At 65.3% G+C, this 222369-nt stretch carries 236 protein-coding genes, 6 tRNA genes and 1 pseudogene (2 of these 243 cut by a window edge); 73 read left to right on the forward strand and 170 right to left on the reverse strand.

Annotated features, from left to right (window positions below; all coding sequences use genetic code 11):
- From mutL to AC06E9_RS00510, 4 genes are all read right to left on the reverse strand, one after another.
- A protein-coding gene (gene mutL, locus AC06E9_RS00495; RefSeq protein WP_478055227.1) for a DNA mismatch repair endonuclease MutL crosses the window boundary here: on the reverse strand, positions 1 to 146 show its 5' end (the start). The gene continues 1726 nt to the left of window position 1, outside the view; 146 of the gene's 1872 nt are visible here — the first part of the coding sequence; the start codon lies at positions 144 to 146; the stop codon falls past the left edge of the window.
- A 107-nt stretch (positions 147 to 253) separates the two neighbouring features.
- Positions 254 to 1846, reverse strand: coding sequence for an N-acetylmuramoyl-L-alanine amidase (locus tag AC06E9_RS00500; RefSeq protein WP_461770331.1), 1593 nt, complete (start codon positions 1844 to 1846; stop codon positions 254 to 256).
- An 88-nt stretch (positions 1847 to 1934) separates the two neighbouring features.
- Complete coding sequence (tsaE, locus tag AC06E9_RS00505) at positions 1935 to 2417, reverse strand: tRNA (adenosine(37)-N6)-threonylcarbamoyltransferase complex ATPase subunit type 1 TsaE (protein ID WP_121038264.1); 483 nt, start codon at positions 2415 to 2417, stop codon at positions 1935 to 1937.
- A 2-nt stretch (positions 2418 to 2419) separates the two neighbouring features.
- Positions 2420 to 3898 (reverse strand): NAD(P)H-hydrate dehydratase, encoded by a 1479-nt coding sequence (locus AC06E9_RS00510; RefSeq protein ID WP_121038267.1) that lies wholly within the window; start codon positions 3896 to 3898, stop codon positions 2420 to 2422.
- A 72-nt stretch (positions 3899 to 3970) separates the two neighbouring features.
- Between AC06E9_RS00510 and queG the strand changes: the two genes are divergently transcribed.
- Both queG and xseA read left to right on the forward strand, forming a co-directional pair.
- Positions 3971 to 5059, forward strand: coding sequence for a tRNA epoxyqueuosine(34) reductase QueG (gene queG / locus AC06E9_RS00515; RefSeq protein WP_478055228.1), 1089 nt, complete (start codon positions 3971 to 3973; stop codon positions 5057 to 5059).
- A gap of 60 nt (positions 5060 to 5119) precedes the next feature.
- Positions 5120 to 6460, forward strand: coding sequence for an exodeoxyribonuclease VII large subunit (gene xseA / locus AC06E9_RS00520; RefSeq protein ID WP_478055229.1), 1341 nt, complete (start codon positions 5120 to 5122; stop codon positions 6458 to 6460).
- 31 nt (positions 6461 to 6491) lie between these two features.
- Here the strand turns inward: xseA and AC06E9_RS00525 are convergent, their stop codons facing one another.
- Together AC06E9_RS00525 and AC06E9_RS00530 are read right to left on the reverse strand one after the other, a co-directional pair.
- Positions 6492 to 7394: a M48 family metallopeptidase gene (locus AC06E9_RS00525; RefSeq protein ID WP_121038276.1), complete on the reverse strand. Its 903-nt coding sequence runs from the start codon at positions 7392 to 7394 to the stop codon at positions 6492 to 6494.
- A 109-nt stretch (positions 7395 to 7503) separates the two neighbouring features.
- Positions 7504 to 9408, reverse strand: coding sequence for a formylglycine-generating enzyme family protein (locus AC06E9_RS00530; RefSeq protein ID WP_461770105.1), 1905 nt, complete (start codon positions 9406 to 9408; stop codon positions 7504 to 7506).
- A gap of 233 nt (positions 9409 to 9641) precedes the next feature.
- Between AC06E9_RS00530 and rnd the strand changes: the two genes are divergently transcribed.
- The gene (gene rnd / locus AC06E9_RS00535) at positions 9642 to 10724 is read left to right on the forward strand and encodes a ribonuclease D (RefSeq protein ID WP_121041154.1); all 1083 of its coding nucleotides are present in this window, start codon (positions 9642 to 9644) and stop codon (positions 10722 to 10724) included.
- 284 nt (positions 10725 to 11008) lie between these two features.
- Positions 11009 to 12181 (forward strand): serine hydrolase domain-containing protein, encoded by a 1173-nt coding sequence (locus AC06E9_RS00540; RefSeq protein ID WP_478055230.1) that lies wholly within the window; start codon positions 11009 to 11011, stop codon positions 12179 to 12181.
- An 88-nt stretch (positions 12182 to 12269) separates the two neighbouring features.
- Here AC06E9_RS00540 and AC06E9_RS00545 read toward each other — a convergent pair whose 3' ends face one another.
- Complete coding sequence (locus AC06E9_RS00545; RefSeq protein ID WP_478055231.1) at positions 12270 to 14615, reverse strand: TonB-dependent receptor; 2346 nt, start codon at positions 14613 to 14615, stop codon at positions 12270 to 12272.
- 331 nt (positions 14616 to 14946) lie between these two features.
- Between AC06E9_RS00545 and AC06E9_RS00550 the strand changes: the two genes are divergently transcribed.
- From AC06E9_RS00550 to AC06E9_RS00565, 4 genes are all read left to right on the forward strand, one after another.
- Entirely contained in the window at positions 14947 to 16272 is a 1326-nt protein-coding gene (locus AC06E9_RS00550; protein ID WP_461770108.1) for an acetamidase/formamidase family protein, read from the forward strand.
- A gap of 104 nt (positions 16273 to 16376) precedes the next feature.
- Positions 16377 to 16452 (forward strand) — tRNA-Ala (locus AC06E9_RS00555).
- Positions 16453 to 16608: 156 nt separating this feature from the next.
- Entirely contained in the window at positions 16609 to 17808 is a 1200-nt protein-coding gene (locus AC06E9_RS00560; protein WP_315985445.1) for a tyrosine-type recombinase/integrase, read from the forward strand.
- Positions 17809 to 17851: 43 nt separating this feature from the next.
- On the forward strand, positions 17852 to 18724 hold the full coding sequence (locus tag AC06E9_RS00565) for a HEPN domain-containing protein (protein ID WP_478055232.1): 873 nt from the start codon (positions 17852 to 17854) through the stop codon (positions 18722 to 18724).
- A gap of 24 nt (positions 18725 to 18748) precedes the next feature.
- Here AC06E9_RS00565 and AC06E9_RS00570 read toward each other — a convergent pair whose 3' ends face one another.
- Both AC06E9_RS00570 and AC06E9_RS00575 read right to left on the reverse strand, forming a co-directional pair.
- The gene (locus AC06E9_RS00570) at positions 18749 to 19507 is read right to left on the reverse strand and encodes a hypothetical protein (RefSeq protein ID WP_478055233.1); all 759 of its coding nucleotides are present in this window, start codon (positions 19505 to 19507) and stop codon (positions 18749 to 18751) included.
- A 166-nt stretch (positions 19508 to 19673) separates the two neighbouring features.
- Entirely contained in the window at positions 19674 to 19886 is a 213-nt protein-coding gene (locus AC06E9_RS00575; RefSeq protein WP_478055234.1) for a hypothetical protein, read from the reverse strand.
- A gap of 628 nt (positions 19887 to 20514) precedes the next feature.
- Between AC06E9_RS00575 and AC06E9_RS00580 the strand changes: the two genes are divergently transcribed.
- On the forward strand, positions 20515 to 21180 hold the full coding sequence (locus AC06E9_RS00580) for an SOS response-associated peptidase (RefSeq protein ID WP_478055235.1): 666 nt from the start codon (positions 20515 to 20517) through the stop codon (positions 21178 to 21180).
- Between the two features lie 37 nt (positions 21181 to 21217).
- Here AC06E9_RS00580 and AC06E9_RS00585 read toward each other — a convergent pair whose 3' ends face one another.
- The 38 genes from AC06E9_RS00585 to AC06E9_RS00770 all read right to left on the reverse strand — a co-directional run bounded on the left by AC06E9_RS00585 (position 21218) and on the right by AC06E9_RS00770 (position 49519).
- On the reverse strand, positions 21218 to 21586 hold the full coding sequence (locus tag AC06E9_RS00585; RefSeq protein WP_478055236.1) for a hypothetical protein: 369 nt from the start codon (positions 21584 to 21586) through the stop codon (positions 21218 to 21220).
- A 5-nt stretch (positions 21587 to 21591) separates the two neighbouring features.
- Positions 21592 to 24042, reverse strand: a complete 2451-nt coding sequence (locus tag AC06E9_RS00590; RefSeq protein WP_478055237.1) for a polysaccharide deacetylase family protein — start codon at positions 24040 to 24042, stop codon at positions 21592 to 21594.
- An 8-nt stretch (positions 24043 to 24050) separates the two neighbouring features.
- A complete protein-coding gene (locus AC06E9_RS00595) occupies positions 24051 to 28487 on the reverse strand; it encodes a phage tail protein (protein WP_478055238.1) in 4437 nt (1478 codons plus the stop codon).
- Between the two features lie 95 nt (positions 28488 to 28582).
- Positions 28583 to 29023, reverse strand: a complete 441-nt coding sequence (locus AC06E9_RS00600; protein WP_478055239.1) for a hypothetical protein — start codon at positions 29021 to 29023, stop codon at positions 28583 to 28585.
- Positions 29004 to 29765 carry a hypothetical protein gene (locus tag AC06E9_RS00605; RefSeq protein WP_478055240.1) on the reverse strand — a complete coding sequence of 254 codons (762 nt, stop codon included), beginning with the start codon at positions 29763 to 29765 and terminating at the stop codon, positions 29004 to 29006. Before AC06E9_RS00605 ends, AC06E9_RS00600 begins: the two co-directional genes overlap by 20 nt.
- A gap of 4 nt (positions 29766 to 29769) precedes the next feature.
- A complete protein-coding gene (locus tag AC06E9_RS00610) occupies positions 29770 to 31737 on the reverse strand; it encodes a hypothetical protein (protein WP_478055241.1) in 1968 nt (655 codons plus the stop codon).
- A 3-nt stretch (positions 31738 to 31740) separates the two neighbouring features.
- On the reverse strand, positions 31741 to 32004 hold the full coding sequence (locus AC06E9_RS00615; RefSeq protein ID WP_461770774.1) for a hypothetical protein: 264 nt from the start codon (positions 32002 to 32004) through the stop codon (positions 31741 to 31743).
- Positions 32005 to 32033: 29 nt separating this feature from the next.
- Positions 32034 to 32411 carry a hypothetical protein gene (locus AC06E9_RS00620; protein ID WP_462082607.1) on the reverse strand — a complete coding sequence of 126 codons (378 nt, stop codon included), beginning with the start codon at positions 32409 to 32411 and terminating at the stop codon, positions 32034 to 32036.
- Between the two features lie 127 nt (positions 32412 to 32538).
- Entirely contained in the window at positions 32539 to 33009 is a 471-nt protein-coding gene (locus tag AC06E9_RS00625) for a phage tail tube protein (protein WP_353086590.1), read from the reverse strand.
- A gap of 84 nt (positions 33010 to 33093) precedes the next feature.
- Positions 33094 to 33453: a tail completion protein gp17 gene (gp17, locus tag AC06E9_RS00630; protein ID WP_478055242.1), complete on the reverse strand. Its 360-nt coding sequence runs from the start codon at positions 33451 to 33453 to the stop codon at positions 33094 to 33096.
- Positions 33453 to 33959 (reverse strand): HK97-gp10 family putative phage morphogenesis protein, encoded by a 507-nt coding sequence (locus tag AC06E9_RS00635; RefSeq protein WP_261997044.1) that lies wholly within the window; start codon positions 33957 to 33959, stop codon positions 33453 to 33455. The genes gp17 and AC06E9_RS00635 overlap by 1 nt, the downstream gene beginning before the upstream one ends.
- Complete coding sequence (locus AC06E9_RS00640; protein ID WP_478055243.1) at positions 33952 to 34284, reverse strand: phage head closure protein; 333 nt, start codon at positions 34282 to 34284, stop codon at positions 33952 to 33954. The genes AC06E9_RS00635 and AC06E9_RS00640 overlap by 8 nt, the downstream gene beginning before the upstream one ends.
- Complete coding sequence (locus tag AC06E9_RS00645) at positions 34281 to 34700, reverse strand: head-tail connector protein (protein WP_478055244.1); 420 nt, start codon at positions 34698 to 34700, stop codon at positions 34281 to 34283. Before AC06E9_RS00645 ends, AC06E9_RS00640 begins: the two co-directional genes overlap by 4 nt.
- Positions 34701 to 34703: 3 nt before the next feature.
- Complete coding sequence (locus tag AC06E9_RS00650; RefSeq protein WP_478055245.1) at positions 34704 to 35129, reverse strand: hypothetical protein; 426 nt, start codon at positions 35127 to 35129, stop codon at positions 34704 to 34706.
- Between the two features lie 62 nt (positions 35130 to 35191).
- A complete protein-coding gene (locus AC06E9_RS00655; RefSeq protein WP_478055246.1) occupies positions 35192 to 36430 on the reverse strand; it encodes a phage major capsid protein in 1239 nt (412 codons plus the stop codon).
- A 67-nt stretch (positions 36431 to 36497) separates the two neighbouring features.
- Positions 36498 to 37244 carry a head maturation protease, ClpP-related gene (locus AC06E9_RS00660; RefSeq protein ID WP_478055247.1) on the reverse strand — a complete coding sequence of 249 codons (747 nt, stop codon included), beginning with the start codon at positions 37242 to 37244 and terminating at the stop codon, positions 36498 to 36500.
- A complete protein-coding gene (locus AC06E9_RS00665; protein ID WP_478055248.1) occupies positions 37204 to 38544 on the reverse strand; it encodes a phage portal protein in 1341 nt (446 codons plus the stop codon). Before AC06E9_RS00665 ends, AC06E9_RS00660 begins: the two co-directional genes overlap by 41 nt.
- Complete coding sequence (locus tag AC06E9_RS00670) at positions 38544 to 40214, reverse strand: terminase large subunit (protein ID WP_478055249.1); 1671 nt, start codon at positions 40212 to 40214, stop codon at positions 38544 to 38546. The genes AC06E9_RS00665 and AC06E9_RS00670 overlap by 1 nt, the downstream gene beginning before the upstream one ends.
- Before the next feature lie 3 nt (positions 40215 to 40217).
- The gene (locus AC06E9_RS00675) at positions 40218 to 40598 is read right to left on the reverse strand and encodes a hypothetical protein (RefSeq protein ID WP_478055250.1); all 381 of its coding nucleotides are present in this window, start codon (positions 40596 to 40598) and stop codon (positions 40218 to 40220) included.
- A 99-nt stretch (positions 40599 to 40697) separates the two neighbouring features.
- Positions 40698 to 41060: an HNH endonuclease signature motif containing protein gene (locus AC06E9_RS00680; protein WP_478055251.1), complete on the reverse strand. Its 363-nt coding sequence runs from the start codon at positions 41058 to 41060 to the stop codon at positions 40698 to 40700.
- The gene (locus tag AC06E9_RS00685) at positions 41060 to 41275 is read right to left on the reverse strand and encodes a hypothetical protein (protein ID WP_478055252.1); all 216 of its coding nucleotides are present in this window, start codon (positions 41273 to 41275) and stop codon (positions 41060 to 41062) included. The genes AC06E9_RS00680 and AC06E9_RS00685 overlap by 1 nt, the downstream gene beginning before the upstream one ends.
- Positions 41275 to 41628, reverse strand: a complete 354-nt coding sequence (locus tag AC06E9_RS00690) for a DUF1064 domain-containing protein (protein ID WP_478055253.1) — start codon at positions 41626 to 41628, stop codon at positions 41275 to 41277. The genes AC06E9_RS00685 and AC06E9_RS00690 overlap by 1 nt, the downstream gene beginning before the upstream one ends.
- The gene (locus AC06E9_RS00695) at positions 41628 to 41918 is read right to left on the reverse strand and encodes a hypothetical protein (protein ID WP_478055254.1); all 291 of its coding nucleotides are present in this window, start codon (positions 41916 to 41918) and stop codon (positions 41628 to 41630) included. Before AC06E9_RS00695 ends, AC06E9_RS00690 begins: the two co-directional genes overlap by 1 nt.
- Positions 41919 to 41933: 15 nt before the next feature.
- Positions 41934 to 42443, reverse strand: a complete 510-nt coding sequence (locus tag AC06E9_RS00700) for a hypothetical protein (protein ID WP_478055255.1) — start codon at positions 42441 to 42443, stop codon at positions 41934 to 41936.
- A complete protein-coding gene (locus AC06E9_RS00705; RefSeq protein WP_478055256.1) occupies positions 42440 to 42979 on the reverse strand; it encodes a lysozyme in 540 nt (179 codons plus the stop codon). The genes AC06E9_RS00700 and AC06E9_RS00705 overlap by 4 nt, the downstream gene beginning before the upstream one ends.
- Positions 42976 to 43182 carry a hypothetical protein gene (locus tag AC06E9_RS00710; protein WP_353086562.1) on the reverse strand — a complete coding sequence of 69 codons (207 nt, stop codon included), beginning with the start codon at positions 43180 to 43182 and terminating at the stop codon, positions 42976 to 42978. The genes AC06E9_RS00705 and AC06E9_RS00710 overlap by 4 nt, the downstream gene beginning before the upstream one ends.
- Positions 43183 to 43378: 196 nt before the next feature.
- Positions 43379 to 44038, reverse strand: coding sequence for a hypothetical protein (locus AC06E9_RS00715; protein WP_462082521.1), 660 nt, complete (start codon positions 44036 to 44038; stop codon positions 43379 to 43381).
- 31 nt (positions 44039 to 44069) lie between these two features.
- Positions 44070 to 44273, reverse strand: a complete 204-nt coding sequence (locus AC06E9_RS00720) for a hypothetical protein (protein ID WP_448129945.1) — start codon at positions 44271 to 44273, stop codon at positions 44070 to 44072.
- A gap of 49 nt (positions 44274 to 44322) precedes the next feature.
- Positions 44323 to 44793 (reverse strand): hypothetical protein, encoded by a 471-nt coding sequence (locus AC06E9_RS00725; RefSeq protein ID WP_478055257.1) that lies wholly within the window; start codon positions 44791 to 44793, stop codon positions 44323 to 44325.
- Positions 44790 to 45158 carry a Ref family recombination enhancement nuclease gene (locus AC06E9_RS00730; protein ID WP_478055258.1) on the reverse strand — a complete coding sequence of 123 codons (369 nt, stop codon included), beginning with the start codon at positions 45156 to 45158 and terminating at the stop codon, positions 44790 to 44792. The genes AC06E9_RS00725 and AC06E9_RS00730 overlap by 4 nt, the downstream gene beginning before the upstream one ends.
- Positions 45158 to 45385, reverse strand: coding sequence for a hypothetical protein (locus tag AC06E9_RS00735; protein ID WP_478055259.1), 228 nt, complete (start codon positions 45383 to 45385; stop codon positions 45158 to 45160). Before AC06E9_RS00735 ends, AC06E9_RS00730 begins: the two co-directional genes overlap by 1 nt.
- Positions 45386 to 45530: 145 nt before the next feature.
- A complete protein-coding gene (locus tag AC06E9_RS00740; protein WP_478055260.1) occupies positions 45531 to 46460 on the reverse strand; it encodes a DHHA1 domain-containing protein in 930 nt (309 codons plus the stop codon).
- On the reverse strand, positions 46457 to 46699 hold the full coding sequence (locus tag AC06E9_RS00745) for a hypothetical protein (RefSeq protein WP_346482994.1): 243 nt from the start codon (positions 46697 to 46699) through the stop codon (positions 46457 to 46459). The genes AC06E9_RS00740 and AC06E9_RS00745 overlap by 4 nt, the downstream gene beginning before the upstream one ends.
- Positions 46699 to 47262, reverse strand: a complete 564-nt coding sequence (locus AC06E9_RS00750) for a hypothetical protein (protein WP_478055261.1) — start codon at positions 47260 to 47262, stop codon at positions 46699 to 46701. The genes AC06E9_RS00745 and AC06E9_RS00750 overlap by 1 nt, the downstream gene beginning before the upstream one ends.
- Positions 47255 to 48217 (reverse strand): helix-turn-helix domain-containing protein, encoded by a 963-nt coding sequence (locus AC06E9_RS00755; protein ID WP_478055262.1) that lies wholly within the window; start codon positions 48215 to 48217, stop codon positions 47255 to 47257. The genes AC06E9_RS00750 and AC06E9_RS00755 overlap by 8 nt, the downstream gene beginning before the upstream one ends.
- The gene (locus AC06E9_RS00760) at positions 48121 to 48432 is read right to left on the reverse strand and encodes a winged helix-turn-helix domain-containing protein (RefSeq protein WP_478055263.1); all 312 of its coding nucleotides are present in this window, start codon (positions 48430 to 48432) and stop codon (positions 48121 to 48123) included. Before AC06E9_RS00760 ends, AC06E9_RS00755 begins: the two co-directional genes overlap by 97 nt.
- Positions 48429 to 49010: a hypothetical protein gene (locus AC06E9_RS00765; protein ID WP_478055264.1), complete on the reverse strand. Its 582-nt coding sequence runs from the start codon at positions 49008 to 49010 to the stop codon at positions 48429 to 48431. The genes AC06E9_RS00760 and AC06E9_RS00765 overlap by 4 nt, the downstream gene beginning before the upstream one ends.
- Positions 49011 to 49069: 59 nt before the next feature.
- Positions 49070 to 49519, reverse strand: coding sequence for a hypothetical protein (locus tag AC06E9_RS00770; RefSeq protein WP_478055265.1), 450 nt, complete (start codon positions 49517 to 49519; stop codon positions 49070 to 49072).
- A 73-nt stretch (positions 49520 to 49592) separates the two neighbouring features.
- Here AC06E9_RS00770 and AC06E9_RS00775 point away from each other — a divergent pair, with 73 nt between their 5' ends.
- Positions 49593 to 50297: a LexA family transcriptional regulator gene (locus AC06E9_RS00775; RefSeq protein ID WP_478055266.1), complete on the forward strand. Its 705-nt coding sequence runs from the start codon at positions 49593 to 49595 to the stop codon at positions 50295 to 50297.
- A gap of 65 nt (positions 50298 to 50362) precedes the next feature.
- On the opposite strand, the gene AC06E9_RS00780 is transcribed toward AC06E9_RS00775, so the two are convergent.
- Both AC06E9_RS00780 and AC06E9_RS00785 read right to left on the reverse strand, forming a co-directional pair.
- On the reverse strand, positions 50363 to 50521 hold the full coding sequence (locus tag AC06E9_RS00780) for a hypothetical protein (RefSeq protein WP_478055267.1): 159 nt from the start codon (positions 50519 to 50521) through the stop codon (positions 50363 to 50365).
- A 56-nt stretch (positions 50522 to 50577) separates the two neighbouring features.
- The gene (locus tag AC06E9_RS00785; protein ID WP_478055268.1) at positions 50578 to 51261 is read right to left on the reverse strand and encodes a hypothetical protein; all 684 of its coding nucleotides are present in this window, start codon (positions 51259 to 51261) and stop codon (positions 50578 to 50580) included.
- Positions 51262 to 51370: 109 nt separating this feature from the next.
- On the opposite strand from AC06E9_RS00785, the gene AC06E9_RS00790 reads away from it, so the two are divergent.
- The 9 genes from AC06E9_RS00790 to AC06E9_RS00830 all read left to right on the forward strand — a co-directional run bounded on the left by AC06E9_RS00790 (position 51371) and on the right by AC06E9_RS00830 (position 54724).
- Positions 51371 to 51610 (forward strand): hypothetical protein, encoded by a 240-nt coding sequence (locus AC06E9_RS00790; protein ID WP_478055269.1) that lies wholly within the window; start codon positions 51371 to 51373, stop codon positions 51608 to 51610.
- Positions 51607 to 51909, forward strand: a complete 303-nt coding sequence (locus tag AC06E9_RS00795; RefSeq protein WP_478055270.1) for a hypothetical protein — start codon at positions 51607 to 51609, stop codon at positions 51907 to 51909. The genes AC06E9_RS00790 and AC06E9_RS00795 overlap by 4 nt, the downstream gene beginning before the upstream one ends.
- Positions 51906 to 52082, forward strand: coding sequence for a hypothetical protein (locus AC06E9_RS00800; RefSeq protein ID WP_478055271.1), 177 nt, complete (start codon positions 51906 to 51908; stop codon positions 52080 to 52082). The genes AC06E9_RS00795 and AC06E9_RS00800 overlap by 4 nt, the downstream gene beginning before the upstream one ends.
- Entirely contained in the window at positions 52079 to 52315 is a 237-nt protein-coding gene (locus AC06E9_RS00805) for a hypothetical protein (RefSeq protein WP_478055272.1), read from the forward strand. Before AC06E9_RS00800 ends, AC06E9_RS00805 begins: the two co-directional genes overlap by 4 nt.
- Positions 52312 to 52446 carry a hypothetical protein gene (locus AC06E9_RS00810; RefSeq protein ID WP_478055273.1) on the forward strand — a complete coding sequence of 45 codons (135 nt, stop codon included), beginning with the start codon at positions 52312 to 52314 and terminating at the stop codon, positions 52444 to 52446. Before AC06E9_RS00805 ends, AC06E9_RS00810 begins: the two co-directional genes overlap by 4 nt.
- Entirely contained in the window at positions 52434 to 52616 is a 183-nt protein-coding gene (locus AC06E9_RS00815) for a hypothetical protein (RefSeq protein WP_478055274.1), read from the forward strand. Before AC06E9_RS00810 ends, AC06E9_RS00815 begins: the two co-directional genes overlap by 13 nt.
- Positions 52609 to 53148: a hypothetical protein gene (locus AC06E9_RS00820; protein WP_478055275.1), complete on the forward strand. Its 540-nt coding sequence runs from the start codon at positions 52609 to 52611 to the stop codon at positions 53146 to 53148. Before AC06E9_RS00815 ends, AC06E9_RS00820 begins: the two co-directional genes overlap by 8 nt.
- On the forward strand, positions 53145 to 53678 hold the full coding sequence (locus AC06E9_RS00825; RefSeq protein WP_478055276.1) for a hypothetical protein: 534 nt from the start codon (positions 53145 to 53147) through the stop codon (positions 53676 to 53678). The genes AC06E9_RS00820 and AC06E9_RS00825 overlap by 4 nt, the downstream gene beginning before the upstream one ends.
- A 128-nt stretch (positions 53679 to 53806) precedes the next feature.
- Positions 53807 to 54724: a hypothetical protein gene (locus tag AC06E9_RS00830; protein ID WP_478055277.1), complete on the forward strand. Its 918-nt coding sequence runs from the start codon at positions 53807 to 53809 to the stop codon at positions 54722 to 54724.
- A gap of 5 nt (positions 54725 to 54729) precedes the next feature.
- Here AC06E9_RS00830 and AC06E9_RS00835 read toward each other — a convergent pair whose 3' ends face one another.
- Positions 54730 to 54960 (reverse strand): hypothetical protein, encoded by a 231-nt coding sequence (locus AC06E9_RS00835; RefSeq protein ID WP_147433881.1) that lies wholly within the window; start codon positions 54958 to 54960, stop codon positions 54730 to 54732.
- Between the two features lie 184 nt (positions 54961 to 55144).
- Here AC06E9_RS00835 and AC06E9_RS00840 point away from each other — a divergent pair, with 184 nt between their 5' ends.
- The 5 genes from AC06E9_RS00840 to AC06E9_RS00860 are packed head-to-tail and all read left to right on the forward strand — an operon-like array spanning position 55145 to position 57236.
- Positions 55145 to 55525, forward strand: a complete 381-nt coding sequence (locus AC06E9_RS00840; protein WP_478055278.1) for a hypothetical protein — start codon at positions 55145 to 55147, stop codon at positions 55523 to 55525.
- A complete protein-coding gene (locus AC06E9_RS00845) occupies positions 55518 to 56486 on the forward strand; it encodes a DNA cytosine methyltransferase (protein ID WP_314402364.1) in 969 nt (322 codons plus the stop codon). The genes AC06E9_RS00840 and AC06E9_RS00845 overlap by 8 nt, the downstream gene beginning before the upstream one ends.
- Positions 56483 to 56671 (forward strand): hypothetical protein, encoded by a 189-nt coding sequence (locus tag AC06E9_RS00850; protein ID WP_478055279.1) that lies wholly within the window; start codon positions 56483 to 56485, stop codon positions 56669 to 56671. The genes AC06E9_RS00845 and AC06E9_RS00850 overlap by 4 nt, the downstream gene beginning before the upstream one ends.
- A complete protein-coding gene (locus tag AC06E9_RS00855) occupies positions 56668 to 56949 on the forward strand; it encodes a hypothetical protein (protein ID WP_478055280.1) in 282 nt (93 codons plus the stop codon). The genes AC06E9_RS00850 and AC06E9_RS00855 overlap by 4 nt, the downstream gene beginning before the upstream one ends.
- Entirely contained in the window at positions 56946 to 57236 is a 291-nt protein-coding gene (locus AC06E9_RS00860) for a helix-turn-helix transcriptional regulator (protein ID WP_478055281.1), read from the forward strand. The genes AC06E9_RS00855 and AC06E9_RS00860 overlap by 4 nt, the downstream gene beginning before the upstream one ends.
- Before the next feature lie 169 nt (positions 57237 to 57405).
- On the opposite strand, the gene AC06E9_RS00865 is transcribed toward AC06E9_RS00860, so the two are convergent.
- Positions 57406 to 57576: a hypothetical protein gene (locus tag AC06E9_RS00865; protein ID WP_183073677.1), complete on the reverse strand. Its 171-nt coding sequence runs from the start codon at positions 57574 to 57576 to the stop codon at positions 57406 to 57408.
- A 124-nt stretch (positions 57577 to 57700) separates the two neighbouring features.
- Positions 57701 to 58723 (reverse strand): NADP-dependent oxidoreductase, encoded by a 1023-nt coding sequence (locus tag AC06E9_RS00870; RefSeq protein ID WP_183073678.1) that lies wholly within the window; start codon positions 58721 to 58723, stop codon positions 57701 to 57703.
- A gap of 225 nt (positions 58724 to 58948) precedes the next feature.
- Between AC06E9_RS00870 and AC06E9_RS00875 the strand changes: the two genes are divergently transcribed.
- Positions 58949 to 59338: a hypothetical protein gene (locus tag AC06E9_RS00875; protein ID WP_121038291.1), complete on the forward strand. Its 390-nt coding sequence runs from the start codon at positions 58949 to 58951 to the stop codon at positions 59336 to 59338.
- Here the strand turns inward: AC06E9_RS00875 and AC06E9_RS00880 are convergent.
- On the reverse strand, positions 59328 to 60134 hold the full coding sequence (locus tag AC06E9_RS00880; RefSeq protein WP_461770110.1) for an AraC family transcriptional regulator: 807 nt from the start codon (positions 60132 to 60134) through the stop codon (positions 59328 to 59330). The genes AC06E9_RS00875 and AC06E9_RS00880 overlap by 11 nt on opposite strands.
- A gap of 93 nt (positions 60135 to 60227) precedes the next feature.
- Between AC06E9_RS00880 and AC06E9_RS00885 the strand changes: the two genes are divergently transcribed.
- From AC06E9_RS00885 to dxs, 9 genes are all read left to right on the forward strand, one after another.
- On the forward strand, positions 60228 to 61409 hold the full coding sequence (locus tag AC06E9_RS00885) for a YbfB/YjiJ family MFS transporter (protein WP_478055282.1): 1182 nt from the start codon (positions 60228 to 60230) through the stop codon (positions 61407 to 61409).
- Positions 61410 to 61612: 203 nt separating this feature from the next.
- Positions 61613 to 61688, forward strand: a tRNA-Phe gene (locus AC06E9_RS00890).
- Positions 61689 to 61795: 107 nt separating this feature from the next.
- On the forward strand, positions 61796 to 62320 hold the full coding sequence (locus tag AC06E9_RS00895) for a hypothetical protein (RefSeq protein ID WP_152153419.1): 525 nt from the start codon (positions 61796 to 61798) through the stop codon (positions 62318 to 62320).
- A gap of 126 nt (positions 62321 to 62446) precedes the next feature.
- The gene (locus AC06E9_RS00900; RefSeq protein WP_478055283.1) at positions 62447 to 63163 is read left to right on the forward strand and encodes a hypothetical protein; all 717 of its coding nucleotides are present in this window, start codon (positions 62447 to 62449) and stop codon (positions 63161 to 63163) included.
- A gap of 123 nt (positions 63164 to 63286) precedes the next feature.
- Complete coding sequence (locus tag AC06E9_RS00905; RefSeq protein WP_152153418.1) at positions 63287 to 63826, forward strand: lipocalin family protein; 540 nt, start codon at positions 63287 to 63289, stop codon at positions 63824 to 63826.
- A gap of 161 nt (positions 63827 to 63987) precedes the next feature.
- Positions 63988 to 64473, forward strand: a complete 486-nt coding sequence (locus AC06E9_RS00910) for an LEA/WHy family protein (RefSeq protein ID WP_152153416.1) — start codon at positions 63988 to 63990, stop codon at positions 64471 to 64473.
- Between the two features lie 46 nt (positions 64474 to 64519).
- Complete coding sequence (locus tag AC06E9_RS00915) at positions 64520 to 66313, forward strand: acyl-CoA dehydrogenase C-terminal domain-containing protein (RefSeq protein ID WP_121038308.1); 1794 nt, start codon at positions 64520 to 64522, stop codon at positions 66311 to 66313.
- A 276-nt stretch (positions 66314 to 66589) separates the two neighbouring features.
- Entirely contained in the window at positions 66590 to 67249 is a 660-nt protein-coding gene (locus AC06E9_RS00920) for an HNH endonuclease (protein WP_088432555.1), read from the forward strand.
- A 116-nt stretch (positions 67250 to 67365) separates the two neighbouring features.
- Positions 67366 to 69276, forward strand: a complete 1911-nt coding sequence (gene dxs, locus AC06E9_RS00925) for a 1-deoxy-D-xylulose-5-phosphate synthase (RefSeq protein WP_152153412.1) — start codon at positions 67366 to 67368, stop codon at positions 69274 to 69276.
- A gap of 117 nt (positions 69277 to 69393) precedes the next feature.
- Here the strand turns inward: dxs and AC06E9_RS00930 are convergent, their stop codons facing one another.
- The 3 genes from AC06E9_RS00930 to AC06E9_RS00940 all read right to left on the reverse strand — a co-directional run bounded on the left by AC06E9_RS00930 (position 69394) and on the right by AC06E9_RS00940 (position 71499).
- Entirely contained in the window at positions 69394 to 69951 is a 558-nt protein-coding gene (locus tag AC06E9_RS00930) for a DUF3011 domain-containing protein (RefSeq protein ID WP_121038314.1), read from the reverse strand.
- A 167-nt stretch (positions 69952 to 70118) separates the two neighbouring features.
- Positions 70119 to 70322, reverse strand: a complete 204-nt coding sequence (locus AC06E9_RS00935; RefSeq protein WP_478055284.1) for a hypothetical protein — start codon at positions 70320 to 70322, stop codon at positions 70119 to 70121.
- A 118-nt stretch (positions 70323 to 70440) separates the two neighbouring features.
- Positions 70441 to 71499: a linear amide C-N hydrolase gene (locus AC06E9_RS00940; protein ID WP_152153411.1), complete on the reverse strand. Its 1059-nt coding sequence runs from the start codon at positions 71497 to 71499 to the stop codon at positions 70441 to 70443.
- Positions 71500 to 71764: 265 nt separating this feature from the next.
- Between AC06E9_RS00940 and AC06E9_RS00945 the strand changes: the two genes are divergently transcribed.
- The gene (locus AC06E9_RS00945; protein WP_478049368.1) at positions 71765 to 72022 is read left to right on the forward strand and encodes a peptidase; all 258 of its coding nucleotides are present in this window, start codon (positions 71765 to 71767) and stop codon (positions 72020 to 72022) included.
- Positions 72023 to 72082: 60 nt separating this feature from the next.
- On the opposite strand, the gene AC06E9_RS00950 is transcribed toward AC06E9_RS00945, so the two are convergent.
- Together AC06E9_RS00950 and AC06E9_RS00955 are read right to left on the reverse strand one after the other, a co-directional pair.
- Positions 72083 to 73447 carry a sensor histidine kinase gene (locus AC06E9_RS00950; RefSeq protein WP_121038326.1) on the reverse strand — a complete coding sequence of 455 codons (1365 nt, stop codon included), beginning with the start codon at positions 73445 to 73447 and terminating at the stop codon, positions 72083 to 72085.
- Positions 73444 to 74118 (reverse strand): response regulator transcription factor, encoded by a 675-nt coding sequence (locus AC06E9_RS00955; RefSeq protein ID WP_121038329.1) that lies wholly within the window; start codon positions 74116 to 74118, stop codon positions 73444 to 73446. The genes AC06E9_RS00950 and AC06E9_RS00955 overlap by 4 nt, the downstream gene beginning before the upstream one ends.
- A gap of 115 nt (positions 74119 to 74233) precedes the next feature.
- Here AC06E9_RS00955 and AC06E9_RS00960 point away from each other — a divergent pair, with 115 nt between their 5' ends.
- The 4 genes from AC06E9_RS00960 (at position 74234) to AC06E9_RS00975 (ending at position 76579) form a co-directional block, all read left to right on the forward strand.
- Positions 74234 to 75022: a MipA/OmpV family protein gene (locus AC06E9_RS00960; protein ID WP_121038332.1), complete on the forward strand. Its 789-nt coding sequence runs from the start codon at positions 74234 to 74236 to the stop codon at positions 75020 to 75022.
- A 2-nt stretch (positions 75023 to 75024) separates the two neighbouring features.
- The gene (locus tag AC06E9_RS00965; protein ID WP_121038335.1) at positions 75025 to 75237 is read left to right on the forward strand and encodes a hypothetical protein; all 213 of its coding nucleotides are present in this window, start codon (positions 75025 to 75027) and stop codon (positions 75235 to 75237) included.
- 38 nt (positions 75238 to 75275) lie between these two features.
- Positions 75276 to 75692: a hypothetical protein gene (locus tag AC06E9_RS00970; RefSeq protein ID WP_478055285.1), complete on the forward strand. Its 417-nt coding sequence runs from the start codon at positions 75276 to 75278 to the stop codon at positions 75690 to 75692.
- A 116-nt stretch (positions 75693 to 75808) separates the two neighbouring features.
- On the forward strand, positions 75809 to 76579 hold the full coding sequence (locus AC06E9_RS00975) for a transporter (RefSeq protein WP_478055286.1): 771 nt from the start codon (positions 75809 to 75811) through the stop codon (positions 76577 to 76579).
- A 94-nt stretch (positions 76580 to 76673) separates the two neighbouring features.
- Here AC06E9_RS00975 and AC06E9_RS00980 read toward each other — a convergent pair whose 3' ends face one another.
- The 8 genes from AC06E9_RS00980 to AC06E9_RS01015 all read right to left on the reverse strand — a co-directional run bounded on the left by AC06E9_RS00980 (position 76674) and on the right by AC06E9_RS01015 (position 85349).
- Entirely contained in the window at positions 76674 to 76847 is a 174-nt protein-coding gene (locus AC06E9_RS00980) for a DUF1328 family protein (protein WP_019182774.1), read from the reverse strand.
- A 96-nt stretch (positions 76848 to 76943) separates the two neighbouring features.
- Positions 76944 to 77399: a GNAT family N-acetyltransferase gene (locus tag AC06E9_RS00985; RefSeq protein WP_121038344.1), complete on the reverse strand. Its 456-nt coding sequence runs from the start codon at positions 77397 to 77399 to the stop codon at positions 76944 to 76946.
- Positions 77400 to 77489: 90 nt separating this feature from the next.
- Entirely contained in the window at positions 77490 to 78872 is a 1383-nt protein-coding gene (locus tag AC06E9_RS00990; protein WP_461770121.1) for a CehA/McbA family metallohydrolase domain-containing protein, read from the reverse strand.
- Positions 78873 to 78945: 73 nt separating this feature from the next.
- On the reverse strand, positions 78946 to 81993 hold the full coding sequence (locus AC06E9_RS00995) for a TonB-dependent receptor (RefSeq protein WP_461770122.1): 3048 nt from the start codon (positions 81991 to 81993) through the stop codon (positions 78946 to 78948).
- A 160-nt stretch (positions 81994 to 82153) separates the two neighbouring features.
- Positions 82154 to 83200 carry a FecR family protein gene (locus AC06E9_RS01000; protein WP_478055287.1) on the reverse strand — a complete coding sequence of 349 codons (1047 nt, stop codon included), beginning with the start codon at positions 83198 to 83200 and terminating at the stop codon, positions 82154 to 82156.
- Between the two features lie 5 nt (positions 83201 to 83205).
- Positions 83206 to 83730 carry an RNA polymerase sigma factor gene (locus AC06E9_RS01005; RefSeq protein ID WP_478055288.1) on the reverse strand — a complete coding sequence of 175 codons (525 nt, stop codon included), beginning with the start codon at positions 83728 to 83730 and terminating at the stop codon, positions 83206 to 83208.
- A 125-nt stretch (positions 83731 to 83855) separates the two neighbouring features.
- Positions 83856 to 84701 carry a 3-methyl-2-oxobutanoate hydroxymethyltransferase gene (panB, locus tag AC06E9_RS01010; RefSeq protein ID WP_152153399.1) on the reverse strand — a complete coding sequence of 282 codons (846 nt, stop codon included), beginning with the start codon at positions 84699 to 84701 and terminating at the stop codon, positions 83856 to 83858.
- A 30-nt stretch (positions 84702 to 84731) separates the two neighbouring features.
- Positions 84732 to 85349, reverse strand: coding sequence for a LysE family translocator (locus AC06E9_RS01015; RefSeq protein WP_478055289.1), 618 nt, complete (start codon positions 85347 to 85349; stop codon positions 84732 to 84734).
- A gap of 119 nt (positions 85350 to 85468) precedes the next feature.
- Here AC06E9_RS01015 and AC06E9_RS01020 point away from each other — a divergent pair, with 119 nt between their 5' ends.
- Entirely contained in the window at positions 85469 to 85930 is a 462-nt protein-coding gene (locus tag AC06E9_RS01020) for an Lrp/AsnC family transcriptional regulator (RefSeq protein WP_478055290.1), read from the forward strand.
- 457 nt (positions 85931 to 86387) lie between these two features.
- On the opposite strand, the gene AC06E9_RS01025 is transcribed toward AC06E9_RS01020, so the two are convergent.
- From AC06E9_RS01025 to AC06E9_RS01175, 31 genes are all read right to left on the reverse strand, one after another.
- On the reverse strand, positions 86388 to 87023 hold the full coding sequence (locus AC06E9_RS01025; RefSeq protein WP_478055291.1) for a DUF6988 family protein: 636 nt from the start codon (positions 87021 to 87023) through the stop codon (positions 86388 to 86390).
- A 283-nt stretch (positions 87024 to 87306) separates the two neighbouring features.
- The gene (locus AC06E9_RS01030) at positions 87307 to 87609 is read right to left on the reverse strand and encodes a hypothetical protein (protein ID WP_478055292.1); all 303 of its coding nucleotides are present in this window, start codon (positions 87607 to 87609) and stop codon (positions 87307 to 87309) included.
- A 408-nt stretch (positions 87610 to 88017) separates the two neighbouring features.
- Complete coding sequence (locus AC06E9_RS01035) at positions 88018 to 88815, reverse strand: KilA-N domain-containing protein (protein ID WP_478055293.1); 798 nt, start codon at positions 88813 to 88815, stop codon at positions 88018 to 88020.
- Positions 88816 to 89277: 462 nt separating this feature from the next.
- On the reverse strand, positions 89278 to 89511 hold the full coding sequence (locus tag AC06E9_RS01040; protein ID WP_478055294.1) for a hypothetical protein: 234 nt from the start codon (positions 89509 to 89511) through the stop codon (positions 89278 to 89280).
- Positions 89501 to 90637: a hypothetical protein gene (locus tag AC06E9_RS01045; protein ID WP_478055295.1), complete on the reverse strand. Its 1137-nt coding sequence runs from the start codon at positions 90635 to 90637 to the stop codon at positions 89501 to 89503. Before AC06E9_RS01045 ends, AC06E9_RS01040 begins: the two co-directional genes overlap by 11 nt.
- A gap of 682 nt (positions 90638 to 91319) precedes the next feature.
- Complete coding sequence (locus AC06E9_RS01050) at positions 91320 to 91622, reverse strand: hypothetical protein (protein ID WP_478055296.1); 303 nt, start codon at positions 91620 to 91622, stop codon at positions 91320 to 91322.
- A 23-nt stretch (positions 91623 to 91645) separates the two neighbouring features.
- Positions 91646 to 92659 (reverse strand): hypothetical protein, encoded by a 1014-nt coding sequence (locus AC06E9_RS01055; RefSeq protein WP_478055297.1) that lies wholly within the window; start codon positions 92657 to 92659, stop codon positions 91646 to 91648.
- Between the two features lie 5 nt (positions 92660 to 92664).
- Complete coding sequence (locus AC06E9_RS01060) at positions 92665 to 96261, reverse strand: hypothetical protein (RefSeq protein ID WP_478055298.1); 3597 nt, start codon at positions 96259 to 96261, stop codon at positions 92665 to 92667.
- Between the two features lie 3 nt (positions 96262 to 96264).
- Positions 96265 to 96681, reverse strand: coding sequence for a hypothetical protein (locus AC06E9_RS01065; RefSeq protein WP_478055299.1), 417 nt, complete (start codon positions 96679 to 96681; stop codon positions 96265 to 96267).
- Positions 96678 to 100790 (reverse strand): Laminin subunit alpha-2, encoded by a 4113-nt coding sequence (locus AC06E9_RS01070; protein ID WP_478055300.1) that lies wholly within the window; start codon positions 100788 to 100790, stop codon positions 96678 to 96680. The genes AC06E9_RS01065 and AC06E9_RS01070 overlap by 4 nt, the downstream gene beginning before the upstream one ends.
- On the reverse strand, positions 100790 to 101413 hold the full coding sequence (locus AC06E9_RS01075) for a hypothetical protein (RefSeq protein ID WP_478055302.1): 624 nt from the start codon (positions 101411 to 101413) through the stop codon (positions 100790 to 100792). Before AC06E9_RS01075 ends, AC06E9_RS01070 begins: the two co-directional genes overlap by 1 nt.
- Before the next feature lie 82 nt (positions 101414 to 101495).
- On the reverse strand, positions 101496 to 102299 hold the full coding sequence (locus AC06E9_RS01080) for a phage tail tube protein (protein ID WP_478055303.1): 804 nt from the start codon (positions 102297 to 102299) through the stop codon (positions 101496 to 101498).
- On the reverse strand, positions 102299 to 102799 hold the full coding sequence (locus tag AC06E9_RS01085) for a hypothetical protein (protein WP_478055305.1): 501 nt from the start codon (positions 102797 to 102799) through the stop codon (positions 102299 to 102301). The genes AC06E9_RS01080 and AC06E9_RS01085 overlap by 1 nt, the downstream gene beginning before the upstream one ends.
- Positions 102792 to 103115 carry a head-tail joining protein gene (locus tag AC06E9_RS01090; RefSeq protein WP_478055307.1) on the reverse strand — a complete coding sequence of 108 codons (324 nt, stop codon included), beginning with the start codon at positions 103113 to 103115 and terminating at the stop codon, positions 102792 to 102794. Before AC06E9_RS01090 ends, AC06E9_RS01085 begins: the two co-directional genes overlap by 8 nt.
- An 82-nt stretch (positions 103116 to 103197) precedes the next feature.
- Positions 103198 to 103494: a hypothetical protein gene (locus AC06E9_RS01095; RefSeq protein ID WP_478055309.1), complete on the reverse strand. Its 297-nt coding sequence runs from the start codon at positions 103492 to 103494 to the stop codon at positions 103198 to 103200.
- Positions 103470 to 103916 carry a hypothetical protein gene (locus AC06E9_RS01100; RefSeq protein ID WP_478055311.1) on the reverse strand — a complete coding sequence of 149 codons (447 nt, stop codon included), beginning with the start codon at positions 103914 to 103916 and terminating at the stop codon, positions 103470 to 103472. The genes AC06E9_RS01095 and AC06E9_RS01100 overlap by 25 nt, the downstream gene beginning before the upstream one ends.
- Positions 103913 to 104782, reverse strand: coding sequence for a lysozyme family protein (locus AC06E9_RS01105; RefSeq protein ID WP_478055312.1), 870 nt, complete (start codon positions 104780 to 104782; stop codon positions 103913 to 103915). Before AC06E9_RS01105 ends, AC06E9_RS01100 begins: the two co-directional genes overlap by 4 nt.
- Entirely contained in the window at positions 104779 to 105141 is a 363-nt protein-coding gene (locus AC06E9_RS01110) for a hypothetical protein (protein WP_353085482.1), read from the reverse strand. Before AC06E9_RS01110 ends, AC06E9_RS01105 begins: the two co-directional genes overlap by 4 nt.
- Positions 105138 to 105395, reverse strand: a complete 258-nt coding sequence (locus AC06E9_RS01115; RefSeq protein WP_478055313.1) for a hypothetical protein — start codon at positions 105393 to 105395, stop codon at positions 105138 to 105140. The genes AC06E9_RS01110 and AC06E9_RS01115 overlap by 4 nt, the downstream gene beginning before the upstream one ends.
- A 115-nt stretch (positions 105396 to 105510) precedes the next feature.
- The gene (locus AC06E9_RS01120) at positions 105511 to 105867 is read right to left on the reverse strand and encodes a DUF2190 family protein (protein WP_478055314.1); all 357 of its coding nucleotides are present in this window, start codon (positions 105865 to 105867) and stop codon (positions 105511 to 105513) included.
- 53 nt (positions 105868 to 105920) lie between these two features.
- Positions 105921 to 108167, reverse strand: coding sequence for a ClpP-like prohead protease/major capsid protein fusion protein (locus tag AC06E9_RS01125; protein WP_478055315.1), 2247 nt, complete (start codon positions 108165 to 108167; stop codon positions 105921 to 105923).
- A complete protein-coding gene (locus AC06E9_RS01130) occupies positions 108167 to 109798 on the reverse strand; it encodes a phage portal protein (protein ID WP_478055316.1) in 1632 nt (543 codons plus the stop codon). The genes AC06E9_RS01125 and AC06E9_RS01130 overlap by 1 nt, the downstream gene beginning before the upstream one ends.
- Positions 109791 to 110012: a hypothetical protein gene (locus tag AC06E9_RS01135; protein WP_478055317.1), complete on the reverse strand. Its 222-nt coding sequence runs from the start codon at positions 110010 to 110012 to the stop codon at positions 109791 to 109793. Before AC06E9_RS01135 ends, AC06E9_RS01130 begins: the two co-directional genes overlap by 8 nt.
- Positions 110013 to 110068: 56 nt before the next feature.
- Positions 110069 to 110389 (reverse strand): hypothetical protein, encoded by a 321-nt coding sequence (locus tag AC06E9_RS01140; RefSeq protein WP_478055318.1) that lies wholly within the window; start codon positions 110387 to 110389, stop codon positions 110069 to 110071.
- A gap of 7 nt (positions 110390 to 110396) precedes the next feature.
- Positions 110397 to 112301 (reverse strand): phage terminase large subunit family protein, encoded by a 1905-nt coding sequence (locus tag AC06E9_RS01145; RefSeq protein WP_478055319.1) that lies wholly within the window; start codon positions 112299 to 112301, stop codon positions 110397 to 110399.
- On the reverse strand, positions 112298 to 112861 hold the full coding sequence (locus AC06E9_RS01150; protein ID WP_478055320.1) for a hypothetical protein: 564 nt from the start codon (positions 112859 to 112861) through the stop codon (positions 112298 to 112300). Before AC06E9_RS01150 ends, AC06E9_RS01145 begins: the two co-directional genes overlap by 4 nt.
- Before the next feature lie 375 nt (positions 112862 to 113236).
- Positions 113237 to 115648, reverse strand: a complete 2412-nt coding sequence (locus AC06E9_RS01155; RefSeq protein ID WP_478055321.1) for a DUF5906 domain-containing protein — start codon at positions 115646 to 115648, stop codon at positions 113237 to 113239.
- A 416-nt stretch (positions 115649 to 116064) separates the two neighbouring features.
- Positions 116065 to 116595, reverse strand: coding sequence for a hypothetical protein (locus AC06E9_RS01160; RefSeq protein WP_478055322.1), 531 nt, complete (start codon positions 116593 to 116595; stop codon positions 116065 to 116067).
- The gene (locus AC06E9_RS01165) at positions 116592 to 116789 is read right to left on the reverse strand and encodes a hypothetical protein (protein WP_478055323.1); all 198 of its coding nucleotides are present in this window, start codon (positions 116787 to 116789) and stop codon (positions 116592 to 116594) included. The genes AC06E9_RS01160 and AC06E9_RS01165 overlap by 4 nt, the downstream gene beginning before the upstream one ends.
- The gene (locus tag AC06E9_RS01170; protein ID WP_421099114.1) at positions 116782 to 116973 is read right to left on the reverse strand and encodes a hypothetical protein; all 192 of its coding nucleotides are present in this window, start codon (positions 116971 to 116973) and stop codon (positions 116782 to 116784) included. The genes AC06E9_RS01165 and AC06E9_RS01170 overlap by 8 nt, the downstream gene beginning before the upstream one ends.
- Positions 116961 to 117176 (reverse strand): helix-turn-helix domain-containing protein, encoded by a 216-nt coding sequence (locus AC06E9_RS01175; RefSeq protein WP_421099113.1) that lies wholly within the window; start codon positions 117174 to 117176, stop codon positions 116961 to 116963. Before AC06E9_RS01175 ends, AC06E9_RS01170 begins: the two co-directional genes overlap by 13 nt.
- An 86-nt stretch (positions 117177 to 117262) precedes the next feature.
- Between AC06E9_RS01175 and AC06E9_RS01180 the strand changes: the two genes are divergently transcribed.
- From AC06E9_RS01180 to AC06E9_RS01220, 9 genes are all read left to right on the forward strand, one after another.
- Positions 117263 to 117988 (forward strand): LexA family transcriptional regulator, encoded by a 726-nt coding sequence (locus AC06E9_RS01180; RefSeq protein ID WP_478055325.1) that lies wholly within the window; start codon positions 117263 to 117265, stop codon positions 117986 to 117988.
- Between the two features lie 58 nt (positions 117989 to 118046).
- On the forward strand, positions 118047 to 118565 hold the full coding sequence (locus AC06E9_RS01185; RefSeq protein ID WP_478055327.1) for a DUF4124 domain-containing protein: 519 nt from the start codon (positions 118047 to 118049) through the stop codon (positions 118563 to 118565).
- 175 nt (positions 118566 to 118740) lie between these two features.
- Positions 118741 to 118971 (forward strand): hypothetical protein, encoded by a 231-nt coding sequence (locus tag AC06E9_RS01190; RefSeq protein ID WP_478055329.1) that lies wholly within the window; start codon positions 118741 to 118743, stop codon positions 118969 to 118971.
- On the forward strand, positions 118968 to 119117 hold the full coding sequence (locus AC06E9_RS01195) for a hypothetical protein (RefSeq protein ID WP_179458376.1): 150 nt from the start codon (positions 118968 to 118970) through the stop codon (positions 119115 to 119117). The genes AC06E9_RS01190 and AC06E9_RS01195 overlap by 4 nt, the downstream gene beginning before the upstream one ends.
- 314 nt (positions 119118 to 119431) lie before the next feature.
- Positions 119432 to 119704 carry a hypothetical protein gene (locus AC06E9_RS01200; RefSeq protein WP_478055330.1) on the forward strand — a complete coding sequence of 91 codons (273 nt, stop codon included), beginning with the start codon at positions 119432 to 119434 and terminating at the stop codon, positions 119702 to 119704.
- Positions 119701 to 119892: a hypothetical protein gene (locus AC06E9_RS01205; RefSeq protein WP_478055331.1), complete on the forward strand. Its 192-nt coding sequence runs from the start codon at positions 119701 to 119703 to the stop codon at positions 119890 to 119892. The genes AC06E9_RS01200 and AC06E9_RS01205 overlap by 4 nt, the downstream gene beginning before the upstream one ends.
- Complete coding sequence (locus AC06E9_RS01210) at positions 119889 to 120185, forward strand: hypothetical protein (RefSeq protein ID WP_478055332.1); 297 nt, start codon at positions 119889 to 119891, stop codon at positions 120183 to 120185. The genes AC06E9_RS01205 and AC06E9_RS01210 overlap by 4 nt, the downstream gene beginning before the upstream one ends.
- Positions 120182 to 120685, forward strand: a complete 504-nt coding sequence (locus AC06E9_RS01215; protein ID WP_478055334.1) for a hypothetical protein — start codon at positions 120182 to 120184, stop codon at positions 120683 to 120685. The genes AC06E9_RS01210 and AC06E9_RS01215 overlap by 4 nt, the downstream gene beginning before the upstream one ends.
- Positions 120682 to 120939: a hypothetical protein gene (locus tag AC06E9_RS01220; protein WP_478055336.1), complete on the forward strand. Its 258-nt coding sequence runs from the start codon at positions 120682 to 120684 to the stop codon at positions 120937 to 120939. Before AC06E9_RS01215 ends, AC06E9_RS01220 begins: the two co-directional genes overlap by 4 nt.
- A 23-nt stretch (positions 120940 to 120962) precedes the next feature.
- Here the strand turns inward: AC06E9_RS01220 and AC06E9_RS01225 are convergent, their stop codons facing one another.
- Complete coding sequence (locus tag AC06E9_RS01225) at positions 120963 to 121583, reverse strand: hypothetical protein (RefSeq protein WP_478055337.1); 621 nt, start codon at positions 121581 to 121583, stop codon at positions 120963 to 120965.
- 133 nt (positions 121584 to 121716) lie between these two features.
- Here AC06E9_RS01225 and AC06E9_RS01230 point away from each other — a divergent pair, with 133 nt between their 5' ends.
- The 3 genes from AC06E9_RS01230 to AC06E9_RS01240 all read left to right on the forward strand — a co-directional run bounded on the left by AC06E9_RS01230 (position 121717) and on the right by AC06E9_RS01240 (position 123726).
- Positions 121717 to 121914, forward strand: a complete 198-nt coding sequence (locus AC06E9_RS01230; protein ID WP_179458371.1) for a helix-turn-helix domain-containing protein — start codon at positions 121717 to 121719, stop codon at positions 121912 to 121914.
- A 5-nt stretch (positions 121915 to 121919) separates the two neighbouring features.
- Positions 121920 to 123017 carry a tyrosine-type recombinase/integrase gene (locus AC06E9_RS01235; protein WP_478055339.1) on the forward strand — a complete coding sequence of 366 codons (1098 nt, stop codon included), beginning with the start codon at positions 121920 to 121922 and terminating at the stop codon, positions 123015 to 123017.
- Positions 123018 to 123111: 94 nt separating this feature from the next.
- The gene (locus AC06E9_RS01240; RefSeq protein ID WP_478055340.1) at positions 123112 to 123726 is read left to right on the forward strand and encodes a sce7726 family protein; all 615 of its coding nucleotides are present in this window, start codon (positions 123112 to 123114) and stop codon (positions 123724 to 123726) included.
- Here AC06E9_RS01240 and AC06E9_RS01245 read toward each other — a convergent pair.
- The 12 genes from AC06E9_RS01245 to thrS all read right to left on the reverse strand — a co-directional run bounded on the left by AC06E9_RS01245 (position 123706) and on the right by thrS (position 134069).
- Positions 123706 to 124767, reverse strand: a complete 1062-nt coding sequence (locus AC06E9_RS01245) for a beta family protein (protein WP_478055341.1) — start codon at positions 124765 to 124767, stop codon at positions 123706 to 123708. The two genes, AC06E9_RS01240 and AC06E9_RS01245, sit on opposite strands and share 21 nt — an antisense overlap.
- A gap of 2 nt (positions 124768 to 124769) precedes the next feature.
- The gene (locus tag AC06E9_RS01250; RefSeq protein ID WP_478055342.1) at positions 124770 to 125285 is read right to left on the reverse strand and encodes an ImmA/IrrE family metallo-endopeptidase; all 516 of its coding nucleotides are present in this window, start codon (positions 125283 to 125285) and stop codon (positions 124770 to 124772) included.
- A 7-nt stretch (positions 125286 to 125292) separates the two neighbouring features.
- On the reverse strand, positions 125293 to 125913 hold the full coding sequence (locus tag AC06E9_RS01255; RefSeq protein ID WP_478055344.1) for a hypothetical protein: 621 nt from the start codon (positions 125911 to 125913) through the stop codon (positions 125293 to 125295).
- A gap of 190 nt (positions 125914 to 126103) precedes the next feature.
- Positions 126104 to 126180, reverse strand: a tRNA-Pro gene (locus tag AC06E9_RS01260).
- Positions 126181 to 126247: 67 nt separating this feature from the next.
- Positions 126248 to 126604, reverse strand: coding sequence for a MerR family transcriptional regulator (locus tag AC06E9_RS01265; protein ID WP_019182707.1), 357 nt, complete (start codon positions 126602 to 126604; stop codon positions 126248 to 126250).
- Entirely contained in the window at positions 126585 to 126884 is a 300-nt protein-coding gene (locus AC06E9_RS01270) for an integration host factor subunit alpha (protein WP_005410432.1), read from the reverse strand. The genes AC06E9_RS01265 and AC06E9_RS01270 overlap by 20 nt, the downstream gene beginning before the upstream one ends.
- 26 nt (positions 126885 to 126910) lie before the next feature.
- Positions 126911 to 129292, reverse strand: coding sequence for a phenylalanine--tRNA ligase subunit beta (gene pheT / locus AC06E9_RS01275; RefSeq protein ID WP_478055345.1), 2382 nt, complete (start codon positions 129290 to 129292; stop codon positions 126911 to 126913).
- 89 nt (positions 129293 to 129381) lie between these two features.
- Positions 129382 to 130377, reverse strand: a complete 996-nt coding sequence (locus AC06E9_RS01280; protein ID WP_478055347.1) for a phenylalanine--tRNA ligase subunit alpha — start codon at positions 130375 to 130377, stop codon at positions 129382 to 129384.
- A 195-nt stretch (positions 130378 to 130572) separates the two neighbouring features.
- Positions 130573 to 130932, reverse strand: coding sequence for a 50S ribosomal protein L20 (gene rplT, locus AC06E9_RS01285; protein ID WP_017355264.1), 360 nt, complete (start codon positions 130930 to 130932; stop codon positions 130573 to 130575).
- Positions 130933 to 130942: 10 nt separating this feature from the next.
- Entirely contained in the window at positions 130943 to 131140 is a 198-nt protein-coding gene (gene rpmI, locus AC06E9_RS01290; protein ID WP_017355265.1) for a 50S ribosomal protein L35, read from the reverse strand.
- Positions 131141 to 131576: 436 nt separating this feature from the next.
- Positions 131577 to 132116: a translation initiation factor IF-3 gene (gene infC / locus AC06E9_RS01295; RefSeq protein WP_172838068.1), complete on the reverse strand. Its 540-nt coding sequence runs from the start codon at positions 132114 to 132116 to the stop codon at positions 131577 to 131579.
- A gap of 48 nt (positions 132117 to 132164) precedes the next feature.
- Complete coding sequence (thrS, locus tag AC06E9_RS01300) at positions 132165 to 134069, reverse strand: threonine--tRNA ligase (protein WP_121038364.1); 1905 nt, start codon at positions 134067 to 134069, stop codon at positions 132165 to 132167.
- Between the two features lie 344 nt (positions 134070 to 134413).
- Between thrS and AC06E9_RS01305 the strand changes: the two genes are divergently transcribed.
- The 4 genes from AC06E9_RS01305 to AC06E9_RS01320 all read left to right on the forward strand — a co-directional run bounded on the left by AC06E9_RS01305 (position 134414) and on the right by AC06E9_RS01320 (position 137734).
- Complete coding sequence (locus AC06E9_RS01305; RefSeq protein WP_478055348.1) at positions 134414 to 134710, forward strand: hypothetical protein; 297 nt, start codon at positions 134414 to 134416, stop codon at positions 134708 to 134710.
- Positions 134710 to 134973: a hypothetical protein gene (locus AC06E9_RS01310; protein WP_121038367.1), complete on the forward strand. Its 264-nt coding sequence runs from the start codon at positions 134710 to 134712 to the stop codon at positions 134971 to 134973. The genes AC06E9_RS01305 and AC06E9_RS01310 overlap by 1 nt, the downstream gene beginning before the upstream one ends.
- Positions 134974 to 134983: 10 nt before the next feature.
- Positions 134984 to 136549, forward strand: coding sequence for a PepSY-associated TM helix domain-containing protein (locus AC06E9_RS01315; protein ID WP_152153395.1), 1566 nt, complete (start codon positions 134984 to 134986; stop codon positions 136547 to 136549).
- A 108-nt stretch (positions 136550 to 136657) separates the two neighbouring features.
- Positions 136658 to 137734 carry a serine hydrolase domain-containing protein gene (locus AC06E9_RS01320; RefSeq protein WP_121038373.1) on the forward strand — a complete coding sequence of 359 codons (1077 nt, stop codon included), beginning with the start codon at positions 136658 to 136660 and terminating at the stop codon, positions 137732 to 137734.
- On the opposite strand, the gene AC06E9_RS01325 is transcribed toward AC06E9_RS01320, so the two are convergent.
- The 29 genes from AC06E9_RS01325 to AC06E9_RS01465 form a co-directional block, all read right to left on the reverse strand.
- Entirely contained in the window at positions 137703 to 139301 is a 1599-nt protein-coding gene (locus AC06E9_RS01325; protein WP_478055349.1) for a winged helix-turn-helix domain-containing protein, read from the reverse strand. The two genes, AC06E9_RS01320 and AC06E9_RS01325, sit on opposite strands and share 32 nt — an antisense overlap.
- Positions 139302 to 139353: 52 nt before the next feature.
- Positions 139354 to 140538 (reverse strand): glycoside hydrolase family 18 protein, encoded by a 1185-nt coding sequence (locus tag AC06E9_RS01330; RefSeq protein ID WP_478055351.1) that lies wholly within the window; start codon positions 140536 to 140538, stop codon positions 139354 to 139356.
- 336 nt (positions 140539 to 140874) lie between these two features.
- A complete protein-coding gene (pnp, locus tag AC06E9_RS01335; RefSeq protein ID WP_121038382.1) occupies positions 140875 to 142986 on the reverse strand; it encodes a polyribonucleotide nucleotidyltransferase in 2112 nt (703 codons plus the stop codon).
- Between the two features lie 147 nt (positions 142987 to 143133).
- Entirely contained in the window at positions 143134 to 143394 is a 261-nt protein-coding gene (rpsO, locus tag AC06E9_RS01340; RefSeq protein ID WP_038687260.1) for a 30S ribosomal protein S15, read from the reverse strand.
- Between the two features lie 172 nt (positions 143395 to 143566).
- Entirely contained in the window at positions 143567 to 144478 is a 912-nt protein-coding gene (gene truB / locus AC06E9_RS01345) for a tRNA pseudouridine(55) synthase TruB (RefSeq protein ID WP_461770129.1), read from the reverse strand.
- Positions 144479 to 144596: 118 nt separating this feature from the next.
- Positions 144597 to 145034 (reverse strand): 30S ribosome-binding factor RbfA, encoded by a 438-nt coding sequence (gene rbfA, locus AC06E9_RS01350; protein ID WP_478055353.1) that lies wholly within the window; start codon positions 145032 to 145034, stop codon positions 144597 to 144599.
- Positions 145035 to 145109: 75 nt separating this feature from the next.
- On the reverse strand, positions 145110 to 147746 hold the full coding sequence (gene infB / locus AC06E9_RS01355; RefSeq protein WP_259261443.1) for a translation initiation factor IF-2: 2637 nt from the start codon (positions 147744 to 147746) through the stop codon (positions 145110 to 145112).
- A 95-nt stretch (positions 147747 to 147841) separates the two neighbouring features.
- Positions 147842 to 149353, reverse strand: coding sequence for a transcription termination factor NusA (gene nusA, locus AC06E9_RS01360; protein ID WP_121038394.1), 1512 nt, complete (start codon positions 149351 to 149353; stop codon positions 147842 to 147844).
- 4 nt (positions 149354 to 149357) lie between these two features.
- Positions 149358 to 149948, reverse strand: a complete 591-nt coding sequence (rimP, locus tag AC06E9_RS01365; RefSeq protein ID WP_123730641.1) for a ribosome maturation factor RimP — start codon at positions 149946 to 149948, stop codon at positions 149358 to 149360.
- A 616-nt stretch (positions 149949 to 150564) separates the two neighbouring features.
- A tRNA-Met gene (locus AC06E9_RS01370) sits at positions 150565 to 150641 on the reverse strand.
- 153 nt (positions 150642 to 150794) lie between these two features.
- Positions 150795 to 150871, reverse strand: a tRNA-Met gene (locus tag AC06E9_RS01375).
- 121 nt (positions 150872 to 150992) lie between these two features.
- The gene (gene nuoN, locus AC06E9_RS01380; RefSeq protein WP_176989302.1) at positions 150993 to 152453 is read right to left on the reverse strand and encodes an NADH-quinone oxidoreductase subunit NuoN; all 1461 of its coding nucleotides are present in this window, start codon (positions 152451 to 152453) and stop codon (positions 150993 to 150995) included.
- A gap of 36 nt (positions 152454 to 152489) precedes the next feature.
- A complete protein-coding gene (locus AC06E9_RS01385; RefSeq protein WP_282260951.1) occupies positions 152490 to 153998 on the reverse strand; it encodes an NADH-quinone oxidoreductase subunit M in 1509 nt (502 codons plus the stop codon).
- A 23-nt stretch (positions 153999 to 154021) separates the two neighbouring features.
- Positions 154022 to 156241: an NADH-quinone oxidoreductase subunit L gene (nuoL, locus tag AC06E9_RS01390; protein ID WP_478055356.1), complete on the reverse strand. Its 2220-nt coding sequence runs from the start codon at positions 156239 to 156241 to the stop codon at positions 154022 to 154024.
- A 7-nt stretch (positions 156242 to 156248) separates the two neighbouring features.
- Positions 156249 to 156554, reverse strand: coding sequence for an NADH-quinone oxidoreductase subunit NuoK (nuoK, locus tag AC06E9_RS01395; RefSeq protein WP_019182685.1), 306 nt, complete (start codon positions 156552 to 156554; stop codon positions 156249 to 156251).
- A complete protein-coding gene (locus AC06E9_RS01400) occupies positions 156551 to 157207 on the reverse strand; it encodes an NADH-quinone oxidoreductase subunit J (protein WP_121041162.1) in 657 nt (218 codons plus the stop codon). Before AC06E9_RS01400 ends, nuoK begins: the two co-directional genes overlap by 4 nt.
- A 9-nt stretch (positions 157208 to 157216) precedes the next feature.
- Positions 157217 to 157705, reverse strand: a complete 489-nt coding sequence (gene nuoI / locus AC06E9_RS01405; protein ID WP_121038409.1) for an NADH-quinone oxidoreductase subunit NuoI — start codon at positions 157703 to 157705, stop codon at positions 157217 to 157219.
- A gap of 3 nt (positions 157706 to 157708) precedes the next feature.
- Positions 157709 to 158815, reverse strand: coding sequence for an NADH-quinone oxidoreductase subunit NuoH (nuoH, locus tag AC06E9_RS01410; protein WP_346463822.1), 1107 nt, complete (start codon positions 158813 to 158815; stop codon positions 157709 to 157711).
- A complete protein-coding gene (nuoG, locus tag AC06E9_RS01415) occupies positions 158812 to 161046 on the reverse strand; it encodes an NADH-quinone oxidoreductase subunit NuoG (protein WP_478055357.1) in 2235 nt (744 codons plus the stop codon). The genes nuoH and nuoG overlap by 4 nt, the downstream gene beginning before the upstream one ends.
- Entirely contained in the window at positions 161043 to 162383 is a 1341-nt protein-coding gene (gene nuoF / locus AC06E9_RS01420; RefSeq protein WP_123730636.1) for an NADH-quinone oxidoreductase subunit NuoF, read from the reverse strand. Before nuoF ends, nuoG begins: the two co-directional genes overlap by 4 nt.
- Positions 162384 to 162386: 3 nt before the next feature.
- Positions 162387 to 162914, reverse strand: a complete 528-nt coding sequence (nuoE, locus tag AC06E9_RS01425; protein WP_121038421.1) for an NADH-quinone oxidoreductase subunit NuoE — start codon at positions 162912 to 162914, stop codon at positions 162387 to 162389.
- Between the two features lie 94 nt (positions 162915 to 163008).
- On the reverse strand, positions 163009 to 164316 hold the full coding sequence (locus AC06E9_RS01430; protein WP_121038424.1) for an NADH-quinone oxidoreductase subunit D: 1308 nt from the start codon (positions 164314 to 164316) through the stop codon (positions 163009 to 163011).
- Positions 164313 to 165065 carry an NADH-quinone oxidoreductase subunit C gene (locus AC06E9_RS01435; RefSeq protein ID WP_121038427.1) on the reverse strand — a complete coding sequence of 251 codons (753 nt, stop codon included), beginning with the start codon at positions 165063 to 165065 and terminating at the stop codon, positions 164313 to 164315. Before AC06E9_RS01435 ends, AC06E9_RS01430 begins: the two co-directional genes overlap by 4 nt.
- 32 nt (positions 165066 to 165097) lie before the next feature.
- Complete coding sequence (locus AC06E9_RS01440; protein WP_019182677.1) at positions 165098 to 165652, reverse strand: NuoB/complex I 20 kDa subunit family protein; 555 nt, start codon at positions 165650 to 165652, stop codon at positions 165098 to 165100.
- Positions 165643 to 165999 (reverse strand): NADH-quinone oxidoreductase subunit A, encoded by a 357-nt coding sequence (locus AC06E9_RS01445; protein ID WP_026069699.1) that lies wholly within the window; start codon positions 165997 to 165999, stop codon positions 165643 to 165645. The genes AC06E9_RS01440 and AC06E9_RS01445 overlap by 10 nt, the downstream gene beginning before the upstream one ends.
- Positions 166000 to 166111: 112 nt before the next feature.
- Positions 166112 to 166196, reverse strand: a tRNA-Leu gene (locus AC06E9_RS01450).
- 49 nt (positions 166197 to 166245) lie between these two features.
- Complete coding sequence (secG, locus tag AC06E9_RS01455; RefSeq protein ID WP_478055360.1) at positions 166246 to 166686, reverse strand: preprotein translocase subunit SecG; 441 nt, start codon at positions 166684 to 166686, stop codon at positions 166246 to 166248.
- Positions 166687 to 166741: 55 nt separating this feature from the next.
- Entirely contained in the window at positions 166742 to 167497 is a 756-nt protein-coding gene (gene tpiA, locus AC06E9_RS01460) for a triose-phosphate isomerase (RefSeq protein WP_121038430.1), read from the reverse strand.
- 673 nt (positions 167498 to 168170) lie between these two features.
- A complete protein-coding gene (locus AC06E9_RS01465) occupies positions 168171 to 169106 on the reverse strand; it encodes an isopenicillin N synthase family dioxygenase (RefSeq protein WP_152154493.1) in 936 nt (311 codons plus the stop codon).
- Positions 169107 to 169502: 396 nt separating this feature from the next.
- On the opposite strand from AC06E9_RS01465, the gene AC06E9_RS01470 reads away from it, so the two are divergent.
- Positions 169503 to 170654, forward strand: coding sequence for a glycosyltransferase family 4 protein (locus AC06E9_RS01470; RefSeq protein ID WP_478055362.1), 1152 nt, complete (start codon positions 169503 to 169505; stop codon positions 170652 to 170654).
- A complete protein-coding gene (locus AC06E9_RS01475; protein WP_121038438.1) occupies positions 170641 to 171495 on the forward strand; it encodes a polysaccharide deacetylase family protein in 855 nt (284 codons plus the stop codon). Before AC06E9_RS01470 ends, AC06E9_RS01475 begins: the two co-directional genes overlap by 14 nt.
- 72 nt (positions 171496 to 171567) lie before the next feature.
- Here AC06E9_RS01475 and glmM read toward each other — a convergent pair whose 3' ends face one another.
- The 5 genes from glmM to trpB all read right to left on the reverse strand — a co-directional run bounded on the left by glmM (position 171568) and on the right by trpB (position 176678).
- Positions 171568 to 172920, reverse strand: a complete 1353-nt coding sequence (glmM, locus tag AC06E9_RS01480) for a phosphoglucosamine mutase (protein WP_152154498.1) — start codon at positions 172918 to 172920, stop codon at positions 171568 to 171570.
- Positions 172920 to 173804: an acetyl-CoA carboxylase, carboxyltransferase subunit beta gene (gene accD / locus AC06E9_RS01485; protein ID WP_019182669.1), complete on the reverse strand. Its 885-nt coding sequence runs from the start codon at positions 173802 to 173804 to the stop codon at positions 172920 to 172922. The genes glmM and accD overlap by 1 nt, the downstream gene beginning before the upstream one ends.
- A 138-nt stretch (positions 173805 to 173942) precedes the next feature.
- A complete protein-coding gene (gene trpA, locus AC06E9_RS01490; RefSeq protein WP_478055364.1) occupies positions 173943 to 174755 on the reverse strand; it encodes a tryptophan synthase subunit alpha in 813 nt (270 codons plus the stop codon).
- A 1-nt stretch (position 174756) separates the two neighbouring features.
- Positions 174757 to 175455 carry a hypothetical protein gene (locus tag AC06E9_RS01495; protein ID WP_478049386.1) on the reverse strand — a complete coding sequence of 233 codons (699 nt, stop codon included), beginning with the start codon at positions 175453 to 175455 and terminating at the stop codon, positions 174757 to 174759.
- Positions 175452 to 176678, reverse strand: coding sequence for a tryptophan synthase subunit beta (trpB, locus tag AC06E9_RS01500; protein WP_121038450.1), 1227 nt, complete (start codon positions 176676 to 176678; stop codon positions 175452 to 175454). Before trpB ends, AC06E9_RS01495 begins: the two co-directional genes overlap by 4 nt.
- 95 nt (positions 176679 to 176773) lie before the next feature.
- Here trpB and AC06E9_RS01505 point away from each other — a divergent pair, with 95 nt between their 5' ends.
- Positions 176774 to 177664, forward strand: coding sequence for a LysR family transcriptional regulator (locus AC06E9_RS01505; RefSeq protein WP_121038453.1), 891 nt, complete (start codon positions 176774 to 176776; stop codon positions 177662 to 177664).
- Positions 177665 to 177739: 75 nt separating this feature from the next.
- Here AC06E9_RS01505 and AC06E9_RS01510 read toward each other — a convergent pair whose 3' ends face one another.
- From AC06E9_RS01510 to prmB, 8 genes are all read right to left on the reverse strand, one after another.
- Positions 177740 to 178396, reverse strand: a complete 657-nt coding sequence (locus AC06E9_RS01510) for a phosphoribosylanthranilate isomerase (protein WP_088433287.1) — start codon at positions 178394 to 178396, stop codon at positions 177740 to 177742.
- Positions 178393 to 179166, reverse strand: a complete 774-nt coding sequence (gene truA, locus AC06E9_RS01515) for a tRNA pseudouridine(38-40) synthase TruA (protein ID WP_121038456.1) — start codon at positions 179164 to 179166, stop codon at positions 178393 to 178395. The genes AC06E9_RS01510 and truA overlap by 4 nt, the downstream gene beginning before the upstream one ends.
- 49 nt (positions 179167 to 179215) lie before the next feature.
- Positions 179216 to 179599, reverse strand: a complete 384-nt coding sequence (locus AC06E9_RS01520) for a VOC family protein (RefSeq protein WP_121038459.1) — start codon at positions 179597 to 179599, stop codon at positions 179216 to 179218.
- Complete coding sequence (locus tag AC06E9_RS01525) at positions 179596 to 181647, reverse strand: motility hub landmark protein FimV (RefSeq protein WP_478055366.1); 2052 nt, start codon at positions 181645 to 181647, stop codon at positions 179596 to 179598. The genes AC06E9_RS01520 and AC06E9_RS01525 overlap by 4 nt, the downstream gene beginning before the upstream one ends.
- A gap of 88 nt (positions 181648 to 181735) precedes the next feature.
- Positions 181736 to 182761, reverse strand: a complete 1026-nt coding sequence (locus tag AC06E9_RS01530) for an aspartate-semialdehyde dehydrogenase (RefSeq protein WP_282264263.1) — start codon at positions 182759 to 182761, stop codon at positions 181736 to 181738.
- Between the two features lie 161 nt (positions 182762 to 182922).
- Positions 182923 to 183978, reverse strand: coding sequence for a 2-hydroxyacid dehydrogenase (locus tag AC06E9_RS01535; protein ID WP_478055368.1), 1056 nt, complete (start codon positions 183976 to 183978; stop codon positions 182923 to 182925).
- Complete coding sequence (gene aroC, locus AC06E9_RS01540; RefSeq protein ID WP_152154511.1) at positions 183971 to 185074, reverse strand: chorismate synthase; 1104 nt, start codon at positions 185072 to 185074, stop codon at positions 183971 to 183973. Before aroC ends, AC06E9_RS01535 begins: the two co-directional genes overlap by 8 nt.
- Positions 185071 to 186000, reverse strand: coding sequence for a 50S ribosomal protein L3 N(5)-glutamine methyltransferase (gene prmB / locus AC06E9_RS01545; protein ID WP_478055369.1), 930 nt, complete (start codon positions 185998 to 186000; stop codon positions 185071 to 185073). The genes aroC and prmB overlap by 4 nt, the downstream gene beginning before the upstream one ends.
- Before the next feature lie 511 nt (positions 186001 to 186511).
- Between prmB and AC06E9_RS01550 the strand changes: the two genes are divergently transcribed.
- Together AC06E9_RS01550 and asd are read left to right on the forward strand one after the other, a co-directional pair.
- Positions 186512 to 187162, forward strand: a complete 651-nt coding sequence (locus AC06E9_RS01550; RefSeq protein ID WP_121038474.1) for an SCO family protein — start codon at positions 186512 to 186514, stop codon at positions 187160 to 187162.
- Positions 187159 to 188001 (forward strand): archaetidylserine decarboxylase, encoded by an 843-nt coding sequence (gene asd / locus AC06E9_RS01555; protein ID WP_152154413.1) that lies wholly within the window; start codon positions 187159 to 187161, stop codon positions 187999 to 188001. Before AC06E9_RS01550 ends, asd begins: the two co-directional genes overlap by 4 nt.
- A 152-nt stretch (positions 188002 to 188153) precedes the next feature.
- Here asd and AC06E9_RS01560 read toward each other — a convergent pair whose 3' ends face one another.
- Positions 188154 to 188495 (reverse strand): ribonuclease E inhibitor RraB, encoded by a 342-nt coding sequence (locus AC06E9_RS01560; RefSeq protein ID WP_121038480.1) that lies wholly within the window; start codon positions 188493 to 188495, stop codon positions 188154 to 188156.
- Between the two features lie 114 nt (positions 188496 to 188609).
- On the reverse strand, positions 188610 to 190214 hold the full coding sequence (locus AC06E9_RS01565) for a transglycosylase SLT domain-containing protein (protein WP_478055371.1): 1605 nt from the start codon (positions 190212 to 190214) through the stop codon (positions 188610 to 188612).
- A gap of 121 nt (positions 190215 to 190335) precedes the next feature.
- On the opposite strand from AC06E9_RS01565, the gene AC06E9_RS01570 reads away from it, so the two are divergent.
- Entirely contained in the window at positions 190336 to 191841 is a 1506-nt protein-coding gene (locus AC06E9_RS01570; protein ID WP_478055373.1) for a helicase HerA-like domain-containing protein, read from the forward strand.
- A gap of 55 nt (positions 191842 to 191896) precedes the next feature.
- Positions 191897 to 192400 (forward strand): transcription elongation factor GreB, encoded by a 504-nt coding sequence (gene greB / locus AC06E9_RS01575; protein WP_121038490.1) that lies wholly within the window; start codon positions 191897 to 191899, stop codon positions 192398 to 192400.
- Between the two features lie 24 nt (positions 192401 to 192424).
- Here greB and AC06E9_RS01580 read toward each other — a convergent pair whose 3' ends face one another.
- Together AC06E9_RS01580 and rimO are read right to left on the reverse strand one after the other, a co-directional pair.
- Positions 192425 to 193258 carry a DUF3025 domain-containing protein gene (locus tag AC06E9_RS01580; protein WP_478055374.1) on the reverse strand — a complete coding sequence of 278 codons (834 nt, stop codon included), beginning with the start codon at positions 193256 to 193258 and terminating at the stop codon, positions 192425 to 192427.
- Positions 193255 to 194619 carry a 30S ribosomal protein S12 methylthiotransferase RimO gene (rimO, locus tag AC06E9_RS01585; protein ID WP_121038495.1) on the reverse strand — a complete coding sequence of 455 codons (1365 nt, stop codon included), beginning with the start codon at positions 194617 to 194619 and terminating at the stop codon, positions 193255 to 193257. Before rimO ends, AC06E9_RS01580 begins: the two co-directional genes overlap by 4 nt.
- A gap of 204 nt (positions 194620 to 194823) precedes the next feature.
- Between rimO and AC06E9_RS01590 the strand changes: the two genes are divergently transcribed.
- From AC06E9_RS01590 to AC06E9_RS01600, 3 genes are read left to right on the forward strand one after another with little or no spacing between them, the layout of a single operon-like run.
- Positions 194824 to 195501, forward strand: coding sequence for a dienelactone hydrolase family protein (locus tag AC06E9_RS01590; RefSeq protein WP_478055375.1), 678 nt, complete (start codon positions 194824 to 194826; stop codon positions 195499 to 195501).
- Complete coding sequence (locus AC06E9_RS01595; protein WP_121038502.1) at positions 195498 to 195920, forward strand: HIT domain-containing protein; 423 nt, start codon at positions 195498 to 195500, stop codon at positions 195918 to 195920. The genes AC06E9_RS01590 and AC06E9_RS01595 overlap by 4 nt, the downstream gene beginning before the upstream one ends.
- Before the next feature lie 15 nt (positions 195921 to 195935).
- Entirely contained in the window at positions 195936 to 196103 is a 168-nt protein-coding gene (locus AC06E9_RS01600; RefSeq protein WP_019182647.1) for a LiaI-LiaF-like domain-containing protein, read from the forward strand.
- Positions 196104 to 196232: 129 nt separating this feature from the next.
- Here AC06E9_RS01600 and dcd read toward each other — a convergent pair whose 3' ends face one another.
- Both dcd and apbC read right to left on the reverse strand, forming a co-directional pair.
- Complete coding sequence (gene dcd / locus AC06E9_RS01605) at positions 196233 to 196805, reverse strand: dCTP deaminase (protein ID WP_088433273.1); 573 nt, start codon at positions 196803 to 196805, stop codon at positions 196233 to 196235.
- Between the two features lie 100 nt (positions 196806 to 196905).
- The gene (apbC, locus tag AC06E9_RS01610) at positions 196906 to 197763 is read right to left on the reverse strand and encodes an iron-sulfur cluster carrier protein ApbC (protein WP_183073681.1); all 858 of its coding nucleotides are present in this window, start codon (positions 197761 to 197763) and stop codon (positions 196906 to 196908) included.
- 204 nt (positions 197764 to 197967) lie between these two features.
- Here apbC and AC06E9_RS01615 point away from each other — a divergent pair, with 204 nt between their 5' ends.
- The 4 genes from AC06E9_RS01615 (at position 197968) to AC06E9_RS01630 (ending at position 208599) form a co-directional block, all read left to right on the forward strand.
- Positions 197968 to 200769 (forward strand): TonB-dependent receptor domain-containing protein, encoded by a 2802-nt coding sequence (locus tag AC06E9_RS01615; protein WP_121038505.1) that lies wholly within the window; start codon positions 197968 to 197970, stop codon positions 200767 to 200769.
- Positions 200770 to 201299: 530 nt separating this feature from the next.
- The gene (locus AC06E9_RS01620) at positions 201300 to 204113 is read left to right on the forward strand and encodes a TonB-dependent receptor plug domain-containing protein (RefSeq protein WP_282262102.1); all 2814 of its coding nucleotides are present in this window, start codon (positions 201300 to 201302) and stop codon (positions 204111 to 204113) included.
- A 220-nt stretch (positions 204114 to 204333) separates the two neighbouring features.
- On the forward strand, positions 204334 to 206442 hold the full coding sequence (locus tag AC06E9_RS01625; RefSeq protein ID WP_478055577.1) for a M13 family metallopeptidase: 2109 nt from the start codon (positions 204334 to 204336) through the stop codon (positions 206440 to 206442).
- Between the two features lie 144 nt (positions 206443 to 206586).
- Positions 206587 to 208599, forward strand: a complete 2013-nt coding sequence (locus AC06E9_RS01630) for a M13 family metallopeptidase (RefSeq protein WP_478055376.1) — start codon at positions 206587 to 206589, stop codon at positions 208597 to 208599.
- A 110-nt stretch (positions 208600 to 208709) separates the two neighbouring features.
- Here the strand turns inward: AC06E9_RS01630 and AC06E9_RS01635 are convergent, their stop codons facing one another.
- The 7 genes and pseudogenes from AC06E9_RS01635 to AC06E9_RS01665 all read right to left on the reverse strand — a co-directional run bounded on the left by AC06E9_RS01635 (position 208710) and on the right by AC06E9_RS01665 (position 214197).
- Positions 208710 to 209384, reverse strand: a complete 675-nt coding sequence (locus tag AC06E9_RS01635; RefSeq protein ID WP_478055377.1) for a rhomboid family intramembrane serine protease — start codon at positions 209382 to 209384, stop codon at positions 208710 to 208712.
- A gap of 89 nt (positions 209385 to 209473) precedes the next feature.
- Positions 209474 to 209926, reverse strand: a complete 453-nt coding sequence (locus tag AC06E9_RS01640) for an MGMT family protein (protein WP_428999850.1) — start codon at positions 209924 to 209926, stop codon at positions 209474 to 209476.
- Positions 209833 to 210753 carry a DMT family transporter gene (locus AC06E9_RS01645; RefSeq protein ID WP_461770141.1) on the reverse strand — a complete coding sequence of 307 codons (921 nt, stop codon included), beginning with the start codon at positions 210751 to 210753 and terminating at the stop codon, positions 209833 to 209835. The genes AC06E9_RS01640 and AC06E9_RS01645 overlap by 94 nt, the downstream gene beginning before the upstream one ends.
- A 122-nt stretch (positions 210754 to 210875) precedes the next feature.
- Positions 210876 to 212231, reverse strand: coding sequence for a glutathione-disulfide reductase (gene gorA / locus AC06E9_RS01650; protein WP_478055378.1), 1356 nt, complete (start codon positions 212229 to 212231; stop codon positions 210876 to 210878).
- Positions 212228 to 212371: pseudogene (locus tag AC06E9_RS01655) on the reverse strand (amino acid dehydrogenase); the annotation flags it as partial. The gene gorA and the pseudogene AC06E9_RS01655, both read right to left, overlap by 4 nt.
- Positions 212372 to 212386: 15 nt before the next feature.
- Positions 212387 to 213634, reverse strand: a complete 1248-nt coding sequence (locus AC06E9_RS01660; protein ID WP_121038520.1) for a DUF418 domain-containing protein — start codon at positions 213632 to 213634, stop codon at positions 212387 to 212389.
- Between the two features lie 83 nt (positions 213635 to 213717).
- Entirely contained in the window at positions 213718 to 214197 is a 480-nt protein-coding gene (locus AC06E9_RS01665; protein WP_088433264.1) for an FKBP-type peptidyl-prolyl cis-trans isomerase, read from the reverse strand.
- Positions 214198 to 214308: 111 nt separating this feature from the next.
- Between AC06E9_RS01665 and AC06E9_RS01670 the strand changes: the two genes are divergently transcribed.
- The 3 genes from AC06E9_RS01670 (at position 214309) to AC06E9_RS01680 (ending at position 217339) form a co-directional block, all read left to right on the forward strand.
- On the forward strand, positions 214309 to 214848 hold the full coding sequence (locus AC06E9_RS01670) for a C40 family peptidase (protein WP_282262091.1): 540 nt from the start codon (positions 214309 to 214311) through the stop codon (positions 214846 to 214848).
- A 131-nt stretch (positions 214849 to 214979) separates the two neighbouring features.
- Positions 214980 to 215756: a C40 family peptidase gene (locus AC06E9_RS01675; RefSeq protein ID WP_121038526.1), complete on the forward strand. Its 777-nt coding sequence runs from the start codon at positions 214980 to 214982 to the stop codon at positions 215754 to 215756.
- Positions 215757 to 216001: 245 nt separating this feature from the next.
- Positions 216002 to 217339, forward strand: coding sequence for a sigma-54 interaction domain-containing protein (locus AC06E9_RS01680; protein WP_478055379.1), 1338 nt, complete (start codon positions 216002 to 216004; stop codon positions 217337 to 217339).
- 36 nt (positions 217340 to 217375) lie between these two features.
- Here the strand turns inward: AC06E9_RS01680 and AC06E9_RS01685 are convergent, their stop codons facing one another.
- The 5 genes from AC06E9_RS01685 to AC06E9_RS01705 form a co-directional block, all read right to left on the reverse strand.
- Positions 217376 to 218692 carry a hypothetical protein gene (locus AC06E9_RS01685; RefSeq protein WP_121038531.1) on the reverse strand — a complete coding sequence of 439 codons (1317 nt, stop codon included), beginning with the start codon at positions 218690 to 218692 and terminating at the stop codon, positions 217376 to 217378.
- A gap of 48 nt (positions 218693 to 218740) precedes the next feature.
- Entirely contained in the window at positions 218741 to 219505 is a 765-nt protein-coding gene (locus tag AC06E9_RS01690) for a hypothetical protein (protein WP_121038534.1), read from the reverse strand.
- Positions 219506 to 219514: 9 nt separating this feature from the next.
- The gene (locus tag AC06E9_RS01695; RefSeq protein ID WP_226956711.1) at positions 219515 to 220174 is read right to left on the reverse strand and encodes a C39 family peptidase; all 660 of its coding nucleotides are present in this window, start codon (positions 220172 to 220174) and stop codon (positions 219515 to 219517) included.
- 183 nt (positions 220175 to 220357) lie between these two features.
- Positions 220358 to 221836: an adhesin gene (locus tag AC06E9_RS01700; RefSeq protein ID WP_152154177.1), complete on the reverse strand. Its 1479-nt coding sequence runs from the start codon at positions 221834 to 221836 to the stop codon at positions 220358 to 220360.
- 44 nt (positions 221837 to 221880) lie between these two features.
- Positions 221881 to 222369: the 3' portion of a hypothetical protein gene (locus tag AC06E9_RS01705; RefSeq protein WP_478055380.1), read on the reverse strand. Its footprint extends 150 nt past the window's final position; 489 of the gene's 639 nt are visible here — the last part of the coding sequence; its start codon lies beyond the right edge, outside the window — the gene reads right to left on this strand; its stop codon occupies positions 221881 to 221883.

The following is a 222369-nucleotide window of genomic DNA, read 5'->3' on the forward strand; positions in this document are numbered from 1 at the left end:
CCCTCTTCCAGGTCGATATCCACGCGGGTCGCACCGGCATCCAACGCGTTCTCGACCAGTTCCTTGACCACGGACGCAGGGCGTTCGACCACTTCGCCGGCGGCGATCTGGTTGATCAGGATCTCAGGGAGTTGGCGGATGCTCATGCGCACCTCCAGGCAGTGGAGGTGGCAAGCATGGCAGCGGTGGGAATTCGGGAAACGGACGTCATCCCGTGATGATAGCGTGCGCCGGGCGGTGCAGCCCGGCGGGGTTACTTGCTGCCGCCCGCCACGGTGCCGGCGGCATCGATGTCAGCCTGCGCGCGCGCGGCGTACAGGGTGCCCGGCGGCGGCTGGCGGCTGAAGAAGGTGTGCACACCATCCAGCACCGCACCGGCGATCTGGCGCTGGTAGGCCGGATCGATCAGGCGGCGCTCTTCATCCGGGTTGGAGATGAAGGCGGTTTCGACCAGCATGGCCGGCATGTCCGAGGTGCGCAGCACCGCGAAGTTCGCACGTTCAATGTTGGGCTTGTGGTTCTTGCCGATCCGCTTCAGGCCGCCCAGCACATGCCCGGCCGCGTCTTCGGAGGCCTTCATGTAACCGCTCTGGGCCAGATCCAGCAGCACGTTGGCCAGGGTGCCTTCGGTCTGCTGCAGGCGCACGCCACCCACCAGATCGGCGGCGTTTTCCTTGTCGGCCAGCCAGCGCGCACGCTGCGAGGAGGCGCCCTTGGTGGAGAGCACGTACACCGACGAGCCGGTCGCGGCCCGGTTCTCGGCGGCATCGGCGTGGATCGAGATGAACATGTCGGCCTTGGCCGCACGCGCTTTCTGCGCGCGCATCGGCAGCGGAATGAACACGTCGCTGTCGCGGGTCAGGTAGGCCTTCAGCCCGGGCGTCGCGTTGACCTGGCGGGCCAGTTCACGTGCCACCGCCAGGGTGATGTCTTTTTCGCGCTTGCCGGTCGGGCCGACGGCGCCGGGATCCTGGCCGCCATGGCCGGGATCGATCGCGATCACCAGTGGACGCATGCCGGCGCGCATCTTCACGCGCGAAGCGTCGCTGGGCATGGCCGGACGCGGGTTGTCCTGCAGCGCCGGGGTCGGCGCGGGCGCCGGAACCGGCGCACTGGCCACGACCGCCGGGGTCGACTGGCCTGCCAGGATCGCGGCCGGCGACGCACTGTTGCTGGCCGCGTTGGCGGTCCCTGCGGCAGCGACGTTGACCGTGGTGGCCGTCGCGGCAGCCGGGCCCGGCGCCGAGGTGGCGACCGTGGCGCTGGCCTGCTGGCGTACCGACGCGGTCAGCAACGCGGTGGCGCGCGCGGCATCGCTGCGTGCCTGTGCCGTCTGGGCGGCGGTCGGTGCAGGGGTCGGTGCCGGCGCGGTGGCCGGCGTCGAAGCCGCTGGCGTGGGCGAAGGTGCTGCGGCCGGGGTGGGCGCGGGCGCACTGGCAACGGTGGCCGCGGCCGGCGCATCGCCCGGCCACTCGATCACCAAGCGCGACTCATTGCCCTGCTTGATCATCTGCGGGCGGAACGGCGCGACCGATTCGGCCAGATCGAACACCACGCGGAACGTGCCTGGCACCGGCTGCCCGGTGCGGACAGCGGTGACCACGCCCTTGGGCGCAGGCAGTGTGAGGTTGCGGATCGCGCTGGAATCCGGGAAATCCACCACCAGCCGGTTCGGACCGGCCAGGGACAGGGTCTTGTAGCCCCCGCTGCCGGCCAGCGAAATCTCCGCACGGGTACCGGTCGCACCGGTCTCCACGGCCACCTGGCGGACTTCGCCCGCCCACGACAGCGCGCTCGCCAGACAGAGTCCGACGGCAGTGCAGAGGGCGGCGAGTGATTTCCCCATTGGCATGGGTCTGGATTCAATCACCGCGCTGAATGAAATGCAACTCCTTTTCCCTTAATAATCCGTAACCTGCCGGTGTTTCCTAGTGTCAGCCGACAGAAAGGGCCTGCAAGTCACCCCCTTGGGGCAGCCGTGCGAGCCATTCACGACCGGCCGGACTGGTGGCGGTGAGCCGGGCGCGACGCCCCTGTCCTTGGATATCCAGGGCCACTTCGAGGTCCGTCGGCGGCAATGCACCGGCACCGCGCTCGGGCCATTCGACCAGCCACAGCGAGGCGCTGCCTTCGTCCAGCCCGAGGAAATCCAGCTCCTGCGCGTTGCCGATCCGGTACAGATCCAGGTGCCAGGCCTCGTGGCCGTCGGCCAGCGGGTAGCGCTCCACCAGGGTGTAGGTCGGGCTGCGGATCGCCCCCTGCACGCCCAGCGCGCGCAGCAGTGCGCGGGCCAGGGTGGATTTACCGGCCCCCAGGTCGCCCTGCAGCTGCATCACCGCCTGCGGCGGCCGGGTCGCGGCCAGCCGTTGCCCGAGCAGGTCGGTGTCTTCGGTCTGCGCGAGGAAAAACTCGATCATGTTCAAACGTCCGGATTGACCAACCGGCGCAGCGGCGCCAGCAGATCGGTGGGAAGCAGGCCCCGCTGGCCGTCACTGGCGGCGGCATCGCCGGCCAGGCTGTGCAGCAATGCGCCGGTGCTGGCGGCATCGAAGGCGCCCAGCCCCTGCGCACGCAGGGCGGCAATGATGCCGGTGAGCAGGTCGCCCATGCCACCTACGGCCATGCCGGGATTGCCGGCGGCCATCACCCGCGGCAGCGCATCGGGCGCGGCGACCACGGTGCCGGCGCCCTTGAGCACCACCACCGCGTGGAAACGCTCGGCAAGCGCTTTGGCAGCCGTGAAGCGGTCGGCCTGCACCTGCGCGGTGCTCAGCCCCAGCAGGCGCGCGGCCTCCCCCGGGTGCGGGGTCAGGATCGCGTCATGGAGTGGCTGCGGCGCCTTGGCCAGCAGGTTCAGGGCGTCGGCATCGATCACCAGCGGCTTGCCGCTGGCCAGCACCTGGCGCCAGAGTTCGTGCGCCCAGTCGTCCTGGCCCAGGCCAGGCCCGATCGCAATCACACCCGCGCGGGGCAGCAGGGCCTGCAGCTCCTGCGCGTCCTGCACGGCATGCACCATCGCTTCGGGCAGGCGCGCCAGCAGCGGTGCGACATGCGGTGACTGGGTCGCCACACTGACCAGCCCTGCGCCGGCGCGCAACGCCGATTCACTGGCCAGCATCACCGCGCCGCCGCTGCCGAGGTTGCCGCCCACGCACAGCACGTGGCCGGATTCGCCCTTGTGGGTGTTGGCGCGCCGCGCCGGCAGCTGCGCGCGCAGGCGCGGTTGCTGCCAGCACTCGGCGCTGTGCTGCACGCCTTGCCCAGCGTCTGCAGGCAGATCCAGCGCGGCCAGGCGGCGACCGCCGACATGCTCCAGCGCTGCGCCGGTATACAGCCCCTGGTGGCGCACGATGAACTGCAGGGTGACCGTGGCACGGATGGCAACGCCCGGCACGTGACCGGTGCGCGCATCCACCCCGCTGGGCACGTCCAGCGACAGCACCGGCACGCCAGCGCCGTTGATGGCCGTGACCAGATCCACCGCGGCACCGGCCGGCGCGCGGTTCAGGCCGATGCCGAACAGCGCGTCCACCAGCAGGTCCATCGGCGGGAGGACGCCATCGAAGCGCCCCACCGCACCGCCGGTGGCGAGGAACGCCTGCTCAGCCCGCTGCGACAACGGGGTAGCCGGCGCATCGGTGTCGAGCCGCAGCACCGTCACCGGGCGGCCGGCTTCACGGGCCAGACGGGCCAGCACGTAGCCATCGCCGCCGTTGTTGCCGGTCCCCACCACCACACCGATGCGCTGCGCCTGCGGCCAGCGCTCCAGCAGGCAGTGCCAGGCGGCCTGGCCGGCCTGTTCCATCAGCGAGGCACCCCCATCGCCCAGCAAGGCACTGGCCTGCGCATCCAGGCGGCGCGCAGCGGCGATATCGAACAGTTCAGCAAGCTGGGGCATGCCGGGATTCTATACTTGTCGCCCAGGCGCAGCCTTGCCGCGCCCTCCCCAGGCTCCGTTTCCGCCCAGGCCATGTCCGCCGTTCCCCTGCCCGCCCCCGTCCATCTGGCCCGTGCCGCCGAACGCATCCGTGCGATCGCGGGCGTGCACGGCTTCCAGCGCTGCGGGGTGTCCGGCATCGATCTGCGCGAAGACGAGGCGCACCTGGCCGATTGGCTGGGCAAGGGCCTGTACGGCACGATGGAGTGGATGGCGCGCCACGGCACGCTGCGTGCGCGGCCGGATGAACTGCTGCCGGGCACGGTGCGGGTGATCTCGGTCGGCATGGATTACGGCCACAAGGACGACGCCGAAGCCTGGGCCACCCTGCACGATGGCGACCGCGCCTACGTGGCGCGCTATGCGCTGGGCCGCGATTACCACAAGCTGATGCGCAACCGGTTGCAGAAGTTCGCCGACAGCATCGCCGCGGAGATCGGGCCGTTCGGCTATCGCGTGTTCGTCGATTCGGCCCCGGTGCTGGAGCGTGCGCTCGCCCGCAATGCCGGGCTGGGCTGGATCGGCAAGCACACCTGCCTGATCGACAAACAGGGCGGCTCGTGGTTCTTCATCGGCGAAATCTACGTCGACCTGCCGCTGCCGGTGGATACACCGGCCAGCGCACACTGCGGCACCTGCACGCGCTGCATCGATGTCTGCCCGACCCAGGCGATCATCGCCCCGCACCGCCTGGATGCACGCCGCTGCATCTCCTACCTCACCATTGAACACGACGGCGCGATTCCCGAGGACATGCGCACGGCGATGGGCAACCGCATTTACGGCTGCGACGACTGCCAGCTGGTCTGCCCCTGGAACAAGTTCGCCAAGCGCACCGACGAGCCGGATTTCCGCGCGCGCAACGATCTGGACACCGCCTCGCTCGCCCAGCTGTTCGCCTGGGAAGAAGATGAGTTCCTGCGCCGCACCGAGGGCAGCCCGATCCGCCGCAGCGGACATGAACGCTGGCTGCGCAACATTGCCGTGGCGCTGGGCAATGCCCCCACCCACGCCGAAACACTGGCCGCGCTGCAGGCACGACGCGAGCATCCTTCGACGATCGTGCGCGAGCACGTGGCGTGGGCGCTGCAGCAGCACGCCAACCGCACCTCCGAGGGATGAAGCATCGCCGCCGACGTGCGACCATGGACCCCCGTTCGTACCGTTTGGCCTGATTCCTCCATGGACCGCAGCGCGCAGATTCTCACGCCCAGCCAGCTCAACATCCTGGCCCGCGACCTGCTGGAAGGCGCGTTTCCCCTGATCTGGGTGGAGGCCGAACTGGGCAGCGTGACGCGCCCTGCCTCGGGCCATCTATATTTCACGCTGAAGGACGCGCGCTCGCAGATCCGCGCCGCGTTGTTCAAGCCCAAGAGCCAGTGGCTGAAGTTCGTGCCGCGCGAAGGCATGCGCGTGCTCGCGCGTGGCCGGCTGACCCTGTACGAAGCCCGCGGCGAGTACCAGATGGTGCTCGACCACATGGAGGAAGCCGGCGAAGGCGCCCTGCGCCGCGCCTTCGAGCAGCTCAAGGCACGCCTGGAGGCCGAGGGCCTGTTCGCGCCGGAGCGTAAACGACCGCTGCCGGCGCATGTGCGTCGCCTGGCGGTGATCACCTCGCCCACCGGCGCGGCGGTGCGCGACGTGCTCAGCGTGCTTGAACGGCGTTTCCCGATGCTCGAGGTCGATCTGCTGCCCAGCCTGGTGCAGGGCGACAGCGCTGCCGCGCAGATCACTTCGCTGCTGCGTGGCGCCGATGCCAGCGGCCGCTATGACGTGATCCTGCTGACCCGCGGTGGCGGCTCGATGGAAGATCTCTGGGCCTTCAACGACGAGCAGCTGACCCGCGCGATCGCGGCCAGCCAGACCCCGGTGGTGTCTGCCGTGGGCCACGAAACCGACTTCAGCCTGGCCGACTTCGCCGCCGACCTGCGCGCGCCGACGCCGTCGGTCGCGGCCGAACTGCTGGTGCCTGATCAGCGTGACCTGCTGCTGCGTGTGCGTCGCCTCGATGCACGTCTGGCGCAGCTGCAACGGCACAGCCTGGGGCAGGCGATGCAGCGCGCGGACCGTGCCCTGCTCCGCCTCAACGCGCAGAGCCCGCAATCACGCCTGCAGCTGTTGCAGCGCCGTCAGCAGGATGTCGCGCGCCGTCTGCACGCAGCGTGGTCCACACAGCATCAAGGCCGTCTGGCCCAGCTGCGCCACGCAGCGGCCGTGCTGCGCAGCGGTCATCCGCAGCGCCGGCTGGATGCCCTGCGTGAGCGCCTGCAACGCCTGCAGCCGCGTGCGGACAGCGCGATCGGTCGCCAGCTGCAGCGCGACGCCCTGCGCCTGCGGGCGCTCGCCCGTTCGATGGAGGCAGTCAGCCCGCTGGCCACCGTCGCGCGTGGCTACGCGATCCTGACCCGCGAGGACGATGGCAGTCTGGTGCGTTCGCCGTTGCAGGTGCGCCCGGGCGACACGCTCAAGGCACGCGTGCAGGACGGCGTGATCGACGTAACGGTCAACGAACCGGCGCGCTGATCCGGCGCGCCCAGGCCGCCGAGGTACGCCTTCAACGTCCCGCGCTTTCGCAGAATTTCTGCCGGTATTCCATCGCCTTGGGCATCAACGCCTGCAGGTTCTGGATGCGCGTGCCCGGGTTGGGATGCGTGGACGCGAATTCCGAGGTCGATTGCCCACCACTGGCCTGTCCCATCCGCTCCCACAGCGGAATCGCTTCCTGCGGATCGAAACACGCTGCCGCGGCCAGCATCAGGCCTACTTCATCGGCCTGGGTTTCATGGCTGCGCGCGTACGGCAGCAGGTAGCCGTAGCCCATCGCCGACATCATCATCTGCTGCTGTTGCGGGTCCATGCCGCTGGCGGCACCGGCCATCTGCCCGATCTGGGTCATCTTCTGCTGGGCCATGCGCTGGGCGCCATGGCGCAGCAAGGCATGTGCGATTTCATGCCCCATCACCACCGCCATCGCATCCACCGTACGCGCGACCGGAATCAACCCGGTGTAGACCGCCATCTTGCCGCCCGGCAGGCAGAAGGCGTTGGCCTGATCGGAGGGGATCACGTTGACTTCCCATTCGAAATCCCGCGCGAAATGGGCTGGCTTCAGGCCATGTTCTTCGGCGAGGGCGGTCTCCACCACGTCCACCTTGGCGATCAGGCGCTGGGCGATCGCCTGGATTTCGCGCGACTGCGGTGCACTGGGATCCAGCGGCCGCTCCTGCGCCAGGATCTCCTGGTAGGCCTGCAGGCCCAGCGCCTTTTCCTGGGTCGCATCGAGCGAGCTGTCGATCAGCACGCTCTCGCCGGTGTACGGATCCACCGCACGGTTGGAGAACCAATAGAACGCGGCATAGCCGGCGAAGGCCAGCAGTACCCACCAGCGGATGTTGCCGAACAGGCCCGGCCGCCGGGCGCGGCCCTGCTGCTGACCGCCGAATGGATCGTTGCGCATGCGCGTGGTTCCTGAGATGGCCGCGGCACCCTGCCCGACACTGTGCCAATCCTAGAACGCGCGCCGGGGGGCCGGGTGAAATCCCGTCACCCCACGACGGGGAGATCCCTCAGATGCCTCGGACCAGGCGGAAGCCGATCCGTGCGCTGGTGGTGTCCGAATCCTGCGATTGCCGCCAGGCCGCGCGGGTCTGTGCCGGCGCATTGGCCCAGTTGCCACCGCGGATCACGCGCTGCCGGCAGCCCGGGTTGAACCAGGCCACGCCATCGGACGGCGCACGCCGGTAGCTGGCATGCCAGCAGTCGGCCACCCATTCGCTGAGGTTGCCGGCAATGTCGTGCAGGCCCCACGGGTTGGGATCGAAGCTGGCCACCGGCGCCGGCCCCCAATACCCATCGCCGTAGCCGACGAAGGCGTTGTACCAGTGCCGCCCGGAGGGCGAGACATCCTCGGCCCCGGTGAAGTTGCCGGCGCGCGCGGGCGGTGTGCCCGCATCGCCCCACGGGTACCGGCCGCTGCTGCCGGCGCGCAGGGCGTATTCGAATTCGGCCTCACTGGGCAGCCGGTAGGAGCGCCCGGTCTGCTCGGACAGCCAGGTCGCGTAATTCTCGGCATCGCGTACGCTGACGTGCATCACCGGCAGGTTGGCGATCGCCTCGGCCCCGTTGTAGTCGGACTGCCAGTCCACCCCGCTGCGCCGGACGAAGTTGCCGCTGCGCTCGTCATACACGATTGAATGACCGCGCCGCGTGGCCCGGGGGCGGGCCTTGGTAGCCTGCACATAGCGGCGGAAATCGGCGACCGTCACTTCGGTGATCGACATCGCGAAACCGCGCTCGAAGCGCACGTAGTGCGCGGGCTTCTCGGCATCGGTCGCGCCGAGCTCGTTCTCGGCCGCACCCATCTGGAAGCCGCCGTGCGGCACCACGATCATCTGCGGCCCGCGGCCGCCATCGCGCAGCGCATCGCTGAACACCTGCCGCGGCCGGAAGCTGCCGTAATGGGTGACCAGTTCGATGCGCTCGCGCAGCTGCCCCACGACAGGATCACCGGGCAGCGCGATGCGCAGGGCATCTTCCAGCTTCTGCCGGGCCGGCTTGAGTCCCTGCGGCGTGGCCAGATCGCGCAGGCCCTCGTTACGCAGCCGCGCCAGGGTGTCGGAGCGGATCGTTTCGATACGTTCGAAGGCATCGGCAATGGTGATGGAGGAGTCCCGGACCTTGGCCGCTTCGGCCAGCCAGGTACCGGCCGTCGCGAAGTCGGCCGCCAGCGCCGCCGTCTCGGCACGCCGGATCAGCGCGCTCTCGGCCGCTGCCAGCCCTTGCCGGGCGCGGGGGTTGTCCGCGTCCAGTGCGAGTGCTTCACGAAAATTGGGAATGGCGCCATCGCCGTCTTCGCCGATGCGGTCCGCGCGCAGATCGTCTTCGCCGGCGCGGTTGTAGGCCACCACGCGCTGGGCAATTTCCACCCGCGACTGCAGCTCGCGCACCTTGGGATCGTCCGGCGCCAGGGTCAGCAGTACCAAGGCCATCTCGCTGGCCTGGGCCAAGGCCTCGCGCTGCTTGAGCGGCCGCTCCAACAAGGCGGACGCCTCCTGCAGCAGGCGTTGCCGCGCGCGTTTCAGCCCGGCCTCGGCCAGGCGGTCTTTGGGATCGTGCTGCAGCAGTGCAAGCCAGATCGGGATCGCGTCCTCGGCGGTGCGGTACAGCCGGTCTTCCTCGAAGGCGCGTGCGGCATCGCGGCGAGCCTGGACAACGTCGTCGTCAACGAGGGTGACGGCAGGTGGCTGCCAGCGCTCCACCGTCTCGGCAGCGTCCTCGCCTCCGATGGTGACCTGCGCCACCGGCGCGCTCGCTTTGGCCGGTGCGGCAGCCGGCTTGGCGGCCGGCGCTGCCGACGGTGCCGGCGCGGGCGCGGGCGCGGGAGAACATGCGGCCAGCATGCCCAACAGAGCAGTGAACAGCAGCGGCAATGGGCCTGACGGTCGCAAATGGGGGTCCTTGGGGCGTGTCATCGTCTTGCTGGTGCCCACGCCACGTCGCAAGCCGCCGCCCGGGGCGCGATGGCGATCCAGGGGGCATGCCGCAGGCGCAGGCAGGGGATCATCATAATCGCCACCGTCGCGGGGGGCGACCGTCCCCGGCCCGGGCGTTCATCACCGCACGGCGGGATGCCGGCCGTGGCGTGGCGTGGCGTTAGGCTATCCTCCCCGACCTGAGCACCCCTTTGCAGTACATGGAATCCCACGTGGCTTACTGGATCAAAACCCCGGCGGAACTGGACGAGCGCTACCGCCAGCGCCCCACCCGCATCGGCCTGGACACCGAGTTCATCCGCGAACGCACCTACTGGCCGCAGCTGGCGCTGGTGCAGATGGCCGTCGGCGATGAAATCCTGCTGATCGACCCGCTGATCCCCGGCATGAACGAGGCCCTGGCCCCGTGGCTGGCCGACACCTCCATCCTCAAGATCATGCACAGCGCCAGCGAAGACCTGGTTACCTTCAAGGTCGCCTGCGGCGTGCTGCCGCGCCCGCTGTTCGATACCCAGATCGGTGCATCGCTGGCCGGCATCGGCGGCGGCATGGGCTACCAGAAACTGGTCACGGCAGTCACCGGCGTCACCTTGGCCAAGGGCGAAACCCGCTCGGACTGGATGCGCCGCCCACTCTCGGAGGCGCAGCTGGAATACGCCGCCGACGACGTGGAATACCTGTTCCAGATCCACGACACCCTCGACGCGCGCCTGCAGGAACTGGGCCGCCGCCAGTGGCTGCAGGACGATGCCGAGCGCCTGCTCGCCAGTGTCGAACACGATGAAGAGCGTTGGCCGCACGTGGCGATGCGCTCGGCACAGTTCATGGATACCCCCGCGCAACTGCGTCTGCTGCGGTTGCTGCGCTGGCGCGACGTCCAGGCCCGCGCCAGCGACAAGCCGCGCAGCTGGGTGCTCGACAACGAACTGGCTGCGGTGCTCGCACGTACCCCGCCGGCCGATGTGGATGCGCTGTCCAAGCTGATGGAGGGCTTCCCGAAGGCCCCCCGCAAACTGGCCGCCCAGGTGTGGCAGGCGCTGATCACCCCGCTCGCCGACGAAGCCGAGGCACCGCTGGCGCTGCCGGCCAACGATGCCAACAAACAAGCCCTCAAGCGGCTGCAGGATGCCGTCAGCGCGCGCAGCGCCGAACTCGGTCTGCCCGATGGCGTGCTCGCCTCGCGCAAGCATCTGGAAAGCTACCTGGAAAGCCGCCAGTGGCCGACGGCGTTGGCCGGCTGGCGCCAGGCGCAGCTCGAACCGATCCTCTCGGCGCTGTTGCCGCCGACTGCATGAGCCTCACGCATCGGTGCGGATCTGACCGCACCGATGCGCCGCTCGCATCACCTTGCGAGTGCACTGACGACGGCCCACTGCCGTCGAATCCTGAACGAAGCGCACACCGTCCCTGACATGTCGTCATCGGCATGACCGCAGACACATACGCACGTTCAAACCGCATGCAAGAGTGAATCGCACGCAACGCTCCGCGCCTGCAACAGGCCCGGTCCGGACACGGCATCCCGCAGGACCGCGCCGTCGGCGCAGGTTCTGCCCACGCGGCTGCGCAAAGGACTCCCATGCATCTGATCGCGACTCGAAGGAACGCCCCCTCCCCTCGCCGCACCCCGCGCCGCCTGCAGCGCTGGCTCGGCGCGACCCTGCTGCTGGCGGCCACTACGGCCAGCGCTGCCGATGATCTGAACGAACGGCTCGCACAGGCCCTGCAGGGCACCGCCACGCCTGCGATGGGCGTGCTGGTCATCCGCGATGGCAAGATCGCCGAACATGCCGTGCATGGCGTCCGTCGCAATGATGCGACGACACCGGTCACCACGGACGATCAATGGATGATCGGCTCCACCGGCAAGCCGATCACGGTGGCGATGATCGCGCGGCTCGTTGAACAGGGTGTGCTGCGCTGGGATGCACCGCTGTCGACCTTGTTGCCCGACCTTACCGCACAGATGCAGCCGGCCTACCGCAGCGTCACCCTGGTGCAGTTGCTCTCGCACCGCGCCGGCCTGCCGGAAAACCTCACCGACGCCGCCGCACTGGATGCGTTCTTCGTTGATACGCGGGCCCTGCCCGTGCAGCGCGAGGCGTACGTCAAGGCAGCCCTGGCCGAAGCGCCGGTGCACCCGCCCGGCACCGAATTCGCCTACAGCAACAGCGGCTTCCTGATCGCGGCGGTGATCGCCGAACATGCCACTGGCAAGGACGTGGAAACGCTGATGCAGCGCGAAGTGTTCCAGCCACTGGGCATGACCGGTGCCGGGTTCGGCCCGACCCCGGCGGGGCAACCGCGGGGCCATCGCGCCGGCAAGCCGGTGACCACCGCGCCGCAGAAGGCCGATGACGGGGTGCCGCCGCTCTACACTGCCGCCGGCAACCTGCATATGCGGCTGCAGGATCTGGCGCTGTTCGCCATCGATCAGCTCGCGGGCAGCCAAGGCAAAGGCACGCTGCTGACACCGGCCTCGTACACGCTGATGCAGACCGCGCAGCCGGGCAGCGGATCCGGGCTGGACTGGGGCGTGCAGCCGTCGATTGCCGGTCGTCAGGGGCCGGTGCTGGTGCACGGCGGCTCGGACGGCAACTGGCTGGCCTGGGTGGTGCTGTTCCCCGGCCAGAACAACGGCGTGATCGCCATCGCCAACGCCGCCGAAGACATGGGCGCCGACCAGGCCACCATGGGCGTGCTGGGTGGATTGTTCGCCGAGCTGGCGCCGGCTGCGGCGCCCGCCAGGTAACAGAAATGGCAACGCCCCGCAGATGCGGGGCGTTGTCGAAACACGCATCATGCTCACCGGTGCCCTGCGGCACCGGCGATCGCGTGACTTACCAGTTCATGTTGAGCGAAACGCCCACGGTGCGCGGTTCGTTGTAGACCGCGGCCATGTAGTTCTCGATCACACCCTTGAGGTTCTTCTCATTGGTGATGTTGCGCGCGAACAGCGCCACTTCCCACGCACCGTAGTTGGCGGAGTAACCCAGCTTCAGGCCGCCTTCGAAGCTGCCCTTGGCGTTGAACTCGGCCGAGTCATACAGCACGAAGCTGGTGTAGCCCTGCTTGTTCCAGTCGGTGGAGATGAAAAACACATCGCTGTCATTGACCGGCATGTCGTAACGCGCGGCCAGGTTGATGTTGTACTTCGGTGCGTTCGGCAGCGGGTTGCCGTTGATCTGCGCGAAGGTGTTGGCACCGACCTTGATGGTCGGGTCATTCACGGTGCAGACCACGGCGCCATTCAGGGCACAGACCTGCGCGTACACGCGGTCGTCCTGGATCTTGCTGTGCAGCAGGCTGACACCGGCGCTCAGGGCCAGGTTCGGGATCGGGCGCAGCTCCATGTCCGCTTCCAGACCGTAGGCCTTGGCCTTGTCGGCGTTGAACAGCACGCCGTTGCCGTCCGAATCATTGCCGTTGAGCTGGATGTCGTTGACCACGTAGGTGAACGCGGCGGCGTTCACGCGCAGGCGGTTGTCCCACAGGCTGCTCTTGATGCCCGCTTCCCAGGACAGGATGGTTTCCGAGTTCGCCGTGGTGAAATCGGCATTGAACACGGCCGAACGGCCCTGGATGGTCGGGCCGCGGAAGCCGCGGGCCACGCGCGCATACACGCTCAGCTGCGGGTTGAACGCGTACATCGCGCTGAGGTCCCAGCTCGGCGTGGTGTCGGACATTTCCACGTAGGTGCGGCCCTTGTAGGTCACGGCACCGGCGGCGGTATCGGCGGTCTTGAGCAGACGGGTCTTCTTCTCGTCCTTGGTCTGGCGCAGGCCGGCGGTCAGGGTGAACTTGTCGGTCACGTCGTAGCTGACCTGGCCGAACCCGGCCCAGGAGGTATTGACGTTGCGCAGGCGCACCCAGTTGTTCGGGTTGCGGGCATTGCCCTGCAGGAACCAGGCGCGCTGGTAGAAATCGGTGGTGTCGCGGCCGTCGAAGTAGAACGCGCCGACCTGCCACTTCAGGCGGTTGTCATCGCCATTGGCCAGACGGAATTCCTGGGTCCACTGGTCCAGATCGCGGATCTGGCCCATCGACTGGCCGTAGCCGTTCGGCACGCCGTTGACCGGGTAGTTGACGGCGGCGCCGCCGTCGGTGTCACCGCGGCTGTAGCCGGAGGTGGTCTCGTAGGCAGTGATCGAGGTCAGCGAGACGTTGCCGAAATCGTAGATCGCCTTCACCGAGCCGCCGTAGGTCTTGTAAGCCTGCGGGTTGTTGTCGGCTTCGTCGTAGGCGACCTTGTCGCGCGGCACGTCGGTCGTGTTGGAACCCTTGGTCAGCGCGCTGCGCAGGAACAGGGTCGAGGTACCGTCGTAATCGCGCGCATGAGCCGAGGCCAGCAGCGAGAAGTTGTCGCTCGGCTGCAGCAGCAGCTGCGCGCGCACGTTGCGGTCGTCGAAGCCGCCCATGGCGTTCTTCTTCGGCGAGACCGTGCCATCGGCGCTCGGGCCGCTGTAGGTGTTGTCGACGTAATCATCGCGGTGCTGGTACAGCGCCGACACGCGGAACGAGGCGATGTCGTTGATCGGGCCGCCGAAGCCGCCATCGATGGCCACGCTGCCGTACGAGCCATAGCTGGCCTGCACGCGGCCGCTGTAATCCTGGCTCGGCTTGATCGTGTCGAACTTGACGATGCCGGCGGTGGTGTTGCGGCCGAACAGCGTGCCCTGCGGGCCGCGCAGCACCTCGATCTGGTCCACGTCGTAGACCGGGTTGGACTTCAGCACCACGTGTTCAAGCACCACGTCGTCCTGGATGATCGACACCGGCTGCGAGGCACCCAGGTAGAAATCGATGTTGCCCAGGCCACGGATGTAGAAGCGCGGGAAGATGCGGCCGGTGGTGGTTTCGGCGTAGAAGCTCGGCACCTTGCCCGACAGGGCCAGCAGGGTGTCATCGCCGCCAGCGGTGTAATCACGGATCTTCTCGCCCTGCACCACGCCGACCGACACCGGCACTTCCTGCAGGTTGCGCTCGCGGTGGTCGGCGGTGACGGTGATGGTGTCCAGCGAGGTCGCGCTGGCGGACTGCGCGTCCTGCGCCGAGGCGGCAGCGGACAGCATCAGCGCAGCGGAGGCGCAGGCCAGCGCCAGCGCGCGGCGGCGCGGCAGCACGGCAGCGGAGAGGGAACGGGAGAGAAGACGCGTCGACACAGGGGCGTGGCGTAGAGCGGGCATGCAGAGGTCTCGGGTAGTACAGATCGGGGCATCCGGCAGATGGCCGGGCACCATAGGAAATCGGCATCGCTGTGGAGACAGCGATGCGGCACGGTATTGGCTGGATGTTGCAGATTGGTGTCAGGGCGTTGTGGGCGACGGCTGTCCGGCCCCCCTGGTCCACTGGCTATGCGGCCGCGTTTTCTGGCGCGGATTATGCCCGGCCAAGGCGCGCGCCGGAAGGGCGGGGTTCGCGTTTGATGCTTTCCGGGCCATCGGTCACGTGTCGCCCGGCACTTGTCGCCCTGGCAGCGGCGGCGAACACTGAACCGGTCATCCACGAGATCCCCGCATGTCCTCTCGCCCGCTGGCCTGCCTGCTCCTGTTGTTGTCCGCCTCGGCCGCCCAGGCCGCCGAACCGCCCGCACAGTGGCTGGTCACCACCGACCTGTGGGGAAACCCGGCCTACCAGCTGCTCACCCTGCCCGACCAGCAGGGTCCGGTGGAGGGGCGTTTCGATGGGGATAGTCTGCAGGGCAGCCGCCAGGGCACCACGCTGGCGTTTGTCGTCACCGGCAGCGATGGCGCGACCTACCGCTTCCGCGGCGAGCAGACCGGCACGACCCTGCGCGGTACGGCCGATTATCCCGACACCAACGCCAGCGAGCGACGCGCGATGCATCCCTTCAGCGCGCGCCGCCTGCCCGAGCGGCCGGCCGGCGGCCCACGCCAGCATGACTTCGTGCCCACCTCCTATTCGAATGAGTTTTCGCCCCACCGCGCGCCCGTGCTGACGGTCTGGCCGGGCGACAGCGTGCGCACCACGACGCTGGATTCCGGCGGCGTGGATGCCAACGGCCAGACCCGGGCGCTGTTCGGCAATCCGCAGACGGGGCCGTTCTACGTGATGGAGGCCGAGCCCGGCGATGTGCTGGCGATCCACATCAAACGCCTGCGCTTGAACCGCGACTACGCCGATAGTCTGGACAGCATCGTGGGACGCGCGCTGACACCGGCCTTGGCAGCAAAGGCCACCGCACTGGACAAACCGGTGCGCTGGACCCTGGACCGCGAACGCGGCCGTGCCCGCCCAGAGGCGGCCACCGGCAAGCTCAAGGACTTCTGGGTGCCGGTCAGGCCGATGCTTGGCGGGCTGGCGGTGGCACCAGGGTTTGGCAACGCGCCGATCTCCACCGGCGACACCGGCCGCTTCGGCGGCAACATGGACTTCAACGAAATCCGCGAGGGCGCCACCGTGTATCTGCCGGTATCCCAGCCCGGCGCCCTGCTCTACCTGGGCGATGCGCACGCGCTGCAGGGCGATGGCGAAACCTCGCAGTACGCGCTGGAGACCTCGATGGACGTGGAGTTCAGCGTGGAGGTGATCAAGTCCCGTGCGCAGTCAGCGCCGCGGGTGGAATCAGCGACGCAGTTGATGGTCCTGGGCCAGGCCGGCTCGCTGGATGATGCCCTGCGCGCGGCCACCGCCGGGATGGCGCAGTGGCTGGAACAGGACTACGGGTTGAGCCTGTCCGAGACGGCGCAGGTGCTGGGCAGTTCGGTCAGTTTCGTGGTGGCCAACCTGGCCGGGCGCAGCGTCGGGGTGGCGGCCAAACTGGACAAAGCCCTGCTGCAGCAGGTGGAACGCGCGCCCGCCACGGCGCGGGCCAGGCACTGAACCCAACGCAGGTCCCACTTGGCAGGCGCCGCCGGTCGGCGCTAGACTAGGCCCATTGCGGGGTACGGCCGAGGCCGGTGACGCCACGCAGCAGCAGCATACGTGGGGCCATAGCTCAGCTGGGAGAGCGCGTCGTTCGCATCGACGAGGTCAGGAGTTCGATCCTCCTTGGCTCCACCACTATTCAGCCCGATAGGGCACTCGAAAGGCCGGAACACCTGAAAAAACAGGGGTTTCGGCCTTTTTCGTTGGACGAGCGAGTACCGCCCCGCACGTTGCAGCTAGTGAGACGGTGGGGGCATATTTTGGGGCACCTGCCCCATGCCCCCAGAACCGATGCCCCCACTCTCCGATCTCTCTATTCGGCGCGCCAAGCCGAGTGGCAAAACACAGAAGCTCTTCGACGGCGGTGGTCTATATATGGAGATCTCGCCGGCAGGCGGCCGCTGGTGGCGACTGAAGTACCGATTCGGCGGCAAGGAGAAGCGCCTGGCGCTCGGGGTGTATCCGGAGGTCACTCTGGCCTTGGCACGCAACCGCCGCGAGGACGCCCGCAGGCTGCTCGCCCAGGGCACAGACCCAAGCCAGCAGAAGAAGGACGCGGCCGCAGCGAAGGCGGGGCTGGACGCATTGACGTTCGAGTCCATCGGGCGGGAGTGGATGAAGGGCCGGATCTGGGCGCCGTCGTATCGCATCAAGGTCGAGGCGTGGATGGAGAACGACGTGTTCCCTTGGATTGGCTCCCGACAGGCTGCCGAACTCGAGGCGCCGGATTTCCTGTCGATCGCGCGACGCATGGAGCGGCGCGGCGCCATCGAGTCCGGCCATCGGGTGATACAGAACTGCGGGCAGATCATGCGCTATGCCATTGCCTCGGGCATGGCCAAACGCAACCCAGTCGCCGACCTACGCGGTGCGCTGCAGCCAAAGCCGAAGCGCCACTACGCAGCCTTGGCCGAGCCGAAGGAGCTGGCACCGCTGTTGCGCGCTATCCACGCCTATCAGGGCAGGCCAGTCACGCGCTGGGCGCTCGCCTTGGCTCCGCTGGTGTTCGTGAGGCCGGGAGAGTTGCGCCAGGCCGAGTGGTCCGAGTTCGATCTGGACGCTGCCGTGTGGCTCATCCCCGCCGACAGGATGAAGATGCGCGCCGAGCACCTGGTGCCGCTGTCGCGGCAGGCTCTGGACATCCTGCGGGAGATTCATCCGCTGACCAACCGGGGCAGGTACGTGTTCTCCGGCCGAAACAGCGTGCAGCGGCCGTTGAGCGAAAACACGGTGAACACCGCGCTGCGGCGGATGGGGTTCGAGAGCGATCAGATGACTGGCCACGGGTTCCGGGCCACCGCGCGCACGATCTTGGACGAGGTGCTCGGATTCCGGCCCGACATCATCGAGCACCAGCTGGCGCACGCCGTGCGCGACCCAAACGGCCGAGCCTACAACCGCACGACCCATATGGCCGAGCGCGTGCGGATGATGCAGGAGTGGGCGGACTATCTGGAACGGCTGCGTTGTCCCGTCGTTGCACAGGGCTGACTAGGCATGCTCAAATCGTGAAAACATGGACGGACCAACCGCGATGGCCAGATTCACCAATGACGACCTGCTAAATCTGGATCGGGAATTCGCGGAGCAGAACATTCCTCTCCATGCACGGCCATTCCAAGCCGCAGTGCGCATCTTAGGGCCTAGCTTCTCGATTGGTCCCTTCCACACCAGTGATGGGCTGGAAGAAATTTCCACAGCCTATCGTGCGCTGTTTCCAGGAAGCGATTTCTGGCCTGGCGCCGGCCAGGGTCTCGCCGCTTCAGTTGATCGAGTTCACCTTATAACGATGCCTGTGGTTTCTGGACCGAGAATTGTCGACCTGCACACCGGACTGGGGTTTGCCGACGCATCGGACTGGCGAGCTTGGTGCCGCAACGATCCAGAAATTGCCTCGAAATCAGCGTACGCGTTCGCCGACTTGCACGACCTCAGTTGCGGCCTCGACACCTTGCCCCAGAACTCGGAGCAGCACATGTATTTTCATCGCGCGATGCAACACTTGGGAGACCTTTCAGCAAGCCTGTCGAATACCGGTAGAACCTCCGAAGCTGCTCTACAGCACATTTTGCTGATAGCAGAACTGGCGTTGAAGGGGTCGCTTCTTCAGCTTGGGGTTCCGGTGAAGGTCCTTAAAGACAAATTTGGACACAGACTCCCTGAGTTAGCTCGCGAGCTTGCGAAAGAGCGCCCGCATCATGAAGACGAAGAGCTGCTACGCGTTTGCGAAAAGATGCCCAACCTCGTCGCTAGCCGCTATGGATCTTCAGGACTGAGCCGTATGCAAATTGTTGAGCTTGCAATTGCGAGCCAGTTCATTGCTGCTTCCGCAATGCGGCGAATCAGCGGGGCCGATTTGGCATTGGAAGTTCGTAGAGACGGACCGCGCCCGAGGTTTCACATCTAGCTTTGGAACTGTCCCCCAGTCGTGCTATCGACCCAGGCCATATGACTCGGTGCGCCGCTCGAAGTGATCGATGATCGACTTCATTCTCTGGAAATGCGCGTCACTCCCAAATCCCTTGGCCGCAACGGCCACAGCGCCGGCTCCACGGAACATGTAGTTCCACAGATCGCGTTCGTGATCGCTGCGGCGAATAGCTGGCCCCGACTCAACCGCGAACGTCTGTGTCTCCTGATCGTATATCTCCATGACATGCGGGGCAGCTGCATGCACAAACCCGGAATAGGTTTTCGACAGTAGCTTCGCAACCCGGTTGCCGGTGCTGGGGTCGTCGGTGATCCGATGAATCGCTGCAACGATCTTCTCACGCGGCACCTGCGGTCGGCTCTGAAAAGAAGTGAGCGGGTCGTCGAAGTTTGCGAAGTCTTCTCGCCAAAAATAATCAAGGAATGCCTCGTGACGGTCTGTCATACCCTCCGTCAGACCTATGACCAGGAACAGCACATCCTCGCCGGCCTCGTCCGCCATCCGCTTCACTGCACCTTGAGGCACCACCACTCCCGCCTCACATAACACCAGTGCGCCACTCAGGAAGTTGAGCATTGCCGCGAGCTTCAGCACGATCGCGTGATTGGCATCTTGGTTCGGGAGCCTGTCTATGTACCCCCGCTTCCCCGCTGGAAATCTCTGCGGTGGCGTCATCCCGCCTTCGAAATCCCGATAGACGGCCACCATGCCCTGAAACAGCTCGCGATATGCCGCTATCAGTTCCGGGTGCTGCACCATTGGTTTCATCCTGGAGCGCAAAATCGGATTGTTGCATGGCCCCCTACCATGTCAAGGTCGCGGAAGATCAACAAAAACAACGACTAAGCCTATCACCCGCGATCATTGGCGACCTACGGAAATCAATGACTTACCCGTGGCCTGGGGTCAGTTTGGGGTCAGTCCATCAGGCGGCTTGGTCGTCGTCCATGGGCTGCAGCCGATTGGCGATGCCGTCGAAGCGCGCGGCCTCGGCGCGGAGGCGGTCGGCGCCGCGCCGGCGAGTCGCCCTCGCCCTCCAATCCCCACGGTGGTTGCTGTCCAGGTCGTCGGCCTGCTGCCATAGCAAAGCCGCCCTCGCGCGCGCCCAGCGCGCCTTGCCCATGCTCTTCTGATCCATGCAGCTACTGTCGCCGCCGGCGGTCGCACGCGCCGATACGGAGGCAACGCTGGCTGACTGTCTACCAGGTCCGGTTGTTCCTCGCGGCCGCTCGGGCCACCTCGCGCTGGTCGATCTCCAGCCGAAGCCGCTGCTGATGCCTGACCGCCCACAGCTCCGACCCGATTACGCCTTGGTCGTAGCTGGTGCACTTCCGGCGCCGATGGTGCCGGTCCTCTAGATGGCGGTCGACCTCTACGAACCAGCTATGGTCATCCACCCGCTGCGATAGCCGCAGCACCTCCGTCATGCCGCAATAAATGGCATCGGGTAGCTGGTCTGGGCGGCTGGCGACCGAGCGCCATCGGAAGTCGGGAGGAAGCATGCGCGCAGCATACGGAGCGGGGTCTCAGATTCCGCGACGGAGCGTCATGGCCATGCAAAGGTGCCGGCGGGCAGCTGCTCAGGCGCCCCATCACCCGGGCTGAGCTGCCTGCGGCTCCCGGATCCGGCATGGACAGAATGCCCGCGCCGGCCGTTCCGCGGTACAGGGCGACAGCCCTTGCTGGTGTGGGGATCACCCGCCCTCTGCCATCGGGGTGCAGGCCGCGCGAAGGTCAGCCCACGAGGTGGGGAGTATGGTTCGGCCATGTGCGGACGATTCGTTCAGACCCCCATCCGGAACGCTGACACCCTGGGCTTCCCCCAGCTGGTCGGCGACCTGATGTCGATCCCCGAAAGCTACAACTTGGCGCCGACACAGCGCGCGTCCGTGATCCTCGATCGTGGCACCGGCCTTCAGGTCACTCGCCTTTCGTGGGGCCTGCTCCCCTTCTGGGCCAAGGCCAAGAAGCTGCAGGGCTCGACGATCAATGCCCGCATCGAGACGGTGGCCACCAAGCCAGCGTTCCGCTCCGCGTTCAAGAAGCGCCGCTGCCTGATCCCCATGGCCGGGTACTACGAGTGGTCGGTCAACCCGGAGGACGGGAAGAAAGATCCGTGGTTCATCCACGCGACCGGGCCGTTGCTGGCGGCCGGCCTGTGGGAAGACACCAGCCCCCTGCTCGACCCGGACAACCTGGGCACCTTCACCGTCATCACCGGTGACAGCAGCGGCGTATCGGCCGATATCCACGACCGCATGCCGGTGTGGCTCACGGCCAGCCAGGCCGATGAGTGGCTGGCGGCCGAGCCCGATGCCGCGATGGCGATGCTGCTGGCCAGCGAGCCGCCAGCGATGGAGGCCTATCGCGTCACCCGGGCAGTAAACACGCCGCGGAACAATACCGAACAGCTGCTGGAGCCCGTGAGCTAGCCCGACTGGCCGATGCGACTATTGCCCATTCTTCCCGCTACAACACGACGGCGAGGGACTCGCCCTCACCGCCGGTTTGCTCGTCAACAGGCGCCGTCTCCGCATCCCACACTCGCTCGGTCGCCGCCTTGATCATCGCCATCAGCTTCCAGCCGGGCTCCACCAGCTCTTCGCCGGTGAATGGGTTGGTGATGGCGTATTGACCACCGATCAGCCCCGCTATGTCGTGCCGGATCGTCCGCTCATACCCGCGCGTGTTGACCATCCCGGTCTCCCTATCCCAGTCCACTCGCTCGAAGTGGAAAAGCACCGGGCCGGTGTTGGTGCGGAAGTCCCACTGCACATCGATGCGGGTGGCGAACATCTCCACCGCGTTGTTGCCGCTTTCCGATTGGACCAGAGACACGTCGGTTACTCCATGGATTCGATGGACTGATACTGAGATTGGAGAGCCAGCGGCGTTGGACCGGGATTGCTGACACTGTGTCCACGTCGGTCGTAGCTCAGCACACGCGTCCGGAAGCTTGTCTGGCGGGCGCTCGCCACGTCGGTGGCGAAGATCTGTCCGCTGATCGTCTGAGTGATGAATGACGCTGCCCCCTGCTCGTTGAACACGTCATCGCTCCCGCCCAACGTCAACCGCGACAGCTCGGTCCAAGTGGGGTCGCCAGCAAAGTTGCGCTCCAGCACCACCACCGCCGAGGTGCTGCCAGGCCCCAAGGTGATCACTGACGACGCGCCGTTGTACTGCTGCTGGTACTGGTACTGGAAGCGGCCACCCACCTGCACCTCCCGGCCCAGCCGGCCGAGGTAGCCAGTTTCCACCGCTACGCCCTGCGCCACAGTCGTGCTGCTCTTGAAGCCGCGCGAGATGCCGCCGGTGTAGAGCGCGCCGGCGATGAAGACGTTGCCGGCCGTATCCAGCGCGAACTTGGCGTTCGCCTTGACCACCGTGGCCGGGTCGCTGCCCTGCCCGTAGTACATGACCAGGTCGCCCAGGTTTCCGAAGGGCTTGCCTTGGGCCAGGATATAGCCGCTGTTGGCCCAGCGCTGGACGGTGCGGCCGCCCTCCCAGGTCATGCTGCCGGTGCCGTTCGGATCGGTGATGTTGAAGATGTCTGCAACGAAGTCGATCTTGCCGATCAGACCGTTGTTGACCGAGGTCATACCGATGACCCGGTTGTTGACGTCCAGCGCCCAGGTGTACTTGGCGTACAGCACCGACTGGCCGTTCTCCAGCTGCGTTGCGCGCGTTTCGAGGATCTGCGTCGCGGTCGCGGCCAGCTGAACCGCCGTGTCGTCGGTCCAGAGCGTTGGGGTCAGTCCAAGCTCCAGCTTCATGCGCCGGATCGAGTTGTTGGCGTTGGTGTTCTCCCAGATGGGGCGGCAAACCAAGTACGTCGTCCCCGCAGGCGCGGCGATGGCGATGTAGACCTGTTGCCACTGTCCGACGATCGATGGATCGCTGAGAGCCGAAACCGCTCCGATGTAGCCATTCGCGCTGTACGCCGCGACTTCGAGCCGAACCGTGCCGGCATTACTGTTGCGGTACACCTCGCCGCTGAACACGTAGACGCCCTGGCCCGTCTGCACCGTCTGCGGGCTGGCCGTACCGCCCGAGATCGGGGGAGCGTACATGTAGTTGCCGTAGCGCGGCTCATTGACGATGCCGAGCCCACCCGGCTGTGCCCAATAAGTGAATCCGCGCGCAAAGGATGAGTCCTTCAGCATGTTCGGCGTGCCACCCAGCTTGGCCGTCACTTGGGTGATTGCACTGCCCTGCGCATCCACCCGGCCGTCAAGCTGCTCGACCTTCGACTGGATGATCGCCACGGTCCCGGCCTCAGCCTTGCCGCCCAGCACAGCGTTGGTCTGGTCGAGGCGCTGACCAAGCACGCTGTCACGGCTGACGCTGGCCGTCTCAACTGCCACCACCTGGGCGGTGCTCGCCTTATCGCCAAGCGCCGCGTTGGTGGTGTCGATTCGCTGCCCCAGCGCCGCAACGTCATCAACTCGGGCCTGGATCTCGCTGGCCACCTGCGCCGACGTGGCCAGCTGCCCGGCCCCCGCTGGCAGCCGCGCCACTACCGCGTCGACGCGAACTGCCTCGGCTGCGATATCGCTGGCGTTCTGGTGGCCCATGCTGATGGACGCAGCCAGAGCATCACCCACCGAGGCGTACTCGCCAATCTCACGCCACGAAGCCGGGTCGTTTCCCGGCACGACACCCGTGCTCGGCGCCGCTGCCTGATACAGCATCCCTCCCCTCCGCGCGAAGGCGCCTGCGGGATACTCGCGGTCAGCCACCCACTCATCCGCGCCGACGATGTCCTCGAGGAAGGCGTTCAGCGCGGCCACCTGCGAGTCGGTGTACTGGCGTGCCGTATCGATGGCTTCATTGGCCGCGGCCAGGTCACCCGCGGCCCGGTCGAGAATCTCTTGAATGATCGCCTGATTGAGCGCCGCCATCTCGGCATAGCTGGGCACCTTGCTCGGCGCGGCCTCCACCGTCGTGCCGTCGCCGGGCTTCCCGCGCACACTGGCCGTGATCTTGAACCACCAGGCCTGCCCGCTCCCGTCGCTGTAGAGGTAACGGGTTTCGATGACCCGCGCGATCTCTTCCCAAGGTCCGTTCTCGGTAGGACCTCGTTCGATGATGTAGATCACGCCCTCCTGATCAACCGCCGTCCATTCGATCAGGACGCCGTCTGCGACAGGGCTCGGCACTACCCCCTCCACCGGCGGCGTGTCCGGAGACACATACACCAGGGGGAACCAAGATGTCTGCTGCGGCTCGACCGGTGTGACGGCAGGCAGCGCGCCCGCCCCGATGTCGATCAGGGTGATTTTCCGTTCTTGCATGGGGATCCTTAGTTCAGCGATTCGCGCAGTGAGACGCTGTTGCTCGTGCGTACGCTGGACGTGGTGACGCGCAGCAGCTCGCGGAGCACTTGGTTCTGTTCTACCAGCAGGGTGTTGCTCTGCTGCACGGCCGCCGTCGTCTCGGCCTGGCCCTTCCCATCGACCACCAGGTCGAACACCGCCCGGCTGAAGTTGTCCGGCAGCGCCTCGATCACGTCAGCCAGCTTGCCCATGCTGGTGCCGTCCTCGAGGTCGAGATCACCCACCTTCATGCTGTCGATCAGCCCGGTGACTTGGCCGTACAGGTTGTTGTAGTCCTTGCCGCTGGCAAACAGGTTGCGCCCGAAGCCCAGGGCGGCCTGTGCGGCCGCCTGTGCCGCGTTGCTGTCGCCGCCGGACACGGCGCGCTCCAGCTCCCGCATCGTCTCCTGCAGCTTCTCCTGGTCGGTCAGCGGCGACAGGTCGCTGATCGACAACCCGTACTTCATAGCCTTCTTGTCGGCGTCGATCTGGGCCTGCAGCTTGCCCATGTTGGTCGCCCGCAGCGCCTCGATCTTGGCCAGGTCTTCCGCCCGGGCGCCGGACAAGCCCAGCGCCTTGGCGTAATCGTTGGCCGCCTTCACCTGCTGGCGGTACGTGCGCTCGATCGTCAGCGCCTGCGACTGGTACTGCGTCAGGTTGCCGGTGAGCAGCTGCGTGGACACGTCGGCCATCAGCGTGGCGTAGTTCCCCAGCAGCCCGGTGACCTTCTCGATCTGGGTGGCCAGATCCGTCCCGGCGACGCCGGCCAGGTCCTGGAAGTAGTCCACCGCCTTGTTGACCTTCTCGATCTCCATGCCGTTGAGCGCCCGTCCCAGCTCGTCGGCGTTGCCCACTGCCAGCGCGATCGATGCGCTCAGCGCGGAGAACACGTCGGCCGACTCGTAGTAGCCGTCGAGCTGGTTGCCGAACCCGGCCACCCGCACCGCCTCGGTGAACAGGCGATCGGTCATGTCACCCAGATAGGCTTCCAGCTGGGCCTTGGCTTCGGCCGAGTCGGCCGATAGCGTCAGCTTGCCCAGGCTCACCCGGACGCCGGCGAGCTGCTGCGTCAGATCGATACCCAGCTGCTTGGCGAGGTCCGTCGTGGCGCCGCGCACTTGGCGCGCGGCCATGTCGAAGGTGCGATCAATGTTGGGGTCGAGGCCGGTGTACTGGGTCCACTTCTTGTCGCTGCGGAACAGGCCGCCCTTGGCCTTTACGTCGGCATAGCTCTGTCCTGCAAAGCCATCGAAACCATAGCTGCCGGTGATGCCCTGCCCCGTAATCTTGGGCGCGCTTCGGCCGAACAGCTTTGCGTGGATGCTGGAGCCGGAGAGGATCGATGCCGTCTTGTCGTTGAAGCCCAGGCCACGGAACCCCTTGTCCGCCAAGCCGACCGCACCTGCCGTGGCGATCTTGCCCGCCCAGCTTTCGCCGTTGGCGATGTCCCATCCCTGATCGAACAGCTCCGCGTTTTTCATCATGCCGGCGATGATCCAGCCGATGATTGGCACCGCCGCTGCGGCAGAGGACCCCGCAGCACCAGCGCCAGCTGCTGCGGACCCACCCGCGGCGCCGCCGCCGGTGAGCGCGGCGACGTTGTTGCCGAATCCCATGAGGCTGCCCGCGCTGGCGCCACTAGACGCGGCAGATCCGGCACTGAACAGGCCCTGCCCTTTGGACAACAGTCCGGCGATCGTCCCAACGTTCTGACCACCGGCTGCGGATCCGTTCCCGCCGAACATGCCCATGATGCTCTGCATGCTGAAGCCGCCGCCCTGGCTTCCCCAGTTGCTGAAGCCTTCCATGATCCGGGTCTGGATCGGGATCACGAGCTTCTGCTGCAGCAGCTGGCGCGCGAGGTCGCGCAGTCCCTGCTTTGCCACGTCCTTCAGGTCATCCCACAGGCCGTTGAAGTCGCGCAGCCCGCCGGCAACGAAGTCCGCCATGGCATCCGCGGCATCGCCGACGCCGTAGATCACCACGTTGGCCCACGCCTCGACATTGGCCGCGGCCTCTTCCACCTGCAGCGACAGCGCCGCGGAAGCATCAGCCGCAGCCAGCATCGACCGCTCGTATTCTTCATAGCTCGCCGCGCCCTTGGCCAACGCCAGCGCTTCCTTGCCACCGGCGGCCTCCACCGCCTTCTGCAGCTCCTGGCGCATGTCGCGCTCATTGAGCAGCTGCCGGCGGTAGAGCTCGCGCGCACGACCGATCTTGCCCAGCATCGCCAGTTCGCCGTCCATAGTCGCAAGCAAGGCCTCCGGACTCGCAATGGCCCGATCTACCTCGGCAGCCAACTTGGCGTATTCCATCGCGCTCTGGGCCATAAGCACGTTTGCATCGGCCTGGGCGATATTGCCCTTCGCCAGCGCGGCGTTGTACTCGGCCATGTTCTGCAGGTGCTTGGCCATCGCCTCGTCGAGCGGGCCGTTCATCGCAGCGGCGGCCAGCTCCGCCTGCTGGCGGTAGCGCTCAAGCGCGTCGGTCGCCGTCTTGTGCTCTTTGATCGCCGCCTTGTCGCCGGCCTTCGCGGCCTGAGCAGCCTTCTGCGCCACCTCCGTCTGGCGGATCAAGTTCAAGCCCAGCGCGATCTGCTTGTTGTACTCAGCGCGCTGTTCCGCGCTCAGCTTGTCCGCGCCGCCGGCGGCGTTGATCTTCTGGCCAACGTCGACCATGAAGGCCGCCTCGGCGCCTTGCTTCAGGCGCACCAGGTTGACGAGCTGGCCATCGATACTGGACTGCAGGGACTTGAGGTGCTGGTCGATCCCATCAGAAGCGGCCTTGGACGCCACTGCCTGGCGATTCAACGCCGCGGTGGTTGCGTCCGTTTGCTTCTCAGCTTCACCGCTAACGCCTGTGAGAGCCTCCATCAACCCGCGCTGCCGCTCAAGCTCCCGGCTACTGGTTGCAGCAGCTGCAGTCTGCTGAGTAAGCGCCTTGGAGATTGCGGCGGCCGCTGGCGACCCATCAGCCATTACCTTCCAAGCGCCCTCAAGTCCTTCGGAGAACTCGTCCGCAGTGATCTTTCCGGCACGCAGAGAGACCTTCAGCCGGTCCGTCTCTTTGATGAATGCGTCCGCCTTCGAAACGTCAGCAAAGGCAGCTGCGGCCGAGGTCATCTGACCAATTGACGCCGCAACGTCCTCATACGACTCGCTGATGCGGGCATCGAGCTTCAACAGCTCACCGGCCTGCTCCTGCTTATTCAGCTCACGATACTTTGCAATCGTTTCGTCGAGCGTGCCGTTGAAGTCAATCAGGGCGCTGTCCGCATCCTTGGTACTGTCGCGAATCACCCACCATCCCGCTGCTGCCGTGGCAAGGGCGGCGGCGATCCCAACTGGGCCTCCCAGAGCCGCGTAGGCAGATGCCAAGCCTTGTGCGGCGACGCGTGCGGCGGTTTGTGCTGCAGTAAGGCGCACGGTCGCCGGAACCATTCCCATCATGCCGACCGAAGCCCGATTGGCCACGACTGCATTGGTCGCCCAGAGCGTGTTGAGGGCTGCAATTCCCTTCGTCAGCTTCCCGCCGGCGGAGAACACGCCCAAGCCGACGCCGAGCGGAACGGCGGCCGCTGCCACGACGTTTAGGTTCTGGGCAAACGAGTTGACCGCTGCCGTGGCCGCGGCGATGCCTCCGCTCTGCGCCTGGCTGCCGAGCAGATCATTAAATGATTCTTTCAAGCCATTGAGGGCACCGCCCAGCGTCTCACGCGCAGCCTTGCCGGCGCCCGCGTAGGACTCTTCCATCACCCCCATTACGATGGCCTGAGCCTCGCCGAGTCGGCCGGCTGCCTCCAGTGACGCCAGCATGTCCTTCTGCTGGGCTGTGAACTTGAAGCCCTGCTTCGTCAGTGCTGAGACACCCTCTGCTGGGTACTCCAGTGCCTTGCCAATGGTCTCTGCAGACTGAGTGATGTTCTCAGCCAATCGCACGGACTGATCAATCGCCAACTGCAGGGCGCGCGGGAAGTTCTCCCCCACGATGCCGGTGTACGACAGCAAGCGCGTCTGTGCATTGACAATCTCGCCCGACGAATGAACCGTCGCCTTCGCCATCTTGTCAGCCATGTCGATCAGCTGCTTGCTGTTGAAGCCAGCAGCCTGCCCGGTGGATTTCAGGGCCGCATTCAACTGGGCCAGCTCGTTCTGGGCGTTCACGGTTTCGGTGATGAACTTACCGAGAAGCGCGCCGCCGCCGATCGCGCCGAATCCCTTTGCCAGCGTGGCCATGCTTACTTCGATGCTGGTGACAGACAACTTGGCGTCGCGTGCAGCCTGGGCGAAGCTATCTGACATCTCGCGCTGCATCTGCCGCATGGCTCGAGCAGAGCGATCCGACGCGCGCGCAGCTTTTCCCAGGTCACGCTCGAAACTGCCAGTTTCGGCGAGCAGGTCAACGGTAAGGGTGTAGAGAGCCATGGTCCGTCCATAAAAAAAGGCCCGCACATGGCGGGCCTTGTTTGATTAATCACCCGGCACAGGCCTGGGCAGCAATCAGATTTCCGGAAGTCGCGTCAGTCTGAGAAGCACGTGCTCTCGTCCTGACCGGCAAATCTTCCGCACTTCAGCATCAGCTTCTGCAGTCCGGTCGAAGTGTTCTGTCGGTACGATGCCAGCTGCGTAGCCACCGCATCGTCACTCATTGGCAGTGCAGATGGAGTCCGATCTTTGGACGACCAAACACCCACAAAGCAGAAGCGCTTCTCCTTACACACATCCGCTACCGCACGACCGATGACATCAGCATTTCCTGCGAAGCGCTCATCGATCTCCACGAAGTGGAAGTCCCCCTGCTTCGCCACTACACGCCAAACCTTTGGCCCCGATCCCCCGCAACCGACCAGCGCTGAGAACAGAGCCAGCACTACCAACTTCCTCATTTGCAACCTCCTTTGTTGAAATGAGAGTTTGGCATCACCGTCGAACGCGGCCAAATTAGGCGGGAATTTCTTCAAACTCCATGTATCCGCTGAAATACTGCCGGCTGATGTTCTCGGCAGAGGGCAGCTGGGTGGCATGGCCATACATGGCAGCGCGCGCGGCCAGAACCGGATCGAACGCCTTGGTCTGAATGTCGCGGTATTGCGGCACCACGCATGCACGCTGGCGCCCAGCCATCGCCATTGCGACCGTCTCCCAGTCTGTACCGGCCAGGCCGCTTTTGCGCACCACCTCAGTCGTGCGGCCCGACAGCGTGGCGGTCAGCCGGCGGTATACCGCACCGGCCACCGTGTTCACCTGCCCGCCCTTGGTCCGCGTGTGGGTGCTGGCGTCAATCGGCGCCACTGCCCATCCATCCGTGATTCCAACGTCCACCGCCCGGAAGATCGCGATCTCCCCGACCTCAACGTTCGCCACAGTCGTATCGATCTCGACCGCCACGCTGCTCACCTCGGCGGTGCCGTCAGGGAACAGCCAAGCACATACGGTCCCGGTGGGCAGCCGTACGGTCTTCCCGGTGGCGCCCGCCGCCCGCACGGTGACACCGGCGGGCACGTTGAGGCCCAGCACGGCCACGATGCCTGGCACGACAGCTTCGGCCAGGGTGATGTTGACGGACAGCGCACCGGTGCGGGCGATGCGCGCCCGGCGCGCGGGCTTGCCGTCGAACAGCGCGGCGCCACCGTCTGCCGTCAGCCAGGTCCCACCTACCAGCGCCACCGATTGAGGGGCTGGCATTCCATATCCGATCAGCATCCGATCAACCCCACATCGTCAGGACCACGTCGCCCGTGGCCGGGTTGCGCTCAACGCGCCGCACCAGTACCGCCTTTCCCCCTTCGAGGCCGTACCGCGGGTACGTCAGACGGCCGACCTGGCCGGGCTGCGGCGCCAGGCTCTGATCGCCGCGCACCGTCACCTGATAGAAGAACCGCTGCTGCCGGTACATGCCCACCACCCGGTCGATCTCCGACTGCGCGTCGGCCGCGCTCCAGAAGAGCGACATCACTGGATCTGCCGCGTCAGCCCGGCGGTAATGCTGGTGCAGCGCCCCACCGCCGTAGACCTGCGCGCGGAACAGGCCGGTCAGCTCGTCGCGCCGTGCCTGCGGCACGTCCACCACGTCCGTGACCAGGTCCGACGCGGCCAACGCCTGAGCGTTCGGCCGGTAGGCCATGCGGCGGGACAGGTTTGGCGCGTCGTCTGGCACCGCCAGCAGATCCTCGGCCAGGTCGTTGGCCGTAAGCTCAAACGCCGGGGCCCCGGCGAACGTTTCGGGGGCCACCACCCGGGTGAAGCGCAGCACCCCGGTTGCGTCCTGGTAGCAGGCCGCCCCATAGCTGGGGAGGATGGCGTTCATGGCGTCCCTCCCGGTGATCGCATTGCCGGCGTAGTAGCCCACGCCCGCATAGCCCGTCGCGGCATCAACCGCGGCGCAGTCGCCGCCTGACCATGAGGTCTTGCCCAGGCGGCCCATGATGTCGGCTATCGCCTGCTGCAGTGTGGCCGGGCGCTGGCCCGGTCCAACGCTGGACAGGTCCGCCACCACCGGCGTGACCGGCGGTGACTTCATGATCAGCTGCTGTCCGTCGGGAGACAGAGTGAACGTGCCCGGCTCCATGAGGTCACCACGGTCCATCACCGCATCGGCGTAGACCAGGCCGTCGGCCACGAACATCGCCGTCGCATCCGAGTTGGCACCCATCGCCGGCACGCTGGCCACCGCCCCGATCACGACCGGCTGCGGCTTCCAAGCCAACGCGGCGATGTTCGGCATGAACACGCCGCGATTGATCGTCTCGTCCAGATCGTCGTGAGCGTCGCGGAAGTGAACCGTTTTGCTGCCGTCGTCGTTGATCTCGATGCGGTCCACGGTGAAGCGGAACACGGCAGAGGTGTCCGCCAGCATGCCGGCGGAGCTGCCTGCCCGGATCTGGACCGGCATCCCCGAGGCGCCGGACAGCGCCAGGCTGTCGAGCAGCCCGTCGGCGTCGAGCACCACGCACTCAGCAGCACTGGTCTGGCTGACCGGATCACCGCCCCAAGGCCAGAAGTTGATCTCGCTGATCAGGTTCACCCCTTCGGCGATCAGCCCCTCGTAGCGTGCGTTGGCTGGCAGGTCGCCCGGTGCAGTCAGCCAGTCCGCGTCGGACAGGCGGGTGACGGGCCCGGAGGAGGTGGCCACCTTCCAGCCGGCGAGCGCGGCAGGTCCCCGCGCATTCCACTGCCCGGCGTTCACCACCATGCACAGACCGCCGGCCTTGCTCGCCGCGAGCGCGGCGGCAAAGTGCAACGGGCCGGCCAGAGTGATATCCCGCTGATGCACCTGCGTGGCGCCCAGGTATAGCTGCAGACGGGTCGGCGTGCCGAACACCAACCGCAGCCCAGCAATATCACCGTGTTTGGCGACGGGCAGACCGCTGGCGACAGCCGCGCCGTTCAACATGACCCGCCCGGTTCCCAGCTCCCAGCCAATCCCGGCAGGCGTGGCCCCCGGGTATGCGTTAAGCGACGCCGCTGCGGTAACGACACCGATTACTGCTTCCATCGGGTCGTCGCCCCAAACGGCGAACTCGACGCCCACCGTACCTATGCTCTGCGCCACGTCCGACTTGGCCGTGCGGTTGATGTTGGCCGCGGCAGTGGTAGCCAGCGTCAGACCGCCGTCTCGCGCCGCCAGCAGTGGGCCGATGGGAACCGCCGCGAAGCGCCCGAAGTTGTCAGCCATTGGTCATCCCAGTGAATCGAACCAGTCCTGCGCCTCGTCGTCGTCCGACCGGGGCACCAGCACGTCCATGAAGTCCTGCATGCCGCGCTTCGTGCCTGCCTGGCTGTGCGCGGCGAAGGTGAAGGCAGCGAATGCGGCCGGCTTGATGTGCAGCCCCACCGGATCGATGGGGTTTCGCTTGTGGAACTCCCACCACCGCAGGAACTCCTTGCGCGACATGGTCCCGCGCAGCTCGGCCACCGTGCGATGCAGGTGGCCGGCCAGCACATGCCAGAACCAGTCCTCGCTCCGCTGCCTTAGGCGTTTCCCGCCTCGGCCTGGGCGTCAGCGGCCTTGTCGCCGAAGCCCGAATGCTTCATGGCCACCTGCTGCAGCTCGGCGGCCACCAGCGGCTTCAGCTGTGCCGCCTGGGCGTCCGTCATCACCGGTTTGCCGTTCTCGTCGCAGATGGTCGCCGCGATCAGCTTGGCGCGATCGCCGTCCTGGAAAAGCTTGCGGAACTCCGCATCCGGCAGCTCGCGCACGTGGAACTGCGCCTTGTCGCCGCTGGGCAGGGTGATGGTGTCCGCATGCACGTCCTTGGAGGCGAACATGCCCAGGCTGGTGAAGGCCTGCAGCACGGATTGTTCGGTGGCGCGCGTATCGGACGCCGGGGTGTCGTTGGTCTTGCTCATGGGCCGTTTCCTGAAATGGTGGCTGGGCACGCAGGCCGCGCACGGCTAACACGCGGGGGTTCCCGCGCACCCGGCCAAAAAGAAAGCCCGCCGAAGCGGGCCGAAAGAGAGAGCGCCGTTGCGCCGATCAGGGCGCCGGACGGTGAGTGGTGACCGCGCCGGAACCACGAATGGTGATGGTCGCCTTCCAGATGTCGTTGTCCGCCACCTGGACGGCGAAGTTCTGGACGAAGCCCTTGAACTGCTTGGAAACCACATCGTCGGGCGGCGTGATGACGCCATTGACTGCGACGGGCTTCTCGACGCCCTCGGTCTCAGACTTCGGTGCGGTGACCAGGAAGTCCACGACAGCGCCGCTCGTGTGCAGGGCCTCGATCTTCTCGTGGTCCACGGCGTCGTAGTTGATCTCGATGGTGGTGCTGCCGGTGGCCTTGCGGCCGGCAACGAACTGATCCCAGTCATCGTCGAAATCTGAGACGTCGATTTCCGATGCCTGGCCATCGGGGAAGCCAACCGAACGCAGACGGGTCACCTTGGTGACCTCGGCGAGCGCGGTGGCGATGAACAGCTGGGTGTGCTTGGACTTCAAAACGCCCATTGCGGTTTACCTCTTGTAGAAGCCCGGTCGCCGGGCACAAAAAAACCGGCTTGCGCCGGCGGTTGGGATTGCGAAGTTGGCCGGCTACCGGATGGCCAGCAGCCGCACGTCGAAGGAAATGCCGAAGGCGCCGGTGTCGTCGTCATCGGGCGTGGGGTTGTAGGACTCGATACTGCCGTGTCGCTCCACCTCGTCGCGGATGGACACGGCAGCGGCGTTCGCTTGGCTCGCGCCGTCGCCCCACACCGTCAGGCGCACGCGCCAACCATCCGCCGGCGGCGGATCGGAAAGCTGCGCCATTGGTGACCCACCCACGACGCCCCACGTCGCGTAGGGCAGCGCCGCACCCTCGGGCGCCACCCCGGGCCACACGCGAATCGGGTCGCCCAACAGCGTGCGCACAGCGCCGCTGGCCTGCAAGATCGATTGGATCAGAGGAACCATCACAGCACCCAGCCTTGTCGTTTCAGCGCGCGAGTGATCGCGATCCACGTCTCATTGATGATTGCCTGGGCAGCTTGGGGCCCGCGAGCCTCAGCCGAAGGCGTCAGGAACGGCTTTGCCGCCATTTTCTTGGTCCCGAACTCAACGTGCCGCCAGTAGTGCGCCCACCCCGTGGTCTCATAGACCTTGCCGACGCGCCGCAGGCGCTGGTTGCGCTTCGTGTTCGAGTACTTGGCCTTTCGGCCCACCCGGACACCGACGGTGAAGTACTCCCCGTCCTTGCCCACCCCTGCGCGGCGCCGGTTTCTCGCGTTGGCCCTGCGGACCACGATCTCGCTGGCAAGGAAACCGGAATGCTTCACGACGCGGTTGCGCGCCTCATCACGGATGATGTTGCCGCCCTTGCGCATGCCGGTGCGCAGTGGCTTGCCGCGGACCTCGTCCGGCAAGCCGCGCAAGGTAGTCAACAGCCCCTTCAGCCCATGAAGCTGTAGTTCCTCAGCCATCCGACACCCCCGCATCCACCATGAGGTTGATGTGGCTGCGGGCAGTGGGATCCGGCAGCACCGCCCGAATTGCGTACACCTGGCCGTCGAACACCACCCGCATGGTGTTGAGGACACCCGGCAGATAGGGGATCTCCATGCGAGCCGTCACCTGACCATGCTCGGCACTTGCCGCGGTGAATTCGCGCCCCGACAGCGGCACCACCTCCGCTGGGACGTCCCTGTGCCAGTCTGCCCAGGCCTTCCGGTCTCCGCCGAGCTGATCGCGCACCGTGGTGAAGTCCTGCAGCGTGATCCGATGGCGATACTTGCCGGCGCGCCTCATGGCATCACCCTCCGATAGGGAAACATAAGGCGGTCTATCGTAGGGTTCTCGATCGTGCCTGCCGCAATGCCCACCTCCCGGTTCGCGTACAGGTCGCCGATCAGCAGGAGCATCGCCGCGCGTAGCGGCGCCGGCACCGGACCAGGAACGGTATCGAACAGAATCGGGTACTCGCCGGGACCACTTGTGACGGTGCCTGGTTCAATCGGTAGCGGCGCGCACCGCTCGCCTACCGGACTCCATTCGTAGCTGGCCACCACCAGCGCGTAGGCGGTCACGCGCTCAACCACCTCACGGGCGGCCACGATCAGGGCACCGATCAGGAGGTCGTCAGCGGCATGGATCACAGCCAGATGCGCTTTCGCTTCCGCCAAGCTCACCGGCTCTTCAGTGGCTGGGGCTCGCGTACGCAGCATGGATCAATCCCCTTCAGCGGAAGCTACGGCATTGGGATGGGTGTCGATGAAGCCGCCCGCCTCGATCGCGGCAGCGTGTGCGGCTTCGAATTCCCGGACCTCGCCGCAACGCCCGAAAGCGTTGTCGCTCAGCACCAAAGCGCGCACCTTCGCGCCCGGCAGGGTCTGCGCCGGTGGGGCCTGTTCATCGTGGGTCTTTTGCTGACCGGGTTCCTCGACCGTCACCGCGTCGGCCGCCCCGGTGGCGGCGCTCTCGGTAGCCGCTTGCTCAGTGACACCGTCGGGCCCTCCGATGGAGTCGCCACCGAGCGTGGTGACGGCAGCAACGCCACCCGCGTTGGGCACTTCAGCGACGGACGCAACTGCGGCTGGATCTTCACCCACCGCAGCTTCACTGGCCGGCGAGGCTTGGGGTTTCTGTTTTGCCATGGTCCTGCTCCTGGTACAGGCCAGGCGGTCAGCAGACCGCCCGGCCATTCAATGGCGCTGGATTACGCCGCGGCGCCGTGCTGGAAGGTCTTGACCGTACCGCCCACGTCGATCAGGTTGCCGCCGGTTCGCATCCAGGCAAGGAAGCCCACCTGCCCCTTCTTGATGTACGCCGAATCGTTGAAGCGGAACAGCGTCACCGCCATCACGTCGCGGATCTTGTAGTAGCTGAAGTCACCGAAGACGATCGACTTGGCGCCAGCGGCCGGACTGGCCATGTGCTGGTTGATCTCGATATCCCGGTTCAGCAGACGATCCGGAGCACCGCCCGGGTTGCCCTGTTCGTAACCCGGCACGAAGATCGGGCGGCCGCTTTCGTCCTTGACCTTGCGGACCATCTTCAGCATGTCGTCGTGGAACATCCACTTACCGTTGGCGCGGTATGCCGGGTCGATGCTGTGCTCGAGGTCGATCAGGTCGTCATACAGGATGAGCGGAACGGCGGACGCCGCGCCGATCTTGCCGTTGCTGGCGGCAGTGATGAGACCCATCGGCTGGCCGACGCCGGTGCCCACGGTGTAGTGACGGTTGGTTACGCGACCCAGCCGGGTCTGCAGGCGGCCGGTAATGAAGCCCTCGATGTCCGAGGTCGTGTCCTGCAACAGCTCCCAGGGCACCGTGACGACCTTGGAGCTGTACTTGTGGACGCCCAGGCCCTTGGTTCCGAACTCGACGTCATCGTCGGTCGCCGACTGGTTCTCCGCCACGACCTCACCCTCTTCCGAGGTGCCGTCGCTGGTCGGGTACTGCATCGGCTCGCCACCGGCAGTGCTGAAGACGTCCGCGACACGGCGCATGCCGCCGAAGTCCTTCAGGGCTTCGAGAATCTGTGCTGCGAGCGTGGTCGGGACGGTGTAGCCGCCCTGTTCCGGGTTGACGTTCGGGTTGCCGCTCATCGCGGCATTGACCTGGGTCCAGTCTTCCGCGCTCAGGGCCTTGTCGCCACCGCGAGCCCACTTGTCGAAGAGCTTGCGGTCCTGCGGGCGCTCGCTGTTGCCGGGCGCCTGGTGCTCGCGCACGCCGGCATCGCGCATGTGGTTGTCCGCGGTCAGGTCCATGACCTTCTGGTGGCGCTCGATGGAAGCGTCGATACGCTCGATCTCGGCGATATTGGTGTCGTACTTGGCCTGGTTCTCGGCAGTCCAGGTGTTGCCGTCACCGGTGCTGGTGTCCAGCAGGTTGCGGGTTTCCTTTGCCAGCGCGGTGCGGCGCTCCCGCTCGGCCTGAATATTAAGGGGCATGTGTCAGTTTCCTTTGGGCGAAAAAAAACCGCCTTGCGGCGGCTGATGAACTGCGGGCGGGAGTCGCTTACGCAGGTGCGCGCTCGAGCAGCGCAAGGCGCCGATCAAGCCCGGTTCGATGGGCGGCGATGGCGGCATCGTCATCGCTCGCAGTGTTATTGGGCTTCCCGAGCGCGGCCGGGGCGTTGTTGTAGGCAGAGAGATCCCAGCTGTTGCTGGCGCTCTTCTTCCCCACCACCTCCACCACCCGATCAGCGAAGCCGTGCTGCACCGCCTCATCAGCGGTGAACCAGGTCTCTTCGTCCATCCACTGCACAACCTGCTCGGAGCTCTGTCCGGAGCGGCGGGTGTAATCGCCGGCGAGCCCGCCATCGATCTTGGTCAGCAGCTCCGCGGTTTTCGACATCTCGGCCTTGTTGCCGATCGCTATCGTCCAGGCGTTGTGAATCATGAACTGAGCGCCTTGGCTGATTTCCACCTCGTCGCAGGCCATGCAAAGGCCGGTCGCGGCAGAGGCTGCGATGCCATCAACATGCGCGATCACCTTCGCCTGGTGCTGGGCAATCGCGGTCATCATCGAGCGCGACGCGAACACGTCACCGCCGGGGGAATCGATCCGAAGATGGATCGTCTCCACATCCAGTGCGGCCAGCTCACGCACAAAGGCGGTTTCGTCGATGTCGCCCCACCACCCGCCGATCACGCCGTGCAGGTAGATGGTGGCCACACCGTCGCCAGCTTCGGCGCGCAGCGGCTTGGAGGCGTTCGCGTTGTTACGCGCGAGCTGCAGTAGCTTCGGGATCGGCATCGTCATCAGTCCTATCGGGATCGTTCTTGTTGCCGGGCGGCTTGGCCGCCTCGGTGGGCAGGTACAGCGTGTCTCCGCCGGGGATCGGCGGCAGGTTCTTCAGGCGGCGAACCTCGTTGACGTACATCCAGCCCTGGGCGCCTGGCCCGCCGAGCGCCTTGCTGAAGTACTCCGCCTGGGCCTTGGAATCACCGGCCATGAAGCCGTCGACGTTGTGTTCAACGTAGAAGCGCTCGGTCCTGAACAGCTTGCGGTTCAACTCGTCCTTGACCCGCTTCAGGTGGGAACCCAAGGTGTACTTCACGAATCCGATGCCCATGGATTCGATGCCAGTGCCGAAGCTGCTGGCCTTCGTGGTTTCACCGATCATGTGCGGCGGGACGCCGAAGGCGCGGGCGATGTCGATCACCTGCCACTGCCGCGATTCCAGCAACTGCTGGTCCACGGCCGACATGGTCAGCTCCTTGACGTCCAGGCCTTCCGTAAGGATCAGGGGGATGCGGCGGTTCCCTTGGATTCCTCCGTACTTTTTCACCCAGGCGTCGCGGAAGCTCTCCTGCATATCCGGGGTCATTTTGTTGGTGGCAGTGATCGCCACCTCCGGTTTGCCGCCCTCGCTGAAGAACTTGCCCGCATGTTCGTCGCCTTGAATGGCGATGCCGATTCCGTTTCGGGCGCCCCACTGGATCACCGACATCGATGACACGCCGTTGAAGCCGAAGCCCGGGATGTGCACCACGTCGTCCTGATCCACTGTGAAGTAGCCGAGAGTGTCGTGGAACGTGTACTGCAGCCGGCGCGGCTCCTTGGGGCTGGATCGCTCCTGCTCCAAGATCGTCACCCGATCGCGCGGCCAGGGAATCAGCCCGGTTGCCGCGCCGCTGCGGTTGCGGGTGGCATAGGCGATCCCGTCTCCGCGCAACAGCATCTGGGAGATCAGGAACTCCCAGGCGGTCGATGCAGACCATGCCGGGCCGAACTGCTCGTTCAGGATCCACCAGTAGTCGTGCTTGGCGCGCCGGCGACCGTCTTCCATCCGCTCGAACACCGGCAACGGCAGCTGTGCGATCGAGCCGGCGATCAGGCTCACGCAACTGTAGACGACTGACAACCGCATCGCGGTCTTGTCGGTTACAACAGCGCCAGATGCCGTCGCGGGGTTGCCGAAGACCTCAAGCATCCGAAGATCGGACGAGGCTACGGTGTCCCCCTCAGTCAACGCATTGACGGTCGGAGCCTTGGCCCGGAGCGCGCGTTCTATACCGAGGGCAACATCCAAGCGGTTGCGTGCAATTTTTGCGCTCATCAGTCCATCACCACGAAGCCCTGTTGAATTTGCCCGGTGTCCTGCGCTTGCATCGCGCGGGCCATGGCCATGATCAGCGCCACCGCGCCGTCGATCTTGTTCTCGTTCGATTCCTTTCGGGGATACACGTGCTCCTTCGCATCTACCCGCGCCACCACGTTGCCCATCATCCAAGTCAGCGCGGCGTTGCCGTCGTGCCACAGCTGGTGGGACAAGATCAGGGCCTCCACTTCCTTCATCGGCTCGGAGAGGTTGCGGACCGACTGGGCCATCTCGACCACCGGCAGGCCTTCTTGGCCAAGCCGGGTCATGACGTAGGTGGCCTGGGTCGGATCGAAGGCGATGTCCTGAATGTCGATTCCGCGTGCCGCCAGCTCTTTCAGCTCTTCTTCGATGAAGGCGTAGTCGGTCATGTTCCCTGGCGTGGCCACCATCAGGCCTTCCAGCACATACAGCTGGTAGCGTTCGTTTTCCTCTACCGCCGCTTCCGGCACGTAGAAGCGCGGAACAACGTAGAAGGAGCCGCCCTTCTCGAACAGCATCACCACCGCCGCTACGTCCAGCTTCGATGCGAGATCGACGCCGACCCAGCAGCGGCAGCCGTCGAAGTCGTCGAGGTCGAACGACCGCTTCTGCCGCTGCCACGCCAGCATGTTCATCCAGGCGAGCTTGGCGCCCACCCAGTCGTTCAGGTGCTTGGTGCGGAAGGCGCTTTGCTTGCTGGCAGACCGTTTGGCTTGCGCCAGCTGCGCCAACAGGAACTCTTCGAAGACCGAAACACCGTAGTTGGGGTTGGCCTTCCTTAGGCTGGCCGGATCATCCCACCGGTCCCCCTCGTCGATACCGAAGATCATCCCGAAGATGGTTTCGTCGGTGACCTCACCTTCCAGGATCCGGATCACATCGCGCCGCTTCTCGTAGCACGGCCCACCCAGGTTCGTCCCGGCGGTTGTAATGATCCCCAGCAAGGGTTGCTCGCGCGCGCCCATGCCGGTCTGCATCGCATCGACCATGTGGTCGGTGTCGTGCTCGTGGTACTCGTCCACCAGCGCCGCGTGTGGACTGGAGCCGTCACCCGGCTTGCCGATCATCGGCTCGAACTTCGACATGTCCTCCATGACGAACATGGAGCCGGGGTTCTTTGGGTTGCCCGACTGCTCAATGCCGAAGCGCGCCCGCAGCGCGGGCATCTTCTGGACCATCTGCCAGGCAGGCCGGTACACCTCGAAGGCCTGCTTTTCGCTGGTCGCACCCGAGTAGACCTCGGCACCCGCCTCGCCGTCGGCGGCGAACAGGTAAAGGCCCCGTGCCGCAAGGCGCAGAGACTTGCCGTTCTTTCGTGGGATCTCTTCGTAGGCCTCGCGGAACCGGCGCATGCCGGTGGACTTGCGGACCCAGCCGAAGAGGTTGCACTCAATGAAGTGCTGCCAAGGCTCATACACCAGGAGCTGCTTCTTTGCCGCCCACTTGCCCTTGGTGTGGGGCATCAGCTCTTGAAACTTGACCGCGCGATCGGCCTTGGACGCGTCGTACTTGTACGGCCAGTCAGGGCCGGTGCGCTTCAGGTCGTCCAGAAACCGCTGGCAAGCCAGGATGATGTACCGTCCGGCCGGAATCTTCCCGGCCACCACGCTGCGTGCGTAGGCCTTGGCAGATTCGCTCGGGGTCATGCATCAGAACTCGTCGAATGGATTGCCCGCCTTGGGCTTCTCGGTCCCGAGCTTCTGGCGATCCGCCGGCGTGAGGCCGAGCCGCGCCAGGCAGCCGATCAGGTGCGAGTACTTGGCCGCCTTGAAGTCGGCGCGGTTCGCGCGGAACTCGGCGAGCAGCGACGCGGCCACCTCCATGACGAACCGGTCGGCGCTGGTCAGCACTCCCGGCAGCGAGCACTTGTCCAGTTCCTTCCAGACTTCAACCACGTCGTCGGGCAGGTGCCCCGGCGGCTTGCCGAGTGCCTTGCCCGTGGTCGGGGCGACCTTCTTGTAGCGCTGGGGGTTCTTTTTCTCGGCCCCTTTGAGCTTGGCCAGCTCGGCCGGCTGCTTGTGCCTCGCCATCGGCGCCAACCTCGAAATTCAAATTCTGTGGAAATGCGACCAAAAGAGGGGGCGCGTATCGCGAGGCATTCAGCCTCAACTTTCACCCTCCCCCCTCCCTTAGCGACCTCCGCCGTGGAACGCGTCACGTCCGTTGGGGTTCCACGCCGGCCGCCCGAACCCGCCGTTCTCCCGCGCGGTCTTCGCGCTGTGGCAGGGCCTGCAGAGGGACTGGTGGTTGCCGGGCTCGTTGTTGGCGTCGTCGCCGTCGATGTGGTCTACATCCGTTGCCGCCTTGACCCTGCCCAATGCGGCGCAGTATCGGCACAGCGGCTCACGCGCCAGGTGGGCGGCCCGCATCTTTCGCCATGCGGTCGAATTGGTCGGCAACGCCCGCCGGGCCTGTCGCCGCCTCACCTGCCGAGCGTCTTCCTTATAGGGCTTCCAGCCGGTCGGCCGGTGCTGGGCGGGCCTGATCGGCATCAGTACGGCTTCCCGTCCATGTCGGTGCGCTGCGGCTCGGGCGTTGCGTCTCCGTCAGGCACCGGCACGCCGACTTCCTCGCCCAGCAACAACACGACCGACTGCGTGAGCAGACCGATATGTTCAGCCTGCTGAGCGATCTGTCGTCCCTGCTCCACGATCGTGGCATGCTGCTGCTCGGCCAACGACAGCAGGCGATCTATGCGCTCGTCCATCAGAACTCCTCGACGGCCCAGCCGCCTCCGTCCCGCTTGGGCTTCACCCGAACTGCAATGAAGCGCATCGGATACAGTGCGGCCGCCATCTTGATCTTGACCCTAGCATCGTCCATCCAGAAGCCCTTGACCTCGTGCAGCTCCATCACACCATCGGCGGCTAGCACCGCAAAGTCAGGCGTGTAGAACATGCTGTCAGCCAGACGCAGCTTGATGCCTTCGAACTTGTGCCACTGGATCTGACCGGCCGCCTCTAGCTGACGCAACCGCTCCGCGTAAGCAGCCTCGGTCTTGTTCATCTGGCCGACCTTGAGCCGGCCAAGCGCCAACATGGCCTTGCCCTGCTTCGCCATCAGCGCGGGCTGCGGCGGCGGACCTGGGCCTTGGCTTTCTTGGTCTTCGGCCGGGGCGGCAAACGGCCCTGAACTTCGATCAAAACCCCGTTGACCGCGGCCACCTGGATTTTGAGCGAGGTGATCTGCGAGACGGCAGCGGAACCGACATTCTCGCTGTGCGATTTGACCGCGGCGAGCTCGCCGCGCAGGGCCTCACCGTTCACCTCGACGGCCCGCAGCCGTTGTGCAAGGCGCTGGGAGAGCGTCGGCCACAAGGTGACGCCAAGTACTTTGATGGTTCGGGACATGGTGATCTCCATGGATCAGAGGCGCTTGGCGCCGTTGATGGCCGTCTCGACGGCTCGGTATCGGTCTACGGTTTCGTCTCGCTCGGACTGGGCGAGCTCGCAGGCCCGTACAATTCCTGCCGCACCGAGCCGGCGTAGTCGGTCTTGTTCTGCAGCCGCTGCGGCAGCGGCGGCACCATCGGCCAGGCGGCTGGTTTCGCAACTGGCCCAGTGGCCGCGCAGCCGGCCAAGCTCACCATCGCGGCCAGCAACAGCAGCCGCGATGCGCTCTTGATAGTCAGCATTGATCTTTTCCTCTCGCTCGTCGGCGGTATCTCCCGCCTGCTGGATGCCTGCTACCTGCTCTTGATCGACAGACCGCGCCACCTGCTCTCCAGCCAAGGCCTCCCGTCCGTCAGCCACCTCGTCCGTGGCGGTACTAAGAGCCGCGCGATCGCCGCGCCAGGACCAGCCTGCGGCGAACGACAGCGCGCAGCACACGCCCCATGCGATCAGCAGCCCAACGACCAAGTAGGCCCGGTTCACGGGGCAAGCTCGGCAACGCACTTGGCATGCCGCTCCAGCTGCCGATCCCACACGCCCCAACACACCTTGTTCGGCTTGCCGTTGATCAGCGTCGAGCAGTCGTAGCCGCCGGCACGCTTCCACAGCAGCAAGGCGTCACAGGCGGCACGGTAGTTGCCCACCAGCAGCTGGCGCCGCATGGACGATGTCTGCCAGTTGCCTGTGCCGTACTGGTACGTGAAGTCAAGATAGAGGTCGTACTCGCCTTGCGTGAGGTAGACGCCAGGAAGCGAGGCGCGGAATCGCTTTTCCTCACCGGCGATGTGCGCCTGAGCGGTGTGCAGGGCGCGATCCGGAGTGATTCGATCACCGAGCCGCACCGGCGTGCCGTCCGGGTAGAAGGTTGAGCCAAACCCGACAGTCGGCCGGTCGTTCTTGGTCGGTATGACCGCCGTCTCGGTGTAACCCTCGCGGGAAACGATCGCGACCAGGCCTGCAGCGCTCAGGACCAACAACGCCACGAGCGACCGGCCTGGCGGGCCACCGGTCCGGCTCATGCCTTGGCCGCCTTTGCGGCCTGCCGCCATTCGCGAACCCAGCGCCATGCCAGATAGGTGATCTGGCCGACCAGGTAAACGACGGTCAGGATCACGACCAGGCGGTCGAGGTTGACGCCGCCGGCGACGGCACCGGCCACCGCAACCGGCGGCGTGACCTTTGCCGCAGCACTTGCCGCGGTACTGATGATTTCGTCCCGCATGGTTGCCCCGTGGATTGTCCGGTTCGGCATTTCGCCCCTCCCGGTTTGTTCAATAGGCGCCCGCCCCGCTGCCGGCTTGGCGCGAGGGTTAATCCGGTCTGGGAAGCGGGCAAAGAAAAAGCCCCGGCTGTGGCCGGGGCTTGCGTCTGGATAGTGGCAAGAATGCCCTTGTTTCCGATGACCCTTCAAGTCATCGCTATGCAGCGCGCGAAAGCGCCTGACCGAACTGCCGCGCAGCTTCGTTCTCTGCGGCTCGCATCTGAATGAGCATCCACTCGTAGACTGGCTGCCAGAACCTGCTGTATGCCGAGCAGTCGGCCCCGATGGCTGTTGCGCGCTTCCGGCCGCTCAGTTGCTCCAGGCCACTCCCGTCGCATGCTTCGCACTCCACGACGCCGGTGCCCTCCGGTGCAGCCTGTGTGCGCAATCCCTCGCATCGCTTGCAGCAGCCGGCAGCGGCCATTTCACCGATCACCGCCACGGCCAGTCCGCCAAGCTGCTCCATGGTGCTGATGGGCCAACACAGCGCGCGCGTGGCCTCCAACTTTGCCTCAGCTCGCGCAAACTCCCGGCGCTGCATGTCCGTAACCGCATTTCCCGCCCAGCCCATACAGGTTTTGGCGATGCCGTATTCCGTCCGCGCCAGGCTCAGCACCTGCTGGTGTCGGTTGTATTCCGGAGCCACCAGCGCGATGACGGCCTTCCGCAGATGGTCGATGCGACGGGCCGCACTCTCTGGCCACCACAGGGCCTCCAGCAGCTCACGACCGAGGCCGGCGGGCACCATTCCCAGCGCCGCGGCAATATCCTGCGTGGTCAGGTCCGGCGTGCCGCCCCGGCCGGTGTCGAACTTCACGGTTGTCGGCCCCATCCTGCTAGACAGCAGCTCACGTACATTCCCCATGGCCTTTCCCCTTGTGCTCTCGTCGATTGATTTCACGGCGCAGCGCGCGTGCCCGGCGCAGTGCCTGCTGTGCCTCGCGGCGTACGGCTGGGGCGGTCCACGCCCTCGTCCATCGCATCGCGGCTATGTCTTGCTGGATGCTGCTGAGCAGCGCCAGCGCCTTGTCGTCGTAGCGGGTCAGGTCCATCCGTCCAGCTTCTTCCCAGTGCGTCGCACCGATCGCGACGCCTGCCCCTCTACCCCGGCCGCTCCCAGGCTGCAGTCAGCCGCTCGACTTTCCCGCCCCTCGCCTGCCACTGCTCGAACGTCTCGAAACCCGGCGTGGCCACTGGAGCCGCCCGGACGGGCTTAGGGATCATTGCGGCCCGCAGCCCAACCGTCGCACCGCGCGCAGCCCTTGCCCTCTCCACGCGACTGCGGTTCTTTGCCTTGGTGCGTTCTGCCCTCTGCGATTCGGTCAGCCGGGGCCGAGTCATCGCCGTGCCACTCCTGCGGAACATCGCCTCTTCACGCTCCCCAGTCCTGAGCAGGTAGCCCCGTGCGACCAGGTAGCGCAGCGTGCTGTTGATCCCGTCCTTGGCTTTGTCCGTGTCCATGCCACCGGCTGCCAACTTCTCGTACAGCCCCGCATAGCTCAGCCCTTCTGTCGGGGTCTGCTCGAACGCCGCGCGAACCTGATCGGCGCATGTCTTCTTGCTCTCACTCACGCAGCTGCCCTCAGCTCGATGATGTAGGTCTGTTGTTCAATCAATTCGTCGTCGCTGCCATACGTCTCGTGGAAGGTGCGCGAGCCGTCCATCAGGCTGGGCCCCCACGTCTCCCGCATCTCGGCGAAGGTCTTGCCCTGCATCGGATGGCGGCGGTGGTGCCACACGCACAGGGCGTACCCGAAGGCATGCCCGCGGCGCTTGTTCCCGCTCTTGGCGTGGTTGTAGTCGCAGCCGTAGAACACCTGGCTTCCCGACAGGAGGCGCATGGCTGCCAACACAAGGCAGGCCATGCACGGGCCCACCTTGGCGGCCTCAATGCGCGCACCCTCTGCGGCGGTCGGCGGCGGCGCCTTGGACCACATCAGCGTGCGCCTCCCTTTTGGTACTTGTCCGCAAGCCGCCAGCCGTGCTGCCAAGCCAGTGCCTTGTCGTCCAGCGGCTGCACCTTGCGCGGCTCCAGCTCGTCCTGGGTGTCCACCCACACCATGTGCGGGTTGGTGCTCAGCCCTTCACCGTTCAATCGGGCCGAGTACCCGGCGTTGATCTGGGCGGCGTACTTGCTGCGTGTGCTGAAGGCGGTGAAGTCCATCACAGGCCCTCCTTCGTGTGGTTTTTTTCTGTCCACAGGAAGTAGACGCCCAGCAGGCCGACCAGCAGATTCGCCCATGCTGGACCATTTCCGCAGTACCCCATCACCGTGCAGGTAAGCCCCAAGAGAAATTGCTTGGTTACCATCACGCCCTCGCCAGTTCGTGGTCGCGCGGGACCGTGAACCCTGCAGCGCGCGCATGCCCGCCGCCCCCGTACAGCTTGGCGACCTCGCTCACGTCCACGCCTTGGTCGGTCGAGCGCAGGCTGAAGACCCGGCCGCCGTCCTTGTCGTAGTAGCAGGCGGCGAACGGCTTGCCCTTCGCCATCAGGTGACCGGCGTCGCTGGCCAGGGTGTACGGCAGGCTGGCCACCGGCACCTCGTAGTGCCCGATCACCATCTGGCGCTTCGCCACCTTCACCAGCTCGGCCACGTCCTTGTGGTGCTTGCGCTCGATCGCCACGCCCTGGGCGCGCAGAGTTTCCGTCGGCGTCTCCATCAGCAGATCCCACACGTCGAACTCGTAGGGGTAGCTGAAGACCGCCGCCTGGATCTCGCGCGTACCCGGCAGCGCGAAGCGCCACAGGTCCCGGTCTTCCACGTGGTCGATCAGCTCAGGCCGCGGCGCGCCCGGATGGAAGAAGTCCCACGCGATGCCCGCCCCGCTCCGCTCCATGTCGAACAACGCGTAGACGTTGGCGTAGGGTGCACCCTCACACTGATCCTGATAGACACAGCTCTGGAAGTAATCCCAGGTCTTCCGCGCTGTCCATTCCGGCGCATCCATGCGGAAGACCGTCAGCGCGTCCAACTGGCCGCTGGCGCAGGCCGGCAGGTCCGCTTCGGCGCTCTTGTGATGGTCCAGCACGAGAACGGACCGCGCCTTCTTGCGCAGCTCGTGCAGCACGGCCGGCGGGTAGCTGAAATCGACCAGGATCACATCGCGGCCGGTCACGTCCGGCGGCGTCTCGCCGTGAACACCCGCGTGGAAGTCGCATTCCATCGCCTGGCGCACGGCCCATGCCGCGGTGAAGCCGTCGGCGCAGTTGGCGTGGTAGATGACCAGTGGTTTCATCGGGCTGTTGCTCCTGTCTGTGTGGCGGTGCGGCGGCGGCGGGCCGGCGCGCGATGGCATTGGCGGGCCAGCGCTTCAAGCCGAAGCGCCTCGCCCAGGTAGTAGTCGTGGCGCTCCTGGCGCTCGGTCTCGGTGAACTGCACGTCGATCAGCGCCGTCTCGGCGGCGACACGGTTGGCCTTGGCCAGACGCGCCGGGTCGTGTTCGAAGATGTCCAGCTGGGTCCGCAGCGCGCGCATCAGGCCGCCTCCGCTGCACCGGCGCCGGCGCCGGCGCCGGCGTCCATAAGCCCGGCCACACCCATTGCCTCGACCTCCGCCTCAGACAGGTGCAGTGCGCGGGCAATCTCCGCCATGTGCTGCTGCACCTGCTCGCGGCTGGCCGGCACCTGCTCGCGGACCTCGTGCTCAATCTCGGCCACCGGTGCCTCCGGCAGCGCCCCGCCGCGCATCACGTGTTCGCGGGCCTGGTCGTACGCTTCGCGCAGTAGGCGGTCGGCCATGTCCGAGCTGGCCATCCGGTAGCGGTGACCGTCGAGGTACTGCCACACCAGCCGGGTGAAGCCGTCCTGCTTGCCGGCGTCAGCGCGCACCGCTGCGAACGCCGGGACGCCCAGGCAGCGCAGGCGAAACTCGGGCAGCGTCGGCGGCCACGGATCCGCGCAGCTGATGCAGGCGCTGATGCCGGCGGCCAACTGCTCACCCGTCAGGCCGGCCAACCCCTTCGCCCAGGTCAGCGCAGCGCCCTCGTTCGGGTTGTCGCCGTAGCTGCCCGTCCAGCGGCCGCCGTAGATCTCAGCCATCCGAACCCACAGGGTGCGCGTCACCGTCGAGGACAGGGCTGCGCGCGGCGTCTGCGTCGGCACGCTCGCCATCGATGGCATGGCGGAGGACACGCTCGGCAGGAGATTCGCGACGGATTGCATGGGTGCCTCCAGTGGGACGGTTGGTGGTGGTCAGCTCGCGTTCGAGCCAGGCAGCCTCGAAGCCCTGCCAGCTGCGGTTGCAGCACTTGCGGAGGCAGTCATCAACGGTGAAGCCCAGGGCGTCGGCCAGATGCAGCTCGCGGCCGAAGCTGGCGAGCACGGTCGGGGTGACCGGGGCGCGGCGCTGGCGGCGAAGCTGCAGCCAGTCGGCCAGGACTTGGGCAGACGGCGGGGTCGGCCAGGTCGAGAAATCCAGGTCCGCCGCGTTGGCGGTCGGCGCGCTTGCGCGCTTCTTTCTGCTCTTAGGTTCTCTTCCTGGTTCTATTCCTGGTTCCTGTGCACGTCGTTCACCACCCCCGTGAACGTCATTCACTACCCCGTGCACCTCGTTCACTACCGGGTGGTGAACGTCATTCACCACCAGATACGGATCGTGCTCGGGAACCTTCGGCTCAGCCTGGATGCCAAAGTGGAAGTTCAGCCGGTACTGATTCGGCAGCCGACGGTTGTCTTTTGCGCGCGGCAGGACGCTGATGTAACCGGCCTCGGCGAGCTTGCTGATCTGGTCGATGACCGAACGGCGGGTCAGGCCGCAATCGTCCGCCAGCGTGTCGTGGCTCGGGCGGCACTGGCCCGTGTCCTTGTTGTGGCGCTCGGCCAGCATCAGCAGCACCAGCTTCTGGGTGCTGGTTACGCGCTGACGGGCCGCCCATGCGAATGCTTCGAAACTCATGGTCAGATCACCAGCGCAAGGTTCTGGCCGGGTGCCACAGGCCACCAGGTGCACGCGCTGCGGCCGCTGACCTCGCAGGGCTTCTTCGGGCCACGCCATGCGCGGCCGTCCTCCAGCAGCTCAGGCAAGCGGCGCGCGAGCATGTAGCGGTCGTGGCCGGTGGCCTTGGCCAGCTCCATGCTGGTCAGCCCGGGGTGCGACCTGAGCGCGCTGGCAGCGCGGTCCTGCTGGACGGTCTGCAGTCCGCTGGAGACCACGTGTGCGGCGGCCTCGTGACTGGTGCTGATATCGGTGGAGCGGGCCAGATGATTCATCGGGGCGCCCTCCCCTTCGCTGCAGCGCGCGCCACATTGCGCTCCAGGCGGTGGGCCATCGTGCGCAGCGAGCGAATCTCGCTGACCATCAACTGGGCCTCGTCACTGTCGATGCACTGGTCGACCATCGCGTCCACCGCGGCGCCGGTCAGGCGACCAACGCGGGTGGTGATATCCAGCAGTTTCAGCTGAATGGCGCCAAGTTCATCGGCCCAGCCGCCCTCGGGCGCCGGCGGCACAGCGTCAACTGACATTCCGAAACGACCGGCCAGTGCCTGCATCCACTCCAGCGCGTATTCGCTGCCACCTGCCCTCTCCTGCATCCATTCGGTCAGCAGCTCAGCGATCTCGATGGTCACCGACTCGCCCTCGAGGCCGCGCAGCTTGGCGCGCAGCGTTTCGGGGTGCATCGTCTTGCCGCGGCGGTTCGCGAGGTACGAGGCCGCATCAGCGACGCCGCCCGGTGTACGACGCACGGAGTTGTAGAGGACGTCGATCCAGTTGAGGGCGGAAGTACGGCAGGTCATGGGTTCACCTTGGGTGGACGGGTGTTTCAAGGTTTCGAGCTGGCCCGTCATGGCGCACGATCTGCGTCATGGACGAATTCAATTCAGGGACGATGGCCAGGGACGGCCAATCAGGCGGCGTGGACGCCGAGGTCGATACGGTCGGCGTCCGGATCCTCCGGCGCCGAGGGGGCCGGCGACGGCTGCTCCTGCACTCCGAGCAGCTGCAGGACCTGCGGCAAGGCCGGGACGCTCAGCTCTTCCGGCCACGCCTCAACCTCAGCCGCTGGCAACCGCAGCACTTTGGCCAGATGCGCGTCGGTCTTGAGGCCCAGCTTCGCCCGAAGCGCGCGCTTGCTCATTCGCGTATCGACGAGGGCCGCGACCGTCTGCCGAACAGACTTGATCGGCATGGCTTCGAAGGCCTCCGGACGCAGCAAGGCCAAGAACTGCCGGCGCGCCGACGGGATGCCGCTGGAGCGCCATTCGCTAACGGACGGCGGCTTGATCTGGCAGATGCGCGCAACTTCTGTAGTTCCGCCGAGGCGGTCGATGATCTCGGAGTCGGTGGGCTTGTCCATGCAGCAAAGATTAGGACTAGCTAATGTTGAAGTCAATAGCCAGTCCTAATCCAACAATCGTTAGCCTTGCCTAATGAGCACACTCGCCGAAAGATTGACCGTCGCTATCGCGAACGCCGGAATCACCAAGGCCGAACTGGCCCGGCGCGTTGGGATCAGCGCGCCCAGCGTGAACGGATGGTTCACTGGGAAAGCAAAGTTCCTTCGCGGCGAAAACCTTCTCGCGGCAGCCAGAGCCCTGTCAGTAGACGAGGACTGGTTGGCCACTGGCAAAGGCTCTTCCGTTCGGGGCTTCCATGCTGCCGAACAAGCTACCGACTACCAGGTCTCACCAGTCTTAGAGACTGAGACCCGCCCGGGCTATGTTCGCTTCGACGTTTTCGAAGGGGGCGCAGGGATGGGTGCAGGATTGGTGAACCAGGACTACCCCGAGGTGGTGCAGACAATCGAGGTGGCCGAGTGGGAGGTTCGCCGGAAGCTGGGATACCTGCCAAAACCAGGGCGGATCCAACTGATCACCGGCCGTGGGCCGTCAATGAGGCCCAAGCTGGAAGACGGAGACATCATCTGGATCGACACCAGTTGCGACTACTTCGACGGCGACGACTATTACCTGATCAACATCGGCGGGGAGACTCAGATCAAGATGCTGCAGAAGCGCGGCGACGGGATGTACGTGGTGAGCATCAATCCTGATTTCCCGACCTATCGGTCGGACGAAGAGGAAGTGAGCATTCTGGGTAAGGCTCTGATCCACGCGGGACTACGACGCTTCTGACAGTTGCGTCCCAATTTGGGACAAAAAAAAGCCCCGCCGAAGCGGGGCTTTTTCATCAGGCGCTGTTAGGCGGCCTTTCGAAATTCGGCGGCCGCCAGAATATCGCTCATGTGGCGGTTGAGCATCTTGAACTCAGCCCGGATAGCGCGTGCCAATGCGGTGAGGTCTTCGCGGGTCTGCGGCGTACGCTGCGCAGTCATCATCGTGGCCTTCATGGCGTTCATACCTTTTCGCTCCGTTTCCATCGTGTGTTGGGAGGTGGTCAATAACGAAAAAACGATTACTTCTGGTGCTTTATGATCTTCTGGATCACGTCGTTGTACTCATCTTGATTGCCGTACTTCAATGCGATGTGAACGCGTCGAATCAGATGGATACATTGTTGGCAGTCGTTCAACTTCAGCTCGGTGTCGATATCAACCAACTCTGCCAAAGGACCTGCGAACATCTTGTTCAAGAGCTCATCGACCGAATTGATCGACTTCACAATCTCTTCGATGGTCGGGTTGGACAGCTCGAGGATCTTGTCGTAGCCATGCTCGTTTGCACCGGCGAGGACCAAACGCATGTGCTCGAGGATGTCATCCCAAATTCCAGCGACTTCATCTTCCAGAGCAGGGTCACGAACAACACCACCAACTACTACCAAACTAACTACTGCACTCATCCAATGAGCCCCCTGTTGCGACCGCAAAAAATGCCGCTCGTAGAGGCCGGCCGCTATCTCATGTAGCGATCCGCTACTGACAGCCTGGAATTCTAGCCATGAAACGCCGGTATCACAACTGGTGTACGCATCAAGGGTTGACAACCACTCAGGTTCATCTCGTTGGACTGTCGTCTTGGACACAGTATCGGCCACAAGGGCTGAAAGTTGAGTGAAACCTTTGTGTCGCAAGGGTTTCAGCAACTGCCCCATCCAATACACACGACGTAATAGCTGAATGAAAACCGCAGCGTTCATCAATTCCGGTTAAATGTTAGCTAGTCCTATTGACTGATGAATTAGCTTCTCCTAACCTAACTCCATCGCCCCAGTAACAGCCCATCCGGGCCGGGGCTCGGAGTCCTCCATGGCTTTCGCTGCCTTCACCGCTTCCGATCCCGTCACGGTCAAAGCCGTGCACGCCACCGATACCGTCGCCATCTCCTTCGGCACCGTCGAGATCAACCTCTCGCCTGTCGAATGGGCCGAGCTCGCCATGAAGGGCTCCAGCGCCGCGCTCGAACTGCGCGCCAACCACATCCGCACCGGCATGCGCATCGGCCCCCTGCAGCTCGGCAACGCCGACTTGGTGGAGGGGCAGGCATGAGCGCGGCCAAGCACACGCCGGGGCCGTGGACGTATCAGGAAAACAGCGATGCCTACACGCACATTGTGCGCGGGCCTACCAACAGCCTCATCTGTCAGCTTGCGCAGTCGACGCACGTCGAAATCGAGGCCAACGCCCGCCTGATCGCCGCCGCGCCCGAACTGCTGGAAGCGTTGATCAAGGCGGATCAGCTGTTCAGGGATATTGGGTTCATCGCCGCGGCAGACAGGTTGCGTCCCGGGAGCCTCGGCAGCGAGATCCGCGCCGCCATCGCCAAGGCCACCGGCGGTTCCGCATGACCGACAACGACTTCATCGCCGCCATGAAGAGCGGCCTGCCGCCCATCGCCCCGCCGGTCTGGTGCGGCATCGATCTCGCGACCGGTACGGACGTCTCTGTAGAGGCAGACGTCGGCGCCGACGGCGCCCTCACCAACATCCGCGTCATCCAGCCCGCCCAGGAGCCAGCATGAGCGCCGTCATCCTCCAGTTCCCCACCAACACCGCCCAGCGCGCCAACGGCGCCGGCCTGGCCGTGGCGATCGCCGCAAAGCGCATGGGCTACCGCCCGCACCACATTGCCCGCGCTGCCGCCCTCGCCCGCCGCGAGGTGCTGGACGGCCACAAGAGCGCCGCCCGCGCCGTCGCCGACATGACGCGCGACCTGTCCTATGGCGCTCGCAACCACACCCCGGGTGCCGCATGAGCGGGATCGACTTCGCCTTCGGCCTGATCGTCGGCTTTGCCGCCGGTGCCATCGTGGCCACCGCCTGGCTGCAGCGCCGCCACGACGAGCACTTCGCCGCCCTGATGGAGCAGATCCGATGCGCGGGCTGATCCGCCACTGGCGCGCCGGCGGGCTGGTGCTGCTCGGCGCCCTCCTCGCGGCCGTTGCCTTCGTCATGGCCTGGGCCGGCATCGAGGACACCGGCGTCTACCTGCTCATGGGCGCCCTGCTCTGCGCCACCCAGGTGCCCGACGCATGGAGGCGAGGCCGCGATGGCTGATCCGACCGTGGCCGCCACAGTCCGCGCCATGCGGCGCGCAGGCGCCGCCGGCGAGCCGGTGCCGGCGGAGGTAGCGACCGCGTGGGCAAAGGCCCTCATGGAGCAGCTGTACGGGATGCAGAAGCCGGTCCGCTACGAGTGCCGGCGCCGCGGCAGCAACGATCCATGGGAAGAGGCCGAGCCGGGCGACGTGACGCACCCGCGCCGCCGGAACCTGGTGATCCGCGCGCTCTACCTGCATCCGCCGGTGGCCAAGCAACAGCACCGGTGGCCGGCCGGCAGCGGCGGCCAAGGCCACTGCCTGGACTGCAACGAGGTCGAATGGCTCGCAGGGCCGGAGTGCCGGCCGCACGCCCCGCTCCGCGACCACCGCTCTGCCATGCCCTTCCGCATCACCTGGCTGATCGAGCCGCTCGAAAAGCTCCACTACCTCGCCAAGCACCTCAACCCGACTGACCGCGCCAAGTGGCGCAACGAAACCACCTACCTCATCGACCGCATCAAAGACCACGAGAAGGGAAGCCAGCCATGACGACCGACAACAACGCGGCAGCCGTGCAGTACAGCTGGAGCACTGACGAAGAGACGTTTCACGACCAGTGCGACAGTATCGCGGACGCCGTCGCGGCCGCCGTCGACCACCACGGCGGCGATCTGGAGATCGGCCAGACGATCTACATCGGCGAAGTGTCCGAGATCTCGACGCCGAGCCTGGTCGACGAAAGCAACATCGTCGAGCGGATGCAGGAAATGGCTTTCGAGTACGCCGGAGAGCCCTCCGAGGACTACTTGGCCAGCGTCACGAGCGAGCAGCTCGACGAACTGAAGAAGCTCGTGGCCGCGTGGGCCGATAGGGTTGAGCGGCCACAATTCTGGCAGGTCAAAGGAGCGCTGCCGCACGTGATCACCGCGGAAGACCTCGGCGAAACCTGCGAAGCCGGTCAGCCAGAGTGCGGACCCGTCACCAATCACGACAGCGAAGGCGTCCCGCTCTGTGCGGTGTGCTGGGAGGGTCTGCTGGCCGATAGCCAGGACGGCGATGCTGCGGAGGTGAAGTCGTGAGCCGGGCTGGCACCAACGGGCCCGCGCCCGGCCCCCGCCCAGCGCCTCCGCCGAACCCGCCCGCCCCCCCCAGCGTCCGTATGTGGTGGGACGGCGGCGACCGCGCCATCACAGCGCGCGAGAAAGCCTTGATCGAAGAACACGGCCCCAGCAGCTTCAGTATCCCGCTGGTCCGTGCCGCCGACCCGCAGCCCGCAGAGCTGGCCGAGCAGCAGGGGGAGGTCATCGTTCATGCCCTTGCCGATGCTTACACAGCTGGTGCTGAGGGCTTGCAGTTCGGAGGGCTGGCCCGGATGGAGGCGCTTGCCGCCGCCCTCGCCGCAACTGGCAAGCAGCAGGTTGGCGAGGTGCAGGGGGAGGCGCTGGCGACCATCATCGCCGCGCTCGAAAACAGCAAGCCGACGCACGACCGCTACCCGGAACCGGTGGAGCGCCACGCCGACGCACTGGCGCATGCTCGCGCCCTCGCCGCCCGCCAGCCGGGGGCCTGGAACTCGATGGATACCGCACCCAAGGATGGGACCGAAGTTTTGATTGAAGTTGAGTTGCGAGCCGGCGTGTCCGGCAAATGCTTGGTGGGCCACTACATGGCGGGTGGGCATTGCATCGAAGATCACCCGCCCATCGCAGAGGGCTGGTATTTCTGGAATGGCTGCGCCTTCGACAAGGCCGCCAAGCCGATACGCTGGACGCATATCCAGCCCGCGCAGGGCATCGACCTGGGCACAGGCGTAAAAGCCATCGCCGCCGAGCGCGAGCGACAGCTGCAGGCCGAGGGCTTCACTCGCAACGGCGACCAGCAGTACCGGCGCGGCGAGTTGGCCAAGGCCGCGACCGCCTACGTCCAGCTGGCAGCTATGGATCTGGAAGCCGGCACGCGTGACCACATCGCGTGGCACGGCCCGGCTGCTGTATGGCCGTGGGCACCGGAGTGGTGGAAGCCAGTTGATGCACGCCGTGACCTGGTGCGCGCTGGTGCGCTGATCGCCGCGCAGATTGATCTGATCGACCAGCGCGATGCAGCGCCGGGGGTGGGCAATGGCTGAGTTAGTTACTCATCCTCAGGGAGCGATTCCACCACTTTCAGTGCTTGGTTTTTCGCAAGGATCAGCGCCTCGCCAGGATACGGACAAATGTCCGTGCTTCCCCGCGCAACCGAACGGTCGAAATTGCACTGATGAGCATGGTAAATCGCCCAATGCCCAGTCCATTGGCCCGCAGCACAACGCTGCTCGCCAGTCGCACTCCAGTGAACAAGATATGGACCAACGAGCTCGTACATCTGGCAGTTCCTCCCTGATTGACGTCGTCGTCCACGACTGTGCCGCCACGCCTTCGAGTTGCCTATTCACTAGCCAGTGTAGGAAAAGTCCGTCACAGACACTGCAGGCTTGTGATCACCCTACCACCCTGGCCACCGTCAAGCCGCCGCGCGACCGGCGCACCAGGCTGCGGGAGGACGTGTGATGCGCGACCGACCCATTCTCTTGAACGGCGCCAGCGTGCGCAGATGCCCCATAGATCGCAACTGCTCAACCGAAACCTGGCTGCCCTTCCAGAAACAGCTGCGCCGCCTGCTTGGCATCCTCGACGGTGCGGAAGTAATCGCCGCCAGGGCCTTTCAGGCCACGCCCGTCACCCTTGCTTGTCTCGATAGACGCATGAAATCCCCCGCGGAGAGCAGGCACTACAACAATTACATAGGACCGGCCATGAGCCTCTGTAGCAAATCTCGTTTCGTGCTGCGTCATATCGTGCGCCTAGCCAGTTCGGAAAGATTCAAGATGGTGGCACAAACAGCATCTATCAACGGCAGCACGACTGCAGTGGGGACATCCCGTGGCTGACGGCTCCCGCTCCTTCAACTTCCCCGTGCCGCAGCAATCAGCGCTGGTGAAGGCCGTGGACTTCTTCTGCGGCGGCGGCGGCGCAACAGACGGGGCCGAGCAGGCCGGCTGCGAGGTGGTGGCCGCAGCGAATCACTCGCCGACCGCTATCGCCATTCACGCTGCCAACCACCCAAAGACCAAGCACTTCTGCCAAGACCTCCAGCAGATGGATTTCTCGCTGTTGCCACACTTCGACCTGCTTCTCGCGTCGCCAGCATGCCAGGGGCACACCCACGCACGCGGCAAGGAACGGCCGCATCACGACGCCACTAGGTCGACCGCGTGGGCGGTGATTGCCGCCATGGAGCGCTGGCTCCCCGAGGGCGCCGTGATTGAGAACGTGCCTGAGTTCCTGAAATGGAAGCTGTTTCCCGCCTGGTGCGCTGCGCTGGTGGCTCTTGGCTACGCAGTCAGCCCCCATCTGCTGGATGCTGCCGACTTCGGCGTACCGCAACACCGAAAGCGTGTGTTTGTCATCCTGACGAAGAGCAAGCACCCGCTGGAACTACGCTTGCCGCGCCGCGACCATGTGCCGGCAAGCTCTTTCATCGACTTCAACGCTGGCAAATGGTCGCTCATCGAGCAGCCGGGCCGCTCCGCAGCCACCTTGGCCCGCATCAAGGCCGGGCGTGCGGCGTTCGGCGATCAGTTCATTGCCCCCTACTTTGGCAATGGCTCTGGCCTGACCGGGCGTAGCCTTTCGCGCCCGATTGGCACCATCACCACCCGCGACCGATGGGCGGTGATCGACGGGAACCGCATGCGAATGGTCATGGTGGAAGAGGCCAGGGCTGCTATGAGCTTCCGGCCCAACTACAAGCTGCCGAACAACAAACGCGATGCCATGCACATGCTTGGGAATGCGGTCTGCCCGACCGTTGAGCGCGAAGTCATCCTCGCGCTCAAGGCGGCTGCATGAACAAGGCCAGCATCCAGGCCAAGCACACAGCGCGCGTGCTCATCGGTGAGGCCCGCGCCCGCCGGCTGGCCGGCCATGGCTTCTGGTGCATGTTCCGCATGGCCCAGTCCGCCCGCCGCCGCGCTGCCTCCCTTCCCCGCCCGGCGCCGCCGGCGCTCCCCATCCAACCGGAGCTGTTCGCATGACCCAGCGACACATCAGCCACCCCGAGCCGCTGCCGGCCTGCGCCGCCGGTCACAGCGCGCGCCACATCCACGACCTGCGCAGCATCTCCGCCGGCGGCGGCCACTTCGTCGAGTGCAAATGCCGGATGACCAGCAAGCATGCCGACGCGGATACCGCGATCGCGGAATGGAAGCGGGTCAACCGGCCCGCCCGTGTTCGCCGGGCGGCGGAGCCCGCCGTGTCCGACAACGTGATTCAGATGCGGCTGCCCGGCCTGGCCACAGGCAACGCAGCGTGATCGCCATTTCCCCAAATGACTCAGCCGCGCACCGCGGCGAAGGAAACCAGATGACCAGCACAACCGAACGCCGAACCCCAAACCTGCTGCGCCTGAAAGAGGTTGTCGCCAGGACCGGCTTGTCCAAGAACACCATCTACGATCGGATCCGGAAGAAGGAGTTTCCTGCGCAGATCGACCTCGGGGGCAACTGCGTCGCCTGGTCGGAGGACGAGATCGACAGATGGATTCAGGCGAAAATGGATGCCCGTCAGGTCAATGAGGACGGTTTGCCGAAAGCCGCATGAGGCGGGGGCATATGTGGGGGCATCCGCCATCTAGCTGGCGGCCCTCCCCTACTGTCACAAGGGCCTACGGACTAACCGGGATTCCCCTTGGCTCCACCACTATTCAACAGAACGCCCCGGGAATCAGGTTCCCGGGGCGTTCTTGTTTCTGCAGGCCGCGCGCGGTTGCTTACGCGCCCTCGGGATTGTCCTTGCGCTCCGGCCGACGCGTGCCTGCATCATGGATCGCCTGATCGGTCTGTCCCGGCCGCTGCTTGGCGGTTTCGTCCTGCTTGCGGTCCTGCTGGCTTTCTTCGATGCCTTCCTGCTTGCCGTGTTCGCTGGGCTTGGTGTCAGCCATGGGTCTACTCACTCGTGCGGGCGCCGGGGCGGCGCCTTCCCGGGCAGACTAACCAGCCGATCGTGATGCACGAATCACGATCGGCGCGGCCTCGCACACAGCGCGCTCACGCGTGAGGCGTCGGTCACTCCAGCTTGACCACCAGCTTGCCGAAGTTGCGCCCCTTGAGCAGGCCGAAGAACGCCTCGGGCGCGTTCTCCAATCCCGCCACGATGTCCTCGCGATACTGCACGCGGCCGTCCCTCAGCCACTGCCCCATGTCGTGCAGGAACGCGGGGAAGAAGGCGTGCAGATCGGACTGGATGAAGCCGCGCACGGTCAGGCGCTGGCGCAGCACCTGGCTCATGAAGCCGGGCAGCCGATCCGGCCCGGGCAGCACCGCGCCGCGCGCGTTGTAGGTAGCGATGGTGCCGCAGACCGGAATGCGTGCGAAGTCGTTGAGCAACGGCGCCACCGCATCGAACACATGCCCGCCGACGTTCTCGAAGTAGACATCGATGCCGTCGGGCACCGCCGCACGCAATTGCGCAGCGAAATCGTCGGCGCGGTGATCCAGCGCCACATCGAAGCCCAGCGTTTCCAGATACGCGCGCTTCTGCTCGCCACCGGCAATGCCCACCGTGCGCGCACCCTGCAGCTTGGCGATCTGCCCGACCGTTGCGCCCACCGGGCCGCTGGCAGCAGCCACCACGAGCGTTTCGCCCGGCTGCAGCTTGCCGATTTCCTGCAGGCCCACGTACGCCGTGAATCCGGGCATGCCGTACACGCCCAGTGCAGTGCTGATCGGCAGGCCGTTGTCTTCCAGCTTGCGGCTGAGCTGATCGCCGTCGATGACGGCATGCGTCTGCCAGTTACCCGGTGCCAGGACATGCTCGCCGGCCGCAACATCCGGATGGTGGGAGGCGAGCACCTCGGCAACGGTGCGCCCCTCCATCACTGCATCCAGCGCAACCGGGGCGGCGTAGGACGGCCCTTCTTCCATGCGACCGCGCATATAAGGATCCAGGGACAGGTATCGATTGCGCAGCAGCACCTGGCCTGGGCCCAGCGCGGGAACCGGCACCTGTTCGACACGGAAGTTAGCCGCGACCGGGGCGCCGTTCGGGCGCGAAGCGAGCACGATGCGTTTGTTGGTGAGTGCGTTCATCAGCGGATCGCTCCGGGGGAGACGAAAAAGGAATCCCGACAGTACGCCGTCCAGGCACGTCCAGACGGGGGGCAAAACAGCGTTCCATCGGTGCGGCGCGATGCGGAGGTGGCCTGGCCTTTGCGCGACAGCGACCGACGCTCTGGATGGCGTCACAGCATTCCATCCATACGCTGCACCGATCATCCGTTGCCCGCGCCGCAGGCCAAGGCGCATGATCGCGTCATGAACGTTCCCTCTTCCAGCCGACGCCGCTACCTGCTGCCCGTGTTGATGTCCGCCACCACGGTGTTCGGCTTGGCATGCTGGGCGATCCTGGCGACCGAGCCCGGTTGCCTGGCCGCGCAAGGCCATTGGTCGTCCGGTGCAGGCAAGTGCCACACGCGCCTGTGCCTGCTGCAGGGCGACTGCGGCGAGATGGCTTCACCTATCGTGGCATGCAACAAAGTGCAGGTCGGGGACAGCCGTGGCCGCGTGTACTTCCACTTGGGCAATCCCCTGCCTGGTGCGGGCGCCGAAGCGGAGTGGCCCGCAGGCAAAGCCGACAACGGCACGATCCGTGCACGCTTCGAGGATGAGCGGCTGGTCAGCCTGGCCTGCCCGGTCACGCCGTAGTGCGTGCGCGCTTCCATTGCAGCGGGCTCATGCCCATCTCGATCCGGAACATGTAGTTGAACGCCGATGCCGAGGCATAGCCCAGCTCGTGCGCGATTACCGTGGGCGAACGCCCCTGCGCCAGCCACTCGATGGCGCGCAGCAGGCGCAGCCGCAACCGCCAGTCGCGCAGGCGCATGCCGGTCTCGCGTTCGAAATGGCGTGCCAGAGTCCGTGCCGATGCCCCCAGCAACGGTGCCCAGTCCTCCACGCTGCGGGTATCGGCCGGCTGCTCGTAGAGTGCCTGGCACCAGCGCTGCAGGCGCGCGTCCTGCGGCCATGGCAGGTGCCGGGTGTGTTGCGGCTGGCGCGGCAACTGCGCGGTGATCAGCGTGCACAAGGTGGTGTAGTAGGTGCGGTCGTGATCGGGCACGGTGCGGTCGAGTTCGATGATCAGTTCGCGCAGCAGCGGTAACACTTCCAGGACCACGCAGCGCGTGGGCATGCCCAGATCCGGGGCATCATCCACGTACAGATTGCGGAATGCCGAAGTGCTCAACGCGCCGGTGTGATGCAGCGTGCCCGTCGGCACCCACAGCGCCTGATGCGGGGTGATCACGTGACGGGCCTGCCCCGCGCTGGCCTGCAGCACACCCGTGCTGGCGTGGACCAGCTGGTTCCAGCCGTGCACGTGCGGCGGGAAGCGCTCGCCCGCCTCCAGCCGCTGGCTGCGCGCCACCACCGGCCACGGCAGGCGCCGCAGCGGCGGCACCAGGACTTCGCGCCAACCCGGAGCAGTGGGTTCCGCCGTGGCCATGTGACGCCTCATCGACAGGATGGGTCATTCTATCGAAAGACGCGGTCACCTCTGTCCACGGACCATGGGCCCTCCCCGCTGCCCTCCCCACCCATGTCACTCTTGATCCCGCCTCCCCGCCACGCCTGGCAGGTCATCACGGCCGGCATCTGCGCGCTGGTACTCACGGTTGGCCTGGCGCGCTTTGCCTACACCCCGCTGCTGCCGGTGATGCGACTCGACGCCGGGCTCACGGCAGCCGGCGGCGGCTGGCTGGCAACGTTCAACTATCTGGGCTACCTGGCCGGCACTGTGCTGGTCGCCCGGGTGGGCGACATGCAGCTGAAATTCCGCTTCTACCGCATCGGACTGGTCCTGGCAGTGGTATCCACCGGCCTGATGGGCACCACCACGGACATGGCCACCTGGGGCGTGCTGCGCTTCGTGGCCGGCCTGTCCAGCACCGCCGGCCTGCTGCTCGCCTCCGGGCTGGTGCTCCATTGGCTGCTCGCCCATCAGCGCCGCCCACAGCTCGGCCTGCACTTCGCCGGCCTCGGGGTGGGGATCGCGGTCTCGGGCCTGGCGGCTGCGGCGATGGCCGATCAACTGGCGTCCTCCCGGCAGTGGATCGCGCTGGGCACCCTCGCGGTGGTGTTCCTGATCCCGGCCTGGGCATGGATGCCGCCGCCGGCAGCGATCTCCAGTGCCACTGGGGCCAATGCTCCCCCGCCACCCGGGCGGCGCTGGCGCTGGCTGCTGATCGCCTCGTACTTCTGCGCGGGGGTCGGCTTCGTGGTCAGCGCGACCTTCATCGTCGCCATCCTGGTGCAGACCCCTGCCTTCGCCGGCCACGGCAGTTGGGTGTGGGTCCTGGTCGGCCTCACTGCCATCCCCTCGACGTTTGCCTGGGATCGGCTCTCGAACCGGCTTGGACTGATCCGTGCATTGATGCTCGCCTATGCGTTGCAGGCTACGTCCTTCGTATTGCCCTTGCTGGATGGCGGGCTGTGGGCCGGCGCGGCCAGCGCCGTGCTGTTCGGCCTGACCTTCGCCGGCATCGTCAGCCTGACCCTGACCGTGGTCGGTCGCCACTACCCGCACAATCCTGCCAAGGCGATGGCGACGCTGACGCTGAGTTATGGCGTCGCCCAGATCATCGCCCCCGCGATCGCCGGCACGCTGGCGCGCGACAGCGGCAGCTACCAGGGCGCATTGGTGCTGGCGGCGATCATGATGGTGATCGGCTTCGTGCTGTTGTGGTGCATTCCCGACGACCCACGATCCACCACGGGCTGATCAACTGCACCGGCGGAAAGCATCCGCCTGAACCGACGTTCATGCGCTTGTGTGATGTGCTCGGGCCCGCTGGATCAAGCACTTGGATGTGGGCGGACACGGGTTTGGAAACAAATGTGAAATTTTTTTCGCGAAACGCTTGCCGAACCCCTCATACCTCCGTATTATTCGCGTCCTCGCCAGCGGCAACGCAGCGATGAAGTGGCCGGGTAGCTCAGTTGGTAGAGCAGGGGATTGAAAATCCCCGTGTCGGCGGTTCGATTCCGTCCCCGGCCACCACAATTTCAGATGACCTGCAGAAATGCAGGTCATTTTTTTTGTCTGTTGTGCGGCGTCGCCACATCGCGCAGCGTTCAAGGAAGGAGGTTCCGCACATGGTTCGTGCTTTGTTCGCCGCGCTGTTCGGCAAACGTCCCGTTACCTTCCACAGCACATCCCCGATCGATGTGACCGTGCTGCGCCTCAAGCAGTCGATCCAGCATGGCCCGCGTCTCTCTGTCGCCGGAATGCGCGGGACGGCCTCCGCTCAACGGATCCGCCTGTGCTGGACGCGCCCGTTCGTGTCCAATTCTTTCAAGCCGTATTTCATCGGTCAGTGCATCCCCACCGAACGCGGCACGCGGCTTGAAGGTGCGTTCCAGATGCATCCCTTCATCCGCACCCTGATGATCGGCATGTTCGTCAGCCTGCTCATCGTTCCGTTGGTGGCGGTGGTGAAGCACTGGCAACACACACACGACCTCGCGCCTGCGCTGTTGGCCAGTCTGGCGGTGGTGCCTGCTGCCTACTTCATGGCCGGCGCGGTGCTGGTGATCGTCACGATCAGCCGCTGGGCCGCACGCGACGATGAAGCGATGATCGAGGCGGAGATCCATCGCGCGCTGCAAAGCGGGCACACCGCTCAGGGATGATTTCCGCGGGCAGGCCGTTGCGCGCCTTGCCGTCCATCGCCACGCGCTGGCATGCTCACCCGGCGGACAGGATCGTCTGCGGCCGCGCTTGTTCGTCCCCATGGCCGCACACACAGGGAGAGGTGAATGTCCGAAGGCATCGAAGTGCTGCAGGCGCAGATCGCGCATCTGCAGCGAAACCAACGGCGACTGACGCTGGGCTGCGCAGCGGCTGGCCTGCTCACCATGGCCGCGTTGATGATGGGTGCGACGTCACAGCGCAGCGCCAGCTTTGATGTCATTGATGCGCAGCGCATCAACATCAAGGAACCTGACGGAACGTTGCGGCTGGCGATCTCCAATCGCACACTGTTTCCTGGCGTGGTCATTCACAACAAGGAGCAACCTCATCCGCGCCCGATGGCAGGCATGCTGTTCTTCAACGATGAAGGCACGGAAAACGGCGGGCTGATCTACAACGGTTCGCTCGACAAGAGCGGCAAACCCTCCAGCGGCATGAGCCTGACCTTTGATCGCTATCAGCAGGATCAGCAGATGCAGCTGCTGGGCGTGGACGACGCGGGCACACACTACGCCGGGCTGACCTTCAATGATGTTGCCGATGGCCTGGACCGTCCGTTCTTCTCCGAGCGGGACGAATCACTTCATCGCGACGGCATCCCTGCCATCACCGAGCGCGTGTTCCTTGGCAAATCGGATGCACGCGATGCCATGCTGACCCTGCGCGATAGCCAGGGAAAGCCACGACTGGAACTGGTGGTCACGCCCGCGGGGGATGCCAAGGTGCGCTTCCTGGACGAGCACGGCAACGCGACGCGGGAACTCTCCGCTGACCGCCAGTAGCGCGGATGCCGGACGCTGCCACGCGCGCGTCAGCGGTTTGCGACGGCCGCTGCATGACGGAATATTCACAAATTTCGCTCAGCCTGTGCCTAAGCTCGCTGCGTCTTGTGTGGAGTGTCGACAATGCGCAGCCGCTATCTGATCAGTGCCCTGCTCGCCCTCGCCGCCTCCGGGTCGGCCTGGGCCGCCGCGCCGGTGACCTCGGTGGAGACGCTGGACATGGACCGCTATGCCGGCCAATGGCATGAGATCGCGCACCTGCCGGTCTCGTTCCAGAAGAAATGCGTGGGCGACATCACCGCCACCTACAGCCTGCGTGCCGATGGACGGATCAGCGTGCACAACGCCTGCCGCGAAGCCGATGGCGACCGCGTCGCCGCCGATGGCGTGGCACGCCCGGTCGAGGGTCAACCGGGCCGGTTGCAGGTGCGCTTCGTGCCGGACTGGCTGTCCTGGGTGCCGCTGGTCTGGGCCGACTACTGGGTGATCGCACTGGACCCGGAGTACCAATGGGCGGTGGTCGGTGAACCGGACCGCAAGTACCTGTGGATCCTGTCGCGGTCGCCGAGCATGGATACCGCCCTGTTCGAGCAGCTCAAGGCCCGCGCCGAGGCGATGGGCTATGACCTCGCCCCGCTGCGGGTGATGGCGCCGCTGGACTGACCCGGCCCGGCCTCACGCCACGCCCGGCCCTCCCCACGACTAAAAGCACGTGGCCCGGTCATCCCGGTGCCCTACCCTTGCGTCTCGCTGCCACAGGCAGCGCGAACACCATACGTCGTAGTATGCTCGTACCCATGCAACACCCGCCTGAGGATTGCGCCATGTCCCACCGCTTCCGTCCCCGCCTCGCCCTTGCCCTCATCGTCGTCGCCTCGCTGGCCCTGACCGCCTGCAACAAGACGGTCAAACGCGTTTCCGAGCCGGCCGCCAGCGTGCAGGAGTTGACGGTGCGTGCCGATGGCAGCTGGACGGTTGCGCTGCGCCTGCAGAACTTCAGTTCGATGCCCATGACCTTCGACAACGTCGCGCTGCAGTTGAAGGTGAGCGATGAGGATGCCGGGCAGCTGCAGCTGAAGCCCGCACTGTCCATTGGCGGGGTCTCGGCCGATGTGGTCAACGTGGACATCAAACCGAGCTCGGGCGCCCGCCTGGTGATGGCCGATGCACTGGCCGGCAACCGCACCCTGGGCTATTCGCTCAAGGGCACGGTAAGCGCCACCCCGCAGGAAAAGAAGCAACGCACGTTCGAGATTGATAGCCGCAGCACGCTCAACCAGGCTCCCGGCCTGCCCGGCGTCCTGCGCTGACCGGCGGGCTTTCCGCCACCCTTCGCCACTGATCGAGACTGTCCCGATGAGCAGCTACACCGCCCCGCTTTCCGATATCCGTTTCGCCCTGCATGACGTGCTCAAGGTCGAGCCGCTGTTCGCGCGCCTTGGCCTGACCGATGCCACCGCCGATGTGGTGGATGCCGTGCTGGAAGAAGCCGGCCGTTTCAGCGCCAGCGTGCTGGCGCCGTTGAACAGCGTGGGCGATGAGATCGGCTGCGTCCTCGACCAGGCCACCGGCGAGGTCACCACCCCGCCGGGCTTCAAGCAGGCCTACGCCCAGTTCGTGGACGGCGGCTGGACCGGTCTGACCGCGGCACCGGAACTGGGCGGCCAGGGCCTGCCGCATACGCTGGGCGTGCCGCTCAACGAAATGATCAACGCCGCCAACCTGGCGTGGGGCAACTTCCCGCTGCTCTCGCACGGTGCGATCGAAGCGCTCAAGCAGCATGGCGAGGCCTGGCAGCAGGACGCCTTCCTCAAGCCGCTGATCGAAGGCCGCTGGACCGGCACCATGTGCCTGACCGAACCGCATTGCGGCACTGATCTTGGCCTGCTCAAGACCAAGGCCGAGCCGAACGCGGATGGCAGCTACGCGATCACCGGCACCAAGATCTTCATCACCGCCGGCGAGCACGACCTCACCGAGAACATCGTGCACCTGGTGCTGGCCAAGCTGCCGGATGCACCGGCCGGGGCCAAGGGCATTTCGCTGTTCGTCACCCCGAAGTTCAAGGTCGATCGCGAGGGCAAGGTGGGCGAGCGCAATGCGCTGCGCTGCGGCTCGATCGAACACAAGATGGGCATCAAGGGCTCGGTCACCTGCGTGATGAATTTCGACGGTGCCGAAGGGTATCTGGTCGGGCAACCGCACAAGGGCCTGCAGGCAATGTTCACCATGATGAACACCGCGCGCCTGGGCGTCGGCCTGCAGGGCATCGGCCTTTCCGAGCGGGCCTACCAGAACGCGCTGAAGTACAGCCGCGAGCGCCTGCAGTCGCGTTCGTTGAGCGGTGCGAAGAATCCGGAGAAGCCGGCCGACCCGATTCTGGTCCACCCGGATGTGCGGCGCATGCTGCTGACCATCAAATCGCTGGTCGAAGGCAGCCGCCTGCTGGCCCTGCACGCGGCGACCCTGATCGACGTCGCCCACCACGCCGAGGATGCCGGCGAGCGCGAACGCGCGGACACGCTGGTGAGCTTCCTGACCCCGATCTCCAAGGCCTGCCAGACCGAATGGGGCATCGAGAACACCTACAACGCGCTGCAGTGCTTCGGTGGCCATGGCTACATCCGCGAGCACGGCATGGAGCAGTTGGCCCGCGATGCGCGCATCACCACGCTGTACGAAGGCACCACCGGCATCCAGGCGCTGGACCTGATCGGCCGCAAGACCGCTTCCAGCCAGGGCGCGGGGCTGAAGCTGATGCTGGCCGAGATCGAGGCCTTCGCCAAGGCCAATGAAGGCAACGAAGCGCTGGCCGAGTTCATTGCCCCGCTGCGCGCCAAGGCCGACGAATGGGCCACGCTGACCATGGCGACCTTGCAGCGCGCGGCCACCAACCCGGACGAACTGGGCGCAGCCAGCTTCGATTACCTGTTCTACTCGGGCTATGTGGTGCTGGCCTACTGGTGGGCCCGCAGCGTCGCCGCCGCCGAGGCCTCCGCGCAGAGCGACGCGTTCAAGCAGGCCAAGCGCGAGACGGCCCGCTTCTACTTCGCCCGCGTGCTGCCGCGCACGCTCAGCCACGCCGCCGCGATCCAGTCCGGCGCCGAACCGTTGATGGCCATGACCGACGCGCACTTCGGCGAAGGTTGATCGGTCGCCAGACCACCGACCAACGGTCGGTGGCTACCTGATTGCCACGCAGGTGCCGACCGGCAGTCGGAACACCGATACCTGATCGTCGGTAGGTGCCGACCGTTGGTCGGCACCCCGGATACACCTTCTGGAGAAAAGCCCCCTTGATGTTCAAGGGGGCGCGCCGAAGGCGGGGGGTCAAGGTGGAATGCCTGTCCGAATCGTTACGAATCGGGTAGGGGCGCAAGCCCCTATACCCAATTCGTAACGATTCGGGTATAAGCTGTTTTCCCGATGGAGACAGACACTACACGCTTGGGTCTGATCGATACCGGAGCCTCGTCCGCCCCGGTCGCCGAGGTGTCGCCGATCGTTACGCTGCATCGGCCCGGATCGGTGCGGTTATTGGCCCTGGACGCCCACGGGCGCGTACTCGACTGGATCAATTGGCAGGACGCCTCCTGCCTCTACGCGCGTGGCGCGGTAGCCTGGACCCTGGGCGACCCCTGCCTGCACATCCACGGCGGCATCTGCCGCACCACCGGCCTGCAGAGCGGCCTGGACCTGCACCCGATCATCGCCGCCCGCGGGCATGCGCGCTCCCGCGCGATCGACCCCACCCCGAATCTGTCCAATCCCGCGCTGTTCGCGCGCGATTCGCACCTGTGCCTTTACTGCGGGCAACAGTTCAACCGCCCGCAGCTGACCCGCGACCACGTCATGCCGCTGTCCAAGGGGGGCCTGGACGTTTGGGAGAACGTGGTCAGCGCCTGCTTCCACTGCAACTCGCGCAAGAGCAACCGCACCCCGCAGCAGGCCAGCATGCCGCTGCTCGCCGTGCCCTATCGGCCGAGCTGGATCGAACACATGATCCTGTCCAACCGCAACATCCTGGCCGATCAGATGGCCTTCCTGAAGGCGCAGTTGCCCAAGCGTTCCAAGCTCTGCGCCTGAGCGCGCTGCGACGTTCTGTCGCAGCCTCCGTCACCGTTTACTCACTGAAAAGGCGGTTTGCTTGCCCCAACCTCATTTGGGGGGGAAAATAGGCGCTCAGAAGAAGCGCGATAAACATGATCGATTCCGCCCGCTATCCCCGCCTTGCGCGCATCCAGTCACCGGATGACCTGCGCAGGTTCGAAGAATCCGAACTGCCCGCGATCGCGGATGAACTGCGTGCCTACCTGATTGAGTCGGTCGGCAAGAGCGGCGGCCATTTCGGCGCCGGCCTGGGCGTGATCGAACTGACCGTCGCACTGCACTACCTCTATCAGACGCCCGTCGATCAGCTGGTGTGGGATGTGGGTCATCAGACCTACCCGCACAAGATCCTGACCGGCCGCCGCGACGAGATCCACACGGTCAAGCAGAAGGACGGCGTCGCGCCGTTCCCCAAGCGTGAGGAAAGCGAGTACGACACCTTTGGCGTCGGCCATTCCTCCACCTCCATCTCGGCGGCGCTGGGCATGGCGATCGCACGCCAGGCCGAAGGCGATGACCGCAAGGTCGTGGCCGTGATTGGTGATGGCGCGATGACCGCCGGCATGGCTTACGAGGCGCTCAACCACGCCGGCGGCATGGAGCAGGAACCGAACCTGCTGGTGATCCTCAACGACAACAACATGTCGATCTCCGAAGCCGTGGGCGGGCTGACCAAGATGCTCGGCCGCGCCACCGGCAGCCGCACGCTCAATGCGCTGCGCGAAGGCGGCAAGAAGATCCTCGGCGACAAGAAGCACAACCCGACCGCGCGCTTCGTCAAGCGCTGGGAAGAGCACTGGAAGGGCATGTTCGTGCCGTCCACGTTCTTCGAGGAAATGGGCTTCCATTACACCGGGCCGATCGACGGCCACGACGTGCCGGCGCTGGTCGCCACGCTGAAGACGCTCAAGAGCCTGAAGGGCCTGAAGCTGCTGCACGTGATGACCACCAAGGGCAAGGGCTACGAGCGCGCCGAAGGTGATCAGATCGGTTACCACGCGGTCGGCCCGTTCGATCCGGACAAGGGCCTGGTCTCCAAGGGCGGGGCCAAGAAGCCGACCTATACCGACGTCTTCAGTGACTGGCTGTGCGATGCCGCCGCGGCCGAGCCGAAGCTGATGGGCATCACCCCGGCGATGCGCGAAGGCTCGGGCCTGGTGCGCTTCAGCAAGGAATATCCGGAGCGCTACTTCGATGTGGCCATCGCCGAGCAGCACGCGGTGACCCTGGCGGCCGGCATGGCCACCCAGGGCGCCAAGCCGGTGGTGGCGATCTACTCGACCTTCCTGCAGCGCGCCTACGACCAGCTGGTGCACGATGTGGCCGTTCAGGAGCTGGACGTGCTGTTCGCGATCGACCGCGCCGGCGTGGTCGGCCCGGATGGCGCGACCCATGCCGGCAACCTGGATTTGAGCTTCCTGCGCTGCGTGCCGCACATGGTGGTGATGGCGCCGTCCGATGAGGCCGAGTGCCGCCAGATGCTGACCACCGGGCTGCGCTATGCCGGCCCGGCCGCGGTGCGCTACCCGCGTGGCAGCGGGACCGGCATCGCCGCCGGCACGGATCTGGCCACGCTGGAGATCGGCAAGGCCGATCTGCGCCTGCAGGGCAGCCGGATCGCCCTGCTCGCGTTCGGCAGCACCGTGACGGCCGCCGAACAGGTCGGCCGCGAACTGGGCCTGACCGTGGTCAACATGCGTTTCATCAAGCCGCTGGACCGGGCCCTGCTGCTGGAACTTGCGCAGCGCCACGAAGGGTTCGTCACCATCGAAGACAACGTGGTCGCCGGCGGTGCCGGCTCCGGCGTGGCCGAGCTGCTCAATGCCGAGAACGTGCTCAAGCCGTTCCTGCACCTGGGCCTGCCGGACAGCTTCCAGCACCATGCCAGCCGTGAAGACCTGCTGGCCGAAGCCGGCATCGATGCCGATGGCATCCGCCAGGCCGTGCTCAAGCGTTGGCCGATGCTGGTCAAGAGCGGCCAGACGCTCAGCGCGGCAGGCTGACACGCTGCCCACCGCCCTTGGGCGAGTGCTCCGCAAAAAACAGCGAGGCCGCGTCCAATCGACGCGGCCTCGTTCGTTTGAGCACTCAGGGGGCGCTCAAGCGCTGTGCACCAGCCATCAGTAGATCTGGAACTGGGCGCGGCAGCCGCCATCCACCCAGACGCCGGTGCGGTCCCAGCCCCAGGTCCGCCCTTCGATGCAGGCGTTACGCGAGGTCTGGCGGATCAGCCGCGCCTCGCGGCGGACATTGGCCACGCAGCGCTGACGGCGATGGTCGTTGGAATCGCAGGTCAGGATCTGGCCCCGGCCGTTGTTGCCGCCGCCGTTGTGGCCCCAGCCGCCCCCACCGCCATTCCAGCGGCCACCGCGGCCGCCCTCGGCAATGAACTCGGCCCGGCAGCCCTGCGTCACCCACACGCCGTTGCGTGCCTGGCCCCAGGTCTGGCCTTCAACGCAAGGCGAGCCGGAGATCTGCCGCACCAAGCGTGCACGCCCCGGCAAGGCGCACTGCTGCGTGCGGTTCTTGATCGATTCGCAGCGCACCGGACCGCCGTTGTAACCGTCGTCATAGCGGTCGTAGTTCTGCGCCTGGGCAGCGCCGGCCAGCGCCATCAGCGCCGGCACCACGGCCCAGCGCAATCGTCTGGCGGCCTGGGAAGGGCTGGTGTTCGACATGGGATCCTCGTTGCGTGTTGGGGGAGGCGCACAGGATCGGTGATCGTCCGGCGCCGCGACATAGGCCAGAAGTCGCTGATTTCATCCCCTATTTAGGTACCCGACGCGTGGCTGACTGGGCGGGCGGCCGGCGGTCACATCCGCACGAACAGCCTTGGAAGGCCGGCTCAGCCGTAGCGGACGGCGTCCACGTAGGTCTCCAGCACCTGCACCCGGACGGCGATGCTGTCGCCGGTCTCGGCATGGTACTCGCGTGCCAGGGCATCGGCGAAATCGAAGGCGGTGGCCCCGCTGCGGAACGCAATCGGTGCGGATTTGGCCGGGTGCACGACGTGCCAGCGGCGTTCGATGTGTTGCAGTTTGATCACCATGCGGATCGTTCCTTTGCGGCATGCCTGGGCGAAAAGCTCACGACGTGAGGGATCCATCCCTCAGCAGGAACGATAGAGCAGGTTGAAGCCCGTTGTTATCGGATTAGTCTGATTTTGCTCAGCCGTCGGTGCCCAGGAACCGGAACGGCTCGGCCGGCTGGAACCGGGGCAGCGCGTCGCCCGCGAACACGTTGCGCTGGTCCGGCCCCAGGTCCAGTTTCAACACCGGGGCACCGCGCGAGAAATCGGCCTTGTTGAGGTCTACCCAGAAGGTATTGGGCGTCATCGCCGATTCAAAGAAATACAGCTTGCGCTTGTGGTCGGCCACGGTCCGCCAGCGGGTGGAGGAGATGTTCGGCTCCCCCGGCGTGGTGATCCCGTAGGGCACGGACACATTGCGGATCACACTGAACACACTGGCCAATGCGACCACGGGATCCTCGCTTTTGGGAATGGCGTTGATGTAGAACTTCGCGCGGGCGAAGCGATCGGCCGAGCGGTTGGTGCCGGGCAGCATCACGGTGCCACCGATCTCCTGCCAGTACGCGTTGAGCGCCAGTTGCTGATCGAACACCGGCGAGTTGGTCATCACCTGATAGGCGCGATCGTGATGGATCACCTGCTTGCCGTTGATGTATTCCACGATGGCGCTGTCACCGCTGGCATCGGACAATGACAGGTGCAGCGTGGCCAGCCGGGACTCGCCCGGCACCTTGTCCGTCACGATCGAAAACGGCTCGCGCTCCAGCGCGGCGACGGCCTCGGCAACGGTGGCGAAGTTGTCGAGCACGTATTGCGCCCACAACGAGATCGCCAATCCCGGTTTGCTGCCACGTTGCTGCGGGTACTGCGATTCTGCCAGCCACAACAGATTGGCTGACAACCCCGCTTCGTTGAGTCCATCGGTGGTGGAGATGTCATACCCGGTGGCGACCACGCTGCCGTAGCGTGAGGTCCAGCGGATCGAGCGCGGGCCGGCCTGGCCATCGCGGTCGATGCCTTTGGGCAGCACCCAGAGGTTGGTGGCCACATCGCTTTTCCAATCCATCGAGCGGGCCGTGATCACATCCTGATTGTCGCCCAGATACACCACGCGGGTGCAGGCATCGGCCCGGGCGGAGACGCAGGTGAGCGCCGCAGCGAATGCGATGTGACGGATCGAAAACAGTGTTTTCATGACGTGCCTCCTGGCAGTGGCGCTGACAACCTGGCGTCAAACCTGATACCCGCGATGTCCACACAGGCGGGTCGCACGCATCCTGCTTCAACGCATCATCGCGTTCCGCGGTGCTGGTCACGGACTACAACGCAGCATCGGCGGAATCCTCCAGCGTCATATCAGCCCACGCCGGGTGATGGAGGAGTGAACCCTGCATCCTGCACGTGACATCGACGGACCCGGCGCGAGACTGCCCGCGACCTCAAGCGCCTACGGAGCCTGCATGTCCATTCGAGCCGCCCTGCTTCCCCTGCTCGCCGCCCTCACCGCCTGCGCCCATCCTGCGCCGTCACCCTCCTCGCCCACGGCAGGCGTACCCGGCTCGGACCGCGATGCGCATGGGTGCATCGGCTCGGCAGGCTACCGTTGGTGCGAACGCACACAGCAGTGCGAACGTCCGTGGGAGTTGGCCAATGCAAACGGGTTGGAGAACACCGCCGAGGCCATCACCGCCTACTGCGCCGCGCCGGCGCCACGCTGATCTCGTCATAGCACGCTCATCTCCTCATAGGCGGCGCAACAGGACAGGCCGGACAGGGCGTCATGCCGGGGACGCGCCCGGAAACGGCCGCGCGTCCACTGGCAGGACCACCAGGAACCGCGCGCCACCACCGGGGGCGCTGTCCACGGCGATGGTGCCGGCGTGACGCAGCACGATCTCGCGGGCCAGGTGCAGGCCCAGCCCGCTGCCGCTGCCGCTGGGCCGCAATCGGTGGAACGGCTCGAACACGGACAGCCGCTCGGCCTCCGGCACGCCCGGGCCTTCATCACTGACCGACAGGCCGCCATCATCATGCAGTGCCACGGCGATCATGCCGCGGCCGCCACCGTGGGCGATGGCGTTCTGCAGCAGGCTGGCGATGACCCGGTGCAGCGCATGGGGATCCCCGCGAACCCAGATCGGCTGATCCGGTGCATCCACCGAAAAGCCGTAGCCGGCATCCACCACCAGTGGTGCGACATCGGCGGCCACGTCGCGGGTCAACGCGGACAGGTCGATACGCTGGGACTGGCTGCCATGCCGGTCCAGCCGCTGCAGATCCAGCAGCTGCTCGGCGATGTTGCTCAGCCGGCTCAGGTCCAGCTGCAGGCGCGAACGCGCATCGCCGGGCGGCAGATCGGCCAGGCGCGTGGCGAGGATCGCGATCGGCATGCGCAGCTCATGCGCGGCACCGGCGAGGAAGCGATCCTGCGCATCGTAGCTTTCACCGATGCGGCGCACGGCCGCGTTGAAGGCGTCCACCAGCGGATAGATCTCCAGCGGCACGGCACGCGTATCCAGGCCGCTGCCGCGCTCGTTGACCTGGATCGCTGCGGCCTGCGCCGCCACGCGGTTGACCCCGCGCAGCGCGCGATGGATCACCCATGGCGCCACCACCAGCGTGATCACCAGCACCGGCAACGCGATCCAGCCGCCCAGGTAGCGGAAGATCAACAGCAGCTGCCGCACGATGCTGCGTTCGGGAATGCCGCCTACCGCCACGTGCAACCGCCCTTCCGGCCGAACAACGACCACCACGCGCACGGCAAGCGCATCGGCATTGATGCGGGTACGGATGTCGGTCTGCTCGATCTGATCCAGCCGTGCCACCAACTGACGGTACTGCACGGGAACATCGCCATGCACCAGGCGTCGGCCACGCTCATCGGCCGCGGCGAACCAGAACATCGCCGGCGGCCGTGGCACGGCCAGCGCCACCTTCGGCAGATCCGCCTCCAGTCCCTGGGCACCGAAGGTGATGGCCGATGCGATCTGGTCGCTGGTCTTCCAGTCGATATAGGCCGAACGGCGGTCGCCGTAGGTCAACACCATCGCGCTCAATGCCAGGGCGATCGTGGCCGCCTGGATCAGGCAGACCTTCCACACCAGGTTGAACGCCAGCGAATCGGGTTTGAGCAATCTCACGGCGTGTCCTTGAGCAGATACCCGATGCCGCGCATGACGTGGATCTCCACGCCCGCGTCGGCTTCCAGCAGCGCTTTGCGCAGCTTGGAGACATGCGCATCCAGCGCATTGGATTGGATGGCATCGTCAAAGCCGTATACGGCTTCCAGCAACGAGGCGCGGCCCACCGTGCGCCCTTGCCGCAGTGCCAGTGCTTCGAGCACCAGCAGCTGCCGCCGCGGCAGCGCGAGCAGCAGCTCTGACACGCGGGCTTCGCGCGCCACGAAATCGAACTGCAGCCGGCCCAGCGACAACACCGGCAGGGTGATCTGCGAGGGCCGCCGCGAGATCGCGCGGATGCGCGCAAGCAGCTCTTCGACCGCGAACGGCTTGGTCAGGTAATCATCCGCGCCCACGTCCAGGCCGGTGACCCGATCGGCCACCGAATCGCGCGCGGTCAGCATGATCACCGGCAGGTTCGGCACGCGCTCACGCGCGATCCGGACAAAGCTGGCACCGTCGCCGTCGGGCAGCTGCCGGTCCAGCAGCAGGATCTGGTGGACGCCGGCCTTGAGGGCTTCATCGGCCTGCGCCATCGTGCCGACCACGTCGATCACCATGCCGTGGCGCGCCAGGCTGACCTGGATCGCGCTGGCCATTTCCGGATCATCTTCCAGGAGAAGAAGGCGCATGGGGCGGTGCCTTGCGGGGTACGAAGGAGGCGATGGTACCGCGCAGCCGGACGTAACGTTCCGACAATGTAGGGCGCCCACCATGACACTCCGGTTGTTCCCCCTCGGCAGGTCCATGCACGTCCGTTTTCGTTCCCCGCGCCCTTCCCTTCCCCTGTTTGGCCTGGCCCTGGCCAGTGCATTCACCGCCGCCAGTGCGCAGGCGGCTGATGCGCCCGAGGGCGCCAGGAAAAGCAGCATCGGCATCGCCGTCGTGGCGCTCAAGGCCCCCTATGCCGGCTATGACACCGATCGTCTGGCCGCCCCGATCGTCAGCTGGGAAGGCCGTTCGTTCTTCTTCCGCGGTGGCAGCGTGGGCTATCGCCTGCACCAGACCGCGCGGTCCGAGCTTGCCCTGACCGCCTCGCCGTACGTGATGCGCTTCAAGCGCCGCGACAGCCACGACCCGCAACTGCGCCAGCTCGACAACCGCAGCCTGTCCGGCATGCTGGGCGTCTCCTGGCGGCACCAGGCCGAATGGGGCGTACTGCAGGCCAATGCGCAGGCGGAAGTCACCGGACACGGCGGCGGCTTCTCGGCCGATGCCCGGTACGCCTACCCGATCCCGGCCGGCCGCGTGACCTTCATGCCCGCGGTGGGCGTGACCTACACCAGCGCCGATCTCAACGACTACTACTTCGGCGTCAGTGAGCGCGAAGCGGCACGCAGCGGCCTGGCGCGCTACTCGTCCGGCAGCGGTGTGTCGCCCTACATGGACATTGCCGCCGTGATGCCGCTGGGGCCGCGCTGGACCGCGACCGCGTCGATCCGCCGCACCTCGCTGGCCGATGCCGTGCGCGACAGCCCGATGACCCGTGGCGACCACATGGATACCGCCGCGCTCTCCCTCAGTTACGGATTCTGATCATGCGTCAGGGAATCGTACGTCGTGTCGCGGATCTGGCCTTGCAGATCGAACCGGACCGCGCCGCCGTTCTTGAATGGATTCTGCATTCCCCACTGCCCGCGCTCGACGGGCAGACCACGTTCGAACTGGCCTGTGAGGGCCAGGGCGAACGCGTCGTCGCGCTGCTGGACACCCTGCTGCGGCAGGGTGATCCGGTCCTGCCGCGCGGCTGATTCCTCGTTTTTCCCCTACCGGTGTCCTGGAGGCGCGAATGCACAACGCAACCGATACCCCGCTGCTGCAAGCAGCCAACGATGACCTCGCCGCGCACGCGATCGTGGCCAATCTCCACCGCGCGATCCTGCACCGCATGGACCGCGACAGCCAGGCCCACGGCCGGTTCTCACGGGCTTACATCGCCGAGCTGTTCGACATCGGGCGCGCCATCAGTCCCGCGTGTCGCCCGCACCAGGTCGACAGTGAATGGATCACTGCGCGACGGTCGTGGCTGGATACGGTGCTGCGCGAGCATCCGCTGGACCGTCGCGATGCGCAGCTGATCGCTGCACGGCACGCCGCCGATGGGGTCCTGCTCCGCGCCTGCGTGCTCGGCTGTGACGCCACGCCGGAAGCCGCGACCGAGCGCGTGCGCGATGCCCTCATCGCCATGACCCGGCCGACGCACTGAGTGACGAAACGCCACCGACACCTGCACATGACCGCCGGAATCACCGTGCTACATTCCGGCCAAGAGGCAGGCTGACTGCTTCTTGATGCCGGTATCGGCCGGCCCGGAGCGTGCCCATGCGGTGTTCGGCCCTGCTGCTGTCCCTGCTGTTCTGCGATGCCGTGCACGCCCAACGGGACGCGCCGCCGGACCTCGCCTTCGACCGCCCCGGCATCGGCTTCGCCGCCTCGACACTGCCCCGCGGTGGCGTCGCGCTGGAGGCGGGATTGCCCAGCTTCAGCCGCGACCGCGACGGCGCGGGCGTGCTGAGCACGCAGTACAGCGCCGACATCAATCTCCGGATCGGCTTGGTCGAGCATCTCGAACTGCAGGCCTTCACCTCGCCCTGGAACCACCTGCGGGTGGCGCCGCGCGATGCACCGGCCGAGCGCAGCCGCGGTGCTGGAGACCTGGGCCTCGGCCTGAAGTTCGCCCTGCCCTTGTCCTCGGAAAAGCACGCCGTGGCGCTGCTGGCCAGCACCACGTTCGCCACCGGCTCGCGCGACTTCAGCGAGGGCGCCACGCAGTACGCGCTGGGTGCGAGCTATGAGTACAGCTTCGATGATCGCTGGACAGGCGCGCTGTACGCCAATGTGACCCGCGGTGGCAGCGAGGACAGCGTCACCTGGGCGCCGAGCCTGAGCTTCTCCGCCACCGATACCGTCAGCACCTATCTGGAGGCCGGATTCACCGACACCCACGGCGAGCCCTCGACCGGGATTGCCGGCGCAGGCATCACCTGGATGGTGACCCCGACGGTCCAGTTGGATGCCTCATTCGATGTGGGGCTGGATGACGACAGCCCGGACACACAGGCCGGCCTTGGGGTGTCGGTGTATTTCGAGTGAGGTTTGCGGGGCACCCTGCTGCATCGCCAACGAAAAGGCCTGCACGAAACCGCGCAGGCCTTTGTCTGGAACCGCAACGTCTTGGCGCGGCGGGTCAGGTCACCTTCTTGGCGATGGTCATGCCCAGCACGAACAGCACCACAGCGATGATGATGCCCGCCCAGAACAGGAACTTGGCGATCCCGATCGCAGCGCCGCCGATGCCGGCGAAACCGAGGGCACCGGCGATCAGGCCGATGACGGCAAAAATGATGGCCCACTTGATCATGATGATCCTTTCACCGAATCGGGTTGAATGACAGGACTCCACGGTAGCCAGCCGACTGTCTCACCTTCGTGAACGCGCCGACTGAACGGCGTGAAGTCAGGCGCCCGGCGCCACGCGCATTTCCATCGGCTGGTAGCGCAGCCCGGAAGATTCCGCTGCCTCCCCTGTGCAGGTAAAGCCATAGCGCTCATAGGCGGGTACCGACGAGAGCGACGCGCTCACGGTCAGCACCTCCACACGCGCCTGCTCGATCATGGCGGCCATCAGGGCCTTGCCGACCCCCTGCTGCTGGGCCGCCGGGTCGACAAACAGCATGGCCACGTGACGGCCTTCCTTGAGCTCGGCGATACCGATGAGCCGATCCTCCTGCGCGTAGGCCAGCATCACATTGTCCTGCACCATGCGCGCGCGGAACCCCTCCACCGAGGCGATACGGGCAAAGGTCTCGATCCCAAGGGGGGGCAGTGATTCCGCCACCGCCCCCATGAAGGCGGCCATGCACACACGGCTGGCCTGTTCGAGATCGGCTGCCAACAACGCTCGTACCGCCATATGCATTTCCTTCCGCGTCCATGAGGTAAGCGATCACTCTACCTCGATGATCTGCAGCCGCGCACGACTCACCACCGGATCGACGCCAACTCAGCGCGCGACCTCGACAAACACGGGATTGGAATAGAACCACAGGTCCTGCCAGGGATCTTCGCCTGGCACATCGGGCAACGGCGCCACTTCAGGGGTGCTGCTGCCGCGTACACGAACGAATCCGCCCTGTGCAGGCGCCGGCAACACCCAGGATACCGTTCGCCATGCGCCGTCCACTTGCCAGTCACTGGCGCGGAATACACGCGTCTGCATAACAGGAGCATCGCTTTTTCCAGGGCTGCCCACTATCAGCTCGACGTGATCCAGCACCGGGGGCTGGCCAGCGTGATTGACTGACGCCGGCACACGCACCCGCAGTTCCACGCGCATGGAGGCGTCAGGCGACATCGACAGCGTGCCGCCCATCGTGGCGCTACGTGCCTCGTCGTCGTTCGCAGTCACCCGCAGCTCCAGTGCATCGATCAGATCGCCGGTCACCGCGAACATCCGACCGTGGCGAAGGCCATCAAGGATGTCCTCGGCGTCCCGCCGCGCCCAGACATGGGTCTTGCTGTACTGGCCCGGATCGAAGTCATTGCCGCCATCACGCTGGTTGACGTGCGAATCGGAGCTGGCCGTGATCCAGAAGCGATGCCCCTGGGACAACAGCGTGTCCCAGATCCCGCCGACGGTTGCCGTCATCTGGTCGAATCCTCCCAGGGTCGGTGCATCCGCGTTGCGATACAGGCCGCGATGGACACGGGTGGCCTGATGGCCCGGCGCGCCTTCCATACCAACCAGCACCTGCGGTGCAGCCGCATGCCAGGCACGCAGCTCATCGGGCTCGACGTCGCCCCACCGTCCCATGGCGGTGGCAGTGCGCGCGGGGTGATTGATGAACATCAACGGCGGTGCCGGCAGCGAACGCATGTGGGCCAGCGCATCAAGCATCGTCTGCCCGTCATCGCGGCTTCCCTGCAGCGGCTCGCTGCGGCCGTAATCGCGTTCGATCGCGATCAGCTGCTCTCGCTCATCCGGGCCTGGGGCGATGATCAGCGAGGCGTGCTCGCCGGCCGGCACGTCGAATTCCATGCCATTGAACTGGATCAGCGCGGGCACCTCGCGCCGGGCCTCCAGCAGCGCCGGCCACGCATGGTCCCGGGTGACCGCCGAATGCCCCGGCCCGCCATGATCGGTATGCACCATCCAGCTCAGCCCATTGGCGAGCGCCTGCTGGGCGTTATGGGTGCGGGTGTAGGACGAGTCGCCACCACGGATCGGCGTGGGCGGCGTGGTGCTGCGATCCCAGTCCACGCTCCACTCGCTGTGGACATGGTGGTCGCCAGCCTGCCAGCTGCGGCCGGCATCGTCATCGGCAGCCTGCGAGACCGCCGGCCACGCCAGCACCGCCACAAGCGGCAGGAAGAAAACATGTCGCATCGGATGTTCCTCACAAACGGGCAGCCGCATCCGGGGCACGCGCACGTGCCTCCGGATGCACCGCGAAGGTGGCTCAGAAGTCCGCGCGCAGGCCGAGGCTGATCCGGCGGCCGGAGCGCTCGTACATCGTCGGGAACGCGGGATCCATCGTGTAGCCGGTGGTCGCCTGGTTGGTCAGGTTGATGCCCTTCAGGCTGAGCTTGATGCTGTCGGTCAGGCGGTAGCCGATCGACACATCCACCTGGCCGTAGTCATCGCGCCAGATCGGGTACATGTTGTAGCCGATCGATTCGACGTACTCTCCCTTGTGGTTGTACGACACGCGCGCGTCGAAGCGGTCGTTCTCATAGTAGACGGTCATGTTGTATGACTTCTCCGAGAGCCCCGGCATCGGCGTGCTCACGCCCAGATCGGATTCGCCGGCCAGCGAGCTGTCCAGCATCGTGTAGTTGGCATTGATGCCGAAGCCTTCCAGCGAACGGTGCAGCATGCTCAGCGGCAGCTGCGCGATCAGCTCGACGCCTTTCACCACATAGGTGCCATCGGCATTGATCGGCTGGTACACGTCGAAATCATAGGTGCCGTTGAGCGAGCCGTTGGCGTTGTAGACCGCCACATCCGGCACCACGCCGGTCAACGCATTGATCACCACGCCGTCGATCTTCTTGTGGAAGTACGAGGCCGCCAGCAGCCCGCCGTTGTCCAGGTACTTCTCCAGACCCAGCTCCCATTGCTTGGCATAGGTGGGCTGCAGATCCGGGTTGCCATCGGTGAAGCGGAACGAACTCCAGCTGGCGGTGCGCTTGTAGGCGATGTCGGTCAACGCCGGGCGGATGAACGTCTTGGAGGCGGCGCCCCGCAGCACCAGGCCCTCGGCCAGTTCGGCAGTGGCATTCAGGCTCGGCAGCAGATCGTTGTAGCTGCCTTTGCGCGAGACGGGCGTGTCGGTATAGCCGGTGCTACCGTCTTCCCGCTGGATCGGATGGAAGCCGGAGGACTGCACCGAGGTATCCACATAGCGCACGCCGGCGTTGATCGAGACCGGCACGCGGCCCACATCGAAGCCGATGTCGGTCATCGCGTACAGACTGGTCACGTTCTCGTCGACCCGGTAGTACTGGCCCGGATCAAACGGCGTTGCGAAGCCCGGATAGCGGAACGCACTGCGTGCGTAGTCGTTGGAGACCATCTTCCAGTCCAGGTCTTTCACCGAATAGCCACCGCCCGGCACGATATCGGCAATCGACTGCAGCGGACTGTCGGCCAGGGTGCGCTTGTTCACCCAGCTGTTGTCACCCGCCCCCGGCCCGTAGATCTTGGCTTCGCCATACTCGCGCTGCTTGGACTTGTCGGTGTAGCGCGCGCCGAACTGCACGCTGCGCAGCGCCGGCAGGAAGGCCAGTTCCAGCGCCTTGGTCACATCCACCTGGGCGGCATACTTGTCATCGCTGACCTTCTCCAGCGTCGTCTCATACGCCTCGAACAGGTACTTGTCCGAGGCGTTGTACATGTCGATGCTGGCCGGGTTGGCGCTGGGAATCGTCTCCCCGCTCTTGCCGGTCCAGCGGGTCCGCGAGGGCGCGTAGGCCACATGCTTGAGGTTGCTGGCATCCAAGGTCTTGTCGGCGCCGGAGTAACCGACCATCGCATCCACGCCCCAGGTGTCGCCCTGCCAATCCATTGCCACGCTGTACTGGCTGAAATCGGTCTTGTTGATCCGCTCCTTGCTCAGCATCTCGTGCTGGGTGGCGGTGTAGGACACATCGCGCAGCACCACGATGCCGTACTGCGACAGCGTGCTGGCGTCGTAATCATGGATGGTCTCCAGCGTGCTTCGGCTGGACGCCGAATATGCCGCCGCGTCGTACTCGTCTTCGGTGGTGTCGTAGCCGCCGCGCATCGCATCGAAAGTCAGGCTGAAGCGGCTGCTCGGCTTGTACTGCAGCGATGCGGTGGCACCCCACTTGTCCTGGTCGTTGACGAACACGCGGTCGCCCACTTTGTCCTGGAACACGATCAGGTTGCTTTCATCGGTGTTGTTGCGGTTCTTGACCACCACGCCGGCATCGCGTGCCAGCACCGCGGCGGCCTGCGTGCCGCGCGTGCCCGAGGCACCAAGGAAGCGCGACATGGGGCGGAAGTTGATGCCCGACGTCGCGTCCGTGCGGTTGCTGCGCTTGGCCGTGGCGAAGGACACCAGGCCACCCCAGTCGCCCCAGGTGTCACTGGCCAGGAAAGAGAATTTCGGGTCCACCTCTTCGGAAATCGAGTTGTGCGCCCCTTCCACCGACGCCACCAGCTTGCGGCCGGTGTAGTCGAACGGGCGTGCGGTGGAGATCTGCACGGAGCCGGCGATGCCGCCCTCCTCATCCGCCGCAGTCGGCGACTTCAGCACCGTGACCTGCTGGATGATCTCCGAGGCGAAGATGTCGAATTCGATATCGCGACCACCGCTGCCCGATGCCGTGGCCAGGTTGTTGATCGAGACATGCGTGTACTCCGACGGCAGGCCACGCACGTTGACGCGGCTGCCCAGCCCCTTGTCACGCTCGATGGTCACGCCCGGCATGCGCTGCAGGGCTTCGGCCAGGTTCTGCTCGGGAAAGTCGGCCACGTCGGTGGCCACGATCGAGTCGGAGAAACCGATGGTGGCGCGCTTGATGTCCACTGCCTGCTCCAGGCTGCGGCTGTAGCTGCCCACCACGTCGATGCGCTCCAGCTGCTGCAGGCCGGCGCCTTCCGCTGCGGGGGCCGCTTCAAATGCCAGGGCCGATGTGGCGACGGGCACGGCGGATGTGCCCGACGGTGCGGTATCACTGCGTGCTTCGATGGTCACCGTGGTGTCGTTGAGATACCGATAGCGAAGGCCGGTGCCGTCCAGCAGCTGCTCCAGTGCCTGCTGCGGGGCCAGCCCCGCCGGCATCGCGCGGGTGCGCGGGTTGCCGGCCTGCTGCGCGTTGTAGACGAACTGCAGGCCGGTCTGGCGCGAGAGATCGTTGAGTGCACGGTCCAGCGGTTGGGCGGGAATCGCCTCGCTGGCCACGCGGGTCTCCTGCGCGGTGGCGGTGACGGCGGCGCTCTGCAGGGCAAGAGCGATCGAAAGGAAAAGAATGCGGCGCATCGTAGAAGTCCAGTGGGGTGGTATGAGCGTCGCGAGACGGAATCGTTCGCGCTTGCCTGGACTACGAGGGCGCAGGGCGAGGATCGGGCACCGGCATTTCGATGAATTTTTTTTGACAGCCGCTCGATATGCGCCGCGCGATGACGCGCGGATAGTGCAATTACTGTTGTTTCGCGCTGGTTTCCGCCGCTGCTCGGCTGCTCACGTGGATCTGTTTGTCGACCACGCGCGTGCGCAGCGATGGCTGCTGATCGAGGAAGGTACGAAGTGATGCAAGATCGTCGCCACGCAGGTTGCCGGTCAGTCGCAGTGCCCCGGCGACATCGTCGTCCACCTGCAGGCGCACGCGGTTGAGGCGATTGAACTGCTCGGCCACCTCGCGCAGCGGCTCATCCTGGAACACCACGCGGCGACGCCACCAGGCGGTCATCGTGTCCGCATGCTGCTGGCGGAGGCTGACGGTCTGATCGCGGTAGTCGATGTGGGCACTCTGGCCCGCGCGAAGATCGGCGAGCAGCCGGCCCTGGCCCGAGTCGCCGCGGATCTGCACGCTGCCCTCGGCCACCTCGATCCGCGCCTGCTCGCGCCGCAGCGACACGTCGAACGTCGTGCCGATATCGCGCACCTCCAGCCCGGCCGCATGCACGGCAAAGGGACGGCGTTCCTCGGCCACCACAAAGCTGGCCTGCCCGCGCGACAGCTCCACCCGGCGGCTCAACAAGGTGAAGCGGATCGACAGTTCACTTTCCGCGTTCAGATGCACGACGGTGTGGTCCGGTAGCGTAAATCGCTGTGGTGCGCCGTGTTCCGCCACATAGTGCCGGGTCTGTGGCCACGCCATGTGCCCCACGAACACGACACCCAGCAGCAACGCGGCCGCTGCGGCGATGCCCGGCAGGTGCCGGCGCGGCGCACGGGAGGCCGCGGGCGGTGGAGGGCGTCGCCGCACCGGCAAGGCCACCACGTTGTGGTCGGCGGGCGGCGGACCGGCGGCGATCAGTGCATCCAGATCCACTGCCATGCCGCGCAGCGCATCACTGAGCTCGCTGGCGACGCGGCTGACCGTGATGTACTCGCGCAGGTGTGTGGGTGAGGTCACCAGCCATTTCATGAACTGGCGTTGCTGCTCGGGGGTCACCCCGCCCTGGCGCTGCAGCGCATGCCAGTGCGCGGCCTCGTTGGCGAGGGACGGGCGTGGGGCGGGCATCTCGCTCACCACGCCTCCGCATGACCGGCCAGCGCACGGCGACACACGGACAGCCCGCGCACCACATGCTTCTTGACCATGTGCGAGGACACGCCGAGCCGCTCGGCGATCTCCTTGTAGCTGAGCCCATCGCGATACTGCATCACCAGCACGGCGCGGGTGTGCTCGGGCAAGGTGCCCAGCAGCGTCTGCAGGTGCGTGCGGCGCTGCTCACGCTCGGCGGCGTCTTCCACGGTTTCCTCGCCGGTCAACAGCGTGGTGAGGTTCTCAAGATCATCGATCGGCAGCATCGACCAGCGCCGGCGCGCGGCCTGCTCGCGTGCGAGATTCTGCGCGACAGTGAACAGGTAGGCCTCCGGATTGGCGATCGCCTCGCCTTGATCCTCATGTGCGCGCAGCAGGCGCAGATAGGTTTCCTGCACCATGTCCTCGGCATCCTGACGCGCACCGCGGCGGGTGAAGAATCCCCTCAGCACCGGCCCCTGTTCCAGAAACATGCGCGCCAAACGCCGTTTTGCGTGTTCGGCCACGGTCCCACCTCGCCCCCAGGTGCGGCGAAGGTACGTGGCTCGCATGACGATTCGATGACGCAGACGACACGGTACCGCCGCGCGGCGATACCGTGGACACGCGCCTCAGGCGGTACGTGCGTCGATCAGAACGTGTGTTCCGGGCCGGGGAACGTGCCTGCCCCCACCTCTTCCGCGAACTCACGCGCGGCCTTCTGCAGCAAGCCGTGCATATCCGCGTACTGCTTCACGAAGCGCGGCAGCTTGCCGGTGCGCAGCCCGGCCATGTCCTGCCAGACCAGCACCTGTGCATCGCAATCGCTGCCGGCCCCGATGCCCACCGTCGGAATCTTCAGCGCGGCGGTGATCTGTGCGGCGACCGCGCCGGGCACCATCTCCATCAGCACCGCGAAGGCACCTGCGGCTTCCAGCGCGCGCGCTTCCTCGATCAGCCGAGCGCCATCCTCGCCCCGCCCCTGCACGCGGAAGCCACCGAGCTGGTGCTCCGATTGCGGAGTGAAGCCGATGTGCGCCATCACCGGGATGCCGCAGCTGACCAGCTTGCGCACCTGCGGCACCATCTCGATGCCGCCCTCCAGCTTGACCGCGTGGGCCCCGCCTTCCTTCATGAAGCGCACCGCCGTGTGGAAGCACTGCTCCGGCGAGGCCTGATAGGAACCGAACGGCAGATCGGCGATCACCAGCGGCCGCCGCGTGCAGCGGCTCACCGCGCGCACCAGCGGCATCAGCTCATCGACCGTGACCGGCAGCAGCGAGTCGTTGCCGAACACGTTGTTGGAGGCCGAATCGCCGATCAGCAGCACCGGAATGCCGGCGTCTTCGAAGATCGCCGCGGTGTACATGTCGTAGGCGGTGAGCATGGCCCACTTTTCGCCGCGCTCCTTCATCTGCTGCAGGTGCGGAATGCGCACGCGCGGTGCCGGGACCGGGGCGCTGCCCGGCGTTGCGTAGGGATGGAGCTGTTCGGTCATGCCAAGGATCCTCGTGGGGACAACGTGGGGTCAGAGTGTGCCGGTTCCGCTCAACAACAGCACGGCGATCAGGATCATGGCGGCGCCCGAGACGCGGCCGACCACGCGTGATGCACGCGGGCGCGTGCGCAGCACGGCACCGGCGCCATACCCGACTGCCAGATAGACCGCCGCGCAGCTGACCAGGTGCACCATGCCCAGCGCGATGATCTGCACAGGCATCGCCCATGCCGCGCTGGCGGAAATGAACTGCGGCAGCAGCGCCAGGAACAACAACAGCACCTTGGGATTGAGCCCGCTGACGCAGGCGCCCTTGACTGCCCAGTGGCGCCATCCCGTCACCGCTCCCGCATCTTCGGCCGCAGCCACCGGCGGATGGCGCAGCAGCCCGATGCCCAGCCACAGCAGATACAGCGCGCCAAGCACGGTCAGTACGTGCAGCGCGACCGGCGCGCGGGCGAACAGCGCGCCGACGCCCGCAGCGACCAGCCCGATCGCCAGCAGATGGCCAGACAACAGCCCGGCCACGGCAGGCACCACCGCCCGCCCGCGCAGGCCGGCAGCGATCGCATGCGCCCAATCCGCACCGGGGGTGAGCACGAAGAGGATCGAGACCGCCCAGAAGGCGACGATGACGCTGGGTTGCATGGGGTCCAATGGGCGGTCTTGCCGCGATCTGCGTGCCAGACAGAAGAATATTCCCGCGTCTCTGGAATGTGCTTCCAAATACTTGCCCTGCGCCGCGCATCAGGAGGAAACTCTTGCGCATGGACATCACCGATCAGCGGATTCTTGCCGAGCTGCAGAAAGACGGCCGCCTCACCGTGACCGAACTGGCCGAGCGCATCGGCCTGAGCGTCTCGCCCTGTCACCGCCGCGTGCGTGCCCTGGAGCAGTCCGGCGCAATCCGCGGCTACCGCGCCGAGCTCGATCCCGCCGCCTTGGGTCTGAAGTTCTCAGCGCTGGTGTTCATCACCCTGCGCGACGGCGACCGCCGCGCGGTGGACGCCTTCGAACACGCGGTGGCCGACGTGCCACAGGTGCTGCAGGCGCAGCGTCTGTTCGGCGATCCGGACTACCTGCTGCACGTCATTACCCGTGACCTGGCCGCGTTCCGGCAGCTCTACGACGAACACCTCTCTGCCCTGCCCGGCGTGCAACGGCTCACCTCCACCCTGGTGATGAAGGACGTGGTGATCGACCGGCCGCTGCCGTTGCACGGGCATTGAGGCAACGGCGTTATACCCTCAAATCGCGGCCTGCATCCAACGGCGAATGACCCGCCGGAAGAAATGTGCGACCGGCGTACTACGCACCGACGGCACCCGCACAACCGGACAACGCCAAGGCGATCGCCACGTTGATCGGGCTGCGGTATGACCGGCAACCGACAGCAGCCCAAACAGAAAAAAGGCCTGCGCATCGCTGCACAAGCCTTTGATCGAATCACCAACATTGGTCGGGACGGCCGGATTTGAACCGACGACCCTCTGCCCCCCAGGCATCGCGGCTGACGCCGACAAACGATTGATCCTAAAGGATAAGAAAGGCCCATGATCGCCAACCAAATGCTTATTTGTAGCCGATACCTATCAATAAGTTACAACCCGATAGGGTGACCCGAGTTTGCAGCCACCGCCAGCTTCCAGCGACGCGAGGCTCCACTCGGACTGAATCGGATTCCGTCTAGGCTGAGAACGGCTCCAGCTCTGGGAGGACATCGCAGAATTCCACGTGTAGCGCCGCCATCAGCTCGAGAACGCTGGTATCTCCAGTGATTTCGCTTAGGGCAATCAGGGTCAGCATGGTGAAAGCATTTGAATTCTTTAGTTGGTCCGTGAGCAGTTGTTCTGGATAGCCCAACCCGCCTCGATGGACGGGGTGGATGCCGCCGTGGACGTAGGAATTCAATCCGTCCCATAGTCGAGCTCGGGCTCTGCGAAGAAGAGCTGCAGCGCCCCTTGGGCCCGAAGCATCAAGGGCCACCAGCATGTCTGCGAGGCCGGGAAGCCTCTTTGCGGCCTGCTGGCTCTCTATTGTCAGCGGGGCCAAGAGTCGCGTCAGGTCGCCCTCCCCCGCCGCGTGTCGTGCCCAGATTGCCCGCACCAGCGCCTCGAACTGTGGACGCAATAGCGCTATCGCAGATGGAGGGACCTGCAGCAGCAGCATTCGCACAGATTTGCCGTGATCCAGAGCGAGAACACATAGACTCGCTACCGCCGCAGCCTTCGGATCAGCTGGCACTTCGGACTCATCCCATACCGCGTCCACGAGCGCTTCTAGCAGCAGGGAGCGGTCAACCGCCGTGCGGAGCAGGTCCATCCGGGTAGATCCTCCTAGACTGTCGGTACTCCTCGATGGTGTCAGATCCTAGCGTGAAGCGGCACCGCCGCGAAAGGATCGGCTAAGCAGGCGCTAGCCGCGCCTGGTGCATCGCGTTCACGGCAACGATCGACTCATCCCTCCTAAGCGAGCGTCGAGCAGAAGATTAAAAGTTCGCATCCATGAGCTTGCGCCGCAAGGGCTGCGGCCCTCCGCGTTTTCAGGATACAACCCCGTGGAACCATTGCCCCCGCAGGCCCCTTCCGTGGGTTTTCAGGAGCCCTCACGGCACCTTCGGGGGACGCGTCGCGGCGATCAGGCGCCGCTGCTGCTGAATTTCCAGGCGCAACCGGGCTTGATGGCGCTCGATCCATAGCTCAGCCCCGGCCCGGCCCTGCTCGTGGGTGCTGCATGGACGGCGGGTCTGTTGCTCCCGCGGTAGGTGCTGATCCAGGGCGGCGAAGTACGGCCCGCCCCAGTGTTCCTGGTATAGCCGGACCACCCACACGCCCTCGAACGCGATCACGTCCTTTTCGTGGGCGGTCGCGGCGGCTCTCTGCCAGCGGAAGTCGGGGGGGAACGGCATGGGCGCAGGATACGCCCAGCCGTCTCAGGGGTTGCGACGGGGATTGGCACTGAACTTCCAACACCAACCTGCCCAAGGAAATCGCCAGTTAACAGGAGAACCTAGGCTTGCCGAACTTCTGACGAAGTTCCGCCACTAGATTCTTGTCGTCGGTATGGAGGGTCTCACTCTCATCCACATCGATTGGTGCACCTACTGCTGCGACCACTACCTCCCGACGCACAGTGAGGACAGTTCCAGCCGGCACTGGCCGCTCCTCCCGCTTATGGTCATGCCGATAGCTTCCACTTACCCAACCGGAAGGGGTCAAGTGTTCATCTTCCCACTCTTTGCTCAAAGCCATGATCTTCTCCTTAAATTGAGAGCCAGACATAGCCGCCTGCCATAGGTGGCAGGCGGCCACCCCACTTATGCCGCAGGCAACCTCATGACACCAGGAGCGTCCAAGAGGATCCTATCGAGGTGGGGAAGAGCCCCTGGGTCACGCTCGCGGAAATACTGGTACGCCTTCATCGGCAACCAGACCTCGTTGAAATGCAAGCGGAACGCATGCAAATATCCAATCGGGTACATCTTGGCGTCGCAGACCCTACCGTCCGCATACTTGTGCTTGTATGTCGGCATCTTGGAGGTATCAACCCCTTGGTCTCGCAGCCATTTCGCGAACATCTTGCCTTCGGAAATATCGGGCACCATACGCTCGGGCAGCGTGTATCCGCGGGCCTCAAGCGGCGCGATCAACGCAAGGGCGAGCTCATTCAGGATCGAAAAGTGCGTGTAAGGCACCTTGTCCTTGTTTGCCAAGTAGCGCTGGATATGGTGCGGCAATCCAGGGCCCGGAGCGCCGCTCGGCTGACGCCCGGAAAGCCATTCACGGACCCACTTTGCAACAGCCACGGCAAACTTCGGGGAAAGCCACTGAGCCAAGTGGATGGCCACATCTGGGTGAACCCAGGTTCCCTGCGGACCAGAGCCGCCCTTAACTACTTGAATCAGAAGCGATGTCGGAATTCCGACATCGGCTGAGAGCTCGGCCAGGAACGCTGACGTGCCAGCATTCTCTAAGTAGTGCCCGAGCCGCTTGCCGACCGCCTGACACATGGCGGTGGCATTGATGTAGCCATCGAGCTTGCGCTGCTCAATGAGGGTGTTGTCCATCTGGCGATGGATCAGGTGAAGCGACAACTGTTGGGTATTACTGTTCATGGAGTATTGCCTTTTAGTGTTGCAGGCAAAGCCATGGCTTCAACTAGCGAAATACGACCCAGGTCACAAAACGTTAGTAACGATGGATTGACACGTATTGCATACGGCGTATGATTCGCTGCGTTACTTCTAGGGAAGTTGTTGCCACTGCTCGGCACTGCTTTCGTAACACCGCCCTGCCTAGTTGTCGCTAGGTGGGGCTTTTTATTGCCCCGGCGGTGGCGCCGGGGAATCCCGACGGCCACAAGATAGTGAGGCCGTTCAGCCCCGTCAACGCCAAATGTAGTGAATTTTCCTAATCCCTTGCGGCGCAAGGGCTGGCCGGAACTGGCGTCCGACGAATGGTCTGGACCTGTCGAAATGGGTTGCGCAGTCAAGGCCAATTAAGGTAGGCGCTCCGGGACTCAGTACCCACAATAATAGAACAGTGAAACTCACAGCAGTGACACTCCTAAGCTGGCATCAGACCCCAACCTCGACCAGCGGCAAGTTGGGCGCCGCTTCGACTACCCGCCCGCCCTTGACCCACACGTTGTAGGGAATGGCACCACCCAAGATGCCAATCGCCCGCATCTGCGCCCCGTCATAGGTCGTCAAGCTACTGGTCCCATCCGCGTTGTGCGCGGTGACCGTCGCCAGCAGCCGCGGGCTGGCGCTGACCAGCCCGTCGAATTGATCCCACAGTTCAGTCCGCATCGCTGTAGTGCCTCTCAAGAGTGATGGTCTGCTCGATCACGACGGCCTTCTCGCCGATGCGCGCCTCGGTTCGGACCGCCGTACACAGGCCGTGCCACGTGCCTTCCTCCCCCACCACCTCGACCAGGTCGAGCGGCAGAATCCGGCCGACCTCGCCCGGGCGCAGCGGCGCGGTGAAAAGGGGCACCACCAGATCGATGGCCGCCTGCTCGCCGCGGTCAGCCAGGATGTTCCGGCCCCGCTCAGCACCGGCGGCGGCGGTGTTGATCAGCGGGCTGCTCACCTGCTGAGCGAACAGCTGCCCGGCCTCGCCGGCGCGCCGCACCTTGCAGGTGACGCCCTTCCCCGCCAACTCACCGGTGACGACAACGGCGTCGTATAGGGGCGCGCTGCGCATCTGGAGGCTCTCATTCGTGATGATGTCCTCCTGCAGCACGTGCGCCGGGGTACGATCGCGCCAGTCCCAGGGGCTGTCCGGATACCGCGCACGCACCCGCAGGGTGGGCTCGGCCGGATCCGACTGGACCACCGCCCCGCTGGCCTCGGCCAGACGGCTGATCGCATCCAGCGCCGGCAGCGCGTCGTAGAACCAGGCACCCGGGGGCACCAGCCAGTCCACGGTGTCATAGCTGGCGGTAAAGCCCGTGTCGGCCAGCTCTTCGTCCACCAGCTGGGCCATGCTGCGCTCTTCCGTGGTCGCCTTCACCCGGCCTGGCGCGTAGGGCCCGGCGAGCAGCGCGGTGCGCGACCTGCCCGCCAGTGTTGCGCCGGTACGGCTCCATTCCCGGCGGCCACTGTAGCTCTCCATGACGGCCGTCCAGACGTAGCCGTTGAGGTTGATTTCAATCAGCCGCGGCCCGGCCGCCGTCGGCTTGAGCAGCGCGAGCTGCGCACTGTCGGCCAGCTCGATGTCGTAGCTGCTGCCCCACGCATCGACGCTGGAGGAGATGGAGATGCTCTCCACTTGGATCGGGATGCGGTCTGGCAAGCGGACCACGGAAACGCTGTTGATCACGACGTATGTCCTTCGTTGCGGGCGGACCAGGTAGCAGGCGGTCACGCCGAGATTTAGGGGAGCGAAGCCGGGTACGCCGACGATGGCGCAACCGAGGTTGAGGCCAATCAAGTTTCCTGGCGGGAACGTAGGCTGCGGTTCCGGATCCGGCCCCGGCGGCTTGGCCGGGCGCACGATCCACGGCAGGGGTCTCGCAGGTCGCCACGGCAAGCGCGCACCCCAGCGGGTGGTGACTGGGTGCCCCCACGGAAGACGCCGTCCCGCCGACACGAGGGGAAGCTGGCAGCGCCAGTTGAGATCCAAGGACCGACCACCTCGCAAGCCGCTTGCCCAAGGCAATACCGCGCTTGCCCGCACCCCGAGCAGATGCGCCCGCCACTTCAGCGTTAGGCTGGACCATGTCAGCGGCAGAGCGCCCCAACCGAGCTCGCGGCCTACGCGGGCCTTCGGTGTGGATTGCCTCCAACGCAGCACGCTGCCTCCCTTGAGCAAGGGCGTGAGCCCCCAAGGCAGCTGAGCCGAATGCGTGATCAATGGAGCCCGCCCCCACGCTGTATCGGCAGCGCGGGTCAGGACATCCGAGTAGCCCCAACCCACAAGTGCAGCAACACGGATCCGGCCGGCGTCTCGCCAGCAAAGCGCCGTCGAAGATCGCAACGTAGCCGGCACAGGCTCGGGCCCGGGACCATCGTCCCAATCGATGCCCAGGTTCAATCCAACACGAGCGCCGCCCAAGCCGGGGAGAGGGCCAAGATTCAGCCCCACATGGCGTCCATCAGAAGTGATCATGAGATCAGACCATGGGTGCAGGTGAAATCCAGTCTTGTATCGCCGCGTTCTGCAAGCCGCGGTCATCCAAGCCGATCACTAGATACTTGCGCCCCATGTCCAACCCTTCGACGCGCCAGGTTCCATCCGGCAATGACCGAGTCAATGCAACGGGACTCATGGTGATGCGGTCAAGAACCATGATTCGGCCTACGGAGGGCTGATTCATGATACGCAGGCGTCCATCAACGTCAGGCTGCTCGACCGTCGGGGCCTCTCCAGCAAGAAAGCCTCTGAAAGCAGCAGAGGCCCGCGAAACAACCATCATTCCAAGAACACGAGTTGCTTTTGTTACCACCAGCCACCCCCTAGCAAGAACAGCAGCTGCCCTCTGAAAGTGCCGGTGGTAATGGGTGTTGGATAGTAATTTGATGAATAGCCAACGGCGACAAGCTGGGACGCCCCCATAAACTCCACAGGCGGCGACTCAATGCTGAGGTCGGCGAAAGGCCGGACGTGATAGGGGAGGACGATACCGGGCAAACGCCCACGCGGGCGCGAGGGACCCTCAAAAACTTGCACACCCGTGTACAGCAGGCCTCCAGTGAGCTGATCGGGGTAAGGCGTGAGCCATGCAGGGTCAGCATTCCATGCGTGAAATTTCAACACGCGATGCCCGCCGACGAGGTATGCAGAGCCAGGGCCGGCAGGCGTCGCTTGGGTGCGCGGCAAAAAACCGGCAGGCCTTTCCGAATCTATCGTGACGGCAGTATTCGGAGTCGAGAAGATGTGTCCATCGAAGTCCTCAGTTCCCGCATAGCCGGTCAACCCGCTGAATCCGATGCACCAAGGCATGATGTCGCCGGGCTTGTAGGAAATGAAGTCACCGAAGAAGTACGGCTGCCGCTGGTCTACGAGAAGTGCAGGGGCGACGTTGATGAACAGATAGATCGCGCGATTGTCTGCGACCGCCACCCACCTCGACGCAGTCGACCCGAGCGAAGTCGACTTCGCAATCACTGAGCCGAGCGGTCTGTCGGTGCGGCTCGGCGTCGCATCGTCCCCATCTCCAAAACCCCGCAACATCGAGTAACCACGAGCGGTCGCAAAGCGCGCAGTTCCCACAGTCGCAGAATCGTCGACTTCCAGAAAGAAACCGCTGCCTTCAACTGGATCGTTTCTGTAGGCGCGCTTCCCTGCCGCCGAAAGGTGCTTGGACCAACCCGCGCCAGGCTTCGCGGCTCCGCCCACCCCGTAGCCGTCTACAAGGACTGCGTCCAGGAGTGCTATCAAGCTGCCCACCATACCGGTGAGCTGCGGCGCACCAGCGTCGGTACTGCTGTAAACCCTTGGAATCGAACTCATCTGGATCACACTCCTGCGATGTTGCCTATGACTTGGAAGCGGGTTGAGTCAACAACCCCCTGCGGGGCGCCCGGGAGAGTCGTTCGAACCATCCAGACCGGGGCCAAACCCCCGATGGTGTTGAACCGCACGACGTTGTTGGTGGCCCAGCCGGTGCCCCACCCCTGACGACGCAAGGTGAAGTAAGGCTGTCCCGTGCGAGGATTGGTCGGGGCCAGATCGGTGGTGGTGTTCCCATTGACAATGATGCCAACCGTCTCACCGATGACCTCGTACTGCGTGGCGTTGATGAATCGCACCGCCCAACGCTCGGTAATGGCATCGGCATTACTGACCAGCAACGGGTAGTCGGTTTCGTTGTAGGTCGCCGTCGCAGTGCTGCCGATGAGCTGGTCGCTCCATACATTGGTCCATGCCGCCTGATCGAACAGGTTCTGCACTCGGGCCTGCAGATCGAGCGAGCCATTGGCCTCACCCAATCGCAATGCGGTGCTGATCAATGCCCCTTCCGCTGGGAAATCATGGGTCAAGCTGGTGTTGATCTCGATCTCACCGGTGATCTGGGGCTGCACGACCAAGCGACGATCCTCGACTCGCTCACGGATCACGATCGGCAGCGTATATGCGGAGAGATTGAGCGGATTGCTGAAGGTCAGTGAGCCAGTCTCTGTATTGGCCGTATACCACGCGCTGTCAACCGGCAGACCAGTTGCGTCCCGTACCTCGACCGACGCTTGGCGCCCCCGACCAAACGCCACGACCTGGCCCGCTGCCGGCGCGGCGATGGAGTGGTTCGCGGTGTGGTGGATGAGAACGGTCTGACCGGGCTTGAATGCAGGCACGCGGCCGTCGCTGGGCAGCCGCACCGATTCCAAGCCGATCACGACGGCCGAAAGCGGGATTGATCGGAAGACGACTGCGCCGATATAGATCGACCCCGGTAGCACCAGAGTTGGCTTCCACACCTGGGTTCCGACCACCGCGCCAGGGTCGTACCAGGGCTCGCCTTCATTACCGGCCGCCGTAACCATCTGTCCGAACTGAACTTTGACCACTCCCGTTTCCCAATCAACCGTGCCGCGCACCATGGAGCTGGCGAGGATCCCGTTGATGTCTGCCGACGCGCTCAGCTGGATTCCATCCAGCGTCAACGCCCGCAAAGTGAAGTTGCCAGGGCGTAGCGGTGATCCGGGCGTGCGGAAGAACACCGCGGCCGTCCCGGGGTCGGTGATACGGGTGAGCAGGGACAGGATTTTGACCGTGTTGCTGCCGCCAGGCGCCCATTGCGTTAGATTGGCGGCGCCGGCGGCGTAGTCGATCGACCCCGCGTAGATCCCGCCCCCGGAGACGGGATCGATAGAGTGGTAAAGCCCTCCATTGCGATCGACGTAATTCCTCCCCTTGAAGGTAAATCGGACGCTCCCGGGGACGATGGAGTCGCTGATGGTCGGGGTCAGAAGCAACTGCAGCGGAGGCAGTGGAAGAGCTTCATTGGCCGCGGTCGGCGTGGTGCCGGCGACCATCCACCCCATCGAAATCAGCGTGCCTGCGGAGAACTTGGCCTCCACGTCCTGGCGAACATATCCGCTGACTTTCCAACGGCCATCCACTCGTGCGTAAGTGGGAATGGACACCTGATGAACCGCGAAACGCCCGGCCTGCAGGTTGACCGCGCCCGTGCTGTAGTTGATCGAGCCAAGTATTTCACCCGCCGCTTGGCCGCCTACCGACTGCGACACGATGTTGCCCACCCCATCGTCCTTGGCGAGCACCCGCATCGCATGCGGCGTGCTCGGCATGCCGTCAGCACCGGCGTCTACAGAGATAGTCCAGTCCAACGCCAGCGACCCGGCGCGGATGGGTCCGTTGGGCACAACGAAGGCGACGACGCCGGATCCATCAGGGACCGGCTGCGCGGTAGCGCTCAAAGCCTGCCCATACTCATATGTGCATGCCAGCTGGCTATCCGCGTCGGGCAGTTCCACCGGCCGGATCAGCACCTCGCCGGTCGTGTAGCCGATTGACCCACGAAGCACGCCACCGATCAACAGGCCACCTGCCCCATTGTCCGACACCGACACGTCAGCACCAGCAACCCGCAGCGCGAAGGCGGCCGAGCCCGGCACGACGCCGGCTTGACTGAGCATGAAGTGCAGCGCCGGCGGCGCGATTGCGAGATCCCCCGTTCTGGCCTCGGCCAGCACGGGCGTGCCCCAGCTGACGATCACGCTACTGGTGAGGTCCGGAAGCGCGCCAGTGGTCAGCACCACAGCACCGGTGGCGTAGTTGACCGTGCCGCTGCCCTGCCCTGGCTTTCCGGTGAGCTGCCCTCGCCCGTTGTCGCTCAGGCGGATCCACTTGCCCAGAGCGCGATAGTCAACCACCACGGTGCCTGGCGCGGGAAGCGGTCCGATCTGGAACAGCCAGTTGTAGCCCTGATTGTTCTGTGTGACCGCAATCTCGTCGGTGAAGCCTTGCTCGATGATTGCGCCGGCCGGCGTGGCCGTCACGCTGATTGCTGTAGATCCCACGCCATTTGCGTTCGCTATTGCCACCGAACCTGCGAGATAGTCAACCGAGCCGGACCAAGGCGAAGACACCGAGGACACCAGGCCACCGGTGCCGTCGTCGTTCAGCTCGACGGTGCCGGCCAGTACCTTGACAGAGCCGACTGCCAACGGGTTCCCGAGAAACCTTGTAGCCGGCACACCCGCCGGGAACGCTGCTGAGAACGAGAGGCCGAGTGAACCGGAGGGACCGGACGGTACGTAGCTGATCGTGCCCAAACCGGCCAGAACGTCGCTGACGGCCGTCTCTGCGGTCGACGTGGGGACGATGGTCACATAGGGGGTATCCACCTGCACGGACAGGTCACCGGGCTTGGCGGCCGCAGTGAGCCTTTTGACGCTGTAGTAATTTGTGGCCTCGACAATGTTGGTGTCGTAGATGCGAGTGGGCGGCTTGGTGCTGGTGTAGCGGGACACCTCCTGCCCATAGAAGTCAGCGACCAATGCGTTGACTGTTTCGATGACGATCACATCACGCTCAAAGGCGCCGCTGTCGTCGTAGAACGTGCGCGTGGTCCGGGACAGGATGCCTTTCACCCGAATGTACTGCTCGTTGGGCGCATAGCCCGAACCGGCAGTTACCAGGCAGAGGTTGTCGTTGATGTCCGGACTGGAGGCATCCTTCATGCAGTAGAACTGCATCGTCATCTGGCCAATAAAATGGTTGCTCAGCAGGATGTAGCGCGACTCTGCACCACGGGTGATGTAGCTCTCAACTCGGTTGCGAGCGTCAGACCGCACGTCGCTGTAGTTCCCGGTAGCGAACATGCTGACCTGGACACGCGGGTCGGCCGGAGGGTCCAGTAGCACGCCAATCGCGTCCTTGAGGACATCGGTGGTCGGGGTGTCCACGTGCACGAACAGCTTGCGCAGTGTGGCGCGGCCGGTGGTGCGCTCTTCGTCGCCGATATCGGGGAACAGGTTGTTCATCTGCCCGTCCACGATCTCGGTCTGCACCATCCGCCCTCCGCCATCCGGGTTGTCGGTCAGGCGCTGGGACTGGCGCATCTTGATGTCTGTTGCGGAGATCGTCATCGGTTACACCGTCATGAGTCGAAGGGTGATGGAGAAGTAGTCGCCATCCAGCGCGGGGACGGCATAACGGATCGGATCGGCCTCGATGGCGGGGCCATCGGTGCGACGCCATGCCACCGGGAACGAGCGATCGCCACCGTTGTGGGCAGGCATCAGCAGGGACAGCGGCGAGGTGCGCGGCTGCTCCTCGCTCGCCTGCAGGGCGCGCAGTACGGCCAAGGTCACCGGGGCGATGTAGGCGGCGCCCTCGCGTTGGGTCTGCAGCGTGATCGGACGTCCGGCCTGGAGCGCCGACTCCTGCACGATCCGGGCGCCGGTCAGGCTGGTTCGCACCGCCTGACCCACCCGCCAGCCGGTGAATTCGTCAGTCCATTGCAGGTCGGCCGGCAGTTCAATCCCTGCCAACAAGATGCGGCTCATCGGTTACCCCCTGCGCGCACGGAAACGCTCCGGCTGCGCGAGATCTTCTGCAGCACCAACGGCGCCACCAACGCCGCCATCTGCTCGGCCTGGGCTCGGGCCTCCGCGCTGGCGCTGGCCTCCACGCTCTTACTGGGCGCGCGCCAGTCGATCACCAAGATCTCCTGCCCCTTGTTGTCTCCAACACGCTTGGCGTCTGCATCGGCTTGGGCCTTTGCCTCCGCCTCGGCGGCTCGCAACCGTTCTTCCGTGGCGCGCCTTGCCGCCTGATCTCGCTCCAGCCTCTTGCTCTCGATCTGGTTCTCGATCTGAAGGACACTCTCCAGCTCGCCTGGTCCGACAAGATCGAAACGCTCCGCCAGCTCCTTTCGCTTGCCAGAAAGGTCATCGAATGCCTGAAGCGTTCCGTTCAGTTCGTTCTTGTACGCTTCCAGCTCGCGGCGCTGGTCGTACAGGCCGTTCCAGATGTAAGCGAACTGCTGCAGCGAGTTCGGCCCCCCGAGGGTTCCCAGCAGCTCCCACGTCTTTTCGGAGACCTCGCCCATCGAAAGCGAAAAGCCATGCGCTGCAGAAGCGCCCTCTGCGAGGCTACTCGCCGCACTGCTGCCGGCGGCGGCCACCGCCTCAGTCGCAGCCGCCGCGCCCTGTGCCGAGGCCGCGACGCCGTCCAGTTCCTTCGCGGCGCCAGCGGCACCATCGGCAACCTTTCGTGTCGCCTCCCCGCCCCGGCGGCCCATGTCATCCAGGCCATCGCTCACCTGGTAAATGGCCTCCAAGTGAGCCAGCTGCATCTCCACCATTTGTTTGGCTGCGACATCGCTGTCCGCAACCGAGGCACGGGCTGTGTCGCTGTAGGCGCGCATTGCCCGGCGCACATCTTCAATGCTGGCCTTTCCCTGAGAAGCTCCACGCCTGATGGCCTCAAATGCTTCCTTCGCTGCATCGCGTGCCGCGTTGAGCGACGCCTGCGACTGGATCCCCAGCTTCCCGAACTCATCGTTCAGCGGGTTCATCGCATTGGTTATTTCACGGATGCGCGAGTTCAGCGCCGCAGCCGAACGCTCCGCCTGGTCGAAGCCGGTCTTTCCCCGCTTGCCCGCGTCTTCCAGCAACGTGCCAAGCGTCCGGGCCTCTTCCAAGGTGGATACGTTGCCGAGGGCGCTCTTGAACGCTGCCTCGATCTGCACGCCCGTGGACAGGGCGCTGTCGGTGACCGTGGCGAATGCGGCGATCGCGTCGCGCCCGGTCTTACCGAAACTCATTCCCACGCTTTCGGCGGTGACGCCCAGCTTCTGCAATGCAGCCACCAGCGTCTGCTGCAGCACGGCCGAGGCGTTGATTGCCGCGCCAGGGAGCGCCTCAAACGCCGTCTGCGCCGCCATCTGGAAGCGCTGCAGTTCCTCACCCGAGAGCCGCTGGAGCGCGTCCAGCAGCCCGTCACGAATGTTCCGGCTGGCTACCGTGCCTTGCTCTGCCATATGAGCCAGCGCCACGCCAACGTTCTCCAGCGAGGCAATGTCAGCGTAGTTCAGGCTTTGGAACAGGTTACCGATTGAGGTGGCCGCCAGCTTGGCGTCCGAGTCGATCCCCTGCAGCTGCTCCAGAACCAGCTGGGCCCCCGGGCCGATGCCGTTGGCAAGGGCATCGCCCGCAACCCGAGCACCCTCGGCCAGGGCTTTGTAACCCTGATTGACTTCCTGCAAGCGAACCTTGACCTGCTCCAGTTGCTTGAGCTGGTCGTCGGTCGCGATGCCCAAGGCCTCCATCCGGACCAGGAAACCGAGCTGCCCCGCCAGGTATTCCTTCAGGCCGTCCAGCCTGTCCTTGTAAGACTGCCGCTCAGCATCAGCCAGCGCGGCAACCTCGGCCGATGTCCTGACCGCAGTATCGCGGTATTCGATGAACGAATTGGCCGCCTCCTTCCGCGCAACGGCCTCTTGGTACATCACCTCGCGCAGCTGCCGGCTGACCTCGCCCGCATGCTTGCTGGCCGCGCTGTTCTTACCCAGTTCCTCACCCAGAGCCTGGCCCATCGAGCGCAGGCCCTTCAGGGCCACTTCCAGACCCACCAGCCCCACCGTGATCAGCAGAGCCTTCGGCATGGCCTTCAACAGGTTGCCGAGCGTCACTGCGCCCTTGCCGGTCGCATCCATAGCGGCAGCGTTGGCCCACTGAGCGCGCGTGGTCGCAGCCAGGGTTACGCGCCAGGTGTTGAACTGCGCGATCAGCTTGATGATCGAGAAGGTCGCATACACCCTGCCGAGGGTCACCAGCGCGCTGCCGTGCTCCACCACCCACGTGGTGGCGCCCTTGGCCGCCTCGGCCATGGTAATGATCGCGTCGGAGGTCTGCTTTGCCCAGCGGGTGAGCGTGCCGTCCTTGGCAAGCCGGTCAACCGTGGCGAGCATGTCGGTCAGCTGGCCCTTGAAGTAGGCCAGCACACCCTGGTCGGCGACCTCTTGCTTCCAGTCCTTGAACCGCTCGGTGGCTTCCTTCCACAGACCGGCGATCGTACCCACCTTGGCCGCTGCTGCTGCGCCACCATAGGACTCGGTCAGCAGGTCAAGGATGATCGCCTGCGCCTCAGCGACACGGCCTGTGGCTTCCATCTGCTTGATCAGCTGCTTCTGGCTGTCATCCAGCGTGAAGCCCTGCTTGCTCAGCGACTCCATCGCCTTGGAAGGCGTCTGCAGGGCCTTGCCCACCACCTCCGCCGAGGCTTCCAGGCTCATCCCCAAGCGCTGGGCCTGGTCGATCGTGATCTGCATGGCCGCCGGGAACTGCTCGCCGACGATGTTGGTATAGGACAGCAGGCGAACCTGAGCCGCTGAAATCTGGCCGTCATCGAACAGGCCACCCTGCAGCTGCTTGCGCATCCGGGCAAGCTGGGCTGCGGTGAATTCACCCTGCCGGCCGGTTGCGGCCAGAGCCGCCTCCAGCTGCCCGAGCTCCTGCTCCGCGTCGCTGCCTTCCTTGATGATGTCCTTGATGCCATCAACGACCTTGCCAAAGCCGATGAAGCCCAGCGCGGTCGCGGCAATGCCCTTGAGCTTATTGAGGATACTGGTGGTTGCCGCTGCCGACGCACCCAGTTCAGCAGTCCCCTGGGCTGCTTGGCTAGCTCGCTCCTTGTAGCCTTTTAGCGCCTCGGCCGCAGACCGACTGCTCTGGTTCTGCCGACGGAATCGCTCGTCGGCATCCTCCATCGCCAGGTTGCGCCGCCGAACCGCCTCCGCCTCATCCTTGATCGCACGACCCTGTGCCTCAATCGCGTCGGCAGACCGATCGTATTCAGCCAACAGTGACTGTTGCAGCGCACGCAGCCTCTCGGTGTTGTCTGCAAGACCATCCGTGTCAGCAGCAGCATCCACAAGGGCAGATGACTGCTCTTTGAAGCGTTGACGCAGCTGCTCGGCCTCATGCTCGAGTGCTTGCTGACGGGCCAACAAAGACTTTGCAGGCCGGTCAATGGCTTCCAGCTCACGCGCCATATCGGAAACAGCAGACGCCACTCCGTCAAACTCGCTGCTTACATCCGAGAGCTCCTCCCCCATTGTCGAGAGGCTCTTGCGAAGACGGTCGTTCTCTTCGACTTCCCGCTTGATCGCATCAGCGTGAGCAACCAGCTCCGAACGAGAGCTTTCCAGCCTCTCAGCAAGAATGGCCTGACTATGTGCAAAATTGGCAGTCTGGACACCGGCCTCTGCCAGAGCTTCATCCGCTCGCTCGACAGCTGCCCATTGCGCATCCAACGACGCCTTAAGGCGCTGCCCTTCTGAGGCCAACTGGCGCTGAGCATTCAGCAACTCACGCGACGGCTTCTCGGTCTCAGCAAGCTGAAGACTCAGCTGATAGGCTGCCCTCTGATTGATATCAAACTGCTTCTCCAGCTCCGACAGCTGGTCAAGCATGGACTGGTACCCCTGGGCCTTACCAGCGGTCGCGTCAAGCTCAATGAGGGTGTCAACCAACCGCCCAGTTTCTTCCACGGCCTCGGTGGAAACGTCCCCCATTTGGGACAAAGCGATGCGAAGTGCATCAACTCCCTCAGTGCCACTGGTCTCCAGGACCAGTCGCAGCGCTTCCTCGTATGCGGAATTGTTCGCCATCAGAGCTTCCTATTCTTCGCCAATTCCAGCTGCCTTTTAAGCTCTCGGCCCCGGAATGCATTCATCTCCCGAGCCAGCCGCGCCGCCGTCGCTTCGTCCTCGCCCATCACCATCTGATAAGCGCTTGGTCCGGTCAGCGCTTGGAGCTTGCGGCGGCCGTCACGGCCGGACCGCGCGGTGGCGTCGCGAGAGAACTGCCGCACCACCAAGCGCAACTGACCGCCCACCTTAGCGATGAACGCCGAGGTGTAGATCTTTCGCTTCCCTTTCTGTATGTCAGCAGTTGCGCCGGCAGTCTTCCGGCCGCCCCAGCGGCCGCCAAAACCAATGAGCGGCAACGCTTTTGTCGAAGCGTTCAGCGATAGGTACTCGCCGTTCTCATCCACGCCCGAGCGGACCGTGAAACGAGCCACCAGATCGCTCGCGCGGACGTTGTACACGTCACGGATTGCTCTCTTCGCAGCCGGCTCAAAGCGCCTACGGACTGACAAAATCGCCCGGCCGTCGGCCTTGGCGATCGCGGTCCGGCTGAGGCCGCCCACCTCAGCCGAGAGGCGAGCCAATGCAGCGGCATTCATCCGTGCAGTGATGTTGGCGAAGGTGACGGACTTGACCTTTGCCATCTTCAGCTCCCCCTGCCGCACAGAGTGGATGGCGCCCCGAGGGGCGCCATCCCGTGCAGACCGTGGCGGGCCTGCTCCTGCATCAGTCCGCCTTCTGCTCGTACACCTTGAAGGTGTACAGCGCGGTCTCTTCCGAGCGGAAGATGACCGAGCCAGTCAAGGTCACCTGGATCGGTTCGTCGCTGAACCAGTCCACGTCGCCATCCACGGTCAGATCGACCTGCGGAATGCGAAGCAGGCCGTCCTCCCCACTGATCCGGTCCTGCAGGTTGCCCAGGATCATGAAGGACTTGTTGGGCACCGCACCACCATTGATGGCCGTTTCCAGATAGCCGTCAAAGCTGTACGAGACGGTAAGTGCGTCACCGTGGGCAATGCTGCCGCCGGCCAAGGGGATGAACAGCCCCTGCCGATTGTCGATGTCGTAGTCGGTGCCAGCCACAAGAGTCGTGGAGCCCTTCTTGACGACAGGCACCGGCGACGCCAGTACGAAACGGTGGCCGAGATCAACGGGCACGTCCTTGCTGTAGACCGCGAGCGGCCGATCCTCAACCTCGCCGGCCTGAACCGACGACGACACAGCGATGCCGTAGAGCATGCGCGCCAGGATCGCCGGCGGCACTTCCAATGCCGTCACACTGATTCCGGTGGTGCCGGGGTTGGCATCGGTGTGGATGATCTGGCCGTAGCGATCATCGCGCCGCTTGCTCTTTACCTCGGTCGTGTCGCCAGCTTCATAGCTGAACGTCAGCGAGCTCTGTTCGAGCGGCTTGTTGCCGAATTTGTCATCCGAGTCCGGAATGACGGGGACGAGGTTGGCACCGGCGCCGTACTCGAAGAAGCGCAGATCGCCGGCAAACTTACGAACCTTGGGCTGTTGGGCCATTAGGGTTTCTCCTGGGAAATGGACACGGGCTGGAAACTCTCGGTCAGACCGGCCCGCGCGGTGATCTGAGCGACAACACTTGAATGACCGTCGTCATCGGCGACGGCAGCCAGTTGCGAGTCGATGACTTCGAACTTCGTGAGCCCAAACGGCAGCTCTCGCACATCGAACTTGAGAGCGGCGAGCAGGTCATGCCGAGCGCGATGAACCAATCGATTAGGTCGGTCCTCGCCCTGGAATCGCGGCACGCTGAACTCGATAGTCACAGCAACGTCTGAGCTGGTCTGAGCGCGGCTACCGGTCGTCCCGGTGATGCGGTCCACCACGATGGCGGTGGCAGGAACAGTCAGGTTGGCCGGGCTGTCCTCATCGTCAAGCAAAAGCAGTCCAGCCCCGATATCGGTGAAGAATCCCGACTCCTTCTTAATCAACCTCACCCGCTCCGCCAGAAACTCCACCAGCTGCCAACTCACCGGCTCCTTCAGGTCGTCATCAGACACGCGCCACCAGCCAGCGGCTCAGCGAGCCGTCATCGGAAATCAGCTTTGAGTTGATGTAGCGCTCACCGTCAACCAGCACTTGCCCCTTCTGCACAGGATTGAACCCCTCGGAGCGAACGTAGGCGATCTCCACGCGGCCAGCCTGGAATTGCTGCAGGCCGCCGATCGTTTCGATGTTGCGATCGACATACACGTGGCACGGCATCGCTCCATTGGCACCCGGGGGCGTGTACTCACCCATGTCGGCCATGCCGGCCGCCGCAAAGCTGGCATGAAGCCCTGCATCCATCTCGGCGAGGAATGCGCGCTGACCCATTACCGGCGATCCTCACGACGACTGGTGACGCACAGCGCCAGCACGAGGCACAGCACCACGACCGCGAATGCCAGCAGCGCGCTCACGGCTTCACCTCGGCGCCTTGGATGGCGCGGACCTGGTCGGCACGACCATTGAGGCGTTCAATGACGGCCCGGCGCTGTGCGGCAACGTCGAAGCACTGCGCGATGGGACCTTCGGGAATGGCCTCGGTGCGAGTGAGCGCGGCCGGGATCGTCACGTATACGCGCCGCTCCACCACGACAGCCTCAGGGGTCACTGCACACTGGGCCGGGCCTGCATCAGGCCTGGTCTGCCCACAGGCAGCAAGCACGGCGGCGAGCGCCGCGACGGTCAGTAACCGGAGAATGCTGGGCATGATGCTTCCACCTCGGTCAGGGCCAGCGCACAGCGCGTCTCACGCGCTTGGCCGGCATAGCGATTCATGAACTGCTTCAACGTCTGGTTGGCATCCGCCTCGCGGGCCTCGGCTGCGGCTACCGCGCTGTCGCTCTGCCGCTTGAGCGTGGCCGCCTGGTTCTGCGCCAACGCCAGCTCGGCCTGGAGGACGCCAACGGTGCGGCCGTAGCCGGCGTTGGCCGCAGCCAGTTCCGCAACCCGCGTGTTGGCGCCGTCCTTATGCGAGGCACAGGCAGTCGCCGCAGCTTCATAGGAGGCAGCGGCAGCACGAGCATTGGCCCGCACAACCACGAGGCAGACCGACAGAGCGATCACAACCAGGGCGAGAACCCCGATCACCCACAGAAGCGGCTTCATCGTGACCACGGAGGGCAGCTTCATCGCGCACGCTCCGTCAGGCCGGCTTCGTCCTCGCGGCGACCGCAGAGACCCGCCTCCAGATTGGTGCCACGCCACAACCGGCACATCTGGCGAATCTGGCCCGCGACGCAATGCACGTCCGCGCCGGGCAAGCACACGTCGCGGATTGCACGCATCTCCGTGCGCGCCGGACCGGTCATCGAGGCACCGCGGTTGTAGACCACGGAGACCAGTGCACCGCGGGCGTCTGCGGGAAGAGCATCGAACCCGTCAGCACCGAATGCTCGGCGCGCACTGGCGTGATAGCGCGGAAGCGAGGCCACGCCGAACACGTCACTCGCCAGCCCGAACGGAACGCGCACGTCGCGTAGATCCCGCACGACGGGTTGCGCGGCAGGCCCGGTGATCCCAGCGGTCGCTTGGAGGCGGGAGGCCGCGGCCAGGGCGGACCAGTCCAAGCCGATCTGCTGGCGGGTCTGGTGGCCGCCGTCGTAGCCGATGCCCCACGTGACGCCTGATGCGCCACCCGGCCAGATGGGCGCCTCATAGCGCCGCGTGTACAGCGCCTGGCTGCCAACCTCCCAACGGACAATCAGCGCAACAGCAGCTGGCGAGATGACCGACAGCCGGGGGACGTTGGCCGCCGGTGGCAGGACCTGCTGCACGGCTTCCTGCAGCGCAACGACCACCGGCATCACTGCACCTGCGGCCGACTCTTGGGCTGATTCAACCACCGGGGCAGCAGCGTCGGCCACCTCTGAGCGCGCCTCAGCGACGGCTGCTGCCGGCGCGTCAGCAGCGGCCGGCACGGACGCTGCCACCGGGCCCTGGCCGCAAGCGGTGAGCGCGGCGACCAGCAGGGCAGAGAGAACGCGGCAGGCGATCATCGGGCGATCCAGAAGAAGGCAACGAACAGACCGACCAGACACAGCCATTCAGCGCGATCCAGCAGTAGCACTCGCCACGCCGAAGCATCGCCGCGGCAGGCCGCATCGTGAAGGCGCTGCTCTTCCTTGTCGTTGAGGTCGAACAGATACGTGCGCTTGAACAGCCAGGCAGCCGCGCAGGCGGTCGCAAGGTAGGCAGCGGAGATCGGCAGCTGCAACAGCTGCGCCAACACGTCGCCGCCAATGGTGCGGTCGAGCGCGCCCAGCAGAATCCAGCCGAGCAGCGCCAGGAAAATCAGGACCGGCAGCCAGACGATGAACTCCTGCCAGCGGCTGAAGAAGGAGAGAATGCGATTCATGGTGTTTTCTGCGCCTGTTCCACGGTATTGAGACGACGCTCCAGCTCGGCGATCCGCCAGATCACCCCGTTGTCCAGCTTCGCGTTGACCACCTGGACGTCGCCGGTTACCTGCTGGAGACCCTTGCCCTGCTCTGCCTGGGTGCTGCGGATGTCGTTGAGCATCCAGCTCACCACGCTGCCCGCGACCGTCAGCACGAAGGGCAGCGCGAAGATGGCGACCTTGAGCGCCACAGACGCAAACTTGCCGTTCATGGCCCGGTCGAGCTGTGCATTTGCATCAGTGGTGCTCATCGATCCCCCTGTAGTCCTAGAAGCTCCACCACCGCACACGCCACCCGGGCATCTGTGTGCGGTGGTGGGCTGAGTGTTACGCCGCCTTGACGGCGCCGACGCCGGGAAGAAGCTTGGCGACGACAGTGGTTTCGCCGGCTGCGGCCGAGCCGATGGCGATCGCGCAGTTCTCCAGGTCGCCCGCGGCGGCACCGGCCACGATGAACTCGCCGGCCGAGGCGTCCCAATGCAGCTTTGCGCCGCCGGCGACCACCGCAGTGGCGAGCTTCGGGAAGGTGAAGGCACGCTCGATCTGGACAGCGACCAGCTCGCCGAGCTTGGCGTCGGTCACCGGGACGGCCAGGGCCGATCCATAGATGAAGGGGACACCCGACTTCACGTCTGCCGGCGCCGGGATGGTGATCGTGTCACCGCTGCTGTGTGCGTTTTTCATGACTGTGCTCCGTGGTCAAGGGAAGACGCGGACCGAAGTCCGCGCCTTGTGGCTTACTGGCCGGCGTTCTTGTAGACGCCGCGCGGGTCGATGGCCTTGGCGCCGAAGATGTGGCGGCACTTGACCTGCACACCGTCCACCTCAAAACCATGCTTGGTCTCGGTGAACACGCCCTCGTGACCTTCGAGGTAGGCGTACTCGATGGTGTCGATCACCCCCGGCTCCGCGGCGCCGTACCAGGCGATTTCGCTGCCGTCATGCAGGCGCGGCTCAACGATTGGGGTCAGCGTGACACCCGTGACATTCAGGTCAGCACCCTTGCCAGCGATGATCGAGGCGTTGGTAACCTTGAGCGCCACCTCTTCCAGACCCGGGGGAACGATCAGGAACTTCGGCCGGACAGTGATGTAGCGGCCGTCCAGACCCTTCTGCAGGGTCATCTTCTTGCGCATGTCCGAGAGCGGGTTGGGCTTGGTCGGATCCAGCGCATCGGCCAGTGCGGCCGGCGTGCCCAGGTTGCCGTGGTCAGCGTGGAACAGCGCCTTGCCGTCAGCCATCTTCGGGTTGCCGGTGAGGATCGCGTAGACCAGATCGGATTCGAGGTCCGCGGCGCTGGCACCGAAGGCAAACGGAATCCGGCTCAGTGCGTCCAGGTCGTCGTTGACTACGGTCTCCCAGGTCAGAGCGACAATGCGGCCGAACTTCTGGACCGCGTACTTCTCCGCGCCCTCGCCGATGGTGCCCTGCTCGTACTCACCGCCCTCCACCACACGCTTCAGCGACGGCGCGCCGCCCAGCTGGACGCGGGTGATCTCCTTGAAGTCCGGCAGCGTGGTCTGGCGGCTGAACGGCAGGAATGTGCGCTGCGTGCCCTCATAACCAGCGCGCAGGCTGCGGCTGACGACATTGCCCAGAATTGCCGGGAAGTCGCTGGTGGACTGCAGCGCCTTGACGGCGATCTCCTGCTTGGACATGCCCTGCGGGTTCTGACCGGCACGGGCGAGTGCGTCACGCGCCATGTCCTGCAGGTCCATGCCGCGGAAGTTGGCGGCCGGCCCCTCCAGCTTGTGAGCTGCAGGGTTGGAGCGGTGCATCAGAGCGGCGATGGCACCGTCGCGGTAATTCTTCGTTTCGTCCTGCGTGAGCTGACCCGTCGGTGCGGCGGCCGAAGCGCCGGAGGCCGACGGCGTCGCTGGCGTCGCGTTGCCGAGGAAGGCCAGCAGCTTGGTGCCGATGGCTTCCACAGTCAGATCGGTGTCGTCTTCGCAGTCACGCAGCAGGGTGCCCAAGGCGGTCTGGTCAAGATCGCCACGGGCCTGGAACGGGGCGAACTGCGCGCGGATGGCCTCGCGGCGAGCCGCCAGTGCCTTCTTCTGTTCGGGGGTAAGCATGGTGTTGTCTCCGGAGGGATTACCGGCATCCGCCGGCGGGGTGTTCGCGGCCGGTTCGGCCGGCGGATTCGGGGGGGCGTTGGGCGCCTGCGCAGCACTTGCGGCCGGCACGATGACGGATGCTCGCGGCGCACGCAGCGCAGCGGCGAATGCGAGGTTGGCGTATCGGGCAGAGGCTCCACGCGCCGTCACGCGCTGAGCCAGCGAGGCCGCGAACGCGCGTGCCTGCTCATCCGGATCCGCTTCTTCCACCGCTTCCGAATCGACAGCGTCGGCAAAGCCGGCAGCTACCGCTTCTTCGCCGGTGTAGTAGTGATCTTCGCCGTCCTGCAGCAATCCGAGGATTTCCTCTTTCGACTTGCCGGACTTCTTCACGTAGGCGTCGGCCATCGATGCGCTGAAGGTGTCCAGCACGTCGGCGTACTGGCGCAGCTCTTTGGCGTTGCCATAAACGCCACCCCAGGGGGCATGGATCATCAGGATCGAGGTGGACGGCATGCTCACGGTGTCGCCGGCCATCGCAATGAGCGAGGCACTGGACATAGCAACGCCGTCGACTGTCACGGCCTTGGCGGCTTTGTGGCGCTTCAGCGCGTTGTAGATCGCCAGGCCATCGGCGACGCTGCCGCCGTAACTGTTGATCCGCACGTTGATCGTCGCAACCGTGCTGTCCAGGTCATTGAGCTGCTGGGCCACCGACTGTGCGGTAACCGATTCGGTCCACCAGCTCTCGCCGATATCACCGTAGATCAGCAGCTCGTAGACGCCATCAGACTCGGCGACGGGCTGAAGCCGCATCAGCGGCTCGATCTTGGGGCGCTCCGGCATGTCCCGCGGCCCGGCCTGCGGAACGGTGGAGAACAATGCCAGGGACGCGGCGATGGCGCTGGTAAGCAGCGAGGTATTCATCAGGGGGTGTCTCCGGTGCTGGTCGGACGGGAGCGCGATGCGCGCTGCCGCTGGTTGCCGTTCTCTTCACGTCGGCCGGCATCGTCGGCGTCCGGATAGCTCGCATCACCCGTTCGTGCCTGGGTGACGCCTGCGCCGCTGGTGTAGCGAGCGTCGCTGTCGAACACCAAGCCCAGCTCTTCAGCCAGCTTGCGTTCGCGCGAGATCTCTTCGAAGGTGTCCTGTACACGCCCACCACGCTCAGCGATGCCTTGGGTGACCGACTGCCAACCGCCGCGGGCGAGCTTCATCAGACCGTCTGCCTCACGGCCCGGATCAATCCACGGCATCTTCGGCCCGCGGAAGTTCGCTTGGGCCACGGTCTCAGGACGGATGTGGGCCGGCACCTTCAACTGGCCGGAGGCAATCGCCATCTGGACGAAGCGCTCCCAGATCGGCTGAACGAATCGGGAGACGAACTGGCCGGTCATCATCCGGTAGCCATCGAACGCCTCCACCAGCTCCTGCCGCTGGGCGCTGTAGGTGCCGTCGTAGTCGCCGGACATACTGGAGTAGCTGAGCTGGATCGCCCGCGAGACTGCACGCATCATCGCCATCCGAAAGCGCTCCAGGGCGGTGTTCGGACGGTTCGGGTTGATCATCTCGATCGATTCGCCCGGCAGCGTTTCGGTGAAGATGGCGCCTGCCTCAAGCAGGAAGTCACGCTCTTCTGGCTTTTGCGGCTGACCATCTGCGGTCTGCAAAGGGGCGAAGTCCTGCATGTCCTTGTCGCGCTTGATGTACGCCGCGATACGGGCAGCGATTCGGGCAGCGACGCGCTCGGATTCCTCGTAATCCTTGATGTCAATCAGGCGGTCGATGGCACTGACGAACAGGCTGATACCGCGCAGACCGGAAAGACGCTTGCGAACCGCCAGATGCAGGAAGCGCTGAGCCGGCACCGACTTCAGAGCGTCGATGCTGCTCCAGCCACCGTTGCCGGGGTGGTTCTTGTAGACCATGTAGGCGATGGGGGCGCCCCACTCATTCCGCTGAATGCCGGCGCTGATCCGCTTTTCGGCATCGTCGTACTCAAGTGGCACCACGTCGGCCTCCAGCAGTTCAATGGAGAGCGGCACCGCCGTTGCGTGCGTGATGAACTTGGCCGTGCCTTCCACCAACTGAGTGAACTGCTCACCATCGCGGAGCCAGCTGCGGCATGCCAGCTCCTGGCATTGCACCCAACTCATGGTCCGGGTCACATCTGGTGAGACACACCACTGGCGCCAGAGGTTGAGCAGTTGGCGCGAGAAGTCGTCATCGATGTTGTCGTAGTTGTCCCCTTGCCTGCCGTCGCGCGGCGTCGGCTCGATGCTGATTCCGGAGGGCCCAACGATGTTGCGAACCAGTGTGCTCAGAGCACCGTCGACCAGGTCGTAGTTGCGCTCGAGATCACGTACCGTCGCCCGGACGGTAGCTGCGTCACGAACGACCATGCGCTCGCTGGTGCCGTTGTCGCGGCTTTTCTTGCGACGCTTTGTCGACCGCCCGCCCTCATAGGCGGCCATCACCTGGCGCGCGAACATGCGCCGGGCGGCGTAGCGCGGCGCGAAGACCGCAATGCCGCGCTCCAGTGCGTTCGGCTTAGCCATTGAAAACCGCCGTCCGGTAGCGCAGGCTGCCGCCGCTACCACCGCGTCCGCGCTCCACCGCGATCTTGGCCTCCAGCTCGCGGATGGCTTTGCGGATCTCGGCGAGTTCAGCCTCCTGTCGCTGGCGCTGATCGAAGCGCACGCTGAAGCCCGCCGTCAGAATGCGGGATTCAGCTGCCAGGTAGGCGTCCAGTCGTTGCTGTGTGATCGACATGGATAGGTAAGGTATACATGTCGGTGTGCGCGATCATGGTAAATCGCGTACTTTCTTCAGCCGTCGCGAAGCCGCCTCACTGCACGGCCCGGGTGGTACTTGTAGGCGGCCGTTCTGCTCACGCCATGCTTCCGCGTAATCTCTCCGATCGCCAGCCCGGCATGCCAATCGGCGGTGATCGCCGCGCCGTTAACATCCGGCCGGGACCGATAGCTCACCCGCTTCCCTGCGAACACATCCAGCTGGACCGTCACCAACATGTCGGCAATCTGGAGCGCCGCGTGGGCGGGGATGCTTGGCTCAGCGGCCCGAATAGAGGCCACGTAGGACTCACGCAGCTGGTCGAGCAGTTCATCGGCTTTGATGTCTTCTGCCATCTCGACCTCAGTTCGACTCGGCCCAGCCGCCACGGCGGCGAGCTGGCTTGGTTGTTCCACGGGAATCCGCAACTGCCGGCTTTGCCGGTGCCCCGGGTGTTTCACGGGAACCCGGATCCACCACCGTCGCAGCCAAGCGCGCCTCCAAGGCATCCCAGTCCGCCTTCGTGTATCGGTGCAGACGTACCTCCGAATGGTGGGCCGCAGCGTAGGCGTAAACCCAGGTGTCCAGCGGCTCGTTTCTCACGACCCGCTTCTCAAACCTGTTCTTGACCGGGTTGTAGACCTCCGACACCAGACCGGGGTAGAACTCGGACGGCAGCTCATCGCTGAACCGCACAAGCCGCGCATCAGCCTGACGCTCAGCATCGGCAGCCAAGCGGCTGTAGAGATAGTGCTTCGCTGCGACGGTTCCGACGTGGTTGATGATGATGCCGCGCTTGTCGGTCTTATCGTTCCAGGTCACATCCGCCAGCTTCCCCTTGGACAGGATCGGGGCGTTGTTCGGCACAGCGCCGAAGATGCACATGATGCGCGTCACCTTGCGCTGCCGTACATAGTTCTTGACCGCCTCGGTGCGGTGGCCGCCGGCGTCAATCGCCGTGGCAACCGACCGCAGCAGGACACCATCCTCTCGCTCGATGGGCCGGTTGAGTAGATCGGTTAGCGCGATCCACACCGCCTCTTCGGCGGGGTCACCCTGCAGTTCGACGTAGTCCAGTGTCCAAGCCGTCATCCCCCTGCCCCAGCCGATCACATGGACGGCGAGGCGATTGTCCTGGGTATCCACTCCGACGGTGATCGCGAGAACCCCGCGCGGCGCGTGTCGCAGCTTGTAAGGTTCGGCACGGTCCGCGATCACGTTGTGCTTGACCGACCGCATCTTCGGGTCTTCCCACGTCTCGGCCAGACGGTCGTTGACGAAGGTTTTCAGCGCTGCGGGGTCGTTCTGCGCATCCAGCCACTCGCGCACCAGATCCACCCACCGCGGGCCCAGGCCGAACTGATAGTAGAGACAGTTGATGTGGTAGCCGCGGATTGGAGAATCCGGGTTGGCCGGCACCCAACGGCCATTGGTGATCATGTCCGACTTGTGGTGCTCTTCGATGCACGCACCACATTCGCTGCACGCATACCACGCGTGCTTTGCATCGGGTGACCAGTGCAGGCCGCTCCAGTGCAGGTGCTGGTAGTGGTCACAGTGAGGGCACGGCACGTGATACCGGCGCTGATCGGACCTTTCGTAGAGCTTGGCGATGCGGCTCAGCCCAGCAATCCCCGGGGTGCTGATGTACAGGCGCTTGTAGGTCGTCGGGAACGAAGAGGTGCGGCCGTCCAACATCTTCACCGGGTCGTCGCCGGTCAGCAGCACCTGAGGCGCCTCATCTATCTCATCCACCACCAGGTTCTTCACCGTGGTGGACTTGAGCCGCTGAGGGCTGCCCATGTGCTCAACGTAGAGCTGGCCGCCGGCGAAGTCCTTGAACGTGCGCTGGTTCGAGCTGTCCCGGCTAGCGGTGCTACTCAGCGCTTTCCGGACAGCCTTGCAGACCTCGATCATCGGGTTGAGCTTCTGGTTAACCCATTTATTCATGGACGCCTCACCAGGCAGCGCATACATGATGGGGGCCGGCGCGTAGTCCATCCAGTACGCGATCGAGTTGGTTGCGATCTGGCTCTTGCCAAACTGAATCGGGAACATGCACGCCTGATCGTGCACAGGGCTGCGAGCGGACATGTTGTCCATCGGCTCGCGAAGCGGCGGGTTGCGAGAGGTCACCCACCGCCCCGGCTTGCTGCTGCCCTTGCTGGACAGCCGCATATGCTCATCGTTCCACTGCGACACGGTCATCGGCCGGCGCGGCTGGAGCGATCGTGCCAGTACGGTGTGCAGGCGGGCCTGTTCCGTCATTCCACCACCGCCGCAGAAGCTGAGCGGAAGCCTCGGCTCATTTCCTCAAGGGCGTGACTGACCTCGTTCCACACCAGCTCTCTGCAACGTGATTCGTCGGTCGTCGCGGCCAGCTGCGGTGCCAGGGTGTCGGCCATTCGCTCCAGCTCGACACGGATCGCCGTGGCAGCTTCGGCCAGCACATGTTCCACTTGCCCGGCATCGAGCAGCTTGCCCATGCTGACCTCATAGTCACGCGCCGCAGCCATCGCATCGATCTCTGCTTTGTCCGCTAGCGCTTTCGCCTTGCGCAGCGAATCCTTCGTCGGGGGCGCCTTCGCCTCGGCCTCAGCTTCCCCGTCACCATCCTCTTCATCCATCACCCCAGCGGCGACCAGAGCCGACCCACGCGCCGCTGCGTGGCGCTCGGCCACCGCCGTGTAGCTCGGGTCCTGGGTTTGACCGTACAACGCCAGTGAAGCGTCCCGAAGGTAGCCCTTGCCGTCCTCCGCAGGCACCAGCCGCCCCTTGCGCTTGAGCTCCACCACATAGGACGGCCTGCAGCCGATCAGCGCAGCCAAGTCCTTCCCCGAGACCCTCACGTCCTCAGATGCCATAACCAACAACCCCCTCTTCCATTTCTTTCAGACAAGCAGTGACAGAAGAAAACGCGCGCGCGAGCGAGGGTGCGGGACGTGCGGGCAGGTGTGCGCCCGCCATATTCCACAAGATCGTTGCGCCGCAAGCGTTGTGCGGGACGTGCGGGATGTGCGGGCAGCCATACGCGCGGGTGGGTGCGTCATGGTCTTGCACAAAGGCTGAGCCGCTTGCGCGCACGCGCCCCCGTAAAGGAGCAGTCCCGCACGTCCCGCACAGCCTTACTGCGACAAGGGAAACAAGGCGCACACTGTCCCGCACAGCATCCCGCACGTCCCGCACATCAGAAGGCGCGGTGTTCATGCGCGCCCCTTGTAGTCGCTGAAGGCGGTGCGGAAGGCCTGCACCTCATCGCCCAGGAACACCTGCTCGGTACGACCGTCCTGTGCGGTCGGGCAGCCCAGCATCAGGAAGGCATGCGGCCCGTGGACCGTCTGCGCGATCAGGTAGCGTTTCCTTGCCCGATCCGGATGGGTGATCTGCCGCTTGCGCACCAGGGCGTTGACGAACTTCGGGTTCGGCGCTGGCCTGACACCCTCGCGCCCGCACCAGACCTTGTAGAGCTCGTACCAGTCTTTCGAGAGCGCGGGTCTCGGCTTCACGCCAGGAATGTCATCGCCGTACAGTTCGTCCAGGAATCGCTGCGGGCTGTCCTGGCTGAGCCCGATCAGCTCGCGCTTGGCATCGGTCATCGGTGGATTGGTGCCGTTGGTGAAGTCACCAAGGTCGAGACGTAGCAGATAGTCGTGCAACGCTGCCGTTCCGCCGTTTCGGATCTCCGCCATCACTTCGACGTAGAAGTCCTGCGTGAGTTTCTCTGGCGTCCAGATCACCGCGTGTCGACGGTCGTCCTCTTCCAGCACCACAGGCATTGCTTCGTTGGACAGGAACACCAGGTTGGCATGGTTGTCTTCTTCGTACGCCTGAATGTTCTTGGGATTGATGCGGATGCGATCGCCAGTGATCAGCGCTTTCAGCTTGTTCTTGAGGTGATAGACCTCGGTGCGCGCCACCACTTCGTCGGCGAGCAGGAACAGCTTGCGGCTGGCCCAGTCATTGAACTTGTCCTCAAGCGCAGCCTGATCGAGCACGCGCCCGTAGTCGCCGTACAGTTTCATGTACTCGTCGAAGAACATGTTCTTGCCGGTGCCCTGCGGGCCGTGGATGACGATGGTGCTCTTCATCTTTGCGCCGGGGTGCTGGAGCGGATATGCCAGCCACTTCAGCACCCAGTCGTACAGCACCTTCTGATTCGACTCGCTACCGCACATGTGCCAGAGCAAGTGCAGCAACTTGCTGCACTCGCCCTGCTTTGGCGTGGTCGGCCACCCGGCGAAGAGATTGCAGGTCACGCCAGGCTTCATGCCCGAGGGATCAAAATCGACCTCGCGCACACGCACGATCGAGCGAGTTGGATGCTCTAACCACGCCCGGTGCAGCTCACGGCGAACGCATGCGTCCCGCATGTCGCCCAACGCCACGAGCATGTGTTCCTTGTGGTCGAACACCGTCCCACCCTGCCCGTACACGAGTGCGAACCGCTCCAGCAGTTCGTCAAGAGAATCTATTGGCTTGAGCTGTGCCGGCCCCTCGCCCCCGGTGGTGGTGACGGAAGGCGCGCGATTTTCGTTACGTGGCCGCCACGAAAGCTCCGTGATGCGGGCCTCGATCTGGCTTCGCACGACGTGCAGCCCTTCCAGCACATGCAGGTCGTTGAAGTCACTGACCTTGCTGCCGTTGGCAATGAAGCGATCGTGACGACCAGCTTCGTCAGCGAAGACCGGCAGGACCATCGCACCACTCACGTCCAGCGCCGCGGCCTCCGCTCCCAAAAGCCCAGCGTTTGTGGCTTGGTGCGGTTCCCCGCATGTCGGACAGAGATCGGAGACCTCAGCCAGCACCAGGCGTGTCTTGCATTTGCGGCACTTCTGCAGCACGTCATCGTCGCCGCAGATCAATACCTTGGCCGTGCGGTAGCGCTTATGCAGCGCCGAGGCGACGGCCATCAGGTTGCCCGCGTCGAATGCGACGGCGACTGGATAACCGGTTGCCATATGCAGCGTGGCGGCAGTGGCATAGCCCTCGGCCACCAGCAGGATCCACTGAGGCGTGCCGCCGATCAGGTGGAAGTGCCCCTTCTTTGCCAGGCCAGCCGGCCAGAATTCCTTCGCTGGTTTTCCGGCAGCCTGGGCCTGTTTCGGGCTGCGCAGCACCTGCAGGCCGTGCACGCCGCCATTGACATCTAGCAGCGGAACCAGAGCAACCCCGCTGCGACCGTAGCGCAGGCCGTATGCCTGCACAGCCTTGTCCACCAGGTAATCGGCCTCGCCCTCGGGCAGCGACCTGTTCCACGCCACCGTTGCTCGCTCCGCAGCACGCTTGTGCTGTTCGAGCCGCGCGGCTTCTGCGCGCCTACGGTCGTCAGCCAGGCGTCGCTTCAGCGCCTCGCGCTGTTCTTGGGTGAACGAGCTGTCGCGCTTGCGCAACTCGATCTTCTGCGCGCCATTGTCGTTGCCGTGCCACACCCCGTACGTGCCGACGATCAACACGTCGCCGCTGCCGGTGCTCAGTTCGTGCAGCACATACCAGCCGCGGCGCTCGCGCGAGTTCTCCACGCGGCAGCGAATCATGCGGCCGGTGGTGTCCAGGCTGTCGAGGATCAGACCCGCATCGCGCAGCTGGCCCAGCACATCATCGTAATTGGCAGACATTCAGTAAGTTCCAGCGCCGCTAACTACACGACCAGTGCGCGCTTGGTCACCCGCAACGGGCCGACCCGGGGAGGACCCATCGACTGGCGCCCGTTCAGGTTGCCCGTTCAGGTTCGAAAGTTCAGCGAAACTGAACCGCTCGCGCGGCTCTTCGATGCCACCCCGGGGGGATGGGGCAAGGTCAGTGATGGTCATGGCGTTCCGGATTCCCCAAGGGCAAGTCGCACTGCTGCCCTTCCCTGTTTTGCTGCGCGCTCCAAAGGCGGTCGCGCTCGGCCAATGCCTCATCGCCCACCGGCCCGGGCTCCGCTCCGGACAGCAGGCGTTCGATGTTCTCTATCTCTGCGCGCACTGAAGCGCTGATGATCCGTCGACCGTTCACTGTCCGTGCCCGGGGCGGTCGGTAGATGGCCACTTCATTCACGCTGCCGGCCTTTCTTCAACGCCCGGCGCAGGTTGCGTTCCATTCGATGGCACATGCTGCGCAGCGCCTGGAGGGCATCGAGCATCTTGTCCGCCTCCGCCAAGGTCACCTGGTTGTCCGCAAGAACGTCCAAAGCGACAGCCGACAGTTGCCCGCAGAACTTGGATACGTGTAGCAGCTTGTCCCTGATCGCCGCGATCTCATCGGGCCATCCGCCCTCCGGCGCAGCCGGCACGTGATCCACGGCCAGATTGAACTGCGCGGCCAGTGACAGGATCCAGTCGGTTGCCACCGGCGTGCCCGCAGTCTGTTCCATCATCCATTCCGTCAGCATCTCCAGCATTTCCATGGAGATGGACTCACCGTCCAAGCCGCGCAGCTTCTTGCGCAGGGTCTCGCCTTTGATACTTACGCCCCGACGCTTAGTCAGGTACGCAGCCGCTGCGTTAACGCTGCCTGGCATTTTCGCCACCGCGTTGTATGCCGCATCGCGCCAGTGAATATCCGAGCGAGCGCAGGTCATGCCGCCCCCTGAAACGCTGCGCGTTTCATCGTTCCGCTGCAGGCAGCATCGATCGCAAGATGCAGGCCATGAGTGAAATCCTCTCCTTCCAGCAGCGCATGCACTTCAGCGCCCTTCGCCACTACAGCGTGAGCCGGGGTATGGGTGGGGTGGCGGCGGTCTTCTTCGCACCTGCCGTTGCTGACATCAGGCATTGGTCGGAACCTCCCACCAATGAACCGGTGACGCTGCGACTTGTAGCCGGCCACGAAGGGCCAGCCAGCTGTCAGCCGTCAGCACCAGCCCACCGCCCTCGCCTTCACCCATGAGGCACTGGTCCAACACCGGCCCCAGTTCTGAGTTGCCGAGGTCGGGCAGGAATTCGATCAACTGCCGCATGGGCGCACCCCGTTGGCCGCAGCCGACCTCTCGGCCTCGGCCAGATCGATCACAGCCTTTGCCGTCTCAAAAGAGACGCCGCGGCGCTGAAGACCATGCTTGATTCGGTGAACGGTGGGCTGCGATGTACCCACTTCCTTGGCGATGCGGGACTCGCTCCAGCCAAGGGCGATAAGGGCGACAACTGCGGTTTGAGGGTTCATGGCGATGGAAATTATACGCAAACGAATAGCTTTGCAATACCCAAACGATCTATGCCACACCCCGACTGGCGGCTGACAATTCACGAATGAATACGATTTCCACGAACCTTCGCCAGTTGATGGATCTGCGTGGCCTGAGCGAGAACCGCCTGGCTACGGAGACTGGCGTGCCCCAGCCCACCATTCACAGAGTCCTGTCGGGCCGGGTAGCTGACCCGCGTGATGGAACGCTAAGGCCCCTTGCTGACTACTTTGGCGTCACGGTTGAGCAGATGCGCACCGGACTGCCCGCCTCTCACACAGGCACGCCGGGAACGATCCCGGCTTATGCCGTGAAGGCGTTCGAACATGGAGACGAACTAGATGGCGACAGGGAAGTGCTGGTGGCGGTAGTGGATGTCGTTGTGTCCGGAGGCCACGGCTCTCCCGCCCCCGAATTTGTGGAAACCAGTTTCCGCATGGCCTACCAGCTGAGCTGGTTCCACCAGGTGCGAGCCAAGCCTGAAGACGTAAAGGTGATGAAGGTCTTTGGCGATAGCATGGAACGCACCCTATTCAACGGCGACAGAATCGCTGTGAATACCGGGGATAAGGAGGTCGCTGACGGGCGGGTTTACGTCTTCATGACTCCTGGCCCTTACCCGGACATCAAGGTCAAGCGCTTGTACAGGACCGCTGACGGCCGCTTGCGCATCGTCAGTGACAACCCTGACAAGACGCAGTACCCCGATGAATATCTCACTGCAGATGAAGTGTCTGGCCTGCACATGATCGGCCGCGTAATCGATCGCAGCGGCCGTGGCGGACTGTAGTCAGCCCTAACAACACTGAGGACAAGTACAGATCATGAGGTCATTCGCGATTGCAGCCATGTTGATGCTCCCCTGCGCTGCTGCGACAGCCCAGGTCTATAAGTGCAAAGGCAGTAACGGCGAAACTGTGTACTCCCAGAACCCTTGTGCAAGGGACAGCAAGCCACATGAAGTGCGCACCGGCAGAGCAGCCACCCCAACATCAGGTGAAGCGGCCAACAAGCAAGCCGTGTTCAAGAGCACAGACATCTCCGAGGCAGGCATCGCAGAGCGCAACTGCCTGACCAGCGCACGGAGCAGGATCTACGGCCCCTCGGATCAACGCATCGCAGGTTACGAGCGCCAAGTGCAGGTGCTCAATCGAGACGCTGCACTCGCCCGGAACAACCTCGCAGGAGCTACCTACGAGGCAGGCATACGCAACCAAATCGCGGGGCTGCAGCAGTCCATTACAGCTGAGCGCGTAAGCGCGGACAGCCAGATGGCGAGCTTCACCCAGCAATGCGCCGAGACGAAGCGCAAGCAGGTTGAGGCCATTGAGGCTAGGTACACCCCAGCAGCCCGCCAAACGAATTAATTCGTTTAGGTATTGCGTTGGCAATTCGTTTGCGTATAGGATCGCACCGTCGGCACCCCAGCCGACGGGCGACCGGCGGGTCGCGACTGCGGCCCAGCCCCTCCCCTGCTGAGCCGCAGATGCCTCTCCCCAGGCAATAGGCCCGCCGGCGCCCTCCTTTCCAACGGAGAGCGCCATGTCCTACCGCACCGCTGCCGACTCCCTGCCCAAGGCTCCGCTGCCGCTCCAGGCCGCCTCGTGCCTGCTGGCGCAGGCTGCCCGCGACCACACCCGTGCCAACGTTCTGCGAGCCCGCAGCGCTGGCGAGCACAGCCGTAACCAGCTGCGCCGATCGCGCCGCATGGGCGTTGCCGCCCGCCGCGTTGAAGCCGAGTCGCGCGACATGGCAACCGAGGTGCGGGCATGAACCGCCGGTACCGGATCGCGTGGGCTGTCGTCGGCGCTGTGGCAGCCATCGTCGTGCCTCTTCGCCTGGTGGAGATCAGCCAGGCCCACGCCGACCGCGACGCCAACCAAGCGCGCTGGGCGGCGACCTCCAGTGTTCGCGGGTGATGCCATGCAGACCGCCCGCCCCGCGCCCCCTTCTGTACCGCTGTGCCGCCCAAGGCACCGCCCGCAAATCGTGACGACCACTGGTGCGCCGACAGGCCACCAGCTCGGCGCACCTGTGCCGGCCCTCGTGCACTTCGAGTGCCACCTCTGCCAGAGAGCAACCGTACCCAGCCCCTCTCTCGCGATCGCCGAGCTGCGCTGGACCGATCCGGATCTGGCATCGCAGCTGATCCCTATTTCCCACCTTGCCCGTGCCCGCGCCGCCGTGCTGGCGCGCCTGCCTGCACAGCACGCCGCCTGACCTGGAGACCGCAATGGCTGCACCACTCAAACCCTTGGAGCGCGCCGCGCTCGTTACTGCCTTCGCTGCGGCCGGCCATGTGCTGAAGCGCACCCGTGGCGGCTTCTGCTCCACCAGGCAGCCCGCCAAGGTCTTTACGCGGCGGGTCACCAACTGGCTCTACGAGCGCGCATTGATCGACTACGACGACCCGAGTTTTCCAACCCAGGCCACGCTGACCAAGTCGGGCATGGCGCAAGCCACCGCGCTTGTGGAGCAGGCACGCATCAGCGCGGGGGCTCCATGACCCGCGACTACTACCTCAAGGTTGCCGAGGCCAAGGCGGCATACGCGGCGGCGCTGCGCATGGAAGCCGATGCCGAGTCCATGGTGGGCCATGAAGAGCAGGCAGGGACGTTCCGGCGATTCGCGTCGCAATGGGATGTGCTTGCTGCCTCATATCGCGCCTCCGCCGAGCAGGCGGATGCCGCATGAAGGCGTCGACGCTTCCCGTTGAGCATTCGTTCCCCACCGGCAGCCATGGCACCACCCTGGTGCTGATGGTCTGCGCGGGCTGGCTGTGGGCCGGCCTCTACGCGAGCCCCCACAGCGCCGCCCCCGCCGAAGTGGCGGCCGCCACGGGCCGCTCAGCGACCGTCCGTGGCCGCGAACTCCAGATCGGTACCGGCCGATTCGCCCTCTCTCAAAAGTCGCTGCAGTCGGCGCGCCGCTGGCTTGATCGCCAGGGCGTGCGCGTGCGCGACCAGGCCCCCAAGGAAATTGCATGACCGCCAAGATTCAACGCCATGGCCGCGCCGCCTCAATCCGAGCAATCCTGCTCGATCGCCCGGCTGGCGCAACGGCCGAGCAGCTTCTCGCAGCCGGCATTGACTGCTCGCCCAAGCAGCTCAACAGTTCGCTGGCGGCAATGTGCGATACCGGTCAGGTGCAGGCCAGTATCAACAGGGGTGACAGGACCTGGATGCTGACGCCCACCATGCACAGGTTGATGCGTACACCTGATGCACGTGTGCAGCCGACCCGGGCCGCTGCCGCGCGTGTGATGCGCTCGGTGCCCACGGGCAGCCACAACAGCACCACGGTCCAGCATAAGGACCGGGATCGCGCCGAAATCGCCGATCAGCTTGCCGCGTTCCGGCGCGCCGGCGGCAAGGTAGAAGTCTTGGGCAATACCCCAACACGCCGAGAGATGACCCGTCGCGAGATCAACGTCGCCTCCGGTAGCCAACGGCTGGCGCAGGCGACTGCCAAACGAGGCCACCCATGAGCCGCTCGGTAGCGCGGCGCTCGCCGAATAAGCTTGGCGGGTTCTCTTGGGGCCGTTTCCCGATGGGGCTTTCCGGAATCGTCGTCTACCGCCTGTTCCTTCGGGACCATAGCGGCGCGGTGCATTTCGTAGGCCTGAACTTTTACCGTCGCGCCGCCCGCCGAGATATGTCGATCGCGCTCCGTGCTGCGTGCCATCGCCTGCGCGCACAGGTGGAAGAGATCAATCGAGCGGCGACCGGAGGTGCCCCATGAACAGGGCAAAGAGCGTGGCTGCCTCAATCCATGCTAGCAGTCACTTTGTATGCGCTGAGCGCCTTATGGATCGCGTCGGAAGCGGCCTGAACATCGCGTACGGCCCGAAGGTGAGCGTAGTGAACCGAAGTCATCATCAGAACCCATTCCGTGCGTTCGCTATACACACTGAGCGTATCGGCTCCCAGCTGAAAATGGCCAGTCGATTCGATAGCCACGGATATCTTGGCCGCAAGATCCAAATCTGCTGCACCCCACTTTGTCAGGTCCACTTCGCGGCCCGACAGATCGCTAAGACGCTCGCAAATCTGAAGAAAATTAGCTTGCTCGTCACCCTTGCGCGTAAGCGAGCTATGAACTTGCCAAGCCGCTGGCGCAGCGGGATCCAGTGGAAAGCGATCGTCAAGATTTCGCAGACGCCCAAGAGCGGCGACCACACTGGAACGGTAGCTCAGCGCAAAGAGAGCATTCGTTTTTTTTCGAACGAATCGGCGCTGGATCGCCGGGCCAAACAGCGCAACGAGAACCGCTGTAACGGTGCCAATGGCCGCCCAAGCTTCCCAGTCAACCGTACAGTACTTGCTGAGCTTCCAACACTGGCTGACGCCATCCCGCATGGACCAAATCTCGGCAAAGGCTCGCATGTGGTTGTCCTGTCCTTGTCGGAGCCGATTCTGCCATGAACTGCATCCAACCCAACAACGGCGCCTACGCAATGCAATCTGCCTTGGCCGCCACAAACGTTCCTGCCACGGCGGCAAGCATGGGAGGCCAGGCATGAAACTTCTGACCGCCGATAAATGGCTGCAAAAGTACTTTGACGACACTAGCCGCCCGAGCGTTGCCACGCTGCAGCGCTGGCTGCGCGACGGAAAGATTCCCGGCAAGAAGGTCGGCGGGACTTGGTTCATCGACGAACACGAATGGCTTGCCGACGGCGACCTGCTCGTCGAGCGCGTACTGAAGGCAGGTTGATACGAATGGCACCGCGACCGCGCAGCAAGAGCCGCCAAGGATGGCCGGCGAACCTCTACCCCAATCGGGAAGGGTTCAAGTATCGGCACCCCGTGACAAAGCGGGAGACGTGGATGGGCACGGACAAGACACGAGCGTTTGCCGCTGCCAAGAAACTCAACGCGCTCCTCATGCCCACGAACGATCTTGTCGATCGGGTAATCGGCTCAAAGGAAACCGTCGCCGACGCGATTGCCGTCTTCCGCCGGGACGATGTCCCGGGACGGAAGTGGGCGCCGAAGACGGCCGAGGTGTACGAAAGTGTGATCCGTCGCATTGAAGCTGGCATCGGCACCCGTCCGGTCGAACAGGTCACGGTCAAGGAGTGCGCGGAGTTCATCCGCGCGGTTACCGCCTCCGATCGCGCGCGCCAACAATTCCGCCTGGTGCTGGGCTGGATTCTGGGCTGCGCCGTACAGGAAGGTTGGATCGATACCAACCCGGTGCTGGCCACCCGCCGCTTCCAACACGAGAAAAAACGCACCCGCTTGACGAGAGAAATCTACGACACGATCTGGGACCACGCCGAGCCATGGCTACGGCTTGCGATGGACTTGTCCCTGATCACGTTACTTCGCCGGGAGGACATCGTGTCCCTGAAGTTCTCCGACGTGCGGGACGGCTTCCTATGGGTCGTGCCGCAGAAAACCGAAGGCACCTCCTTGGTGAAGCTAAAGATCAATATCGGTGGCCAGCTGGCCACACTTCTGTCGCAAGCGCGTGATTCGGTGGTCTCCCCATTCGTTGTCCATCGACTTCCGGATCGGGCCCGGCCGTCCGACAAGCGGGCCCACGCACGCCTGCACCACACCCAAGTCATGCCTGAGCAGCTGACCCGGGCGTTTCAGGATGCCCGTGAGGCTGCGGGTGTCGCTGGCGACCATCCACCAAGCTTTCATGAAATCCGCAGCCTTGGCGGCGCCCTCGTCCGCGACGCCGGGTGGACCACTGAAGAGGTACAGACGCTGATGGGGCACGCTTCCAAGTCGATGACCGAGCACTACCTGGACGGGCATGACGTGCCATGGACTGAGGTCGCATCCACCCTCACGCTAAAGCGATGACGAGCCCGGGAGCGAGCGCATGCCTAACGATGGCGATAGACTATCTCCCTGGCCGCGAATGAAGAATTCTGGACTTGGAGCTGAATTGCGACCTATGAACTACGCCGCAGATGAAACACTGAGATTAATTCGATGGCTGCTACCCCAATTGCAGCAAGACGAGATAATTGCCCTCGAACTGCCTTACAAGGATGTGAGCAGAAAAGCCGATATCGCAATCGTCGGGCCAAATCGCCTGGTTGCCATCGAGGTGAAAGGGCCCAGGGACAACCTGGCAAAGCTCTCCAGGCAGGTCGAAGACTACGTAGAGGGATTCCTCGAGGTCTATGTCGCGGCGGCACCCAATTTGATGCCCGCGATTAAAGATATTATGCCGGAGAGGATTGGACTGATCGATTTAGGCGAAACCGCGATCAGCCGCCGCCGGCTCGCAACCAAACGACAGCGCCTGTCAAAGGCAGGAGCAATTCAGTGGCTCAGAGCGGACGAATTGCGCCAGATGTTAGGCGCGCGCAGGGGCCCGAGCGATATCCAAATGCTCCGAGAATCTGCGGTTAATCTTTTGACGACGGCGCAATTGTCACGCAGTGCGATCACGTCCATCTACAACCGAGCGAGTCAGAAGTTCGCAATCTTCAACTCGGAGCGAGGTGAGCGTCTGACGCTGGACGATGTAGAAACTCTACGACTACCCAAGAAGATACGCTAGCTCGATCCGATTTGACTGGCGAGAGAGATGGAAGTTGATACGAACAGATATCCAGTGAGCAGGAGATCTGCCTTGAACAGCGCCGCCAGCAGCACTTTTAATGTTTTCGTGGCCCCAGCAGTCGAGAGCAACGTAGTCTGGGTCGTGGAATGCTTTATGCGCGGCGAGATCATACCCCCCGTTCGGACGGCGGTAACGATGATAGAAAAGCGTCTGGTCCAAGGGAACATCTACGCGGGGGACCCAACTGGTCACGATTCCCTTGAAGTCCTCTGGATGAACGAGAGCATAGTCACCATGAACCACGTCACCGAGGCCTCGTTCAGCCCTCACCTCTTCTGAGAGTTTTACCTCGAGTAGCTCAAACTTGCCATACTCATCACCACCGTAGTCGGGAAGCACAACACTCTTCGGAAAACTACTACAGGCTACAGCTCGCAGCGCAAAACCGGCGCCAGCGGCCACTAGTGTTCGTTTGCTGTCAGCCAGAGCCGCCGGGTAAGCGGGCTTGCTTACATAGCCACCATCGCAGATGAGGATCACCTGCTCCAATCCGCCGAATTCTCTCTTGAGAACATCAACAAGTCGGACAGTAGAGTCATAATCCGCGGGGATACGGAATGCTATATGCGTTGAGCGATTTAGAAACGCCTTGCATTGCACCAACACACTTCTTTCATCGAACGGATCAGTGAGGTGGACAGTCGGTATGCAGGCTGAGTTAAGCGACGAAAGCACAAATGCTCGCCAGTTGCGGAATCCGTTGTCGGGATCCAGCAACGCGGCCGTTTCTGCGTTACTGAGGCTATCCATCGTAGTAACGTCAGCAATGTAGGAGCGCCCGGCAAGATGCTCCTCAATTTTAGACACGCAGACGCTTACAGAGCCCTCTGTATTCTTCTTAGTACGTCGCGACTTTGTGTATTCGACGACGGGAAGAAGAGCATCTTTTACTGAGCTAGAAAGCTCAGCGTAAGCGCGGATTTCAGCATCTCGCGAGCGAATAATCGGTACGTATCGCTTCCCTGCAACTTCGTTCATTTCTAACCCATCCGGTAGCCCAAATTATCCAGCCGATAGCGCATCGCCAAGGTGGACACATCGAAGTGACGAGCTAGATCGTTAAGGTTTCTCAACCCTTTGTCAACTGCAGCCCGCACCTCGCCCTCCGGCATCAGTAGCTGGGCGGCGAACTCGTCAGCTTCACGCTCCATCTCTGAGCGATCGTCGTTGCGCCGAGCGAAGGTGTAGTCACGGAATTCACTCTGCTTCCTTCGATGCAGGACGTAATGAGCGATTTCATGAGCGATGGTGAAGCGCTGCCGCACCCGATGATGGTACGAATTCACGCCCGCAACCCAAATGTCGCCGCGCTTCTCAAGAAAGCCGGAAACTTCGTCATCCATTTGCTCATGCACAACTTTGATGCCGAGCATTTGCGCCACATCATCGACGCGACACGGTGCGGAGCCGAAACCTCGATTGGCCATCTCGGCCTGGAGGGTGGCAAGCGACTCTATAGCCCCTTCTGGAGAACCTTTCGCAGCGGGCGGGCCCATGGGAGTTCTAAGCTTTACTATCGCCATCTGAATTCTCGCTTTCGCTTAGCACTGCAACGTCGTCCAATGCCTCATACATTCTTCTTAACTCATCGACCAAATCTTGGACGTTCCCGAGCTCGTTCTCGATGCCCGTCGCGACGCCGGTTTGAATCTTCGTCTGAAGGAAGTTCTTAAAATCCTGTGACTCAACAACATCTCTCAGTGCCTTATCCATTTCCGCTCGGCTACCCGCCTTAACGGTGAAGAAGGCCAGGGACACTACCGCCGCTAGCATTACGGTAAGCACTGTGATGACAGTGCTGTAAAGACCGGTCAGTGTATCCAGATGCCTTCCAAAGGCCTCATCACTTGAGGGCTTCTCGACTTGGCCAGGCGGTGACGAGACGGAAGTGCTACCGGCTCTCGGCGCCTCATAGACGGTCACCCACGACTTCTTAACAGAAGGGTTGCCGAGCGCATACAGCGGGGCAAGGAGCACCATGAAAGAGCAGACAACCAATACCGAAATCTCCATCCTTCGCGACCGTATCCACGGCCGAGCTTGCCGCCAGAGGGCCTCGAAGCCTTCCTTCAACTTGCGCAGTTTCATGTCCTTTGCCCTGCTATGGTTGATGAGAACACTCATCTATCTCATGGATTGCGACTTCTCAAGTCCAAAAAGTGTAGCGCACGGGCCTTCTGCCGCGACCATCCCCTTTTAAGCGCCCTGAAGGACTCTGATCACCCTGGATAGGGTGTAGATAGGGTGTAGATAGGGTGTGATAAGAAAAAAGGCCCGCACCGAGCGGTGCAAGCCTTTGTTCTTACTACCAGTTTGGTCGGGACGGCCGGATTTGAACCGACGACCCTCTGCCCCCCAGGCAGATGCGCTACCAGGCTGCGCTACGCCCCGATGATGCTGGCAATGTCCCCGCCTCTCAGCGGGCCGACGAGTATAACGGGTTTGCGTGAAAAATGGTTCAGCGGCGCAGCAATTGCAGCACTTCTTCCAGTTCCATCCGCGTCTGCTTGATGATCTGGTTGCTCAGCGCCGATTCCTCGCGCGCATCGGCACCTTCCAGGCGCAGGCGCGCGCCGCCGATGGTGTAGCCCTGCTCATAGAGCAGGCCGCGGATCTGGCGCACCATCAGCACGTCGTGGCGCTGGTAGTAGCGGCGGTTGCCGCGGCGCTTGGCCGGCTCGAGACTGGGGAACTCGGTTTCCCAGTAACGCAGCACGTGCGGCTTGACGTCGCACAGTTCGCTGACCTCACCGATGGTGAAGTAGCGCTTGGCCGGTATCGGCGGAAGTTCTCGGTTACTGCCCGGATCCAGCATATGCCTCTACCCTTTCCTTGAGCTTCTGGCCCGGACGGAAGGTGACCACCGTACGGGCGGAAATCGGAATTTCCTCACCGGTCTTGGGGTTGCGACCCGGGCGCTGGTTCTTGCGCCGCAGGTCGAAATTCCCGAAGCCGGACAGCTTCACCTGACGTCCCTGTTCCAATGCTTCACGCAGCACATCGAAGAACGCGTCGACAAATTCCTTGGCTTCGCGCTTGTTCAGACCGACTTCGTCGAACAGCTTTTCGGCCATCTCCGCCTTGGTCAATGCCATTGCCTGCTATCCCCCATGCTTCCCGCTCAACCGCGGATCCGGGCGTGATGTTCACGCTCCATGGCAGAGACCGCCTCGGCCACCACCGCATCCACGTCGCGGTCCGTCAGAGTGCGCGACTTGTCCTGCAAAATCAAGCCCATAGCGAGACTCTTGAACCCCGGCTCGACCCCCTGGCCGACGTACCGGTCGAACAGGGTGACCTCCCGCAGGAGCGGCCCGACGGCGCGGCGCAGGGTGGCTTCCAGGTCGGCCCAGGCCGCGGCCTCGGGCACCAGGAAGGCCAGATCGCGGCGCATCGACGGGAAGCGCGACAGCTCGGTCGCGCGCGGCAGCGCGCGGGCGGCCAACGGCGCCAGGTCCAACTCGAAGGCGAACACGTCCACGTCGATCTCCATGGCCTTGGCCAGGCGCGGGTGGATCTGGCCGATCCAGCCCAGGCTGACGCCGTCACGGGAGACCTCGGCCGACCGTGCCGGGTGGCCATACGGACGCTGCGACGGCGTGAACGCCAGCTCCGCGCCACTGGCCGCGGCCAGCGATTCCAGGTCGCCCTTGAGGTCGTGGAAATCGACCTTGCGGGTCGGCAGACCCCACTGCTGGGTGTCGGCATCGCCACAGATCGCGGCGGCCACGCGCTGGGTTTCCAGCGGCGCGGGCTGGCCTTCGCCGGCCTGCTGATGGAATACGCGGCCCAGTTCGAACAGGCGCACGCGGCCCAGCTGGCGGGCGGCATTGCGGCCCAGGGTGGCGACCAGGCCCGGCAGCAGCGACGGACGCATCACCGCCAGTTCGGCCGACAGCGGGTTGGCCAGCGCGACCAGACCCTCGTCCAGCTGCCACTGCGCGAGCAACGCGGCATCGACGAAGGCGTAGTTGATGGTTTCCTGCAGATCGCGGGCGACCAGTTGGCGACGGACGCTCAGGTCGTCCAGGCGGGTCTCGGTCGGCATCGCCACGCGCGAGGCACCGCCCGGCAGCGTGGTCGGGATCTGCTCGTAGCCGTGGATACGGGCCAGCTCTTCGATCAGGTCTTCTTCGATGGCGATATCGAAGCGACGGCTCGGCGCGGTGACCTGCCAGCCATCGGCGGTCGCGGCCACCTCCATGCCCAGCGCGCGCAGGATGCGCTCCACATCAGCATCGGCGATCTGGATGCCCAGCACGCGCGCGATACGGGCGCGGCGCAGACCGATGGTGGCGGTCGCCGGCAGGTCCGCTTCGCGCACGGCCTCGGTGACCGGCGCAGGCGTGCCGCCGGCCAGGTCCAGAATCAGGCGGGTGGCGTACTCGATCGCCGCGCGCGGCAGCACCGGGTCGACGCCGCGTTCGAAGCGGTGGCCGGCATCAGTGTGCAGGCCGAGCTTGCGGCCCCGGCCCATGATCGCGGCGGGCGCGAAGTGCGCAGCCTCCAGGAATACGTTGGTGGTGTCGTCGGTGACGCGCGTATCGAAGCCGCCCATCAGGCCGGCCAGCGCGATCGGGCGGTCGGCATCGGTGACGAGCAGGAAGCTGTCGTCCAGCGCGGCGTCGCGGCCGTCGAGCAGTTTCAGCGTTTCTCCCGCGCGCGAACGGCGCACGCCGATGCTGCCCTGCAGGGTGCCCAGATCGAAGGCATGCATCGGCTGGCCGAGCTCGAGCATCACGTACTGGGTGACGTCCACCAGCAGCGAGACCGGGCGCACGCCACTGCGGCGCAAGCGCTCGGCCATCCACAACGGGGTGGCGGCGCGGGCGTTGACGCCCTCGATCACACGGCCGACGTAACGCGGCGCTTCGGCGCCAGCGTCCAGCTGGACCGTCAGCTCACGCGTGCCCACGGCGGCGACCGGTGCAGCGTCGAACGGAACGACTTCACTGGCGCACGCGGCGGCCACGTCGAAGGCGATGCCGCGGATGCTGAAGCAGTCGGCGCGGTTGGGGGTCAGCTTGATCTCGATGCTGGCGTCGGGCAGGCCGAGGTACTCCACCAGCGTCTGGCCGACCGGCGCATCGTCCGGCAGTTCGAACAGCCCGGAGGCATCGGTGTCCAGGCCCAGTTCCTTGGCCGAGCACAGCATGCCGTTGGAGTCCACACCACGCAGCTTGGCCGGCTTGATCTTCAGATCGCCGATCTGCGCGCCGACCATCGCCAGCGGCGCGACCAGACCCGGGCGCGCGTTCGGCGCGCCACAGACGATCTGCAGGTGCTCGCCCTGCCCCGCATCGACCTGGCAGATCTGCAGGCGGTCGGCTTCGGGGTGGCGTTCGGCGGAAATGATCTTCGCCACGACCACATGCTGCAGGCCATCGCCCAGCGCATCGACCGCTTCCACTTCCAGACCGATGGCGGTCAGCACCGCGCTGAGTTCATCGCGCGAGACGGTGGTCGGGACGTGGCTGCGCAGCCAGTTTTCAGAGAATTTCATGGTGTCACCCTGGTGGGCCGGCGCAGGCGCCTGGGCCGTGATGAATGGTGGTGCGACGTCGCGCCGGGGTCGGCCCGGCGGTTCCGCTGTTACGCAAACTGCTTCAGGAACCGCACGTCGTTTTCGAAGAACGCGCGCAGGTCGTTGACGCCGTAACGCAGCATCGCAAAGCGCTCCACGCCCAGGCCGAAGGCGAAGCCGGTATAGCGCTCCGGATCGATGCCGACGCTGCGCAGCACGTTGGGGTGGACCATGCCGCAGCCGAGTACTTCCAGCCAGCGGGTGCTGCCATCCGGCTGCTGCCAGGCAATGTCCACTTCCGCGCCGGGTTCCACGAAGGGGAAGTAGCTGGGACGGAAACGCATCTCGAAATCGCGCTCGAAGAACGCGCGAACGAACTCGGACAGCGTGCCCTTGAGATCGGCAAACGTGGAGTGCTCATCGACCAGCAGACCTTCCACCTGGTGGAACATCGGCGAATGGGTCTGGTCGCTGTCGCTGCGGTACACCTTGCCGGCCGCGATCATGCGCAGCGGCGGTGCGTGCTCGCCCATGTAGCGCACCTGCACACCGGAGGTATGCGTGCGCAGCAGGCGGCCATCGCCGAAATAGAAGGTGTCGTGCATCGCGCGCGCCGGGTGGTGCGGCGGGAAGTTCAGCGCTTCGAAGTTGTGCCAGTCGTCTTCGATTTCCGGGCCTTCGGCGAGTTCGTAACCGAGGCGGCCGAAGATCTCGGTGATGCGCTCCAGGGTACGGGTCACCGGGTGCAGGCCACCGCGCTCTTCGCGACGGCCCGGCAGGGTGATATCGATCGCTTCGGCGGCCAGGCGCGCGTCCAGCGCAGCGTCTTCCAGCACGGTCTTGCGATCACCCAGCGCGCTGGTCAGCGCGTCACGGGCACGGTTGATGGCTTCGCCGGCGGCTTTGCGCTCATCGGCCGGCAGGCCACCGAGCTGCTTGAGCTGGGCGGTGATGCTGCCGTTCTTGCCCAGCAGGGCCACGCGCAGGGCTTCCAGCGCATCGGGGCTCTGGGCAGCGGCCACGTCGGCCAGTGCCTGCGTGGTCAGGGATTGGATGTCACTCATGGATAGCCGGAGCCTCGCGTCGGTATGCCATCGCGATGCGCGTCGGGCCGACCCCCGTCGCCACCGCTGTCGATCGATGGCACCGGGAGGGCCACCGCCAACACAAAAAAGAATGGGGAAGGACTTGCGCCCTTCCCCATGCATTTGCCTTACCCACAGCCGTTGCGCGTGAACGGCAACGGCAGGGGAATGGACTTATGCCGCCAGTGCGCCCTTGGCCTTTTCGGCCAGTGCAGCAAAACCAGCTGCGTCGTGCACGGCGATGTCAGCCAGAACCTTACGGTCCAGGGTGATGCCGGACTTGAGCAGGCCGTTCATGAAACGGCTGTAGCTCAGGCCGTTGATGCGGGCAGCCGCGTTGATGCGGGTGATCCACAGCGAACGGAAGTTGCGCTTCTTCTGCTTACGACCGATGTAGGCGTACTGCTGTGCCTTGATCACGGCCTGCTTGGCAACGCGGAAGACCTTGCGGCGAGCGTTGTAGTAACCCTTCGCCAGGGTCAGAATTTTCTTGTGGCGGCGACGCGCCTGTACGCCACGCTTTACTCGTGCCATGGGTCAGTCCTCAGAGGTAGGGAAGCATACGGTTCAAACGGCCTGCGTCTTCTGCACGAACATGGTTCGTCTGACGCAGATTGCGCTTCCGCTTGGTCGACTTCTTCGTGAGGATGTGGCTACGGTTGGCGTGGCCAGCCTTGAACTTGCCGGACGCGGTCTTGCGGAAGCGCTTGGCCGCCGCCCGGTTGGTCTTGATCTTGGGCATTGCTATGTCCTTGATGATGTTTTGTCACTGACCAGGGCGGTGGCATTGCCACACTTTCCGTCCGTGCCCTTGCCTGCTTGTAAGCCCGGGATCCCCTATGGGAACCAGGCCGGTCCTGTTTGCCGTTGAAACAGCGTGCCTTTGTGGGGCGGGAAACCGTTCAAAACAGCACCCCCGCAAAACGGGGCCGCCCATTATGCCCGTGAATCCAGGCAGTTGCAAACGCTTGATTGGGCGGGTGTTTACCGGTGCCGGCAGGCGTGGAACGCCCGCCGGACGGGCCGCAGAGGCTGCGGCCAGGGCAAACGGCAGCAGGCGCCTGAAAAGGCGCCCGTGCCTTGTAACGCGAATCTGAAGCACGCGACGCCGGCGGCGCCGGCAGCCGGGCATGGCCCGGCTCCACGCCCCGCCCGTCCGGGCTGGGGCCGATGGCCGGTTACTTCTTCTTCGGCGCGATCATCATCACCATCTGCCGGCCTTCAAGGCGCGGACGGGACTCGATCACGATGTCCTCGCCCAGATCACCTTCGATCCGGCTGGCCATCTCGCGACCCAGTTCCTGATGGCTCATTTCACGGCCACGGAAGCGGATGTTGACCTTGATCTTGTCGCCCTCTTCCAGGAAACCGCGCATCTTGCGCAGCTTGATCTGGTAATCACCTTCATCGGTGACCGGGCGGAACTTCACTTCCTTGATCTCGACCTGCTTGGTCTTCTTCTTGGCCTCGTTGGCCTTCTTCTGCGCTTCGAACTTGAACTTGCCGAAGTCCATGATCTTGCACACCGGCGGATCAGCCTGCGGCTGAATCTCGACCAGGTCCAGACCTTCGTCTTCGGCCATCGACAGCGCTTCGTCACGCGTCAACACACCAATCATCTCTCCGTCGCTGCCGATCACGCGGACGCGCGGCACCCGGATTTCCTGATTCTTGCGGTTCTGTTTGTTGTCAGGGGTACTGATATTGCAATCTCCCAGAGGAATCAAACCGGCCCATCGCGGAGCATCCGCAGGGCCGGGACTTTCTTACACGGACTGTTCTGCCTGCAACCGCTCGATGAAGGCCTGGACGGACATGCTGCCCAGATCTTCGCCAGAGCGCGTACGCACGGCCACGGCGCCATTTTCCTTCTCACGGTCGCCAACCACCAGCAGGTACGGGACCCGCTGCAGCGTATGCTCGCGAATCTTATATCCGATCTTCTCGTTGCGCAAATCGGCGTTCACGCGGAAGCCTTGATCTGCAAGGGTTTTCCGCACTTCGCTGACGTATTCAGCCTGCGCATCGGTGATATTGGCCACCACCACCTGGGTCGGAGCCAGCCAGGACGGGAAGGAACCGGCGTGGTGCTCGATCAGGATGCCGATGAACCGCTCCATCGAGCCGACGATCGCCCGGTGCAGCATGACCGGGTGCTTCTTCTGGCTGTTTTCGTCCACGTACTCGGCGCCGAGGCGGCCGGGCATCATGAAATCGACCTGCATCGTGCCCAGCTGCCAGGTACGGCCGATGGCGTCCTTGAGGTGGTACTCGATCTTCGGGCCGTAGAAGGCGCCCTCGCCCGGCAGCTCCTGCCACTCGACCCCACAGTTGCCCAAGGCCGAACGCAGCGCGGCTTCGGCCTTGTCCCAGGTGGCGTCATCGCCAAGGCGCTTTTCCGGGCGCAGCGCGATCTTGATCTGGATCTCGTCGAAACCGAAGGTCGTGTAGACCGCCAGCGCCTGCTGGTGGAACGCCGTCACTTCAGCTTCGATCTGCGACTCGGTGCAGAACACGTGGCCGTCGTCCTGGGTGAAACCACGCACGCGCAGGATGCCGTGCAGCGCACCGGAGGGCTCGTTGCGGTGGCACGAGCCGAACTCACCGTAGCGGATCGGCAGATCGCGGTAGCTGTGCAGGCCCTGGTTGAACACCTGGATGTGGCCCGGGCAGTTCATCGGCTTGACCGCGTAGGTGCGCTTCTCCGATTCGGTGAAGAACATGTTTTCCTGGTAGTTGTCCCAGTGGCCCGACTTCTGCCACAGCGACACATCCAGGATCTGCGGGCAGCGCACTTCGCCGTAGCCGCTGTCGCGGTACACACGGCGCATGTGCTGCTCGACCACCTGCCACAGCGCCCAGCCCTTGGGGTGCCAGAACACCAGGCCCGGCGCCTCTTCCTGCAGGTGGAACAGCTCCTGCTGCTTGCCGATGCGGCGGTGGTCGCGCATTTCGGCTTCTTCGATGCGCTTGATGTAGGCCTCGAGCTGCTTCTTGTCGGCCCAGGCGGTGCCGTAGATGCGCTGCAGCTGCTCGTTCTTGGCATCGCCGCGCCAGTAGGCACCGGAAATGCGGGTCAGCTTGAAGGCCTTCAGGAAGCGCGTGTTGGGCACGTGCGGGCCGCGGCACATGTCCACGTATTCCTGGTGGTAGTACATGCCCATGGCCTGGATCTCCGGCGACATGTCGTCGATGAGGCGCAGCTTGTAGTCTTCGCCACGCGCCTTGAAGATCTCGATGACCTCCGCACGCGGGGTGACCTTCTTGATGACGTCGTAGTCCTGCGCGATCAGCTCAGCCATGCGCTTTTCGATGGCGGCCATGTCGTCGGGCGTGAACGGGCGCTCGGAGTAGATGTCGTAGTAGAAGCCTTCGGCGATGACCGGGCCGATCACCATCTTGACGTCCGGGTACAGCTGCTTGACCGCATGGCCGACCAGATGGGCGGCGGAGTGGCGGATGATCTCCACGCCCTCCTCGTCCTTGGCGGTGATGATGCGCAGGCTGGCATCGTGGTCGATGACGTCACTGGCATCGACCAGCACGCCATCGACCGAGCCGGCGATGGTGGCCTTGGCCAGGCCGGCGCCGATGGACTGGGCGACGTCCATGACACTGACGGGGTTTTCGAATTCACGGCGGCTGCCGTCGGGGAGCGTGATCGCGATCATGAGAGTGCTTTGGTCTGGTGGCCCGCAAGGGGGCCTGGAGAATCCGGGGGCGAGGCAATAAAAAAGCGCCACGAAGGCGCCTGCGTCAGGGGCCGTCGGGGGCGTTCAGCGGTGGGCGGTGGTAGTGCTCATGTCACACGCTAGACCGGCGCAGGGCGCGGGCCACCTTGTTGCCTCGATAGAGATGCCCTGATCTTAAACCAATCCGCCGATGAATGCGCCGCTGCCGCTGCGACCGAGGGACCGGACCGCCTGAATGCGCCCGTGTGGCGCACACAAACCGCAATGATTACCATGCGCGGATTACTGTCCTGCCCAGGACAGGTTTCCCGATTGGATTGCCGATGATCACTGTTGCCCTGACCTCGCTCGGCTTCTGCAGCCTGGCGCTGGTCGGCTCCGCGTTTTCCGCGCTGGCGCTGTATGCCGCCTCACCGCACTGCCGCTGGCCGCGCCTGCGCCGTGCCGGCCGGCTGGGCCGGCGGATCAGTCTGGTGGCTGCGGTGGCGGCACTGTGGCTGTGGATCGCCAATCTGGGCATCGCCACCGGCGTGGTGGTGATGCTGTGCAGCTGGATGCTGGTGGCGGTTCTGCTGCCGCTGCTTGCTGCCTGGCACCGCCCGGCACAGGTGATGCGCTGATGTGGGCCCGCGCGGGCGCCGGCCTCCTGGCGGGGTTCTTCGTCGCGGCCGCGGCCACCGGCCTGGTCGCCTGGCTGCCGCCGGGGCCGTGGCAGAGCGCACTGGTACCCAGCCTGATCGCCTTCATTCCGCTGTGGATGCTGGCGGCGATCTGGGCCTTCAGCTTCCGCACCGGGATGCGGGCGTGGGCCGTGATGAGCGCGACCGCCCTGGCCGGATTTGGCCTGTTGTGGCTGCTGCGCCTGACCGGCGCGGTGCAATGAGAGCGATACGATGAAGTTCAGTTCCCAGACCCTGCGTACCTTCACCACGCTGCATACGTGGGTCGGCCTGGTGGCCGGTTTCGCGCTGTTCGTGGCGTTCTACGCCGGTGCGCTGACCCTGTTCCACCACGACCTGCCGCTGTGGCAGACCCCGCATGCGGTGGACACCCCGGCCGCGAGCCTGGACGACGCGCAGCGCCTGCTCGAAGGCGTACTTGAGCGCCACCCGGCCGCACGCGCCCACGTGGGCATGACCTTCCCGGGGGCGGATCATCCGCAGCCGATCGCGTATTGGCAGGATGCCAAGGGCACGTGGCTGTACGCCTGGCTGGACCATTACGACGGCAGCGTGAACCCGCCACAGACCGGGCTGGCCGAGCTGGTCAACGAGCTGCATTACAGCCTGGGCCTGCCGGTCGCGGGCACCTACCTGATGGGCATCGTCAGCCTACTGTATGGCGTGGCCCTGCTCAGTGGCCTGGTCATCCACCTGCCCAGACTGCTGGGCGATCTGTTCGCGCTGCGCCCGGGCCGCAACCTCAAGCAGATGTGGCAGGACGCGCACAATGTGATCGGCGTGCTCAGCCTGCCCTTCCACCTGTTGTTCGCGGTCACCGGCGCGCTGCTCTGCCTGATCTTCCTGCAGATGGCGGCGCTGAATCCGCTGATCTTCGACGGCAAGCTGCTGCAGGCGGTGCCGGCGGCGATGGACACCGCCCCGGTACGCGAGCCCAGCGGCCAGCCCGGCGATGACACCCACCTGCGCATGCTGCACGCACGCGCCATCGAGGTAGCGCGCGCGCAGGGCGTGGCCGATTTCGAACCAGCCTTCCTGAAGCTCGCCCATGCCGGCGATGCCAACGCGACGATCGAGATCACCGGCGAATCCGGCGGCACCCTGGGGCCGCTCGGCGCGGTCGGCCTGGATGCGGCCACAGGCCGCCTGCTGAGCAGCCAGTTGCCCGGCCAGCGCGATGCCAACCATGCCACCCTCAGTGCGGCCTACGCGCTGCACTTCGGCGAGTTCGGCAATGGCGTGGTGGTGTGGTTGTACTTCCTGCTCGGCCTGGGCGGCGCCTTCCTGTTCTACTCGGGCAACCTGCTGTGGATCGAATCGCGGCGCAAACGGCGCCAGGTGGAACAGGGGCGCGCGCAGATCAACATGGCCCGGGCCACGGTGGGGGTCTGCATCGGGCTGTGCGTGGCAGTCTCGGCGAGCTTCGTGGGCGCGCAGATCCTGGAGCAGATCGCGCCGCAGGCAGTGGATCACGGCATCCGCTGGATCTGTTTCGCCACCTGGGCCGCGTGTGCGCTGTGGGCGGCACTGCGTCGCCCCGACCAGGCCGCCCGCGAGCTGCTGTGGGCGGCCGCCATCAGCACCGCACTGGTGGCGGTGGCGCACGGCGGTCTGACCGGCTACTGGCCGTGGGCGAGCGCGGCACGTGGCTACTGGCCGCTGTTCTGGGTGGATGCCGTGGCACTCGCACTGGCGTTCGGGTTTGCCACGCTGGCCCGTGCGAGCCTGCGCCGCGCGCGGCATGGCGACCCGAACAGCGTCTGGAGTGCACCGCGCTGATTAGCCTGGAGGCCTGCTGCGGCGGGCTTTCAGAATTCTTCAGGCGCCTTTCCAGCACTTCAGACCGCGTCATGGCGTAGTCGGCCCTCATCTCGAGGAGCCTTGCCCATGCACCACCACCAACACCGACTTGCCGCCCTGGTCTTCGCCCTGGCGGCCGCCCTGCCACTCACCGCTCCCGCCGCACCCGCGGCGCTGGACAGCGCCCGGATCACCGCACTGGAATCGGCGATCGCCAGCCAGGACATCAAACAGGTCACCAGCGTGCTGCTGCTGGTGGACGGCCAGGTGGCGTACGAGGGCTACTTCAACGGCGGCACGGCGGAGACCCTCAATGACGTGCGCTCGGCCAGCAAGAGCGTGACCGCGATGCTGGTCGGCGCGGCCATCGGCGACGGGTCCCTGCCCGGCGTACAGGCCCGTGTTTACGACTACTTTCCCGCGTTCACCGCTGGCCATCCCGTCGATCCCCGGCTGCGCGCGATGACGGTGGAAGACCTGCTCACCATGAGCACGCTGTGGGAGTGCGATGACGAGAATGCATTCTCGGCCGGCAACGAAGAGCGCATGTACGTGACCGAGCACTGGCTGGACTTCGCGCTGTCGCTGCCGGTCAAAGGCTTCGCACCGTGGATGACGCGACCGGAAGACAGCCCGCACGGCCGCGCGCATGCCTACTGCACGGTCAATTCCTTCGTGCTCGGCGCGGTACTGGAACAGGCCACGAAGCGACCCTTGGCCGACTACGCCGCGCAGGTGCTGGAGCGCCCGCTGGGCATCACCACGAGCAGATGGAACCGCTCACCGGAGGGCATCGGCATGGGCGGCGGTGGGACGCGTTACCGCAGCCGGGACCTGGCACGGTTGGGCGAACTGGTGCTGGCCGAGGGCCGCTGGCAGGGCAAGCAGCTGATCCCCGCCGGCTATGTGCGGGCGATGCTCAGCGCGCAGGCCACCGCCGGTGATGGCAGCGACTACGGCTATCAGTGGTGGGGGCTGAAGCTTCCGGTCGATGGGCACGGCAGCACCGTGTGGACGATGTCCGGCAACGGTGGCAACTACGTGTTCGTGATGCCGGAGAAAAAGCTGGTGGCGGTGATCACCAGCCAGGCCTACAACCGCAGCTACGCCCACCCGCAGTCGCGCCGCATCCTTACCGAGTTCCTGCTGCCCGCGCTGCGCTGAGGCCCTGGAGGTCTGTTGGCCGCCACGGGGCGGCCAACACCTGGGCACGCTGGGCAGATACGTCCGCCTCGATCGTGTCGAGCAGTCCCTGCCAGCCGGCCGCACCGTGCAGCGGCGCAAACAAGGGGGTGGCGCGCAACCACGCCGCATCGCGGAAGCCGGCGTTCACCGCGTGATGCAGGGCCGCCAGCGCTGCGGTGGCGTCGCCCCGCGCCTGCAGCAACAACGCGCGTTCCAGCGCGGTATCCGACCAACCATCGTCCGCCTGGCCCTCCAGCGCATGCAGGCGCGTGGCGACCCACGCCGGCGTGGCGGCCTCATCGCCATACAGCCCGGCCAGGGTCTGCCCCATCGACTGCTGCGGACGCAGGGCACGGCTACGCTCGAAGGCCTCTGCAGCGCCCTGCCGGTCCCCCTTCAACAGCAGCAGTTCGCCTTGCAGGCGCAGCAATTGCGGATGCGGCGTGCCGCGGGCCAGCGCCTGATCGAGCGCCTGCTGCGCCTTGCCCGGCTCGCCCATCGCCAGCAGGCTGTGCGGCCAGGCGATGTTGGCGAACACATTGTCGGGATAGAGCTGGAAGTTGTGTGCATGGCGGCGCGCGGCGGCATCGGTGAAACCGAGCAGCTCCAGTTCGCGCGCGACCTGCACGTCGCGGAAGCGAACCCGCTCGGGCGCGCGCAGCGACAGGTTGTCCTGCAGCGCCTGCGCAAGGTAACCGCGTTCCTGACGCAGATAGGCCAGCGAGGCGCGGGTGCGCTCATCATCCGGGTCGCGCTGCAGGGCCTGCTGGTAGTCGGCCATGGCCTGCGGCATCGCGCCGAGGCAATCGTAGGCGTAGCCCCGCGCCGCCCATCCGGCCGCATCGTCCGGCGCCATGCGGACCCCCTGGCCGGCCAGCACCAATGCCTCCTGCGCGCGCTCGCGGGCGCCATTGAACAGGCAGGCATCCGCAGCCAGCGCCCGCGCGAGCCCGCGCCGCGCCGCCAGTGATTCGGGGTCGATCTGCAGCGCCTGGCGGTACAACGCCATCGCGCGCTCGTTGTTGCTGGCCTGGCCGATGCCCGCGTAATACGCAGCACGCTGCAGCACCGGATCGGCAGGCGACACCGGCGCGGTGCCGGGGCGGATCACGATCAACGCGCCAACCGCTGCGGCCGCTGTCATTCCCGCTGCCATCCAGACCCAGTGTGTACGTCCGTGCCTGCGTGTCGCGCGGGCACCCTCAGTGGTACCGGTGGCAACGGTGTCGTGCATCACCGGCTGCGGCGGTGTGCACAGCTGGTAGCCACGGCCGCGCACCGAGCGCACATACCGTGGCCGTCGGCTGTCATCGCCCAAGGCCTGCCTGAGCAACTTCACCCGCTGGCTGATCGCATCCTCGCCGACCACCGCCGGTGCCCACACCTGCTCGGCCAGCGTGTCGAAATCGACGACGGCGTCGCCATGCGCCAGCAGACACTCCAACAGCCGCCAACTCAGCCCGTTGACCGGCAACACCTCATCCCCGCGCCGCACGTGCTGTGCGGTGCGGTCGATGTGCAGATCCAGCAGGCGGACGGTCTCCATGCCGGCAAGCATAGGGCACGTGCCTGCGTCGCGGTGCCCCTTCCCGCGGGGCTTACTTCGCAGGGCCCTGGAACGGCGCCACCATCGCCTTGAGCAGGCTGCCCTGCGCATCGTCGCCGGTCAGCTCCCACATGAAGACACCGCGCAGGCCGCTGTCCTTGGCGAAATTCGCGCGCAGGCCGATCGAGGTGGGATCCTCGAAGCTGACGAAGACCTTCTCGGTGGCGTTGTACAACCACGGGCTCTGCGCAACCCGGTGCCAGTGCCGCTGCCAGCCGGGTTGGCCGAGCATGCTGGCCTGGATATGCCGCCAGTCGCCGGCCGGATGCGGCACGCTGTAGGGCTGGTAGAGGCCATGATTGGCGTCGCCTTCAAGCTTGAAGCCGCGGCCGTAGAACGGCACCCCCAGCACCAGCTTCTCCTTCGGCACGCCCTGCTGCTCGTAGTAGGCCACCGCGCCGGCCACGCTGTTCCAGCGCTTCAGCCCGGGTGCCAGCGGATCTTCGGGCACCTCGTGCAGCGGCGCGTTGAAGGTGGACACCGCTGAAAAGCCGGTGCCCATGTCGTAGCTCATCAGGTTGATGAAATCGAGCGTGCGGCTCAGCGCCTTGAGCTCATAGCTCCGTGCCGGATCATACGGCCCATCGGTCTGCACGCGGCCGGCCGGCAGTGCGGCGGTGACCAGCCGGTGCTGGCCGTCGGCCTTGTCCAGCGCATCCAGCTGGCGGCGGAACTCGCGCACCAGCAGGGTCATGTTGCGGCGATCCTCCGGGCGGTCGGTGATCTCGGTCGGGCCGCCATACACGGGGAACTCCCAGTCGATGTCCACGCCGTCAAAGCTGCCGCGATGACGCTCGAAGAACATCGCCACGCAGGAAGACACGAAGCGCTGGCGGCTTTGGGCGGTCAGTGCTGCATCGGAGAAGCCCCCGGCGTTCCAGCCGCCGATCGAGATCAACGTATGCAGCGTCGGATGCGCGCGCTTGAGCGCAGCCAGTGCCTTGAAGTGCGCATCCGCCTCCGGCGCGACCACGCATTGCCCTTGATCGATGGTGGCGAACGCGTAGAACAGATGGGTCAGCGTATCGGCCGGAATGTTCTCCACCGGATAGCGCTCGGCGGAGCCGCCGGGGTAATACGCACCGATCACCTTGGGCAACGGCTCGGCGGCGGAAGCGGCCTGCGGCATGCCGCTGGCGATCAGGACGGCGAGGACAGCGACAGTAGAACGGAACATGGGATCTCCCGGATCGAAGGCGAGGCCACGTTAGCAGCGCGATGTGGTGTGTGGGCGCTTTACGCGGTGATGTCCTGCGAATCCGTCCGGCGGACACGCACGGCTGACCCGCGCGGGCCTGGCGACGGTCTGCATGCCGCGCAGCGCGAGCGGGTAAGCGCCACAGACATGTCACCCGAGGGCGTCGGCTGCGGCGCATGAACACGCAATCTGTCCCACACGCCCTGCTGCGCAGAACGCGGGCACAAAAAAAGCGGGCCGAAGCCCGCTTTTTTCTTGTCTGCGTAGGCGTGAGGACCGACGGTCCTCACCTACCGCGAGATCGGCGTGGGCCGATTACTCGGCGGCCGGGGCGCCCTCGCCTTCTTCGACGGCCTTCATCGACAGGCGGATACGGCCCTGCTTGTCGACTTCCAGGACCTTGACCTTGACCACATCGCCTTCCTTCAGCACATCGCCGACCTTCTCGACGCGGTCGCTGGAGATCTGCGACACGTGGACCAGACCGTCCTTGCCCGGCAGGATCGTGACGAACGCACCGAAGTCCATGATCTTGGCGACCTTGCCTTCGTAGATGCGGCCCGGCTCGACGTCCGAGGTGATCTGCTCGATGCGGGCCTTGGCAGCCTGCGCAGCGATGGCATTGACCGATGCGATGACGATGGTGCCGTCATCCTGGATGTCGATCTGGGTGCCGGTTTCCTTGGTGATGGCCTGGATGGTGGAGCCACCCTTGCCGATCACTTCGCGGATCTTGTCCGGGTGGATCTTGATGGTCAGCAGGCGCGGCGCGTAGTCCGACAGCTCTTCGCGCGGGGCGGTCAGGCCGTGGGCCATTTCACCCAGGATGTGCAGACGGCCAGCCTTGGCCTGCTGCAGTGCCTGCTTCATGATCTCTTCGGTGATGCCTTCGATCTTGATGTCCATCTGCAGGGCGGAGATGCCCTCAGCGGTACCGGCGACCTTGAAGTCCATGTCGCCCAGGTGATCTTCATCACCCAGGATGTCGGACAGGACGACGAAGCGCTCGCCTTCCTTGACCAGACCCATGGCGATACCGGCCACCGGCGACTTCACCGGCACACCGGCGTCCATCAGGGCCAGCGAGGAACCGCAGACCGAGGCCATCGACGAGGAGCCGTTGGATTCGGTGATTTCCGAGACCACGCGGATGGTGTACGGGAAGGCTTCCAGCGACGGCATCACTGCCAGCACGCCGCGCTTGGCGAGACGGCCGTGGCCGATTTCGCGACGCTTCGGGCCCATCATGCGGCCGGTCTCGCCCACCGAGTAGGGGGGGAAGTTGTAATGGAAGAGGAAGTTTTCCTTGTACTCACCGGCGACGGCATCGATGACCTGGCCATCACGGGCGGTGCCCAGGGTGATGGTCACGATGGCCTGCGTTTCACCGCGGGTGAACAGCGAGGAGCCGTGGGTACGCGGCAGGATGCCGGTCTTGACCGAGATCGGGCGGACGGTGTCCAGCGCACGGCCGTCGATGCGGACCTTGGTGTCGAGCACCGAGTTGCGCATGGTGCTGTATTCCAGCTCGCCGAATTCCTTGGACAGCTCGGCCGGGTTCCAGCCTTCGGCGGCCACACGGCCAGCCAGCGACTCGACCACGTCCTTCTTGATCGCCGAGATGGCGTCACGGCGCTGCAGCTTGTCGCGCACCTGGAAGGCTTCGCCCAGGCGCGGGCCGATGGCTTCCTGCAGGGCGCTGATCAGCACGTCGTTCTTGGCCGGGGCTTCCCAGGTCGACGGCTTGGTGCCGGCTTCCACGGTCAGCTCGTTGATCGCGTTGATGACCTTCTGCATTTCGCGGTGACCGAAGGTCACAGCGCCCAGCATCACGTCTTCGGACAGCAGCGCGGCTTCGGATTCCACCATCAGCACGGCGTTGGCGGTACCGGCGACAACCAGCTCCAGCTCCGAATCCTTCAGTTCGGTCACGGTCGGGTTGAGGATGTACTCACCGTTCTTGTAACCCACCTTGGCGGCGGCGATCGGACCCTTGAACGGGGTGCCGGCCAGCGACAGCGCAGCCGAGGCGCCGATCAGGGCAGCGATGTCGCCATCGATGTCCGGGTTCAGCGACATCACCGTGGCGATGATCTGAACTTCGTTCTTGTAGTCTTCCGGGAACAGCGGACGGATCGGGCGATCGATCAGGCGCGAAATCAGCGTCTCTTTTTCGGTCGCGCGGCCTTCGCGCTTGAAGAAACCGCCCGGGATACGGCCACCTGCGTAGAACTTCTCCTGATAGTCGCAGGTCAGGGGGAAGAAGTCCTGGCCCTCACGCGCGCTCTTGGCGGCAACGGCGGAGACCAGCAGCACGGTGTCGTCGAACTTGACGATGACGGCACCGCCGGCCTGACGGGCGATTTCGCCGGTTTCAAGCGTGACGGTGTGCTTGCCGTACTGGAAGGTTTTGGTGATTTTTGCCACGGGGGTTTCCTTGGATGATGCTTTCTTCAATGGACCGCGGGCGACCCTTGCCGCCGACGGGTGACCGGTTGTCCGGCCCATACGTTTGATGCGGTACTGCCAAAACAAAACCGCGGCGCATTCCTGCGCCGCGGTGGGGGTTCGTGCTTAGCGACGCAGGCCGAGCTTTTCGATCAGGGCCTTGTAACGCGGAGCGTCTTTCTTCTTCAGGTAGTCGAGCAGGCTGCGGCGGCGGTTGACCATCTGCAGCAGACCACGACGGCTGTGGTGATCCTTCTTGTGGGTCTTGAAGTGGCCGGTCAGCAGTTCGATGCGGGCGGTCAGCAGAGCGACCTGGACTTCCGGGGAGCCGGTGTCAGCCGCGCTGCGCTTGTTGTCTTCAATGACTTTCTGGGTGTCGATCGACATATCTGTTTTCTCTTGGATGCGTGGCCCGCAGAAACGTCCCATTGACGTACCGCGCGACTCGCCGTTAACGAAAGGATGAACCCGCAGAACGCGGGAAGCCTGAAAAGGCCGCGGAATTGTAACGTCCGCGGGCGTCCGGAACAAGGACCGGGGTGGTGCCCGGCCCGCTCGCTCAGAGGTTGAACAGGCGCTGCGGGGCCAGCAGACCGGTCTCGTCGACCTGGCCCAGGCCCTGGATTGCCTCCGCCGGGCCGAAGACCACCACCCCACCCTGCGGCCAGCTGGCGTCCCGGATCCGCTGCCCGACGCGGAAGCGACGGGTCTGCTCGTCGTCCAGCGTGACCCGGGGGTAATGGGCCAGACCCGCGTCCAGCGGCAGCAGCAGGGCCTCCATGCCGGCTTCATCGCCCTGCTCGGCCAAGGCGCGCAGGGTCTCCAGGGTGACCATCGGTGCCTCACGGAAGGGATCCACCCAGAGCCGGCGCAGGCCGGCGATATGGGCGCCGCAGCCCAGCGTCTCGCCAAGATCGCGGGCCAGGCTGCGGATGTAGGTGCCTGAACCGCAGGTCACCCGCAGCGACAGCCGGGTCGGTTGCTGCGCCAGCACCTCCAGGGCGTGGACCTCCACATCGCGCTCCGGCGCTTCGATCGCCTCGCCACGGCGGGCCTTCAGGTACAGCGGCTCGCCGCCCTGCTTGAGCGCGGAGTAGATCGGGGCGCGCTGGCGGATGCGACCGCGCAGCGGTGCCAGCGCCGCCTCCAGTTCGGCCGCACTGATGGCCGGGACCGGGCGCTCGCGCAGCACGGTGCCATCGGAATCGTCGGTATCGGTGGTCTGGCCCAGCACCACCTCGGCGTCATAGGCCTTGGCCGAGCCGAGCAGCAGGCCCGCGATCTTGGTCGCTTCACCGAAGCACAGTGGCAGCAGACCGGTGGCCAGCGGATCCAGGCTGCCGGTGTGGCCGCCCTTCTCGGCGCGGTACAGGCGGCGGGCCACCTGCAGGGCCGCGTTGGAGCTCATGCCGGTCGGCTTGTCGAGCAGCAGGATGCCATCCAGGCGGCGGAATGAAATTCGGGGTGCCATGCATTCAATTCAAAACGGCGCCGTGTGGCGCTGCCGGTCAATCCGGCCTCCGGCGGAGCGGTCGCACTGCGACAGGCCCCGCCCCATAAGACAACAGCCCTTTCGGGCTGTTGGTCCATCAGGCTTTCTTTTCGCCTTCGTCGGCGTCTTCGCCTTCGCCTTCGTCGTCTTCGCCGCCATCATCACCCTGCCGGCTCTTCTCTGCCGCCAACGTATCGGGCAGATCGCGCAGGATGTTGTCGATGCGCTCGCCGCGATCCACCGAATCATCGTAGTGGAAGTGCAGCTCGGGCACATGGCGCAGCTTCATCGCCCGCGCCAGCTCCATCCGCAGCTCCCAGGCCAATTCCTTCAGGCCTTTCATGGCCTCCACCGAACGTTCGGGCATCAGCGCGGTGACGAAGATCTTGGCATGCGCCATGTCACGGGTGATTTCCACGTCGGAGACGCTCACCGAAGGCAGGCCGTGTACACGCACGGCGTTGTGCACGAGCGTCCCCAGTTCGCGGCGGATCTGGGCGGAAACACGGTCGGTTCGATGGAAGGTCTTTGGCACGGTAGGCGGACTCGTCTTGAAGGGTGATGCGTAAGCGAAAAAGCCGGACCGCGCGATGCGGTCCGGCCTGGAACATTACAGGGTGCGCGGCACTTCGATACGCTCGAAGCACTCGATCTGATCACCCGGCTTGACGTCGTTGTAAGCCTTCACGCCGATACCGCATTCGGTACCGTTGCGGACTTCTTCGACGTTCTCCTTGAAGCGACGCAGCGATTCCAGCTCGCCTTCGAAGACCACGACGCTGTCGCGCAGGACGCGGATCGGCTTGCTGCGCTTCACCGTGCCTTCGATGATCATGCAGCCTGCGACCGCACCGAACTTCGAGCTGCGGAACACATCGCGGACCTGGGCGATACCGATGATCTCTTCGCGGATTTCCACGCCGAGCAGACCGGAAGCCACCTGCTTCACCTGATCGATCACGTCATAGATGATCGAGAAGTAACGCAGGTCCACACCGTTGGACTCGATGATGCGACGCGCGGAGGCGTCGGCACGCACGTTGAAGCCGATCACGGTGGCCTTGGAGGCAACCGCCGAGTTGGCGTCCGATTCGGTGATGCCGCCCACGCCGGAGTGGATCACGTTGATGCGAATGTCGTCGTTGGACAGCGCGACCAGTGCCTGGCTCAGCGCCTGCACCGAACCCTGCACGTCGGCCTTGATCACCAGGTTCAGCACCTGCTGGCCATCGCCCTTGCCCAGGGTCGCCATGATGTCTTCCATGCGGCTGCCCGCGGACTGCACCAGGCGCGATTCACGGCGCTTGGTTTCGCGCTGCTGCGCAACGTCCTTGGCCAGACGCTCGTCTTCAACCACGACGAAGTCATCACCGGCATCCGGCACGCCGGACAGACCCAGCACCTGCACCGGAATCGACGGGCCCGCCTGGTCAGGCTGTGCGCCGGTTTCGTCGAACAGGGCGCGCACACGGCCGTACTGGATACCGCACACCAGGTAATCGCCCTTCTTCAGCGAACCCTGCTGCACCAGCACGGTGGCGATCGGGCCACGGCCCTTGTCCAGCGAGGACTCGATGACCACGCCGGTGGCGCGACCGTCGGCCACGGCCTTCAGTTCGAGCAGTTCAGCCTGGATCGAGATCGCGTCCAGCAGGTCGTCGATGCCCAGACCGGCCTTGGCCGAGATCTCGACCATCTGCACGTCACCACCGAAATCTTCGGAGACGACCTGCTCGGTGAGCAGCTCGTTCTTGACGCGCATCGGATCGGCACCGGACTTGTCGATCTTGTTGATCGCCACGATCAGCGGCACACCCGCCGAACGGGCGTGCTGGATGGCTTCCTTGGTCTGCGGCATGACGCCGTCATCGGCCGCCACCACCAGCACCACGATGTCGGTCAGCTTGGCACCGCGGGCACGCATGGACGTAAACGCCGCGTGGCCCGGGGTATCCAGGAAGCTGATCACGCCCTTCGGCGTTTCAACGTGGTACGCACCGATGTGCTGGGTGATGCCACCGGCTTCGCCCGTGGCGACCTTGGTGCGGCGGATGTAATCCAGCAGCGAGGTCTTGCCGTGGTCGACGTGGCCCATGATGGTGACCACCGGCGGACGTGCCACCGGCTCGCCCTGGTTGCCACCGGCCAGCGCCAGCAGCGCGTCTTCGGCGTCGTTGGTGTTGGCACGGATCACGTTGTGGCCGAGTTCTTCGGTCACCAGCGCGGCAGTGTCATGGTCGATGGTCTGGGTGATGGTCGCCATGACGCCCATCTTGAACAGCGCCTTGACCACATCGCCGCCCTTGACGGCCAGCTTCTGGGCCAGATCGGCGACGGTGATGGTGTCGCCGATGGTGACGTCACGCACGATCGGCGCGACCGGACGTTCGAACCCATGGGCACCACCGCCGCTGCGCGACTGGTTGCTGTCACGGCGGCTGCCGTGCTGCACGCGCCCGGTCGGACGACCGCGCGAGTTGCTGTTGTTGCCGCGGCGGGCACGATCGGCGGCCGACAGATGCAGCTGGCCGGCGAAGCGGTTGCCACCATCGTCATCGCGCTTGGCGCCCGGACGGTTGTTGTTGTTGTTCGAGTTGCGATCGTCCGAACGCGGTGCCGGACGGGCAGCCGACGGTGCAGCCGGGCGCGCGTTGCGGGCCGGTGCATCGGCAGCAGCCGGCTTGGCCGCAGCCGGGGCCGGCGGTGCGTTCTTGGCCGCTTCAGCAGCGGCTTCGGCCGCCTTGCGCTCGGCTTCGGCACGTTCCTTGGCGTCGATTTCTTCCTGACGCTTGCGGGCGATTTCTTCGTCGCGCGCACGGTCCTTCTCGGCCAGTGCGCGCTGCTCGTCCAGATTGCGCTGGCGGGATTCCTCCAGCTTGCGCAGGATGTCGGCGCGCTCCTCATCCGCGGTCATCGGCTTGCCGCTGGCGTCCTTCATGTAGGTACGCTTCTGGCGCACTTCCACGTTGACGGTCGTCTTGCTGCGGCCGGCACTGACGGTCACTTCCTGCAACTTGCGACGGTTCAGGGTGATCTTCTTGGCGGCTTCGTCGGTGCTCTCGACGGGCTGCTCGGTCTTGCCGTGCGAGCGACGAAGGAAGCCCAGGAGCTTCACCTTTTCGGTACTGGTCACGACCTGGTCGGGACCGCTGAACTTCATGCCGGCTTCGGCAAGTTGTACGAGCAGTTTATCGACCGGGGTGTTGACCAGTTCGGCAAGCTTGCGGATGGTGGTTTGCTGCGACATTCGGATCCTATGATCTGGTTGGCGCTCCCTCGAAACGTGCGAAGGCAGCGCGGAGTCTAAGCCCTGAGCGGGTCAGGGCACTGTTCATCGCTGGCTCATTCGCCGCGCTCCAGGCGGGCGATCTCCTCGGCTCGGGCGGCAAGGATCAGGGCGGCGGCGCGCTCCTGGTCCATGTCCTCGATGCCGAACTCGAGGATCTCGTCGGCGGCCAGGTCCGACAGGTCCTCACTGGTACGCACGCCGTGACCGGCCAGGGCGTAGGCAGTTGCCTCGTCCATGCCTTCCAGGGCGAGCAGGTCTTCCGACGGCGAGCCGTCTTCCAGACCTTCTTCCACCGCGAGCGCTTCGTTGAGCAGCGCATCGCGGGCACGGGCACGCAGCTCTTCGACGATGTCTTCGTCGAAGCCTTCCACGGCCAGCAGTTCGCCGACCGGGACGTAGGCGATTTCTTCCACGGTGTTGAAGCCTTCGGTCACCAGGATGGCGGCGATTTCTTCATCCACTTCCAGCTTGTCCATGAACAGCTGGCGGGCAACACCCTGCTCTGCCTCGGACTTGGCGGTCACCTGGTCCTGGGTCATCACATTGAGCTGCCAACCGGTCAGGCGGCTGGCAAGACGGACGTTCTGGCCGCCCTTGCCGATCGCCTGGGCCAGGCGCTCTTCCGCCACGGCCAGGTCCATCGAGTGCTTTTCTTCATCGACGATGATCGACTGCACTTCCGCCGGCGCCATCGCGTTGATGACGAAGTTGGCGGGGTTCTCGTTCCACAGCACGATGTCCACGCGCTCGCCATTGAGCTCGTTGGACACGGCCTGCACGCGCGAACCGCGCATGCCGATGCAGGCACCGATCGGATCGGTACGCGAATCGTGGGCCAGCACGGCGATCTTGGCGCGGTCGCCCGGATCACGTGCACAGGCCTTGATCTCGACCAGGCCCTGGCCGACTTCCGGCACTTCGAGCTTGAACAGTTCGATCATGAATTCCGGGGCGGCGCGGCTGATGAACAGCTGCGGGCCACGCGGTTCGGAGCGAACTTCGGCCAGGTAACCGCGCACGCGGTCGCCAGCGCGCAGTACGTCGCGCGGAATGCCCTTGTCCTTCGGAATGAAGGCCTCGGCGTTGCCGCCCAGGTCCACATAGATGTTGCCGCGCTCGGCGCGCTTGACCACACCGGTGACCAGTTCACCGACGCGATCCTTCCACGCATCGACCACCTGCTGACGCTCGGCCTCGCGCACGCGCTGGACGATCACCTGCTTGGCGGCTTGTGCGGCGATACGGCCGAAGTCCGGGTTTTCGATCTGCTCTTCGATGTAGTCGCCGACTTCCACGCCGTCGGCTTCATCGATGGCGTCCATCAGACGGATCTGGCGGTCCGGGGACTCCATGACCACGTCATCGGCCACCACTTCCCAGCGGCGGAAGGTTTCGTAGTTGCCGTCCTTGTGGTCGATCGACACACGGGCCAGCACTTCTTCTTCCGGGTAACGCTTTTTGGCAGCCGAAGCCAACGCTGCCTCGATGGCATCGAAGATGACTTCGCGCGGGACGCCTTTTTCGTTGGCGACCGCATCCACTACCAGCAAAAGTTCCTTGCTCATTGGCTCACTCCGCCCGCGGCTTTTTGGCCGCCTGCTCGTTGGATGGTTTCTTGTTCGCCTTGCCACCCTGTTTGGGTGCCGGGCCAGTCGGTTTGGTCGGAGCCAGGCCGAGGGCGGCCCAGTCCGGCATGATGCGTGCCTTGTCGATGTTGTCGATGTCGGCGGTAAACGGGGCATTGTCGACCTTGAAGGTGACCGTGCCTTGTTCGATATCCACGGCGAGGATCTCGCCCTGCAGACGGCGGCGGCCATCCTGCGGCAGGCTCAGCGTCACCTTGGCCGATTCGCCGATGGCGCGCTCGAACTGGTCGCCGGTGAACAGCGGGCGGTCCACGCCCGGCGAAGACACTTCCAGCGTGTAATTCGCCGTGATCGGGTCTTCGACGTCCAGCTGGGCGGACACTTCGCGGCTGACGCGTTCGCAGTCGTCGATGTTGACGATGCGCTCGGGCTGTTCGGCCAGCGGCACGTCGATGTACAAACGCAGCGTGGCACCACCCGGGGCGGTCAGATATTCCACGCCCAGCAGCTCGAGACCCAGCGACTGAACGGTGGGGGCGAGCAGATTCGCGATTTCGGTTGCCTTGTCGCTCACAGTCGGCCTTGATTCGTTGAAAAGAAATACGGGTCTGGTCCGTTGCATGGACCACCTTCCGGAAACAACAAAGGGCCCGTTGGGCCCCTGTCCGGTACAACTCCGGTCATGCTGGATTCCGGTGCAGATGCGCACGTGGTGCGTTCCTGCGAGCCCAGCGTTCCGGGGGTCACGGCGGCCTGGGTACAGGTTGCCGTTCCTGGAAGCCGGTTGCGGGGCCTGTTCATTTCCGTTGACAGGAGATGAGTAGACAGTCCGCTAAGCCACTGATGATAGCCGGTGCACCGCGCTGGTGCAATGGTTGGGGTGGCTACTGGCGCCTCTATTCGGAAAGCTGAACAGCGAAGGCGGGCTGTTTAGGCTTTCGTCGAGGGCATCGGTGCAGGCAGGTCCGCGGGACGCGCCGTGAACCCGTCCATGGGGGCTCATGGGCGACATCCATGTCGCCCCAATGGTCCCGCCAACCTGCCCACACCGCTGCCTACGGAAATGGCTGGCCAGTCACTGAAGTCGCAAGCAAAGGCGGGCAACATTTCAGGCGATGCCACAACGAAAAAAGCGACCTCGTTACCGAGATCGCCTTTTCGTCTACTGCATCTGCACTGCAGATTTTCTGTGGTAGCGGGGGCAGGATTTGAACCTGCGACCTTCGGGTTATGAGCCCGACGAGCTGCCAGACTGCTCCACCCCGCAGCAGAAGCGGAATTGTAAGGGAGTTTGAGTTCCCGCGCAACCCCTTTGAAACATCGGCTGTGAAAGGCGCGCCAGACCCAGGAAGGAAAAAAGCGACACCGTTTCCGGTATCGCTTGATTCGTCCACTGCCTCCGGTTTACACCGGAGCTATATGGTAGCGGGGGCAGGATTTGAACCTGCGACCTTCGGGTTATGAGCCCGACGAGCTGCCAGACTGCTCCACCCCGCAGCAGAAGCGGATGAGTGCGGAAGACCCGGGGGACTTCCTAGCAACGATGTTCTCGCGAAACCGCTGCATCAACAACTCAGGAGATGAATATTACACGAGTTGCGCACGTTTGTATCGTTTTTTACGAAATATGTGCAAATGCCTGCTGGCACCACACCATGATCGGGTTCCACGCCACGCCCAGGGCCAGCAGCGCCAGGGCATTCACGCCCAGCACCACGCCCAGCACGCGGTCGTTGTTGGCCGGCAGCGGCTCACCCACCGGCTCATCGAAGTACATGACCTTGATGACGCGCAGGTAGTAGAAGCAGCCGATCACGGCGCAGATCACGCCGACCATGGCCAGCCACAGCATGTCGCCCTGGATCGCCGCGCCAAGCACGGCCAGTTTGGTCCAGAAGCCCAGGAACGGCGGGATGCCTGCCAGCGACGCCATGATGCACAGCACCAGGCCGGCCATCCACGGGTTGCGGGCATTCAGACCCTTGAAGTCTTCGATCTTCTCGGCCTCAAAGCCATTACGCGACAAGGCGATGATCGCGCCGAACGCAGCAGTGGACATGATCGCGTAGCTCAGGGCGTAGAACAGCGCCGCCGAGTAACCCCGCTCGCCACCACCGGCCATGCCCATCAGCAGGAAGCCGATGTGCGAGACGGTCGAGAACGCGAGCATGCGCTTGAGGTTGGTCTGCGCGATCGCCATCAGATTGCCGATCACCAGCGACAGTGCGGCCAGACCACCGATCAGGTACTTCCACTCGTCGGCCAGCGGACCCACGCCCATTTCCAGCAGGCGGTAGGCCATGCCGAACGCCGCCAGCTTCGGGGCCGAGCTGATGAACAGCGCGACCGGTGCCGGGGCACCCTGGTAGACGTCGGGCAGCCACATGTGGAACGGGGCGGCACCCAGCTTGAAGGCAACACCGGCGATCATGAACACCGCGCCGGTCAGCAGCAGCATCTTCTCTTCGGTATGCGGAATGGCCGCGTTGATGGCATCCAGGTGCAGCGAGCCGGTGGCGCCGTAGATCAGCGACATGCCGTACAGCAGCAGGCCCGACGCCAGCGAGCCGAGCACGATGTACTTCATCGCCGCTTCCGAGGCCAGGCCGTTTTCACGGTTGCTGGCGACCAGGGCGTAAGAGCACAGCGCCAGCAGTTCCAGGCCCAGATAGACCATCAGCAGGCTGCCGGCCGAGACCAGGATCATCATGCCCGCGGTGGCGAACAGGATCAGCACCGGGATCTCGCCCTGGTAGAGCTTGCGCTCGCGCAGGTAGCTCCAACCGTAGATCAGGGTCAGGCCGCTGCACAGCACGATCACGGTCTTCATCACGTCGGCCGCGTTGTCGCGGACGAACATGCCGTGGAAGACCTCGCCCTGCCCGCCCACTCCGGTGGCGAGCATGAAGAACACGACCGCCAGCGCAGCGATCGAGAACAGGTGGGTCCAGATCTTGTTCTTCTCACTGATGAAAAGATCAAGCATCAACAGGGCGAACGCACTGCCAACCAGCACCAGCTCGGGAGCGAGCGGCGGGAGGTCAGCGGCGGTCAGTGGCAACAGCGGCGAGGTGGTCATCATCAAATCCTGGAATCAATACTCTCGACGGCCCGATTACAGCAGCTTGCTGGATGCGATCTGCATCGCCAGCTTCGCGATCGAGGGCTCCATCAGGTCGGTCAGCGGCTTGGGGTACAGGCCCAGGGCAAGGGTGCCCACGGCGAATACACCCAACACCAGCCACTCGCGACCGTTGATGTCCTTCAGTTCGGCGACATGGGCATTGGCCACCTCACCGAAGAACACGCGCTTGTACAGCCACAGCGTATACGCCGCGGTGATCACCAGGGTGCTCGCCGCGCCGAGTGCCAGCCACGGATTGCGCTGGAAGCTGGCCATGATGATCATGAATTCACCGACGAAACCGCTGGTACCCGGCAGGCCGGCATTGGCCATGAAGAACAGCATGGCGAAGGTGGCGAACCAGGGCATCACGTTGACCACGCCGCCGTAATCGGCGATGCGGCGGCTGTGCATGCGGTCGTACAGCACACCCACGCAGGAGAACATCGCGCCGGACACGAAACCGTGCGAGACCATCTGCACCATCGCGCCCTGCAGGCCCAGGCGGGCTGCGTCCGGGTTACCGGCGTCACGCACCAGCCACAGGGCGATGAAGGTGCCCAGGGTGACGAAGCCCATGTGCGCGATCGACGAATAGGCGATCAGCTTCTTCATGTCGTCCTGCACCAGGGCGACCAGGCCAACGTAGATCACCGCAATGAGCGACAGCGCGATCACCAGCCAGGCCCATTCATGCGAGGCGTCCGGCACGATCGGCAGGTTGAAGCGCAGGAAGCCGTAGCCACCGATCTTCAGGGCGATGGCGGCCAGGATCACCGAGCCGGCGGTCGGCGCTTCCACGTGGGCGTCCGGCAGCCAGGTGTGGACCGGGAACATCGGCACCTTGACCGCGAAGGCGATCAGGAAGGCGAAGAAGATCCAGGTCTGTTCCTTGCCCGACAGCTGCAGCTGGTACAGGTCGGCCAGCTGGAAGCTGCCGCCCTTCAGGTACAGGTAGATCAGGGCCACCAGCATCAGCACCGAGCCGAGGAAGGTGTACAGGAAGAACTTCAGCGCGGCATAGATGCGGCGCGGGCCGCCCCAGACACCGATGATCAGGAACATCGGGATCAGCATCGCTTCGAAGAACACGTAGAACAGCATCGCGTCCGTCGCCGAGAAGATACCGACGGTGACACCTTCCAGGATCAGGAAGGCGGCCACGTACTGGTTCACGCGCTTGTCGATCGCGCTCCAGGCACCGATCAGGGCCAGCACCGAGACCAGCGTGGTCAGCAGGATCAGCGCGATCGCGATGCCGTCGACGCCGAGGTTGTAGCCGATGTCGTAGGCGGGAATCCAGGCGCGGGTCTCGACGAACTGCAGCGCGTCGATTCCCGTGTCATAGCCGCTGAGCAGCGACAGGCTGGCCACGAAGGTCAGCACCGCGACGCCCAGGGACGCCCACCGGGCGGTTTGGGCATCACGGATGGCAAGGATCAAGGCACCGCCGATGATCGGCAGCCAGATGAGAACACTAAGTAGGGGCCAGTTCGACACGTCTTCTTATTCCGTACAGGTCATCAACGCAGGTAATGCATCAGGACGCCCAGAAGGGCAATCAGGCCGATGATCATCGCGAAGGCGTAGTGATAGAGGAAACCGGATTGGGTGCGACGCAGCAGGTTGGCCGCCAGATCGATCAGGCGCGCCGAACCGTTGACCACCACACCATCGACCACATTCGTGTCGATCGCGCGCGAAACCTTGCCGAGCTTGATACCGCCGCCGGCGAAACCGCCGATCCAGAGCTTGTCGAAGCCGTACTTGTTCTCCAGCACCGACACGATCGGCGCGAAGGTCTTGCGGGCCTTGCCGGCCAGTTCCGGCTTCCACAGGTAGAACAGCGCCGCCAGCAGGAAGCCGACCACCGTCAGGATGAAGGCCGGGGCCATCATGCCGTGGATCGCGAAGGCCACCGGGCCGTGGAACTCTTCGGCCAGCGCACCGATGGTGTTGCGCGCCGGGTCGTAGAAATCAACGATGCCGGTGAAGAACGAATGCACCTGGCCCGGGATGGCGGCGTCGGCATGGTGGCCGGCCCAGTCGGTGCCATACAGCATCGGACCGATGCTGAAGAAACCGATGACCATCGAGGGGATCGCCAGCAGGATCAGCGGCAGCGTCACCACCCACGGGGTTTCGTGCGGCTCATGCGCGCCATGGCCGTGGCCATGATCGTCATGATGCGCGTCGCCGTGGTGGGCGTCGGCGGCATGCGCGTCAGCGGCGTGGTGATCGTCATGGCCGTGACCGGCGTGCTTATCGTCATGGCCGTCGCCATGGGCATCATGCGCGTCGCGGAAGCGCTCCTTGCCATGGAAGGTCAGGAACAGCAGGCGGAAGCTGTAGAAGCTGGTCACGACCACGCCACCCAGCACCGCCCAGTACCCGTAGGTTGCCACCCAGCTCGAGGACACATGCGCGTGGTGCTGCGCGGCCTCGATGATGGTGTCCTTGGAGTAGAAGCCGGAGAAGAATGGGGTACCGACCAGGGCCAGCGTACCGATCCACATGGTGACGAAGGTGATCGGCATGTACTTGCGCAGGCCGCCCATCTTGCGCATGTCCTGCTCGTGGTGCATGGCGATGATCACCGAGCCCGCGCCGAGGAACAGCAGCGCCTTGAAGAAGGCGTGGGTCATCAGGTGGAACACGGCCGCCGAGTACGCCGACACACCCAGGGCGACGGTCATGTAACCCAGCTGGGACAGCGTGGAGTACGCGACGACGCGCTTGATGTCGTTCTGCACGATGCCGATCAGGCCGGTGAAGAACGCGGTGGTGGCGCCGATGAAGAGCACGAAGTTCAGCGCGGTCTGCGACAGCTCGAACAGCGGCGACATGCGGGTGACCATGAAGATGCCCGCGGTGACCATGGTCGCGGCATGGATCAGGGCCGAGATCGGGGTCGGGCCTTCCATCGAGTCCGGCAGCCAGACGTGCAGCGGCACCTGGGCCGACTTGCCCATCGCACCGATGAACAGGCAGATGCAGATCACGGTGGCGACCGACCAGATCACCGGCTCGCTCATCACCGGGATGGAGGTGCCGAACAGATCGATCGTGCCCGACCAGATCTGGATCAGCGCATCCGGGTGGCCCAGCACCTGGGCGTTGGCGAACACGGTGGCGTAATCCAGGGTGCCAAACACCCACAACACGCCGGCGATGCCGAGGATGAAGCCGAAGTCACCGACACGGTTGACCAGGAAGGCCTTCATGTTGGCGAAGATGGCGGTCGGGCGCTTGAACCAGAACCCGATCAGCAGGTACGACACCAGGCCCACCGCTTCCCAGCCGAAGAACAGCTGCAGGAAGTTGTTGCTCATCACCAGGGTGAGCATCGAGAAGGTGAACAGCGAGATGTAGCTGAAGAACCGCTGGTAGCCCGGGTCATCCTGCATGTAGCCGATGGTGTACACGTGCACCAGGAAGGATACGAAGGTCACCACGACCATCATCATCGCGGTGAGCTTGTCGACCATGAAGCCGACGTGCGCCGAGTACTGGCCCACTTCGAAGAACGTATAGAGGTTCTGGTTGAACGGCTGGGCGCCGCCCCACAGCAGCATGTACAGCACGTAGCTGGACAGCACGCAGCTGACCGCCACGCCGAGGATGGTGACCGCCTGCGCGCCAGCGCGACCGACCTGACGACCGAACAGGCCGGCGATGATGCTGCCGAACAGCGGTGCGAGCACCACTGCGATCAACAGACTCTTGGAGAGAGTGATTTCCATCTACGGATCAGCCCTTCAGCGAATCGACTTCGCCGACATTGATGGTGCGGCGAGTACGGAACAGGGTTACCAGGATCGCGAGGCCGATGGCGGCCTCGGCCGCGGCCACGGTCAGGATGAAGAAGACGAACAGCTGTCCGGCCGTATCACCCATCTCACGCGAGAACCCGACGAAATTGATGTTGACCGACAGCAGCATCAACTCGATGGACATCAACAGCACGATGATGTTCTTGCGGTTGAGGAAAATGCCGGCAAGGCTGATGCAGAACAGCACCGCACCCAGCGCCAGAATGTGGCCAAGCGTGATCATGGCTGCGCCTCCTCGTTGCTGGACGGCTTGATGTTGGTGTGCACGACCGGCTTCTCCACATCCATCTTGACGATGCGCAGGCGATCGCTGCCCTTGACCATGGTCTGCTCGGACGGGTTCTGGGTCTTCAGGCCGGTGCGGCGACGCAGGGTCAGCATGACGGCGGCAACCACGGCCACGGTCAGGATGACGGCGGCGAACTCGAACGGCAGCAGGTACTCGGTGAACAGGCTGCGGGCCAGCCAGGTGATGTTGGAGGTGTCGGCCGCCAGCGCGGCAGCGTTGTCGGCCGGGAACGGATTGACCGCCCTGCCCTTCACGCCGATCAGCACCAGCATCTGCACGAGCATCGTCACCGCCACCACCAGGCCCAGCGGCAGGTAACGTACCCAGCCCTCACGCAGGTTGGAGGGATCGATGTCCAGCATCATCACCACGAACAGGAACAGCACCATCACCGCGCCGACGTAGACCAGCACCAGCGCGACACCGAGGAACTCGGCCCCGACCAGGATCCAGATGCAGGCCACGGAGAAGAAGGTCAGGATCAGGCACAACACGGCATAGACCGGATTGCGCACGCTGATCACCGCCGCAGCGGAAATGCCCGCCACGATGGAGAAGACCCAGAAACTGATATTTACCCAATCCATCATTCGACCTCAGCGGAAAGCGGCATCGGCGGCGCGACGCTCGGCGATCTCGGCTTCAAGCCGATCACCGATGGCCAGCAGCTGCGGCTTGGTAACGATGTTCTCGCCACGGTTCTCGAAGTGGTACTCGAGAATGTGGGTCTCGACGATCGAGTCCACCGGGCAGCTTTCTTCACAGAAGCCGCAGAAGATGCACTTGAACAGATCGATGTCGTAACGGGTGGTACGGCGGGTGCCGTCCTCGCGCTTGGCCGAATCGATGGTGATCGCCAGCGCCGGGCACACCGCTTCGCACAGTTTGCATGCGATGCAGCGTTCCTCACCGTTGGGATAGCGGCGAAGTGCATGCAGACCGCGGAAACGCGGCGACTGCGGGAACTTCTCCATCGGGTACATCATCGTGTACTTCGGCTTGAAGGCGTACTTCAGGGTCAGCCACAGACCACCGAGCAGCTCAAGGAGCAGCAGGCTTTTGAAGTAATGGGTAATTCGGTTCATCGCTTAGACGCCCTTCTGGATCACGCCGTAAAACACCATCAACGCCGTCACTGCAATCCAGAAGATGGTGAGCGGGATGAAGACCTTCCAGCCCAGACGCATGATCTGGTCGTAACGGAAGCGCGGGAAGCTGGCACGGAACCAGATGTAGGAGCTGGCGAAGAAGAAGACCTTCAGCAGCAGCCACGGCCAGCCGCCCACCCAGATCCACTCAACCCACGGCGCAATGGCCTGGTTGCTGAGCTGGATGTCGAACCAACCCTGGAACGGGCTCAGCCAGCCACCGAGGAAGAAGATCGAGATCAGGAAGCTGATCAGGATCATGTTGGCGTATTCGGCCAGGAAGAACAGCGCGAACGCACCACCGGAGTACTCGACCATGTGGCCGGCCACGATTTCCGATTCACCTTCCACGACGTCGAACGGCGCGCGGTTGGTTTCGGCGACGCCGGACACCCAGTACACGATGAACAACGGGAACAGCGGCAGCAGGAACCAGTCGAACAGACCGGAGTTGCCCGCCTGCGCCATCACGATGTTGCTCAGGTTGAGGCTGCCCGAGGCGATCATCACGCCGACCAGGGCAAAGCCCATCGCGATTTCGTAGCTGATCATCTGCGCCGAGGCGCGCATGGCACCCAGGAACGCGTACTTCGAGTTGGAGGCCCAACCGGCCAGGATGATGCCGTACACGCCCAGCGAGGTCATTGCCAACAGGTACAGCAGACCGGCGTTGGCGTTGGACAGCACGATCTGTGCGTCGAAGGGAATCACCGACCAGGCCGCGAAGGCCGGGCCCAGCGTGATCAGCGGCGCAAGGATGAACATCGCCTTGTGCGAGCTGCTCGGCTGGATGATCTCCTTGAACAGCAGTTTGAAGACGTCGGCGAAGGCCTGGAAGATGCCCATGCCGACATACATCGGGCCATGACGCACGTGCATCCAGCCGATCAGCTTGCGCTCCCAGACCACGTAGAAGGCCACCGAGATGATCACCGGCATGGCGATCACCAGGATCTTCAGGATGATCCAGAGCAGCGCGCCGATGTCGCCCAGTGACAGCAGCCACTGGTGCAGCGGGTCAACCGCGTTCAACAGCAATTCGTTCATGCAGCCACCACCGTTACGCGTGCGGCACCCAGCGGTGCGGTTGCACCGTGGCCCGATTCAATCCAGACCGACCCGGCCGCAACGCGGGCGTCGACCACCACCGGCAGGGTGGCGCGGCCGGCATCGGTGCCGACCTTGGCCATCTGGCCTTCCACCAACTGCAGGCGGGCAGCGTCGTCGGCGTTGAGCACGATGCGCGGGGCGGTGTTGAGCGGATGCGACTGCAGGGCCTGGGCGCGACGGACCACCGCATCGGTGCGGTAGATCGCGGCGGTCGAGGTCACTTCCAGGCCCTCACCTGCCACCGGCGTTGCCGCCGAGGACGAGACGGTGACGCTGACCGGCGCCAGGCTGGCGCGCAGGCCGGCCAGATCGGTGAACTCGAAACCGGCCAGCGACATCTCGCCGCCCAGTGCACGCAGCACACGCCAGCCTTCACGCGCCTCGCCCGGCAGCTTGCCGCCGGCACGGGCCGACTGCTCGCGACCATCGAGGTTGGTCAGGGTGGCATCCACTTCCGGCAGCGCGCCGATCGGCAGGATCACGTCGGCGATGTCGCGGGTCGAGGCACAGGCGAACTGGCTGAAGGCCACCACCTGGGCACCGGCCAGTGCCTTGCGGGCAGCGGCGGCGTCGGCGAAGTCCAGGCCCGGTTCGATGCCGTAGATGGCATAGGCCTTGCGCGGCTGCGCCAGCATGGCGTTGACGTCCTTGCCGGCCGGCAGCACGCCGGCGCGGGCCAGGCCCACGGCATTGGCGCCCTGCGGGATACGGCACAGCTTGGCACCGGTCGCGGCGGCGAAATCACGCGCAGCGGCGCGGATCGCGGCGGCCTGCGGGTGGTTTTCGGCGATGCCACCGACGATCAGCACGGCGTTGCTCGCGCCCTTCACGGCGTCGCGCAGCGCGGCGTTGCCCAGTGCGTCGATGAAGGCCGACGGGGCGACGATCTGCTTGCTGGCCAGCTTGAAGGCGAAATCGAAGTCCACCGGATTGACGGCGTGGATCTTCGCGTTGCGCGTGGTCTGCGCCTTGCGCAGGCGGGCATGCAGCAGCGGCAGCTCGTGGCGGATGTTGCTGCCGAGCACGACGATGCTGTCCGCGCCTTCGATCTCGGCCAGCGGCAGGCCGAAGACTTCGGCGGTGGCGGCGTCGGAGAAATCGCGGTTGTTGATGCGGTGATCGATGTTCGTGGTGCCCAGGCCGGCGGCGAGACGGGCCAGCAGTGCACCCTCCTCGTTCGAGGCCGACGGGTGCACCAGCACGCCGAGGTCGTCACCCTGGTGGGCGGCGAAGATCTCCTTGGCCGCGGCCAGGCCTTCGGCCCAGCTCACTTCCTTCCACTCGCCATTGACCTTGCGCAGCGGCTTGACCGCACGGTCTTCGCTGTACAGGCCCTGGTGCGAATAGCGGTCCCGATCGGACAGCCAGCATTCGTTGACCGACTCGTTGTCGCGCGGCACCACGCGCAGTACTTCGCCGCGGCGCACGTGCAGGAACAGGTTCGAGCCCATCGCGTCGTGGTAGCCCAGCGATTCGCGCGCGGTCAGTTCCCACGGCCGGGCGCGGAACTGGAACACCTTGTTGGTCAGCGCACCGACCGGGCAGACGTCGACCACGTTGCCGGACAGCTCGGTGGTCAGCGGCTTGCCGTCGTAGGTGCCGATCTGCAGGTTCTCACCGCGGTACATGCCACCCAGCTCGTAAGTACCGGCAACGTCGGCCGTGAAGCGGACGCAGCGGGTGCACTGGATGCAGCGGGTCATTTCGGTGGCGACCAGCGGACCGATGTCCTCGTCGGGCACCACGCGCTTGCGCTCGTTGAAGCGGCTGACCGAACGGCCATAGCCCAGCGAAACGTCCTGCAGCTCGCACTCGCCGCCCTGATCGCAGATCGGGCAGTCCAGCGGATGGTTGATCAGCAGGAATTCCATCACCGAGCGCTGGAACTTCAGCGCCTTTTCACTGCGGGTGGCGACCTTCATGCCATCCATGACGGGCGTGGCGCAGGCCGGCGCCGGCTTGGGCGACTTTTCCACGTCGACCAGGCACATGCGGCAGTTGGCGGCGATCGGCAGCTTCTCGTGGTAGCAGAAGCGCGGGATCGGAATGCCCGCCTTGTCGGCGGCCTGGATGATCATCGAGCCCTTGGGCACGACCAGGGACTGGCCGTCGATTTCGACGGTCACATGATCCGGTGGCACGCTCGGGTTTACGGGTTGCGCGCTCATGCGGCGGCTGCCTCCACCTTCTTGCCGTCAACCATCGAATGACCGTTGACGATGTAGTACTCGAATTCGTCCCAGAACTGGCGCAGGAAGCCCTGGATGGGCCATGCCGCCGCTTCACCGAACGCGCAGATGGTGTGACCTTCAATCTGGCCGGCCACCGTCTTCAACTGATGCAGGTCTTCCATCGTGGCCTTGCCGGCAACGATGCGCTCCAGCACGCGGTGCATCCAGCCGGTGCCTTCACGGCACGGGGTGCACTGCCCGCAGGATTCCTTGTGGAAGAACTGCGAGATGCGGCAGGCGAACTTGACGCAGCAGACGCTGTCATCCAGCACCACGATGGCGCCCGACCCCAGACCGGTGCCCAGGGCACGCAGGGTGTCGTAGTCCATCTGCAGGCCCTTGAGCTCTTCGGCCTTCAGCACCGGCATCGAAACGCCGCCCGGGACCGCACCCTTGAGCGTGCGGCCCGGCTTCAGACCACCGGCCATTTCCAGCAGGTCGTCGAAGGTGGTGCCCAGCGGCACTTCGAAGTTGCCACCCTTCTGCACGCAACCGGAGACCGAGAAGATCTTCGGACCGCCGTTCTTGGTCAGGCTCAGGCCTGCGAACCATTCCGGGCCGTTGCGGATGATCGCCGGCACCGAGGCATAGGTCTCGGTGTTGTTGATCGTCGACGGCTTGCCGTACAGGCCGAAGTTGGCCGGGAACGGCGGCTTGTAGCGCGGCTGGCCCTTCTTGCCTTCCAGCGATTCCATCAGCGCGGTTTCTTCGCCGCAGATGTAGGCGCCGGCACCCAGCGCACCGTAGATGTCGATGTCCACGCCGCTGCCGAGGATGTCCTTGCCCAGCCAGCCGTTCGCGTATGCGTCGGCCAGGGCCTGCTCGAAGTTCTCGAACGGCTCGTGGTGGAACTCACCACGCAGGTAGTTGTAGCCCACGGTCGAGCCGGTGGCGTAGCAGGCGATCGCCATGCCTTCCACCACCGAATGCGGGTTGTAACGCAGGATGTCGCGGTCCTTGCAGGTCCCCGGCTCGGATTCATCCGAGTTGCACAGGATGTACTTCTGCATGGTGCCCTTGGGCATGAAGGACCACTTCAGGCCGGTCGGGAAGCCCGCGCCGCCACGGCCGCGCAGGTTGGACTGCTTGACCATCTCGATGACCTGCTCCGGCGAGATCTTCTCTTCGAGGATCTTGCGCAGGGCAGCGTAGCCGCCGGTCTTGAGGTAGCTTTCATACGACCACGGAGTGTCGTAATGCAGGGTGGTGTAGACCACCTGGTGCGGCAACGGTGCGGGACCGACCGGACCACTGGGTGCGTGATGATGTGCCATGTCTTACTCCAACCCGTCCAGCAGCTCGTCGACTTTCTCGACGGTCAGGCGCTCGTGGTAATGGCCATTGATGACCATCATCGGCGCACCGGCGCAACCGGCCAGGCATTCTTCTTCGCGCTTGAGGTAGATGCGGCCATCGGCGGTGGACTGACCGGTCTTGCAGCCGAGCTTCTTCTCGGCGTGCGCGACCAGGTCTTCGGCACCGTTCAACCAGCAGCTGATGTTGGTGCAGAAGGCGACGTTGTGGCGGCCGACCTTCTCCAGTTCGAACATCGAGTAGAAGCTGGCGACCTCGTAGGCCCACACCGGCGGCAGATCCAGGTACTTGGCGACGCCGGCGATCAGCTCGTCGGTCAGCCAGCCCGCATTCTGTTCCTGTGCGGCGTGCAGGCCCTGCAGGACAGCCGAGCGCTTACGATCCGGCGGGAACTTGGCCAGCCAGTGATCGATGTGCGCACGGGTCTTGTCATTCAAGACCACCATCGGGTCGACGTCACGCGCCGCCTCGAAATTACCTGTCGCCTTCATCGGCCGACCTCAGCGAATACGAAATCGTTAAAAACCAGAGCCTGCAGCGCCGGCAGCAGCCGGCGGGTGTCAGGCGTCGTGCAAGCGGATGCGATCACCGGTCCACCTCGCCGAACACCAGATCGTAGGTGCCGATCATGGCCACCACGTCGGCGAGCATGTGCCCGCGCACGATCGAGTCGATCGAGGACAGATGGGCGAAGCCCGGCGCGCGCAGATGCACGCGGAACGGCTTGTTGGCACCATCGGACATCAGGTAGCAGCCGAACTCGCCCTTGGGCGCTTCGACGGCGGCGTAGGTTTCGCCGGCCGGGACGCAGTAGCCTTCACTGAACAGCTTGAAGTGATGGATCAGCGCTTCCATGTCGTCCTTCATGTCTTCGCGGCTGGGCGGCGCGACCTTGAAGTTCTTGACCATGACCGGACCCGGATTGGCCTTCAGCCAGGTCACGCACTGCTTGATGATGCGGTTGGATTCGCGCATCTCGGCCACGCGGCACAGGTAACGGTCGTAGCAGTCACCTTCCTTGCCGAGCGGGATGTCGAACTCGACCGCGTCGTACTTGGCATACGGCTGCTTCTTGCGCAGATCCCAGGCAATGCCCGAGCCGCGCAGCATCACGCCGGTCATGCCCCAGGCATGGGCCAGTTCCGGGGTGACCACGCCGATGCCGACCGTACGCTGCTTCCAGATACGGTTGTCGGTCAGCAGGGTTTCGTATTCGTCGACGCGCTTGGGGAATTCAACGGTGAAGTTCTCCAGGAAATCCAGCAGCGAACCTTCGCGCGAGGCGTTGAGGTTCTTCAGGGCCTTGCCCTTGTGCCAGCGCGATTCCTTGTACTTGGGCATGTGGTCCGGCAGGTCGCGGTAGACGCCGCCCGGACGGTAATACGCCGCATGCATGCGCGCGCCGGAGACCGCTTCATAGCAGTCCATCAGCTCTTCGCGCTCGCGGAAGGCGTACAGCATGACCGCCATCGCGCCCAGATCGAGCGCGTTGGACCCCAACCACATCAGGTGATTCAGGATGCGGGTGATTTCGTCGAACATGGTGCGGATGTACTGGGCACGCTCGGGCGCCTCGATCCCCATCAGGGTTTCGATCGCGCGCACATAGGCGTGCTCGTTGCACATCATCGACACGTAATCCAGGCGATCCATGTAGCCGATCGACTGGTTGAACGGCTTGGACTCGGCCAGCTTTTCGGTACCACGGTGCAGCAGGCCCACGTGGGGGTCGGCACGCATGATGGTTTCGCCGTCCATTTCCAGGATCAGGCGCAGCACACCGTGCGCGGCCGGATGCTGCGGGCCGAAGTTCATCGTGTAGTTGCGGATCTCCTGCCGGAGTTCGGCCGGATTGCTCGCAAAGGCCTGGCTGGCCTGGTGGAATTCACTCACTTGCTTGCCTCCGTCTGCGCGCTTTCGCCGGCAGCGGTCTGGAAACGGGCGTCGTCACGGATGACACGCGGCACGCCGACGCGCGGCTCGACCGAGGTCACCGGCTCGTAGATCACGCGCTGCTTCTCTTCGTCGTAGCGCACTTCGACGTTGCCGATCAGCGGGAAATCCTTGCGGAACGGGTGCCCGACGAAACCGTAGTCGGTCAGGATCCGGCGCAGGTCCGGGTGACCTTCGAAGATCACGCCGAACAGATCGAACGCTTCGCGCTCGAACCAGTTCAGGCCTGGCCAGATGTTGGTCAACGACGCGACCACCGGCAGCTCCTCGTTCGGCGCAAAGCAACGGATGCGCATCGTGAGGTTGTGCTGGTAGGAACGCAGCTGGGTAACCACGGCGAAACGCTGCAGCGGGATCGGCTGCGGCTGGGCGCCATCGCTGGTTTCGCGGGTGGGGAATTCACCCCAGGCGAAACGGCCGACGGACTTGCCCTCCACGCCACGGCTGAAGCCCTGGGACGACACATCGGCCGTATCCCATTCGTCGCTGCCATAGCCGAGGTAGTCCAGGCCGCACAGGTCAACCGCCTGCTCGAAACCGAATTCGTCGCGCAGCGCCAGAGCGGTGGCATGCCAGTCAGCGGCGGGCACTTCCAGCGTCACTTCGCCGCGGGGTTCGACCACGAAGACCTGCGCACCTGCGAAACGTGCGGAAAGTCGGTCGATGAAGGAATGTGCTTGCTCTGCCATGGGGGCTTGGCGTGCTCTTGTCAGGAGGGATGTCAGCGGGCGATGGTCTGCGTACGCCAGATCTTCTTCTGCAACTGCAGGATCCCGTACACCAGCGCTTCGGCGGTAGGTGGGCAGCCGGGGACATAGATGTCCACCGGCACCACGCGGTCACAGCCACGCACTACTGCATAGGAGTAGTGGTAGTAGCCGCCACCGTTGGCGCAGCTGCCCATCGAGATGACCCACTTCGGGTCCGGCATCTGGTCATAGACCTTGCGCAGGGCCGGAGCCATCTTGTTGACCAGGGTGCCGGCCACGATCATCACGTCGGACTGACGCGGCGACGGGCGGAACACCACACCGTAACGGTCAAGATCCAGACGCGCCGCACCGGCGTGCATCATTTCCACTGCGCAGCAGGCCAGACCAAAGGTCATCGGCCACATCGAACCGGTACGCGCCCAATTCAACAGCGCATCGACGCTGGTGGTCACGTAGCCCTTTTCGAGCAGGGGGTTGTCGCCTTCGGGGCGCAGGATGTCATCGACCCGCCCTTCCGGGACCGGGTTGTTCATCAGGCCGTCGAGCGTCTGAATTACTCCCATTCCAGCGCTCCCTTCTTCCAGACGTAAATGAAACCGAGGAAAAGCATGCCTACGAAGAGGCCCATCGTGACCAGCGAACGTGCGCCCAGTTCCATGAAGACCTGGGTCCACGGCACGATGAAGATGATTTCCAGATCAAATACGATGAACTGAATCGCGATCAGGTAGTAGCGCACATCGAACTTCATGCGCGCGTCCTCGAAAGCCTCGAAGCCGCATTCGTACGGCGAGAGCTTTTTAAGATCAGGACGTCGGGGACCGAGGAATCGGCCAACCAGCATCAGCGCAACGCCGATACCGGTGGCAACGATCAGAAACAGCAGAGACGGCAAATATTCGGCCAGCACAGCGATTCTCTCTTGCCTCTGCCGCTGCGCCTGCAGGCGCTTTGGCATGGGGGAGTGGACGGATACCGCTACCTGGCGCTTTGCGCGCCAGACGAACCCGCTTACAAACAAATGGTGCCCAAGAGGGGACTCGAACCCCTACGACTCTCGTCGCTACCACCTCAAGGTAGTGCGTCTACCAATTCCGCCACCTGGGCTTACGATCGCACCGGTTGTTCTCCAGTGCGCCGCATATTGTAACCGTCTTCAGCGAGTCTGGGTGCCTTCCGAAGGCTTTTCTTCACCAGATTTCGGCGTTTCCGCCTGAGCCGGCACAGTGGCCGACGGAACAGGCTGCTGCGACGGGGTTTCCGGGGCCTTCGGCACGACCGGAAGCTCGCCTGCCGGCGCGGCTGGCGCACTGGCGGCCGGCGCCGACATCAGACCCAGATCCTGCTGCGCCGCCGGGCGCGAGCCATGGCTGGCGTACCAGGCCATGAAGAGGCTGATGCCGAAGAACACCACGGCCAGCCACTTGGTCGACTTGGACAGGAAGTTGGACGCGCCACGCGCGCCGAACACAGTGCCCGAGGCACCGGCACCGAAACCCGACCCTGCGGCCGCGCCGGAACCACGCTGCATCAGGATGAGCGCGATCATGGCCACTGCGACCAGCACGTAGACCACATTGAGGATCAACATCAGCATTTCGAATCCGTCCTCGGACATGTCGTGCCGGCGGTTGGGCCGACAACGTAACTAATTAGCGCCCCGCCGCCGCGGCAGCGATGGCAAGGAAGTCCGCGGCCACCAGGGAGGCGCCGCCCACCAGCCCACCATCGACATCGGGCTGTGCGAACAGTTCCGCGGCGTTGTCGGGCTTCACGCTGCCGCCATAGAGGATCGACAGTGAATCCGCAATTCTAGCATCGAGCTTGGCCACTTCGCCACGGATGAACGCGTGGACCTGCTGGGCCTGCTCCTTGGAGGCGGTCCGGCCGGTACCGATGGCCCAGACCGGCTCATAGGCGACCACGGCCTGGGCGAAGCCGGCGGCGCCGACCAGTTCCAGCACCGGGGCGAGCTGGGCGGCGATGACCGCCTCGGTCTGATGGGCCTCGCGCTGCTCGAGGGTTTCGCCCACGCACAGGATAGGGGTCAGGCCGGCATGCAGGGCGGCGGCGAACTTGCGCGCGACCAGCTCACTGCTTTCGGCATGGTACTGGCGGCGTTCGGAGTGGCCGACCAGGCCATAGCGGGCACCGACTTCAGCCAGCATGGTGGCCGAGACTTCGCCGGTGTAGGCGCCCTTTTCGTTGCTGCTGACATCCTGGGAGCCAAAGGCGACGGCGCGCCCTTCGAAGGCTTCGACCAGTTCGCCCAGGTACGGGAGCGGCGGCAGGACCACGACTTCGACGCCCTGCAGGGGGAGGTCGGCAACCAGGTCACTGACCAGGTCGGTGGCGAATTGGCGGCTGCCGTGCAGCTTCCAGTTACCGGCGACGATCTTGCGGCGCATGGCGGGGCTCCTTTGGGTATCAGCCGGCCATGATAACGGATGCAACGAATTGGCGTTGGCGGGAAAACGCTTACATTTCAATTGGATATTTATTTTTCGTTGCGGGCCAAGAGCAAAAGCAACTGCGACGGAGGGGGGGACGCCCCCGGGCTGGGCGGGCATGGGTGGGTTGGCGGGACACGCCGTAAACCCCGCTCCGCGGCCCGGCCCAGCCACTGGCGGCTGTGCGTTCGAACGCATGCGAGGCAGTGCCTCGCAAGCAATGCGCTCTCACCCATGGGGGCTCGATATGCGCCATCCATGGCGCATAACGGTCCCGCCAACCCACCCACGCCCACCCTCTGACAGTGTGTCGGCTTGCAGGGAACAGCTACAAAGCGCCGGATCGGATTTGAGGCTGCCCTGCCCTGCCATCCGGCGAAGAAATCTATCGGGGGCGAGCGCTGCCATGCCCAGCCGGGACCGTCGGGCGCCATGGATGGCGCACGTCGAGCCCCCATGGACGGGTTTACGGCGCGTCCCGGCTGGGCATGGTAGCGCTCGCCCAACACGGGGCAGCGAATAGCCAAATGCAACCAGGGCAGCAATGTTTGGAGCCAGGCAGAGGCAGGCAATACACGAAACGAAGAAGGCCGCCTTTCGGCGGCCTTCGTTCTTGCTCCGGTAGGATCGCTTACTTCAGCTTGATCTCGCGCAGGCGCTCTTCCAGGAAGCCGTGGGCGGTGATCGGCTCCGGGTAGCGGCTCGGGTTTTCCGGGGTGATGCAGGTCGGCAGCACGTCGATCAGGAAATCCGGGTTCGGGTGCAGGAAGAACGGCACCGAATAACGCGGCTGGCGCGCCTGCTCGCCCGGGGGATTGACCACGCGGTGGATCGTCGAGGGATACACATGGTTGGTCAGGCGCTGGAGCATGTCGCCGATGTTGACCACGATGGTGTCCGCGTCCGAGGTGAACGGCACCCACTTGCCCTCGTGCGACTGCACTTCCAGGCCGGCGGCGCTGGCGCCGACCAGCAGCGTGATGAAGTTGATGTCGCCATGGGCACCGGCGCGCACGTTCGGGATGTTCTCCGCGGTGATCGGCGGGTAGTGGATCGGACGCAGGATCGAGTTGCCGTTGTTGGTCTTGTCGGCGAAGAAATCCTCCGGCAGGCCAATGTGCAGGGCCAGCGCCGACAGGACGCGCGAACCCAGCGTGTCCAGCGCCTGGTAGATGGCGTAGCCGCGTTCACGGAAGTCCGGGACCTCGCTCGGCCACAGGTTCGGGGCCATCACGTCACGGTACTTGGAGTCGTCCGGGATCTCACGACCGATGTGCCAGAACTCCTTCAGATCGAAGTGCTGCGAACCCTTGGCGGTCTCCACGCCGAAGGCGGTGTAGCCGCGCGCGCCGCCGCTGCCGGGCACGTGGTACTGGCGCTTGGTCTCTTCCGGCAGCGCGAAGAAGGCCTTGAATACCTCATACGCGGCGTCGATGTCGGCCTGCGGAATGCCGTGGTTGCGGATGCCAGCAAAGCCCCATTCGCGGTAGGCCGCACCCAGCTCGGCCACGAACGCGTCGCGGTCGGTGTCAAAACGGGTGATATCGAGGGTGGGGATCTGGCTCACAGCGATTCCTGCTTGTTCATGGTGGTCGGTGGGCCAGCTGTGGCCCGGCTGAACATTGTGCCAGATCGGGCCAACCCCGCCACCGATACATTGATACAAACCGATACAATGCGCGCGCCCAGACGGCCAGAACGGGCTAACGGCGACGCTCACGCGCCGCCCCTTTTACTCCCAGCGTCGCCCGGTCCGCCTCATGGATGCCCTGCCCTCCCCTCATCGCCGACGGCGTTGCGCTGGCTCACGCCGGCAGGGCCCAGCGTGTGGCCGATGGACCCGCATGACCTTCCACCCACGGCACCGCACAGCGCATGGGATGCGCTGGCGCGATCCCGCAGGCAATGACGATGGCCGCCCGCGCATGCCACGGGCGCTTTTCCACACATGGACTGTCCACCGATGAACGTGCCACTGAAAATTCTCCATACCGAGGCTGCCAAGGGATTTGGCGGGCAGGAGATCTACATCTATCGCCACATGCTGGCCATGCGCGAGCGCGGCCATGACGTCTCCCTGCTCTGCCAGCCCGGCGCCCGCCTGGGCGAGATGGCGCGCGAAGCCGGCTTTACCGTCCACGCGCTGAAAATGGGCGGCCTGCTGCGCATGCTGCGGGGGATCTGGTCAGTCTCGCGCTTGGTGCGCCGCCAAGGCTACGACGTGGTCAACACCACCAGCCGCCGCGACAGCCTGATCGCCGCTGCCGGCGCACGCCTGGGCGGCACGCCACTGGTGGTGCGCTCGCGCCACCTGATGAGCCCGATCAACTCGCTGCTGACCTACACCGGCCTGCCCCACCGGGTGATGACGGTGAGCAGTTTCGTGAAGAAGCTGATGGTCAGCCGCGGCATCGAGGACGCGCACGTCGGCATCGTCCCGCCGATCGCAGTACCGCCGCAGTGGTCGCAGATCGCCAAGCGCGATCCTTGGCAGTGCCTGCAGGACACCCGCGCGGACGTGCGCGCGGAGCTGGGCTTCAACGACGAACAGATCGTGGTCGGCTGCGTCGCGGTGCTGCGCGAGCCTAAGGGCCACCTGGAACTGCTGCAGGCCATGGCGCCGCTGTGCCGCGCCGATGCGCGCGTGCAGCTGGTGATCGTCGGCGACGGCCAGCCGGTGATGGGCCGCCTGATCGCCCTGCGCGAGCAGCTCGGCATCGCCGCCCAGGTGCACTTGCTGGGCTACCGCCAGGGCGCTTGCCGGCTGATGACCGGTTTCGATATCTTCGCTCTCGCTACCCACAAGGAGGCAGCCGGCACGGTGTTTCTCGAAGCTGCGTACGTCGGCGTGCCGATCGTCGCCACGCGCGTGGGCGGCGTGCCGGAGATGGTGGTGGAAGGCAGCAACGCCCTGCTCGCGCCGCTGGGCGATCAGGCTGCGTTGACCAACGCACTGCGCACCCTGATCGAGCAGCCTGACCGCCGCCAGCAGATGGGCCTGGCGGGCTGGGAGTGGATGCGCAGCGCCCACCGTTTCACCCCGACCGGTCACACTGAAGCGACCGAACACTATTACCACCAGTGGTTGAAGGAACTGGGCCATGGCCAACGCTAGATCCGTCCCGGTGCTGATGCACCACCACGTCTCCCCCTCTCCGGGGATGATCACGGTGTCGCCGGAGAACTTCGAAAGCCAGATCGCCTGGCTGGCGGCCAACGGCTGGACCTCGCTGACGCTGGACCAGTACGCCGGCTTCCTCGCTGGCAAGCCGACCCCCGCCAAGTCGATCGTGATCACCTTCGATGACGGCTACCTGGACAACTGGGTGTACGCGCACCCGATCCTGGCCAAGTACGGCATGCACGCGGTCGTGTTCGTGGTCACCGGCTGGATGGGCGAAGGCGATGTCCGCCCGCATGCCGGCCAGGCCGGCGCCACCCTGCCCGCAACGCCGGACCATCGCGGCTGCGAGGCGGCGATCCTGCGCGAGAACCGCCCGGACGAGGTGATGATGCGCTGGAGCGAAGCGCGCGCGATGATCGCCGCCGGCACGTTCGAGGTGCACTGCCATACGCACACGCACACGCGCTGGCTCAAGCAGGATATCTCCCGCGAGCACAAGCGCCAGGGCATCAGCGGCGACCTCTCGGTGGCACGCGAAGTGCTGCAGCAGCAGCTGGGAACGGTCTCGGACACGCTGTGCTGGCCGTACGGCGATTTCGACGAGGACTACGTGCAGATCGCACGGGCGCAGGGCTTCAACTACCTGCATACCACGCATCCGTTCGGCCGCAACGTGGTCGGCGGCGATCCGGGGCACATCTATCGGTTCGCGATCCGCAACCGGCCGGCGAGCTGGCTGCGCAAGCGCATCGCCTACAGTTACCACCCGTTGATCGCACCCCTGTTCAATCGCTTCAAGGCGAAGAAGAAGAAGATGGTGGCGGGGCCGTAACGCACCACGCCGCTGCAACGAAAACGCCCCGGTCTCCCGGGGCGTTTTCAGTTTCCGGCATCCCTGCCCGGCTCAGGCCGCGGCAGCTGCCTTCACCGCTGCCGAGAGGCTGTCCAGCGTGGACTGCATCAGCTCTGCGCTGTCTGCCTCGACGGTGACGCGCACCACCGGCTCGGTGCCCGAGGGGCGCAGGAACGCACGCCCACGCCCTTTCACTGCCTGCTGCGCAGCCGCCAGCGCGGCCTGCACGCTCTCGGCCTGCACGGTCGCCTTGGCCGCGCCCTGCAGACGCACGTTGACGGTCTTCTGCGGCACCTTGTTGAGCACCGACAGCACCTGGCGCAGCGAGGTCCCGTCACGGCGCAGCACTTCCAGCACCTGCAGCGCGCTGACGATCGCATCACCGGTGGTGGCGCGATCCAGGCACAACAGGTGACCGGAGGCTTCGCCGCCGAGCACGCCATTGTTTTCCACCAGGGCCTGATGCACGTAGCGGTCGCCGACGTTGCTGCGCTGGAACGGGATGTTCAGCCGTTCCAGTGCCTGCTCCAGGCCGAAGTTGGTCATCAGCGTACCGACCACCGGGCCATGCAGTCGCCCACTGCGCTGCCAGGCCTGGGCCAGCACGAACAGCAGGTCATCGCCATCGACCGGATTGCCCTGGTCATCGGCCATCAGCACGCGGTCGCCGTCGCCGTCGAAGGCGATACCGAAATCGGCCCCAACCTCACGCACTTTCGCCGCGAGATTGTCGATGTGCATCGAGCCGACGCCATCGTTGATGTTCAGGCCGTTGGGCGCATCGCCGATGCTGATCACCACCGCGCCCATCTCGCGGAACAGCAGCGGGGCGACGTGGTACGTAGCACCGTGCGCGCAGTCGAGCACGATCTTCAGCCCGCGCAGATCGAACCCGCGCGGCACGCTGGCCTTGCAGAATTCGATATAGCGGCCAACCGCATCGCGGGCACGCATGGCCTTGCCCAGCCGCTCGGACTCGACCGTGGTGAACGGCGCATCGAGCGCGGCCTCCAGCGCCAGCTCGGTGGCGTCATCGAGCTTCTCGCCATCGGCGGAGAAGAATTTGATGCCGTTGTCGTAGTGCGGGTTGTGCGAGGCGCTGATGACGATACCCGCATCCGCACCGAGGGTGCGGGTGAGGAAGGCCACCGCCGGCGTCGGCATCGGGCCGAGCAGCTGCACATCGGCGCCGGCGGCGACCAGCCCGGCTTCGAGTGCGGCTTCGAACATGTAGCCGGAGATACGGGTGTCCTTGCCGATCACCACCACCGGGCGGTGCCCGTTGCGCTCGGTCAGCGCACGCCCGAGCGCATTGCCCAGGCGCAGCACGAAATCGGCGGAGATGACGCCCTCACCGACCTTGCCGCGGATGCCGTCGGTGCCGAAATACTTGCGCGACGCCATCAGGCCGCCGCATCCGGTGCGGGTGCGGGCTGACGCGCCAGCATGGCCAGGATCTCCGACAGGCGGTCACGCATCTCGCGGCGGTCGCAGATCTGATCGATCGCACCGTGCTCGAGCAGGAACTCCGAGCGCTGGAACCCTTCCGGCAGCTTTTCGCGCACGGTCTGCTCGATCACGCGCGGGCCGGCGAAACCGATCAGTGCCTGCGGCTCGGCGATGTTGATATCACCCAGCATCGCGAACGAGGCCGACACGCCACCGGTGGTCGGATGGGTCAGCACCGAGATGTACGGCAGCCCGGCATCGCGCAGGCGACCCAGCGCGGCCGAGGTCTTGGCCATCTGCATCAGCGAGAACAGGCCTTCCTGCATGCGCGCGCCGCCACTGGCGGAGAAGCACACGTAGGGCGCGCCGATCTCCAGCGCCTTTTCCGCAGCCAGCGAGAAACGCTCACCGACCACCGAGCCCATCGAGCCGCCCATGAAGGCGAAATCGAAGGCCGAGGCAACCAGCGGGCGGCCCTTCATCAGGCCCTGCATGGCGATCAGTGCGTCGTACTCGCCGGTGTTCTTCTGCGAGGCCTTGATGCGCTCGCTGTACTTTTTCTGGTCCTTGAACTTGAGCAGGTCCGTCGGCCCCAGGCGCGCACCGATCTCGGTGGTGCTGTCCGCATCGAACAGCGCGGCCAGGCGCGCACGCGCGCGGATGGCCATGTGATGGCCACACTTGGGGCAGACTTCCAGGTTCTCTTCCAGCTCAGGACGGTAGAGCGCGCTGCCGCAGCTGCTGCACTTCTCCCACAGGCCCTCGGGGACGCTGCGCTTTTTGCTGGGGACGTTGTCGGTGCGGATGCCAGACGGCATCAACTTGCTGAGCCAACTCATGCGGGATGCTACTTCCGTTCAGGGCGGCCCGGGGGCCGCAAAGGCGGACAGTCTAGCTCACCGTTTCCATGCTCGGGCACCCCCCGGCGGTTGCCGGGGGGCTGACGTAAACCATTCTGGTACGTACGTTTACGTGCTTCAGGCGGCGTCGAGGGCGCGTCGCAGCGGCGTGAGGAATGCCTGCGCGGTTGCTGCCGCAGCCGTGGCGTCGGGCGCCTCACCCAGCGCGGCCACCAGCGCACTGCCTACCACCACGCCATCGGCCTCCACGGCCATGGCCGCGGCACTGGCCGCATCCTTGATCCCGAAGCCGGCCACCACCGGCACGCTGGAGCGGCGGCGCAGGTCGCGCAGGCGGGCACTGGCCGCACTGCTGTCCAGGCGTTCGGACGCGCCGGTCACGCCGGCGAAGCTCACGTAATACAGGTAGCCCTGGGCCATCGCGGACAGCGTATCCAGGCGCGCATCAGCGGTCGTCGGCGAAGCCAGCAGGATCAGCGCCAGGCCGGCCGCGGTGAAGATCTCGCGGGTTTCTGCCGCTTCTTCCGGCGGCAGATCGACCAGCAGGATGCCGTCCACGCCGGCGGCAATGGCGGACTGCGCGAAGCGGGCCGTGCCGTGGATCTCGACCGGGTTGAGGTAGCCCATCAGCACCACCGGGGTAGTGGCGTCGTCCTTGCGGAACGCGGCGACGGTCTCCAGCACATAGCGCAGCCCTGCCCCACGGGCCAGCGCACGCTCGGAGCTGCGCTGGATGGTCGGGCCGTCGGCCATCGGGTCGGAGAACGGCACCCCGAGCTCGATCACGTCCGCACCGGCGGCGGCCAGTGCATGCATCACCGGCACGGTAGCCTCCAGGCCCGGATCGCCGGCGGTGATGAAGGGGATCAGCGCCTTGCGGCGCTCATCGCGCAGGCGGGCAAAACAGGCATCGATACGGTCCACGGACATCTCAGGCACATCCTTCAATCAGTTCAACGGCGCCACTGGCGCCCCAGTACAGCTTCGATATCACCCCGTCGAAGATCTCCAGCCGGATCGCCAGATCCGAACCGGGGTCCTGCCAGGTCAGGTACTCGCCCGTTTCCGGGTCATAGGCATGCGGTGCGCGCGTACTGCCGGGCGGCAGACGCTTGAGCGCTTCATCCAGCGTCATGCCCAGGCGCAGCCCGAACGGCCCCGGCTGGGTGATGGCCTCGTAGGATTCCTCGATCGGGGCCAGCTCGAAGCGCTGCACGTGGTCATCCTCGACCATCATCGAGACGCCTTCGGGCAGGTTGCCACGCTCGTAGTACTCGCAGGCGCCGCTGGGCTCGCCTTCGCTCAGGCCGGCCGAATGCCACGGGCCATCGGCGGCGAGCTCGGTGAAGCGCTGCCCGATCACCACATCGCCGGCATGATCCAGCGCGACCGAGACTACCGACGGCGCAGCGTCATCCACAACGGGCGCATCGGCAGCCTTGGGCGGTTCCGGCGCGTCCTCGATCGGGCGGTTGGCAATGTCATCGTCATTGCTCGCCAGCTGCCGCGCCGGCGCCACCGCGCCCAGAGGCGCGGCAGGGGCCGGCAACACCGGCGGATCCGGCGGCGCGCAGCCGGTCAGGCCGACCACCATCAGCAGCGCACTTCCCTGGCGCAGCAGCGGATTCACAGAACGAGACCCTCGCGGGCAGCGATGGTGTGCACGTCTTTGTCGCCACGGCCGGACAGGTTGCACAGCACCAGCTTGTCGCGCGGCAGATCGCGCGCGATCTTGATCGCCTGGGCCACCGCATGGCTGGATTCCAGCGCGGCCAGGATGCCTTCGCTGTGGGCCAACTGGTGGAACGCAGCCAGCGCTTCGTCATCGGTGATACCGACATACTCGGCGCGGCCGGCATCGGCCAGGAACGCATGCTCCGGGCCGACGCCCGGATAATCCAGGCCGGCCGAGACCGAATGGGTTTCGGTGATCTGGCCGTCATCGTCGCAGATCACATAGGTGCGGTTGCCGTGCAGCACACCCGGGCGACCGGCCGCGATGGAGGCAGCATGGCGCCCGGTCTCGATGCCGTCGCCAGCGGCTTCGGCGCCGACGATGCGCACGTCGCGGTCGTTGAGGAAGGCATGGAACAGGCCGATTGCGTTGCTGCCACCACCGACGCAGGCGGTGATCGCATCGGGCAGGCGGCCGTAGTCGGTCAGCATCTGCGCGCGCGCTTCACGGCCGACGATCGCGTTGAAGTCACGCACCATGCGCGGGTACGGGTCCGGGCCGGCGACGGTGCCGATGATGTAGAAGGTGTCGCGCACGTTGGTGACCCAGTCGCGCATCGCTTCGTTGAGTGCATCCTTGAGCGTGGCCGAGCCGGAGGTGACCGGCACCACCGTCGCCCCGAGCAGCTTCATGCGGTAGACGTTGATCTTCTGCCGTTCGATGTCGGTGGCACCCATGTACACCACGCATTCCAGGCCCAGCCGGGCGGCCACGGTGGCACTGGCCACGCCGTGCTGGCCGGCGCCGGTCTCGGCGATGATGCGCGTCTTGCCCATCCGCGCGGCGAGCAACGCCTGGCCGATGGTGTTGTTGATCTTGTGCGCGCCGGTGTGGTTCAGGTCCTCGCGCTTGAGCAGGATCTGCGCGCCGCCGACCTGCTGGCTGAGGCGCTCGGCGTGATAGATCGGGCTGGGACGGCCCACATAGTGGGTCAGGTCCTTGTCGTAGGCGGCGATGAAGGCCGGATCGCGACGCGCTTGGTCATAGGCGGCCGCCAGCTCCTGCAACGGTCCGATCAGGGTCTCGGCGACGAAACTCCCGCCATAGCGGCCGAAATGGCCGTTGGCATCGGGGTAGGCGTGGAAATCGACGATGGGGGAGACGGGGGAAGCAGACATAGCGCGACAGCCGGTGGAGACAGGCTGCCAATTTAACGCACCTGTCATGACAGGAATATCGATAATATCTGCCACGACCTGTCAGGAAAACTCACATGACCGACGGACCGTTGCCCCCGCTCAATGCCCTGCGCAGCTTTGAAGCGGCCGCGCGGCTGGGCGGGGTTGGCCGTGCCGCCGAGGCACTGCATGTCACCCATGGCGCGATCAGCCGCCAACTGCGCCTGCTGGAGGAACACCTCGGCGTCGTGTTGTTCCAGCGCGAAGGGCGTGGGCTGCGCCTGACCCGCGCCGGCGAGGATCTGCAGGCCGCCTGCGAAGGTGCCTTCGAGCAGATCCGCGAGGCGGTGGTGGCGCTCAAGCGCCAGCAGCGGCCCGAAGCGCTGGTGCTCGGCTGCAGCGGCAGCATCCTGGCGCGCTGGATGATTCCCCGCCTGCAGGCGCTGCAGACCGCCCTGCCCCAGCTGCCGCTGCATTGGTCCGCCCAGGACGGGAGCTTCACCGCCGGGCAGCAGGGCCTGGATGCGGTCCTGCTGCTCGCCCAGCCGCCGTGGCCACGCGGTTGGCAGGTGCGCGAGCTGGCGCCCGAGCGGGTGGGCGTGGTGGTGAGTCCGCAGCACCCGGCCGCGGCGCGGCTGGCGCATCAGCCGCCCGCCTCCTTGTTGGGCGAATCGCTGTTGCATACGACCTCACGCCCGCAGGCGTGGCCGGCCTGGGCCCTGTCGCATGGGCTGGAGCCGGCACAGCTGCAGCTGGGCAGTGGCTTCGAGCATCTGTATTACCTGCTGGAAGCGGCGGTCGCCGGACTGGGCGTGGCGATCGCGCCAGAACCGCTCGTGGCCGATGAGCTGGCCGCCGGCCGGCTGCTGGCACCCTGGGGATTCGGCGCGACCGGGGGTTTTTGGGCGCTGGCCACGCCGGAGGGGGCGGCGGATCCGCGGGTGGATGCGCTGGCCGGGTGGCTGCAGGAGCAGCTGAAGGGGTGAGTGCGCGGGTGTATCAGGCTGCCGGCCAACGGCCGGCACTACCGGGTGCTGGGTGCCAGGCCCAGGGTGGGCGGATCAATCCGCTTCGTGGCAATCGGCGCGGCGCACTTCTTCGACGAACTTGCGCATCTTGTAGCCGTCCTTGATGCCCGGTTCGGATTCGATGCCACTGGACACATCCACACCCCACGGCAGCGTGGCCACGATCGCGTCGAACACGTTGTCCGGGGTGATCCCGCCGGCCAGCAGGAAGGGCCGGTGCAGGCCGGTCGGCAGGCGGGTCCAGTCGAAGGCCACGCCCGTGCCACCGCCGCCACCGGGGGCGTGGCTGTCGAACAGGAAGCCGGCCGCGCTGGGGTAGCGCAACTGCAGCTGGCGGGCGTTGACCTCGTCCTTGCCCCCCATCGCCACGGCCTTCAGGTACGGCATGTTGAAGCTGCGGCAGAACGATTCGTCTTCGTCGCCGTGGAACTGCAGCAGGGTCGGCCGCACAGTGCGCAGCACTTCGCGCACCTCTTCCTTGGTGTTGTCGCGGAACAGGGCCACCACGTCCACCATCGGTGCGATCGCCTGGCGCATGGCGCGCGCCTCGGCCGGGGCGACCCGGCGCTTGCTCTCGCGGGCGAAGATGAAGCCGACGGCGTCCACGCCGAGCTCGCCGGCCAGGCGCACATCGCCGGCACGGGTCATGCCGCAGAACTTGATACGGGTGCGGTAGAAGGAGCGGCTCATAAGGTGACCTCGGCAGGCAGCTGCCAGTTGTCGGGGTACAGGGGACCAACGAAGACCAATCCCTGCGGCGGAGCGGTCGGGCCGGCCACGGTGCGGTCGCGCCCGGCCAGCAGTTGCCCCATCCACGCGACCGGCTGCTCACCACAACCGACCAGGATCAATGAACCGACGATATTGCGCACCATGTGATGAAGGAATGCATTGGCCTGAACGGCGACCTCCACGACCTCGCCCTGACGGGTCACCGAGAGCGACTGCATGTGCCGGCGCGCGTGCAGGGCCTCGCACTGCACGCTGCGGAAGGCGCTGAAGTCGTTCTCACCCAACAGGGCCTGCCCGGCCGCGTGCATCAGCTCGGCATCCAGCGGCCTGCGCTCCCAGCTCAGGGTCTGCCGATAGAGTGCCGGGCGGACCTGGCGGTTGAGCAGACGGTAGCGGTAGCGGCGCGCGCGCGCGGCGAAGCGCGCATGGAACTCGTCGGCCACCGGTACGCACCAGCGCACAGCGATGGAGCGCGGCAGGCGCGTGGTGGTGCCCAGCATCCAGCTGCGCGGATCACGCACGACATCGGTATCGAAATGCACGACCTGGCATTCACCGTGCACCCCGGCATCGGTACGCCCCGCACACACGACCTGGATCGGCGCATTGGCCACCGAGGACAGCGCATCCTGCAGGCTGGCCTGCACGCTTGGGCAGCCGCTCTCACCGAGCTGCTGCCAGCCTTTGAATTCGCTGCCGTCGTATTCCACGCCCAGTGCGTAGCGCATGGTGAACCTCAATGGTTTGGGGGGGCCGGCGCAGGCGCCGGGTAGTGCATCAGACGGCGTCGCGCTCGGACCATACGGCCAGCTCGTTGCCGCCGGGCTCCACGAACTGGAAGCGGCTGCCACCGGGGAAGGCGAACACCGGTTTGATGATCTGCCCGCCCTGGGCCAGCACGGCCTCGAGCATGGGCTGCAGATCATCGGCGTAGATCACCAGCAATGGCGCGCCGCCAGCGGAGGCCGTCTGCGGCTCAGCGCGGAAGAAGCCGCCCTGGAAACGGCCATCGTCGAAGGCGGTGTAGTCCGGGCCGTAATCCACGAACGACCAGCCGAACACCTGCTCGAAGAAGTGGCGGCTGGCGGCGGGATCGCGCGAGGCGAACTCGACATAGTCCAGGCGCCGTTCGCGGGCGGCCAGCGGGCGGGCGTCGCTCATCCCAGTCGCGCCAGCAGTTCGCGCGCCTCGGCCTGGCTGTGCGGGTCGGCGCCGACGGCCACTTCGTGCAGCAGGGTCCGCGCGGTCTCGGCATCGCCGAGGTCCAGGTAGGCGATGGCCAGTTCCAGTCGATCACGACCGGGGCTGCCGATGGGCGCGGTGGGCGCGTTGTCGGCGACCGAGTCGGCACCATCGGTGGTGTCGTCATGGGCGGCCATCACCGGCGCAACGTCGGCACCGAGGGTGTCATCGCTTTCGACTGCTGGACGTTCGGCAGTGGCCGTTTCATCGGGGAATTCGAACACGCCGCGGAACGACGGCTGCGCGGCAGCTTCCAACGCATGCGCTGGCGGCTCGATCAGCGGCGTCGGCTCGCGGAACAGCGCATCGTCTACGTTCACATGCTGAGCGTCGGCCTCGATGCTGTACGCAGACGCCGCCGTCGCCTCTACCTCGGGCAACACCGGCGCTTCGTCCGTCGCGGTAGCACTCCAGCGAGGATCGTCGAGGGCATCGTGCGGCTCGGCGTCGTGCGGGGAAGGCGCGAGCGGGAAGACCGGCTCGCGGCGCAGCCCGGCGTAGACGTCGGCCTCTGCAATGGTCTCTTCGTCGGGCACGCGCTGCGCGTCCTCCTGCTGCGCGGCCAGTTCGTCCACATAGTCGGCTGCGGGGACGGCCGCGGCCAATGCCGCGCCATCGAACCCATCGCGCGACAGCGGCGGCAGCGGCGATGGCTTGCGGCGGCGTACCAGCGCCCATCCACCGACCACCAGCAGCAGCACGACCAGGCCCAACCAGTACCAGCCACCGCCGGCGCTGTCACGCGTGCCAGGTGCCTGCTCCAGGCGCTGTTGCGCAGCGGCCAGGTCGTTGTCCTTCATCGTGATCAGCGACTGCTGCTGGGCCTTGAGCTTTTCCAGCTCGGCCACGCGTTCGCGCAGTTCCTGGATCTCGGCATCGCGCGTGGCGACGTCTTCCTTGGCCTGTCGCAGTTGTTCGTTACCCAGCATGTCGCCCTCGGTGCCGGCAGCGGTGCCGGTGGTTGTGCCTGCGGTGGTGCCGGCGGCGGCGACGGCCGGCGCGATTTCCAGGCGTGCGCCCTGGCCAGCAGCGGTCGGTGCGGCCGGGGCCGGAGACGGCGCGGCGGCCACCCCGCTGTCGGCGGGCTGCGGGATCGCAGCGCGCGACTGCCGCCATTGCGCGGTGTGCTCGCGCACAATCGCCGCAGCCTGTTGTGCATCGATCTGGGCAAGCCCATCGGCGCCCGGCGTGCGCAGCACCGCACCCTGCTTGAGCAGGTTCACGTTGCCACGGATGAAGGCCTCGGGGTTGGCCCGCAGCAGCGCGATCATCGCCTGGTCGCGGTTGATGCCCTGCTCGCGCGCCAGCGGACCGGCGATCTGCGAGAGCGTCTGTCCGCCCTGGACGGTGACGCTGCCATCGGCGGCGACGGGCGCGGCCGGGGCGGCCTGTGCAGCCCTCGGCGCGGCCGGCCGGGGTGCGGCGGCGGGTTCAGCACGGCGCGGCGGCGCAGCGACGGCTGCCGCCTCCGGCGCAGGCTCACGGATGATGGCGTTGGACATCGCGCCCGCCGGGGCGACGATCTCCGGCTCGGCCACGGCGGCGGCGCTGTTGGGCGCATCCACCAGGGCGGAATACTCACGGACCAGACGGCCCTGCCCCCAATCGGCTTCGATCAGGAAATTCAACGCGGGCGTCGCCACGGGCGCATGACTGCTGACGCGCACCACGGCGCGGCCCTGCGCATTGCGGGTCAACTCAAACTGCAGCTCGCTGACCAGTCCGGACGGCGGTTCCAGCCCGACCCGGGCGAAGGTCGCTGGCGAGGCCAGCGCAACGCGGAGGTTTTCCAGCTCGGACGGATCGGCGGAAATGACCGGGATTTCGGCCAGCAAGGGTTGACCCGGTTTGGACAGCACCCGGATATCGCCCAGGCCCAGGGCCATGGCGGAACTGCTGGCCAGGGCCAGCAGCAGCGTCGACACATACTTGAGCGGACGCACTGCGCCCGGAGCCCGGTTCTTCATGGCGGCCAATATAACGGCTCCCCCTGTGATCGGCGATGTTTCAATGCGGGCGGTCGGCGGCATCCCCATGCCGCCGACCACGACGCGATCAGCCTTCGGCGGCGACCAGTTCGGCCAGCTGCACGGCATTGAGGGCAGCGCCCTTGCGGATGTTGTCCGAGACGATCCACAGGTTCAGGCCACGCGGGTGCGACAGATCCTCACGGATGCGGCCGACGTACACCGCATCGGTGCCCGACGCGTGAGTGACCGGGGTCGGATAACCACCCGCTTCATGCTTGTCGACCACCTCCACGCCCGGCGAACGTGACAACAGCTCACGCGCGGCATCCGGGGTGACCTTGTCGCGGGTTTCGATGGTGACCGCTTCGGAGTGGCCATAGAACACCGGCACGCGCACGGCGGTCGGGTTCACCAGGATGCTGTCATCGCCGAGGATCTTGCGGGTTTCCCAGACCAGCTTCATTTCTTCCTTGGTGAAGCCGTTGTCCTGGAAATCATCGATGTGCGGGATCAGGTTGAACGCGATCTGCACCGGGAAGCGCTGCGGGTCGATTTCCTGGAAGCTGAGCAGCTGGCCGGTCTGCTTGCCGAGTTCTTCCATCGCCGAGCGACCGCCGCCGGACACCGACTGGTAGGTGGCCACGTTGATGCGCTCGATGCCGTACTGGCGGTGCAGCGGCGCCAGTGCGACCAGCATCTGCATGGTCGAGCAGTTCGGGTTGGCGATGATGCCGCGCGGGCGGTTCTTCAGCGCCTCCGGGTTCACTTCGGAGACGACCAGCGGCACGTCATCGTCGTAACGGAAGGCCGAAGAGTTGTCGATCACCACCGCACCGGCGGCGGCGAACTTGGGGCCGAACTCCTTGGAGACGCTGCCACCGGCGGAGAACAGCGCGATGTCCACGCCGTTCGGATCGAAGGTGCTCAGGTCCTGGACCTTGATCTTCTCACCCTGGTACTCGATCTCGCCACCGGCCGAACGCGAGGACGCGAGCAGGCTCAGCGTGGCGATCGGGAAGTTGCGCTCAGCCAGGATGGCCAGCATGGTTTCGCCGACAGCACCGGTGGCACCGACGACGGCGACGTGGAAACGACGATCTGGATTGCTCATGAAAACCTCTGTTGGGTGTACCGACCCGTGGCCGATACGTAACGTGCGTTGGGGATGTGTACCGACCAACGATCGGTACCTGCCGTGCCTTGGAGATATGTGCCGACCATCGGTCGGTACCTACCGGTTCGGGAACCTCGCCTGTTGGCCAGCGCGGTTCCCTATCGTTTTGCGTCGTCGATTTTTTTGCCGCCCACGGTCGCGCCGCCGGTTTTCACGGCAGCGACAGCGTCGGCGTTGATCGCGCTCGGCGGGTGGCCGGCATCCGGGCCCTGCCCCAGTGCGGCGGTCAGGTTGTCCACGGCCAGCTGCACCATCGCCCGGCGGGTGGCCTGGCTGGCGCTGCCGATATGCGGGGTCAGCACGATGTTGTGCAGGGCGAGCAGTTCCGGGCGCACCGTCGGCTCGCCTTCGAACACATCCAGCCCGGCGGCGGCCAGGCGCCCGTTGGCCAGTGCATCGGCGAGCGCCAGCTCATCCACGATGCCGCCGCGGGCGATGTTGATCAGCGTGGCGGTCGGCTTCATCTTTGCCAGCGCATCGGCATCGATGATGTGGTGCGAGGCGGCGTTGTACGGCAGCACGAGCACGAGGTGATCGGCCTGCGCCAGCAGGGTATCCAGGTCCACATACTGCGCGCCGACCTCGGCCTCGGTGGCCTCGGGCAGCCGCGAACGGTTGTGGTACAGCACGCGCATGCCGAAGCCGTGCGCACCGCGACGGGCGATGCCCTGGCCGATGCGGCCCATGCCGAGGATGCCCAGCGTGCTGCCGTGGATGTCCGCACCGAGCATGGTCTGGAACGACCACTGCCCCCACTGCCCGTCACGCAGCCAGCGCTCGGATTCGGTGATGCGGCGGGCGGTGGCCATCAGCAGCGCAAAGCCGAGATCGGCCGTGGTTTCGGTCAGGACATCCGGGGTGTTGCTGGCCAGGATGCCGGCGGCGCTGAGCGCGTCGATATCCAGGTTGTTGTAGCCCACACCGACGTTGGCGATCGCGCGCAGCTGGGGCGCGTTGGCGATCTCGGCTGCACCGATGCGTTCGTTGAGGGTGATCAGCGCGCCGTCGACGTGGGCCAGCTGTTCGGCCAGTATCTGCGGCGTATAGCGGGTGACGTCGCCGGTCATGGTCAGGTCGAAATGCTGCCCGAGCTGTTCGACGACATCGTCGAACACGGGCTGGCTGACCCAGACCTTGGGGCGCCGATCAGCCATCGATCGTGCCCGGGATGCGCGGGGTGATCTGGCCGACATCACCGCACTGGGCGCGGTGGCGCAGCGCCTGGTCCATCAGCACCAGGGCCATCATCGCCTCGGCGATCGGGGTGGCACGGATGCCCACGCACGGATCGTGACGGCCGGTGGTGATCACCTCGACCGAGGCACCGGTGGCGTCCACCGTGGCACCGGGCAGGCGCAGGCTGGAGGTCGGCTTGAGCACGATCGAGGCAGTGACCTGCTGGCCGGTGGAGATGCCACCGAGGATGCCGCCGGCATGGTTGCTGGCAAACCCCTGCGGGGTGAGCAGGTCACGGTGTTCGGTGCCCTTCTGCGCGGCACTGGCAAAGCCATCGCCGATCTCCACGCCCTTCACCGCGTTGATGCTCATCAGCGCGGCCGCCAGATCGCCATCGAGCTTGCCGTAGATCGGCTCGCCCCAGCCCGGCGGTACGCCGTCAGCCACCACGTTGACGCGCGCACCGACCGAATCACCGGACTTGCGCAGCGCATCCATGTAGCTCTCCAGCGCAGGCACCTGATCGGCGACCGGCCAGAAGAACGGATTGTCTTCCACCGCCGACCAGTCGAACCCGGTCGGGATGATCTCGCCCAGCTGCGAGAGATAACCACGCACGGTGACGCCATGCCGCTGCAGCAGCCACTTCTTGGCGATGACACCGGCGGCGACGCGCATGGTGGTTTCGCGCGCGGAAGAACGACCACCACCGCGCGGATCGCGGATGCCGTACTTCTGCCAGTAGCTGTAGTCGGCATGGCCCGGGCGGAACTGCTGGGCAATGTTGGTGTAATCCTTGCTGCGCTGATCCGTGTTGCGGATCAGCAGCCCGATCGGGGTGCCGGTGGTGCGGCCCTCGTACACCCCGGAGAGGATCTCGATCTCATCCGCTTCACGCCGCGCGGAGGTGTGCCGGCTCTTGCCGGTGGCCCGCCGCTGCAGATCATGGGCGAATTCGTCGGCGCTGATCTCCAGCCCCGGCGGACAGCCGTCCACCACGCAGCCGATCGCCGGACCGTGCGATTCGCCGAAGGTGGTAACGGTCAGCAGTTTGCCGAAGCTGTTGGAACTCACGGCCGCTGCGCTGCCAGTTCGGTGATGCGGGCGCTGTGCGCGATCAGTTCGCGGCACTCCACGGCGAAGATGCCCATCTGGCCGACCTTGAACTCGACCCAGCGGAAATCCACTTCGGGCAGCAGCTTGTACAGGTGCTGCTCGGACTCGCCCACTTCACAGATCAGCAGACCATCCTCGCTCAGGTGCAGCGGGGCGTCGCGCAGGATCTTCAGCACCAGGTCCAGGCCGTCGTGCCCGGCACGCAGGCCCATTTCCGGCTCGTAGGCATATTCCCGCGGCAGGGCATCGGTCTCGTCGTTGGTGACGTACGGGGGATTGGTGACGATCAGGTCGTAGTGACGGCCGGTCAGGCCGTTGAACAGGTCGGACTTGAGCAGGGTGACGTTCTGCGTCTGCAGACGTTCCTTGTTCTCTTCGGCCAGCGAGAGTGCTTCGTCGCTGAGGTCGACGCCATCCACCTCCCAGTTCGGGTAGTAGTGGCCCATGGCGATGGCGATGCAGCCCGAGCCGGTGCACAGGTCGAGGGCGCGATGGACATCGCGGCCGGCCAGCCACGGCTCGAAGCCGCATTCGATCAGTTCGGCGATCGGGGAGCGCGGCACCAGGGCGCGGGTGTCGCTCTTGAAGCTCAGGCCGGCGAACCAGGCCTCACCGGTGAGGTAGGCGGCCGGGATGCGCTCGTCGATGCGGCGCTGGAACAGCTCCAGCACGCGGACCTTTTCGTCCTGCAGCAGGCGCGCCTGGCCGTAGGCGGGGCCGAGGTCATGCGGGAGGTGCAAGCTGTGCAGGACGAGCTGGGTGGCTTCGTCCAGGGCGTTGTCGTAGCTGTGCCCGAAGGTCAGCCCGGCGGCGTTGAAACGGCTGGTGCCGTAGCGGATCAGGTCGATGATCGTGTGGAGTTCGGCGGCCGTTTCGGCGGTCATGGCGGGGCAACAGGCAATGTGGCCCCCGATTATAGGCGCTGGGGCGGGCCGGGGCATCCGTTGCAGTCGAAACGAGCCAGGGCCACGGCCACGGCCACGGCGAGGATCAAGACAGAAGCCAATGCGGCGGTTGCCAGTCCGTGGGCTGGCGTGGCGGGGGTGGGAGGGCGGGACACGCCGTAAACCCATCCCTGGGGGCTCGACAAGCGGCATCCATGCCGCTTGACGGTCCCGCCCTCCCACCCCCGCCACGCCGTTGACAGTGGGTTGGTTCTTTCGGGAACAGCCAAGGCCAAGGCGATAGCGCACGAATTACGCATCGAAGGCGTTTTTTGTAGTGCCGAGCCATGCTCGGCATTTCGCCAACAGCAATCCGTGCCCTGCCCCAGACGCTGAGGTTTCGATGCTCGGCTGTGCACTTGGCACTTCTTACCCACCCGTGCCGACGCCCCTCCCGACAATCCGGCGTGGCTGCCTCTATCATGGTGGCCACTTCCGGGACGGGGCCCTTATGTTCAATCGCAATGTCGGCATCATCCTGCTGATCGCCCTCGCCGCCGGGCTGGGGCTGGTCGTGGCGCAGAAGGTCTTCGCGCCCAAGCCGGGCGGTGACCGCCCCGCCACCGAGTCGATCACCTTCTATCCGCAGCCGCGCCCGCTGCCCGATTTCAACCTGGGCCAGTCCGACGGCACCCGGCTGATCCCGGGCGAGCTGAAGGGCCACTGGACCCTGGTGTTCCTGGGCTTCACCTTCTGCCCGGATGTGTGCCCGACCACGCTGGCCGATCTGGCCCAGGCCCAGAAGCAGTGGGAAGCCCTGCCCGAGACGCTGCGCCCGCGGCTGGTCTTCATTTCGGTCGATCCCGAGCGCGATACGCCGGCACGGCTGGGCGAGTACGTGCATGCGTTCCATAAGGACACGCTGGCCGCGACGGCCGATGTGCCCTCGCTGGAGCGTTTCGCCACCTCGCTGGGCTTCGTGTTCCAGAAGGTGCCGGGCAAGCACTTCGATGAGAATCCCGAGGATTACACCCTCGAACACTCGGCCAGCCTGGCCGTGCTGGATCCGGAAGGCCGCTTGGCCGGTCTGATCCGCCCTCCTTTCCAAGCGCAGGCCATCGCCCGCGACCTGCAACTGCTGACCGAGAAATCCGCCCCATGAGTTTGATGACCACGCTGAGCTACGCCCTGCCCCATCGCCTGCTGTCGTCCATGGCGCGCAGACTGGCGTATTCCAGCAACCCGCGGATCTCGCGCTGGCTGATCGACACCGTAACCGCCAAGTTCGGTGTGCATCTGGCTGAAGCGGCCAATCCGGACCCGCGCAGCTACCCGACCTTCAACCAGTTCTTCACCCGGGCGTTGAAGCCGGGCGCGCGCGTGGCCGATGCCGATCCGCGCACGCTGGTGATGCCGGCCGATGGTCGGATCAGCCAGCTGGGCAAGATCGAGGACGGGCGCATCTTCCAGGCCAAGGGCCAGTCCTTCACCGCCGCCGAGCTGCTGGGCGATGCCAAGGATGCCGAGGTCTTCCACCACGGCCTGTTCGCCACGGTGTATCTGTCGCCGAAGGATTACCACCGCGTGCACATGCCATGGACCGGCACGCTGCGCGAGACCGTGCACGTGCCGGGGCGGTTGTTCAGCGTCGGCCCGGCCGCGGTGAACAGGGTGCCGGGGCTGTTCGCCCGCAACGAACGCCTGGTCTGTCACTTCGATACGGACTTCGGCCCGATGGTCTCGGTGATGGTCGGCGCGCTGCTGGTCTCCGGCGTGGAGACGGTGTGGGGCGGCGAGGAGATTCCGGCCTACGGCGATACGATCACGCGCAAGGATTACCGTGGCAAGGGCATCACCCTGGAACGCTTCGCGGAGATGGCGCGCTTCAACTACGGCTCGACCGTGATCGTGCTGCTGCCGCCCGGTGTGGCCGAGTTCGCGCCGCACCTGGATGCAGAGCATGCGGTGCAGTTGGGGCAGGCGCTGGCGACCCTGAAGTGACGGTAGTGCCGGCCGCTGGCCGGCATCGCAGGTATTCCGGGTAGCCGGCCAGCGGCCGGCACTACTGGTAGACCATGCGATCCGCACCAATGAAAACGCCCCGGTTTCCCGGGGCGTTTTTCGTTGTGTCCGGTTCGATCGGATCGCGCCGATCAGATCTCGACCGGGCCGACGTCCATGCCGTCATAGTCTTCCACGCCGTTCGCTTCGGCCAGGGCCTGCAGCTCATGGTTACGGGCATCCAGCGAGGCTTCGGTGTGCACCTCGGCGCGCTCCACGTGCAGCACGTGGTAGGGGTCTTCGCCTTCTTCAAGGTCCGGCTCGAACACTTCCACCAGGGTGTAGCCCAGTTCGACCAGCTTCTCGCCCAGGCCGTGCAGCGGCTCCGGCGTGGTGTTGACGAAGAAGTAGCCCCACAGCATCGGGCCGTTGAGGTCCCAATCGGTGTTTTCACGGATGTTGGCGAACATCTCGTTGATTGCGGTGATATCCATCTGGGTGTCCTGTATGCGTGTTGCGGTGAGCGTCGGCACGTGGCCGAGGCTGCGATGGATGTGCTGGGCCGGGCGGCCACAGGCGTGATGCCGGCGAGCCTACCCGGTTATGGCTTACTTGTCGCAGCCCTGCAGCTTGATGCTCTGGCCCTGCTTGAGGGAATAGGCCGGCGCCTTGAGGCCGTTTGCCCGGGCCAGGGTCGGCACATCGCACTGGAACCTGGCGGCGATCTTGCCGAGGGTCTCGCCCTTGCCGACCTTGTAACTGCGGGCCGGCTTGGCCTTGGGCTTGGCGGCCGGGACGGCTACCGGCGCGGCCGGGGTCACCGCAGGCATGGCCTGCGGCTGGGCCACCGGGACCACGCTGCCCACCGCCACGTTGCCGGTGTAGCTGACCGCCGTAGGCCGCACGATCGCCGCATTGAGGTCGGCGGTGATGAGGGTGCGGGCCAGGTCGGCGCGCGGGCCGCTGACGCAGAACCGGTTGTACAGGCCGGCGATGCGGGTGGTCGCGTTGATGGTGGTGCCGGCCGGAATCCAGCCGTCGGCCTCATAGCGCGGGTTGAGGTTGCGCAGTGCACGCATGTAGCCGTCGCGGGTACCGCTGCTGCCCAGGCAGATGGTCAGCTCGTAGATCGTGGTCGACTTGGCCAGGCGGATCGTGGCCGGCTGCGCGCTGATCTTCGGGAACTCCATGCCGTACTGCTGCGGGTGCAGATAGATCCACGCCGCAGCGATCACCATCGGTACGTAGTCCTTGGTCTCGCCCGGGAACTGGTTGTAGACGCTGTCGGTCCAGAAGCCCTGCCCCGGGTACTGGCGGAACACGCGGATGGCGCGGCCTTCACCGCCGTTGTAACCGGCCAGCGACAGCTCGACGCTGTTGTTGAGCTCGCGCATGCGTTCGTTGAGGTAGGTCGCGCTGGCCTCGGCCGCGCTGCGGGCATCAAAGCGCGTATCAAAGCCGGTGCCGTCCGGGCCCAGCCCGAAGCGACGCCCGGTGGCGGGCATGAACTGCATCAGCCCGGCGGCGCCGGCACGCGAGGAGGCGTGCACGCGCCCGTTGGATTCCTTGGCCATGATCCCGAACAGCAGCGCTTCGGGCAGGCCGCGCTTTTCCCACTCCGGCCACATCACCGCACGCAGGTTCTGGTAGTTCTCGTAACTCGTGAGCAGCGCCGGACGCATGTCGGTCAGCCAGCGGCGGATGCCGGCCTGCACGGCCGGGTTGTACTCGACCATGGTATCGAAGGCGTGCCGCTTGTCGTTGAGCAGCGCGGCAGCGCGGGCCGCTTCGGGCACATCGGCGGCCAGCGGGCCGACATGGTCCGGGTCGGCCTCCAGCAGGGTGCCGTCGGCGATGGCCGTGCCGTCCTCGCTGTCCTGCTGGCTGTCGGCGTTGCTCTTGAGCAGGCGCTTGTAAGTCGGCAGCAGGTTGCTGACCTGGCAGCCCTTCTGGGCCACACAGGCGCTGATCACATCCTCCATGTCCTCCAGCGCGGCGTCGGCCTCGTTGGTGCCCTTGGGGTCGGCATTGTTCACCAGCACCAGCGCCGCGTTGTAGCGCTTCTCGGCGGCTGTCATGCGCTGGTCGAGCGCCTCCACCTTGGCCTTGTCGCGGGCGGAGACGCGCTGGGCATGGGCCTCGGGGACGATCGACAGCATCGCGGCAACGGCCAACAGCGGCCAACCACGGACAAGCAAGACAGGAACGGGCATTTTTGGCACTGTGTGCGAACGATGGGGCAGAGTAGCCGCGCCGCTTGCATCGGGGCAACCCGTCTGCCGGCCGGCCAACGCCGACGTTTAGAATCCCGCCTATTCACACTGCGAGTTGACCATGGATCCGATTCTGCTCGGCAAAGGCATCACCGACGATATCCCCGTGACCCTGCTGCCGCGCCTGGGCAACCGCCATGGCCTGGTGGCCGGCGCGACCGGCACCGGCAAGACCGTCACCCTGATGACGCTGGCCGAGGGTTTCTCGCGGATCGGCGTGCCGGTGTTCCTGGCCGATGTGAAGGGTGACGTGTCCGGCCTGGCCGTACCCGGTACCGGGACCGAGGCGCTGCTGCAGCGCGCGACCGACCTCGGCGTGGCCGACTACGCGCCCGCTGCCAGCCCGACCGTGTTCTGGGACCTGTACGGCAAGCTCGGCCACCCGGTGCGCACCACGGTCAGTGAAATGGGCCCGACCCTGCTCGCGCGCATCCTGGAACTCAACGATACCCAGGCCGGCGTGCTGGACATCGTGTTCAAGCTCGCTGACGACCGCGGCCTGCTGCTGCTCGACCTGGATGATCTGCGCGCCCTGCTCGGCCTGGTCGCCGAGGAGCGCAAGGACATCTCCACCGAATACGGCCTGGTCAGCGCGCAGACCGTGGCGGCGATCCAGCGCTCGCTGCTGCGCCTGTCACAGGACGGCGGCGAAGCGTTCTTCGGCGAGCCTGCGCTGGAGCTGGCCGACCTCATGCGCGTCAACCACGATGGCCGCGGCGTGATTGGCATCCTCGCCGCCGACCAGCTGGTGCTCAAGCCGCGGCTGTATTCCACCTTCCTGCTGTGGCTGCTCTCGGAGCTGTTCGAAACGCTACCGGAAGTGGGCGATCTGGAGAAGCCGAAGCTGGTCTTCATCTTCGATGAGGCGCACCTGCTGTTCGATGACGCACCGCCGGCGCTGGCGCAGCGCATCGAGCAGGTGGTCCGGCTGATCCGCTCCAAGGGCGTGGGCGTGTACTTCTGCTCGCAGTTCCCGGATGACGTGCCGGCCAACATTCTCGGCCAGCTCGGCAACCGCGTGCAGCACGCGCTGCGTGCGTTCACGCCGCGCGACCAGAAAGCGGTGAAGGTCGCCGCCGAAACCTTCGTGCCCAACCCGAAGCTGGATGTGGCCGCCACGCTGGCCAAGCTGGGGACCGGTGAAGCGCTGGTGTCCACGCTGCAGGACAAGGGCATTCCCTCGCCCGTGCAGCAGACCCAGATCGCGCCACCGCGTTGCCGGATGGGCGCGATCACCGAGGCCGAACGTGCGCAGGTGCGTGCCGGCAGCCCGGTGGGCACCCGTTACGACACCGCGATCAACCGCGAATCGGCAGCCGAACTGTTGGCGCAGCGCGCGCAGAAGACCGTCGAACAGGCCGATGCACCCAAAGCCCGTACCCGCCAGCAGGATGAGGCGCAGGAAGGTGGCTTCGGCCAGAGCATCAAGGATGCGATCTTCGGCACCAAGCGCCGCCAGGGCATGATCGAAACCATGGCCAAGCAGACCACGCGCACCGTCGGCACCAAGCTGGGCAACCAGATCGTGCGTGGCCTGCTCGGCGGTATTTTCGGCGGAAAACGCTGATACTTCGTGTCGCGCCCTGTGGCGCGGCACCTTTTGAAGAGCACAAGCAGACCTGATGTCGCGTTGGCGTCCCCCCGCGGAAAAAAGCACGGCCCTGATCACCGCACAGGGCCACCAACGGTTGAAGACCGAACTGGATGAGCTGTGGCGTCACAAGCGCCCGGAAGTGGTGAAGGCACTGGCCGCCGCCGCCGCGGAAGGCGACCGCTCCGAGAATGCCGAATACACCTACCGCAAGAAACAGCTGGGCGAGATCGATCGGCGCGTGCGCTACCTGACCAAGCGGCTGGAAGCACTGCGCATTGTCGATACCGCGCCGACCGATCCGAATGCGGTGTTCTTCGGCGCGACGATCGAGCTGGAGAATGTCGACTCGGGCGACATCCACGTGTACCGCATCGTCGGCCCGGACGAGACCGATGCCGGTGCAGGCTGGATCAGCATCGATTCGCCGTTGGCGCGCGCGCTGCTGAAGAAACGCGTGGACGATGAGTTCGAGGTGGAGCTGCCCAGCGGCCGCCATGGGTTCGCGATCCTGTCGGTGGCATACCCCGGCTGACAGGAAGTACATCCACGCATGGAATCACCCCAGCGCTGCGGGATACGCACGGCCCTCGCGTAACGGGCGGAAGTAGTCGGCCCGCGCATGGAAGGCCGCATCCTGGTGGACGTGCCACCCGGGAATCCCCGCCAACGGCAACGGCCGCAGTTCCAAGGGATCATTGAGCAGCACACCGTCCGCGATTGCCCGCGCAGCCACGGCAATCGCGGCGGCATCGTCATCGCCCTGCACCACCACGCACTTGCCCACCAGCAAGCGCTCCGGGACCAAGGCCTGCTCCAGCAGCGCATGCCCGATCACTGCCGCGACGGCAATGTCGCCGCGTCGCCACAGCCCTGCCCCATCCCCGAACAGCGCCTGCCAGTCGTGCTGGTCCCACGCACGCAGCAGCGCCGGTTCGCGCACACGCACGATCACGCCGCTCTCGTCGAATTGGGTCAACGCGGCCTGCGCTCGGTTGCGCTGCCCTGGCGCCATCGCCGCGATGTGCCGGCACTGCTGCCGGTTGAGCGCGCGCTTGATGGCGGGGTAACGCGCCCAGATCAAGGCATTGAACAGGTCATGCCAGTTGGCCGCACGCGTGGCGATCTGGCCGCGCTCGGCAATGCGGGTTTCATAGTGCAGGCCGTCGGCCAGCAGCGCCTCGTCCTGCTCGGCAAGATGCGTGTCCGGCAGCGCGAGGCGTGCATCGAGCGATGCAATGGCGGGCCAGTTCGGCGCGAGCATCAGGTCCTGGAAGTCGCCCAGCCCGGCGTAGATCGGCTGTGCGAAGCAGGCCGCATCCACCGCCTCGCGCGGCGGAGCGATGAAGCGGCGTCGACCGCCGTGATCGGCCGTCGACGCCGCTGCGTTCACAGCACCTGCAGATCGAACGGCTTGCGCGCTTCCGCCGCGATGATCGCGTCACCGAACAGGTCGTGATCGTCGCTCTCGGTGATCTCGACATCGACGAACTGGCCGACACGCAGCTTGGCCTCGTCGGCATTCTGGATATGCACCAGACCGTCGATCTCCGGCGCATCGGCCTTCGAACGGGCCACCGCGATGCCGTCTTCGATGGCATCGACCAGGCACTGCTGCACGGTGCCGATCTTGGCCTCCAGGCGCGCGGCGGAGATCTCCGCCTGGCGTTCCATGAAGCGGGCCAGGCGCTCCTGCTTCACTTCTTCGGGCACCGCACCGGGCAGATCGTTGGCGGTCGCGCCGGTGACCGGCGAGTAGGCGAACGCGCCCACGCGGTCCAGCTGCGCCTCGTCCAGGAAGCTGAGCAGCTCCTCGAACTCGGCATCGGTCTCGCCCGGGAAGCCGACGATGAAGGTCGAGCGCACGGTGATGTCCGGGCAGAGCTGGCGCCAGCGCTGCACGCGCTCCAGGGTCTTGTCGACCGCGCCCGGGCGCTTCATCAGCTTGAGAATGCGCGGGCTGGCGTGCTGGAACGGGATATCCAGGTAGGGCAGGATCCGGTTCTCGGCCATCAGCGGCACGATCTCGTCCACATGCGGGTACGGGTAGACGTAATGCATGCGGGTCCACGCATCCAGCTCGGACAGGCCTTCGCACAACGCCTTCAAGCGGGTCTGGTAGGCCTTGTCACGCCACATGCGCTCGGCGTACTTCACATCCACGCCATAGGCCGAGGTGTCCTGGGAGACCACCAGCAGTTCCTTGACGCCCCCCCGCACCAGCCGCTCGGCTTCGCGCAGTACCTCATCGACCGGGCGCGAGACCAGCTTGCCGCGCATCGAGGGGATGATGCAGAAGCTGCACGTGTGGTTGCAGCCTTCGGAAATCTTCAGATACGCGTAATGCCGGGGGGTCAGCTTGATGCCGTAGTCGGGCACCAGATCCACGAAGGGATCGTGCTTGGGCGGCAGCGCGGCGTGCACGGCCTCCATCACGCTCATGTAGTCCTGCGGGCCCGACACCGCCAACACGTTCGGGTAGGCCTCGCGGATCTGCTCGGGGCGCTTGCCCAGGCAACCGGTGACGATCACCTTGCCGTTGGCGTTCATCGCCTCGCCGATCGCATCCAGCGACTCGGTCACGGCCGAATCGATGAAGCCGCAGGTGTTGACCACCACCACGTCGGCCGCGTCGTAGGAGGGAACGATGTCGTAGCCCTCGGACCGCAACTGGGTGAGGATGCGCTCGGAATCGACAAGGGCCTTCGGGCAGCCAAGGCTGACGAAGCCGACTTTGGGGTTCAGCTGGGACATGGATCGCAAGGACTCTGGGGGCCTGGGCCCATGCCGGAATGGCGTGGGGACCTGGGGCCGGAAACGGCGGCAAGTATACCGGCGTTCAGCCCGCGCCCCTGAACCGGATCGGGCTGATCCCGCCAGATCCGGCATGCCCCCTGACATCGCGCTAACCCGCGCGGGGCCGATAATGAATGCCTGAACCAACGGGAGTCTCGCACCATGGGTGAGTGGATCACACTCGATACGCATTACGGACCGGTCCGCGCCTGGCAGGCGACGCCGGAAGGCAAGCCGCGCGGGGGCCTGGTGGTGATCCAGGAGATCTTCGGCGCCAACCCGCACATCCGCGCGGTGGCCGACGATTACGCCGCCAAGGGCTATGCGGTGCTGGCCCCGTCGTTCTTCGATCTGGCCGAATCGGCCCCGGACAGCACCGAACCGCCGGAACTGCCTTACGACAGCGATGGTGTGGCCGCCGGCCTGGCCATGGTCGACGAGCTCGGGGTCGAAAAGGCGCTGGAGATCGTCCGGGCCGCCGCCTCGCGGCTGGCTCCGGCCGGCAGGGTCGGCACCGTCGGCTATTGCTGGGGCGGCAGCATCGCCCTGCTCTCCGCGCTGCGCCTGGGCCTGCCCTCGGTCAGCTACTACGGGGCCCGCAACGTGAAATACCTGGACGAGACGCCCAAGGCGCCGGTCATGTTCCACTTCGGCGCGCAGGACAAGAGCATCCCGCCGGAGGCGATCAAAGCCCACCGCGAGAAGCTGCCGCAGATGGCCACCTTCGTCTACCCGGCCGATCATGCCTTCAACCGCAGCGTCGGACATGCGTATGATCCAGACAGCGCCCACCTGGCGCTGGAACGCACCCTGGACTTCTTTGCGGAGCATCTTGGATGAGCGAGTTCGAACTGGATTCACGCCTGGCCACCGACAGCGTACTGGTGGCAGAAGGGCCGTTATCGCAAGTGCGTTTGATGAACGATGAAAGGTACCCCTGGTTGATCCTGGTCCCGCGCCTGAGCGGCGTGACCGAGTGGATCGATCTGGACGGCGAGCAGCAGGACAAGCTACGCACCGAATTGAACCGGGCGTGCAAGGCGCTCAAAGGCACGGATGGGGTCGAGAAGATCAACATCGGCTCGCTGGGCAACATCGTGCGCCAGCTGCATTTCCATGTGATCGGGCGCCATGTCGGCGATCCGGCTTGGCCGGGCCCGGTCTGGGGCCAGGGGCAGGCACACCGTTTTGATCCACAGGTGCTGGCCGAGCGTGTCGCACACTGGAAGGAACGGCTAGGATATTCGCCCCAGCCCTAGCGGACCCTGCCCCTGATGCGTTCCAACCTTGTCGCCGCCATCGTCCTGATCCTCGTCGGCCTGTTCCTGCTGGCCAGCAATCTGGGCTGGACCAACATGAACATGGGGAAGCTGATCCTCACCTGGTGGCCGGTGGTCCTGGTGGCCGTCGGCATCGGGTTGCTGTTCGGCCGCGGCAAGTAGTGCCGGCCGCTGGCCGGCGACGGCTGAAAGGAAAAAAAGCGCGGAGTGATCCGCGCTTTTTTCCTGTGTGCTGTCTGGTGCCGGCCAGCGGCCGGCACTACCGGTCACGCGGCAGTGGACCCAGGATGATCAGGTGCGCGGCAGGGTGACGCCGGTCTGGCCCTGGTACTTGCCGCCGCGATCCTTGTACGAGGTCTCGCAGATATCGTCCTTGTCGGCCTGGAAGAACAGCATCTGCGCCACGCCTTCATTGGCATAGATACGCGCCGGCAACGGCGTGGTGTTGCTGAATTCCAGGGTGACGTGGCCCTCCCATTCCGGCTCCAGCGGGGTCACGTTGACGATGATCCCGCAGCGCGCGTAGGTGCTCTTGCCCAGGCATACCACCAGGGTGTCACGCGGGATGCGGAAGTACTCCACGGTGCGCGCCAGCGCGAAGCTGTTGGGCGGGATGATGCACTCGTCACCGACGATGTCCACGAAGCTGCCCGGATCGAAGTGCTTCGGGTCCACGATGGTGGAGTTGATGTTGGTGAACACCTTGAACTCGCGCGAGCAGCGCACGTCGTAGCCGTAGCTGGAGGTGCCGTAGCTGACGATGCGCTGGCCGTTGGCCTGCTTGACCTGGCCGGCTTCGAACGGCTCGATCATGCCCTGCTGCTCGGCCATCTGACGGATCCAGCGGTCACTCTTGATGCTCATGTAAGGGGGTCCTGGGCTGCGCCGGTTCGGGCCCGCCATTATGCCGCAGCCCCCCTGCCCCGGCACGCGTAGGCGGGGCCACTGCGGCGACCGCCCCGGCTCAGATCAGCGAGGACAGGATCGGAATGCTGGCCCGCGGGCGCTTGGCCACTTCCTCGATCAGGCGCTGCGCGGCGCGCAGATAGGCCTGGGCGGCCGAGGATTCCGGCGCGGCGGCGGTGATCGGGGTGCCCGCATCGCCCTGCTCGCGGATGCCGATTTCCAGCGGGAGCGAGCCCAGCAGCGGCACCCCGTACTGGGCAGCCATGCGCTCGCCGCCGCCTTCGCCGAACAGATGCTCCACCTGGCCGCAGTTGCTGCAGGTGTGCACGGCCATGTTTTCGACAATGCCCAGCACCGGCACCTCGACCTTCTCGAACATCTTCAGCGCCTTCTTCGCATCCAGCGTGGCGATGTCCTGCGGCGTGGTGACGATCACCGCACCGGCCAGCGGAATCTTCTGGGTCAAGGTCAGCTGGATGTCACCGGTGCCCGGCGGCAGATCGATCAGCAGATAGTCCAGGTCGTCCCACAACGTATCGTTGAAGAACTGCGTCATCGCCGAGGTCGCCATCGGACCGCGCCAGATCATCGGCGTCTCGTCCTCGATCAGATACCCGATCGACATGGTCTCCACCCCGAAGGCGCGCATCGGCTCGATCGACTTGTTGTCCGGACTCTCCGGGCGACCGCTCAGGCCAAGCATCGCCGGTACGCTGGGGCCGTAGATATCGGCATCCAGCAGGCCCACGCGCGCGCCGAGCGCGGCAAGTGCGACAGCCAGGTTGACCGCGGTGGTCGACTTGCCGACCCCGCCTTTGCCTGACCCCACCGCGATCACGTTGCGGATGCGCGGATGCGGCGACAACCCCTTCTGCACTTGGCTGGCGTGGGGACGACGCGTCTGGCTGGCACTCACTGCGGGCACTCCGGAAACACAACAATGGGACGCACCACTATACAACCTTGACTGCACCTGACTGAAAATCGCGATTGCTACGAAACCATGCAATTTTCGTTAAGTTCATGTTACGGTCGAAACGCACTACGTTGAGCGTTTTCCGCGCGTTCCGGGAGGGAATCATTGGCGTCAGTGCTTTCTGTTTTGTTCTATGGACTATCAATGAATTACAGCACCACCGCACGTCGCAACACGCTCGCCGCTGCATTGTTCTCGGCCCTGATCGCCACTGCAGCCGCTCCGGCCATGGCACAGGATAAAGCCACGACGCTGGACAAAGTCACCGTCACCGGCTCGCTGATTCCGCAGACCGATATCGAAACCCAGACTCCGGTGATGTCCATCACCGCGCAGGACATCCAGACCCGCGGCTTCACCAGCGTGGCCGAAGTCCTGCAGCAGTCCTCGCTGACCACCGGCGGCCTCCAGGGCGGCCAGACCTCGGCGTCCTTCACCCAGGGCGCGGAAGCCTCGGGCATGTTCGGCCTGAATCCGGGCTACACCAAGTACCTGATCAACGGCCGTCCGATGATGTCGTACCCGGCGCTGTACAACGGCGGCGATACGTTCAACAACATCAGCGGCATTCCGATCGACATCGTCGAGCGCATTGAAGTCCTGCCGGGCGGCCAGTCGTCGCTGTACGGTTCGGACGCCATCGCCGGCGTGGTCAACATCATCCTCAAGGAACGCATGGACGGCGGCAGCATCTCCGTTCGTGGCGGCACCTACACCGAAGGCGGCGGCAACAGCGTGCGCTTCAGCGGCGCGCATGGTTTCAGCGCGTTCGATGACCGCTTCAACGCACTGGTCAACGTGCAGATCGAGTCGAGCAACCCGATCTGGGGCTACCAGCGTGACCTGACCCGCACCACCAATGCCAACGGCTACACCGCACAGCTGCCGAGCAATGATTTCGCCGTCATCGACGCCGATACCAACCGCCTGTACATGATGGACCCGAACAACTGCGCCAACGTGGCCGGCCAGTTCGGCGGTACCACGGTGCTGGGCAATCGCCCGACCGGCCAGTCGTGCGGTACCTACTTCGGCGCCGGCTACAAGACGCTGAAGAACGGCAAGGACAGCGGCCAGTTCTATTCCGCGATGACCTTCGACGTCAACGACAACCTGCAGCTGTTCGCCGACGTGCTGTACAGCAAGGAAAAGACCGAGTACACCTCCGGCTCCAGCTACCTGTGGTGGGGCACCAAGAGCGGCATGGGCGGCTTCTACGACCAGTCCTCGGGCAAGGTGGTGAACCTGCAGCGTGCATTCGCACCGGAAGACATCGGTGGCCAGGGCTACAACGACGTCCTCAACAGTGACGAGAGCCGCTCCTACCAGGTGACCCTGGGTGCGAAGGGCATGGCCGGCAACTGGGACTACAGCGCCAGCTTCACCCGCGGTGAGTACAAGCTCACCGAAAACAAGTTCATGCGTTGGAAGGACCCGATCAACAACTACTTCGCCGAACACGTCCTGGGCCCGCAGCTGGGCACCACGGCCGACGGCTGGGGCATCTACAACCCGAACTACGACGCGTTCTACTCGCCGATCTCGCCGGAAGATTTCGCCAGCTTCACCGGCTACGCGACCAACCGCAGCCGTACCTGGCAGAACCTGGGCCGCGTGCAGATCACCAACGGCTCGCTGTTCTCGCTGCCGGGCGGTGACGCCGGTTTCGCGGTCGTGGTCGAAGGTGGCAGCGAAGGCTGGGATTACTCGCCCGACCAGCGTCTGCTCGACGGCCAGGTGTGGGGTTCGTCGGCCGTGGCCGGCAATGGCCACCGCAGCAACTATGCGGTGACCTCCGAGCTGCGCATGCCGGTCCTGGAGCAGGTCACGGTGACCGCCTCGGGTCGCTACGATGCGTTCAAGATCGCCGACAACACCGTCGACAAGGCCACCTACAGCCTGGGCCTGGAATACCGCCCGATCGACAGCCTGCTGTTCCGCGGCAAGTACGGCACCGCGTTCCGCGCACCGACCCTGTCCGATGCCTTCCAGGGCAAGAGCGGGTACTACGCGGCCAACTCGACCGATTACTACCGCTGCGGCACCCTGGGTTATGCACCGGGCAATACCGCCGACTGCCGTTACCACGACAACGTCTCGGTGTACTCCGAGCGTGCCGGCAACCCGGACCTGGAGCCGATCACGGCCGACGTCTGGAACGCCGGCGTGGTCTGGGCACCGATGCCGAACCTGTCGATCTCGGCCGACTACTACAACTGGAAGATCGAGAACGAAGTCGATACGGCCAGCACCGACCAGTTGCTGCTGGCCGAGTACTACTGCCGCAACGGCCTGCCGAACGGTTCCTCGGCCAGCTGCCAGAACGTGGCGGACTGGGTCGTGCGCGACGCCGCCGGCAACCTGAGCAGCCTGTACACCCCGAAGATGAACGTGGCTCGCCAGAACCTGCAGGCCGTGACCGTCGGCTTCAAGTATCTGCAGGACATCGGCCGTTTCGGCTCGCTGCAGTTCTCGGCCAACTACACCAACATGCTCAAGCGTGAAGTGCAGTCGCAGCCGGGCGAGGAGTTCCAGGATCTGCTGGGCAACCCGATCGCGATGTGGAACTACGACAACTTCGCCAAGGTCCGCAGCGATGCGTCCGTGGGCTGGTCGGTCGACAAGTTCACCACCACGCTGTACGCGAACTACATCGGCAAGACCCCGAACTACCTGGCCGGCATCAATGGCTATGACTACGTCCACCCGGCATCGGGCAAGGCCGCAGGCAAGTGGGGTTCCTACACCACGTACAACCTGAGCGTGAACTATCGCGCACAGGACGACCTGACGCTCTCGCTGATGGTCAACAACGTGTTCAACAAGATGCCCGACGGCCAGGCTTACAGCTACCTGGGCACCTCGGGTGCGCCGTACAACACCGGCCTGTACAACGCATACGGCCGTGCCGTGTACGTCCAGGCCAAGTACGACTTCGGCAAGTAATCGCCGCAGGCAACACCGGCGACCGTGCAGGGCCCTGCCCTGCCGGTTCGCCAACCGGAACGCCCCGAAAGGGGCGTTTCGCGTTTGTGCACCTGCAACCGGCGTGATGCCCGTCCGCCTGCCTGGCTACAACGACACGTGCCGCCTCAACAGGGGCATGTGCATGTCCGACGTTTTCATGGCGCGATGCGCCTATGGGACAGGCATATGCACACCGATCTCAGTTGTTAATTACGAGCCATATTCAGCATTCACTCATTGACGAAACATAAATAAAATTTCATTTAGTCCCAGGCAATTGTTTTTCAACGCCTTTCACTTTCCGTCAACGCTCAGCGCTTATCGACGATGACCATTCAGAGAATTTCACGTTAAGCGTGTGTTACGTTCGCCGCACGCCGGTTTCAACTGAACGCAGAATGAAACCACCAAGGACGGCCGCCCAGGCCTGATACCGGTTCGTTGTTGAACGCAGTCAAGAAGTCCCATGGAAGGGAAAGCCACGACATCACTACGACACGGGGTTGCACATGTCTTGCCAAGGTAATTCGATCTCGCGTCATCCGCTTGCCGCCGCCGTTCTCACCGGCCTGCTGCTCACCAGCGCCTCCGTCTTCGCACAGGACAACGCCGCCACCAATCTCGATCGTGTCACTGTCACCGGGTCCTTGATCCCGCAGACCGAGATCGAGAACCACACGCCGGTCCTGACTGTCACCGCCGAAGACATCCAGACCCGCGGCTTCACCAGCATCTCCGAAGTCCTGCAGCAGTCTTCGCTGACCACCGGTGGCCTGCAGGGCGGCCAGACCGCCGCCTCGTTCACCCAGGGCGCTGAAGCGGCCGGCATGTTCGGCCTGGATCCGGGCTATACCAAGTACCTGATCAATGGCCGGCCGATGCTGCAGTACCCGGCGCTGTACAACGGCAGCGACGCGTTCAACAACCTCAGCGGCATTCCGATCGACATCGTCGAGCGCATTGAGATCCTGCCGGGCGGCCAGTCCTCCCTGTACGGCTCGGATGCGATCGCCGGTGTGGTCAACATCATCCTGAAAGAACGCATGGACGGCGGCGTGCTCAACGTCCGCGGGGGCGCCACCACCGAAGGCGGCGGCAACAACATCCGCGTCAGCGGTGCCAAGGGCTTCAACAGCGCCGATGACCGCTTCAATGCGCTGGTCAATGTGCAGTACGAAAAGAGCAACCCGATCTGGGGCTACCAGCGCGACCTGACCCGCACCAACAACCGCGTCGGCTACAGCGCGCAGGTGCCGGCCAACGATTTCCTGGTCTATCTGCCGGCGGACAACAACGCGTTCGTGATGATGGATCCGACCCGCTGCGCCAGCGTCGCCGGCCAGTTCGGCGGCACCACCGTGCTGGGCACCCGCGCGGCCGGCGAGTCCTGCGGTTCGGCCTACGGCGCCGGCTACCGCACACTGAAGAACGACAAGGAGAGCAGCCAGTTCTACAGCTCGATGACGTTCGATGTGAACGACAACTTCACCCTGTTCGCCGATGCGTTGTACAGCCTGGAAGAGGTCAAGTACACGCCGGGTTCGGGCTATACGTTCTGGGGCAGCGACCTGAGTTTCGGCGCGTTCTATGACCAGGACACCGATCAGTACATGAACCTGCAGCGCGCGTTCGCGCCCGAAGACATCGGGCCGAACGGCTACAAGGACATCCTCAACACCGACCGCAACAAGGCCTACCAGGTCACCCTGGGCGGGCGTGGCACCTTCGGCAACTGGGACTACAGCGCCAGCTTCAGCCGCGGCGAGTACAAGCTCACCGAGCGCGGCTTCGTGCGCTGGGCCGATGACATCGACAGCTACTTCGAAGACCGCGTGCTCGGCCCGGTGCTGGGCACCACCGATGACGGCTACAACATCTACAGCCCGAACTGGGGCGCGTTCTATTCGCAGCTGCCGGCCGGTGATTTCCAGAGCTTCACCGGCTACACCTACAACCAGAGCAAGACCTGGCAGAACCTGGGCCGCTTCCAGATCACCAACGGCTCGCTGTTCACCCTGCCCGGTGGCGATGCAGGTTTCGCCGTGGTCGCCGAAGCCGGCAGCGAAGGCTGGGACTACCGCCCGGACGAGCGCTTGATGGATGGCAGCGTGTGGGGCACCACCTCGGTAGCCGGCAATGGCCATCGCAGCAACTACGCCGTCACCTCCGAACTGCGCCTGCCGCTGATCGACTCGCTGACCGTCACCGGTTCGGGCCGCTATGACGCCTACAAGATCGCCGACAACACCGTCGACAAGGCCACCTACAGCGTCGGCGTGGAGTTCCGTCCGATCGAAAGCCTGCTGTTCCGCGGCAAGTACGGCACTGCGTTCCGTGCGCCGACCCTGCCCGATGCCTTCCAGGGCGAGAGCGGCTACTACGCCAACGGCGCGGTCGATTACTACCGTTGCGGCCAGCTCGGCTACGCCCCGGCCGATACCCTGGCCTGCCCGTACGGCAACGAATCGGTGTTCGGCGTGCAGGCCGGCAACACCGAGCTGGAACCGATCACCGCCGATGTCTGGAATGCCGGCGTGGTCTGGGCACCGATGAACAACCTCTCTGTCTCGGTGGACTACTACAACTGGAAGATCGACAACGAAGTCGACACCCTGAGCTCGGACCAGCTGCTGCGCGCGGAATACTACTGCCGCAATGGCCAGGGCAACCCGACCTCGGCCAGCTGCGAGAACGTCGCGGACTGGATCACCCGCGATGCCGCCGGCAACATCGAGCAGATCTTCACGCCCAAGCTCAACGTCGCGCGCCAGAACCTGCAGGCCCTGACGGCCAGCTTCAAGTACGTGCAGGACATCGGCCGCTTCGGCTCGCTGCAGTTCGCCAGCAACTACACCAACATCCTCAAGCGCGAGCTGCAGCCGCAGCCGGGCGATGACTACCTGGATCTGCTGCGCGACCCGTATGCGATGTGGTACTACGACGCCTACGCCAAGGTCCGTACCGATGGGTCGGTGGGCTGGGCCAAGGACCGCTGGACCACCACGCTGTACTTCAACTACATCGGCAAGACGCCGAACTACATGTCCTACCTGGGCGAGAGCTTCGACTACGTCCACCCGTCCGGTTACAAGGCTGGCAAGTGGGGCTCGTACACCACCTACAACCTGAGCGTGAACTACCGGGCGTTGGACAACCTCACCCTCTCGGTGATGGTCAACAACGTGTTCAACAAGATGCCCGACGGCCAGGCCCACAGCTACGCCGGCAACATCGCCTCGCCGTACAACAGCAGCATCTACAACCCGTACGGCCGCGCGGTGTATGTGCAGGCCAAGTACGATTTCGGCACCAAGACCAACTGAGCCGCCCCCAGGGATGACACCCCCAAGCCCTGCCGCAAGGCGGGGCTTTTCCTTGGCCGCCCGGGGCCAGGGCCACGTCCGCAGTTGACCGGATCGGGCCTCTTGCCATCGGCCATGACCTTCGACACCCTTGCAGGCCGGGCCAGCGGCGTATCGTCTGGCCCACAGGCCCTTCCGGGCCATTCCTGCATGACTTTCCGGCCTGGAGGCCAATCACGTGATCGCTCGTACACCCAAACTGGTACTGCTGACCCTGGCCGTTTCGGCCGCGCTGGTCGGCTGCGGCAAGAACGAAACCCCGGCCACGGACAGCGCAGCCTCCACCGCCGCGCCGGCGGCCCCCGCCGCCACCGAGTACACGCTCGACGAGAGCAAGCTGCCGGCCTACAACGCCTTCCACCCGTCCGATCTGGACACCAGCATGGACGCCTGCGGAGCGTTCGGTGACTACGTCAACAGCAAGTGGCTGGCCGCCAATGAGATCCCGGCCGACCGCACCAGCTGGGGCGCCTTCACCATCCTGGACGAGCGCTCGGTCGCCGTGCAGCACCAGCTCGCCGAGCAGGTCGCGGCGGTCAAGAACCCGGCCGGCATCGAAAAGATCGTCGGCGACTTCTGGGCCACCGGCATGGACGAAGCCAAGATCAATGCCCAGGGCATCGAGCCGATCAAGGCCGAACTGACCGCCATCGACGGCCTGCAGGACAAGGACGCGATCGCCAACTACCTGCGCACCAGCGCGGCCAAGGGCGAGAACGTGCTGTTCGGCTTCGGCCCGGAAGCGGACTTCAAGAATTCCAGCATGAACCTGGCCTACGCCAGCCAGGGCGGCCTCGGCCTGCCCGACACCACTTACTACACCGACGCCAAGAACGCCGACAAGCTCAAGGCCTACCAGGCCCATGTCGCCAAGGTGCTGGAACTGGCCGGCGTGGCCACGGCCGATGCCGAGAAGCAGGCCGCCGATGTGGTCAAGTTCGAAACCCGCCTGGCCAAGGCCTCCAAGTCCAGCGTCGAGCTCTCGCGCGATGTCTCGCTGTTCTACAACCCGGTCACCGTGGCCGATGCGGACAAGCTGACCCCGAACTTCAGCTGGACCGAGTTCTTCAAGGCCCAGGGCATCGCCGCGCCGGAGAAGTTCTCGCTGGCCATGCCGAGCTTCCACCAGGAAGTGAGCAAGGCGCTGGGCGACACCGACCCGTCGGTGTGGCGCGCCTACCTGCGCTTCCACACCGTGGACGGCGCCTCGCCGTACCTGGCCGATGCCTTCGTCAACGAGAACTACAACTTCTACGGCAAGACCCTGAACGGTCAGAAGGAGCAGAAGCCGCGTTGGAAGCGCGTGCTGGGCACCATCGAAAACGATGCCGGCGATGCGTTCGGCCAGCTGTACGTCAAGGTCGCTTTCTCGCCGGAAGCCAAGGCCAAGATGGAAGAACTGGTCAAGAACCTGGCCGCCTCGCTCAAGGAGCGCATCCAGGGCCTGACCTGGATGAGCGACGAGACCAAGGCCAAGGCGATCGCCAAGTGGGAAACCTTCACCCCGAAGATCGGCTACCCGGACAAGTGGCGTGACTGGAGCGGCCTGACCACCGGTCGCGACAGCTACCTGGGCAACGTGCGCGCGGCGAACGAATTCAATTACAAGTTCGCGCTGTCCAAGATCGGCCAGCCGGTGGACAAGACCGAGTGGGGCATGACCCCGCAGACGGTCAATGCCTACTACAACCCGCTGCAGAACGAGATCGTGTTCCCGGCCGCCATCCTGCAGCCGCCGTTCTTCGACCCCAAGGCGGATGATGCGCTGAACTACGGCGGCATCGGTGCGGTGATCGGCCACGAAATGACCCACGGTTATGACGACCAGGGCAGCCGCTTCGGGCCGACCGGCAACTTCGAGAACTGGTGGACCGATGCCGACACCAAGAACTTCAGCGGCCTGACCGGCAAGCTGATCAAGCAGTTCGATGGCTACAAGGTGGATGGCCAGCCGGTCAACGGCAAGCTGACCCTGGGCGAGAACATCGCCGACCTGGGTGGCCTGGCCACCGCCTACGATGCCCTGCAGAAGGCCTCGGCCGGCAAGGAAGACCCGAAGGTCGACGGCTTCACCCGCGACCAGCGCTTCTTCTTCAACTGGGCCACCGTGTGGCGCACCAAGTACACCCCGGAGAACATGAAGGTCCGTCTGGCGACCGACCCGCATGCCCCGGCGCAGTTCCGTGCGATGGGCGCCCCGTCGAACCTGCCGACCTTCGCCGCTGCGTTCCAGTGCAAGGCCGGTTCGCCGATGGTGCGCGCAGGCGACCAGCAGGTGGTGATCTGGTAAACCATCGCGCCCACGCGTGAGGTGATGCGTGCAAAGGCCCGGGATCTCCCGGGCCTTTGCTTTTGCGGCGCATGCTCCCCATCACGCTCGTTTCGCTTTGCTTGGTACACTCGCGCGATCCCAATCCTGCTGGATTCGCTTTACATGTCCAACCTCCGTCCGCTCGCCATTGCCCTGGGCCTGAGCCTGGCCTCCCTGGTCATCGCACACGATGCGCACGCCGCGCCGAAGAAGAAGGCCGCCGCCCGCGCGCCGGCCGTCAGCGCCCAGTGCAGCGACTTCTACGAGGCCACCAACGCGACCTGGCTGAAAGCCAATCCGGTGCCGCAGACCGGTGCCACCACCGCACTGGGCCAGCTGGCCGACCGCGCGCGCCAGCAGCAGCGTGAACTGCTGGATGGGGCGATGACCGCACCGCAGGGCAACGTGCAGAAGCTGCTCGGCGACTTCTGGGCCAGCGGCCTGGACGAGGCCGCGGTGGAAGCCGACGGTTCCAACCCGATCGCCCCGTTGCTGACCCGCATCAACGCGATCAAGAAGGCCAAGGACGTGCCGGCCTCGATCGCCGCGCTGCACCAGGTCGGCATCCCGGTGGCCTTCAACTTTGCCCCGGACGTGGACCTGAAGGCGCTGGACCGCCACATCGGTTACTTCATGCAGGGCGGCATGGGCCTGCCGGACCCGGCGTTCTATACCCGTACCGATGCCGACACCGTCGCGCTGATGGCGCGCTACCGTACTTACGTCAAGCAGGTGCTGGCGCTGACCGGTACCCCGGCTGACAAGCTCGATGCCGAATCGCAGTCGGTGATCGCGCTGGAGACCGAGCTGGCGCGCAATGCGCAGTCGCTGGCCGGCATCAACAATCCGTTCAACAACTACGCGCCGATCTCCACCAAGGAGCTCAACAGCCGTTACCGCAACCTGCAGCTGGAGGCCTTCCTGAAGGCACAGGGCGTCAATGACGACCTGGTCTCGCTGTCCGATCCGGCGCTGTTCAAGCAGCTCGACGGCATGGTCACCCGGCTCAAGCCGGAACAGTGGAAGGTCTACCTGCGCTGGCGCGTGGGTGATGCGATGGCCCCGTACCTGTCCAAGGCCTACCGCGATGCCGAATTCGAATTCCGTGGCCGTGTGATGCGTGGCCAGACCCTGCCGCCGGCGCGCTGGGAGCAGGTGCTGGATGCGATCAACGTGGCTGCCGGCCCGATGGTCGGCCGCGAATATGCGGCCAAGCACCTGTCGGCCGACGACCGTCGCAAGGCAGCGCTGGTCGTGGACAAGATCCGCGAAGTGCAGATCGATGCGGTCAAGCGCAGCACCTGGATGAGCGATGAGGCCAAGACCGAAGCACAGGCCAAGCTGGCTGCGCTGAAGATCGAGATCGGCACCCCGCTGCGCGATCTGGACTACACGGTGCAGCCGATGGGCCGCGGTAGCTTCGGCGGCAACATGCTGATCGCCTCCACCTGGCGCCACCGCGAGGAAATGAAGCGCATCGGCAAGGGCAACGCCGACCGCCGCTGGGACGTGCTGCCGCAGCAGCCGGCACTGGCGTATGACATCGCGCAGAACCGCCTGATCGTCACCGCCGCCGTGCTGCAGGGCCCGGTGTTCAATGCCAAGGGCGATACCGCCGACCTGTTCGGCAGCTACGGCGCGCTCGTCGCGCACGAACTGACCCGTGCGATCGACGCCAAGGGCGCGCTGGTGGATGCCAAGGGCGAACTGCGCAGCTGGTGGACCCCGGCCGACAAGACCGCCTGGACCCTGTTCGGCAACCGCGTGGCCGCGCAGTACAGCGGCTACGACTACCCGGGCGTGAAGGGTGCCAAGGTCAACGGTGAACTCACCCGCGAAGAGAACCTGGCCGACCTGGCTGGCCTCGAACTGGCGTGGGAGGCTTACAAGGCTGTCGAACCGGCCGCCAAGCCGGCTGCCCAGCAGGGCTTCTTCCGTGGCTGGGCGAGCCTGTGGCCGCAGCAGCTCTCGCCGAACGTCGCCGCCCAGCGCCTGACCTCGGACATCCTGGCCCCGGGCCGCTGGCGCACGAATGGCCCGCTGTCCAACCTGCCGGCCTTCGGCGCCACGTTCACCTGCAAGCCCGGCCAGCCGATGCAGCGCGTGGACAACGACCAGATCAAGGTCTGGCGCTGAGTCTGGCTATGTAGCAAACGAAAAGGGCGCCCACTGGGCGCCCTTTTCCTTTAACGGGGACGGAGGTGGTTATTAACTACCTCCGTCCCTGTTATTTGCTGTTATTTGCCTTACTTGATGCTGCGCAGGTGGTTGGGACGCTTCGGCGGGCCCGGCGGACGTCGGTTGTTGAACGGTGGTTGGCCGCGCCAGTAGCGGATCAACAGCCAGCCGAACAGCATGCCGCCCAAGTGCGCGAAGTGGGCCACGCCCGGCTGCCAGCCGGTGGCGCCCAGCATCAGTTCCATCGCGCCGAACACGATCACGAAGGTACGTGCCTTCATCGGGATCGGCGGGAACAGCAGCATCACCCGCTGGCTGGGGAACAGCATGCCGTAGGCCAGCAACAGGCCGAACACGCCACCCGAAGCACCCAGCACCGTGGCCGGGTCGGCCAGCATCATGCCGACCAGCAGCTGGCACAGGCCGGCGCCGGCGACGCACACCAGGTAATAGGTGAGGAAGCGTTTTTCGCCCCAGGTCTGTTCCAGCGGCGCACCGAACATGAAGAGCGCGAGCATGTTGAAGAACAGATGGCCGAAGCTGCCATGCAGGAAGCCATAGGTCAGCAGCTGCCAGGGCTGGAAATTGCCGCCCGGCGAGAACGGATCGAAGCCGCCCCCCAGAGGCTGCAGCATGAAGGGCTCGAACGTGGCATTGCCAAGCAGGAACGGCTGCTGCAGCAGGAACAGCAGGGCATTGGCGATCAGCAACGCTTTGGTGACAGTGGGCAGGCGCGGAAACATGAGGGCATCCTTTGGAACTGCGCCCATCATAGCCGCAGCACCCGGCCGCGATCTGCGCGCCAGCGCGGGCATTCAACGCGCAGGCAGCGTCAGCCCGGTCCCCACAGGGCGGCATCCAGATCATTGGCACCGGCCACCGGCATGCCCTTGACCCGCCCCCGCTCGATCGCCACGCCCTCGGCGCGCAGCCGCTGGCTCTGTTCTTTCCACCCGGCCGAGCCTTCCGGCATCGCGATGCGCCCGTCCGAGCGCAGCACGCGGTGCCACGGCAGTTCCGGGTCGTCATTCATGCCAAGCACGCGTGCGGTCAGCCGCGCCCTGCCCGGCAGCCCGGCCTTGGCGGCGACCTGGCCATAGCCCATCACCTGCCCGCGCGGAATCGCCCGGATCACCGCCAGAATCCGTGCACGCGCCTGCGCCGCCGGGTCATCGCCCACGGCGGCCGCATTCACGCGCGGACCCGGCTGACCAGCAGCACGCCGAGCAGGACCAAGGCCGTGCCGAGGATCTGCCACGGCCCCATGGGTTCGTCGAGCAGCCATAGACTCATCACGATGGTGGAGACCGGACCGAGCATACCCACCTGGGCGGCCAGCGACGAACCGATCCGCTTCACCGCCAGCATGATCGCCATCACCGGCAGCACCGTGCAGACCGTGGCATTGATCAGCGACAGCCAGTACACCGGCGTGGGCGCCTGGCCCAGCGCGGCCATCGGGTGGAGCACCGCGAAGTGCAGCACGCACAGCACGCAGGCCACGCAGCTGGCATAGGCGGTCAGGCGGATCGCACCGATCCGGGCCACCACCTGGCCACTGCCGAACAGATACAGCGCATAGCTCAGCGCGCTGGCGAACACCAGCGCACTGCCCAGCACGATGCGCCCGCCTTCCAGCTGCAGGTCATGCCCGAAGGCCAGCAGGACGCCGAGATAGCTGAGCACCAGCGCCGCCACCTGCCAGCGACCGGGGCGCTTTTTCAGCAGGACCAGGCTGATCAGCAGCACCAGGGTCGGGTTCAAGTACAGGATCAGCCGTTCCAGTGTCACGCTGATGTACTGCAGGCCCTGGAAGTCCAGCAGGCTGGACAGGTAGTAACCGGTGAAGCCCAGCCACACCACCCGCCCGCAGTCGCCCCACGACAGCGCCGGCGCGCGCCGGGCCGACCACACCGCCAACACCGCGAACAGCGGAAAGGCCATCAGCATCCGCAGCGCGAGCAGCGTGGTGGCGTCCACGCCATGCCGATAGGCGAGTTTGACGATGACAGCCTTGCCCGAGGCAGCGATCGCGCCGATCGCGGCCAGTGCGATACCGCCGGCGGCGATGCGGCTGGAGGACGTGGGCAGCGAGGAGGCGGGAGAGGACATCAGGACGGCGGACAGCCGCACGGAGGCGGCTGGGCAGCAGGTGGGGCGGCCATTGTCGCATGCGTGGCGGCACTCCCGGATCCCTGCTGCGGCTGCGGCAGGTGCACGCCGCTGATGCGCGTTCAGCGCATCAGTACGACTTCTTCTGCGGAGGTTGGATGGATCGCCACGGTGTCGTCGAACTGGGCCTTGGTCACACCCATCTTCACCGCCAGCGCGAACCCCTGCAGGATTTCATCCGCAGACTCGCCCAGCAGGTGCACGCCGACCACGCGCTCGTCCTCGCCCACGCACACCAGCTTGAACAGGCTGCGCTGGGTACCGTCAGCCAACGCCTGCAGCATCGGGCGGAAGTTGCTGCGATACACGCGCACATCGCCGTATCTCGCACAGGCCTCTTCTTCGCTCAGCCCCACCGCGCCCAGGGCCGGATGCGAGAACACCACACTGGCCACGTTTTCATAGTCCATCTTCGCCTGGGGCTGGCCACCGAACAGGCGGTCCATCAGCTTGCGCGCCGCGGCGATCGCCACCGGGGTCAGGCCAACCTTGCCGGCGATGTCGCCCACCGCATGCACGCTGGGTACCGCGGTGGTCTGCCACGCGTCGACCTCGACCTCGCCCTTCTCACCGACCACCACACCCACGGCCTCCAGCCCGAGATCGGCACTGTTACCGCGCCGGCCAGTGGCGAAGAACACGGCATCGAAGTGACCATCGGCGGGCCCGTCGTGCCCGAGCGCCACCACCGCATCACCATCACGCTGCAACTCACGCAGGCGATACCCGAAATGGAGCTGGACGCCCTGATGGCGAAGATTATCGGCGAGCTGTCCGGTCAGTTCCGCATCGAAGCGCTCCAGCAACCGTTCACCACGGACCAGCAGGGTCACGCGGCTGCCGAGCGCCTGCAGCAGCCCGGCCAGCTCCACTGCGATGTAGCCACCGCCCACGATCGCGACCCGCTCCGGCGCACTGCACAGATTGAAGAAATCATCGGAGACCAGGCCCAGTTCGGCACCGGGAATGTCCGGGCGCTGGGGATGGGCACCGGTTGCGATCAGAATGTGCGCGGCGCTGATCCGTACACCATCGCTGCACTCCACGGTGTGCGCATCCACGAGGCGGCCACGACGCGGCACCCGTACCACCTTGTTTTCATCCAGGCGCTTGAGATAGCTGGCATGGATGTTGGCAATGTACGCCTGGCGATGTACCACCAGCTCTTTCCAATCCAGTGATGGGCGCACCGGCACATCGAATCCCATCGCTGCAGCCAGGCCGATGCGTCCGGACAGATCGGCGGCGAGCCACATCGCCTTCTTCGGCACGCAGCCGACATTGACGCAGGTGCCGCCGAGCTCGCCCGGCTCCAGCATCGCTACCCGCTGGCCGTGCTGCGCGGCGCGGAACGCCGCGGCCAGGCCGCCGGAACCACCGCCCAGCACGATCAGGTCATAGTCGTATTGCTTCGTCATTGGCATCGCTCAACTCGGTAAGGGGCAGGATCGATCACCGGCGCGCGGCCGTTGATCAGGTCTGCCATCAACTGGCCGGTGCCGACGCTCATGCTCCTGCCCAGCATGCCACGACCGGCTGCGATCCAGACGTGAGGGTGCGCGGCACCGCCGTGTCAGGCCCGGCGCAACGGCGGCCACTGCAGATAGGTCATCGCGCGCCAGATCCACTCCAGCGGCCCGAACCGGAAGTACCGCAGCCACGCATGGCTGATCGCGAGCTGCAGGGCGAACAGCGCCAGCGCGAACGGGATCTGCCACAGCCGCGGCATCGTTTCGAACGCGCCCCATCCATAGCCATAGAACACCCAGGTACAGACCAGCGACTGGCCGATGTAATGCGTGAGCGCCATCCGCCCCATCGGCGCCAGCATCTGCAGGCGTGCGCGCCAGTGCACGATCCAGGCCAGATAGCCCAGGCACATCAGCAGCCCGGCCAGTGCACTGATCGCATACGCCACGCCGCTGCGCAGATCCAGCGTGCCAGGTGCCTGATAGGGGTGCCAGATCGCACTGCCCAGCATCAGCACCAGCCCGACCGGCAATGCGATCCAGCGCAGCCGTGCATACAGCCGCGCAAACCGCTCGGGTTCGGCCAGCGCGCCACTGCGCGCGAACCAGCTGCCGATCAGGAACATGCCCAGCACTTCCGGACCGATCACGAAGATGCCCGACAGCATCGCGCCGAGATCACGCAGGCGCTGTCCCACCGCCTGCCCCCAGCTGCCATGCGCGTACGCCTGGCGCTGCAGCTCGATCGTGCGTTGGGCCTGGGCGATGGCCTCGCGCAGCGGTTCCTGCGTGTGCTCCATGCTGGCCATCCAGCTCATCAACGCCCCCAGCACCAGCACCAGGGCGGCAGCGCCCAGATAGCTGATCGCGCCCATCGCGGGCAACCAACTGCGCGGCGCCTCGCGGCAGGCGAGCAGCAGCAGCGAGATCAACGCGTAGATCACCAGGATGTCGCCGGACCACACCAGCACCGCGTGGCACAGGCCGATCAGCAGCAGTGCCGCGCTGCGGCGCAGATAGAACGGTGCGAATGCGCGACCGGCCGCGTCGGCGCGCTGCGCCATGACCGAGAACCCCGCGCCGAACAGCAGCGAGAACAGGGTGAAGAACTTGCCCTGGACCAGCACGTAGATGGCCGCATCGGCCCAGTAGTCCGCGCCCTGCCAATGCGGATCGATGCCGGTGAAGGACAGGTCCAGCGGACCGCTGAAGGCCTCCATGTTCATCAGCAGGATGCCCAGCAGCGCGAACCCGCGCAGGATGTCGATGACGGCGATGCGCTCGTGGGCACCCACCGGCTGCAAAGGAGAAGAAGCTGCGTTCACAGGCAATCCGCTGACCAGGCCCGCCATTATGCCGTGCGCGCGGGGGCCTGCCGCACGAACGAAAACGGCCCGCCGAAGCGGGCCGTTGGATCAACGAGGGGTTGCAGCACTCAGTGCTGGTGGCCGCCGTCGCCGTGCACGTGGCCGTGCTCGATTTCTTCCTTGCTGGCTTCGCGCACGTCAACGATCTCCACGTTGAAGTGCAGGTCCTTGCCGGCCATCGGGTGGTTCAGGTCGACATCGACCACGCTCATGCCGACCTTCTCGACGGTGACCGCGCGCGGGCCAAAGTTGGTCTGCAGCACGACCTGCTGGCCCGGCACCAGCTTGCTGGTGCCGAAGTGCTTCTTGGGCACGCGCTGGGTCAGGCCTTCGCGGCGCTCGCCGTAGGCATCGGTCGCCTTCACGTCCACCTCGAAGGTGGCGCCGGCTTCCTTGTCCATCATGGCGTTTTCCAGGCCCGGGATGATGTTGCCGTGGCCGATCAGGATCGCCAGCGGATCACGGTCCTTGGAGCTCTCGATCGGCTCCTGGCCCTGCTCGGCGACGGTGTAATGGAAACGGACGACGCGGTCTTTTTCGATCTTCATGCGCAACTCTGGTCTGGAGACTGCCGAGGGCAGACGGGTGAGGCGGGTTGTGGCCTGCCGGATACGCCGCCATCATGACGGCCTTCTAAGGTCGCGCATTATCCGGACAACATGCACATGACGCCAGTTTCGCGCCTGACCCGCCTGCCCGGCCGCCTGGCCCTGCTGGCGATCATCGCCCTGCTGAGCGCCTGTGGCGGCGGCAAGACCACCCGCCCGGCCCCGCCGCCCGCCTCCACCCAGGTATGGCCCAGCGTGGCCCCGAACGACCCGCAGGCCGCCAACGCAGTGCTGATGCGCGCCATCGGCCTGGTGGGCACGCCCTACCGTTACGGCGGCAACACCCCGGAATCCGGCTTCGACTGCAGCGGCCTGGTCGCCTATGTCTACCGCGAGATGCTTGATCTGCGCCTGCCGCGCACCTCGCGCGATCTGGCCGCCGTGCAGGGGCCGAAGATCGATCCCAAGCGCCTGGCGCCGGGCGATCTGGTGTTTTTCGGCAACAAGGGCAATGTCTTCCATGTCGGCATCTATGTTGGTGAAGGCCGCTTCGTGCACGCCCCCAGCACCGGCGGCACCGTCCGGCTGGACTCGCTCGGCGGTCCCTACTGGAAGGACCACTACACGGGGGCGAAACGCGTCCTTAACTAACCTGAACAGGGGTAAGGTCCAAATTTGTGACGAACATCACATAGTTGTAAACGAAAAATTAACGGAATTTGTACCTAATCACTGCGCTTACACGGCATCATCACCCATCGTTTTTATTCAGTGACCGCCGCGTGACGACAGACGACCTGACGTGCAAAGGCCAGACCGCCGCCATCCGGCGACGCGCCCGCCCCGCTTTCCTCGCTGCAGCACTCTGCCTGGCCAGCCTTCCGGCCTGGGCGCAGTCCGCACCGACGACCGCTCCCGAGGTTGCTGCTTCCCCCGTCACTGTCACCCCCGATTCTTCCGCGCCGGCCAAGCCCAAGGCTGATGCGCCGGCCCGCAGCAAGGCCGATGCCGCTGCCAGCGCCACCCTCGCCGCCCTGCTTCCGCACCTGGCCGCCAACGACACCATCCCGCTCATGGACCGCTCGGCGATGTTCGCCGGTGATCTGAGCCGCCTGCTCGCCAACTACGACGCCAGCACCGGCGCCATTACCGTGGCCGGCGACGCCGCCGAAAACGGCAAGGTCCAGTCCCTGCTGCGCCGTGCGATGACCCTGCTCGGCACCCCGTACCGCTGGGGTGGCACCTCGCCGGACAGTGGTTTCGACTGCAGCGGCCTGGTCGGCTATGTATTCCGCACTGCGCTGGGCGTGGAACTGCCGCGCGTGTCGCGCGAAATGGCCCATGACGGCGCGGCCGAACTGATCAACGACCGCAACGCCCTGGCGGCGGGCGACCTGGTGTTCTTCGGCCGCAAGGGCCGGGTCGACCACGTCGGCATCTATGTCGGCGAAGGTCGCTTCCTGCATGCCCCGAGCACCGGCAAGGATGTCCGCGTCGACAGCCTGGTCAGCGGCTACTGGGGCGGCAAGTTCATGCAGGCCCGCCGCGTCGATCTCTGACGCGCCCTGCTGAACCGATGGATCGAAGGCCGCTGCCCCGCAGCGGCCTTTTTCGTTGGGCGCGGCGATGGCCGCTGACCGGCCCAACCCGCGTTCCTTTCTCTGTCACCGCCTGTTTTCCAGCGGGCGACACGCCCGGCGCACGCGCGCCGCGGCGGGGGACGGACCCGGACGTGGGGCGGCACGTCCTGGGCAACCGATCAGGCAGCAGACACCGCCCGTGATCCTCGTCGACAAGGTGACGCATGGCGGCTGTCCCCGATTTTCCTGCCCGGTGTGTGATCTGGTTTGGGCAACCCCTCGCGCTTGAACGGGCGACGCTGGCTGCGGCCGGCTGGCAGGTGCGCGGCGTCGCCCCCGAGCAGTGCGCCGGCATCGGCATGCGTGGCAGCGATCAGGTCGTCGGCCTGCTGGACCTTCGTACCGTGGTCCCGGCCAACCTGGCCCACCTGCAACAGCTGCTGGTCGACCACCGCCACATGAGCCTGCTGGCGTTGTTGCCGGCCGCTCCGCTGCGCGCCTCGCCGGTGCTGGATGCGCTGCTCGCCGCCTGTGTGGATACCTACACCGCCCCGATCGATCTGCCGCGCGTCGTGCAGCGACTGCAGCAGCTGGCGGGCGCCGAACCCCTGCCCGCGCCCCATGGCCCGCAGTCCCTGATCGGCGACAGCGCGGTCCTGCAGGTCACCCGCGCGGCCATCCGCAAGTACGCACCGGTAGACCTGCCGGTACTGATCACCGGCGAAACCGGCACCGGCAAGGAACTCGCGGCACAGGCACTGCACGCGCTGTCCGCGCGCCACGCGCGTCCCTTCCTGGCGGTGAACTGCGGCGCCATCCCGGCCGCGCTCATCCAGTCCGAGCTGTTCGGCCACGAGCGGGGCGCCTTCACCGGTGCGGCAACGCGGCGCCTGGGCCTGTTTGAATCGGCCAGTGGCGGCACCGTATTCCTGGACGAGATCGGCGACCTGCCGCTGGATGCGCAGACCAATCTGCTGCGTGTACTGCAGGAAGGCACCGTCGAACGCGTCGGCAGCAACCGGCCGCTGGCGGTGGATGTGCGTGTGTTGGCCGCCACCCACGTCGATCTTGAAGCCGCGGTCGAACAGGGCCACTTCCGGCGCGATCTGTTCTATCGGCTCAACGTGCTGCGCCTGCCCCTGCCACCGCTGCGCGAGCGCGGCAGCGATATCGCGATGCTGGCCCAGCATTTTCTCGCCAGCTTCCGGCATCGCCACGTCACCCGGGCGCGTGGCTTCACCGCCGATGCCGTCCAGGCGCTGGAGCGCTTTGCATGGCCGGGCAATGTGCGCGAGCTGCTCAACCGGGTGCAGCGTGCAGCGATCGTCAGCGATGCCGAACTGATCACCGCCGCGGATCTGGAGTTGAGCCAGCCGCTGCTGCCCATCACCGCGCACGGCCTGCACGGCGCAAAGCAGGTCGCCGAACGCGAGACCCTGCTGCATGCCCTGCGCCAGAACGACTTCAACATCGCCGCCTGCGCCCGCCACATGCAGGTCTCGCGGGTGACTGTCTACCGGCTGTGCCGCAAGCACCAGCTGGCGCTCCCCGAACTGCGCTGACCCCTGGACGGTGGCGTAGCCCCCTGCGCAGCGCGCCTACAAGCTGTACGGCACCTTGAAGGCCAAGGTGAAGTCCGGTGCATCCGGGGTCAGGCCGATGCCCAGCAGGCTCACCAGCGTGGTTTTCTGGTTGAGGGCGTAGGTGATGCCCAGGTTGAGCGTGCCCGCGTTGGCGTCACTGCCGATCACCTTCAGCCACTGGCCGTTCTTGTAGCGCGTGGAGGCGCGCGCGCTCAGCTTGTCGCTGAAGGAGATGCTCAGGCTGGTGCGCTCGTTGAACGCGAACGCTACGCCGGCACCGAAGTAATACGAACCGCCCAGCTTCACATCCCCCGGGTTGGTGGTGTCCGGGTTCGCATCGATGTCATCGAAGCTGCGCGGGAAGGAATGGATGTAACCGATGTTGGCGAACAGGATCGCCGGATCGGCGGTCTTCACTGCGGACAGCCCGACGTTGGCCTGCCACACCCCGTTGCCGGTGGGCTGCTGCTCGGGCACGGCGAAGCGGATGAAGTCATCGTCGTCGCGCTCGAGCACCTTCCAGTCCAGCCCATACGGTGCACGCCCGGTCGGCGCGGTCGCGCCCACGGTCAGCACGGTTTCCGGCAACCGCCCACGCTCGGCGAACAGCCGATAGTTGGCGCTCACGCCAACATCGCCAATGCCGTTGCCGGTCGTCTCTTCCTGCGCGATGGCCGCAGCAGATCCGCCGGCACCGCCCTTCTGGAACACGGTCTTGCGAGCCAGGTAGGGCACATCCAGGTTCAAGGTAAGGCGTGGACTGACACCCCAGCGCGCGGCCAGGTTGTACGTCAGCGTGTCCGACTCGACGTTCTCGATGGCGATGTTGCCCAGGAAGATCGCATCCAACGCCAGGAAGCCGTTGAGGCTGAGCTGCTTGCGGTCATAGCGCGCGTAGGACAGGCTGTTTTCGATCGTGAAGCGGCGACTGAACAGCGCGGCCTGCTGCTGTTTGACGTCATCCACGCTGCGCCGCGATTCCTGTTTGGCCTGCTGCGCTTCGGCCGCCGAGCTGGCGTAACCATCGGCGCTGGCCGGTGCGGCGGGCGTGCCAGCCGGCAGGGCCTGTTGAGGTGGAGGTGCGGCACCGGCGACCGGCGCGGTCTTGCCGGTCAACCGCGCCTGCATGGCCTGCACCTGCATGTCCAGCTCGCGCAGGCGGCGTACTTCCTGCGCGTAGTTGGCCTTGAGGCTTTCCAGCTGCGCCATCAACGCCTTGACGTCGGCTGCGTCATCGGGCGCCGGCTGTTGCGCCTGTGCCTGGGCGGACGCAGCCGCCATGAGTGCCAGCGCCGCCAGCGCCAGCGGTGTTGCGCGGATCATCGTGTGCATTGCCTTGGCCCACTGTTGTGTTGTCGCTCCCCCTGCCGTGCCGCAAGATCACTGGCCCGGCCCCATGCCTACCCCGCGTACCAGCGTCATCGCCTGCGCCACGTTCTGATTGAGCGGAACGTTGTTGGCCAGCGACTGCCGGACAAGGTCGATCTGCAGCCGGTTGGTCACCGACTGTCCATCACTGCCCAACACGATGCTCTGCCCGACGCTGCCGTTGCGGATCCACTGCTGGACCGCACCCACGCCCTCGATCTGCAGCTGCACCTTGGCCGTGTTGCCCTCCAGCTGGGCCAGCGCGCTGACGCCGCCCTGCTGCACGCTGGCCAGGTTCACCCCTTCGCCGGTGGGCGCAGGTGCGGTGCCATCACGTACGGTGAGCTGGGTGGCGTTGCTGGCCAGGTTGCCGTCACCGGCCACCTGGATGCTCTGACTCAGGCCAGCCACGTTCTGCAGGCCGCTGGAATCCACGCTGCGCCCGGGTGTCACCGGCAGCGGTGCATCGGCAGCGGTCACACTCACGCTCGGTGCGAAGCTGATCTTCGGTGTGCTGCCGCCGTGGCTGAAGTCCATGCCCAGCTTCAGCGCGCTCTGTGCGGACTGCCCGCCGGCGGTCTGCCATTGCGAGACCATGGTGACGCCGAACCACGCCACGGTGTTGCCACCGACCGTGTAGCGGCCCCGCATGAGGTTCAATTCCGGATCGGGGATCTCGCTCAATCCCTTGCCGGGCCGGCTCTCGTCGGCATGCGCCGGCGCGATGCCCAGCAGGGCAAGCAGCACGATGCCGGGCGTCCAGGTTGCGATGTTCATGGTGCCTCCTTAAAACAGATCGGCATGGGTGAATCCGAAATCGACCAGTTCCGCATCGGTGATCGGCCCCTGCCTGGCGTACAGCGAACGGGCACTCGGCCGTTCACCGGGCTGCAGCAGCACCGTGTTGCGATCGAAGTCACTGCCGATCACGACAAACACGGCGCGCGACGGCCACGCCTGGAGAAATTCGCTGACGGGAATGCTGCGGTTGCCCAGGATCGGGTCGGCGACATCCACCAGATCGCCGCGGACCTGTTTGAGGACCACGAAGTGGCGGAAGCCCCGCACATCCATCAACACCAGCCCGGGCACGCGCAGTGAGCGCAGGCGCTCTTCATTGACGCGGTAGCCGCGCCCACGCATGCCCATCGATTCGACGTAACGCTTGATGTCCAGCAGCGAGAAACCGCGCTGGTGGACCAGTTGTGGATCCGAGACCCCCATCATCCCTTCGATCACCGTGCTCTCATCGGCCTCCAGGTGGTAGGCGTAGCGCAGGATCGTGGCCAGGGCAGCTGCGCCACAGCTGTAATCGGTGTGTTGCCGTACGACATTGCGGAAGCGCCGTTCCTGCATGCTCTCCACGCGCTGGGTGAGGACCGCCCCGTTGGGCAGCACACCACTGAAGCCGACGTCGCCGGCACGCACGATGCCCATCGGCATCATCAGCACCGACAAGGCCCACACCAGCACCCACGTGCGCATACGACTGGACATGTAGTACTCCGGCTCAGGAAGGAGCCCCTGCCCCAAGGGGGAGAAGGGACAGGGGCTCCCGGGGAGCCCGGTCATTGGCGGATGACCGGGTTTGTTGCGCTCAACGCGTACTGCTTGCGAAAACGGACAGACTTACTGTTCCGGACCGCCGCCACCACCGCCGCCGGTCGAGGGCTGTGCAACCGCCAGGGCCAGACTGTTGGCCTGCAGGTTGCCGGTACCGGAGGCCACGTTCACCCCGATGTTGCCGGAGGCGCCGGAGAACGCACTGCCGGACAGCGCCGCGGTGTTGGTCGCATCCACGTTCACCCAACGGGTGGTGGAGACGGTGCCGCTCAGGCTCGCGTAGAGATCGGCCACGCCCAGTTCAACGAACTGGCTGGTGCCGCGCTCATCGGTATCGAACGCAATGCCGCCCACGCCCGGACGATTCGGGTTGGCGGTGGCATTCTGGATATCGCTATCCATGTCGATATGACCGGTTTCGCTGCCGCTCGGGTGATCCAGCGCGCCGCTCCAGGTATCCAGGTAGTAGTTGTCTTTCTGGTAGGCACTACCCGTGCCGCTGTAACGGCCCGCACCGACGGCCAACGTGGCACCGGCAACGCGACCACTCAGGTTCACGTCCACGGTGTCGGTCATCGACTGCAGGTAGCCGGCGTTGCTGACGGTGTTGCCGGAGGACACCTGGTTGGAGCTGATGCTCGAGGTCGCATAGGCGCTGGTGGCGACCGAGGCGGCGAGCGCGTTCTTCTGCTCGTTGTTGTTGCCGGACGCGACGTTGGCACCGATGTTGCCGGACGCGCCGCTGAAGGCATTGCCACCCAGGCCCGCGGCGTTGGTCACGCCGGAATTGAGGGTGGTGTTGCCACCGCCGAACTGGTTGACGAAGACTTCCGCATCGGCCATGCCGAAGCTGAAGGACGCATCGGCCGCGGACAGCGAGGCCGCATTGTCCTGGGCATTGTTGTCGCCGGCGGCGACGTTGAAGCCCAGGTTGCCGGAGGCATCGGCACCGACGTCGTCGGCGATCGAGGCGCTGTTGGTCACCAGGCTGTTGCCGGCCAGGTTGTTGGTGACCGACTGGCGGTTGTCGATGACGGCGATGGCGGCCGAGTCGATATCGATCGAGCCAGTGATTTCCGGATCACCCGAGAAGCTGATGTCCGAGCTCAGGCGCAGGTCTTTTTCGATGTTGACATCAACGCCGTGGTTGTTCTTTTCCTGGCGTTCGTCGGCCTGGATGTTGCTGGTCTTGTTGACGTTCTCGGTGACGTTGCGGTTGCTGGTCACGTCGCGGTTGCTGGTGACATTGGTATTGCTAGTCACGTTGTCGTTGATGGTGGTGTTGGTGGTGCTGTTGTTGTTGCGGGTGTTGTTCCAGGTCCGGTTCCAGGTGCGCGAATCGGTATCGGTGTTGGTGGTGGTATTGGTTTCGGTGTTCGTATCGGTGTTGGTGTTGGTGCGCGTTTCAGCCACGTTGTGCAGGTGGTTGATGTTCGCGCTCTGGTTCTGGTTGTCGCGGTCATTGCCCCAGCCATTGGCGCCGGCGGAGGCGGATGCAGCGGCGACGGCGATGGCCAGTACGGTCCGTTTCATGTTGGTGTTCATGGTGCCCTCTCTCTCATCACAGACAATCGGGTGGATGTGACTACTCACGGGGTGGACTGCACCGAAATGCTCAGTTGGTTTGCGGTGGCGTTGCCGGATCCCGCGATCTGATTGAGTTGCAGGACGCCGTCGAATCCCTGCAGCGCGGAGGCTTCGACCGCCACCCTGCGAGTTCCGGCCGACCGACCGCTGTTGACGGCCCCCTGCCCCCCTGCTGACGCGAGTGCGCCCGACCCGGCCAAAGCCGCGTCGTTCGTTTCGCGTATGCCCTGTTGCGCCAGCGTGGCGGTGACGACGTTGAGCGTCGCGTTGCCATTGCCGCTGGCCTGGTTGATCGATGCGACGCCGCTGGCGCCGTTCAGTGCCTGGCCGCCGAGCGTGGCGCTGGCGTCCATGGCGGTGTCGCTGAGGCTGAGATTGTTGGACTGCTGCTGGCGTGCATCCACCTGGATGTGGGCGTTGCGGCCATTGGCGATGCCCATCAGGTTGGCCTGCTGGTTGAGGTCACCGGCCGCCATGTTGACGGTGATGGC

The sequence above is a fragment of the Stenotrophomonas sp. Steno-Z10-BAI genome, from assembly GCF_056393115.1.

Bases quoted from the DNA above. Each gene is read 5' to 3' on its own strand.
- AC06E9_RS00500 (WP_461770331.1), bottom strand. From the start codon at position 1,846: ATGGGGAAATCACTCGCCGCCCTCTGCACTGCCGTCGGACTCTGTCTG.
- tsaE (WP_121038264.1), bottom strand. From the start codon at position 2,417: ATGATCGAGTTTTTCCTCGCGCAGACCGAAGACACCGACCTGCTCGGG.
- AC06E9_RS00510 (WP_121038267.1), bottom strand. From the start codon at position 3,898: ATGCCCCAGCTTGCTGAACTGTTCGATATCGCCGCTGCGCGCCGCCTG.
- queG (WP_478055228.1), top strand. From the start codon at position 3,971: ATGTCCGCCGTTCCCCTGCCCGCCCCCGTCCATCTGGCCCGTGCCGCC.
- xseA (WP_478055229.1), top strand. From the start codon at position 5,120: ATGGACCGCAGCGCGCAGATTCTCACGCCCAGCCAGCTCAACATCCTG.
- AC06E9_RS00525 (WP_121038276.1), bottom strand. From the start codon at position 7,394: ATGCGCAACGATCCATTCGGCGGTCAGCAGCAGGGCCGCGCCCGGCGG.
- AC06E9_RS00530 (WP_461770105.1), bottom strand. From the start codon at position 9,408: ATGACACGCCCCAAGGACCCCCATTTGCGACCGTCAGGCCCATTGCCG.
- AC06E9_RS00540 (WP_478055230.1), top strand. From the start codon at position 11,009: ATGCATCTGATCGCGACTCGAAGGAACGCCCCCTCCCCTCGCCGCACC.
- AC06E9_RS00545 (WP_478055231.1), bottom strand. From the start codon at position 14,615: ATGCCCGCTCTACGCCACGCCCCTGTGTCGACGCGTCTTCTCTCCCGT.
- AC06E9_RS00550 (WP_461770108.1), top strand. From the start codon at position 14,947: ATGTCCTCTCGCCCGCTGGCCTGCCTGCTCCTGTTGTTGTCCGCCTCG.
- AC06E9_RS00560 (WP_315985445.1), top strand. From the start codon at position 16,609: ATGCCCCCACTCTCCGATCTCTCTATTCGGCGCGCCAAGCCGAGTGGC.
- AC06E9_RS00565 (WP_478055232.1), top strand. From the start codon at position 17,852: ATGGCCAGATTCACCAATGACGACCTGCTAAATCTGGATCGGGAATTC.
- AC06E9_RS00570 (WP_478055233.1), bottom strand. From the start codon at position 19,507: ATGGTGCAGCACCCGGAACTGATAGCGGCATATCGCGAGCTGTTTCAG.
- AC06E9_RS00575 (WP_478055234.1), bottom strand. From the start codon at position 19,886: ATGGATCAGAAGAGCATGGGCAAGGCGCGCTGGGCGCGCGCGAGGGCG.
- AC06E9_RS00580 (WP_478055235.1), top strand. From the start codon at position 20,515: ATGTGCGGACGATTCGTTCAGACCCCCATCCGGAACGCTGACACCCTG.
- AC06E9_RS00590 (WP_478055237.1), bottom strand. From the start codon at position 24,042: ATGCAAGAACGGAAAATCACCCTGATCGACATCGGGGCGGGCGCGCTG.
- AC06E9_RS00595 (WP_478055238.1), bottom strand. From the start codon at position 28,487: ATGGCTCTCTACACCCTTACCGTTGACCTGCTCGCCGAAACTGGCAGT.
- AC06E9_RS00605 (WP_478055240.1), bottom strand. From the start codon at position 29,765: ATGCTGATCGGATATGGAATGCCAGCCCCTCAATCGGTGGCGCTGGTA.
- AC06E9_RS00610 (WP_478055241.1), bottom strand. From the start codon at position 31,737: ATGGCTGACAACTTCGGGCGCTTCGCGGCGGTTCCCATCGGCCCACTG.
- AC06E9_RS00620 (WP_462082607.1), bottom strand. From the start codon at position 32,411: ATGAGCAAGACCAACGACACCCCGGCGTCCGATACGCGCGCCACCGAA.
- AC06E9_RS00625 (WP_353086590.1), bottom strand. From the start codon at position 33,009: ATGGGCGTTTTGAAGTCCAAGCACACCCAGCTGTTCATCGCCACCGCG.
- gp17 (WP_478055242.1), bottom strand. From the start codon at position 33,453: ATGGTTCCTCTGATCCAATCGATCTTGCAGGCCAGCGGCGCTGTGCGC.
- AC06E9_RS00635 (WP_261997044.1), bottom strand. From the start codon at position 33,959: ATGGCTGAGGAACTACAGCTTCATGGGCTGAAGGGGCTGTTGACTACC.
- AC06E9_RS00640 (WP_478055243.1), bottom strand. From the start codon at position 34,284: ATGAGGCGCGCCGGCAAGTATCGCCATCGGATCACGCTGCAGGACTTC.
- AC06E9_RS00645 (WP_478055244.1), bottom strand. From the start codon at position 34,700: ATGCTGCGTACGCGAGCCCCAGCCACTGAAGAGCCGGTGAGCTTGGCG.
- AC06E9_RS00650 (WP_478055245.1), bottom strand. From the start codon at position 35,129: ATGGCAAAACAGAAACCCCAAGCCTCGCCGGCCAGTGAAGCTGCGGTG.
- AC06E9_RS00655 (WP_478055246.1), bottom strand. From the start codon at position 36,430: ATGCCCCTTAATATTCAGGCCGAGCGGGAGCGCCGCACCGCGCTGGCA.
- AC06E9_RS00660 (WP_478055247.1), bottom strand. From the start codon at position 37,244: ATGACGATGCCGATCCCGAAGCTACTGCAGCTCGCGCGTAACAACGCG.
- AC06E9_RS00665 (WP_478055248.1), bottom strand. From the start codon at position 38,544: ATGAGCGCAAAAATTGCACGCAACCGCTTGGATGTTGCCCTCGGTATA.
- AC06E9_RS00670 (WP_478055249.1), bottom strand. From the start codon at position 40,214: ATGACCCCGAGCGAATCTGCCAAGGCCTACGCACGCAGCGTGGTGGCC.
- AC06E9_RS00675 (WP_478055250.1), bottom strand. From the start codon at position 40,598: ATGGCGAGGCACAAGCAGCCGGCCGAGCTGGCCAAGCTCAAAGGGGCC.
- AC06E9_RS00680 (WP_478055251.1), bottom strand. From the start codon at position 41,060: ATGCCGATCAGGCCCGCCCAGCACCGGCCGACCGGCTGGAAGCCCTAT.
- AC06E9_RS00685 (WP_478055252.1), bottom strand. From the start codon at position 41,275: ATGGACGAGCGCATAGATCGCCTGCTGTCGTTGGCCGAGCAGCAGCAT.
- AC06E9_RS00690 (WP_478055253.1), bottom strand. From the start codon at position 41,628: ATGGCGAAGCAGGGCAAGGCCATGTTGGCGCTTGGCCGGCTCAAGGTC.
- AC06E9_RS00695 (WP_478055254.1), bottom strand. From the start codon at position 41,918: ATGTCCCGAACCATCAAAGTACTTGGCGTCACCTTGTGGCCGACGCTC.
- AC06E9_RS00705 (WP_478055256.1), bottom strand. From the start codon at position 42,979: ATGAGCCGGACCGGTGGCCCGCCAGGCCGGTCGCTCGTGGCGTTGTTG.
- AC06E9_RS00710 (WP_353086562.1), bottom strand. From the start codon at position 43,182: ATGCGGGACGAAATCATCAGTACCGCGGCAAGTGCTGCGGCAAAGGTC.
- AC06E9_RS00720 (WP_448129945.1), bottom strand. From the start codon at position 44,273: ATGGACCTGACCCGCTACGACGACAAGGCGCTGGCGCTGCTCAGCAGC.
- AC06E9_RS00730 (WP_478055258.1), bottom strand. From the start codon at position 45,158: ATGTGGTCCAAGGCGCCGCCGCCGACCGCCGCAGAGGGTGCGCGCATT.
- AC06E9_RS00735 (WP_478055259.1), bottom strand. From the start codon at position 45,385: ATGGACTTCACCGCCTTCAGCACACGCAGCAAGTACGCCGCCCAGATC.
- AC06E9_RS00740 (WP_478055260.1), bottom strand. From the start codon at position 46,460: ATGAAACCACTGGTCATCTACCACGCCAACTGCGCCGACGGCTTCACC.
- AC06E9_RS00745 (WP_346482994.1), bottom strand. From the start codon at position 46,699: ATGCGCGCGCTGCGGACCCAGCTGGACATCTTCGAACACGACCCGGCG.
- AC06E9_RS00750 (WP_478055261.1), bottom strand. From the start codon at position 47,262: ATGGCTGAGATCTACGGCGGCCGCTGGACGGGCAGCTACGGCGACAAC.
- AC06E9_RS00755 (WP_478055262.1), bottom strand. From the start codon at position 48,217: ATGGCGTGGCCCGAAGAAGCCCTGCGAGGTCAGCGGCCGCAGCGCGTG.
- AC06E9_RS00760 (WP_478055263.1), bottom strand. From the start codon at position 48,432: ATGAATCATCTGGCCCGCTCCACCGATATCAGCACCAGTCACGAGGCC.
- AC06E9_RS00765 (WP_478055264.1), bottom strand. From the start codon at position 49,010: ATGACGGGCCAGCTCGAAACCTTGAAACACCCGTCCACCCAAGGTGAA.
- AC06E9_RS00770 (WP_478055265.1), bottom strand. From the start codon at position 49,519: ATGGACAAGCCCACCGACTCCGAGATCATCGACCGCCTCGGCGGAACT.
- AC06E9_RS00775 (WP_478055266.1), top strand. From the start codon at position 49,593: ATGAGCACACTCGCCGAAAGATTGACCGTCGCTATCGCGAACGCCGGA.
- AC06E9_RS00780 (WP_478055267.1), bottom strand. From the start codon at position 50,521: ATGAACGCCATGAAGGCCACGATGATGACTGCGCAGCGTACGCCGCAG.
- AC06E9_RS00785 (WP_478055268.1), bottom strand. From the start codon at position 51,261: ATGAACGCTGCGGTTTTCATTCAGCTATTACGTCGTGTGTATTGGATG.
- AC06E9_RS00790 (WP_478055269.1), top strand. From the start codon at position 51,371: ATGGCTTTCGCTGCCTTCACCGCTTCCGATCCCGTCACGGTCAAAGCC.
- AC06E9_RS00795 (WP_478055270.1), top strand. From the start codon at position 51,607: ATGAGCGCGGCCAAGCACACGCCGGGGCCGTGGACGTATCAGGAAAAC.
- AC06E9_RS00800 (WP_478055271.1), top strand. From the start codon at position 51,906: ATGACCGACAACGACTTCATCGCCGCCATGAAGAGCGGCCTGCCGCCC.
- AC06E9_RS00805 (WP_478055272.1), top strand. From the start codon at position 52,079: ATGAGCGCCGTCATCCTCCAGTTCCCCACCAACACCGCCCAGCGCGCC.
- AC06E9_RS00810 (WP_478055273.1), top strand. From the start codon at position 52,312: ATGAGCGGGATCGACTTCGCCTTCGGCCTGATCGTCGGCTTTGCCGCC.
- AC06E9_RS00815 (WP_478055274.1), top strand. From the start codon at position 52,434: ATGCGCGGGCTGATCCGCCACTGGCGCGCCGGCGGGCTGGTGCTGCTC.
- AC06E9_RS00820 (WP_478055275.1), top strand. From the start codon at position 52,609: ATGGCTGATCCGACCGTGGCCGCCACAGTCCGCGCCATGCGGCGCGCA.
- AC06E9_RS00825 (WP_478055276.1), top strand. From the start codon at position 53,145: ATGACGACCGACAACAACGCGGCAGCCGTGCAGTACAGCTGGAGCACT.
- AC06E9_RS00835 (WP_147433881.1), bottom strand. From the start codon at position 54,960: ATGTACGAGCTCGTTGGTCCATATCTTGTTCACTGGAGTGCGACTGGC.
- AC06E9_RS00840 (WP_478055278.1), top strand. From the start codon at position 55,145: ATGCGCGACCGACCCATTCTCTTGAACGGCGCCAGCGTGCGCAGATGC.
- AC06E9_RS00850 (WP_478055279.1), top strand. From the start codon at position 56,483: ATGAACAAGGCCAGCATCCAGGCCAAGCACACAGCGCGCGTGCTCATC.
- AC06E9_RS00855 (WP_478055280.1), top strand. From the start codon at position 56,668: ATGACCCAGCGACACATCAGCCACCCCGAGCCGCTGCCGGCCTGCGCC.
- AC06E9_RS00865 (WP_183073677.1), bottom strand. From the start codon at position 57,576: ATGGCTGACACCAAGCCCAGCGAACACGGCAAGCAGGAAGGCATCGAA.
- AC06E9_RS00870 (WP_183073678.1), bottom strand. From the start codon at position 58,723: ATGAACGCACTCACCAACAAACGCATCGTGCTCGCTTCGCGCCCGAAC.
- AC06E9_RS00875 (WP_121038291.1), top strand. From the start codon at position 58,949: ATGAACGTTCCCTCTTCCAGCCGACGCCGCTACCTGCTGCCCGTGTTG.
- AC06E9_RS00880 (WP_461770110.1), bottom strand. From the start codon at position 60,134: ATGGCCACGGCGGAACCCACTGCTCCGGGTTGGCGCGAAGTCCTGGTG.
- AC06E9_RS00885 (WP_478055282.1), top strand. From the start codon at position 60,228: ATGTCACTCTTGATCCCGCCTCCCCGCCACGCCTGGCAGGTCATCACG.
- AC06E9_RS00900 (WP_478055283.1), top strand. From the start codon at position 62,447: ATGTCCGAAGGCATCGAAGTGCTGCAGGCGCAGATCGCGCATCTGCAG.
- AC06E9_RS00905 (WP_152153418.1), top strand. From the start codon at position 63,287: ATGCGCAGCCGCTATCTGATCAGTGCCCTGCTCGCCCTCGCCGCCTCC.
- AC06E9_RS00910 (WP_152153416.1), top strand. From the start codon at position 63,988: ATGTCCCACCGCTTCCGTCCCCGCCTCGCCCTTGCCCTCATCGTCGTC.
- AC06E9_RS00915 (WP_121038308.1), top strand. From the start codon at position 64,520: ATGAGCAGCTACACCGCCCCGCTTTCCGATATCCGTTTCGCCCTGCAT.
- AC06E9_RS00920 (WP_088432555.1), top strand. From the start codon at position 66,590: ATGGAGACAGACACTACACGCTTGGGTCTGATCGATACCGGAGCCTCG.
- dxs (WP_152153412.1), top strand. From the start codon at position 67,366: ATGATCGATTCCGCCCGCTATCCCCGCCTTGCGCGCATCCAGTCACCG.
- AC06E9_RS00930 (WP_121038314.1), bottom strand. From the start codon at position 69,951: ATGTCGAACACCAGCCCTTCCCAGGCCGCCAGACGATTGCGCTGGGCC.
- AC06E9_RS00935 (WP_478055284.1), bottom strand. From the start codon at position 70,322: ATGGTGATCAAACTGCAACACATCGAACGCCGCTGGCACGTCGTGCAC.
- AC06E9_RS00940 (WP_152153411.1), bottom strand. From the start codon at position 71,499: ATGAAAACACTGTTTTCGATCCGTCACATCGCATTCGCTGCGGCGCTC.
- AC06E9_RS00945 (WP_478049368.1), top strand. From the start codon at position 71,765: ATGTCCATTCGAGCCGCCCTGCTTCCCCTGCTCGCCGCCCTCACCGCC.
- AC06E9_RS00955 (WP_121038329.1), bottom strand. From the start codon at position 74,118: ATGCGCCTTCTTCTCCTGGAAGATGATCCGGAAATGGCCAGCGCGATC.
- AC06E9_RS00960 (WP_121038332.1), top strand. From the start codon at position 74,234: ATGCACGTCCGTTTTCGTTCCCCGCGCCCTTCCCTTCCCCTGTTTGGC.
- AC06E9_RS00965 (WP_121038335.1), top strand. From the start codon at position 75,025: ATGCGTCAGGGAATCGTACGTCGTGTCGCGGATCTGGCCTTGCAGATC.
- AC06E9_RS00970 (WP_478055285.1), top strand. From the start codon at position 75,276: ATGCACAACGCAACCGATACCCCGCTGCTGCAAGCAGCCAACGATGAC.
- AC06E9_RS00975 (WP_478055286.1), top strand. From the start codon at position 75,809: ATGCGGTGTTCGGCCCTGCTGCTGTCCCTGCTGTTCTGCGATGCCGTG.
- AC06E9_RS00980 (WP_019182774.1), bottom strand. From the start codon at position 76,847: ATGATCAAGTGGGCCATCATTTTTGCCGTCATCGGCCTGATCGCCGGT.
- AC06E9_RS00985 (WP_121038344.1), bottom strand. From the start codon at position 77,399: ATGGCGGTACGAGCGTTGTTGGCAGCCGATCTCGAACAGGCCAGCCGT.
- AC06E9_RS00990 (WP_461770121.1), bottom strand. From the start codon at position 78,872: ATGCGACATGTTTTCTTCCTGCCGCTTGTGGCGGTGCTGGCGTGGCCG.
- AC06E9_RS00995 (WP_461770122.1), bottom strand. From the start codon at position 81,993: ATGCGCCGCATTCTTTTCCTTTCGATCGCTCTTGCCCTGCAGAGCGCC.
- AC06E9_RS01000 (WP_478055287.1), bottom strand. From the start codon at position 83,200: ATGCCCGCCCCACGCCCGTCCCTCGCCAACGAGGCCGCGCACTGGCAT.
- panB (WP_152153399.1), bottom strand. From the start codon at position 84,701: ATGACCGAACAGCTCCATCCCTACGCAACGCCGGGCAGCGCCCCGGTC.
- AC06E9_RS01015 (WP_478055289.1), bottom strand. From the start codon at position 85,349: ATGCAACCCAGCGTCATCGTCGCCTTCTGGGCGGTCTCGATCCTCTTC.
- AC06E9_RS01020 (WP_478055290.1), top strand. From the start codon at position 85,469: ATGGACATCACCGATCAGCGGATTCTTGCCGAGCTGCAGAAAGACGGC.
- AC06E9_RS01025 (WP_478055291.1), bottom strand. From the start codon at position 87,023: ATGGACCTGCTCCGCACGGCGGTTGACCGCTCCCTGCTGCTAGAAGCG.
- AC06E9_RS01030 (WP_478055292.1), bottom strand. From the start codon at position 87,609: ATGCCGTTCCCCCCCGACTTCCGCTGGCAGAGAGCCGCCGCGACCGCC.
- AC06E9_RS01035 (WP_478055293.1), bottom strand. From the start codon at position 88,815: ATGAACAGTAATACCCAACAGTTGTCGCTTCACCTGATCCATCGCCAG.
- AC06E9_RS01040 (WP_478055294.1), bottom strand. From the start codon at position 89,511: ATGCGGACTGAACTGTGGGATCAATTCGACGGGCTGGTCAGCGCCAGC.
- AC06E9_RS01050 (WP_478055296.1), bottom strand. From the start codon at position 91,622: ATGATGGTTGTTTCGCGGGCCTCTGCTGCTTTCAGAGGCTTTCTTGCT.
- AC06E9_RS01055 (WP_478055297.1), bottom strand. From the start codon at position 92,659: ATGAGTTCGATTCCAAGGGTTTACAGCAGTACCGACGCTGGTGCGCCG.
- AC06E9_RS01060 (WP_478055298.1), bottom strand. From the start codon at position 96,261: ATGACGATCTCCGCAACAGACATCAAGATGCGCCAGTCCCAGCGCCTG.
- AC06E9_RS01065 (WP_478055299.1), bottom strand. From the start codon at position 96,681: ATGAGCCGCATCTTGTTGGCAGGGATTGAACTGCCGGCCGACCTGCAA.
- AC06E9_RS01070 (WP_478055300.1), bottom strand. From the start codon at position 100,790: ATGGCGAACAATTCCGCATACGAGGAAGCGCTGCGACTGGTCCTGGAG.
- AC06E9_RS01075 (WP_478055302.1), bottom strand. From the start codon at position 101,413: ATGGCAAAGGTCAAGTCCGTCACCTTCGCCAACATCACTGCACGGATG.
- AC06E9_RS01080 (WP_478055303.1), bottom strand. From the start codon at position 102,299: ATGGCCCAACAGCCCAAGGTTCGTAAGTTTGCCGGCGATCTGCGCTTC.
- AC06E9_RS01090 (WP_478055307.1), bottom strand. From the start codon at position 103,115: ATGGGTCAGCGCGCATTCCTCGCCGAGATGGATGCAGGGCTTCATGCC.
- AC06E9_RS01095 (WP_478055309.1), bottom strand. From the start codon at position 103,494: ATGCCCAGCATTCTCCGGTTACTGACCGTCGCGGCGCTCGCCGCCGTG.
- AC06E9_RS01100 (WP_478055311.1), bottom strand. From the start codon at position 103,916: ATGAAGCTGCCCTCCGTGGTCACGATGAAGCCGCTTCTGTGGGTGATC.
- AC06E9_RS01105 (WP_478055312.1), bottom strand. From the start codon at position 104,782: ATGATCGCCTGCCGCGTTCTCTCTGCCCTGCTGGTCGCCGCGCTCACC.
- AC06E9_RS01110 (WP_353085482.1), bottom strand. From the start codon at position 105,141: ATGAATCGCATTCTCTCCTTCTTCAGCCGCTGGCAGGAGTTCATCGTC.
- AC06E9_RS01115 (WP_478055313.1), bottom strand. From the start codon at position 105,395: ATGAACGGCAAGTTTGCGTCTGTGGCGCTCAAGGTCGCCATCTTCGCG.
- AC06E9_RS01120 (WP_478055314.1), bottom strand. From the start codon at position 105,867: ATGAAAAACGCACACAGCAGCGGTGACACGATCACCATCCCGGCGCCG.
- AC06E9_RS01125 (WP_478055315.1), bottom strand. From the start codon at position 108,167: ATGAATACCTCGCTGCTTACCAGCGCCATCGCCGCGTCCCTGGCATTG.
- AC06E9_RS01130 (WP_478055316.1), bottom strand. From the start codon at position 109,798: ATGGCTAAGCCGAACGCACTGGAGCGCGGCATTGCGGTCTTCGCGCCG.
- AC06E9_RS01135 (WP_478055317.1), bottom strand. From the start codon at position 110,012: ATGTCGATCACACAGCAACGACTGGACGCCTACCTGGCAGCTGAATCC.
- AC06E9_RS01140 (WP_478055318.1), bottom strand. From the start codon at position 110,389: ATGGCAGAAGACATCAAAGCCGATGAACTGCTCGACCAGCTGCGTGAG.
- AC06E9_RS01145 (WP_478055319.1), bottom strand. From the start codon at position 112,301: ATGACGGAACAGGCCCGCCTGCACACCGTACTGGCACGATCGCTCCAG.
- AC06E9_RS01155 (WP_478055321.1), bottom strand. From the start codon at position 115,648: ATGTCTGCCAATTACGATGATGTGCTGGGCCAGCTGCGCGATGCGGGT.
- AC06E9_RS01160 (WP_478055322.1), bottom strand. From the start codon at position 116,595: ATGACCTGCGCTCGCTCGGATATTCACTGGCGCGATGCGGCATACAAC.
- AC06E9_RS01165 (WP_478055323.1), bottom strand. From the start codon at position 116,789: ATGCCTGATGTCAGCAACGGCAGGTGCGAAGAAGACCGCCGCCACCCC.
- AC06E9_RS01170 (WP_421099114.1), bottom strand. From the start codon at position 116,973: ATGCGGCAGTTGATCGAATTCCTGCCCGACCTCGGCAACTCAGAACTG.
- AC06E9_RS01175 (WP_421099113.1), bottom strand. From the start codon at position 117,176: ATGAACCCTCAAACCGCAGTTGTCGCCCTTATCGCCCTTGGCTGGAGC.
- AC06E9_RS01180 (WP_478055325.1), top strand. From the start codon at position 117,263: ATGAATACGATTTCCACGAACCTTCGCCAGTTGATGGATCTGCGTGGC.
- AC06E9_RS01185 (WP_478055327.1), top strand. From the start codon at position 118,047: ATGTTGATGCTCCCCTGCGCTGCTGCGACAGCCCAGGTCTATAAGTGC.
- AC06E9_RS01190 (WP_478055329.1), top strand. From the start codon at position 118,741: ATGTCCTACCGCACCGCTGCCGACTCCCTGCCCAAGGCTCCGCTGCCG.
- AC06E9_RS01195 (WP_179458376.1), top strand. From the start codon at position 118,968: ATGAACCGCCGGTACCGGATCGCGTGGGCTGTCGTCGGCGCTGTGGCA.
- AC06E9_RS01200 (WP_478055330.1), top strand. From the start codon at position 119,432: ATGGCTGCACCACTCAAACCCTTGGAGCGCGCCGCGCTCGTTACTGCC.
- AC06E9_RS01205 (WP_478055331.1), top strand. From the start codon at position 119,701: ATGACCCGCGACTACTACCTCAAGGTTGCCGAGGCCAAGGCGGCATAC.
- AC06E9_RS01210 (WP_478055332.1), top strand. From the start codon at position 119,889: ATGAAGGCGTCGACGCTTCCCGTTGAGCATTCGTTCCCCACCGGCAGC.
- AC06E9_RS01215 (WP_478055334.1), top strand. From the start codon at position 120,182: ATGACCGCCAAGATTCAACGCCATGGCCGCGCCGCCTCAATCCGAGCA.
- AC06E9_RS01220 (WP_478055336.1), top strand. From the start codon at position 120,682: ATGAGCCGCTCGGTAGCGCGGCGCTCGCCGAATAAGCTTGGCGGGTTC.
- AC06E9_RS01225 (WP_478055337.1), bottom strand. From the start codon at position 121,583: ATGCGAGCCTTTGCCGAGATTTGGTCCATGCGGGATGGCGTCAGCCAG.
- AC06E9_RS01230 (WP_179458371.1), top strand. From the start codon at position 121,717: ATGAAACTTCTGACCGCCGATAAATGGCTGCAAAAGTACTTTGACGAC.
- AC06E9_RS01235 (WP_478055339.1), top strand. From the start codon at position 121,920: ATGGCACCGCGACCGCGCAGCAAGAGCCGCCAAGGATGGCCGGCGAAC.
- AC06E9_RS01240 (WP_478055340.1), top strand. From the start codon at position 123,112: ATGAACTACGCCGCAGATGAAACACTGAGATTAATTCGATGGCTGCTA.
- AC06E9_RS01245 (WP_478055341.1), bottom strand. From the start codon at position 124,767: ATGAACGAAGTTGCAGGGAAGCGATACGTACCGATTATTCGCTCGCGA.
- AC06E9_RS01250 (WP_478055342.1), bottom strand. From the start codon at position 125,285: ATGGGCCCGCCCGCTGCGAAAGGTTCTCCAGAAGGGGCTATAGAGTCG.
- AC06E9_RS01255 (WP_478055344.1), bottom strand. From the start codon at position 125,913: ATGAGTGTTCTCATCAACCATAGCAGGGCAAAGGACATGAAACTGCGC.
- AC06E9_RS01265 (WP_019182707.1), bottom strand. From the start codon at position 126,604: ATGCTGGATCCGGGCAGTAACCGAGAACTTCCGCCGATACCGGCCAAG.
- AC06E9_RS01270 (WP_005410432.1), bottom strand. From the start codon at position 126,884: ATGGCATTGACCAAGGCGGAGATGGCCGAAAAGCTGTTCGACGAAGTC.
- pheT (WP_478055345.1), bottom strand. From the start codon at position 129,292: ATGAAATTCTCTGAAAACTGGCTGCGCAGCCACGTCCCGACCACCGTC.
- AC06E9_RS01280 (WP_478055347.1), bottom strand. From the start codon at position 130,377: ATGAGTGACATCCAATCCCTGACCACGCAGGCACTGGCCGACGTGGCC.
- rplT (WP_017355264.1), bottom strand. From the start codon at position 130,932: ATGGCACGAGTAAAGCGTGGCGTACAGGCGCGTCGCCGCCACAAGAAA.
- rpmI (WP_017355265.1), bottom strand. From the start codon at position 131,140: ATGCCCAAGATCAAGACCAACCGGGCGGCGGCCAAGCGCTTCCGCAAG.
- thrS (WP_121038364.1), bottom strand. From the start codon at position 134,069: ATGATCGCGATCACGCTCCCCGACGGCAGCCGCCGTGAATTCGAAAAC.
- AC06E9_RS01305 (WP_478055348.1), top strand. From the start codon at position 134,414: ATGATCACTGTTGCCCTGACCTCGCTCGGCTTCTGCAGCCTGGCGCTG.
- AC06E9_RS01310 (WP_121038367.1), top strand. From the start codon at position 134,710: ATGTGGGCCCGCGCGGGCGCCGGCCTCCTGGCGGGGTTCTTCGTCGCG.
- AC06E9_RS01315 (WP_152153395.1), top strand. From the start codon at position 134,984: ATGAAGTTCAGTTCCCAGACCCTGCGTACCTTCACCACGCTGCATACG.
- AC06E9_RS01320 (WP_121038373.1), top strand. From the start codon at position 136,658: ATGCACCACCACCAACACCGACTTGCCGCCCTGGTCTTCGCCCTGGCG.
- AC06E9_RS01325 (WP_478055349.1), bottom strand. From the start codon at position 139,301: ATGGAGACCGTCCGCCTGCTGGATCTGCACATCGACCGCACCGCACAG.
- AC06E9_RS01330 (WP_478055351.1), bottom strand. From the start codon at position 140,538: ATGTTCCGTTCTACTGTCGCTGTCCTCGCCGTCCTGATCGCCAGCGGC.
- rpsO (WP_038687260.1), bottom strand. From the start codon at position 143,394: ATGTCGATCGACACCCAGAAAGTCATTGAAGACAACAAGCGCAGCGCG.
- truB (WP_461770129.1), bottom strand. From the start codon at position 144,478: ATGGCACCCCGAATTTCATTCCGCCGCCTGGATGGCATCCTGCTGCTC.
- infB (WP_259261443.1), bottom strand. From the start codon at position 147,746: ATGTCGCAGCAAACCACCATCCGCAAGCTTGCCGAACTGGTCAACACC.
- nusA (WP_121038394.1), bottom strand. From the start codon at position 149,353: ATGAGCAAGGAACTTTTGCTGGTAGTGGATGCGGTCGCCAACGAAAAA.
- nuoN (WP_176989302.1), bottom strand. From the start codon at position 152,453: ATGACCACCTCGCCGCTGTTGCCACTGACCGCCGCTGACCTCCCGCCG.
- nuoL (WP_478055356.1), bottom strand. From the start codon at position 156,241: ATGGAAATCACTCTCTCCAAGAGTCTGTTGATCGCAGTGGTGCTCGCA.
- nuoK (WP_019182685.1), bottom strand. From the start codon at position 156,554: ATGATCACGCTTGGCCACATTCTGGCGCTGGGTGCGGTGCTGTTCTGC.
- AC06E9_RS01400 (WP_121041162.1), bottom strand. From the start codon at position 157,207: ATGGATTGGGTAAATATCAGTTTCTGGGTCTTCTCCATCGTGGCGGGC.
- nuoI (WP_121038409.1), bottom strand. From the start codon at position 157,705: ATGAACCGAATTACCCATTACTTCAAAAGCCTGCTGCTCCTTGAGCTG.
- nuoH (WP_346463822.1), bottom strand. From the start codon at position 158,815: ATGAACGAATTGCTGTTGAACGCGGTTGACCCGCTGCACCAGTGGCTG.
- nuoG (WP_478055357.1), bottom strand. From the start codon at position 161,046: ATGAGCGCGCAACCCGTAAACCCGAGCGTGCCACCGGATCATGTGACC.
- nuoF (WP_123730636.1), bottom strand. From the start codon at position 162,383: ATGGCACATCATCACGCACCCAGTGGTCCGGTCGGTCCCGCACCGTTG.
- nuoE (WP_121038421.1), bottom strand. From the start codon at position 162,914: ATGAAGGCGACAGGTAATTTCGAGGCGGCGCGTGACGTCGACCCGATG.
- AC06E9_RS01435 (WP_121038427.1), bottom strand. From the start codon at position 165,065: ATGGCAGAGCAAGCACATTCCTTCATCGACCGACTTTCCGCACGTTTC.
- AC06E9_RS01440 (WP_019182677.1), bottom strand. From the start codon at position 165,652: ATGGGAGTAATTCAGACGCTCGACGGCCTGATGAACAACCCGGTCCCG.
- secG (WP_478055360.1), bottom strand. From the start codon at position 166,686: ATGCTGATGTTGATCCTCAATGTGGTCTACGTGCTGGTCGCAGTGGCC.
- tpiA (WP_121038430.1), bottom strand. From the start codon at position 167,497: ATGCGCCGCAAGATCGTCGCCGGTAACTGGAAGCTGCACGGCAGCCGC.
- AC06E9_RS01470 (WP_478055362.1), top strand. From the start codon at position 169,503: ATGAACGTGCCACTGAAAATTCTCCATACCGAGGCTGCCAAGGGATTT.
- AC06E9_RS01475 (WP_121038438.1), top strand. From the start codon at position 170,641: ATGGCCAACGCTAGATCCGTCCCGGTGCTGATGCACCACCACGTCTCC.
- glmM (WP_152154498.1), bottom strand. From the start codon at position 172,920: ATGGCGTCGCGCAAGTATTTCGGCACCGACGGCATCCGCGGCAAGGTC.
- accD (WP_019182669.1), bottom strand. From the start codon at position 173,804: ATGAGTTGGCTCAGCAAGTTGATGCCGTCTGGCATCCGCACCGACAAC.
- trpA (WP_478055364.1), bottom strand. From the start codon at position 174,755: ATGTCCGTGGACCGTATCGATGCCTGTTTTGCCCGCCTGCGCGATGAG.
- trpB (WP_121038450.1), bottom strand. From the start codon at position 176,678: ATGTCTGCTTCCCCCGTCTCCCCCATCGTCGATTTCCACGCCTACCCC.
- AC06E9_RS01505 (WP_121038453.1), top strand. From the start codon at position 176,774: ATGACCGACGGACCGTTGCCCCCGCTCAATGCCCTGCGCAGCTTTGAA.
- AC06E9_RS01510 (WP_088433287.1), bottom strand. From the start codon at position 178,396: ATGAGCCGCTCCTTCTACCGCACCCGTATCAAGTTCTGCGGCATGACC.
- truA (WP_121038456.1), bottom strand. From the start codon at position 179,166: ATGCGCTACGCACTGGGCGTGGAATACGACGGCAGCGAATTCAAAGGC.
- AC06E9_RS01520 (WP_121038459.1), bottom strand. From the start codon at position 179,599: ATGAGCGACGCCCGCCCGCTGGCCGCCCGCGAACGGCGCCTGGACTAT.
- AC06E9_RS01525 (WP_478055366.1), bottom strand. From the start codon at position 181,647: ATGAAGAACCGGGCTCCGGGCGCAGTGCGTCCGCTCAAGTATGTGTCG.
- AC06E9_RS01530 (WP_282264263.1), bottom strand. From the start codon at position 182,761: ATGAGCAATCCAGATCGTCGTTTCCACGTCGCCGTCGTCGGTGCCACC.
- AC06E9_RS01535 (WP_478055368.1), bottom strand. From the start codon at position 183,978: ATGGCTGATCGGCGCCCCAAGGTCTGGGTCAGCCAGCCCGTGTTCGAC.
- prmB (WP_478055369.1), bottom strand. From the start codon at position 186,000: ATGACCGCCGAAACGGCCGCCGAACTCCACACGATCATCGACCTGATC.
- AC06E9_RS01550 (WP_121038474.1), top strand. From the start codon at position 186,512: ATGTTCAATCGCAATGTCGGCATCATCCTGCTGATCGCCCTCGCCGCC.
- asd (WP_152154413.1), top strand. From the start codon at position 187,159: ATGAGTTTGATGACCACGCTGAGCTACGCCCTGCCCCATCGCCTGCTG.
- AC06E9_RS01560 (WP_121038480.1), bottom strand. From the start codon at position 188,495: ATGGATATCACCGCAATCAACGAGATGTTCGCCAACATCCGTGAAAAC.
- AC06E9_RS01565 (WP_478055371.1), bottom strand. From the start codon at position 190,214: ATGCCCGTTCCTGTCTTGCTTGTCCGTGGTTGGCCGCTGTTGGCCGTT.
- AC06E9_RS01570 (WP_478055373.1), top strand. From the start codon at position 190,336: ATGGATCCGATTCTGCTCGGCAAAGGCATCACCGACGATATCCCCGTG.
- greB (WP_121038490.1), top strand. From the start codon at position 191,897: ATGTCGCGTTGGCGTCCCCCCGCGGAAAAAAGCACGGCCCTGATCACC.
- rimO (WP_121038495.1), bottom strand. From the start codon at position 194,619: ATGTCCCAGCTGAACCCCAAAGTCGGCTTCGTCAGCCTTGGCTGCCCG.
- AC06E9_RS01590 (WP_478055375.1), top strand. From the start codon at position 194,824: ATGGGTGAGTGGATCACACTCGATACGCATTACGGACCGGTCCGCGCC.
- AC06E9_RS01595 (WP_121038502.1), top strand. From the start codon at position 195,498: ATGAGCGAGTTCGAACTGGATTCACGCCTGGCCACCGACAGCGTACTG.
- AC06E9_RS01600 (WP_019182647.1), top strand. From the start codon at position 195,936: ATGCGTTCCAACCTTGTCGCCGCCATCGTCCTGATCCTCGTCGGCCTG.
- dcd (WP_088433273.1), bottom strand. From the start codon at position 196,805: ATGAGCATCAAGAGTGACCGCTGGATCCGTCAGATGGCCGAGCAGCAG.
- AC06E9_RS01615 (WP_121038505.1), top strand. From the start codon at position 197,968: ATGAATTACAGCACCACCGCACGTCGCAACACGCTCGCCGCTGCATTG.
- AC06E9_RS01620 (WP_282262102.1), top strand. From the start codon at position 201,300: ATGTCTTGCCAAGGTAATTCGATCTCGCGTCATCCGCTTGCCGCCGCC.
- AC06E9_RS01630 (WP_478055376.1), top strand. From the start codon at position 206,587: ATGTCCAACCTCCGTCCGCTCGCCATTGCCCTGGGCCTGAGCCTGGCC.
- AC06E9_RS01635 (WP_478055377.1), bottom strand. From the start codon at position 209,384: ATGTTTCCGCGCCTGCCCACTGTCACCAAAGCGTTGCTGATCGCCAAT.
- AC06E9_RS01640 (WP_428999850.1), bottom strand. From the start codon at position 209,926: ATGGCTGCTCGACGAACCCATGGGGCCGTGGCAGATCCTCGGCACGGC.
- AC06E9_RS01645 (WP_461770141.1), bottom strand. From the start codon at position 210,753: ATGTCCTCTCCCGCCTCCTCGCTGCCCACGTCCTCCAGCCGCATCGCC.
- gorA (WP_478055378.1), bottom strand. From the start codon at position 212,231: ATGACGAAGCAATACGACTATGACCTGATCGTGCTGGGCGGTGGTTCC.
- AC06E9_RS01660 (WP_121038520.1), bottom strand. From the start codon at position 213,634: ATGGCGGGCCTGGTCAGCGGATTGCCTGTGAACGCAGCTTCTTCTCCT.
- AC06E9_RS01665 (WP_088433264.1), bottom strand. From the start codon at position 214,197: ATGAAGATCGAAAAAGACCGCGTCGTCCGTTTCCATTACACCGTCGCC.
- AC06E9_RS01670 (WP_282262091.1), top strand. From the start codon at position 214,309: ATGCACATGACGCCAGTTTCGCGCCTGACCCGCCTGCCCGGCCGCCTG.
- AC06E9_RS01680 (WP_478055379.1), top strand. From the start codon at position 216,002: ATGGCGGCTGTCCCCGATTTTCCTGCCCGGTGTGTGATCTGGTTTGGG.
- AC06E9_RS01685 (WP_121038531.1), bottom strand. From the start codon at position 218,692: ATGCACACGATGATCCGCGCAACACCGCTGGCGCTGGCGGCGCTGGCA.
- AC06E9_RS01690 (WP_121038534.1), bottom strand. From the start codon at position 219,505: ATGAACATCGCAACCTGGACGCCCGGCATCGTGCTGCTTGCCCTGCTG.
- AC06E9_RS01695 (WP_226956711.1), bottom strand. From the start codon at position 220,174: ATGATGCCGATGGGCATCGTGCGTGCCGGCGACGTCGGCTTCAGTGGT.
- AC06E9_RS01700 (WP_152154177.1), bottom strand. From the start codon at position 221,836: ATGAACACCAACATGAAACGGACCGTACTGGCCATCGCCGTCGCCGCT.